134 protein-coding genes, 7 tRNA genes and 1 riboswitch are annotated in these 163,897 nt (G+C 68.6%); of the genes, 55 read left to right on the top strand and 86 right to left on the bottom strand.

The features are described from left to right. Positions 1-185: 185 nt before the first annotated feature. The 13 genes from purL to ABDW59_RS11080 form a co-directional block, all read right to left on the bottom strand. Positions 186-4,190 carry a phosphoribosylformylglycinamidine synthase gene (purL, locus tag ABDW59_RS11140; protein ID WP_343629828.1) on the bottom strand — a complete coding sequence of 1,335 codons (4,005 nt, stop codon included), beginning with the start codon at positions 4,188-4,190 and terminating at the stop codon, positions 186-188. 167 nt (positions 4,191-4,357) lie between these two features. Beyond that, complete coding sequence (locus ABDW59_RS11135) at positions 4,358-5,497, bottom strand: ABC transporter substrate-binding protein (RefSeq protein ID WP_343629826.1); 1,140 nt, start codon at positions 5,495-5,497, stop codon at positions 4,358-4,360. Positions 5,498-5,604: 107 nt separating this feature from the next. Then, positions 5,605-6,927, bottom strand: a complete 1,323-nt coding sequence (locus ABDW59_RS11130; protein WP_343629825.1) for a TRZ/ATZ family hydrolase — start codon at positions 6,925-6,927, stop codon at positions 5,605-5,607. Positions 6,928-6,988: 61 nt separating this feature from the next. Then, positions 6,989-7,954 carry a nucleoside hydrolase gene (locus ABDW59_RS11125; RefSeq protein ID WP_343629824.1) on the bottom strand — a complete coding sequence of 322 codons (966 nt, stop codon included), beginning with the start codon at positions 7,952-7,954 and terminating at the stop codon, positions 6,989-6,991. Positions 7,955-8,029: 75 nt separating this feature from the next. Beyond that, complete coding sequence (locus tag ABDW59_RS11120; protein WP_343629823.1) at positions 8,030-9,052, bottom strand: ribokinase; 1,023 nt, start codon at positions 9,050-9,052, stop codon at positions 8,030-8,032. Further along, on the bottom strand, positions 9,049-10,065 hold the full coding sequence (locus ABDW59_RS11115) for a LacI family DNA-binding transcriptional regulator (protein ID WP_343629822.1): 1,017 nt from the start codon (positions 10,063-10,065) through the stop codon (positions 9,049-9,051). The genes ABDW59_RS11120 and ABDW59_RS11115 overlap by 4 nt, the downstream gene beginning before the upstream one ends. Positions 10,066-10,291: 226 nt before the next feature. Beyond that, on the bottom strand, positions 10,292-11,602 hold the full coding sequence (gene gltA / locus ABDW59_RS11110; RefSeq protein ID WP_343629821.1) for a citrate synthase: 1,311 nt from the start codon (positions 11,600-11,602) through the stop codon (positions 10,292-10,294). A gap of 32 nt (positions 11,603-11,634) precedes the next feature. Next, the gene (locus ABDW59_RS11105; protein ID WP_343629819.1) at positions 11,635-11,913 is read right to left on the bottom strand and encodes a succinate dehydrogenase assembly factor 2; all 279 of its coding nucleotides are present in this window, start codon (positions 11,911-11,913) and stop codon (positions 11,635-11,637) included. 52 nt (positions 11,914-11,965) lie between these two features. Then, positions 11,966-12,670, bottom strand: a complete 705-nt coding sequence (locus tag ABDW59_RS11100; protein ID WP_067063965.1) for a succinate dehydrogenase iron-sulfur subunit — start codon at positions 12,668-12,670, stop codon at positions 11,966-11,968. 22 nt (positions 12,671-12,692) lie between these two features. Beyond that, positions 12,693-14,510 carry a succinate dehydrogenase flavoprotein subunit gene (gene sdhA, locus ABDW59_RS11095; protein ID WP_343629818.1) on the bottom strand — a complete coding sequence of 606 codons (1,818 nt, stop codon included), beginning with the start codon at positions 14,508-14,510 and terminating at the stop codon, positions 12,693-12,695. Between the two features lie 3 nt (positions 14,511-14,513). Further along, a complete protein-coding gene (gene sdhD / locus ABDW59_RS11090) occupies positions 14,514-14,876 on the bottom strand; it encodes a succinate dehydrogenase, hydrophobic membrane anchor protein (protein WP_343629816.1) in 363 nt (120 codons plus the stop codon). Positions 14,877-14,954: 78 nt separating this feature from the next. Then, on the bottom strand, positions 14,955-15,395 hold the full coding sequence (gene sdhC / locus ABDW59_RS11085) for a succinate dehydrogenase, cytochrome b556 subunit (RefSeq protein ID WP_343629815.1): 441 nt from the start codon (positions 15,393-15,395) through the stop codon (positions 14,955-14,957). Positions 15,396-15,521: 126 nt separating this feature from the next. After that, on the bottom strand, positions 15,522-16,304 hold the full coding sequence (locus tag ABDW59_RS11080) for a GntR family transcriptional regulator (protein ID WP_343629814.1): 783 nt from the start codon (positions 16,302-16,304) through the stop codon (positions 15,522-15,524). 276 nt (positions 16,305-16,580) lie between these two features. Here ABDW59_RS11080 and ABDW59_RS11075 point away from each other — a divergent pair, with 276 nt between their 5' ends. The 15 genes from ABDW59_RS11075 (at position 16,581) to ABDW59_RS11005 (ending at position 31,063) form a co-directional block, all read left to right on the top strand. Continuing rightward, positions 16,581-17,567 (top strand): malate dehydrogenase, encoded by a 987-nt coding sequence (locus tag ABDW59_RS11075; protein ID WP_343629813.1) that lies wholly within the window; start codon positions 16,581-16,583, stop codon positions 17,565-17,567. A 181-nt stretch (positions 17,568-17,748) separates the two neighbouring features. Beyond that, positions 17,749-18,759 (top strand): aldolase/citrate lyase family protein, encoded by a 1,011-nt coding sequence (locus tag ABDW59_RS11070; RefSeq protein ID WP_343629812.1) that lies wholly within the window; start codon positions 17,749-17,751, stop codon positions 18,757-18,759. 252 nt (positions 18,760-19,011) lie between these two features. Further along, a complete protein-coding gene (locus ABDW59_RS11065; protein ID WP_343629811.1) occupies positions 19,012-19,572 on the top strand; it encodes a hypothetical protein in 561 nt (186 codons plus the stop codon). Between the two features lie 276 nt (positions 19,573-19,848). Then, positions 19,849-20,094 carry an AbrB/MazE/SpoVT family DNA-binding domain-containing protein gene (locus ABDW59_RS11060; RefSeq protein WP_067063946.1) on the top strand — a complete coding sequence of 82 codons (246 nt, stop codon included), beginning with the start codon at positions 19,849-19,851 and terminating at the stop codon, positions 20,092-20,094. A 4-nt stretch (positions 20,095-20,098) separates the two neighbouring features. Next, positions 20,099-20,545, top strand: a complete 447-nt coding sequence (locus ABDW59_RS11055; RefSeq protein WP_343629810.1) for a type II toxin-antitoxin system VapC family toxin — start codon at positions 20,099-20,101, stop codon at positions 20,543-20,545. 53 nt (positions 20,546-20,598) lie between these two features. Next, positions 20,599-23,187, top strand: a complete 2,589-nt coding sequence (acnB, locus tag ABDW59_RS11050; protein WP_343629809.1) for a bifunctional aconitate hydratase 2/2-methylisocitrate dehydratase — start codon at positions 20,599-20,601, stop codon at positions 23,185-23,187. 145 nt (positions 23,188-23,332) lie between these two features. Beyond that, on the top strand, positions 23,333-23,863 hold the full coding sequence (locus tag ABDW59_RS11045) for a MarR family transcriptional regulator (RefSeq protein WP_343629808.1): 531 nt from the start codon (positions 23,333-23,335) through the stop codon (positions 23,861-23,863). A gap of 54 nt (positions 23,864-23,917) precedes the next feature. Continuing rightward, positions 23,918-24,448, top strand: a complete 531-nt coding sequence (locus ABDW59_RS11040; protein WP_343629807.1) for a DUF393 domain-containing protein — start codon at positions 23,918-23,920, stop codon at positions 24,446-24,448. Next, positions 24,445-25,320 carry an NAD-dependent epimerase/dehydratase family protein gene (locus ABDW59_RS11035; protein ID WP_343629806.1) on the top strand — a complete coding sequence of 292 codons (876 nt, stop codon included), beginning with the start codon at positions 24,445-24,447 and terminating at the stop codon, positions 25,318-25,320. Before ABDW59_RS11040 ends, ABDW59_RS11035 begins: the two co-directional genes overlap by 4 nt. Further along, positions 25,305-25,694, top strand: coding sequence for a DoxX-like family protein (locus tag ABDW59_RS11030; protein ID WP_343629805.1), 390 nt, complete (start codon positions 25,305-25,307; stop codon positions 25,692-25,694). Before ABDW59_RS11035 ends, ABDW59_RS11030 begins: the two co-directional genes overlap by 16 nt. Before the next feature lie 127 nt (positions 25,695-25,821). Further along, positions 25,822-26,298, top strand: a complete 477-nt coding sequence (locus tag ABDW59_RS11025; RefSeq protein WP_343629804.1) for a DUF2269 domain-containing protein — start codon at positions 25,822-25,824, stop codon at positions 26,296-26,298. Between the two features lie 51 nt (positions 26,299-26,349). Beyond that, the gene (locus ABDW59_RS11020; RefSeq protein ID WP_343629803.1) at positions 26,350-27,618 is read left to right on the top strand and encodes an AAA family ATPase; all 1,269 of its coding nucleotides are present in this window, start codon (positions 26,350-26,352) and stop codon (positions 27,616-27,618) included. Further along, positions 27,618-28,511 (top strand): hypothetical protein, encoded by an 894-nt coding sequence (locus tag ABDW59_RS11015; protein ID WP_343629801.1) that lies wholly within the window; start codon positions 27,618-27,620, stop codon positions 28,509-28,511. Before ABDW59_RS11020 ends, ABDW59_RS11015 begins: the two co-directional genes overlap by 1 nt. A gap of 120 nt (positions 28,512-28,631) precedes the next feature. Then, entirely contained in the window at positions 28,632-29,117 is a 486-nt protein-coding gene (locus ABDW59_RS11010) for a GAF domain-containing protein (RefSeq protein WP_343629834.1), read from the top strand. Continuing rightward, complete coding sequence (locus ABDW59_RS11005) at positions 29,114-31,063, top strand: bifunctional 2',3'-cyclic-nucleotide 2'-phosphodiesterase/3'-nucleotidase (RefSeq protein WP_343629800.1); 1,950 nt, start codon at positions 29,114-29,116, stop codon at positions 31,061-31,063. The genes ABDW59_RS11010 and ABDW59_RS11005 overlap by 4 nt, the downstream gene beginning before the upstream one ends. 124 nt (positions 31,064-31,187) lie before the next feature. Here ABDW59_RS11005 and ABDW59_RS11000 read toward each other — a convergent pair whose 3' ends face one another. The 3 genes from ABDW59_RS11000 to sbcB all read right to left on the bottom strand — a co-directional run bounded on the left by ABDW59_RS11000 (position 31,188) and on the right by sbcB (position 34,338). Further along, positions 31,188-31,493 (bottom strand): flagellar basal body protein, encoded by a 306-nt coding sequence (locus ABDW59_RS11000; protein ID WP_343629799.1) that lies wholly within the window; start codon positions 31,491-31,493, stop codon positions 31,188-31,190. A 309-nt stretch (positions 31,494-31,802) separates the two neighbouring features. Continuing rightward, positions 31,803-32,732: a sensor domain-containing diguanylate cyclase gene (locus ABDW59_RS10995; protein WP_343629798.1), complete on the bottom strand. Its 930-nt coding sequence runs from the start codon at positions 32,730-32,732 to the stop codon at positions 31,803-31,805. Between the two features lie 145 nt (positions 32,733-32,877). After that, complete coding sequence (gene sbcB, locus ABDW59_RS10990; protein ID WP_343629797.1) at positions 32,878-34,338, bottom strand: exodeoxyribonuclease I; 1,461 nt, start codon at positions 34,336-34,338, stop codon at positions 32,878-32,880. A gap of 127 nt (positions 34,339-34,465) precedes the next feature. On the opposite strand from sbcB, the gene ABDW59_RS10985 reads away from it, so the two are divergent. The 4 genes from ABDW59_RS10985 (at position 34,466) to ABDW59_RS10970 (ending at position 40,089) form a co-directional block, all read left to right on the top strand. Then, positions 34,466-35,347, top strand: coding sequence for a CPBP family intramembrane glutamic endopeptidase (locus ABDW59_RS10985; protein WP_343629796.1), 882 nt, complete (start codon positions 34,466-34,468; stop codon positions 35,345-35,347). 205 nt (positions 35,348-35,552) lie between these two features. Next, positions 35,553-38,078 (top strand): PBP1A family penicillin-binding protein, encoded by a 2,526-nt coding sequence (locus ABDW59_RS10980; RefSeq protein ID WP_343629795.1) that lies wholly within the window; start codon positions 35,553-35,555, stop codon positions 38,076-38,078. A 1-nt stretch (position 38,079) separates the two neighbouring features. Then, entirely contained in the window at positions 38,080-38,916 is an 837-nt protein-coding gene (locus tag ABDW59_RS10975) for a transporter (protein WP_343629794.1), read from the top strand. Positions 38,917-39,018: 102 nt separating this feature from the next. Further along, positions 39,019-40,089 carry a ribonuclease I gene (locus ABDW59_RS10970; RefSeq protein WP_343629793.1) on the top strand — a complete coding sequence of 357 codons (1,071 nt, stop codon included), beginning with the start codon at positions 39,019-39,021 and terminating at the stop codon, positions 40,087-40,089. A gap of 49 nt (positions 40,090-40,138) precedes the next feature. Here the strand turns inward: ABDW59_RS10970 and ABDW59_RS10965 are convergent, their stop codons facing one another. Next, positions 40,139-41,260 (bottom strand): beta-ketoacyl-ACP synthase III, encoded by a 1,122-nt coding sequence (locus tag ABDW59_RS10965; RefSeq protein ID WP_343629792.1) that lies wholly within the window; start codon positions 41,258-41,260, stop codon positions 40,139-40,141. A 246-nt stretch (positions 41,261-41,506) separates the two neighbouring features. On the opposite strand from ABDW59_RS10965, the gene ABDW59_RS10960 reads away from it, so the two are divergent. Beyond that, complete coding sequence (locus ABDW59_RS10960) at positions 41,507-42,484, top strand: GMP reductase (RefSeq protein ID WP_343629791.1); 978 nt, start codon at positions 41,507-41,509, stop codon at positions 42,482-42,484. Positions 42,485-42,629: 145 nt separating this feature from the next. On the opposite strand, the gene mmsB is transcribed toward ABDW59_RS10960, so the two are convergent. The 5 genes from mmsB to ABDW59_RS10935 all read right to left on the bottom strand — a co-directional run bounded on the left by mmsB (position 42,630) and on the right by ABDW59_RS10935 (position 48,445). After that, positions 42,630-43,544 (bottom strand): 3-hydroxyisobutyrate dehydrogenase, encoded by a 915-nt coding sequence (gene mmsB / locus ABDW59_RS10955; RefSeq protein WP_343629790.1) that lies wholly within the window; start codon positions 43,542-43,544, stop codon positions 42,630-42,632. A gap of 110 nt (positions 43,545-43,654) precedes the next feature. Continuing rightward, positions 43,655-44,860, bottom strand: coding sequence for an enoyl-CoA hydratase/isomerase family protein (locus ABDW59_RS10950; RefSeq protein WP_343629789.1), 1,206 nt, complete (start codon positions 44,858-44,860; stop codon positions 43,655-43,657). Positions 44,861-44,870: 10 nt separating this feature from the next. After that, entirely contained in the window at positions 44,871-45,698 is an 828-nt protein-coding gene (locus ABDW59_RS10945) for an enoyl-CoA hydratase (protein ID WP_343629788.1), read from the bottom strand. Positions 45,699-45,756: 58 nt separating this feature from the next. After that, a complete protein-coding gene (locus tag ABDW59_RS10940) occupies positions 45,757-46,917 on the bottom strand; it encodes an acyl-CoA dehydrogenase family protein (RefSeq protein WP_343629787.1) in 1,161 nt (386 codons plus the stop codon). A 7-nt stretch (positions 46,918-46,924) separates the two neighbouring features. After that, the gene (locus ABDW59_RS10935) at positions 46,925-48,445 is read right to left on the bottom strand and encodes a CoA-acylating methylmalonate-semialdehyde dehydrogenase (RefSeq protein WP_343629786.1); all 1,521 of its coding nucleotides are present in this window, start codon (positions 48,443-48,445) and stop codon (positions 46,925-46,927) included. Between the two features lie 174 nt (positions 48,446-48,619). On the opposite strand from ABDW59_RS10935, the gene ABDW59_RS10930 reads away from it, so the two are divergent. Together ABDW59_RS10930 and ABDW59_RS10925 are read left to right on the top strand one after the other, a co-directional pair. Then, complete coding sequence (locus ABDW59_RS10930; protein ID WP_343629785.1) at positions 48,620-50,182, top strand: short-chain fatty acyl-CoA regulator family protein; 1,563 nt, start codon at positions 48,620-48,622, stop codon at positions 50,180-50,182. A gap of 80 nt (positions 50,183-50,262) precedes the next feature. Beyond that, positions 50,263-50,523: riboswitch (cobalamin riboswitch) on the top strand. Between the two features lie 99 nt (positions 50,524-50,622). Further along, entirely contained in the window at positions 50,623-52,569 is a 1,947-nt protein-coding gene (locus ABDW59_RS10925) for a TonB-dependent receptor (protein WP_343629784.1), read from the top strand. A 55-nt stretch (positions 52,570-52,624) separates the two neighbouring features. On the opposite strand, the gene ABDW59_RS10920 is transcribed toward ABDW59_RS10925, so the two are convergent. From ABDW59_RS10920 to ABDW59_RS10890, 7 genes are all read right to left on the bottom strand, one after another. Then, positions 52,625-53,059 carry a hypothetical protein gene (locus ABDW59_RS10920; RefSeq protein ID WP_343629783.1) on the bottom strand — a complete coding sequence of 145 codons (435 nt, stop codon included), beginning with the start codon at positions 53,057-53,059 and terminating at the stop codon, positions 52,625-52,627. 114 nt (positions 53,060-53,173) lie between these two features. Further along, positions 53,174-53,827, bottom strand: coding sequence for a phosphohydrolase (locus ABDW59_RS10915; RefSeq protein WP_343629782.1), 654 nt, complete (start codon positions 53,825-53,827; stop codon positions 53,174-53,176). Between the two features lie 102 nt (positions 53,828-53,929). Then, on the bottom strand, positions 53,930-54,793 hold the full coding sequence (locus ABDW59_RS10910) for an isocitrate lyase/PEP mutase family protein (RefSeq protein ID WP_343629781.1): 864 nt from the start codon (positions 54,791-54,793) through the stop codon (positions 53,930-53,932). Positions 54,794-54,838: 45 nt separating this feature from the next. Next, on the bottom strand, positions 54,839-56,050 hold the full coding sequence (gene prpF, locus ABDW59_RS10905; protein WP_343629780.1) for a 2-methylaconitate cis-trans isomerase PrpF: 1,212 nt from the start codon (positions 56,048-56,050) through the stop codon (positions 54,839-54,841). Between the two features lie 53 nt (positions 56,051-56,103). Beyond that, positions 56,104-58,761, bottom strand: a complete 2,658-nt coding sequence (gene acnD / locus ABDW59_RS10900; protein ID WP_343629779.1) for a Fe/S-dependent 2-methylisocitrate dehydratase AcnD — start codon at positions 58,759-58,761, stop codon at positions 56,104-56,106. 95 nt (positions 58,762-58,856) lie between these two features. After that, positions 58,857-60,020 carry a 2-methylcitrate synthase gene (gene prpC, locus ABDW59_RS10895; protein WP_343629778.1) on the bottom strand — a complete coding sequence of 388 codons (1,164 nt, stop codon included), beginning with the start codon at positions 60,018-60,020 and terminating at the stop codon, positions 58,857-58,859. Between the two features lie 47 nt (positions 60,021-60,067). Next, entirely contained in the window at positions 60,068-60,586 is a 519-nt protein-coding gene (locus tag ABDW59_RS10890; RefSeq protein WP_343629777.1) for an acyl-CoA thioesterase, read from the bottom strand. A 129-nt stretch (positions 60,587-60,715) separates the two neighbouring features. On the opposite strand from ABDW59_RS10890, the gene ABDW59_RS10885 reads away from it, so the two are divergent. Further along, on the top strand, positions 60,716-62,128 hold the full coding sequence (locus ABDW59_RS10885; RefSeq protein WP_343629776.1) for a short-chain fatty acyl-CoA regulator family protein: 1,413 nt from the start codon (positions 60,716-60,718) through the stop codon (positions 62,126-62,128). Positions 62,129-62,274: 146 nt separating this feature from the next. On the opposite strand, the gene ABDW59_RS10880 is transcribed toward ABDW59_RS10885, so the two are convergent. From ABDW59_RS10880 to ABDW59_RS10870, 3 genes are all read right to left on the bottom strand, one after another. After that, positions 62,275-62,742 (bottom strand): hypothetical protein, encoded by a 468-nt coding sequence (locus ABDW59_RS10880; RefSeq protein ID WP_343629775.1) that lies wholly within the window; start codon positions 62,740-62,742, stop codon positions 62,275-62,277. A gap of 73 nt (positions 62,743-62,815) precedes the next feature. Then, positions 62,816-63,784: a M15 family metallopeptidase gene (locus tag ABDW59_RS10875; protein WP_343629774.1), complete on the bottom strand. Its 969-nt coding sequence runs from the start codon at positions 63,782-63,784 to the stop codon at positions 62,816-62,818. Positions 63,785-64,084: 300 nt separating this feature from the next. Further along, positions 64,085-65,050, bottom strand: coding sequence for a threo-3-hydroxy-L-aspartate ammonia-lyase (locus ABDW59_RS10870; protein ID WP_343629772.1), 966 nt, complete (start codon positions 65,048-65,050; stop codon positions 64,085-64,087). Between the two features lie 165 nt (positions 65,051-65,215). Here ABDW59_RS10870 and ABDW59_RS10865 point away from each other — a divergent pair, with 165 nt between their 5' ends. Further along, on the top strand, positions 65,216-65,752 hold the full coding sequence (locus ABDW59_RS10865) for a gamma carbonic anhydrase family protein (protein WP_343629833.1): 537 nt from the start codon (positions 65,216-65,218) through the stop codon (positions 65,750-65,752). 69 nt (positions 65,753-65,821) lie between these two features. On the opposite strand, the gene ABDW59_RS10860 is transcribed toward ABDW59_RS10865, so the two are convergent. Then, positions 65,822-67,957: a prolyl oligopeptidase family serine peptidase gene (locus ABDW59_RS10860; protein ID WP_343629771.1), complete on the bottom strand. Its 2,136-nt coding sequence runs from the start codon at positions 67,955-67,957 to the stop codon at positions 65,822-65,824. Positions 67,958-67,977: 20 nt separating this feature from the next. Further along, positions 67,978-68,856, bottom strand: coding sequence for a DUF6502 family protein (locus ABDW59_RS10855; RefSeq protein WP_343629770.1), 879 nt, complete (start codon positions 68,854-68,856; stop codon positions 67,978-67,980). A 286-nt stretch (positions 68,857-69,142) separates the two neighbouring features. Here ABDW59_RS10855 and ABDW59_RS10850 point away from each other — a divergent pair, with 286 nt between their 5' ends. The 5 genes from ABDW59_RS10850 to ABDW59_RS10830 all read left to right on the top strand — a co-directional run bounded on the left by ABDW59_RS10850 (position 69,143) and on the right by ABDW59_RS10830 (position 74,816). Beyond that, the gene (locus ABDW59_RS10850) at positions 69,143-69,919 is read left to right on the top strand and encodes a phosphatase PAP2 family protein (RefSeq protein WP_343629769.1); all 777 of its coding nucleotides are present in this window, start codon (positions 69,143-69,145) and stop codon (positions 69,917-69,919) included. 198 nt (positions 69,920-70,117) lie between these two features. Continuing rightward, positions 70,118-72,847 (top strand): TonB-dependent receptor, encoded by a 2,730-nt coding sequence (locus ABDW59_RS10845; protein ID WP_343629768.1) that lies wholly within the window; start codon positions 70,118-70,120, stop codon positions 72,845-72,847. Between the two features lie 520 nt (positions 72,848-73,367). Then, the gene (locus tag ABDW59_RS10840) at positions 73,368-73,853 is read left to right on the top strand and encodes a VOC family protein (protein WP_343629767.1); all 486 of its coding nucleotides are present in this window, start codon (positions 73,368-73,370) and stop codon (positions 73,851-73,853) included. A gap of 96 nt (positions 73,854-73,949) precedes the next feature. Beyond that, a complete protein-coding gene (locus ABDW59_RS10835; RefSeq protein ID WP_343629766.1) occupies positions 73,950-74,426 on the top strand; it encodes a DUF1801 domain-containing protein in 477 nt (158 codons plus the stop codon). A gap of 54 nt (positions 74,427-74,480) precedes the next feature. Then, positions 74,481-74,816: a hypothetical protein gene (locus tag ABDW59_RS10830; RefSeq protein ID WP_343629765.1), complete on the top strand. Its 336-nt coding sequence runs from the start codon at positions 74,481-74,483 to the stop codon at positions 74,814-74,816. Positions 74,817-74,849: 33 nt separating this feature from the next. On the opposite strand, the gene ABDW59_RS10825 is transcribed toward ABDW59_RS10830, so the two are convergent. From ABDW59_RS10825 to ABDW59_RS10785, 9 genes are all read right to left on the bottom strand, one after another. Further along, positions 74,850-75,260 (bottom strand): VOC family protein, encoded by a 411-nt coding sequence (locus tag ABDW59_RS10825; protein WP_343629764.1) that lies wholly within the window; start codon positions 75,258-75,260, stop codon positions 74,850-74,852. 83 nt (positions 75,261-75,343) lie between these two features. Further along, on the bottom strand, positions 75,344-75,784 hold the full coding sequence (locus ABDW59_RS10820) for a helix-turn-helix transcriptional regulator (RefSeq protein WP_343629763.1): 441 nt from the start codon (positions 75,782-75,784) through the stop codon (positions 75,344-75,346). A gap of 28 nt (positions 75,785-75,812) precedes the next feature. Then, positions 75,813-76,964 (bottom strand): heparan-alpha-glucosaminide N-acetyltransferase domain-containing protein, encoded by a 1,152-nt coding sequence (locus ABDW59_RS10815; protein WP_343629761.1) that lies wholly within the window; start codon positions 76,962-76,964, stop codon positions 75,813-75,815. Between the two features lie 20 nt (positions 76,965-76,984). After that, positions 76,985-79,207, bottom strand: a complete 2,223-nt coding sequence (locus ABDW59_RS10810) for a TonB-dependent siderophore receptor (protein ID WP_343629759.1) — start codon at positions 79,205-79,207, stop codon at positions 76,985-76,987. Positions 79,208-79,291: 84 nt separating this feature from the next. Further along, entirely contained in the window at positions 79,292-79,672 is a 381-nt protein-coding gene (locus ABDW59_RS10805) for a hypothetical protein (RefSeq protein WP_343629758.1), read from the bottom strand. A gap of 172 nt (positions 79,673-79,844) precedes the next feature. Then, entirely contained in the window at positions 79,845-81,128 is a 1,284-nt protein-coding gene (locus tag ABDW59_RS10800; RefSeq protein ID WP_343629757.1) for a HAMP domain-containing sensor histidine kinase, read from the bottom strand. Continuing rightward, positions 81,125-81,835 (bottom strand): response regulator transcription factor, encoded by a 711-nt coding sequence (locus tag ABDW59_RS10795; RefSeq protein WP_343629755.1) that lies wholly within the window; start codon positions 81,833-81,835, stop codon positions 81,125-81,127. The genes ABDW59_RS10800 and ABDW59_RS10795 overlap by 4 nt, the downstream gene beginning before the upstream one ends. Next, entirely contained in the window at positions 81,813-82,136 is a 324-nt protein-coding gene (locus ABDW59_RS10790; RefSeq protein ID WP_343629753.1) for a 4Fe-4S binding protein, read from the bottom strand. The genes ABDW59_RS10795 and ABDW59_RS10790 overlap by 23 nt, the downstream gene beginning before the upstream one ends. Then, on the bottom strand, positions 82,136-82,792 hold the full coding sequence (locus ABDW59_RS10785) for a hypothetical protein (RefSeq protein WP_343629751.1): 657 nt from the start codon (positions 82,790-82,792) through the stop codon (positions 82,136-82,138). The genes ABDW59_RS10790 and ABDW59_RS10785 overlap by 1 nt, the downstream gene beginning before the upstream one ends. A 296-nt stretch (positions 82,793-83,088) precedes the next feature. Between ABDW59_RS10785 and ABDW59_RS10780 the strand changes: the two genes are divergently transcribed. Beyond that, complete coding sequence (locus tag ABDW59_RS10780; RefSeq protein ID WP_343629749.1) at positions 83,089-85,947, top strand: valine--tRNA ligase; 2,859 nt, start codon at positions 83,089-83,091, stop codon at positions 85,945-85,947. Here the strand turns inward: ABDW59_RS10780 and ABDW59_RS10775 are convergent. Further along, positions 85,889-86,863, bottom strand: coding sequence for an NAD(P)-dependent oxidoreductase (locus ABDW59_RS10775; protein ID WP_343629748.1), 975 nt, complete (start codon positions 86,861-86,863; stop codon positions 85,889-85,891). The two genes, ABDW59_RS10780 and ABDW59_RS10775, sit on opposite strands and share 59 nt — an antisense overlap. Before the next feature lie 87 nt (positions 86,864-86,950). Here ABDW59_RS10775 and galU point away from each other — a divergent pair, with 87 nt between their 5' ends. Further along, the gene (gene galU / locus ABDW59_RS10770; RefSeq protein ID WP_343629747.1) at positions 86,951-87,820 is read left to right on the top strand and encodes a UTP--glucose-1-phosphate uridylyltransferase GalU; all 870 of its coding nucleotides are present in this window, start codon (positions 86,951-86,953) and stop codon (positions 87,818-87,820) included. A gap of 154 nt (positions 87,821-87,974) precedes the next feature. Here the strand turns inward: galU and ABDW59_RS10765 are convergent, their stop codons facing one another. The 3 genes from ABDW59_RS10765 to cysM form a co-directional block, all read right to left on the bottom strand. Then, complete coding sequence (locus ABDW59_RS10765; protein ID WP_067063834.1) at positions 87,975-88,202, bottom strand: sulfurtransferase TusA family protein; 228 nt, start codon at positions 88,200-88,202, stop codon at positions 87,975-87,977. A gap of 111 nt (positions 88,203-88,313) precedes the next feature. Then, positions 88,314-88,841: an NUDIX hydrolase gene (locus ABDW59_RS10760; protein ID WP_343629744.1), complete on the bottom strand. Its 528-nt coding sequence runs from the start codon at positions 88,839-88,841 to the stop codon at positions 88,314-88,316. A gap of 116 nt (positions 88,842-88,957) precedes the next feature. Beyond that, a complete protein-coding gene (cysM, locus tag ABDW59_RS10755) occupies positions 88,958-89,887 on the bottom strand; it encodes a cysteine synthase CysM (RefSeq protein WP_343629743.1) in 930 nt (309 codons plus the stop codon). 149 nt (positions 89,888-90,036) lie between these two features. Here cysM and ABDW59_RS10750 point away from each other — a divergent pair. Beyond that, positions 90,037-90,121: transfer RNA gene (locus ABDW59_RS10750), tRNA-Leu, on the top strand. A 195-nt stretch (positions 90,122-90,316) separates the two neighbouring features. Beyond that, complete coding sequence (locus ABDW59_RS10745; protein WP_343629742.1) at positions 90,317-90,895, top strand: rhomboid family intramembrane serine protease; 579 nt, start codon at positions 90,317-90,319, stop codon at positions 90,893-90,895. A 30-nt stretch (positions 90,896-90,925) separates the two neighbouring features. Here the strand turns inward: ABDW59_RS10745 and ABDW59_RS10740 are convergent, their stop codons facing one another. Then, the gene (locus ABDW59_RS10740; protein WP_343629741.1) at positions 90,926-91,849 is read right to left on the bottom strand and encodes an SDR family oxidoreductase; all 924 of its coding nucleotides are present in this window, start codon (positions 91,847-91,849) and stop codon (positions 90,926-90,928) included. 149 nt (positions 91,850-91,998) lie between these two features. Here ABDW59_RS10740 and ABDW59_RS10735 point away from each other — a divergent pair, with 149 nt between their 5' ends. Both ABDW59_RS10735 and ABDW59_RS10730 read left to right on the top strand, forming a co-directional pair. Continuing rightward, the gene (locus ABDW59_RS10735) at positions 91,999-93,036 is read left to right on the top strand and encodes a CDP-6-deoxy-delta-3,4-glucoseen reductase (RefSeq protein ID WP_343629740.1); all 1,038 of its coding nucleotides are present in this window, start codon (positions 91,999-92,001) and stop codon (positions 93,034-93,036) included. 99 nt (positions 93,037-93,135) lie between these two features. After that, positions 93,136-93,882, top strand: coding sequence for a 2OG-Fe dioxygenase family protein (locus tag ABDW59_RS10730; RefSeq protein WP_343629739.1), 747 nt, complete (start codon positions 93,136-93,138; stop codon positions 93,880-93,882). Positions 93,883-93,986: 104 nt separating this feature from the next. Here the strand turns inward: ABDW59_RS10730 and ABDW59_RS10725 are convergent, their stop codons facing one another. The 3 genes from ABDW59_RS10725 to ABDW59_RS10715 are packed head-to-tail and all read right to left on the bottom strand — an operon-like array spanning position 93,987 to position 97,149. Beyond that, the gene (locus ABDW59_RS10725; RefSeq protein ID WP_343629738.1) at positions 93,987-95,273 is read right to left on the bottom strand and encodes an ATP-binding protein; all 1,287 of its coding nucleotides are present in this window, start codon (positions 95,271-95,273) and stop codon (positions 93,987-93,989) included. Next, on the bottom strand, positions 95,270-95,695 hold the full coding sequence (locus ABDW59_RS10720) for a response regulator (RefSeq protein WP_343629737.1): 426 nt from the start codon (positions 95,693-95,695) through the stop codon (positions 95,270-95,272). Before ABDW59_RS10720 ends, ABDW59_RS10725 begins: the two co-directional genes overlap by 4 nt. Positions 95,696-95,700: 5 nt before the next feature. Beyond that, on the bottom strand, positions 95,701-97,149 hold the full coding sequence (locus ABDW59_RS10715) for a PAS domain S-box protein (protein ID WP_343629736.1): 1,449 nt from the start codon (positions 97,147-97,149) through the stop codon (positions 95,701-95,703). Between the two features lie 237 nt (positions 97,150-97,386). Here ABDW59_RS10715 and ABDW59_RS10710 point away from each other — a divergent pair, with 237 nt between their 5' ends. Further along, positions 97,387-98,490, top strand: coding sequence for a Glu/Leu/Phe/Val dehydrogenase dimerization domain-containing protein (locus ABDW59_RS10710; RefSeq protein WP_343629735.1), 1,104 nt, complete (start codon positions 97,387-97,389; stop codon positions 98,488-98,490). A gap of 231 nt (positions 98,491-98,721) precedes the next feature. After that, positions 98,722-100,128: a phosphatidylinositol-specific phospholipase C gene (locus ABDW59_RS10705; RefSeq protein WP_343629734.1), complete on the top strand. Its 1,407-nt coding sequence runs from the start codon at positions 98,722-98,724 to the stop codon at positions 100,126-100,128. Here the strand turns inward: ABDW59_RS10705 and ligA are convergent. Beyond that, the gene (gene ligA, locus ABDW59_RS10700) at positions 100,106-102,208 is read right to left on the bottom strand and encodes an NAD-dependent DNA ligase LigA (RefSeq protein ID WP_343629733.1); all 2,103 of its coding nucleotides are present in this window, start codon (positions 102,206-102,208) and stop codon (positions 100,106-100,108) included. The genes ABDW59_RS10705 and ligA overlap by 23 nt on opposite strands. A gap of 210 nt (positions 102,209-102,418) precedes the next feature. Between ligA and ABDW59_RS10695 the strand changes: the two genes are divergently transcribed. Then, positions 102,419-103,012, top strand: coding sequence for a lytic transglycosylase domain-containing protein (locus tag ABDW59_RS10695; RefSeq protein ID WP_343629732.1), 594 nt, complete (start codon positions 102,419-102,421; stop codon positions 103,010-103,012). Here the strand turns inward: ABDW59_RS10695 and ABDW59_RS10690 are convergent. After that, positions 102,975-104,351 (bottom strand): hemolysin family protein, encoded by a 1,377-nt coding sequence (locus ABDW59_RS10690; protein WP_343629731.1) that lies wholly within the window; start codon positions 104,349-104,351, stop codon positions 102,975-102,977. The two genes, ABDW59_RS10695 and ABDW59_RS10690, sit on opposite strands and share 38 nt — an antisense overlap. 52 nt (positions 104,352-104,403) lie before the next feature. After that, positions 104,404-104,898 carry a DUF4019 domain-containing protein gene (locus ABDW59_RS10685; RefSeq protein WP_343629730.1) on the bottom strand — a complete coding sequence of 165 codons (495 nt, stop codon included), beginning with the start codon at positions 104,896-104,898 and terminating at the stop codon, positions 104,404-104,406. 209 nt (positions 104,899-105,107) lie between these two features. Here ABDW59_RS10685 and ABDW59_RS10680 point away from each other — a divergent pair, with 209 nt between their 5' ends. Continuing rightward, positions 105,108-108,581, top strand: coding sequence for an ATP-binding protein (locus ABDW59_RS10680; RefSeq protein WP_343629729.1), 3,474 nt, complete (start codon positions 105,108-105,110; stop codon positions 108,579-108,581). A gap of 7 nt (positions 108,582-108,588) precedes the next feature. Here the strand turns inward: ABDW59_RS10680 and ligD are convergent, their stop codons facing one another. After that, the gene (gene ligD, locus ABDW59_RS10675; RefSeq protein WP_343629727.1) at positions 108,589-111,249 is read right to left on the bottom strand and encodes a DNA ligase D; all 2,661 of its coding nucleotides are present in this window, start codon (positions 111,247-111,249) and stop codon (positions 108,589-108,591) included. Position 111,250: 1 nt separating this feature from the next. Continuing rightward, the gene (locus ABDW59_RS10670; protein ID WP_343629725.1) at positions 111,251-112,285 is read right to left on the bottom strand and encodes a Ku protein; all 1,035 of its coding nucleotides are present in this window, start codon (positions 112,283-112,285) and stop codon (positions 111,251-111,253) included. Positions 112,286-112,479: 194 nt separating this feature from the next. Between ABDW59_RS10670 and ABDW59_RS10665 the strand changes: the two genes are divergently transcribed. Then, entirely contained in the window at positions 112,480-113,238 is a 759-nt protein-coding gene (locus tag ABDW59_RS10665; RefSeq protein ID WP_343629723.1) for a phosphoribosyltransferase, read from the top strand. Here the strand turns inward: ABDW59_RS10665 and ABDW59_RS10660 are convergent. The 4 genes from ABDW59_RS10660 to smc form a co-directional block, all read right to left on the bottom strand. Then, entirely contained in the window at positions 113,231-113,899 is a 669-nt protein-coding gene (locus ABDW59_RS10660; RefSeq protein ID WP_343629832.1) for an RES domain-containing protein, read from the bottom strand. The genes ABDW59_RS10665 and ABDW59_RS10660 overlap by 8 nt on opposite strands. Before the next feature lie 5 nt (positions 113,900-113,904). Continuing rightward, a complete protein-coding gene (locus ABDW59_RS10655) occupies positions 113,905-114,306 on the bottom strand; it encodes a hypothetical protein (protein ID WP_343629721.1) in 402 nt (133 codons plus the stop codon). Positions 114,307-114,624: 318 nt separating this feature from the next. Beyond that, complete coding sequence (locus ABDW59_RS10650) at positions 114,625-115,725, bottom strand: cell division protein FtsZ (protein WP_343629719.1); 1,101 nt, start codon at positions 115,723-115,725, stop codon at positions 114,625-114,627. Positions 115,726-115,783: 58 nt separating this feature from the next. After that, positions 115,784-119,296, bottom strand: coding sequence for a chromosome segregation protein SMC (gene smc / locus ABDW59_RS10645; RefSeq protein ID WP_343629717.1), 3,513 nt, complete (start codon positions 119,294-119,296; stop codon positions 115,784-115,786). A gap of 371 nt (positions 119,297-119,667) precedes the next feature. Between smc and queF the strand changes: the two genes are divergently transcribed. The 10 genes from queF to ABDW59_RS10595 all read left to right on the top strand — a co-directional run bounded on the left by queF (position 119,668) and on the right by ABDW59_RS10595 (position 129,445). After that, positions 119,668-120,099, top strand: a complete 432-nt coding sequence (gene queF / locus ABDW59_RS10640; protein WP_343629831.1) for a preQ(1) synthase — start codon at positions 119,668-119,670, stop codon at positions 120,097-120,099. Positions 120,100-120,110: 11 nt separating this feature from the next. Beyond that, positions 120,111-120,536, top strand: a complete 426-nt coding sequence (locus ABDW59_RS10635; protein ID WP_343629715.1) for an SET domain-containing protein-lysine N-methyltransferase — start codon at positions 120,111-120,113, stop codon at positions 120,534-120,536. Between the two features lie 76 nt (positions 120,537-120,612). Further along, complete coding sequence (dapC, locus tag ABDW59_RS10630) at positions 120,613-121,839, top strand: succinyldiaminopimelate transaminase (protein ID WP_343629713.1); 1,227 nt, start codon at positions 120,613-120,615, stop codon at positions 121,837-121,839. Between the two features lie 96 nt (positions 121,840-121,935). Then, positions 121,936-122,754 carry a 2,3,4,5-tetrahydropyridine-2,6-dicarboxylate N-succinyltransferase gene (gene dapD, locus ABDW59_RS10625; RefSeq protein WP_343629712.1) on the top strand — a complete coding sequence of 273 codons (819 nt, stop codon included), beginning with the start codon at positions 121,936-121,938 and terminating at the stop codon, positions 122,752-122,754. Between the two features lie 170 nt (positions 122,755-122,924). Beyond that, complete coding sequence (locus ABDW59_RS10620; protein ID WP_343629711.1) at positions 122,925-124,088, top strand: PilT/PilU family type 4a pilus ATPase; 1,164 nt, start codon at positions 122,925-122,927, stop codon at positions 124,086-124,088. A 10-nt stretch (positions 124,089-124,098) separates the two neighbouring features. Further along, a complete protein-coding gene (dapE, locus tag ABDW59_RS10615) occupies positions 124,099-125,268 on the top strand; it encodes a succinyl-diaminopimelate desuccinylase (protein ID WP_343629710.1) in 1,170 nt (389 codons plus the stop codon). Beyond that, a complete protein-coding gene (prmB, locus tag ABDW59_RS10610) occupies positions 125,265-126,194 on the top strand; it encodes a 50S ribosomal protein L3 N(5)-glutamine methyltransferase (RefSeq protein ID WP_343629709.1) in 930 nt (309 codons plus the stop codon). The genes dapE and prmB overlap by 4 nt, the downstream gene beginning before the upstream one ends. Further along, positions 126,191-128,206: an ATP-binding cassette domain-containing protein gene (locus ABDW59_RS10605; protein ID WP_343629708.1), complete on the top strand. Its 2,016-nt coding sequence runs from the start codon at positions 126,191-126,193 to the stop codon at positions 128,204-128,206. Before prmB ends, ABDW59_RS10605 begins: the two co-directional genes overlap by 4 nt. A 277-nt stretch (positions 128,207-128,483) precedes the next feature. Continuing rightward, the gene (locus ABDW59_RS10600; RefSeq protein WP_343629830.1) at positions 128,484-128,957 is read left to right on the top strand and encodes a MarR family transcriptional regulator; all 474 of its coding nucleotides are present in this window, start codon (positions 128,484-128,486) and stop codon (positions 128,955-128,957) included. Between the two features lie 53 nt (positions 128,958-129,010). Then, positions 129,011-129,445, top strand: coding sequence for an organic hydroperoxide resistance protein (locus ABDW59_RS10595; RefSeq protein WP_343629707.1), 435 nt, complete (start codon positions 129,011-129,013; stop codon positions 129,443-129,445). Between the two features lie 99 nt (positions 129,446-129,544). On the opposite strand, the gene ABDW59_RS10590 is transcribed toward ABDW59_RS10595, so the two are convergent. Further along, on the bottom strand, positions 129,545-130,501 hold the full coding sequence (locus tag ABDW59_RS10590; RefSeq protein WP_343629706.1) for an asparaginase: 957 nt from the start codon (positions 130,499-130,501) through the stop codon (positions 129,545-129,547). A 126-nt stretch (positions 130,502-130,627) separates the two neighbouring features. Here ABDW59_RS10590 and lexA point away from each other — a divergent pair, with 126 nt between their 5' ends. Together lexA and ABDW59_RS10580 are read left to right on the top strand one after the other, a co-directional pair. Continuing rightward, a complete protein-coding gene (gene lexA, locus ABDW59_RS10585) occupies positions 130,628-131,305 on the top strand; it encodes a transcriptional repressor LexA (RefSeq protein WP_343629705.1) in 678 nt (225 codons plus the stop codon). 2 nt (positions 131,306-131,307) lie between these two features. After that, a complete protein-coding gene (locus tag ABDW59_RS10580; RefSeq protein WP_343629704.1) occupies positions 131,308-131,634 on the top strand; it encodes a helix-hairpin-helix domain-containing protein in 327 nt (108 codons plus the stop codon). Between the two features lie 116 nt (positions 131,635-131,750). On the opposite strand, the gene ABDW59_RS10575 is transcribed toward ABDW59_RS10580, so the two are convergent. The 23 genes from ABDW59_RS10575 to ABDW59_RS10465 all read right to left on the bottom strand — a co-directional run bounded on the left by ABDW59_RS10575 (position 131,751) and on the right by ABDW59_RS10465 (position 153,594). Continuing rightward, positions 131,751-131,827 (bottom strand) — tRNA-Asp (locus tag ABDW59_RS10575). Positions 131,828-131,929: 102 nt separating this feature from the next. Beyond that, a tRNA-Glu gene (locus ABDW59_RS10570) sits at positions 131,930-132,005 on the bottom strand. Positions 132,006-132,053: 48 nt separating this feature from the next. Continuing rightward, positions 132,054-132,129 (bottom strand) — tRNA-Ala (locus tag ABDW59_RS10565). 50 nt (positions 132,130-132,179) lie between these two features. Continuing rightward, positions 132,180-132,256: transfer RNA gene (locus ABDW59_RS10560), tRNA-Asp, on the bottom strand. A 182-nt stretch (positions 132,257-132,438) separates the two neighbouring features. Further along, a tRNA-Glu gene (locus ABDW59_RS10555) sits at positions 132,439-132,514 on the bottom strand. A 42-nt stretch (positions 132,515-132,556) separates the two neighbouring features. Further along, positions 132,557-132,632: transfer RNA gene (locus tag ABDW59_RS10550), tRNA-Ala, on the bottom strand. Between the two features lie 145 nt (positions 132,633-132,777). Further along, positions 132,778-134,169: a glutamate--tRNA ligase gene (gltX, locus tag ABDW59_RS10545; RefSeq protein ID WP_343629703.1), complete on the bottom strand. Its 1,392-nt coding sequence runs from the start codon at positions 134,167-134,169 to the stop codon at positions 132,778-132,780. Next, positions 134,166-135,407, bottom strand: coding sequence for an O-succinylhomoserine sulfhydrylase (locus ABDW59_RS10540; protein ID WP_343629701.1), 1,242 nt, complete (start codon positions 135,405-135,407; stop codon positions 134,166-134,168). The genes gltX and ABDW59_RS10540 overlap by 4 nt, the downstream gene beginning before the upstream one ends. Further along, on the bottom strand, positions 135,408-136,922 hold the full coding sequence (gene purF, locus ABDW59_RS10535; protein WP_343629699.1) for an amidophosphoribosyltransferase: 1,515 nt from the start codon (positions 136,920-136,922) through the stop codon (positions 135,408-135,410). Between the two features lie 58 nt (positions 136,923-136,980). Continuing rightward, complete coding sequence (locus ABDW59_RS10530; protein ID WP_343629697.1) at positions 136,981-137,469, bottom strand: CvpA family protein; 489 nt, start codon at positions 137,467-137,469, stop codon at positions 136,981-136,983. A 52-nt stretch (positions 137,470-137,521) separates the two neighbouring features. Next, positions 137,522-138,472, bottom strand: a complete 951-nt coding sequence (locus tag ABDW59_RS10525) for an SPOR domain-containing protein (RefSeq protein ID WP_343629695.1) — start codon at positions 138,470-138,472, stop codon at positions 137,522-137,524. A gap of 126 nt (positions 138,473-138,598) precedes the next feature. Beyond that, a complete protein-coding gene (gene folC, locus ABDW59_RS10520) occupies positions 138,599-140,053 on the bottom strand; it encodes a bifunctional tetrahydrofolate synthase/dihydrofolate synthase (protein WP_343629694.1) in 1,455 nt (484 codons plus the stop codon). A 102-nt stretch (positions 140,054-140,155) separates the two neighbouring features. Further along, the gene (accD, locus tag ABDW59_RS10515) at positions 140,156-141,028 is read right to left on the bottom strand and encodes an acetyl-CoA carboxylase, carboxyltransferase subunit beta (protein ID WP_343629693.1); all 873 of its coding nucleotides are present in this window, start codon (positions 141,026-141,028) and stop codon (positions 140,156-140,158) included. Positions 141,029-141,061: 33 nt separating this feature from the next. Further along, entirely contained in the window at positions 141,062-141,865 is an 804-nt protein-coding gene (gene trpA, locus ABDW59_RS10510; RefSeq protein WP_343629691.1) for a tryptophan synthase subunit alpha, read from the bottom strand. Further along, positions 141,862-143,238, bottom strand: coding sequence for a tryptophan synthase subunit beta (gene trpB / locus ABDW59_RS10505; protein ID WP_343629690.1), 1,377 nt, complete (start codon positions 143,236-143,238; stop codon positions 141,862-141,864). Before trpB ends, trpA begins: the two co-directional genes overlap by 4 nt. 64 nt (positions 143,239-143,302) lie before the next feature. Then, a complete protein-coding gene (locus ABDW59_RS10500; protein WP_343629689.1) occupies positions 143,303-143,938 on the bottom strand; it encodes a phosphoribosylanthranilate isomerase in 636 nt (211 codons plus the stop codon). Between the two features lie 64 nt (positions 143,939-144,002). Further along, on the bottom strand, positions 144,003-144,785 hold the full coding sequence (gene truA / locus ABDW59_RS10495) for a tRNA pseudouridine(38-40) synthase TruA (protein WP_343629687.1): 783 nt from the start codon (positions 144,783-144,785) through the stop codon (positions 144,003-144,005). A 102-nt stretch (positions 144,786-144,887) separates the two neighbouring features. Continuing rightward, a complete protein-coding gene (locus ABDW59_RS10490) occupies positions 144,888-147,608 on the bottom strand; it encodes a FimV/HubP family polar landmark protein (RefSeq protein ID WP_343629686.1) in 2,721 nt (906 codons plus the stop codon). A 451-nt stretch (positions 147,609-148,059) separates the two neighbouring features. Beyond that, a complete protein-coding gene (gene asd, locus ABDW59_RS10485) occupies positions 148,060-149,193 on the bottom strand; it encodes an aspartate-semialdehyde dehydrogenase (RefSeq protein ID WP_343629685.1) in 1,134 nt (377 codons plus the stop codon). 127 nt (positions 149,194-149,320) lie between these two features. After that, the gene (gene leuB, locus ABDW59_RS10480; protein WP_343629684.1) at positions 149,321-150,454 is read right to left on the bottom strand and encodes a 3-isopropylmalate dehydrogenase; all 1,134 of its coding nucleotides are present in this window, start codon (positions 150,452-150,454) and stop codon (positions 149,321-149,323) included. A gap of 17 nt (positions 150,455-150,471) precedes the next feature. After that, positions 150,472-151,122 carry a 3-isopropylmalate dehydratase small subunit gene (gene leuD, locus ABDW59_RS10475; protein WP_343629683.1) on the bottom strand — a complete coding sequence of 217 codons (651 nt, stop codon included), beginning with the start codon at positions 151,120-151,122 and terminating at the stop codon, positions 150,472-150,474. Positions 151,123-151,145: 23 nt separating this feature from the next. Next, on the bottom strand, positions 151,146-152,591 hold the full coding sequence (gene leuC, locus ABDW59_RS10470) for a 3-isopropylmalate dehydratase large subunit (RefSeq protein WP_343629682.1): 1,446 nt from the start codon (positions 152,589-152,591) through the stop codon (positions 151,146-151,148). Between the two features lie 34 nt (positions 152,592-152,625). Beyond that, positions 152,626-153,594, bottom strand: a complete 969-nt coding sequence (locus ABDW59_RS10465; protein WP_343629681.1) for a LysR family transcriptional regulator — start codon at positions 153,592-153,594, stop codon at positions 152,626-152,628. 252 nt (positions 153,595-153,846) lie between these two features. Between ABDW59_RS10465 and ABDW59_RS10460 the strand changes: the two genes are divergently transcribed. Both ABDW59_RS10460 and ABDW59_RS10455 read left to right on the top strand, forming a co-directional pair. Then, positions 153,847-155,010 carry a lytic polysaccharide monooxygenase gene (locus ABDW59_RS10460; protein ID WP_343629680.1) on the top strand — a complete coding sequence of 388 codons (1,164 nt, stop codon included), beginning with the start codon at positions 153,847-153,849 and terminating at the stop codon, positions 155,008-155,010. Positions 155,011-155,305: 295 nt separating this feature from the next. After that, a complete protein-coding gene (locus ABDW59_RS10455) occupies positions 155,306-156,454 on the top strand; it encodes a lytic polysaccharide monooxygenase (RefSeq protein WP_343629679.1) in 1,149 nt (382 codons plus the stop codon). A 59-nt stretch (positions 156,455-156,513) separates the two neighbouring features. Here the strand turns inward: ABDW59_RS10455 and ABDW59_RS10450 are convergent, their stop codons facing one another. Beyond that, a complete protein-coding gene (locus ABDW59_RS10450) occupies positions 156,514-158,196 on the bottom strand; it encodes an FAD-dependent protein (RefSeq protein ID WP_343629677.1) in 1,683 nt (560 codons plus the stop codon). 105 nt (positions 158,197-158,301) lie between these two features. Next, positions 158,302-158,466 (bottom strand): hypothetical protein, encoded by a 165-nt coding sequence (locus tag ABDW59_RS10445; protein ID WP_343629676.1) that lies wholly within the window; start codon positions 158,464-158,466, stop codon positions 158,302-158,304. Positions 158,467-159,354: 888 nt separating this feature from the next. Here ABDW59_RS10445 and ABDW59_RS10440 point away from each other — a divergent pair. Further along, positions 159,355-163,897: heme utilization protein (locus tag ABDW59_RS10440; RefSeq protein ID WP_343629675.1), on the top strand; the 4,543-nt coding region annotated here is incomplete at its 3' end.

Genomic DNA, 163,897 nt, shown 5'->3' with positions numbered 1-163,897 from the left:
CCCAGGCGAGAAATACACTGGGACGCGGCCATGGCTGCCCCCTGCGAAAGTGAGTCTCGACAACTTCAACTTAGCAGGTGCGGCACCTGGCCGCGTCTCGTTCTTCCCCGCACATCGGCGAAGAACCCAAAAAAAGGGCCACGAGTGATCGTGGCCCTTCTGCATTCCGCTTCGACGGATCCTGATCACCCCACCCACTTCCGCGCATTGCGGAACATCCGCATCCACGGGCTCAACTCGCCCTTGTCGCCGCCCGTCCAGCTCATCTGCACATTGCGGAACACCCGCTCCGGATGCGGCATCAGCGCCGTGAATCGGCCATCCGCCGTCGTCACCGCGGTCAACCCCTGCGGGCTGCCGTTCGGGTTCAGCGGGTACTGCTCCGTCGGTTGGCCGTTGCCATCGACATACCGCATCGCCCGCAACACCTGCGCCGGATCGCCACGCTGCGAGAAGTCCGCGAAGCCCTCGCCGTGCGCGACCGCGATCGGCAAGCGGCTGCCGGCCATCCCGGTGAAGAAGATGCTCGGCGATTCAACGATCTCGACCTGCGCCAGACGCGCCTCGAATTGCTCGCTGCGATTGCGCACGAACTTGGGCCAGTGCTCCGCGCCCGGGATCATCGGCGACAGCGCCGCCAGCATCTGGCAGCCGTTGCACACGCCCAGCGCGAAGCTGTCCGGCCGCGCAAAGAAGGCCTCGAAGGCCGCCTTCAGCACCGGGTTGAACAGAATCGATCGCGCCCAGCCCTCGCCCGCGCCCAGCGTGTCGCCGTAACTGAAACCGCCGCAGGCGATGAAGCCCTTGAAGTCCGTCAGGTCGACCGCGCCGGCCTGCAGGTCGCTCATGTGCACGTCATACGCGTCGAAGCCGGCCTGCGCCATCGCGTAGGACATCTCCACATGCGAGTTGACGCCCTGCTCGCGCAGGATCGCGACCTTCGGGCGCACGCCGCTGGCGATGTACGGAGCCGCGACGTCTTCCTTCACGTCGAAGGACGGCAGCCAATGCAGGCCCGCATCCGGCGTCGACGCCAGCGCGTGCTCCTGATCCGCGCAGGCCGGGTTGTCGCGGTCGCGGGCGATGCGCCACGAGACCTGATCCCATTCCTGCTGCAGCTCGTTCAGCGGCGCGGCGAAGACCTTCTTGGCGTCGCGCCAGACCTCGGCCTGCTTCGTCTCGTTGGTCTTGCCGACCACGTGACTCAGCTTGGACAGACCATGCGCGCGCAGCGTCTGCAGCACCGCGTCGCGGTCGCCCGTGGCGACTTGCAGCAGCGCGCCCAGTTCCTCGTTGAACAGCGCCTTCAGCGTCAGCTCGTCACGGCGGCCGCTGACCTGCGAAGCCCAGTTCTTGGAGTCGCCCATCTCGGCGCGGCTGTCGCTGATGCCGTCACCCTCGGTGACCAGCATGTCCACGTTCAGGCTCACGCCGCGCTGGCCCGCGAAGGCCATTTCCATCGCGGCCGCGAACAGGCCGCCGTCGCTGCGGTCGTGGTACGCCAGCAGCTTGCCCTGGCCGCGCAGCTCGTTCACCGCCGAGACCAGCGCCTTCAGCTGCGCCGGATCGTCCAGGTCCGGCACTTCCGGGCCGAACTGATTCAGCGTCTGCGCCAGGATCGAGCCGCCCATGCGCATGCGGCCCTGACCCAGGTCGACCAGGATCAGCGTGGTGTCGCCCTCCTGCAGCTGCGGCGTCAGCGTGCCCCGCACATCGCTCAGCGACGCGAAGGCCGTGATGATCAGCGACACCGGCGCGGTGACCTGCTTGATCTGGCCTTCGTCCGTCCAGCGGGTGCGCATGGACAGCGAATCCTTGCCGACCGGAATGGAGATGCCCAGCGCCGGGCACAGCTCCATGCCCACCGCCTTGACCGTGTCGTACAGCGCGGCGTCCTCACCGGCCTCGCCGCAGGCGGCCATCCAGTTGGCGGACAGCTTCACCCGCGCCAGCTCGATCGGGGCGGCCAGCAGGTTGGTGATGGCCTCGCCCACCGCCATGCGGCCGGAGGCGGGACCGTCGACCGAGGCCAGCGGGGTGCGCTCGCCCATGCTCATGGCTTCACCGGCGAAGCCCTTGAAGTCGGCCAGCGTGACCGCGCAGTCCGCCACCGGGATCTGCCACGGACCGACCATCTGGTCGCGATGGTTCAGCCCGCCCACGGTGCGGTCGCCGATGCTGATCAGGAAGCGCTTGGAGGCCACCGTCGGGTGACGCAGCACGGTGCGCGCCACGGTCGCCAGCGCCACGCCGTCCAGCGACAGCGCGCCGCCGGAACGCGCCACGCGCGTGACCTCGCGATGCATCTTGGGCGGCTTGCCCAGCAGCACGTCCATCGGCATGTCGATGGCGCGCTCGCCCTGCGGGCCGTCTTCCAGCACCAGCTCGCGATGCTCGGTCGTCACGCCGACGACCGCGAACGGGCAGCGCTCACGCTCGCACATGGCCTTGAAGAGCTCGAGGCTCTCCGGCGCGATGGCCAGGACGTAGCGCTCCTGGCTCTCGTTGCACCAGATTTCCTTGGGGGCCAGGCCGCTCTCCTCCAGCGGGACCCGGCTCAGGTCGAACGTGGCGCCGCGGCCCGCGTCGTTGACCAGCTCGGGGAAGGCGTTGGAGATGCCGCCCGCGCCGACGTCATGCACCGCCAGGATGGGGTTGCGCTCGGCCAGGCCCCAGCAGTGGTTGATGACCTCTTGCGCGCGGCGCTGGATCTCGGGGTTGCCGCGCTGGACCGAGTCGAAGTCCAGGTCGGCCGTGTTGGTGCCCGCCGCCATGGAGCTGGCCGCGCTGCCGCCCATGCCGATGCGCATGCCGGGGCCGCCCAGCTGGATCAGCAGCGAGCCCGCGGGGAACTCGATCTTCTTGGTCAGGTCCGAGCGGATCGCGCCCAGGCCGCCGGCGATCATGATGGGCTTGTGATAGCCGCGGCGGATGCCGTCGACGTCCTGCTCGAAGACGCGGAAGTAGCCGCCCAGATTCGGACGGCCGAACTCGTTGTTGAACGCGGCGCCGCCCAGCGGGCCCTCGGTCATGATCTGCAGCGGGCTGGCGATGTGCGCCGGCTTGCCGACGGGGTTCTGCTCCCAGGGCTCGCTCAGGCCCGGCAGATGCAGGTTGGACACCGAGAAGCCGGTCAGGCCCGCCTTGGGCTTGGAGCCGCGACCGGTCGCGCCCTCGTCGCGGATCTCGCCGCCCGCCCCGGTGGAGGCGCCCGGATGCGGGGAGATCGCCGTCGGGTGGTTGTGCGTCTCGACCTTCATCAGCACGTGCGCGGTCTCGGCACGGGCCTCGTACTTCGGGGCGCGCCGGTCGCCGGCGGGGATCCAGCGCTCGATCGCGTGACCTTCCATCACCGCCGCGTTGTCCGAATAGGCGATCACCGTGTGCTGCGGCGAGAGCTTCTCGGTGTTGCGGATCATGCCGAACAGCGACAGCGGCTGCGCCTCGCCGTCGATGGTGAACTGCGCGTTGAAGATCTTGTGGCGGCAGTGCTCGCTGTTGGCCTGCGCGAACATCATCAGCTCGACGTCGCTGGGGTTGCGGCCCAGCTTGCGGAAGGCGTCGTCCAGATAGACGATCTCGTCCTCCGACATCGCCAGGCCCCAGGCGCCGTTCGCTTCGTCCAGCGCCGCGCGGCCGCGGCCGATCACGTCCACATGGGCCAGCGGCTGGGCCTGCTTGTCGTCGAAGAGATGACGCGCATCCTCGCGCGAGAGCAGCACGCTCTCGGTCATGCGGTCGTGCAGCAGCTCGGCGCAAGCCAGCAGCTCCTCCTGCGTCAGCGGCTTGGCGCCGCCGGTCAGGCCGCCCAGCAGGCCGGTCTTGAGCGTCAGGCGGAACTCGGTGACGCGCTCCACGCGGTGGATGTCCAGGCCGCAGTTGTGGGCGATGTCGGTGGCCTTGGACGCCCAGGGGCTCAACGTGCCCAGTCGCGGGGCGACGACGATCAGCGCGCCCTCGCCCGGGCCCTCATAGCGGTCGCCGTAATCGAGCAGCGATTGGAGCTTGGCGCCTTGCTCCGCGTCGATGGCCGAGTCGGTCCAGACCCAGTGCACGTGACGCGCATGGACCGCGGTGATGCGGTCGGAGACGGCCTGCAGTCGCGCCAGCAGCGCCGCGGCCCGGAATGAAGAGAGCGCATTGCCCCCCTCGAAGTGAATCAGATGCTTGGGGGTTTGGGTGCTGGCCATGGGATCCCGGGGGTTGCGCCGCGCGTCGCCGCGGCGTGAGCCCGCCATTCTAGCCAGCGCCGCCCCTCGCACCGGGTTTACCCGGCGGATCCGGATGGATCAGCGCACCGCGCCGCAGCGCGCCGGGGCCTCTTGCCGCGCCTCCCGGCGCGGACCCCGGCCCGTGTTCATCGCAGGAAACGCCCGCGCGGATCGATGATCGCGATGTCCGCGTAGTTGGTGCCGGTGTGGTCGGACGCGCTGAAACCCAGCTCCATGCCGCCCAGGTCGTACTTGGACATGCCGTTCAAGGCCTTGAGCAGGCCGGCCCGGCTGGTGTCCTTGCCGGCGCGCTTGAGGCCCTCCACCAGCACCTTGGCGGCGGCGTAGCCCTCCATCATCGCGGGCGTGACCTGGCCGCCGGACTCGGCGGGCTTGGCCTTCACCAGGTCGCCGAGCTCGCGCACCATGGGGACGTTGTTGCTGCGCTCGCTGGGGAAGACCTGCGAGACGATCACGCCGGCGGCATTCTGGCCCAGCAGCTGGACGAAGCCGTTGGACGCGTTGTTGGACAGCGTCGCGCCCAGGATGCGCGAGCCCGCCGCGCGCAGCGCATTGATGGTGTCCGAGGTGATCTGCTGCGAGGCGATCAGCAGCACGACCTGCGGGTCCGCGGCGATCAGCTTCTTGACCACGCCGGCCACATCCGGCTTCTCGCGGTCGTAGGTCAGATGGACGATGGGCTTGACCTCGCGGCCGGCGAAGCCGTTCATCGCGCCCGTCACGCCGTCGGCGCCGAAGGTGTCGTTGACCTGCACCAGCGCGATGCGGGTGTTGCCCATCTCCAGGAGCAGCTGCACGGCGCGCTCGGCCTCGCGCTGATACGTCGAGCGGACGTTGAAGATGTAGGGGTTGACCGGCTTGTGCAGCAGCATCGCGCCGGTCGAGGGAGCCACCAGCGGCACCTGCGCCTTCTCCAGCAGCGGCATCACCGCCTGCGTGTGCGGCGTGCCGCGGGTCAGGAACAGCGCCACCGCGCCCTTGTCGATCAGGGTCTGCGCATTGGCCGCGGCGCGCTTGGGCTCGAAGCCGTCGTCCATCGACACCAGATCGATCTTCTGACCGTTGACGCCGCCGCCGGCGTTGACCTTGTCGATGTAGAGCTTGGCGCCCAGCGTCAGCTCCTTGACGCTGGCGGCCACCTGGCCGGTGAAGCCGGCCGTCTGGCCGATCAGGATGTCCGCGCGGGCCGCGCCGCCCAGGCTCATGGCCAGGGTGGCGACGGCGATGGAGGCGCCCAGGCGCCGGCTCCAGGAAGGGGTGTTCATGTGGTCGTGTCCCGCCGGCGCTGTGGACGCCGGCACTGTCTCCTGCCAGCCGGCGGTCGCACGCGACGCCGGCGCCTGGACGCCGACACCCCCTTGTTCAGGGGGGCTCAGCGCCCGGCGCGCATCTTAGCCACGATGTCCTGCACGCGACCCAGCAATCCCGCCGTGTCGATGGTCACAACGTTGCGATTTGCCAGCAGCTGGCGGCCACCCACCCAGACGTCCGTGACATGTTCACGGCCGGCCACGTAGACCAGCTGCGCATCGGCGTGATAGACGGGCTGGCACTCGATCGAGTCCAGCGCGACAGCCACGACGTCGGCCAGCTTGCCCGCTTCCAGCGTGCCCAGATCGCTCGCCCGGCCCATGGCCTTGGCGGCGCGCACCGTGGCCATCTCCAGCGCCGTGCGGGCCGACACCGTCAGCGGATCGCCCGTCACGCCCTTGGCCAGCAGCGCGGCGGCGCGGATCTCGCTGAACATGTCCTGACGGTTGTTGGAGGCCGCGCCGTCCGTGCCCAGGATGGTGTTCACGCCGGCGGCTTCCAGCGCCTTCACCGGCGCCACGCCCGAGGCCAGCTTCAGGTTGGAGCTCGGGTTGTGGACCAGGTGCACGCCCTGCTTGGCGACGAGGTCGATCTCCGCGTCGTTCAGGTGGACCATGTGCACCGCGATCATCTTGGCGTTGAGCAGGCCCAGCTTGTTCAAGCGCGCCAGCGGACGCTCGCCGTACTGCTTGATGCTGCCGTCGATCTCGTCCTGCGTCTCGTGGATGTGGCAGTGCATCTGCAGGTCGTACTTCTCGGCCAGCTCGCGCAGCTGGATGAAGGTCTCGTCGGAGACCGTGTACGGCGCATGCGGCGCGCTGGTCCAGTCCAGCAGCTTTTCGCCCTTGAACTGCTCATAGGCGGCCAGGCCCTTGGCGATGTAGTCCTGCGCGTTGGCCGCATAGCCGGTGGGGAAGTCGATGACGTTGATCGACACGCCGGCGCGGAGGCCGCTGTCCACCGCCGCGCGAGCCATCGCGGTGGGGAAGAAGTACATGTCGTTGAGGTAGGTCACGCCGCCGCGGATCGCCTCGGCGGCCGACAGCAGGGAGCCGGTGTAGGTCCAGTCCTCGCTGACCCATTGGCGCTCCAGCGGCCAGATGTGGTTGTTCAGCCAGTCCATCAGCGCCAGGTCGTCGGCCACGCCGCGCAGCAGCGACATCGCCGAATGCGTGTGGGCGTTGATCAGGCCGGGGATCAGGACGTGATGCGGGAGCTCGACGCGGTCGGCGCTGGCGTAGCGCTGCAGCGCTTCCTCGCGCGGCAGGACGGCGGCGATGCGGTCGCCCTCGATGGCCAGCGCGTGGTGCTCGAGCACCGGGCTGTCCGGGGTCATGGTGATCAGCCAGCGGGGCAACAGCAGCTTCACGGCTTGGGTCGTCATCTCGGGTTCTCCTTGAACGCGCCGCGCGGCGCGTCGTGCATTGTCTTGATTCTTGGCGGGATCAGAAGATCTCGTCGAACAGCGCCAGCACGCGCGGCGCGTCGACCTCGACGCAGACCAGCTGCGCCGGGTGGCCGCTCCAGGCGGTGCCGGTGCCGTGCTCGTTGCGCCAGTCCTGGATGGTCTGGCCGGTGGCGATGCCCTCCCGCACCACCCGCACCGGGCCGCGGCGCAGCGTGAAGGCCTCGGGGACCAGCAGAATCGCGGCGGCACTGGCGTCGTGGGCGTAGATGCCGCCGATGCCGTCGCGCTCGTCGTAGAAGCGCTGGTAATGGCGCGTGGCCTGCCAGAGCAGCTCGCCCGCGCCGTCACCGCGGCCGCGCAGCTTGGCCAGGTCGGCCTCGCGCATGATCGCTTCCTGCGTCACGTCCAGACCGACGATGGTCACCGGCCAGGGCGCGGTGAAGACCCGATCGGCGGCCTCGGGGTCGGCCATGATGTTGGCCTCGGCCACCGGGCTGACGTTGCCGCTGTGACCGCGCAGACCGAAGGCGCCGCCCATCACGATCACGCCCTTGACCTTCGACGCGATCGACGGGTCGCGCTGGAGCGCCAGGGCCAGGTTGGTGAACGGGCCGACGGCGACCAGCGTGATCTCGCCCGGTCGCTCGTTGACCAGGTCGCACAGCAGCTGGTCCGCGGGGCGGGGATCGAGCGGACGCGTCGGCGCCGGCAGTTGCGCGCTCAGGCCGCCGATGCCGTCGTCGCCATGCACGTGGGTGGCATGGTTGCGGCGGCGCTCGTCGCGCAGCGGACCCTCGGCGCCGCGGGCGACGGGGATGTCCTTGCCGAAGAGCGCGGTCAGGCCCTGCGCGTTGCGGGTGGTGATGTCGACCGAGGCGTTGCCGAAGGCCGAGGTCACCGCCAGCAGATCGAAGCGGGGATGGCTCGCCAGCAGCGCGAGCGCGAGCGCGTCGTCGATGCCGGGGTCGGTGTCGAAGATGACGGGGATGCGGGTGCTGTCCATGGGGATACTGCGTCCAGGGTCAGAAGTCGTTGATCGAAGCGCGCCTCCACGACATCGCGGGGGCGCGCACCGGGGTCAGGCCTTGCCTGCGGCGGCCGCTTGCGCGGCTTGAGCGGCTTGCTCGGCCTGGGCCAACAGCGCGTGCAGTTCGGGCAGATCCGGCAGCTCGGAGCGATGCGGCATCGCCTGCTGCACGCCGGAGCGGCTGACCGACAGCGCCGCGGCCGACTGACCCAGCGCGACGGCGCGCGCCGGCACCAGGCCTTCGGCCAGACCGACGGCGAGTCCGCCCACCAGCGTGTCGCCGGCACCGACTGTATCCACCGCCTCGACGCGCGGGGCGACCAGATGCAGCCCTTCGGGATGCGCGTCGCACAGCAGCCAGGCCCCGGCGCCGCCGATCGTGACCAGCACATGACGCGGACCCAGCGCGCGCAGCTGCTTCGCGGTCGCGCGGGCGATGTCGAGCTCGCAGGCGTCGCCGGCCAGCTGGACGTCGCGCGCCAGCTGCAGGGCCTCGGTCTCGTTGACGATCAGCCAGTCGCTGAGCGCGAGCAGCGCGGCGGGCAGCGCCTGCGCGGGCGCGGCATTGAGCACCGTGGTCACGCCGGCCTCGCGGGCGATCTCGAAGGCGCGCTGCACGGCCGGCACCGGCACTTCCAGCTGCGCGACGACGACCTTGGCCTGACGCAGCAGCGCTCCGCCCTGCTCCACGTCGCCCGTGTCCAGATCGGCGTTGCTGCCGGGGACGACGACGATGGCGTTCTCGCCGCCCTCGCTGGCGACCATGATCACGGCCACGCCGGGCCAGGCGCGATCGTCGCGGCGGACCGCGTCGGTGCGCACCCGCTCGGCCTGCAGCGCGTTGATCAGATCCTGGCCGTGCTGGCGCATGCCGATGCGGCCGATGATCGCCACCTCGGCGCCCAGGCGCGAGGCGGCCACCGCCTGGTTGCCGCCCTTGCCGCCGGGCGTGCCGACGAAGGCCTCGCCGATCAGGGTCTCACCCGGTGCGGGCAGGCGCGGGGCGTGCGCCACCAGGTCCATGTTGATGCTGCCCACCACCACGACGGTGGCGGCAGCCGATGCTGAAGTCATGCAGTCTCCGGGGACGACGGCGCCGCGGTGCTCTCGCGCAGCACGACCTGCGGCACGAGTCGCAGGTCCTTGAGCGGCGCCTGGGGATTCTCGATACGCTCGATCAGCGCGCGTCCGGCCTCCCGGCCCAGATCGCGGATCGAGCAGCCCACGCTGGTCAGCGCGGGATAGACATAGCTGCCGAGCTCGATCGCGTCGAAGCCCACGACCGAGAGCTGGCGCGGGACGTTCAGCCCCATTTCCGCCGCGGCGCGCAGCGCGCCCATGCCCATCAGGTCGTTGCAGGTGAAGACGGCGGTCAGCTCGGGCTGTCGCTTGAGCAGGCCCTTGACGGCCTCGTAGCCGCCGGCGGTGCTGAAGTCGCTCTCGGCGAGCCACTCCTCGCGCACCTGGATGCCGCGCTGATTCAGCGCGTTGCGCCAGCCGGCGACGCGCTCGGTGGTGACCTCGAACTCGGCCGGGCCGCTGACGCAGCCGATGCGGCGGTGGCCCAGCTCCAGGAGATGCCGCACCACCTCGAAAGCGCCCAGCTGGTTGTTGACGCTGACGCGGTCGGCGCGCGCGCCGGGGACCAGGCGGTCGACGGTGACGACGGGCACGCTGGCGTGGCGGAAGGTGCCGGCCAGGGCCTCGGTGTCGCCGGCGGAGCTCAGCAGCAGGCCGTCGATGCGCTTCTCCAGCAGCGTGCGCAGGTAGGCCTGCTGGTGCTTGGGCTCGTTGTCCGAGTTGCAGAGGAAGACCGAATAGCCGGCCTGGCGGCACCACTCCTCGACGCCCACGACCAGTTCCGCGAAGAAGGGGTTGCGCACGTTGGGCACCAGCACGCCGACGATCTTGGTCTCGCTGCGACGCAGCGAGCGCGCAACGGCGCTGGGCAGATAACCGATCTCGTCGACGGCGGCGAGCACGCGGGCGCGGGCTTCGGCGCTCACCGGTCGGGTGTTGTTCAGCACGTGCGACACCGTGGTGAAGGACACCCCCGCCAGCGCGGCCACATCCTTGATGGTGCTCATCGGTAGATTCGGTCCTCGTCTCGTGCCAAACTGGCAGATTCAGTCAATTGCAAACGTTTGCAGAGCATACCTGATCGTTGATGCCTCCGATCCGCCGGGCGGTGCTCGCGCATCAAATATTCAGGGGGCATGACGCCCTGCTCCCTCGCATACAAGAAAGCCCCTGCGCCTTGCGGCCAGGGGCTTTGTTGCATCGAGCCGCTCGCGCGGCTCGACACATCAGCGATCAGCGCTGGGCGATCGGCTTGACGTCGCGCGGGGTCGCGCCGACGAACAGCTGACGCGGGCGGCCGATCTTGTACTCGGGGTCGCCGATCATTTCGTTCAGCTGGGCGATCCAGCCGACCGTGCGGGCCAGCGCGAAGATCGCGGTGAACAGCGGGACCGGGATGCCGATGGCGCGCTGCACGATGCCGGAGTAGAAGTCCACGTTCGGGTACAGCTTGCGGGCGACGAAGTATTCGTCTTCCAGCGCGATCTTCTCCAGCTCCATGGCCAGCTTGAACATCGGGTCGTTGTGCAGACCCAGCTCGTTCAGGACTTCATGGCAGGTCTCGCGCATCAGCTTGGCGCGCGGGTCGTAGTTCTTGTAGACACGGTGACCGAAGCCCATCAGCTTGACGCCGCTGTTCTTGTCCTTCACCTGCTTGATGAACTCGCCGATCTTGGCCACGCCGCCGTTGCGCTGGATGTCGCCGAGCATGTTCAGCGCGGCTTCGTTGGCGCCGCCGTGCGCCGGGCCCCACAGGCAGGCCACGCCGGCCGCGATCGCGGCGAACGGGTTCGTGCCCGACGAGCCGCACAGACGCACGGTCGAGGTCGAGGCGTTCTGCTCGTGGTCGGCGTGCAGCGTGAAGATGCGGTCCATCGCGCGGACCAGCACGTCGTTGGGCTTGTACTCCTCGCAGGGCGTGGCGAACATCATGCGCATGAAGTTGCCGGCGTACGAGAGGTCGTTCTTCGGATAGATGTAGGGTTGGCCGATCGTGTACTTGTAGGCCATCGCCACCAGCGTCGGCATCTTCGCGATCAGGCGGATCGCGGCGATCTCGCGGTGCTCGGGATTATTGATGTCGGTGCTGTCGTGATAGAAGGCCGACATCGCGCCGACCAGACCCGTCATCACGGCCATCGGATGCGCGTCGCGACGGAAGCCGCGCAGGAAGAACTGCATCTGCTCGTTGACCATCGTGTGGTTGGTCACGCGGTTGACGAACTCTTCCTTCTGCGACGGGTTGGGCAGCTCCCCGTACAGCAGCAGGTAGCAGGTCTCGAGGTAGTCGCAGTTCACCGCCAGCTGCTCGATCGGGTAGCCGCGGTACAGCAGCTCGCCCTTGTCGCCGTCGATGTAGGTGATGGTCGAGTTGCACGAGGCGGTCGACAGGAAGCCCGGGTCGTAGGTGAACTTGCCCGTCTGGCCATACAGCTTGCGGATGTCGATCACATCCGGACCGATCGTGCCCTTGTACAGCGGGAGATCGATTTGCGGGCTGCCATCGGAGAACGACAGGGTGGCTTTGACGTCAGACGGGGTCATGGGCATTCCTTATGACTTCGGGGGTTTCTTGTTTACTGGGTCCGCAGCAGCGCGAGCACGGCAAGCACGTCGGGCCGATCCAGGTCGTCCGCCGGCTCCTTGCGAGCCAGCATCAGGTCGAGCAGGTCGTTGTCGGACAGATCCATCAACTGCCTCAGCCCTTCCGCGTGGAACTCGGTCAGACGACCTTCATGCCGCTGGAAGAAGCGCTCGATGAAGAGGTCATTCTCCAGCAGACCGCGGCGGCAACGCCACCGCAGCTTGGAGAGATCCCTCTCGGAAACGAGGTTGTCGGGCGAGGCGTGGTTCATGTGCGTACTGCCGGTGCGAATGCTGATGCGATGGCCGATGCGGACCGCGTCCTCAGACGGCGCGACGCACCATCAATTCCTTGATCTTGCCAATCGCCTTCGTCGGGTTCAGCCCCTTCGGGCAGACATCGACGCAGTTCATGATGGTGTGGCAACGGAACAGGCGGTACGGGTCCTCGAGGTTGTCGAGGCGCTCCGAGGTGGCCTGGTCGCGGCTGTCGGCGATGAAGCGGTAAGCCTGCAACAGACCGGCGGGACCGACGAACTTGTCGGGGTTCCACCAGAAGCTGGGGCAGCTCGTCGAGCAGCTCGCGCACAGGATGCACTCGTACAGGCCGTTGAGCTCTTCGCGCTCCTCGGGGGACTGCAGGCGCTCCTTTTCGGGCGGCGCTTCCTCGTTCACCAGGAACGGACGGATCGAGTTGTACTGCTTGAAGAACTGCGTCATGTCCACGATCAGATCGCGGACGACGGGCAGGCCCGGCAGCGGCTTGAGGACGATCACGTCCGGCAGCGAACGCAGGTTGGTCAGGCAGGCCAGACCGTTCTTGCCGTTGATGTTCATCGCGTCGGAGCCGCACACGCCTTCGCGGCAGGAACGGCGGAAGGACAGCGAGGGATCCACCACCTTGAGCTTGAGCAGGGCGTCCAGCAGCATGCGTTCATTGCCGGCGAGCTCCAGCTCGATGGTCTGCATGTACGGCTTGGCGTCCTTGTCCGGGTCGTAGCGGTAGATCTTGAAAGTGCGCTTGATCATTTCTTGATGCTCCTGCGGCCGATCAGAAGGTACGGACCTTCGGGGGGACGCTGTCGACGGTCAGCGGTTGCAGATTGACCGGCTTGTAGGTCAGGCTGTTGGACTTGGAATGCCACAGCGTGTGCTTCATCCATTCCTTGTCGTTGCGGCCCAGCGGGAACTCCGCATCGTCGGCGCTGCGCTCGAAGTCGTTGACGGTGTGGGCGCCGCGGCATTCCTTGCGGGCGGCGGCCGACACGATCGTGGCTTGCGCCGCTTCGATCAGGTTGTCCACTTCCAGGGCCTCGACACGCGCGGTGTTGAAGACCTTGGACTTGTCCTTCAGCGTGATGTTCTTGACCCGCTCGCGGATGGCGGCGACGGCGGTGACGCCCTCGTCCAGCAGCTTGCTGGTGCGGAACACGCCGGCGTGCGACTGCATCGCGGCGCGCAGGTCGTCGGCGACCTTCTGGGCGTATTCACCGCCGGTGTTGGACTCCAGACGGGCCAGGCGCGCCAGCGTCTTGTCGGCTGCGTCCTTGGGCAGCGGCTTGTGCGCGCCGCCCGCGGCCTTGAAGGCCTTGTGCGCTTCGACGATGTGGTTGCCCGCGGCGCGGCCGAAGACCACCAGGTCCAGCAGCGAGTTGGTGCCCAGGCGGTTGGCGCCGTGGACCGAGACGCAGGAGCACTCGCCCACCGCGTACAGGCCGTTGACCACGCTCTTGTGATCGTCGCCCTTGGGGACCACGACCTGGCCGTGGATGTTGGTCGGGATGCCGCCCATCTGGTAATGGATGGTCGGCACGACAGGGATCGGTTCCTTCGTGATGTCGACGTTGGCGAAGTTGTGGCCGATCTCCAGCACCGAGGGCAGGCGCTTGGCGATGGTGTCGCCGCCCAGGTGGGTCATGTCCAGCACGACGTAGTCCTTGTTGGGACCGCAGCCGCGACCTTCCTTGATCTCCTGGTCCATGCAGCGCGAGACGAAGTCGCGCGGCGCCAGATCCTTCAGCGTCGGAGCGTAGCGCTCCATGAAGCGCTCGCCGTTGGCGTTGCGCAGGATCGCGCCCTCGCCGCGGCAGCCTTCGGTCAGCAGCACGCCCGCGCCGGCCACGCCGGTCGGGTGGAACTGCCAGAACTCCATGTCCTGCAGCGGGATGTCCGCGCGCGCCGCCATGCCCAGGCCGTCACCGGTGTTGATGAAGGCGTTGGTCGACGCGGCGAAGATGCGGCCGGCGCCGCCGGTGGCCAGCAGCACGGTCTTCGCTTCCAGGATGTGGACGTCGCCCGTTTCCATTTCCAGCGCGGTCACGCCGACCACGTCGCCGTCGGCGTCGCGGATCAGGTCCAGCGCCATCCACTCGACGAAGAAGTTCGTGCGGGCCTTGACGTTCTGCTGGTACAGCGTGTGCAGCAGCGCGTGGCCGGTGCGGTCGGCCGCGGCGCAAGCGCGCTGGACCGGCTTCTCGCCGTAGTTGGCCGTGTGTCCGCCGAACGGACGCTGATAAATCGTGCCGTCCGGGTTGCGGTCGAAGGGCATGCCGAAGTGCTCGAGCTCGTACACGACCTTGGGCGCTTCACGGCACATGAACTCGATGGCGTCCTGGTCACCCAGCCAGTCCGAGCCCTTGACGGTGTCGTAGAAGTGGTAATGCCAGTTGTCTTCCGACATGTTGCCCAGGCTGGCGCCGATGCCGCCTTGAGCGGCCACGGTGTGCGAGCGGGTCGGGAAGACCTTGGACAGGACGGCGACGTTCAGCCCGGCCAGCGACAGCTGGAGCGAGGCGCGCATGCCGGAGCCGCCGGCTCCCACGATGACGACGTCGAATTTGCGCTTGGGCAGCGAGGTTCCGATATTCATTGCTTACAGCCTCCAGATCACTTGGATCGCCCAACCCGCGCAACCCGTCAACCACACCAGCGTGAACACATGCAGCGCCAGACGCAGGCCCACCGGTTTCACGTAATCCATCCAGATGTCGCGCACGCCGACCCAGGCGTGATAGCCCAGCGAGACGATCAGCGCGAAGGTCAGGAACTTCATCCACTGCTTGCTGAAGATGCCCGCCCACAGGTCGTAGCCGATGGGCTGGCTGGTCAGCAGCACTTGCGCCAGCAGCACGATGGTGAACAGCGCCATGAGCAGCGCGGTGGCGCGTTGCGCCATCCAGTCGCGCAGGCCGTAATGCGCACCGGTGACGATGCGCTTGCTTCCGTAGGTTGTCATTGTTGATTTGCCTCTTGGGTCAATCGTCGGAATTCATCCCCGATCGAGCGGCCTGACGGCCGCGCGATCGCGGCGGAATCAATACAGGCCGAACAGCTTGGCGCCCAGCGCCAGGGTCAGCACGACGCTCAGCACCAGCGTCGCGACCGCGCTGCTCTTGCCGAATTCCTTGCTCACGCTGTGCGTCGCGTCCATGTACAGGTGACGCACGCCGGCGATGAAGTGATGCAGATAGCCCCAGATCAGCGCCAGCGCCACCAGCTTGATGAACCAGCCGGGCAGGAAGCCGATGCCGGACACGAATGCGGCGGTGAAGGTCTCGTACGAGATCTCCGACGTGAGGCTGGTGTCGAACATCCAGATCACGAACGGGAGCAGGAAGAACATCAGCAGGCCGCTGATGCGATGCAGGATCGAGACGATGCCCGCCGGAGGCAAGCGATACGACACGATCTGCGTCACGTGGATGTTGGTGTAGACCGGTCGTTTCTTCTTGGTGGCTTGGGTGGCGTCCGTCATGTCCGACCTTGTAATGGATGTGAAACCCGAAGATTTTATTGCAACGCAACACCCCCGAAGGGTGTCTGGTTCGCCTATCGCGCTCATGGCGTGCCATGAAAACGTCAGCGAGGCCATGCGAAAGAATCAATTCAGGTCGTTGCGATAGAAGTGATGGGAGGTGTTGTAGAGACCGCGGCGCAACTCCACCGGCTTGTCGCCGTAGGTGAAGGAGAGCCGCTCCACGCTCAGCAGCGGACTGCCCAGCGCTACCTGCAGCGGCGCGGCGGATTCTTCGTCCGCCGCGACCGCCCGGATCTTTTCCTGCGCGCGAATCATGTGCACGCCGAATTCGGTTTCGAGCAGACCGTAAAAGGGTCCGCGATGCTCCAGCAGCCGCTCGGTCGTCAGACCCTTGAACAGCGCGCCGGGCAGCCAGATGTCGTCGAGCACCACCGGCCGGCCGTCGCTGTGCAGCAGCCGGCGGATCTCGATCACCGGATCGCCCGCGCGCAGTTGCATCAGTTTGGCGATCCAGGCGGGCGCGCGCTGACGGCGGCAATCCAGCAGCTGGCGGCCGAGCGTCGCGGACGCGTCGCCCTCCGGCGTCAGCCGCAGGAAGCGGTACTGCTGCTGCTGCTCGGCGTGGGTGGCGACGTAGGTCCCCTTCCCTTGCTTGCGCACCAGCAGGTTGTCGGAGGCCAACTCGTCGACAGCCTTGCGGACGGTGCCCTGGCTCACGCCGAAACGCGCGGCCAGCTCCATCTCGCTGGGGATGATCTCGCCCGCCTTCCACTCGCCGGCCTGCAGGCCCTTGAGGATCAACCCCTTGATCTGCCGATACAGCGGGCTGAAGGACGGCGCGGCCTCCGCGCGCGCCAGCTCATTGAGCGGCGTCACGGGATGGACCGGTGCGGCGGGGGGCGACATGGGCCGGCATTCGAGCACAAACGCGGCGTCAGCGTCCATCTTCCAAGCGGGAGTCCGAGGAGATTAGTCTTATATAAGACACAAGAGTGTCAGATTGACGCAATGCGCCCGCCCCAGAGGGGCGGCGATGGCTTTTTAGAGGGACGTCCCGGGCGGCGGTGGGCGAAGAAGACCCTATCGACATGCGTGCCGCGGCCCTGCTGGCCTACACTTGCCGCCGCCAGGCGCGCTGCGCGCCTCCCGCATCAATTCACTCGCACTTCTCGGAGACCTCTGATGAGCAAGAAACCCGTTCGCGTCGCCGTCACCGGCGCCGCCGGCCAGATCGGCTACGCCCTGCTGTTCCGCATCGCGTCCGGCGAAATGCTGGGCAAGGACCAGCCCGTCATCCTGCAGCTGCTGGAGATCCCCGACGAGAAGGCCCAGAACGCGCTCAAGGGCGTGATCATGGAGCTGGAAGACTGCGCCTTCCCGCTGCTGGCCGGCATCGAAGCCCACAGCGATCCGATGACCGCCTTCAAGGACACCGACTACGCGCTGCTGGTCGGCGCGCGTCCGCGCGGCCCGGGCATGGAGCGTTCGGACCTGCTGGCCGCCAACGCCCAGATCTTCACGGTGCAAGGCAAGGCCCTGAACGCCGTCGCCTCGCGCAACGTGCGCGTGCTGGTGGTCGGCAACCCGGCCAACACCAACGCCTACATCGCGATGAAGTCGGCCCCGGATCTGCCGGCCAAGAACTTCACCGCCATGCTGCGCCTGGACCACAACCGCGCCGCTTCGCAGATCGCCGCCAAGACCGGCAAGCCGGTCGCCGGCATCGAGAAGCTGGCCGTGTGGGGCAACCACTCGCCGACGATGTACGCGGACTACCGCTACGCCACCATCGACGGCCAGTCGGTCAAGGACCTGATCAACGACGAAGAGTGGAACCGCAACACCTTCCTGCCGACCGTCGGCAAGCGCGGCGCGGCGATCATCGCCGCTCGCGGCCTGTCGTCGGCCGCCTCGGCCGCCAATGCCGCCATCGACCACATGCGTGACTGGGCCCTGGGCACCAACGGCAAGTGGGTCACGATGGGCATCCCGTCGAACGGCGAGTACGGCATCCCCAAGGAAGTCATGTTCGGCTACCCCGTGACGGTCGAGAACGGCGAGTACAAGATCGTCCAAGGCCTGGAGATCGACGCCTTCTCGCAAGAGTGCATCAACAAGACGCTGAACGAGCTGCTGGAAGAGCAGAACGGCGTCAAGCACCTTCTGTAAACCACCCCTACCGCCTTCGGCGGCCCCTCAAGGGGCAGCTCCGGGGCCTGGCAAAGCCAGATCCCCGTGCTCTGCTTGAGAACGGCCAGGCTTCGCCGGCCAGCCGCCGAGGCAGTATCGTTGGGCCGGTGTTCCGCAAGGACACCGGCCCTTCTTCATTCTCGATCCCGGAACACCGCCGATGAGCACCGCCCTTCATCCCGCCGACGCCCTCTTCGAGGAAGGCCGCGCGCCCACGGTCCTGCCAGTGGTCGACCATTACTGCGGCGTTGAGGCCCGCATGATCAAGAGCCTGGAGCTGCAGGTCGCGATGGGCCCGGTGTTCGACATCACGCTGGATTGCGAGGACGGCGCGCCCGTCGGCGGCGAGGCCGAGCACATGCTGCTGGTGCTGCATCTGCTGAACGGCCCGCTGAACGCGCATGGCCGCGTCGGCGTGCGCGTGCATCCGGTCGCGCATCCGGCCTTCGAGGCCGACGTCGAGGCCGTGATCGCCGCCGGCGGCGAGAAGCTCGCCTACCTGATGATCCCCAAGCCCGAGGGCCTGGCGGATCTGCAACGCGCGATCGACCTCATCGACGCCGCGCTCGCGCGCCATCAGATCCGCAAGCCGCTGCCGCTGCACACGCTCATCGAGACGCACGGCGCGCTGCGCGACGCGACGGCCATCGCCGCCCATCCGCGCATCGAGTCGCTGTCCTTCGGGCTGATGGACTTCGTCTCCGCGCATCGCGGCGCGATTCCGCGCTCGGCGCTGACGGTGGAGGGCCAGTTCACCCATCCGCTGGTGCGCCGCGCCAAGCTGGAGATCGCCGCGGCCGCGCACGCCTTCGGCAAGACCCCTTCGCACTGCGTCGTGACCGAGTTCAAGAGCGAGCGCGCCATCCAGTCCGCCGCCGAGCGCGCCGCCCGCGAGTTCGGCTACACGCGGATGTGGAGCATCCATCCGAATCAGATCCAGCCCATCATCGAGGCGTTCGCGCCCAGCGTCGCGGAGATCGACGAAGCCATCGAGATCCTGCTCGCCGCGCAGGCCGCGCAATGGGCACCCATCCAGCATCGCGACATGCTGCATGACCGCGCGAGCTACCGGCTGTTCTGGCACCTGCTGCAGCGCGCGCACAGCACGGGGCAGGACCTGCCGATGGAAGTCCAGCAGGCCTGGTTCGCGCCGATTCCGTCGCCGCTCTGAACGGTGGGCCAGACGAGGCCTCCTCCAACTTCACGCCGCGTTCACGCCTCTGGCGCCCGCCGCGCGTCGCGGCGCGCACAAGCAGTGATTGCCCTAGGGTCATCCAACCCTTTGACACATTAATTCGCCGCTTCCAGCCCTGCCCGAGCGGTGACAATCGCGCATCGCCGCGCTCCGGCGTCTTTGCTTTTCCGCTTTTTCGAGCACCCGCATGAGCGGGTGTTTTTCCGGGTCCCTCACCTCCATCTCCGAATGCGACTGACCGCCCTCCTCCTGACCGGCGCCGCTGCCGCCGCGCTGACGCTGACCACCGGCATCGCCGCCGCCCAACCCGCCGCCAACGGCACGCCGGCCAAGCCCGCCGCCGCCAAGGCCAAGCCCGCGACGCCGGCCAAGTCGCGCAAGCCGGTCGCCAAGACCCCGCCTCCGCCGCCCCCACTGCCGGAAGCCAACGAAGAGCAGCTCGCCGCCGCCAAGCAGGCTTATCTCGGCAAGTACGAGTGCGAGTTCAAGCAGACCATCGACATCGAGCCCAATCCCAAGCACGCCGGCTACATCGACGTGGCCTACAAGAAGGAAGTGCTGACGATGAAGCCGGTGCTGTCCTCCACCGGCGCGCTGCGCCTGGAAGACATCACCGGTCGCACGCTGATGGTCCAGATCGCCAACAAGTCCATGCTGCTGGATGTGAAGGTCGGCCAGCGCCTGGTCGACGACTGCATCCACCCCGAGCAGCGCGCCGCCATCGAGGCCGCCCGCGCCTCGTCGGCGCCCGCCGGTCCGGGCCTGGGCATCACGCCGAGCGCGAACTGAGCCGCGCCGCTCGCCGGACCGAAAGCCGCCCTCGAGGCGGCTTTTTCATGAGCGCAGGGCCAGTCCGCCACCTCCACGCTGCCGCTGCGCTATCCATACTGGCGCTGTCGGGCTTCCGGGAGACGCGCTGGCTTTCATGAGCTGAAAGTACGTACAATCAATGCATACTTTCCGAGTCATACCCGCGGTGTCGTACCCCACATGACCCGTACATGACCGGTCATGAATCCGCCAAGCCCGTCGCCTCATCTCCCAGGATTGCCAGGAGCCCGCAGCATGGAAGCCACCGTCGCCGAACGAGGTCAGATCACCTTGCCCAAAGCCGTCCGCGACGCGCTGGGCCTGACCAAGGGCACCACGCTCAAGGTCGAGCTGGACGGCGCCCGCATCATCCTGCGCAAGAACGTCGACGACGCCATCTCCCGCGCCCGCGGCCGCTTCAAGCTGCCCGAGGGCACGACCACCGACGACGTCATGCGCGATCTGCGCGGCCGCTCTTCCGACGAGGCCTCGGAGGCCTGATCCGATGATCGCCGTCGACAGCTCCGTCCTCATCGACCTCCTGGGCGACGCGCCCGGCGCGGACGCGGCCGAGGCCGCGCTGCGGCTGGCGCTGTCCAGCGGCCCGGTGGTGCTGTGCGACGTCGTGCTGACCGAGGTCACCGCGGGCCTGGGCCATGGCTCCGAGGTGATGGACGCGCTGGAGGAAATGGGCCTGCGCTTCCTGGCCATCGACCAGCGCGCCGCCATCCGTGCCGGCGAGATGCAACGCAAGTTCAAGCAGCGCCTGGCCGAGAAGGCCGCCGGCAAGACCGCCGCGAGTGGCACGCCCGATGCGGCGTCCAAGGCCATGCCCGACTTCCTGGTCGGCGCCCACGCGATGCTGCAATGCGAGGGCCTGATCACCCGCGACCAGGGATTCTTCCGAGACTATTTCAAGGGCCTGAAGGTCATCGTGCCCAGCGCGACCTGACCCCCGAGACCCGCTTTCCGACCCAAGCAGAGACCACAGAAACTGGAGTTCGCATGCTGCAAGCCTACCGCCAACATGAAGCCGAGCGCGCCGCCCTCGGCATCCCGCCGCTGCCGCTCGACGCGAAGCAAGTTGCCGAGCTGATCGAGCTGATCAAGAACCCGCCCGCCGGCGAAGACGCGTTCCTGCTGGACCTGCTGACGCACCGGGTGCCCCCGGGCGTGGACGACGCCGCCAAGGTCAAGGCCAGCTTCCTGGCCGCCGTCGCGCACGGTGATCTGAAGGTCGGCCTGATCTCCAAGGCCAAGGCCACCGAGCTGCTGGGCACCATGGTCGGCGGCTACAACGTGCATCCGCTGATCGAGCTGCTGGACGACGCCGAAGTCGCCGGCGTCGCGGCCGACGGTCTGAAGAAGACCCTGCTGATGTTCGACTACTTCAACGACGTGGCGAGCAAGGCCAAGGCCGGCAACGCCAAGGCCAAGGAAGTGATGCAGAGCTGGGCCGACGCCGAGTGGTTCACCTCGCGTCCGGAAGTCGAGAAGAAGATCACCATCACCGTCTTCAAGGTCCCCGGCGAAACGAATACTGACGACCTGTCCCCGGCGCCGGACGCCTGGAGCCGCCCGGACATCCCGCTGCATTACCTGGCGATGCTGAAGAACACGCGTCCGGACGCGGCCTTCAAGCCGGAAGAAGACGGCAAGCGCGGCCCGATGCAGTTCATCGAGGACCTGAAGAAGAAGGGCCACATCGTGGCGTACGTCGGCGACGTGGTCGGCACCGGCTCCTCGCGCAAGTCGGCGACCAACTCGGTGATCTGGGCCACCGGCCAGGACATCCCCTTCGTCCCGAACAAGCGCTTCGGCGGCGTGACGCTGGGCGGCAAGATCGCCCCCATCTTCTTCAACACGCAGGAAGACTCGGGCTCGCTGCCCATCGAGGTCGACGTGTCCAAGCTGGAGATGGGCGACGTCATCGACGTGCTGCCTTATGACGGCAAGCTGGTGAAGAACGGCGAGACCGTCGCCGAGTTCAAGCTCAAGAGCGACGTGCTGTTCGACGAAGTCCGCGCCGGCGGCCGGATCAACCTGATCATCGGCCGCTCGCTGACCGCCAAGGCGCGCGAGTTCCTGGGCCTGCCCGCTTCGACGCTGTTCCGCCTGCCGCAAGCCCCGGCCGAGACCAAGGCCGGCTTCACGCTGGCGCAGAAGATGGTCGGCCGCGCGGTTGGCCTGCCGGAAGGCCAGGGCGTGCGCCCGGGCACCTACTGCGAGCCCAAGATGACCACCGTCGGCTCGCAGGACACGACCGGCCCGATGACCCGCGACGAGCTCAAGGATCTGGCTTGCCTGGGCTTCTCCGCCGACCTGGTGATGCAGTCCTTCTGCCACACGGCCGCCTATCCGAAGCCGGTCGACGTCAAGACGCACCGTGAGCTGCCCGCCTTCATCTCCAACCGCGGCGGCGTGGCCCTGCGTCCGGGCGACGGCGTGATCCACAGCTGGCTGAACCGTCTGCTGCTGCCCGACACCGTCGGCACCGGCGGCGACTCGCACACCCGCTTCCCGATCGGTATCTCGTTCCCGGCGGGTTCGGGCCTGGTGGCCTTCGGCGCCGCGACCGGCGTGATGCCGCTGGACATGCCGGAATCGGTGCTGGTCCGCTTCAAGGGCGAGATGCAGCCGGGCGTCACGCTGCGTGACCTGGTCCATGCGATCCCGCTGTACGCGATCAAGGCCGGTTTGCTGACCGTGGCCAAGGCCGGCAAGAAGAACATCTTCTCGGGCCGCATCCTGGAAATCGAAGGTCTGCCCGACCTCAAGGTGGAACAGGCCTTCGAGCTGTCCGACGCCTCGGCCGAGCGCTCCGCCGCCGGTTGCACGATCAAGCTGAATCCGGCGCCGATCAAGGAGTACCTGAGCTCCAACGTCGTCCTGATGAAGAACATGATCGCCGACGGCTATGCCGACGCGAAGACGCTGCAGCGCCGCATCGAGAAGGTCGAAGCCTGGCTGGCCAAGCCGGACCTGCTGGAAGCGGACAAGGACGCCGAGTACGCCGCCGTGATCGAGATCGATCTGGCCGACATCACCGAGCCCATCGTCTGCTGCCCGAACGACCCGGATGACGCCAAGGTGCTGTCCGAAGTCGCCGGCACGAAGATCGACGAAGCCTTCATCGGCTCGTGCATGACCAACATCGGTCACTTCCGCGCGGCGGCCAAGCTGCTGGGCGGCCAGCGCGACATTCCGGTCAAGCTGTGGGTCGCCCCGCCGACCAAGATGGACCAGAGCGAGCTGATCAAGGAAGGCCATTACGCCGCCTTCGGCACCGCCGGCGCGCGCACCGAAATGCCGGGCTGCTCGCTGTGCATGGGCAACCAGGCGCAGGTCCGCGAAGGCGCGACGGTCATCTCGACCTCGACCCGCAACTTCCCCAACCGTCTGGGCAAGAACACGAACGTGTTCCTGGGCTCGGCGGAACTGGCTGCCATCGCCTCGCGCCTGGGCCGGCTGCCGACCAAGGAGGAGTACCTGAAGGAAATGGGCGTGATCGACGCCGACAAGGCCAGCGTTTACCGCTACATGAACTTCGACCAGATCGAGGAATACGCGGACACGGCCAAGACGGTCGCCTGATCGATCGGCCGCTCAGCGGCTGAAGACCGCGGGGGATTTTGAGTCCCCTGCCTCCCAGGGCCCCGAGGCAAACGCCTCCGGGCCCTCTCCTTTGAATCGTAATTTCTTTGTTGACAGAAATTTCTGTCGTTCTACACTTCGCCGCATGGAACTCAGCAACACCGCCCGCCGATTCGTCCTGCACTGGGGCGAGATGGGCAGCGCCTGGGGTGTGAATCGCACTGTGGCGCAGATCCACGCCCTGCTCTACTTCCACGGCCAGCCGCTCAATGCCGAGCAGCTCGCGGAGACGCTCTCGGTGGCGCGCTCCAACGTCAGCACCAGTCTCAAGGAGCTGACCAGCTGGAACCTGATTCGCGTCACCCACGTGCTGGGCGACCGCCGGGATTACTTCGAGACCTCGGTGGACGTGTGGGAGCTGTTCCGCACCATCGTGCGGGAGCGCAAGCATCGCGAGTTCGACCCGACGGTGCGCATGCTGGGCGAGCTGGTGAAGGACGAGCAGTTCGACCAGGAATCCCCGGACGCCCAGGACCGCGTGCGCGAGGCGCTGCGCTTCATGGAAACGCTGGGCGCCTGGTCGGACGAGATGATGCGGCTCTCCCCCAGCACGCTGGAGAAGGTGCTCAAGCTGGGCGCGAGCGTTCAGCGCTTCGTCCGTGGGGACGGGTCCTGACCCGCCCTTTTTTTGGCCGTAAATTTCTGCAAATACTGAAATATCGGACAAATCATGAACCACCACGCGATCTATCCGCTGACCATCTACTTCGATGGCGCCTGCCCGATCTGCATGGCCGAGATGCGCAACCTGATGCTGCGCAACGTCGACCAGTTGCTGCGCTTCGAGGACATTGCCGCTCCGGGCTTCAGCGAGCTGCCACCAGGCACGACGATGCCGGATCTGCTCGCATTGCTGCATGTGCGGCGCGCCGATGGCCAGGTCGTCAAAGGCGCCCCGGCGCTGCGTCTGGTGTACGACGGTGCCCGACTGCGGGGACTCGCTCGGCTGATGGGCGCGCCGGGTCTGCGCGGGTTCTGCGACTGGGCCTATCCCATCCTCGCGCGCAACCGCTATCGCATTCCGCGTCCGCTGGTCCGGCTCATCGTTGAAGGCGGTTTGCGGCGCGCGGCCGAACGGCGTGCCGGCGCTTCCGCCTGCCAAGACGGCCTGTGCGAGATCCCCGTCCGGACAAACTCCACCCCGCCTGCGGATCACGGCCCTGACCGCACGCCCCTCCATCAACCGGGAGACCGCTCATGACCCCCACCATCCGCTCCGTCCTCGTCTGCGGCGCCAGCGGCTTCCTCGGCCGGCGCATCGTGCGCACGCTGCGAGAGGCCGGTCTCTCGGTCACCGAGGGCAGCTCCCGCACGCAAGACTTCCAACGCGACCTCGACCCCAAGACCTGGGAGCCGCGCGTCGCCGGCTTCGACGCCGTCGTCAACGCGGTCGGCATCCTGCGCGACACCGGCACCCGCAAGCTCGACCCCATCCACCACCAGACACCGGCCGCGCTCTTCGAGGCCTGCGCCCGGGCCGGCGTGGCGCGCGTGGTGCAGGTGTCGGCCAACGGCGTCGACCGCAGCGACACCCGCTATGCGTCGACCAAGCGCGCCGCCGACGAGGTCCTGCTGCGCCTGCGCGCCGAGGGCCGGCTCGACGGCATCGTGCTGCGTCCGAGCATCGTCTTCGGCCGCGGCGGCGCCAGCACCGCGCTCTTCATGACGCTGGCGAAGCTGCCCCTGCTGGTCCTGCCGCGCGCCGCCGTGAACGCCCGCGTGCAGCCGGTCGCCGTGCCGGACGTGGCGCTCGCCGTGCTGCGCCTGCTGCAGGACGGCGGCCCCGAGGTCGTCACCGCCGTCGGGCCACGTGCGCTGACCCTGGCCGAGTACCTGGCCGAGTTGCGCCGCCAACTCGGCCGCGGCCCCGCGACCGTGATCCCGCTGCCCGCCACCCCCAGCCGCTGGAGCGCCCGCCTGGGCGACCTCGTCAGCGCCCAGCCCTGGAGCAGCGAGGCCCTGTCCTTGCTGGAGCAGGAGAACGTCGGCGACGCGCAGGCCTTCGCCCGCGTGCTGGGCCGCGCGCCGATTCCCGTCGAGCAATTCATGGAGGCCGCATGGGCATCGGCCTGATCAACTTCCGCCATCGCCGCACGCGCGTGTTGGCGCGGGGCGTGCTGATCGCGCTGTGGCTCGCGACGGCCGCCGTCAGCCTGATCGAGCTCGACGGCCGCAGCCGCGATCTGCTCGAGGCAGCCGCCACGCCGGAGCGCTGGATCGCGCCGCTGATCGTCGCGGGCGCGCTGGCGGACCTGTTCATCGGACTGGCGATGTGGCGCTGGCACCGCCGCTGGGTCTATCGGCTCGCGGGCGCGGTGATGCTGATGATGACCGTGGTCGCCACGCTGATCCTGCCCTCGCTGTGGCTGGATCCGCTAGGCTGCCTCAGCAAGAACCTGCCGATCGCGGTGCTCCTGCTGATCCTGGACGAGGACGCCCCGGCCTGAGCCCGCCACGACAGAATCCCGCCCGGTGCGACGCGACCGACCACGGCAACGACATCAGCGACGACCTCGACAACCAGATCGACAACCGGCCCCGACGACAACAAGACCCGACCCCAGGGAGGACCTCATGAACACCTATCTCGTCATCAAGTGGCTGCACATCGTCTCCAGCGTGCTGCTGGCGGGGACCGGCTTCGGCTCGGCCTTCTATCTGTTCTTCGCGAACCGCAGCGGCTCATTGGCCGCGCAGGCGGTGGTCGCGCGGCTGGTGAAGCGTGCCGATCTCTGGTTCACCACGCCGGCGGTGATCGTGCAGCCGGTCACCGGGGTGTGGCTCGCGATGCAGGCCGGCTGGTCGCTGGACACGCCCTGGCTGGCCCTGTCCATCGCGCTGTACCTGCTCGCGGGCGCGTGCTGGCTGCCGGTGCTGTGGCTGCAGATCGAGCTCTCCAAGATGGCCGACGCCGCGCTGGCCAGCGGCCAGGCCCTGCCCGCGCGCTACTGGCGCTACGCGCGCTGGTGGGAGGGCCTGGGCTATCCGGCCTTCCTCGCGGTGCTGGCGGTCTTCTATCTGATGGTGAACAAGCCTGTGCTGTGGGGCTGAGCGCCACCGGCGCTTAGGTACCATGTCGCGGCCAGCGTCCGGGACCCCCGCATGTACATCGACCACATCACGATCAAGAACTTCCGGACCTTCCGCAACACCGCCATCGAGTTCATCCACCCGGACCAGGACTTCGATCGCCTCGGCCTGACGCCGCCCCCGCTGCGCAACGTCAACCTGCTGCTGGGCAACAACGGCTTCGGCAAGACCACGCTGCTCAAGGCCATCGCGCTGGCCTGCCTGGGCCCCGCCGTGGGTCGCGTCGGCCTGTATCCCTACCGCCTCGTCCGGACCGAGCCCGAGTCCTCCGGCCCCACCGCCTCGCGCGGCGGCCGCCTCGGCCCGGAATGGGAGGGCCGCGCCGCCATCGACGCCGCCTTCACGCCGCACGCGCAGGACGGCCTGGGCGGCCTGCCGCTGCTGCTGTCGCAGGTCGAAGTCCGCCGCATGGGCGATCTGGAGGACCTCGTCTGGACCGGGCATGACGACGACTTCTGGCAGCCCATCTTCAGCGAGCACTCCGATGCGCTCTTTTTCGTCGGCTATGGCGCGACACGGCGCGTCGAGGAAAAGCAACGCTATGACGCCGGTGCGCGCAGCAGCCGCGCCTTCGCGCGGGCGCAGCGGGTGCAGAGCCTGTTCCGCGACGATCACTCGCTGATTCCGCTCAACGCCTGGCTGCCGCAATACCAGGCGCGCAACCGCGGCCGCTACGCGCAGGTCGTCGGCCTGATGAACGACTTGCTCGGCCCCGGTCATTACGAGTTCACCGGCGAGATGGAAGGCGGCGAGTACCTGTTCGTCCGCCAAGGTCTGCGGGTGCCCTTCCCTGCGCTGTCGGACGGGTACCGCGCCTTCATCGGCTGGGTCGCGGACCTGCTGCATCACGTCTGCATGACCTGCCCCTCGGGCAAGAAGCTGGTGGAGAACCAGGGCATCGTGATGGTCGACGAGATCGATCTGCACCTGCATCCGAAGTGGCAGATGACGGCGTTGCCCACGCTGGCTCGCGCGCTGCCGAACGTGCAGTTCATCGTGACCTCGCACAGCCCGCTGATCGTGGGCTCGCTGCAATGGCAGAACATCATCACGATGCGCCCGGTCTCGCGTCAGGCGACGGAGCTGGCGCGCATCGAATCGCCGGTGCATGGCTTGGACGCGGACCAGGTGCTGCTGACCGAGTTCTTCGGCCTGCAATCGACCCGGGCGCCAGGGCCGGAACGGCAGCTCAAGTCGCTCACGCTCAAGGCCCGCGAGGGCGACAGTGACGCGGCGCTGGCGGTGCTGCGAGCGATGACCAAAGGCGCGGAGCAAGCCTGATGATCGGCTACCGCCTCAGCCGGAGCGAGCTGGCGGCGCTGGTCGACGCGTTCGCCCCGGACTGGCGGACCCGCGCCGCGCAACGGACCGCCGCCTTTCGCGCCGCCGGCCGCTATGACGAGTCTTCCTCCATCTGGAGCGAGGTCAAGCCCGTCTACATGGCGCTGCAGGGCGAATCCAAGTGCGCGTTCTGCGAGCGCAAGCTCGAGTCCGTCGAGCACGGCAAGGGCGAGCAGGACGTGGAGCACTTCCGTCCCAAGAAGCGCACCCTGCCCTGGCCGGTCCCGGCCTCGCTACACGCCGCTGGCGTGACGCCGACCGCGCTGCCGGCCGGATCGGCGGGCTATCACCTGCTGCCCTACGACCTCTTCAACTACACGGCGGCCTGCAAGCCCTGCAACTCGTCGCTGAAGCGGGACTACTTTCCGATCGCGGGCACCCCGGCGCATGGGGGCGATTCTCCGGAGCAGATGGCGGCCGGCGAACTTCCGCTGCTGATCTATCCGATCGGCGATTTCGACGCGGACCCTGAGACGCTGATCGGCTTCATCGGCGCCTCGCCGGTGGCGCTGCCGGTGGACGGCCATGCGCGCCATCGCGCGCTGACGACCATCGAGTTCTTCCGGCTGGACGACGTCGGCGCCCGCAAGAACCTGTTCCGGGAACGCGCCATCGTGATCACCGCGCTGTATCCGCAGTTGGAGATCCGACGTGCCGGCACCGAGCCCGCCGAGCGCCTGCGCAAGGCCGAGCGCGTCATCCAGGGTCTGCAGTCGGCCCGCTCCCAGCACGCCAATTGCGCGCGCAGCTTCGAGCGCATCCACCGCGCGGATCCGGCGCTCGCCGAACGGATCTTCGAGGAAGCCGCCGACCTGGTCGCGTCAAGCTCCTGAATCCGACCCCGGGTCTGAACGTGGCGTCCGCGGACGTCGATCGCCCCCACGGCACGCCGCCGTCACGTTCTCCCGCGACAATCCCGCCCCATGAGCTTCGACCCCACGCCCCTGCTGGACATGACCAGCCCCGAGGCCAAGCGCGCCTCCTACGACACCCTGGTCGCCCAGACCCAAGCCGTCCTGCACGGCGAACGCGACTGGCTGGCCAACCTGGCCCAGTTCGCCGCGCTGGTCTACAACTCGGTCCCGCATCTGAACTGGGCCGGCTTCTACATGGTCAACGCCAAGAACGAGCGCGAGCTCGTCCTCGGCCCCTTCCAGGGCAAGGTCGCCTGCGTGCGCATCGCCTTCGAGCGCGGCGTCTGCGGCGCCTGCGCCAGCACGCAAGAAGTGCAGCTGGTCGAGGACGTCCACGCCTTCCCCGGCCACATCGCCTGCGACGCCGCCTCCCGCTCGGAGCTCGTGCTGCCGGTGGTCGTCGACGGCCGCCTGCGCGCCGTCTTCGACCTGGACAGCCCCGAGCCCGCCCGCTTCGACGCGATCGACAGCGAGGGCTTCCAGCGCGCCATCGCCGCGCTCGTCGCCGGGACCGACTGGGCATGAGCCGCCTCGTCACCGTCAGCGGCGTCACCCGCGCGCTGGTTGCCGCGGGCCTGGTCGCCCTGTCGATGTCGCCGCTCGCGGCCCGCGCGGCGGAGCTCCGCCTGCGCGTGCTGGAGACCAGCGACATCCACATGAACCTGCTGAACTACGACTACTACCAGGATCGGGAGTCGCAGGAGTTCGGTCTGGCCAAGACCGTCACGCTGATCCACCGCGCCCGCGCCGAGTCGCCCAACAGCCTGCTCTTCGACAACGGCGACCTGCTGCAGGGCAACCCGCTGGGCGACGTCGTCGCCCGCGTCAAGCCGCTCAAGGCCGGCGACATCCACCCGGCCTACAAGATCCTCAACCTGCTGAACGTGGACGCCGCCAACCTCGGCAACCACGAGTTCAATTACGGCCTGCCCTTCCTGCGCCAGGCCATCGCCGGCGCGCAGTTCCCCTACCTGAACGCCAACGTGATGGAGGCCGATGGCCGCCGCCACGCCTTCACGCCCAGCACGCTGCTGACCCGCGAGATGCGCGACAAGTCCGGCAAGACGCACACGCTCAAGATCGGCGTGGTCGGCGTCACGCCGCCGCAGATCCTGGAGTGGGACCGCCAGAACCTGGCCGGCAAGGTCACCGTGATCGACATGGTCGACGCCGCCCGCGTGCAGGTCGATGCGCTGCGCAAGCAGGGCGCGGATCTGGTCGTCGTCATCGCCCACACCGGCATCGACAAGACCGAGCTGCCCAAGCTCTCCGAGAACATGGCCGCCCAGCTCGCCCGGGTGAAGGGCGTGGACGTGCTGCTGCTGGGCCACGCCCACACCGAGTTCCCCGGCCCCGGTTTTGCCGGCTATCCGGGCGTGGACCTGGCGCAGGGCAAGCTCTTCGGCACGCCCGCCGTGATGCCGGGCCGCTGGGGCGACCACCTGGGCATCGTGGACCTGACGCTGACCCAGTCGGGCAAGCAATGGAAGGTGGCGGCCAGCCGCTCCAGCCTGCGCCCGATCTTCGACCGCGCCACCCGCAAGCCGCTGGTCGACGCCGACCCGATGCCAGCGGTCGTCATCGCCAAGGAGCACCAGGCCACGCTGGACTACGTCCGCAGCCAGGTCGCGGTGGCGGATCAGCCGATCCAGAGCTATTTCTCGCAGGTGCTGGACGGCGCCGCGGTGCGCCTGGTCGCGCGCGCGCAACTGGCCTATGCGCTGAAAGCGGTCCAGGGCACGGCGCTGGAGAAACTGCCCATGCTGTCGGCCGCCGCACCCTTCAAGTCCGGCGGCCGCCAGGGCTGGACGCAGTACACCGACATCCCCGCCGGCCCGGTCGCGATCAAGCATGTGGCCGATCTTTACGTCTACCCGAACACGGTCAAGGTGCTGAAGCTCAGCGGCGCGCAGGTGCGTGACTGGCTGGAGATGTCCGCCGGCCAGTTCCGCCGCATCGACCCCCAGGGTCCGGCGCAGCAGGACCTGGTCGACACCAACTATCCCAGCTTCAACTTCGACATGATGCTGGGCCAGGACGACGGCCTGCGCTATGCGCTGGACCTGACGCAGCCGGCGCGCTTCGACCGCGACGGCAAGCGCGTCTCGGACGCGCATCGGGTTGTCGACCTGAGCTGGCGCGGTCAGCCGCTGGACGAGCGCGCCGACTTCCTGGTGGTGACGAACAACTACCGCGCCTTCGGCGGCGGCCACTTCCCGGCGCTGGGCTCGGACAAGGTCGCGGTCGACGCGCCGGACGAGACCCGCGAGGCGGTCGCCCATTTCCTGGCCGCGCAGTCCTCGCTGAGCGCCGCGGTGGGTCAGCCGTCCTGGCGCATCCGGCCGGTGCCGGGCGTGGCGCTGCGTTTCGTTTCCGGCACGGGCGCGATCGCGCACCTGAAGGAGACGCCGCAGGTCAAGCTGGTCAAGGACAACGGCGACGGGTCCGCGACTTTCGAGCTGGCGCCCTGATCGGCTCCTATTCGGCTTGGGTCTGGTTGGGTCCAGGCCCGCGGGAGGGATGCCGATGAGGCGACCGACCCCGGACATGCAAACGGCCGCTGATGCGGCCGTTTTTACTGGAGCGGGAGAACGCTCAGACGTGGATGTCGAGCAGCGCGCCCTCGGCCCGGATCTGCGTCTGGAGCACGCGCAAGTTGCCGACGAAAGCGTAGGTGGCGGATTTCTGCTCCACCACGTCGGCGGCCAGATCGGCGCCGGGTTCGGGCAGCTTGACGACCTGGGTGGTCACGCCGTTGCCGTCTTCCGCGGTCTGGGCCTCGATGCGCTCGCGGCGATAGCCGGGCGTGCTCGTGTTGGCGACGTTGTTGGCGGACGCGCGCAGCCGCTCGTTGGCGGCGGACATGCCGGACAAGGCGGTCGACAGGCTGATCGTGGACATGGCGGAACCCTCGGTCTTCGCGGGCCCGGCGTGGTTCCGGCGGGCCTCAAGCGGTCACTCTATTCGCCGTCATCGGCATTTCCCGGCCGATCTTTAGAAAAGAATGGTGTTTTCCGGCCAGTTCTTCACATCAAACGAATAAGGGTTAACCCTTGAGCGGATTTCACAATCCCTCTGTGCGCCGCCCGAGCGTCGCTCCCTCGCCCGCCAGCCGGAGAGGGGGATGAGCGGTGGGACGCCCGACGGTGTAACTCCCTCTCCCGCTTGCGGGAGAGGGCGGGGGAGAGGCTCTTCCGGCTCCCGGCGCGCTCAAGCCCCGGCCAACTCCTCGTAGCTGCCACTGGACACGAACACCCGAACGCTGTCCCCGCCCGCGGCCTTGGCCTCGGTGCAAGCCAGCTGACCGGCGCCAAGCACCGCGTCCACCGTGTCCAGCGTCGGCTGCAGCTGGACCACGCCCAAACTGGCCTTCACACGCGCGCGATGCAGACCCCACCGCAGCCGATAAGCGGCAATGGCACTTCGCATCTTCTCCGCCACGATCTGCGCGTAATGCTGATCGCAGTCCGGCAGCAGGACGACGAAATGATCGTTCTCCAGCCGCGCCACCGTGTCGGACGCACGCACCTTGGTCACCAGCATCTGGCCGAGGCCGTACAGGAAGTGCTCGGCGACCTCCGCGCCCATGCCCTGGACCACGTCGCTGAAGCGATCGATGTCCACGAACAGCACCGACACCGGCTCATGCCGCCGGCTGCCCACGTGCTCCGCGAGTCGACGCTCGATCTCGCGCCGGTTGGCCAGCTCCGTGACCTCGTCATGCTTGGCCGACCAGGTCGGCTGCATGCGCTGCGTGCGCGCGGCGGTGACGTCGTCGACCACCCACATCGCCTCGCCGGCGGGCTGCTCCCAATGCACCGGCGTCGCCTGCAGCCGTCCCCAGAAGCGCGATCCGTCACGGCGGACGAACTCGATCTCCTCATCCAGCGGCCGCCCGGCCGCGAAAGCCGCGCCGACGCGGGCCTGGAGCGCCTGCTGGGCGGAGTCGGAGACGACCACGCCGCGCTGGTCCTGCCCGGTCAGGTCGGTCTCGTCCCCGTGACCGAAGAGGTGGTTGAACTGCTCGCTGACCACCTCGAAGCGGCCGGCCGCGACGAAGGCCACGGCCAGCGGTGCCCGCACCAGCAGCGCCCGCATGCGGGCGGCGATCGGGTCGGCGGCGTCGTGTTGGGATTGCATGTCGTCTCCTGAGGAATCCCCAAGGTGTACCCGTTTTGACCGGCGCTGGGAACCCCGGAGAGGACCCTGGTCAGGGGCCGCGCATCAAGGTGGCGACTGAAGATTCAGTCGCGACTTGAATACCGGCCGGCCCCTCTCCAGCGGGTCAGGGCGGCGGCGGCGCGATCTGCTCCGCCCACTCGTACAGCGCCGACAGGATCTCCTGCGCCCGCTCGTCGTCGGATTCCTCCGCCGCCTGGCCCAGCGCGTCGATGCGCTCGAAGAAGGTCTCCAGCGTCTGCGCCCCGCCCTGCCCCAGGTGCAGACGCTCGGCGCGATGGCGCTCCCAGCGCTCCTGCTCGACCGAGCCCAGCGTCTCAGGGAAGTTGCGGGCGCGATAGCGGAACAGGATCTCGTCCAGCCGGCCGTCCTCGAAGACCGCCTTGCCCTGGGCGACCCGGTCCGCCAGCGCCTGCGCCGACAGCCCGCGCAGGCGCTCCAGCGTGCGACGGTCCTCGTTGCCGACGAAGCCGCCGTACAGATCCTCGTCGACGTCGATCGCCGCCGAGCCCCCGCCCGGACGCTGGAACACCTGCGGCCACAGGCGCGTCAGCTCGCCGCCGCGCGCGGCCAGGATCTCGGCGTTGGCCAGGCCGGCCGCCAGGTCCAAGCCCCAGCGCTGGGCCATCTCCGGCGACAGGATCTTCAGCGATGCGATCACGATCGGCGACTTGTTGACGTGGATGGTCTTGATCGGCAGCCGGGTCACGCCGTCGGGCAGCTCGTCCTGCTTGGTGTACATGCGCATCCGAATGGTCTCGGCGTCCAGACCCAGCAATTCCGAAGGATCGGCGGACAGGTCCCACACGATCAGCTCGTTCTTGTTGGTCGGGTGCTGCGCCAGCGGCCACACCAGCGCGATGCAACCGCGATCCGGTCCGTACATGCCGGAGATGTGCAGGAAGGGCCGATGGGCGCCGATCTCGCCCCAGACCGCGTCCTTCTTGCGCAGCTTCAGGCAGAAATCCCACAGCCGCGGCTGCTTCTGCTTGATCAGGCGCGCCAGCGCGATCGTGGCGCGCACGTCGGACAGCGCATCGTGCGCCGCCTCGTGGGCCAAGCCGTTGGCGGCCGTCAGATGCTCCAGCTTGAAGGACGGCCGGCCGTCCTCGTGCTTGGGCCACTCGATGCCCTCGGGTCGCAGCGCATAAGCGCAGCGGACGACGTCCAAGAGGTCCCAGCGGCCGCAGTCGTTCTGCCACTCGCGGGCATAGGGATCGATGAGGTTGCGCCAGAACATGAAGCGCGTGACCTCGTCGTCGAAGCGGATGGTGTTGTAGCCCAGGCCCACCGTGCCCGGACGCGCCAGTTCCTCGTGGATGGCGGCGGCGAAGCGATGTTCCGGCAGGCCCTGCTCCGCGCAGGTCTGCGGGAGGATGCCGGTCAGCAGGCAGGACTCGGGATCGGGCAGCGAGTCGGTGGCGGGCTGGCAATACACCATCAGCGGATCGCCGATCTCGTTCAGGTCCGCATCGGTGCGGATGCCGGCGAACTGCGCCGGTCGGTCGCGGCGCGGCACGCGTCCGAAGGTCTCGTAGTCGTGCCAGTAGAAAGTCATCTCATGCATGGGCCGGGACGATACCTCACCGGGGACGCGTGCTCGGTGATACTCCTGCGCCCTTGCCCGCCGCGAAACCGTCCCCGACGGCCTTCGCGCCCCGGCGCCCCGCCGCTCCAAAACGACCCGCCCGCCGATGCCGCTCAGCCACCTGCTCCTGTGCCTGTCGATCGCGACGACCCTGCTGCCCGTGACCGCGCCCTGGCCCTGGCTGGCCACGCTGATCATGGCGGTCACCGCCGGTCTGGTGAACGGGCAGCTCACCGTCGCCGCCCTGGCCCCGATCGGCGCGATGACCGCGCTGGCCTGGATGACGATGGACGCCGCCGGCCGTCCCCGCCGCGAGATCGCCTTCCTGCTGCTGATGCTGGTCCTCGGGCTGGCGCTGTCGCTGCACCTGTTGCCGGGTTTCGTGAACCCGAGCTATCTGGTGTCCGCCTCCGACGACCGGCCAGGGACGCTCAAGTACCTCAATTTCGACAAGGGTGCGGCCGGCATGCTGATGCTGGCGGTGCTGGCCGCGCGTCAGCGGCGGATCCGCCTGGGCAGCGCCATCGCGATGAGCCGGCTGGCTGCGCAGTCCGGCACGCCGGGCTGGGCCTTGCCGGCCGTCGTTGCCGCGACGCTCGCCGGCCCCTGGCTGATCGCGGTCGCCGCCGGCGTCGGCCAGCCCACGCTGCGCTGGCCCGACAACGCCGGCCTCTTCCTCAGCGCGAATCTCTTTCTGACCTGCGTCGCCGAGGAGGCCGCCTTCCGCGGCGTCGTCCAGGGACTGCTGGCGCGGCGCTTCGGCACCGACCTGCGCGGCGCGCGCGGCTGGCTGCCGGTGGTCGTGGCGGCTTTGCTGTTCGGGGCGGCGCATGCGGCGGGCGGCGCGGCCTACGTCGGGCTCGCCACGCTGGCGGGCCTGGGCTACGGGCTGGTCTATGCGTTGACCCGCCGGATCGAGGCCGCCATCCTCCTGCACTTCGCCCTGAACGCGCTGGTGTTCACGACCCTGAACCTGCGGGTCGGCTGAGCCGGAGCCGGGGCATCCGCCATGCCCCCAGGCACAGCGCCTGCCCAGGTCGCCGGCCCGGCGCAGGTCGGGCGCTGGCCGCCCGCCACGCCCCACCATCGTCAATCGTGTGTCTTGCGTGTAGGGATTGTTTCGACATCGCGCCCGGGCCGAACCGGTCACGGGGACTGACGATAATCCGCCGACCTGGACTTGTGCGCCCCTGATGCCGCTGCTTCTCCGAATCGCCCACGCCGTCAAGGCCTTCTTCCTCGCGCTGTGGCGGCGCACCGGTCCGCTGCGCGACTCGCTGCGCACGCTGCCGGCCTGGAAACGCATCGCCGTGTGGTCCGGCGCGGGCGTGCTCGCGCTGACGCTGCTGATCGGCGGCGCGGCCGCCATCATCTGGCCGGGCCTGCCCGACCTGGCGCAGCTGACCGACTACAACCCCAAGCAGCCGCTGCGCGTCTACACCGCCGAGGGTGAGCTGCTGGCCGAGTTCGGCGCCGAGCGCCGCAGCTACCTCCCCATCGAGAAGATCCCCAAGGAGATGCAGCAGGCGCTGCTCGCCGTCGAGGACACCAACTTCTACGACCACCAGGGCATCTACGTGCCCGGCATGCTGCGGGCCTTCTGGGTCAACCTGTTCTCCTCGTCCCGCAGCCAGGGCGCGTCCACGATCACGCAGCAGCTGGCGCGCGATCTGTACCTGACCAAGAAGAAGCTCTACACCCGCAAGTTCGTCGAGATCCTGCTGGCCTTCAAGATCGAGAGCCAGCTCTCCAAGGACAAGATCCTGGAGATCTACATGAACCAGATCTACCTGGGACAGCGCGCCTACGGCTTCGAGGCCGCCGCCCAGACCTATTACGGCAAGTCGCTCAAGGACCTGTCCACCGCCGAGACCGCCATGCTGGCCGGCCTGCCGCAGAACCCCTACCGCGCCAACCCGATCAGCAACCTCAAGGCCGCCAAGCGCCGCCAGGCGGTGGTGCTGCAGCGCATGGTCGACGTCGGGATGATCACGCCCGAGCAGGCCGCCCACGCCCGCGAGGAGCCGCAGAAGCTGCGCACCGCGCAGGACCAACGCCTGCCCTACGGCCAGTACGCCGCGGAGATGGTGCGCCAGGTCGTCCACGCCCAATATGGGGACGAGGCCTACAGCCGCGGCCTGCGCGTGACCACCACGCTGAAGATGGACGACCAGGTCGCCGCGTACAAGGCGCTGCGCCGCACGCTGATGGACTACGAGCGCCGCCGCCCCTGGCGCGGCCCCGAGGCCGACGTGGACCTGCCCGACGGCATGGACGCGGCCGAGCAGGACGCGGCGATCTCCCAGGCGCTCAACGAGCATCCCGACAACGACGACCTGCGCGCGGCCGTGGTGACGCAGGTCGCCAACAACCGCATCTATGCCTCGCTGCAGGACGGCGACGACATCGAGATCCGCGGGGAAGGCGTGCGCACGGTGCAGTCGGCGCTGTCGGAGAAGGCCAAGCCGAACCTGCGCATCAAGCGCGGCTCGGTGATCCGCGTGCTGCGCGGCGCGCCGACCAAGGACTTCCCCCAGGGCGCCTGGGCGGTGACGCAGTCGCCCGAGGCCGAAGGCGCGCTGGTCTCGGTCGAGCCCGACTCGGGCCGCATCCTGGCGCTGGTGGGCGGCTTCGACTTCAACCGCAACCAGTTCAACCATGCGACCCAGGCTTGGCGCCAGCCGGGCTCCAGCTTCAAGCCCTTCCTGTACTCGATGGCGATGGAGAACGGCGCCGGACCGGCCACGCTGGTCGACGACGCGCCCTTCGTCCAGGGCGACTGGGCGCCGCGCAACTCCGACGGCCAGTTCGACGGCCCGATGACGCTGCGCCAAGCGCTGGCCAAGTCCAAGAACATGGTCACCATCCGGCTGCTGGAGCAGTTCGGCCCGGCGCGCGGCCGGTCCTGGGCCGGCAAGTTCGGGCTGGACGCGGACAAGCAGCCCGAAAATCTGACGCTGGCGCTGGGCTCGGGCTCGGTGACGCCGCTGCAGATGGCCAGCGCCTATTCGGTCTTCGCCAACGGCGGCTACCTGCTCAAGCCGTTGCTGGTCACCAAGATCGTCGACGCGCAGAACCAGGTGCTGTTCCAGGCCGAGCCGGAGACGCTCAGCGAGGACCGCCGCGCGATCAGCGAGCGCAACGCCTATCTGACCGGCTCGCTGCTGCACGAGGTGGCGGTGCGCGGGACGGCGTATCGTGCCAGCGCGGCGCTCAAGCGCTACGACCTGTACGGCAAGACCGGCACGACCAACGACGCGGTGGACGCCTGGTTCGCCGGCTTCCAGCGCCGCGTGGCCACGGTGGTCTGGATCGGCTACGACCAGCCGCGCAGCCTGGGCCAGGGCGAGTCCGGCGGCGGCGTGGCGCTGCCGGCCTGGATCGACTACATGCAGGTGGCGCTCAAGGGCGTCGCCCCGTCCGAGATCCAGCCGCCGTCCGAGGGCGTGACGCAGCAGGAAGGCCCGTTCGGGCCGGACTGGATCTACACCGAGTTCGCCGGCGACGCCGGGCTCAAGACCATCGGCCCGATGCCGCCAGCGCTCGGGGCGTCGGACGCGGCCTCGGCGCCGCCGGGGGCGGAGGGCGCGCTGCAGCCGGCGGGCGGTGGCACGACGCCGCCTCCGGCGCCCGGCGCGGCGGGGGCGCTGCTGCCCGCGCCGGCCCGGGCCGCGTCGGGCGTGTCGCCGTCCTGGTGGGCGGGAGAAAAGGGAGGCTGAGATGTCGATCCGGCAACACCTGACCCCTGGCGCGATGAGCGCCGTCGGCGCCATCGGCGCCCTGCTCCTGGCCGCCGCGCCGGCCTGGGCCGCGGACGGCCCCGATGACGCCATCGAGCCCGATCAGCCGGGCATCGTGGAATCGAGCAGCACGGTCGGCAAGGGCAAGGTCCTGATCGAGACCGGCCTGGGCTATCAGCGCGACAAGAGCGACGGCGTGCGTAGCCGGCTGTGGTCGACGCCGACGCTGCTGCGTTTTGGCTTCGCCCAGGACTGGGAGTTCCGCGTCGAGACGGACGGCTATCAGCGCCTGCGCGCCACCGACGGCGGCGGCACCGCGACGGCCAGCGGCTGGGCCGACACCGCGCTGGGCGTGAAGTGGCATGTGCAGGACAGCGACGCCGAGAGCAACAAGCCCGGCCTGGCCTGGCTGTTGCACGCCGACCTGGACAGCGGCTCCGCGGCCTTCCGCGGCAACGGCGTGCGGCCCTCGCTGCGCCTGACGGCGGAATGGGATCTGCCGCATGACTGGTCCGCCGGCCTGATCGGCGGCGTGTACCGCGACCGCCGAGAGGCCTCCGACGGCGGCGGCCATTTCATCGGTGGCATCCTGGGCGCCTCGCTGGGCTGGCCGATCAACGAGCGCTGGAAGGGCTACGTGGAGCTCGCCGGCGATCAGCTCGCCTCCAAGCGCAACGGTGGCCGCAGCGTGTCGGCCGGCACCGGCCTGACCTGGCTGGCGGACAAGCGGCTGCAGCTCGACGCCTCGCTCAATCGCGGCCTGACCCGGCAGACCGCGGACTGGGTGCTGGGGCTGGGCGTGTCGGTCGGCTTCTGAAGTCATTCCCGGGGGCGCACTCCCGGGGGCGCATTCCCGGCGGCGGCCAGATGACGTACAAAGCCGGCTGTCTCTTCAGCCGGCCGTCCGCGCCCCCGCCTCATGCGACTCTCCGCTCGCCTCTCCGCTCATCTCTCCGCTCGCTCCCTGCGTTTCCCGCTGCAACTGGCCATCGCCTCGATGGCCTTCGCCGCCCTGCCCTCGGCTTGGGCCGGCCCCGCCAGCGGCACCTTCACCGCCTCGCGCTCGTGCGAGGCCTTCCAGTCCTTCCGCAAGTCCACCAATCCGGGCGACATCAAGCTGTCCCCGGGCACCGGCTACGCGATCCTGGAATCGCATGACGCCGGTTGGACGCGCGTCGAGGTTCCCGGCGCCAAGCCCGCCGAACGCTGGGTCCCGAACGACTGCGGCAGCGGCGCCAGCACCGGCAGCTCGGCCAGCCCGTCGCCGGCCCCGGGCAACGGAAAAGCCGGATCGGCGGGCGCCACGGCGCCGGTCTCCGGCCGCGCGCTGTGCCAGACCCCGGACCAGCATGACGGCTACGTGCTGGCCATGTCCTGGCAGCCCGGCTTCTGCGAATGGACGCCCGGCGGCAAGCGCGGCAAGCCCGAATGCGAGGCGATGGAATCGGGTCAGCTCACGGTGACCCATCTGACGCTGCACGGCCTGTGGCCCAACCGCCAGTCCTGCGGCATCAGCTACGGCAACTGCGGCGGCGAGCCGATGAAGCTCTCGCGCGAGACCATCGCCTACATCGGCCCGTGGATGCCCAACTTCCTCTACGAGAGCAAGTTCGGGCAGTACGAGTGGGCCAAGCACGGCACCTGCCAGACGACGCTGAACGCCGACGCCTACTTCCGGCGCGCGGTCGATCTGGTCAAGCAGGTCGACGAGTCGGAGCCGGGCAAGTACATCCGGGCCAACATCGGCGGGACGATCTCCCGCAAGGCCTTCTACGAGAAGCTGCGCGAGACCACCGGCAGCGACCAGTACCGCGACAGCGTCACCCTGCTGTGCTCGGGCAAGTACCTGACGGAGATCCGCGTGCGGCTGCCGCGGGATTACAAGGCGGGCGGCTCGCTCAAAGAGCTGCTGGGCGACACGCCGCAGCGCGGCGGCGGCGAGACCTGCAAGGGCGACGACATCCGCATCGAGGCGAGCGGACGTCGCTGATCCAGGGTCGCCCGGCGCGTCAGGCGACGCTGGGCCGGGCGTGGACCGCTCAGCGCTTCTTGACGACCACGCTGCCCACCGAGTACCCGGCGCCGAAGGAGCAGATCACGCCCAGGTCGCCGGACTTCAGGTTGGCGCGGTGCTCGTGGAAGGCGATCACCGAGCCGGCCGAGGCGGTGTTGGCGTAGGTGTCCAGGATCAGCGGCGCGATCTCGGCGCCGGCCTCGCCGCCGACCAGCTTCTTGATGACCAGCTGGTTCATGCCCAGGTTGGCCTGGTGCAGCCAGTAGCGGCTGACGTCGGTCGGCTGGATGTGCAGCGACGCGAGGTGGTTCTCGATGTGCGCGGCGGCGATGGGCACCACCTCCTTGAACACCTTGCGGCCCTCCTGGCGGAAGGTCTTGTCGCGCGCGTCCGGATCGCTGTCCTCGGCCTTGTTCATGAAGCCGAAGTTGTTGCGGATGTTGTTGGAGAACTGCGTCGCCAGCTTGGTGCCCAGGATGGACCACTGCTCAGGGGCGGTGGCCAGATCGGCGCGCTCGACCACGATGGCCGTGCACACGTCGCCGAAGATGAAGTGGCAGTCGCGGTCCTTCCATTCCAGGTGGGCCGAGGTGATCTCCGGATTCACGATCAGCACGCACTTGGACGCGCCCGAGCGCACGGCGTTGTAAGCCTGCTCCAGCGCGAAGGTCGCCGACGAGCACGCCACGTTCATGTCGAAGCCGTAGCCGCCCGCGCCCAGCGCCTGCTGGATCTCCACCGCCATCGCCGGATAGGCGCGCTGCATGTTGGCCGCCGAGCAGAACACCGCGTCCACGTCCTCGGGCCGCTTGCCGGCCGCGGCCAGCGCCTTGCGGGCGGCGTCCACGGCGATCTCGGCCATCAGCGAGATCTCGTCATCGGCGCGTTCCTGGAAGCGCGGGTACATGCGGGTCGGATCCAGCACGCCGTCCTTCTCGATCACGTAGCGCTGCTTGATGCCGGAGGCCTTCTCGATGAACTCGACGTTGGAGTGCACCAGCGCCTGATGCGTGCCGGCGGCGATGGCCTCGGCATGCTGCTCGTTCTGCAGGTCCACGTAGCGGTTGAAGGCCTCCACCAACTCGGCGTTGGTGATGACGTGGGGAGGCTGATAGAGACCGGTCCCGCTGATGACGACGTCGTGCATGTGCTTGTCTTTGCGTGGCGCCCCGTGCATGGGGTCAAGGGGCGCAAGTTTAGCGAACTGCGCTCAAAAGCCCCTGATCCGTGCATGCTGCACCGCAACGCGGCGCGCGCCCTGCCGCTCATGCGTAGAATGAGCCACCGGGCCCAAATTTTGGGACCCGGTTTTTTTTGGCCGGGTCCCAAGTCAAGCGCTCGCAGCCCAGGGCATGCACTGCCTCAACGCAGCCCGACATTGCGACTTTGGACCATGGAAATCTTTGACTACGACAACATCCTGCTGCTGCCCCGCAAGTGTCGCGTGGACAGCCGCAGCGAGTGCGACACCTCCGTCGAGTTCGGCCCCCGCCGCTTCAAGCTGCCGGTCGTGCCGGCCAACATGAAGACGGTCGTCGACGAGCACATCACCGAATGGCTGGCCGCCAACGGCTACTTCTACGTGATGCACCGCTTCGATCTGGACGCGATCCAGTTCGCCCGGACGATGCGGGACAAGAGGCTGGTGGTCTCGCTCAGCGCCGGTGTCAAAGAGGCCGATTACGCCCTGATCGACCGCCTCGCCGCCGAGGGCCTGGGCGCCGACTACATCACCATCGACATCGCGCACGGCCACGCGGACTCGGTGCAGCGCATGATCGCCCACATCAAGCACCGGCTGCCCGACACCTTCGTCATCGCCGGCAACGTCGGCACGCCCGAGGGCGTCATCGACCTCGAGAACTGGGGCGCCGACGCGACCAAGGTCGGCATCGGTCCGGGCAAGGTCTGCATCACGCGCTTGAAGACCGGTTTCGGCACGGGCGGCTGGCAGCTGTCGGCGCTGAAGTGGTGCGCTCGCGTGGCGACCAAGCCCATCGTGGCCGACGGCGGCATCCGCCATCACGGCGACATCGCCAAGAGCGTGCGCTTCGGCGCGTCGATGGTGATGATCGGCTCGCTGTTCGCGGGTCACGAGGAGTCGCCGGGCCAGACCGTCGAGGTCGATGGCAAGCGCTACAAGGAGTACTACGGCTCCGCGTCCGACTTCAACAAGGGCGAGTACAAGCACGTCGAGGGCAAGCGCATCCTGGAGCCGGTCAAGGGTCACCTGGCCGACACGCTGCGCGAGATGGAAGAGGACGTGCAGAGCTCCATCTCCTACGCCGGCGGCCGCACGCTGGCCGACCTGCGCAAGGTGAACTACGTGGTCCTGGGCGGCGAGAACGCCGGCGAACACCTGTTCATGTGAGCCTGACGGGGCGCCGGGCCCTCTCTCCCGAGAACGGCTTCAGGCGCGCCCGCCCTGCGCGGCGGCCCCGACCGGGCCTCCGCGCGGGATCGACGGGCCTTGCGACTTGTCGATCCTTCGCTGAAGCGGCGTCAGCCGCGCGTCTTCATTCCGCCTTGAGCAGCAGCTGCTGCACGCTGGAGAAGTCCAGCCCGCCGCGGCCCGCGCGGCTGTTGAGCGCATAGAGATTGCGCGCCAGCTCGCCCAGCGGCACGGCCGCGCCGGTGCCCAGCGCCGCCTCCACCGCCAGCCCCAGGTCCTTGAGCATCAGGTCGTTGCCGAAACCACCGCTGTAGCCGCGCGACGCGGGCGCCTCGGGCTTCACGCCGGGCCAGGGATTGCAGACCTCGGTGGCCCAGCTGCGGCCGGTGCTCACGGCCATCATGGCCGACAGCGCCTGCGGGTCCAGCCCGTGCGCCACGCCCAGCGCGAGCGCCTCGCCAGTGACGGCCATGATCACGCCCAGCGCCATGTTGTTGCAAAGCTTGGCCACCTGACCCGCGCCGGACGCGCCCATGTGGAAGATGTTCTTGCCCATGGCCTGCAGCACCGGACGCGCGCGTTCCAGCGCCGCCGCATCACCGCCGACGATGAAGGTCAGCGTGCCCGCCGCCGCGCCCGCCACGCCGCCGGACACCGGCGCGTCCAGCATCGCCAGGCCGCGATCGGCCGCGGCCTTGGCCACGCGCTGCGCGCTGGCCGGCGCGATGGTGCTGCAGTCGATGACCAGCGCGCCCGCCGGGATGGCCGCCATCAGCGCGCCGTCGCCCAGATACAGGCCTTCGACGTGCCGGCTCGCCGGCAGCATCGAGATCACCACCGCCGCGCCCTCCACCGCCGCCAGCGCCGACGGCGCCACCGTCACGCCGGCCTCGCGCGCCTTCTGCAGCGCCTCGGCGCTCAGGTCGAAGGCCGAGACGGCATAGCCGTTCTTCGCCAGGTTGGCCGCCATCGGCCCGCCCATGTGGCCCAGGCCAATGAAGGCGACGCGCGCGCCGCCGGAGTTGTTCGTGTCGCTCATGCTTGTCTCCTTGTTGTCGATCGCGCCGGCGCCGCCCTCGGCAGCCGGCACGATTCGATTGATGTCCGATGAAGCGTGACAATGATCGTGGTCGACCGATCGTGCCGCGCTCAGCGCAGATCCGCCAGCGGATGCTCGCCCTCGAAGCGCGGCTTGAGCAGTTGGTCGACATGCGCGTCGCCGTGGCCGTCCACCACGCCGCCCTGCCAGCGCGGGTTCTTGTCCTTGTCGACCAGCAGCGCCCGCACGCCCTCGGCGAAATCGGGGTGCACGCAGCAGCCGACCGAGGCCTGGTACTCGAGCCGGAAGACCTCCGCCAGCGACGCATGACGCAAGCGCCGCTGCAGCGCGATCGCCAGCACCGCCGAGGTCGGCGAGCCCTTCTGGAAGGCCGCGCCGGCCGTGGCCAGCCAGGCGTCCGACTCGCAGGCCAGCGAGCGCAGTCGAGGCGCGATCGTCGCCAGGCTGTCATGCGGGCCGATCAGCGCGTCGATGCGCTCGCGGTGCACGGCCAGCTGCGAGGGCGCGAGCGAGAGCTCCGCCCTCGGCAGCGCGCGCAGCACGTCGTCGAGCTGCTCCGCATCGGCGGCGTGCTCGCCCTGCCACTTCGCGGCCGCGATGGCGTTGAGCAGCACGCCGTGATCCTCGGCGCGGGCCGCGCGATCGGCCAGCCCGGCCCACAGCGCGTCGGCCGCGTTCAGCGGCGCGCCCGTCAGCGCGAGGAACAGCCCGGTGCGGCCCGGCAGCCGCGACAGGAACCAGCTGCCGCCCACGTCGGGGTACAGGCCCAGCGTGATCTCGGGCATCGCCAACCGGCTGCGCGGCGTGACCACGCGGTGCGAGGCGCCCGCCATCAGCCCGATGCCGCCGCCCATCACGATGCCGTGCCCCCAGACCAGGAAAGGCTTGGGATAGCGATGGATGAAGTGATCGAGGCGGTACTCGCGCTCGAAGAACTCGGCGGCTTCCCGGGGGACCTTGCCGGCGCCGGCCGCGCGCATCGCGCGGTACAGGCCGACGACGTCGCCCCCGGCGCACAGCGCCTTCTCTCCGGCACCGTCCAGCACCACGCCGACCACGTTCGGATCCTCCGCCCAGGCGATCAGCTGCGCATGCAGCAGATCGACCATCTCCAGCGTCAGCGCGTTCAGGCTGGCCGGCGCGTTCAGCGTCGCGTGGCCGAAGCGATGACCGGAGGCCGTCACCAACGTACGGAACAGCACGGGCGCGGACGTCGCATCCTCGCCCCCGCGCTTGACGTCGCTCTCGGCGTCGCTCGCGGCATCGTTCTTGGAAACTTCCTTCAACTGCGTCATCCCGCGTTCCTCAGCCATTGCGCCATTGCGGGCTGCGCTTGCCCAGGAAGGCCTGCACGCCTTCACGCTGGTCCTCGGTGTCGAAGAGCGCGATGAAAGCCTCCCGCTCGGCCGGCAGCTGCGACCACGGCGGCGCATGGCGCGCGCCCTGGATCAGCCGCTTGCAGGCGGCGACGCTGGTGGGGCTCTGCGCCTGAACCCGCTCGGCCCACTGCAAGGCCTTGGTGAGCGACTCGCCCTTGGGCGCGAGTTCATCGGCCAAGCCGATGCGCAGCGCGGTCTCAGCGTCGACGCGCTCGCCCAGCAGCACCATGCGCTTGGCCCAGCTCTCGCCCACGGTCCAGCTCAGCCATTGCGTGCCGCCCGCGCAGGGCAGCAGGCCGACGGCGGCTTCGGGAAGCGCCATCACCGCGTGCGACTCGGCGATGCGCAGATCGCAGGCCAGCGCGCATTCCAGGCCGCCGCCCATCGCGTAGCCGTTGATCGCCGCGATGCTCACGCCGCGGAAGCCCGCCAGCGCCTCGAAGGCGTCGCCGAAGCGCTTGGCCATGGTCGCCGCGCGGCCCTTGTCGCCATCGGCGAAGAGCTTCAGATCGGCGCCGGCGCTGAAGAACTTCTCGCCGTCGCCGGTGATCACCAGCGCGTAGATGTCGCGGTCGGCATTCAGATCGCCCACCAGCCGCGTGAGCGCGCTCAGGCTCGCGTCGGTCCAGGTGTGGGCGGGCGGATTCGTCAACGTGACGACGGCCGTGTGGCCGCGCTTCTCCACGCGCAGGCCGGCGTAGCCGTCCGGCGTGGCGCTCGGGGTCGTGCTCGTCGTGAGGGTCGAGTCGGTCATGGGTTTCTCTCTGCTCTGAAGAGCAAGCGCCCCTTCGTCGAGGCGCTTGCGGGAGGGCTCAGCGAATGGTCTCGGGCGCCTGGTCCTGCAGCATCCGGCGCGCGACGATCACTCGCATGATCTCGTTCGTACCCTCCAGGATTTGGTGCACGCGCGCGTCGCGCAGCAGGCGCTCCAGTGGGTACTCGCGGATGTAGCCGTAGCCGCCGTGGATCTGCAGCGCCTCGTTGCAGACGGTGAAGCCGATGTCGGTCGCCAGCCGCTTGGCCATCGCGCAATAGACCTGCGCGTCGGGCGACTTCGCATCCAGCTTGGACGCGGCCAGCCGCACCATCTGGCGCGCGGCCACCAGCTCCGTCGCCATGTCGGCGAGCTTGAACTGCAGCGCCTGCATGTCGGCCAGCGGGCGCCCGAACTGGCGGCGCTCATGCATGTAGCGCTGCGCCGCGGTGAGCGCGCCCTGCGCCGCGCCGACCGAGCAGGTCGCGATGTTGATGCGCCCCCCGTCCAGCCCCTGCATCGCGATGCGGAAGCCCTGCCCTTCCTCGCCCAGCAGATTCACGGCCGGAACCCGCACGCCGTCGAAGGCGATGGCGCGCGTAGGCTGACTGTTCCAGCCCATCTTGTCTTCCTTGCGGCCGTACTGGATGCCGGGGCTGTCGGCCTCGACGAGAAACGCGGAGATCCCGTCCGCGCCCGGGCCGCCGGTGCGCGCCATCACCACCAGCACGTCGGTCGAGCCGGCGCCGGAGATGAAGGCCTTGCCGCCATCGATGACGTAGACGTCGCCGTCCTTGCGCGCGCTGGTGCGCAGCGAGGCCGCGTCCGAGCCGGCGCCGGGCTCGGTCAGGCAGTACGAAGACAGCTTCTCGCCGCTGCACAGCGCCGGGCCCCATCGTTCGACGATCTCCGGCCGGCCGAAGGTCGCCACCATCCACGTCGCCATGTTGTGGATGCTGATGAAGGCCGTCGTCGAGGGGCAAGCCGCGGCCAGCTCCTCGAAGACGATGGTCGCGTCCAGGCGAGGGATGCCCAGACCGCCCGCCGCCTCGGGCGCGTACAGGCCGCAGAAGCCCAGCTCGCCCGCATGGCGCAGCGCCTCGCGCGGGAAGATCGCTTGCGCATCCCACTCGGCGGCGTGCGGCGCCATTTCCTCGCGGGCGAAGTCGCGCGCCGCCTGCTGGAAGGCCAGCTGCTGTTCGTTCAGTTCGAAGTCCATCGGGACCTCACTTCAGGCTGATCGTCGTGTTGACGCCCCCGGTCGAGGCGTCGTCGAACCAGCGCGCGGTGACGGTCTTGGTCTGGGTGTAGAACATGATCACCTGCTTGCCGTAGGGCCCCAGGTCGCCCAGCTTGCTGGCGCGCGAGCCGGTGAAGGAGAACAGCGGGACCGGCACCGGGATGGGCACGTTGATGCCGACCTGGCCGACGTCGATCTCTTCCTCGAAGCGACGCGCCGCGGCGCCCGACTGCGTGAAGATCGCCGTGCCGTTGCCGTTGGGGTTGGCGTTGATCATCGCGATCGCCTCGTCCATCGTTTCCGCTTCCGCCACGCACAGCACCGGGCCGAAGATCTCCTGGTCGTAGATCGTCATGCCGGGCTTCACGCCGCTGAAGATGGTCGGGCCGACGAAGTTGCCTTCCTTCAGCGCGCCGTCCAACTGCGGCTTGCGGCCGTCCAGCGACAGCGTGGCGCCGTCCTCGATGCCGCGGGCGATCAGGTGCTCGACGCGGTCGCGCGCGGCGCAGGAGATCAGCGGGCCGACGTCCGTGCCGGCCGCGTCGCCGGCGCCGATCTTCAGGCCGCGGGCCTTCTCGACCAGTTCGGGCAGCCAGTCGCGCGCCGCGCCCACCAGCACCGCCACCGACACCGCCATGCAGCGCTGACCGGCCGCGCCGAACGAGGCGCCGACCAGCGCGTTGAGCGTCTGCTCCTTGTGCGCGTCGGGCATCACGATGGCGTGGTTCTTCGCGCCCATCATGCATTGCACCCGCTTGCCGGCCTTGGTCGCGCGGTCGTGCACCAGCGTGCCCACGCGGGTCGAGCCGACGAAGGACACGGCCTTGATGTCGGGGTGGTCGCACAGCGTGTTGACCACGGACTCGCCGCCGTGCACGACGTTGAGCACGCCCTTGGGGATGCCGGCCTCGAGCGCCAGTTCGACCAGGCGCATCGTCACCATCGGGTCCTGCTCGGAAGGCTTGAGCACGAAGGTGTTGCCGGTGGCGATGGCCATCGGGAACATCCACAGCGGGATCATCGCGGGGAAGTTGAACGGGGTGATGCCGGCGCACACGCCCAGCGGCTGCAGCAGCGTGTAGGTGTCGACGCCGCCGGCCACGTTGTGGGCGAGCTCGCCCATCTGCAGGTTGCCGATGTTGGCGGCGTGCTCGACCACCTCCAGGCCGCGGAACACGTCGCCCTCGGCGTCCGCCAGGGTCTTGCCCTGCTCGGCGGTCAGCGTCGCGGCCAGCTGCTTCATGTTCTCGCGGATCAGCTGCTGGTACTTCAGGAAGATGCGGGCGCGCTGGCCGATCGGGGTCTTACGCCAGGTCTTGAAGGCCTCGCGGCCGGAGGCGATCGCGGCCTCGACTTCCTCGGCCGTCGCCATGGGCACGCGGGCCAGCACCTGCTGCGTCGCGGGGTTGATCACGTCGCGCCATTCGGTGCTGCGCGACTGGACGAATTCGCCGTTGATCAGCAGCGGGATGCGAGGCAATTCGTCGCGGGTCGTGTCGCGGGTCATGGGAGTCTCCAAGGGTTTATAGAATTCACACGAAATTTATCCACAACTTTCACAAGAAGCCAGAGGCAAGCCCCTGATGCCCTCTCTGAAAGCGCTGCAAGAAGGCGAACCTGCGAATCACTTCGCAAGGATCCAGTGAAGATTGTGAATTCGGTGAAATCCAGGAAGACGACCATGAAGTCCACGTTGGGGAAACGCGCCACGCCCGGAGATGCGAACGGCGGCTTGGGAAGCAGCGCCGGGGGCGGCTCGGGCAACCCGGGCGCAGGAACCACCAGCACCGGCTCGCGCAAGCTCTTTGTCGGCGCGCGGGTGCGACGGCTGCGCGAGCAGCTCGAATGGAATCAGAGCCAGCTCGCCGCGCGGCTGGGGCTGTCGCTGAGCTATGTCTCGCAGATCGAGACCAATCAGCGCCCGGTCACCGCCAGCGTGCTGCTGAAGCTGGCCGAGGTCTTCGGCGGTGACATCGCGCAGTTCTCGGAGGAGCAGGACCAGCGCCTGCTCGCCGAGCTGGACGCGGCGCTGCGGGACCGCACCGTGGTGGGCGTCGCGATCTCGCCGGCGCAGGTGGCGCGGCTGGTCGAGCAGGCGCCCGAGCTGGCCGAGGCCTTCGTCGCGCTGCACCAGCGCCACCTGCGGCTGCAGGAGGAGCATGCGCTGCTGGTCGACCGGTATTACGGCGAGGAAGGCGCGCCGGACGAGTGGCTGGCGGCCTCGCGCGCGGAGCCGCTGCCGCACGAGGCGGTGCGGGACTTCTTCAACCGGTACAACAACTATCTGGACGATCTGGACCATCGCGCGGAGCGGCTGGCGGCCGAGCTGTCGCTCTCGCCCACGCACCGCGCGGGGCCGCTGCGCGAGCTGATGTTGCGGCGCTGCGGCGTGTCGGTGGACCTGGACGCGAGCGAGGGCGACGGCGCGCTGCTGCGCCATTACGACGCACGCCGGCGCCGACTGCGCATGCCGGGCCACCTGACCGACGCGCAGCAGGCCTTCCAGATCGCCACGCAGTACGCGCTGTTGGCGGAGTCCGCCGCCATCGACGCCGCGCTGCACGACGCCGGTTTCCAGGACGACGCGACGCGCGCGCTGGCGCGTCAAGGCGTGGCGCACTACTTTGCGGGCGCGCTGCTGCTCCCGTACGGCGCCTTCCTCACCACGGCGCGCGGTTGCCGCTACGACCTGGAGCTGCTGCAGCAGCGCTTCCACGTCGGCGTGGAGACGGTCTGCCATCGGCTCTCGACGATGCAGCGCCCCGGCGCGCGCGGCGTGCCCTTCTACTTCGTCCGGGTGGACCAGGCGGGCAACATCTCCAAGCGCCAGAGCGCGACGACCTTCCACTTCGCGCGGCACGGTGGCGCGTGTCCGCTGTGGCATGTGCACGAGGCCTTCGCGCAGCCGGGCCGGATCCTGACGCAGGTGGCGGAGATGCCCGACGGCAGCCGCTTCTTCGGCATTGCGCGAACCATCGAGCGGCACGGCAGCGGCGGCTATCACGCGCAGAAGAAGCACTTCGCGATCGGACTGGGCTGCGACGTGGCGCATGCGCGGGACCTGGTCTATGCGGACGGCATCGCGTTGGACACGGGCGCGCCGGCCGTGCCCATCGGCCCGGGCTGCCGCACCTGCCCGCGGGAACACTGCGTGCAGCGCGCCTTCCCGCCGGCCGGCAAGCGGCTGGTGGCGGACAACGACCGGGAGTCGCTGGTGTCGTATCGGTTCACGGGCGGGGCGTGAGCAACGAATCTCGCGGCCGCGATGAGCATCGCGTGAGGGACAAGCACAGCCGGCGTGGCGCGGACGCATCAGTCGGCTCGTTAAGATCCCGCCCCGTTGGTGCTCGCTGCCGGACGTCCTCCGGCGCAGTTCAACGGGAATCAGGAAGGGGCGCGCCGAGCGTGGCCGCGCCCCCAACCTGAGCTGCCCCCGCAACGGTAAGCGGAAGGCGCGCGCGAGGCCCGATCAGGGCGTCGACGGCGCGCGGCACGTGTCCTGAGACCACTGGGCTCACCGCCCGGGAAGGCGACACGGGTTCGATTCCGACAGCCCGGATACCGGCCAACAGGCGGAGCCGCCGCACGCGCCCATCGATATCGGATGTCGCGCGCGCGGCGCTCCATTTCGCATGCGGCCGCGGGGAAGCGGTCAAGTGCCGCCACACGCAGTTTTTCCTCGCCATGCAGCCCATCTCCTCCCGCGCGCGCGCCTTCTCGCGCGCTTCCTCCTCCGTTGCCGCCGGCAGCGCGATGACCGCCCTCGCCCATGCCACGCTGCTCGCGCTCGGCGCCCTGCCCGCCGTGGCGATGGCGCAGGCCTCGTCCTCCTCGGCCTCAGCGCCGCTGGATCGCGTCGTCGTCACCGGCACGCGCGAAGCCCAGTCGCTGAGCAAGAGCGTCGCCGACATCGTCCTGATCGACGCCGACACGCTGCGCTTCGGCGGCGCCGGCACCGTCGAGGACGCGCTGCGCCGCTACGCCGGCCTGCAGATCACCCGCAACGGCGGCCCGGGCCAGAGCGGCGGTTACCTGATTCGCGGCAACAGCGCGAGCGGCGCGATCGTCCTGATCGACGGCGTTCGCGTGGGCTCGGCCACACTGGCCCAATCGGCCCTCGAGTCGATGAGCCTCGACCAGATCGACCGCATCGAGGTCCTGCGCGGGCCGGCGTCCAGCCCGTACGGCGCGGACGCGGTGGGCGGCGTGATCCAGATCTTCACGAAGAAGGGCCAGGGTCCGCTGAACCTCACGTCCAAGGTCGCCGTCGGCGAGTACCGCTCGCGCCAGGCCGATGTCGGCGTCAGCGGCGCGCAGGCGGGCTTCGACTACGCGGCCAGCATCGGTCGCGATACCAGCGACGGCGTCTCGGCTATTCGCCCGAACGACGCCAACGGCTACTACAACCCGGACCGCGACGGCTTCGCCCGCACCGTGGCCACAGGCCGCCTGGGCTTCACGCCGGCCGAGGGCCACCGCATCGGCATCAGCGCCACGCAGAGCCGGCTCAATGCCCAGTACGACAGCGCCGATTACGACGCCAACTTCAATCCCGATCCCTCGCCCGACTTCCGCAACAAGCTGAAGACGCGCTCGGTGTCGGCGGACTACCGCGGCACGCTGTCGCCGATCTGGACGACCTCAGTGCAGGTCGCGCGCAGCACGGATGACTCGATCAGCGGCGGCGGCTTCCCCAGCCGCTACAAGACCGATCGCGACCAGGCCACCTGGCAGAACGTGCTGCGCGTCGGCGCCGGCCAGCAGGTCGTGCTGGCCTACGAGCATCTGAGCGAGAAGGTCCAGGCCGACGCCTTCCCGTCCACGCCCAAGCGAACCAACAACGGCTACATGGCCGGCTATACCGGCGACTTCGGTCCGATCGCCATCGAGGGCAGCCTGCGCCGCGACGACAACTCCGCCTACGGCGCCAACACGACCGGCAACCTGGGCGCGAGCTACGCGCTGACCAGCGAGCTCAAGGTCCGCGCGCTCGCGGGCAAGACTTTCCGCGCGCCGAGCTTCAACGACCTGTACTTCCCGTTCTACGGCATCCCGACGATCCGCCCCGAGCGCGGCCGCAGCGTCGAGTTGGGCCTGAGCTGGACGCGCGGCGCGACCAGCGCGTCGGCGACGGTGTATCGCAACAAGGTCAAGGACCAGATCGCCTACAACCCCGATCCCAACGGTACGGACTGCCCGACGGGCTTCTTCGGATGCGCGGGTAATGTGGGCCGCGCCAAGATGACCGGCGCGACGATCACCGGCGCTCATCGCATCGGGAACCTGAGCCTGGCCGCGACGGTCGATTTCCTGGACGCGCAGGACGAGGTCAAGCGCTCGCGCCTGCTGCGTCGCGCGGCGCATCAGGAAACGGTCTCGGCCGATTACGACACGGGCGTGTGGAGCGTGGGCGCGTCGCTGACGGATGTGGGCGCACGGCCGGACACGGGCGGCAACCTGGGCGCGTACGCCGTGCTGGACCTGCGCGCGAGCTGGAAGTTCCTGCCGCAGTGGCGCCTCGAAGCCAAGGTCCTCAACGCCGCCGACCGCGACGTGCAACCGGTCCGCGACTACCAGGGCCTGGGCCGGCAGGCGTGGGTCGGGCTGCGGTATGACATGAAGGGGTTCTGAGCGGCGAACGCTGGCTTGGACGCCGTGGCCCCGAGGCATCCATCAAAGGACGACCTCAGGCCACGGGCCTCCCGCAGAAGCTCACCATGAAGAACCCCTTGAGCAGGTCCTGATCAGCGAGGCGCGTGAGGAATCGCTCATCCCACACGAGCGATTTCTTGGGGCTCATGTCGAGGGGGACCACGTAGATCGCGCCGGCCGCCACGTTGTCGACGCAAGTGATGTCCAACCAGGGCGGCCCGGCCAAGCGCAGCGAATGCCGCCTGACGAAGCGCGCGGCGCGCTTCAGGATCAGCAGCATGTAATCGGCCGACGCCTGATGGTGAGCCAATACGCGTCGAAGCTCCTCCGGCACCTCATGCCAGTCGGCGTCCTCGCATCGGGCCTCAAGGTCCTCATCGACCATCGGGCCAAAGACCGTGCCGGGAAACTGCAAAGCCCTTGAGAGATCCTCGACGTCTTGCAGATCGTCGCTCGTCGTCATCGCCATGAATTGCTCCTGCTTGACCAGGTCCTCGACCTGAAAGGCAGCAGTCTCCTCACGATGAGCGCCCGAGTCTCTCCACCAAATTGCGGCCTTGATGGGGGAACTGATCCAGGGAGGTCACTCCCCCCTTTGATACTGATCAGGGCTATTGGCCGAAAGACTCCTCAACTCCCCCAAAAACCTCTCCCCCGCCACATCCGACGCCCACGGCTCCCACGGCTGACCGCCGTAGATCGCCGCGAGCGGATCCTCCGCCAGCACCGGATGCGTAATGCCCAGCACTTCGCGGACCTCGCGCTCGGACCATCCCGTGCAGTGCACCGCCTCGGAGGCCGCCGCGATGCTGTCGGCGCGCTTGTGCCGCGCATGCGTCTCGGGCAGCCAGTCGGGCAAGCGGTAGCGCGTCCAGATCGCCTGCATCAGGCGGTCGCCGACGATGCGGAATGGCTCGCCCAGCACGCGCTTGAGCGGCGAGATGCAGTCGAATCCGAGGAAGCCTTCCTCGGCGTCATGCAGCAGCTCGGCGAGCGCCGCTTCGCGGCTCAGCGGCTCTCCCGCTTCCTCGGCCCATTGACGCCGCAGCGCCAGCACCAGCAGCGAGTGCTGCGCCACCGACAGCGGCCACGGCCACACCGACTCGCCGCCCCATCGATAGGTGCGCGCGAGCCGCAATGCCAGGTCCTCGTCGGTCCAGGCGTCGGGCGAGGGGTTGATCAGGTCGAGCGCGGCCCCGGAGGGCAGGCGGATCCAGGCACGGGGGCTGTCGGTCATGCGGCCCACTGTAGCGAGTCTCCCGACTCGCGCGGGCCCACCGCGATCGCGGCGCCCCCTTGCGGGGGCCACTCCTGACGCGATGCGTCAGGAGCTCGGCCATCAGGTGTACTTCTTCTCCAGCGCGTCCCACTCGGGCTTGCCGACCAGGCGCTGACGCTCGGCGAAGGGCACGACCAGCGCCGGATCCTCGTCGATGCGCTTGTTGGCCTTGAGCACGCCCAGCGCCTTCTGCATGCCGGCCACCGCGCCCTGCAGTGCCGCGTTGGCGTACAGCACCACGCCGTAGCCCATCTGCTGCAGCTCGCTCGCGTCCGTGATCGGGGTCTTTCCGCCGATGACCATGTTCATCAGCTGCGGCGTGGACAAGCGCTGCGGCAGCGCGCGGATCTCGTCCGGCTTGGTCACCGCCTCGACGAACAGGATGTCCGCGCCCGCCTCGGCGAACAGCTGCGCGCGCTCGATGGCGGCTTCGAAGCCCAGCGTGGCGCAGGCGTCCGTGCGGGCCATGATCAGGAAGTCCGGATCACGTCGCGCATCCACCGCCGCCTTGATCTTGCTGACGGCTTCCTCGGTCGAGATGACTTCCTTGCCGTTGAAGTGTCCGCAGCGCTTGGGCGCGACCTGGTCCTCCAGCTGGATGCAGTCGGCGCCGGCGCGTTCGAGCACCCGCACCGTGTGCCGCACGTTCAGCGCATTGCCGAAGCCGGTGTCGGCGTCGACGATCAGCGGCAGCTCCACCGCGTCGCGGATGCGGGCGGTGTGGTCGGCGATCTCGGCCAAGCCCATGAAGCCCTGGTCCGGCAGACCGAACCACATGTTGGTCACGCCGGCGCCGGTCACGTACAGCGCCTCGAAACCGAGGTCTTCGATCACCTTGGCCGACAGCGCGTTGAACGCGCCCGGCACCAGCACGCCGCGGCGCTCGTTCACCAGCTTGCGCAGGGTCTTGCGGGTCGATGTCATGGTTGTCTCTTCCGAAAATGAATCTGTTGAATCAATGAATCGCGATCAGAGCGACTCGGCGGGCACGCGCACCGCGCCCTCCATCAGGATGCGGGCGCTGCGGCTCATCACCGCGCGCGTGACGCGCCATTGGCCACCCTCCTCGACCGCCTCGGCGCCCACGCGCAGCGTGCCCGAGGGATGACCGAAGCGCACCGCCGGCAGCGGCTTGCCGCCCGCGGCCTCGCACACCAGCGTGCCGGGAATCGCCGCCGCGGTGCCGATCGCCACCGCCGCCGTGCCCATCATCGCGTGATGCAGCTTGCCCATGGACATGGCCCGCACCAGCACGTCGATGCCGCCGGCCTCCACCGTCTTGCCGCTGGACGCGCGATAGCTCGCGGGCGGCGCGACGAAGGCCAGCTTGGGCGTGTGCTGCCGCACGCGCGCCTCTTCCAGCGTCTTGATCAGACCCATGTGCAGCGCCGCATGCGCGCGGATCGCCTCCAGGCGCTTGAGCGCCGCCGGGTCGCCGTTGATCGCGTCCTGCAGCTCGGTGCCGCTGTAGCCCAGGTCCTTCGCGTCGACGAAGACCGCCGGGATGCCTGCGTTGATCAGCGTCGCGCGCAGACGGCCGCCGGCCACCAGCTCCTCGGGCACACGCAGCTCGTCGACCACGTTTCCGGTCGGGAACATCGCGCCGCCGCCCTCGCCCGCATCGCCGTCGTCATCGCCCGGATCGACGAAAGTCAGCTCGACCTCCGCCGCCGGGAAAGTGACGCCGTCGAGCTCGAAATCGCCGCTCTCCTGCACCTGACCGTCGCGCATCGGAACCTTGGCGATGATGGTCTTGCCGATGTTGGCCTGCCAGATACGGACCGTGGCGATGCCGTCCCGCGGCAGCGTCGCCGCGTCGATCAGCCCGCCCTGGATCGCGAACGGACCGACCGCCGCGGACAGGTTGCCGCAATTGCCGGACCAGTCCACCAGCGCGCTGTCGATCGCGACCTGGCCGAACAGGTAGTCGACGTCGTGATCCGGCCGCGTGCTGCGCGACACGATCACCGTCTTGCTGGTGCTTGAGGTCGCGCCGCCCATGCCGTCGATCTGCTTGCCGTAGGGATCGGGGCTGCCGATCACCCGCATCAGCAGCCGGTCGCGCGCCGCGCCGGGCACGCGGCAGGCCTCGGGCAGGTCCTCCAGACGGAAGAACACGCCCTTGCTGGTGCCGCCCCGCATGTACACCGCGGGGACTTTCACTTGAGGAAGGAATGCCATGGTGGTTTCGATGGTGTCGAAGGTCTCGGTGATGTCAGGGTCAGAGCGGCCGATCAAGCTGCCTCGGCCGCGGCCAGGAAGTCCTGCGCGAAGCGCTGCAGCACGCCGCCGGCCTGGTAGATCGCCACCTCCTCGGCCGTGTCCAGGCGGCAGCGCACCGGCACCTCGACGCGCTCGCCGTTGCGACGGTTCACGATCAACGTCATCGTCGCGCGCGGCGACAGCTCGCCGGACACGTCATAAGTCTCGGAGCCGTCCAGCCCCAGCGTCAGCCGCGTCGTGCCGGGCTGGAACTCCAGCGGCAGCACGCCCATGCCGATCAGGTTGGTGCGGTGGATGCGCTCGAAGCCCTCGGCCGCGATTGCCTCGACGCCGGCCAGGCGCACGCCCTTGGCCGCCCAGTCGCGCGACGAGCCCTGCCCGTAGTCCGCGCCCGCCACGATGATCAGCGGCTGGCGACGCGCCATGTAGGTCTCGATGGCCTCCCACATGCGCATGACCTGACCCTCGGGCTCCAGACGCGCGAGCGAGCCGGCGACCACGGCGCCGTCGGCGTCGCGAACCATCTCGTTCTTCAGCGTCGGGTTGGCGAAGGTGGCGCGCTGCGCGGTCAGGTGGTCGCCGCGGTGGGTCGCGTAGGAGTTGAAGTCCTCCTCCGGCAGGCCCATCTTGGCGAGGTACTCGCCGGCGGCGGAGTCCGGCATGATCGCGTTCGACGGAGACAGGTGGTCGGTGGTGATGTTGTCCGGCAGCACCGCCAGCGCGCGCATGCCGCGCAGGGTGCGTTCGCCCGCCAGCGCGCCTTCCCAGTACGGGGGACGGCGGATGTAGGTGGACTGCGCGCGCCAGTCATACAACGGCGTCGTCGCGGCCGCAGCGGCCGGGGCGATCGCGAACATCGGCTCGTAGACGCGGCGGAACTGCTCCGGCTTCACGCACTTGGCCACGAGCGCGTCAATCTCGGCGTCCTCCGGCCACAGGTCCTGCAGTCGGATCTCGCGGCCGTCGACCACGCCCAGCACATCGCGCTCGATGTCGAAGCGGATGGTGCCGGCCAGCGCGTAGGCGACCACCAGCGGCGGCGAGGCCAGGAAGGCTTGCTTGGCGCGCGGATGGATGCGGCCGTCGAAGTTGCGATTGCCCGACAGCACTGCCGTCGCGTACAGGTCGCGCTCGACAATCTCGCGTTCGATCTTGGGATCCAGCGCGCCCGACATGCCGTTGCACGAGGTGCAGGCATAGGCGACGACGCCGAAGCCCAGCGCTTCCAGGTCGCCGAGCAGGCCGGCCTCCTCCAGATACAGCGTCACCGTGCGCGAGCCCGGCGCCAGCGACGACTTCACCCAGGGCTTGCGCACCAGGCCCAGCCGGCGCGCGTTGCGGGCCAGCAGGCCCGCGGCGATCACGTTGCGCGGGTTGCTGGTGTTGGTGCAGCTGGTGATGGCCGCGATGATCACCGCGCCATCGGGCATCTTGCCCGGCTCGTCGGTCCAGGCGCCAGCGATGCCGCGCTCGGCCAGCGCCGAGGTCGGCAGACGGCGATGCGGATTCGACGGGCCGGCCATGTTGCGCTCGACCGTGCCCAGGTCGAAGCGCAGCACGCGCGGGTACTCGGCCTTGGCCAGCGTGTTGCCTGCGCCGGACCACAGGCCCGCCGCCTTCGCATAGGTCTCGACCAGCTGGACCTGCGCCTCCTCGCGGCCGGTCAGGCGCAGGTAACTCAGGGTCTGCTCGTCGATGGAGAACAGCGCGGCGGTGGCACCGTACTCGGGCGCCATGTTGGAGATGGTCGCGCGGTCGCCCAGCGTCAGGCCGGAGACGCCGTCCCCGTAGAACTCCAGATAGGCGCCGACCACCCGTTCCTTGCGCAGGAACTCGGTCAGCGCCAGCACCAGGTCGGTGGCGGTGATGCCGGGCTTGCGGCGGCCGGTCAGCTCGACGCCGACGATGTCGGGCAGGCGCATCCACGAGGCGCGGCCCAGCATGACGTTCTCCGCCTCCAGGCCGCCCACGCCCACGGCGATCACGCCCAGCGCGTCCACATGCGGCGTGTGGCTATCGGTCCCGACGCAGGTGTCGGGATAGGCCACGCCGCGGTCGACGTGGATGACCGGGGACATCCGCTCCAGATTGATCTGATGCATGATCCCGTTCCCCGGCGGGATCACGTCGACATTGCGGAACGCGGTGCGGCACCACTCGATGAAGTGGAAGCGGTCCTCGTTGCGGCGGTCCTCGATGGCGCGGTTCTTGTCGAAGGCCTGGGGATCGTCGCCGCCGCACTCGACGGCCAGCGAGTGGTCGACGATCAGCTGCACCGGGACGACAGGATTCACCTGCGCCGGATCGCCGCCCTGATCGGCGATCGCGTCGCGCAGACCGGCCAGGTCCACCAGCGCGGTCTGACCCAGGATGTCGTGGCAGACCACGCGCGCGGGGAACCACGGGAAGTCGCGATCGCTGCGGCCTTCGGCGATCTGCGTCAGGCATTCATCGAGGATCGCCGGATCGCAGCGGCGCACGAGGTTCTCGGCATGCACGCGGGCGGTGAAGGGCAGGCGGTCCCAGGACCCGGGGCGCAGCGCCTCGACGGCCTCGCGGGCGTCGAACCACTCGAGCGAGGTGCCCGGCAGCGGCTTGCGATACGACGAATTGAGCGACGCCGTGGACACGATGGTGTCCTTGGGCGCGGGGATGGCGTTGGCTGGCATGGCTGGCCTGATTCGAAGCTGGATTCTGAAAGCGCAAGCCCGCGGCACCGATCACGGCGCGCGGGCAAGCAACGGGCGTTGAGCGGGCGGGTTGCTTACTTGCGCTGCGCGATCGGCGCGAAGACCTGGTCCTCGGGGCCGGTGTACACGGCGCTGGGGCGGATGATCTTGTTGTCCTGACGCTGCTCGACCACGTGAGCGGCCCAGCCGCTGGTGCGCGCGATCACGAACAGCGGCGTGAACATCGCCGTGGGCACGCCCATCATGTGATAGCTCACCGCGCTGAACCAGTCCAGGTTGGGGAACATCTTCTTGGCGTCCCACATCGTGCGCTCCAGGCGCTCGGCGATGTCGTACATCTTGGTCGTTCCGGCCTCTTTGGACAGCTCATGCGCGACCTTCTTGATGACCTCGTTGCGCGGATCGCTGACCGTGTAGACCGGGTGACCGAAGCCGATCACGACTTCCTTGGCCTCGACGCGGCGGCGGATGTCGGCCTCGGCTTCATCGGGGGTCTCGTAGCGCTTCTGCACTTCGAAGGCGACCTCGTTGGCGCCGCCGTGCTTGGGGCCGCGCAGCGCGCCGATCGCACCGGCGATGGCCGAGTGCATGTCGCTGCCCGTGCCCGCGATCACGCGCGCGGTGAAGGTCGAGGCGTTGAACTCGTGCTCCGCGTACAGGATCAGCGAGGTGTGCATCGCGCGTTCCCAGCTCTTGCTGGGCGGCTCGCCGTGCAGCAGGTGCAGGAAGTGGGCGCCGATGGAGTCGTCATCGGTCTCGACCTCGATGCTGCGGCCGTTGTGGCTGTAGTGGTACCAGTACAGCAGCATCGAGCCCAGCGAGGCCATCAGCTTGTCGGCGATGTCGCGCGCGCCGGGCAGGTTGTGGTCGTCCTTCTCGGGCAGCGAGCAGCCCAGCGCCGAGACGCCGGTGCGCATCACGTCCATCGGATGGGCAGCGGCAGGCAGCGTTTCCAGCGCGTCCATCACGGCGGCGGGCAGACCGCGCAGCGACTTCAGCTTGTTCTTGTAGGCGCGCAGCTCGGCGGCGTTGGGCAGCTTGCCGTGCACCAGCAGGTGGGCGATTTCCTCGAACTCGCATTGGCCGGCCAGATCCAGGATGTCGTAGCCGCGGTAATGCAGGTCGTTGCCGCTGCGGCCGACGGTGCACAGCGCGGTCGTGCCGGCCGCGACGCCGGACAGCGCGACGGATTTCTTGGGCTTGAAGCCGGGGGCGGTGGTGGCGGCGTTGTCGCTCATGGGCTTGTCTCCTGGATGAAGTCGAAAGTGGATCAGGAAATGGGAAATCAGGAGGCGACCGCGGGCGGATCGCCGAGCGGTCGGTACGGTAAATCAGATCCGGCGGCAGCGCTGACGCCCTGGCGGCCTTCTCGGCCTTCGCGCAGCTTCAGCCGCACCGGGCGGCCGTCGGCATCGACGGCGACCAGCTCGAAGCTGCCGCGCAGCGCCTCTCGGAAGGACATTCCGGCGTTCTCGTCGATGGCGGCATGGACTTGCACGGTCAGCGAGCTGGCCCCGATGCGGGTGACCCGGCCATGCAAATGCAGCAGCGCGCCCACGGGAACGGGCACGATGAAATCGATGTCCCCGGCAGAGGCCATCACCACCGGCTGCACGCTGTGCTGGGCGGCGGTGAGGTAAGCCACCCGGCCCAGCATCGCCAGCCCTTCGGGTGCGAACAGCGTGCCGTAATGATTGGCCAGCGCCGGAACGATCAGCTCGGTGCGATGGAGCTCGCCGGGCGGCAGGGCCGCCAGGGTCCGGGTCCAGTCGAGCGCGGCGATCGAGGTTTGCGGGGTGCGCATGGTTTGCAATCTTCGCAGTCTCCTCGGCTTGGCTCAATGGCTGAAGCAGCCATGAAGTGCGAAGCCGAATAATGAAATCTGCGAAGTTTGCGAAGACGGTCGTCGGTTTGGACGACAATCGCCCGCACCATGCGCAAGACCTTCCTCGGGGTGAAGCTCAAGACCCTGCGCGAGCAGCGCGGCCTGACCCAGGCCGCGCTCGCGCAGCTGCTCAAGCTGTCGCCCAGCTACGTGAACCAGCTCGAGAACAACGAGCGGCCCCTGAGCGTGGCGGTGCTGCTGCGGATGCAATCGGCGCTGGGGGTGGACCTGCAGTTCTTCTCGGAGGACGACGAGGCCCGGCTGTATGCGCAGTTGCAGGAGATCGTCGCCGAGACGCAAGTCCCCGGCGGCGTGCCCGAGGCGGAGTTGCGCACGCTGGTGCAGCAGATGCCGGCGATGGCACAGCTGATGCTGCGACTGCACGGGCGCGCGCGAGGCGCGGAGCAGCGCGTGGTCAGCTTGGGCGGCGATGAGCGCGAGGACGGCTTGGGCTTGGGGCCGGGACCGCATGAGGAAGTGCGGGACTTCTTCTACAGCCAGAACAACCACATGGACGTGCTGGACCGGGCGGCCGAGGCGCTGGCGCGGCGGCTGGCGGGCGAGTCGAATCAGGCGCTGACGCAGCAGGCCCTGGTGGCGAAGCTGGAGGCGCATCTGCGCCAGGCTCACGGGATCCAGGTGCAGCTCTGGAGCGACGAGCGGGCGAGGCGTTTCGAGCCGGCGCAGCGGCTGCTGTTGCTGTCGGACGCCTTGTCGCCGGCGCAGCGCGCGTTCCAGATGGCGACGCAGCTGGCCTATCTGGAATGCGGCGCGGAGATGGATGCGCTGATCGCGTCAGCCCCCTTCAGCGCGGAGGCGGCGGCGCTGGCGCGCATTGGGCTGGGCAGTTACTTCGCCGGTGCGCTGACCTTGCCGTATCGAATCTTCCTGGCTGCGGCGCAAGAGCTGAGGCACGACATCGCGCTGCTGGCCAAGCGCTTCGGCGTGAGCTTCGAATCGGCATGCCATCGGCTGTCGACGCTGCAACGGCGCGAGGCGCGCGGGGTGCCGTTCTTCTTCGTGCGGGTGGACCGGGCGGGGAACATCTCCAAGCGGCAGTCGGCGACGGACTTCCACTTCTCGCGCGGAGGCGGGACTTGTCCGCTGTGGAATGTGTATGAGGCCTTCGGGCAGCCGGGGCGCGTGCTCACGCAGGTGGCGCGGATGCCCGATGGGCGCGCGTATCTGTGGATCGCGCATTGCGAGTTGCGAGCGACGGGGGGCTATGGCTCACCGGCACGGGAGTTCTCGGTGGCGCTGGGCTGCGACCTGCGGCATGCGGGGCAGCTGGTGTATGCGAAGGGGCTGGATCTGGGCGATCACGCGGGCGCGACGCCGATCGGGCCGGGGTGCAAGTTGTGTGATCGGCAGGGCTGCGCGCAGCGGGCGTTTCCGGCGCTGGGCAAGCGGCTCAGGATCGATGAGAACGAGCGGCTGGCGGAGCCTTACGCGGCGGGGTGAGTTTTGGGGCTCGTGGTGTGCGGCGGCCCTCACCCCAACCCCTCTCCCACTTCATGGGAGAGGGGCTTCGATGCGCCGTCCGCTGTCAAGCCCCTCGCCCGCTTGCGGGAGAGGGGTTGGGGTGAGGGCCGTGGCACCCCAGAGCCTCAATCCATCTGCTCTCGCAGCTCCTTCGCCTTACCGCGATAGAACTTCGCGGACGCCGCATTCCCCGCCTTCTCAAACCGATCAGCAGCGGCGGTCGCCGCCCGTGCCGCCTCATCGAAGGCCTTGATGATCAGCTGCCTGTCCTCGGTCGGCACGAGCTTCCCCTGCTCGAACTTCCCCGCGGCAAACCCCTGATCCGGAATATCGACCACGCCAAGCGACAGCTCGCCCTTCTGCACCCGCCCCAGGAACATGCGCTTCACCGATGCGCCCTGCTGCTCCTTGAGCACGCCCAGCCCATCCGCCTGCGCGCCGGAACAAGCGCCGTCCCATCGCGCCGATCCGGCAGCCCACCCTTCAGGCGCGGTCGTCACATTGCAAGCCGCCAGCGAAGGCTGGCAAGCCGCGGTCAGCACCAGTCCGGCGAGCGCCAGGACACGAAGGAGGAGAGGCGATCGAAGCGTCATGGCGTGGGAGTATCGATGCGAAGAAGAAGGACGGACGTAACCGTCCGTCATGCGGCCAAGGGACGTCGCCGCTTCAGATGAGGCGCGGCGCCCAGGCGGTGATGAGCGAGCGGCTGGCCTCGAAGTGCATCGCGTCCTCGGTGCGGAAGGCCGCGCCCCAGTACCAGCCATGGCGATTGAAGATCGGTGCGATCAGGGTCAGGCCCATCTGCACCTTGTCATCGCCCCGGCGGTCCAGGATGCCGTCGAGTTTCAGATCGATCGCCGTCCCCCACGAGTGATTCGAGATTCCGGTCGACGACCCGCGAATCAGCCGGCAGCAGAGCATGCCCGCCGTCCCCAGCAGCGCATAGACCGCGGGCTGCTCCTTGCGGATGTCCTCGAAGACCTGCTGCAGGCTGTCGACGGCCAGATCCAGGCCGGTCACCTTGAACGGACCGACCGACTTGGACACGACGTGCTTCTTGAGCTTCTCGTTGGTCATCGGCTGGCAATCCTGCGAGTAGGAATGCCGCGGCTGGCCCAGCGACGAGATCATGAAGGCCGGGGACACGGCCACCAGCCCCTGATTGATGGTGTGCTTGGCGGGACGGGGCACGGTCGAGAGCAGCAACGCCTTGGCGGCCGCGGCCGTGGCGGGCACGGCCGGCGCGGCGGCAGGTGCCGGAGCGCTTGCTGCGGAGGCGGCAGGCGCGGCCGGTGCGACCGCAGGGCGAGCCGCTTGCGGCGTCGGCGTGGCCGGACGCACCGGGCTGGGCGTGGGGCGAGCGGCAGCCGCGGTCGGACGCGAGGCGGCCGCGCTGGTCGTCGAGCCGGTGGAGAGGCGCCTCAGCGTGCGACCGTTCGGATCGACGCGGCCATCGGGCTTGCCCATGAAGCCGCGCTGGAACTGCAGGATGCCGCCGACGGTCAGCGGGCCGCAGCGGCCGTCGATCTGGCCGCCGTAAAGACGGTGCGCAACGAGCAGTCGCTGCACGGATTCGACGTCGGGCTTGCGGTTCTGGCCGGCGACGCCGACGGACGCGGTGATATGGGCTTGCACGCGAAGATCCTCGTTGGCTGGATGTCGCGGCGATTCTTCGCGTCATCGGCGTCGGAGGACATTGACCAAGGTCACTCCGGGGGCGAGGGGGCGGCGGGCGAGAGCCCGAAGACCCTCTCCCCCACCCTCTCCCGCAAGCGGGAGAGGGAGTTGCATGCGTTCGAGCGTTGTCGTTGTCGTTGTCGTTGTCGTCGTTGCGAGGACGCTCGGCGCGAGTTGCCCCCTCGCCCGCTTGCGGGAGAGGGCTGGGGAGAGGGTCTTCGGGCGCGCGCGCGAGTCTTCCCGCTCTCAAGCGGCTCTTCAGCCCCGCCCAATCAACTCACAGAACCGCGCCAAGTCCACATTCCCGCCGCTGATCACCACACCGACGCGCTGCCCCTTGAGCTCATCCTTCATCCGCTTGACCGCGGCCAGCCCCAGGCAGCCGGTGGGCTCGACCAGCATCTTCATCCGGCTCGCGAAGAAGCCCATGCAGTCGACGAGCTCCGCATCCGACACCGTCACCACGTCATCAACCAGCTGCCGAATCAGCGCGAAGGTGATGTTCCCCAACTGCTGCGTCTGCACGCCGTCGGCGACCGTGCGCGGCGTGTCGATGCGCACGATCTGGCCGCTGCGGAACGACTGCTGCCCATCGTTGCCCGCCTCCGGCTCGACGCCGTAGATCTTGGCGGACGGCGCCAGCGCACGCGTCGCCAACGCCGTGCCCGACAGCAAGCCCCCGCCACCCAGCGGCGTGAACATCGCGTCCAGCGCGCCGACCTCCTCGATCAGCTCCTTCGCCGCGGTGCCCTGTCCGCACAGCACGTCGACATGGTCGTAAGGCGGGATCAGCGTCAGACCACGCGTCTGCGCCAGATCCCGCCCGATCTGCTCGCGGTCTTCGGTGTAGCGATCAAAGAGCACCACCTCGCCGCCATAGCCTCGCGTGGCGGCGATCTTGGCGGCCGGCGCGTCCTTGGGCATCACGATGACCGCTGACATGCCCAGGATCCGCGCCGACAACGCGATCGCCTGCGCATGGTTCCCCGACGAGAAGGCCACCACCCCGCGCCGGCGCTGCTCCGGCGTGAAGCGCGACAGCGCGTTGAACGCGCCGCGGAACTTGAAGGCGCCCATGCGCTGGAAGTTCTCGCATTTGAAGAAGACCTGCGCGCCGAGCATCTCGTCCAGCGTGCGCGAGCTCAGCACCGGCGTGCGATGGGCCTGGCCCTCGATGCGGCGGGCGGCGGCGACGACGTCGTCATAGGTCGGCAAGGCGGTCATGCGATCAGCTCCAGGTCGGATGAGACAAGGCGGCCATCATGCGCCCCGTCTGTACCGAAACAGATTCAGGCCTGCCACACACCGTAGCCCGCCTCGCCCGGCGCACGGAGTCAGATGGCGAGCGCGACAATGCGCATCTTCTTCCTCATGCCGATTTCGCCTGCCATGCCGCTGTCCCCCTACCTGTCCACGCGCCCCGCATTGTCCGAGCGCGTCTTCATCCACGAGTCCGCCCAGGTCATCGGCGACGTGACCATCGGTCCGGACAGCTCGGTGTGGTGCAACACCGTGCTGCGCGGCGACGTGAACCGCATCGTGATCGGCACGGCGAGCAACATCCAGGACTTCACGATGGGGCACGTGTCCCACAAGCATCCGAAGAAGCCGGACGGCTCGCCGCTGATCATCGGCGACCACGTCACCATCGGCCACTCGGTGATCCTGCACGGCTGCCGCATCGGCAACGAATGCCTGGTCGGCATGGGTTCGATCGTGATGGACGACGTGGTCGTCGAGGACCGCGTGATGATCGCCGCCGGGAGCCTGGTCTCGCCCGGCAAGACCCTCAAGAGCGGCCACCTCTACATGGGCCGCCCCGCGGTCCAGGTGCGCCCGCTCAACGAGGACGAGCTCGCCTTCTTGCGTTACTCCGCCGAGCATTACGTGAAGGTCAAGAACAACTACCTCGCCGAAGCGAAGTAGTCGTCCCTCTCGGCGCTCGTCGGCGCCCGTCAGCGCTCATCAGCGCCGATCAGGGCTATCGAGGGCCGATCAGCGATCCAGCTTGATCCCGCCGATCACTCGCCGCACGAACTCGAAGCTCGCCTGGTTGAGGTAGGCCCGGTTGTCGGCCTTGGTGAAGCTGTGGCCTTCGTCGCTGGCGCTGACGAACCACACCGGCGTGCCCTGAGCGCGTACCGCCGCGACCATGGCCTGCGCTTCGCCGAACGGCACGCGCGGGTCGTTGCGACCGTGCACCACCATCAGCGGCTTCTTCACCGCATCCGCGTGCGTGAGCGGCGAGATCGACGTCAGGAACTCGCGCATCGCGGGATCGCGCTCGTCGCCGTACTCGGCGCGGCGGTTGTCGCGGCGATAGCTCTCGGTGTTCTCCAGGAAGGACACGAAGTTGGCGATGCCCACCCGGCAGATGCTGCCCGCCAGCCGCGGCGACTCATGGGTCGCGACCGCCAGCGACAGATAGCCGCCATAGCTCCCGCCCGCGACCACCACGCGCGAGGCATCCATGTCGGACCGTGACGCGATCAGATCCAGCAGCGCGCTCACGTCCTTGACCGCGTTCTCGCGCAGCCGGCCGTTGTCCAGCTTGAGGAAGGTCTTGCCGAAGCCATCGGAGCCGCGCACGTTGGGCATCACGATGTGCATGCCCAGTTGCTCGACCAGCGCGCGCGTCACGCCCGCCACATAGCCGGGCCGGGCCTGCGACGACGGTCCGCCATGCAGGCTGATGTAGACCGGACGCGGGCCGGTGAAGCGGGCCGGCGGCGCGATGTGCAGGCCGGTGATCTCCAGCCCGTCGAAGCTCTTCCAGCGCAGCACCGACGAGCGCAGCGGCGTGCCCTCGCCCGCCGCGCTCCAGGGACGCGTCGCCTTGTCCTCGAGCGAATGGACGAAGAGCCGGCTCGGGCTTTCCGCCGAGGTCTGCTCGAAGCCCAGCAGCGGCAGCGTCGGATGCCAGCTCACCCCGCGGATCACGCCGGGGGCCAGGTCTTGCGCGATCTCGACCGGCGCCGTGCCGGGCCGGTACAGCCGCAGCGAGGACACGCCCGCCACGTTGTAGACCAGGGCCAGCGGGCGATCGCCGCCGACCGGGCCTTCGGCGAGGTCCTCGAGATCGGCGCCGACATCGGTCAGCTCGTTGCGGTTGCGGCCGTGGGCCACATCATTGCGGACCAGGTGGCGGAACTCGCCCACCGCCGCGTTGCGGCGCCAGATGATGTCCTCCGCATGAGCGCCAGAGCCGATGCCCAGCCGCGCCGCGGCGCCCGGCACGCGCGCGCCGCTGCCGTCGAGCGGGAACTCCAAGGTCTGACTGCGGCCGTCGCGCGTCACCATCGCGAGCACGCGGCCCGCCGGGCTCACGCGCAAACTGGTCAGACGCCCCGTCGTGGCGCCGAGCAGCCGACGCTCTTCCGGCTTGGACGGGTCCACCCACCACAAATTGGCGAGCGCCGGACTCTTGGACAGCAGCTTGGACGGATCGACGTCCTTGCCGCCTTCCTTGCCCTCGGCGGCCGGCTCGGCCTCGGAAGCCGCCTGTTGCGCGGGCTGCGTAGCCAGCGCGGTCTCCTCGCGCTCGTCATCGTCCTCGACGGGCGTCTCCGGCCGCGGACGGCGATCCAGGCGCTCCTGCAGATAGACCAGCCCCTGCCCCTTGGGCAGGAAGGCGTACTCGCTGACGCGCTCGCCCTCCGGCGTCAGCACCACCGGCGCGGTCCCGCCGATGCCGCCGCTTCCGCCGTCGAGGCGATAGAGGCGCCACGCCTCGTTGCCGCCTTGGTCGCGAGTGAACACGACATAGGCGCCGGTCGGCTCCCACATCGCGCTGCCGACGCCGTCGCGACCTTCGGTCAGCGGCTCCGGGGCAAGACCTGGCCCCGCCAGGCGATGCAACTGCTGGCTAGGGCCGCGCCGCGTGAGCACCAGCATCTCCGGCTTGACCGGATGCCAGCCCGCGAAGCGCAACGTGGGCAGCTCGCGCTCGCCGCCCAGCGAGTGGTACTCGAAACGCGGCACGCCCTCGGCGCTCATGTTGGCGCCCAGCCGCGCCGGTGCGGCCCACAGCTCGGCGCTCGCGAACAGCGGTTGCAAAGCGGCCAGCGTGCCGCCGGCCAGTCGCAGCCAGCCGCGACGGTTCATCGCATTCATCTTCGGATCGGAGCTCATCTTTTTCCCATCGACAGTCATCAGGTCTGCGCCGCCACCGCCTTGCGCGGCGAGGCGGTCTCATCCAGCTGCCACGCGTCCGGGCGCACCGGCTCCGCATAGCTCTGCACGCCAAAGCTGTAGCGCTGGGTCCCGCCGGCCTTGCGTCCGCGCGCCTGCGCAAGCGTCACTTCGCGGTTGAGCCGGTCGCTGAAGCGCCGACCCCAGCGCCGCACCGCGCCGTGCAGGCGCGCCACATCCTCGTCCAGCAGGCCCTCGCCGCGCACCGAGAACAGGAAGTGCCCCGGCGATTCACCGCCGCCATGCAGGATCTCCCACGAGGCCTGCATGCGGTCCGCCGCGATGCGCGCGCTGCGCGTCATGCTCTGGAGCTCCTCGCCGGCGGCACGCTCGGGCTTGGCCCAGCGCACATGCCCGTCGTCATCGATGGTCACGGCGCCCTGCTGCAGCCAGGCGTCCAGCAAGGCCTTGGGCGGTACGCCCTTGGTGACCTCCTCGATCAGGTCCTCGAAGGTTTCGGCCTGCGCGGGGCGCGCCGTGCTGCGGCGCTCCAGCACGCGCGGCACGCCGCGTTCGTCGATGAAGCGCGCATCGCCGCTCCACAAGGACATCACCGCGTCCAGCAGGCTCTTGCGGCGGCGCTCGGTCTGCGCGAGCGGCGCCTCCGCGCCGATGCGCTTGACGTCCTTGCGATGCACGCCGGTCAGCGTGCTCAGCGCCGCGTCGGTGATGCGCCGCTCCTCGCGTTCGAGCTGCTCCGCGGCCTGCTCGATGTAGACGCGCTTGGAGAGCTCCACCAACTCGGCCAGGCCGACGCCCTTGTGCACCAGCAGACGGATCAACGGCCGCAGCAGCAGCGTGGCGATGTGGAGGGATTGCTCTTGGGTACTGGCATTCATGGTGGTCTCTACCCGGACGCTTGAAACGGTCTGCTATGCGGCCCACTGATGGACTTGATGACTTGACTGATGCGATTCGACAACGCGGCTTCGCCCATTCGAGTCCTGTTCGTGAGCCGCTTTGGCGAGCAGCGGACCAGGCGTGCGAATGGCGGGCCGGATCATGCATCAGACCGGTGTTTTCGGCGTCCGGGAATGGATCAGGACTGTCCCTGATCCGCTGTGCGACGCGATGCGGGTAAGTATTGATTTGCGATTTTTTTACACAACTCGACAATCCATCCCCATGCAGAACGATCCCTCCCCCCGTTCCAAGCGCGGCGCCAAGGCGCTGTTCCTGCTGGCGACCCTGTTGTCGCTCGGCGCCGAGACGGCCCGCGCCGCCTGGCCCGAGTGGGAGACGCCCGCCGTCAGCCACAAGGACGTCAAGCCCTACACCGACGTGACGCCGCTGCACGCGCTCACGCTGCCGGCGCCGCCCGAGGAAGGCACGCAAGCGGATCGCGACGACGTCGCCGCCGTGCTGGCCCGCCAGAAGGTCGACGCGGCCCGCCGCGCGATGGCCGAAACCGATGGGGAGCTGCTCTACGACCGCTTCGCGCCGCTGCTGGGCATCGAGCTGCGACGCAACCGCTATCCCGCGCTGATCGAGCTGCTGAACCGCTCAGTGCGCCAGGCGGGTCAGCCGGCCTTCGCGGCCAAGAACCTCTACCGCCGCCTGCGCCCCTATCAACGCCTGACCCTCGATCACGTCTGCGGCCGCACCGGCACGTCCAAGCCGGATCCGGACGCGCAGCAGCGCACCTCGTATCCGTCCGGTCACTCGACCTACGGCTGGACGACCGCGCTGGTGCTGGCGCGCGTCGCGCCGGACAAGGCGCCCGCGCTGCTGGCGCGGGCCCGCGATTACGGTGAAAGCCGCCTCATCTGCGGCATGCACTTCCCCAGCGATGTGGAAGCGGGCCGAGCGCTCGCGACCGCCGTCGTGTCCCAGCTGGATCTGAACCCCGACTTCCAGCGGGACCTCCAGCGCGCCCGCGCCGAACTGGCCGCCGCGCGCTGAGCTGAGTTCCAGCCGCCTCGCGCGGCCTGATCTTGCCGACGCGGCCTCCCGCCGCCCGGTCGGCTCCTCCCTTCCCCAAGGGCCGTCGCTTCCGCGATCAGCCGAGCTTGCCCACGACGCCCCACCCGGGGCGCCGCGCTCCGCCGTTGCCGTCCGCTTCCGTTCTTTCCTTTTCCTCTCATCGATAGGCCTCCCCCCATGAAGACCCGTCTTTCACTCCTCGCCCTCGCCTGCCTGGCAGCCACCCTGCCGGCCGCGGCGCAGACCGCCACGCCCGACAACAAGCTCGAGAAAGTCGAGGTGACCGGCACCATGATCAAGCGCCTGGACGCCGAGACGCCCGCGCCGGTCACCATCCTCAAGCGCGAGGACATCCTGCGCACCGGCGCCACCTCGCTGGACGAGCTGCTGCGCATGGACCCCTCCACCGGCGCCGGCGGTCTGGACGACCTGGGCTCGGGCAACGGCTTCGCCGCGGGCACCGCGTCGATCTCGATGCGCGGCATGGGCTCGGCGGCGACGCTGGTGCTGATCAACGGCCGCCGCATCGCGCCGGCCGGCGTGGTCGACCCCAACAGCGGCCAGTCCACCGTGTTCAACATCAACTCGATCCCGATGTCGGCGATCGAGCGCGTGGAAATCCTGAAGTCGGGCGCCTCCTCGCTCTATGGTTCGGACGCGCTGGCCGGCGTGGTCAACGTGATCCTGCGCAGCGACTACCAGGGCCAGATGATCGAAGTGAACGCCAAGCAGCGCTTCGACGGCCTCTTCAAGAACCAGACCGTGAACGGCACGGTGGGCTTCGGCAACATCGCCGATGACGGCTACAACGTCATGATCGGCGCCGAGGTCTATCTGCGCGACGGCGTGAACATCACCGAAGCGCCGGACCTGGTCCGCAGCGACATCCTGACCAAGCTCTACAACCGCCTGGTGCCGAGCTCGACCTCGTCCTACCCGGGCAACCTCTACACCTACAACAACGGCCTGGCCGGCAGCTTCCGCGGCATGCTGTCCAGCGAGTGCAAGACGCAGGCGCCCTACTCGTCGACGGTGAGCACCCCGCGCTGCCTGTGGGACTCCAACCAGTACGCGTCCTACGTCGGCGAGCAGAAGCGCGGCTCGGTCTTCGCGCGCGGCACGCTGCGCGTGAACGCGGTGACGCAGGTCTCGGCCGAGATCATGGCCTCGCGCGTGAAGAACGAGTACACCGACTCGCCCACCAGCCGTTCCGAATCGCTGACCACCTGGGGCGACTCGCAGGGCAACACGGTGCAGTACATGGGCCTGGCGCTGCCGGCCAACCACCCGCAGAACCCGACCCGTCTGGCCAGCGCGAGCAACCCGATCAAGCTGCCCAACAGCAGCGGCGGCACGACGACCTACACCAAGCCCACGGTGCTGGGTCTGCGCTACCGCTTCGCCGACATTCCCTACGGCTACAGCACCGAGGCGGACAACGTCCGCATGGTCGTGAGCGGCCAGACCGAGTGGAACGGCTGGGACCTGGACGGCGGCATCCTCCACCACTTCCAGCGCAACACCAAGGACCTGCACGGCCGTCTGAGCCTGTCCGGCCTGAACAAGGTCGTCAACGACGGCAGCTACGTCTTTGGCGGTGTCAACAGCGCCGACGTCCTGGCCATCATGGCGCCGGACCTGCACGACTGGGGCAAGGCGCAGACGAGCTCGGTGGACCTGCGCGGCTCGCGCGAGATCGGCCAGCTGGCCGGCGGCGCGGCGATGCTGGGCCTGGGCGGCGAGTTCCGTCATGAGAGCTTCGAGGTCGGCGCGGACCCGCGCACGGCCGCCGGCGACATCATCGGTCGCGGCATCGGCGAGGCGAGCGGCTCGCGCAACGTGGCCGCCGCCTACGCGGAAGTGCAGGCGCCGCTGTTCAAGGGCCTGGAGACGCAGACCGCGCTGCGCGCCGAGCATTACACCGACTTCGGCAACGCGGTGACGGCCAAGGTCGGCGCCAAGTACAAGCTGACCGACACGATCTCGCTACGCGGCAGCTGGGCCAACGGCTTCCGCGCGCCGTCGCTGTCGCAGATCAGCAAGTCCTCGGTGTTCTCGTTCAGCTCGGGCTATCGCGATCCGCGCCTGTGCCCGGTGGTGGACACGACCAACAACAACTGCTCGTTGAGCCTGTCGACCGTGTCGCTGGCCAACCCGGACCTGAAGCCCGAGAAGTCGGACTCCTACACCCTGGGCGTGCTGTTCTCACCGACCCGCTCGACCGACGTGATCGTCGACGGCTGGTACATCGAGCGCCGCGGCGAGGTGGACCGCCTGAGCGCGCAAGAGATCCTGAACCGCGAGTCGCAGTTCCCTGGCATGGTGCTGCGCCTGCCGACGACCGACGGTACGCTGGGCCAGGTTTTCCAGGTGCGCCGTCCCTACCTGAACCTGGCGAAGACGCGCACCTCGGGCGTGGACTACGACCTGACGCAGCGCTTCTCGCTGGCCGAGCTGGGCAAGGTGCGCCTGAGCCTGCGCGGCACGCGCATGCTGATGCGCAAGCAGCAGGACGAGGCCGGCCAGGCCGCGGTCGAGACGCTGGGCTTCTACAAGGTGCCGCGCAGCAAGGCGTCGCTGAGCGCCAACTGGTCGCGCGACGCGTGGTCCGTCACGATGACGGGCAACTACCAGAGCGGCTTCCAGACCTTCGACGCGGGCGGCACCTGCGACTCGACGCTGGTCAGCAAGGGCTATGCGGACCTGTGCCGCATGAAGGCCTGGCGCACGCTGGACCTGTCGGTCAGCTACAAGGGCTTCAAGGGCATCCGCCTGAGCACGACCATCCGCAACCTGGCCGACTCGCGTCCGCCGCTGGACCCCAACGAGACCGAAGTCGGCGTGACGGGCAGCGTCGCCAACGCCTACGGCCGCTACCTGACGGTCAACGCTTCCTACGAGTTCTGATCGCCGGAACGGCCGATCGCCACGCCGCTCGAGCCGGCGTGGCCGCATCGCCCCCGCGCCCCGAAGGCCGTCCTGATGGACGGCCTTTTTTCATGGCGGCGCGCGGGGCCATCCCATTCGTCACTTGACCGGCCGCATCGACCGCGCCTAACATCGCGCCCGCTCCGACAGCCGCAGGCCCCGATTCCATCGGACCTTCCGCCCGCCGGACGCCGTAAGCGTTCAACGTCAACCAACGCGCCAACCAGCCGATCTGGATCGCCCTCGTGCGTCCCAGCCGGCTTGCGCGCGAGGTTCGACGATGCTTCATTCCCCACGGGCGCCACGCCCGAACCGGCTGCAAGAGCCGGGCCTGCCCCGGGCACCGCCGGCACGGGTCGATGACTCCCTCTTTCCACTGATTCCTCGCTCCGACGACACGGACCGCGCCTGGCTTCGCCGCGCCGCCGTCTCGCCGAGGCCCGTCCCCTCACGCCCGCGCCGCACATGAGCGCGCGCGGCGACCGACATCGACATCACCATGACCACGATTCAATCGGCTCAATCGGCTCAATCGGCTCAATCGGCCCAAGCCTCCCAGGCAGCTCAAGCGGCGCACGCCGCTCTCCCTCGCACCACGCTGAACCACATGAGCCTGCCCACGCATGACGTGCCCGGCACGGTGGCGTTCCTCGTGCGCTACCTCGACGTCACGACCTTCCCCTTCGGCACCAGCTGCGTGGTGAAGAAGGACGGCTGGGACATCGTCATCGAGGACGCCGGCGACCGCGACGTCGCCTGGCCCGGCAACTTCCACATCGGCATGGAGCTGGCCACGCGCGCCGAGCTGGAGCAGATGTACGCGGCGATGCTCGCCGACGGGGTGCCCATCCAGACCCCGCTGTTCGTGCACGTGCGCGGCTCGCGCTTCTTCTGCTGGATGCCCGGTGAGGTGCTGCTTGAGGTCAACACCCGCGAGGACGCGCAACCGCAGTACAAGGCGACCTTCGCGAGCCAGCAGAGTTGACTTGGGCATGGCTTGAGGCACCTGGGGTAAGCGGGACTGGATCGCCCTGATCCGGGCTGGCAACATGCGTCGATTCCGACTTCGTGATCGACGCCGATGCCCGCTGCCAAGTCCCCTGCCCCGCGTGTCGCCAAGGCCGCGACCAAGCCCGCCACGAAGGCTGCCGCCAAGGCCGCGCCTGCCCCCACGGGCGACGCGGCCTCGTCGCTGATCGACGCACGCATCGAAGAGCTGGGCGACTGGCGCGGCCAGGTGCTGGCGAAGGTGCGCGCGCTGATGCATGACGCAATCCCCGACGTCGTCGAGGAATGGAAATGGGCCGTGCCCGTGTGGGCTCACAACGGTCACATTTGCACCGGCGAGGTCTACAAGCAGGCGGTGAAGCTGACTTTCCCCAAGGGGGCGAAGGTCGAGGATCCGTCGGGCTTGTTCAACGCCAGCCTGGAAGGCAATGCGCGCCGCGCCATCGACATCCGCGAGGGCGAGGCCATCGACGAGAAGGCGCTGAAGGCCCTGTTCAAGGCGGCCGCCGCGCTCAATCCCCCCAAGAAGGTGAGGGCCGGCAAGGCCTGACCCTGCCTCGGCGGACCTAAGATCCGCCGATCCGATTTCAAAGACTCCGACGCCATGACTCGACGCCTCGCCCGCCGCTCCACCGCCCTGCTGCTTCCGTTGGCGCTGCTCATCGGCGCGTGCTCGGCCTCGGCCTTCCAGCCGCCGAGCGCGGGCGTTGAGCCGCTGCGCGAGCGCATCGTCGAGATCAACATGGAGCTCCGTCGCCTGAACGAGCGACTGCGCGCGGAGGAGACCTCCGCCGAGGATCGCGCGGAGGCTTACCGCAAGTGGCAGGCGCTGAGCGCCGAGCGCGCCCAGCTCAGCCGGCGCGTCGCGGAAGCGTCGGACCCGTCGAAGCAGAGCCCGTTGATCAACTACGCGGGACCGCGTGCCGTCACGGACCTGTGACGCTGAGGGCCGAGGTCGCCTCGGCCCCTCTCCTCACTTCAGCTGCTGGATCCGCAGCATGTTGCCCGCCGGGTCGCGCACGCCCATGTCGCGCACGCCGTAGGGCTGATCGGTGGGCTCCTGGACGATCTCGGCATCGCCGGCCTGCAGGCGCTGGAAGGTCGCGTCCAGGTCTTGCGAGCCCAACAGCAGCATCGCGAACGTGCCCTTGGCCATCATCTCGGCGATGGTGCGCTTCTCTTCATCGGTGACGCCGGGCGTGGCATTGGGCGGGAAGAGCACGATCGAGGTGTCGGGCTTGCCCTTCGGTCCGATCGTGATCCAGCGATTGCCGCCGAAGGCCACGTCCTTGCGGACCTCGAAGTCCAGCACGTCGCGATAGAAGGCGAGCGAGACTTCCGCGTCCGTGTGCGGCAGGAAGGTCGAGTGGATGGTGATGCTCATGTCGTGTCTCCGTATCGGTTTGCGGGTGATGTGGGGTGATCGCGCGACCGTCGCCGCGCCGGTTCCGAACCATGGGAGGCAGTCTAGGCATCCCCGCCGGAGGGCGCTTCTCGATTCCTGATCGGTCGCGTCACCTGCTTGGCGACGCAGGACGGGATGCCCTCGGCCTCGCCTGCGGAGTCGCGCCGGTAGACGCTGGGCGGCACGCCGACCAGCTCCGTGAAGCGGGTGCTGAAGGTCCCGAGCGATGAGCAGCCGACCTCGAAGCAGACCTCGGTGACGCTCAGATCGCCGCGACGCAGCAGCGCCATGGCGCGCTCGATGCGGCGGGTCATGAGATAGGAGTAGACCGACTCCCCATACGCGAGCCGGAACTGCCGACTCAAGTGACCGGCCGACATGCCGATGCCGGCGGCCAGCGCGTCGACATCGAGCGGCTGGGCATAGTCGCGATCGATGCGGTCGCGGACGCGGCGAAGGCGGGCGAGATCGCGCAGGGTGGTCTCGCGAGAGTTGGCGGGCATCGGCGGATGCTGCCACGACTCTGAGGCTTCAGAAGTACTTCACCCACCCCCACCTCGTCCTCCGCTTGAACGCCGCGAAGGCCTTCACCGGCGGATACAGCAGCGGCACCATCGCGAGCCACACCGCCCACACGATCCAGAACTGATCGGCATCCACCCCGAATCTCGTCCCCTGATTCGGCCCGAAGAGCGCCAGCAGCACGCGATAGCCGATCAGCAGCAGGTACAGGTGCAGCAGGTAATAGAACATCGGCGCGCCGCCGAAGACCGCGCACAGGCGCGTGAACGCGTTGCCGCCGCGCTCCAGCACCGCCAGCAGGATCAGACCGAGCCCCAGCGTCAGCAGCAGGAAGTCCAGAGACGGCGGGTACTTCGTGAAGTTGAGCCAGGACATCGCCGTCTCCAGCGAGGTCGCGCCAGCGATCCACGGCGCGTTCTCGCCGTAGAGGTTGAAGCCGCGCAGCACGACGAGCAGCAACAGGCACCCGACCGCGACGCCGATCAGCACGCGCGCCCGCCGCGCTGACTCGACCGCCCGCGTGAACAGCGGCCCCATTGCGAAGCCGAGCAGCATCACGCCCACCCACGGCAAGGCCGGGTAGCTGACGCGCACCCGCACCAGTCCTTCGGGGACCAGCCAGTCGCGATGCATCAGCAGGGTCCACAGCGCGCGCAGCGGACCGTCCGGCGGGACCACGGGGCCCATCAGCCCCGCCAGCGCGTTGTGCCCGCCGACGATCGTCAGCCCGATCGCGGCGAGCCCCCAACGCGGCAGGCCCGACAGCAGCGCCAACGCCAACATGCTGAAGCCGATCGCCCAGATCACCTGCAGGTAGAGCACGTCGAAACTCGCGCTCCATGCAAAGTTGATCAGCGTGAGCTCCAGCCCGATCAGCAGCAGCCCACGCTTGATCAGGAACCCGCGCACCTCGCGCGGCGGCGCGTGGTCCGGATTCGCGTAGAGCCAGGCCGAGAGCCCGGTGAGGAACACGAACACCGGCGCGCACAGGTGCGCGGCCAGGCGCGAGAAGAAGAGCTCGGGCGGCGTGCCGGGCACGGTCATGGGATCGGTCACCTGCAGGTGCAGATAGAGCGTCTCCCGGACGTGGTCCAGCAGCATCACGATCATCACGAAGCCGCGCAGCGCGTCGATCGAGGTGATCCGGGCGGAAGCAGTCATCGTCGGTCCTCCCTCAGCCGTCAGAAGTCGTAGCGCGCCGACATGACGACCTTGCGACCCGCGCCCGGCGCGACCCACACCTGGCTGTAGGCGCTGGCGTACCAGGTCTTGTCCAGCACGTTGTCGACGTCGACGGACAGCAGCCAATGCCGGTCGATGCGGTAGCTCCCCGTCAGCTTGAGCGTCGCGTAGCCCGGCAGCTTGAAGTCGTCGGTCGCAGTGAGCGGCGCCACCGCGCCCTCACGTCGGCTGGCGAGGTTCACGCCGATGCCCGCCGTCGCGCGTCGCTCGCCCAGCAGGAAGCTCCGCACCAGCAGCAGATTCGCGCTGTGTTTGGGCACGTTGGCGAGCTGACGTCCCACGAGGAAGGCGTTGTTGTCCTCGGACACCTTCGCGTCGGTGAACGCGTAGGCGAAGGACAGCCGCAGGTCCCGGGCCAGCTCGCCGCCGATGTCCAGTTCCACGCCCTGGCTGCGCACCTCGCCGGCCGCGACGGAGAAGTTGTTGGGATCGGTCGGATCCGGCGTCAGCACGTTGTTCTTGGCGATGCGGTACAGCGCCAGCGTGCCGGAGAGCCGTCCGTCGGCCGAGTCGACCTTGGCGCCGACCTCCGCCGATCGCCCCTTCTCCGCCGGGAACGGCGTGTAGGCGCGGCTCACGCCGCTGTTGGGCCGGAAGCTGCGCGACGCCGTCGCGTACAGCGACACGGTGCCGCTCGGCTGATACACCGCGCCGACGCGCGGCGAGGTCGCGCCCAGCGATTGCGCCGTCGTGATGCCGCTGCGGCGGTTGAGCAGCGATTGCTCGTAGCGGTCGTGCCGCAATCCCAGCAGCAGCTTCCAGCGCGGCCCGATATCGATCTGATCCTGGGCGTAGACGGCGCGCGCCTTCTGCTCCTCGCGTGTCCAGGTGTTGAGCGACATGGCCGGCGGCGTGGCTCCATACACGGGGTTGAAGAGATCGATGGGCGTCGAGGTCGCGACGCGGTACTGCTCGCGCCGATCGACGAAACGGTAGGCGTCGACACCCACCAGCAGATGGTGCGTCAGGCCCGCCGCCTTGACCTCGCCGAGCAGCTCGAAGCGGCCGGACAAGTCCTTGCCATCGAAGTCGCGCGTGCGGCGCTGCCGCGTCAGCGTGTGCTTGTCGGCCTGCACGAAGCGAGCCTCGGTGGCGATGCCCGACAGCGAGCTGTCGCGATAGCTCAAGCCCGTCTGCAAAGACCAGCTCGGGCCGAGCTGATGTTGGACGAAAAGCTGGTGGCCGACGCTGCGGGTCTCGATCGGGCCGTCGCCGGGCTCGCCGTAGAAGGCGTGGCGCGGCACGCGGCCGAGCTGGCCGTCGATCGCGACGACGCCTCGATCGAAGGTCGCCTTCTGCTCGGAGAACTCCAGCTCATAGGACACGGTGGTGTCCTCGCCCGCCATCCAGAGGAAGGACGGCGAGAGCATCGAGCGCCGCGATTCGACGTGATCGCGGTCGCTGCCGCCGCGCTCCTGGGCGGCGGTGAGGTGATAGGCGACACGCTCGCTCAAGGGGCCGGACGTCTCGACGGTGACGCGTCGCCGGCCGTGGCTGCCGATGGACAGGCCCAGCGCACTCTCGGGCACGAACAACGGCTTCTTCGTCGTGATGTTGACGGTGCCACCGGGCTCGCCACGGCCATAAAGCGCCGAGGCCGGTCCCTTCAGCACCTCCACCGATGCGGTGTTGGCCGTGTCGCGCACGCCGTTGTAGCCGCGACTGGAGCTGAAGCCGTTCACCAGGTAATCGGAGCCGAAGTTCGGATCACCGGTGAAACCGCGGATCGCGTAGCTGTCCCACAAGCCGCCGAGGTTGCTTTGACGGGACATGCCGCTGGCCAGGTCCAGCGCCTGGTCCAGGCGGGTGACGCCGGCATCGCTGAGCAAAGTATCGGACAGCACGCGCACGCTCTGCGCGAGGTCGCGCGCGGGCGTGTCGGTCTTCATCGCGCCGGTCACGACCAGCGTTCGATAGGGCTGGCGTGTGCCATGGACGCTGACCGCCTCCAGCGTGGCATCAGCAGCCGCCTCGGGCTTGGGATTGGGATCGGGATTGGCGTCGGTCGGAGCCGACTGTGCCCGCAGGCCGCTGGCGCCAAGCACCAGCGCCGCGCCGGGCAACAGGAACTTCAGGACGTAGACGCCGCGATGGACTTCGGACAGGACGGGGCGAACGGACAGGCGCGCGCCGCCGGCACGCGAAAGACGGAGTTTGGACATGAGAGGCAAAGACTGACCCCGAGGAGGCGCGACCCTAGGCCGACGCATCCCCGGCGAATTGAACCGGAGGGTGACAGGGACGGTTCAGGCGGACGGCGGTCCGCGAGGCTTCGCGAGAGTCCAGTCGACGGAGGCGATCCATCCGTCGGAGAGCGCGGCGGGAGGCGGACTCGCCTCTGCATGGGTCAGCAGCGAGGGCGGCGCGTGGCCGGTCGCCAGGGCCTGCGCGTGGAAGAGGCACCAGGCGCAGGCGTCGGCCTTGCGTTCCGGGTCGCCGAGGTCGTTGCCGTCGGCATCAATGCTCGCGTCGTCGGTCAAGGCAACGTTGGCTGCCACCTCGGCCAGCTCGGACGCCTCGGCCACCTGCGACAGCACCGCGACACCAGCACGCTCACTCGCCGGATGCGCGACGTGCCAGGCCTCGTGCAAGGGACGGCCCAACAGGCTGCATGCCAGCACGAGCATGAGCAGCCAAGGGAATCCGGACTTGCGGGACGAGGGCATCGGAACGGAGAGACGGGAAAGCGGCGGGCGCAGAAGAGAGGTCGGAGAGCGGTCGCACGCAAGGGGCGGCGCGACGAAGACCCGGGATTCTGCCCCATGCGCGCGCCGCTTCGACCCAACCCGGTCAACCGGGTCAGCCGAATCGCACCGACGCCTCGAAGCCCGGCTCCGCATTGCGCAGTTGCAGCCGGCTGCCGTGCGCCTCGGCCACCAGCCGGCACAGCGAGAGCCCCAAGCCCACGCCGCCGTCGCTGCGGGTGCGGGCCTCGTCCGGCCGGTAGAAGGGCTGTCCCAGCTGCGCCAGCGACTCGGGCGGCACGCCCGGACCGTGGTCGCGCACGGTGACGCGCGCGCCGTCGCCCTCGCGCTCGACGGTGACCAGCACCGGCCCCGCCGCCGCGTCGTTGTGCCGCAGCGCGTTGTGCACCAGATTCCGCAGCAGCAGTTGCACGCGCATCCGGTCCAGCTTCAGCACCGGCAGGTCGCGGTCCACGCGCAGCGCGACGCCCGGCTGATCCTGCTCCCGCGCCAGCGCGCCGAGGTCGCAATCCGAGACCTGCAGCGCGCGGTGGCCGCTGCCCAGCCGCTCGCTCTCCAGCAGCGCGGAGATCAGCTCCCGCATCTGCCCCAGCTCGTCGAGCAGCGATTCCTTGGACGGTCCCTCGTCGACCAGCTCCGCATGCAGCCGCGCCCGCGTCAGCGGGCTGCGCAACTCATGGCTGACGGCCAGCAGCAGCGCACGCTTGCCGTCCAGCATGGCCTGGATGTCCTCGGCCATCTGATTGAAGCGGTGCGCGAGATCACCGATCTCGTCGCGGTGATGGACCAGCACGCGGTAACTGAGGTCGCCCCGCCCGAAAGCCTCGGCACCCGCGGCCAGCGCCCGCAGCGGCCGGATCATGTGGCGGATCCCACCATAGGCAAGACCTGTCACCATCAGCAGCAGCGGGACCGCCCAGATCAGGCCGTAGTCCAGCTGCATCGCGCCCCACAGGATCACGCTGCTCAGACAAGCCAGCAGGATGAAGATCGCGATCAGCCGCGCGCCCAGCGAGTGCTTGAACTGCGCGTGATGGCGATGCCAGCGCTGATGCCAGCGATGCCGGGCGCGCCAATGCCAGCGCCAGTCGCGCTGCGGCGGAAACGGGATCGCGCCCGCCTCCATCGCCATCCAGCGCTGGAACTGGCGCATCCGCTTGAGCTTCTTCAGCCCGTGCAGATGGCCCAGCTCCTCCATGCGGCGCAGATGCTCCTCGTAGCGGGCGCGATGACGGGCCTCGCGGCGCCTGCGGGGATCGCCGTCCGGCGGCGAATGATCCGGGCCATGCGGATCCAGCGGATCCAGCGGATCTCGTGGATCTCTCGGCCCGCGACCACGAGGCCCCCAATGGTCATAGGGATGACGCGGCCCTTTCATGCGCCGCCCTCCCCGCGCGGCGGCAGCGCGAAGCAGTAGCCCGCGTTGCGCAGCGTCTTCAACGCTTCCAGCGGCTCGAGCTTGCGGCGCATGCGGCTCACCAGGATGTCCACCGCCCGCGTGAACAGGTCGGCCTCCTGGCCGCGCAGCCGATTCAGGATCTCGTCGCGCGAGAACACCCGGCCCGGCTCCCGCGCCAGCATCACCAGCAGCTCGTACTCGGTGCTGGTCAGCTCGATCGCGCCGGTGTCCGCCGACACCTGTCGGCGCGCCGTGTCGATGTCCAAGCCCTCGAAGCGCAGCAGCGTGGCCGGCGCGGCCGCGGCCGGCGCCAGGCGCGCGCGGCGCAGGATGGTCTGCAGCCGGGCCGCGAGCTCGCGCGGTTCGAAGGGCTTGGCCAGGTAGTCGTCCGCGCCCAGCTCCAGGCCGACCACGCGGTCGGTGAGGTCGCCGCGCGCGGTCAGCATCAGGATGGGCATGTCCTTCCACGGCTCCGTCCCGCCCCGCACCCGCTTGCAGAAGGCGAAGCCGTCCATCTCCGGCAGCATGCCGTCCAGGATGAGCGCGTCGAAACGCTCCTCGGCCAGGCGCGCGAGCGCGGCGCTGGGCCGCGTCACGGCGCTCAGCGCGAAGTCGAAACGCGCCAGGTAATGCGCCAGCGGCGCGGCCAGCGCCTCGTCGTCGTCAATCAGCAGCAAGCGATGCATCGTGCCGTCCATTGTGGCTGGTGCGGACCAGCGTGATGGCGCGCTCCGGACAGGCCTTCACGCAATGGCCGCAGGCCCGGCAGGCATCGGCGTTCGGGGTGAAGGCTTGCTGCCAGCCGTGCGCGTAGCCGCGCAGCTTGCCGAACAGGCTCAGCTCCTGGCGCCGCCCCGCGGGCAGCGTGCCGACCAGGAACACGTCGTACGGGCAGACGTCGACGCAATCGCCCTTGCCCTCGCAGCGGTTGCGGTCGATGACCGGCCGCAGCAGCCCCGGGGGCTGCCGGCAGTCGCGGCCATCCATCAGGAGGCCTCGCCGTCGTCGCGGGCGTGGCGATCCTCACGCCCCGAGCGTCGACGCATGCGCCGCAGGGCGAAGCGCAGCATCTGCTGCTGGTCGAAGTCGAGCGCGTCGAAGAAGTCGCCGAAGGCAGCGACGAGCGCCGGGCCGGTCGCCCGCAGCGCCTCGACCTGGCCGTCGAAGAGCTCTTGCGCCTCGTCGCGGCGGAAGTTGTCGGACTCGATCAGGCGCGCCACTTCGGGGCCGCGCGCCAGCGCCTTGAACGCGCGCCGCGCGGTGCGCAGCTGCTCCAGCAGATTCTCGAGCCGCAGTTCCTGGCTGTCGCTCAGGTCCAGAAGGGCACTGGCCCGGGCTTGCAGCCTTTCACCGAAGCGGCCGTGGGCATCGGATCCCAGGCTCCGGCCGAAGCCGCGCTGCCCATGACCGCCGTGGTGACCAGGGCGACCGTGGTGGCCGTGGCCATGTCCGAAGCCGCCGATGCCTCCCCAGCCATATGGGAAACCGCCGAAACCGCCGAAGCGGAACCAGGGTCCGTCGACGGGCAGCGGGCCGTGGAGGCCAGCGTCACACACAGGGCCGAAAGGACCGAAGCGGCCATCGTGGCGCTCGTGATGGTGGTGACGTTCATGGTGGTGACTCCAGCGTCGAAACACATGCATGGTGCTATTCCTCGGTAAAGCCCGGGTGTCCGGGCGGTGAATCCATGTCGCCATGATTCCCATGCCCGCTCGCCAGGGCATCTCACCGCGGTATCGCTGCTTTTCGTTTTGTATCGCCGTCGCCCCGCCCGATGGAATGCCTCTTCGGGGGGAAACAAAGGCCCCACTTGTCCCCTGCGCGTGTCCCTTGCTTGGGCCGCCGCGCTCTCCGGGAACGCCGGCACCGTCCCCCTACAATCGCCGGCTCACCTTGTGTCCCTTGCCCAGATGACACCGCCGCGAGGCGGAGCCGCGCCATGACCGAACTTGCCAAGTCCTTCGAACCCTCTTCTCTGGAAGCCCATTGGGGCCCGCTGTGGGAGTCCAAGGGCCTCTACAAGCCGACGCTCGATCCGGCCAAGCCCTCCTTCAGCATCCAGCTGCCGCCGCCGAACGTCACCGGCACGCTGCACATGGGCCATGCGTTCAACCAGACCATCATGGACTCGTTGACCCGCTACCACCGCATGCTGGGCCAGAACACGCTGTGGGTCCCGGGCACGGACCACGCCGGCATCGCCACGCAGATCGTCGTCGAGCGCCAGCTGCAGGGCCAGGGCCAGAACCGCCACGACCTGGGCCGCAAGAACTTCGTCGCCCGCGTCTGGGAATGGAAGCAGCAGTCCGGCTCCACGATCACGCAGCAGATGCGCCGCATGGGCGACTCCGTGTCCTGGGATCACGAGTACTTCACCATGGACGAGAAGCTGTCCAAGGTGGTCACCGACACCTTCGTCAAGCTGCACGAGGAAGGCCTGATCTACCGCGGCAAGCGCCTGGTGAGCTGGGACCCGATCCTGAAGTCCGCCGTCTCCGACCTGGAAGTCGAGAGCGAGGAAGAAGACGGCTCGCTGTGGCACATCCGCTATCCGCTGGCCGAGGGCGACGAGTCGCTGGTGGTCGCGACCACGCGTCCGGAAACCATGCTGGGCGACACGGCGGTGATGGTCCATCCCGAGGACGAGCGCTACAAGCACCTGATCGGCAAGCAGGTGAAGCTGCCCATCACCGGCCGTCTGGTGCCGGTGATCGCCGACGAGTACGTGGACAAGGAGTTCGGCACCGGCGTCGTCAAGGTCACGCCGGCGCATGACACCAACGACTACCAGGTCGGCCAGCGCCATCAGCTGCCGATGATCACGATCTTCACGCTGGATGCGACGGTGGTCGACTCGCTGGACGAGATCCCCGCCGAGTACCGCGGCCTGGACCGCTTCGTCGCGCGCAAGCGCATCGTCGCGGCGCTGGAAGAGCAAGGCCTGCTGGTCGAGATCAAGAAGCACAAGCTGATGGTGCCGCGCTGCACCCGCACCGGCCAGGTCGTGGAGCCCATGCTGACCGACCAGTGGTTCATCGCCACGAACAAGCCCGGCCGCGACGGCCAGTCCATCGCGCAGAAGGCCATCGACGTCGTCGCCAGCGGCGAGGTCAAGTTCGTGCCCGAGAACTGGGTCAACACCTACAACCAGTGGATGAACAACATCCAGGACTGGTGCATCTCGCGCCAGCTCTGGTGGGGCCATCAGATCCCGGCCTGGTACGCCAGCACCGGCGAGATCTTCGTCGCCCATGACGAGGCCGAGGCGCAGGCCAAGGCCGCGGCGGCCGGCTACACGGGCCCGCTGACCCGCGACGAGGACGTGCTGGACACCTGGTACTCGTCGGCGATGGTCCCCTTCTCCACGCTGGGCTGGCCGGAGAAGACGCTGGAGCAGGACCTGTTCCTCCCCTCCTCGGTGCTGGTGACCGGCTACGACATCATCTTCTTCTGGGTCGCCCGGATGATCATGATGACCAAGCACTTCACCGGCAAGGTCCCCTTCAAGCATGTGTACATCCACGGCCTGGTGCTGGACGCGCAGGGCAAGAAGATGAGCAAGTCCGAGGGCAACGTGCTGGACCCGGTCGACCTGATCGACGGCATCGAGCTGGCCCCGCTGCTGGACAAGCGCACCCAGGGCCTGCGCAAGCCCGAGACCGCGCCCAAGGTGCGCAAGGCCACGGAGAAGGAGTTCCCCGAAGGCATCCCCGGCTACGGCGCCGACGCGCTGCGCTTCACCTTCGCCGCGATGGCGACCCTGGGCCGCAGCGTCAACTTCGACAGCAAGCGCTGCGAGGGCTACCGCAACTTCTGCAACAAGCTCTGGAACGCGACCCGCTTCGTGCTGATGAACACCGAAGGCCAGGACTGCGGCCTGATGGAGCACAGCAAGGAAGAGTGCGCGCCCGGCGGCAAGGCCCACGGCTACCTGCAGTTCTCGCAGGCCGATCGCTGGATCGTCAGCGAGCTGCAGAAGGTCGAGCAGGCCGTGGCGCAGGGCTTCACGGACTACCGCCTGGACCAGGTCGCCAACGCGATCTATTCCTTCGTGTGGGACGAGTACTGCGACTGGTATCTGGAGCTGGCCAAGGTCCAGCTGCAGACCGCGCAGGCCGAGGGCAACGAGGCCGCGCAGCGCGCCACGCGCCGCACGCTGATCCGCGTACTGGAAACCATCCTGCGTCTGTTGCACCCGATCGCGCCCTTCATCACCGAAGAGCTCTGGCAGACCGTGGCGCCCATCGCGGGCCGCAAGTCGACCGACTATCTGGTCACCGCGCAGTACCCGATCGCGCAGCCCGAGCGCATCGATCCGCAGGCCGTGGCCTGGGTGGAGCAGCTCAAGGCGGTGGTCGGCACCTGCCGCAGCCTGCGCGGCGAGATGGGCCTGAGCCCGTCCGACCGCGTGCCGCTGCTGGCCGGCGGCGATCTGAGCTTCCTGCGTGAAGCGGCGCCGGCGCTGAAGGTGCTGGCCAAGCTGCAGAGCGTGGAGCTGATCGAGGACGAGGCCGCGTTCAACGCGCAGAGCGCGATGTCGCCGGTGCTGGTGCACGGCGCCGCGCGTCTGGCGCTGAAAGTCGAGATCGACGTGGCCGCCGAGCAGGCGCGCATCGCCAAGGAGATCGCGCGACTGGAGGGCGAGGTCGCCAAGGCCGAGGCCAAGCTGGGCAATGAGAGCTTCGTGGCGCGCGCGCCGGAGGCCGTGGTGGCGCAGGAGCGTCAGCGCATCGCCGACTTCAGCGCCACTTTGGTTCGGCTAAAAGATCAGGTAGCGCGCCTGGGTGCGTCGACCTGAAGTCGGGCTGCGCGACGGGCACGGACAGGACTTCCGAGATCCTGCGTGCCACGCTCCACGCGGCCCGCATGCGTGACTCGCGCGTCGTCGCCGCCACCCGCGGCGTGACCTGCAGACCGGGCGCCCCATGCAGCGGGCGCCCGTTTTCCATCAGGCCGGGCTCGACCAGATCCATCCAGACGGCGAGCAGCCGGCCGGCGTGCAAGGCGTCGGCCAAGGCCTGTTCATCGAAGAGCGCCGAGTGTGCCGTCGAGACCATCACCTGCGAGGGCTTGCAGAAGCCCAGCACCCGCTCTCCGATCAGGCCGCGATAGCGCGGGAAATAGGCCAGCTGCACGCTGACCGCGTCGGCGGCCTGCATCAGCTCGCGCAGGCCGTAGGGCTCGATGCCCCACTGGGCCCAGAGCGGATCGGCGTGATGCAGGCTGGGGTCGTAGCCGATGACGCGCGCGCCGAAGACGGGGAGCAGCGTCGCGAGTTGGCGGGCTGCCGGCGTCAGGCCGACAAGACCGACGGTGGCGCAGCCCAATTCGCGGCCGACCCAGGTCCCGTCCACCGATTGCACCGGCACGCGGCGCAGCAGCGCGAGCAAGGCGCCGATGACGAACTCCGCTTCAGCCGAGGCGGCGGCCGTGGGCGCGCGCACGACTTCGATGTTGGCGGCACGGCAGGCATCGAGATCGATGTTCTCGGCGCCGGCGCCGATGCGGCCCACCGCGCGCAGGCGCGGGGCCCGGCGTATCGTCTCGCCATCAAGGGCAATCGAGGCGGGCAAGAAAATTGCCTGGGCCTGCGCCACATGCTCCCTCATGGCCGAGGGAACCGCCGCCAGTTCAGGCACCGCCTGAACCGCGTGGCGCTCGGCCAGCCAGTCCAGGACGTCGGCCTCCAGCGGTTCCAGGACTAGCACTGACATGAGGGGGTTTGGAGAGGTTTGTTTGACTTTCTTGCATTGCTGCCATGCAACAATGCCCAGCGCAACTACTCGCGGGAGTGTACGTAAATGGCCCTTATCAACAAGGCAATCTTTCCGGTCGCAGGCTTGGGAACGCGCTTTTTGCCCGCCACCAAGGCTCAACCCAAGGAGATGTTGCCCGTGGTGGACAAGCCCTTGATCCAGTATGCGGTCGAGGAGGCCTACGCGGCCGGCATCCGCCAGATGATCTTCGTGAACGGCCGCAACAAGCGCGCCATCCCCGATCACTTCGACACCGCCTTCGAGCTCGAGACCGAGCTGGAAGCCGCCGGCAAGAAGGAGCTGCTCGACCTCGTGCACTCCATCAAGCCCGACGACATGGAATGCATCTACATCCGCCAACCCAAGGCCCTGGGCCTGGGCCACGCGGTGCTGTGCGCCCAGTGCGTGGTGGTGAACGAGCCCTTCGCGGTGCTGCTGGCCGATGACCTGATGGTCGGCAAGCCGCCGGTGCTCAAGCAGATGGTGGACCAGTTCTCCGAGTGGCAGGCCAGCATCCTGGCGGTCCAGGAAGTGCCGGCCGAGCACACCAAGCGCTACGGCATCGTCGCCGGCGCGCCCATCAGCGACCGCCTGATGGATCTGACCCACATGGTCGAGAAGCCCAACCCCGAGGACGCCCCGTCGCGTCTGGGCGTGGCCGGTCGCTACATCCTGACCCCGGGCGTGTTCCGCGAAATCGCCACCCAGCCGCGCGGCGTGGGCGGCGAGATCCAGCTGACCGACGGCATCGCCGCGCTGATGCGTCGCGAGAAGGTCTTCGCCTTCCGCTATGAAGGCAAGCGCTACGACTGCGGCAGCAAGGAAGGCTTCCTGCAGGCCAACGTCGAGCTGGCGCTGGATCACCCGCAGCTGGGCGCGAGCTTCCGCGAGTACCTGAAGACGCTGGAGATCTGACGGCAAAAGCCGCCGGTCCGCGCAAGCGGATCGGCGCGGGTCTGTAAAGGGCTCGCGAAGGACTCGAGAAAGCGACGAAGGCCACGCACTGCGTGGCCTTCTTCTTTGCAACAAGCCGTACGCGCAGTGACGACCGGTGCGAGGACGAGGCGCCTCAGCGGCGCTTGAGCACGTGGATGAATTCGTCGCCGCTGGCGCTCTGCTCGACCAGCTCGTTGCCGGTCTGGCGGGCGAAGGCCTGGAAGTCGCGCGTCGAGCCCGGATCCGTGGCCACCACCTTCAGCAGCTGACCGCTCTCCATCTCCGCCAGCGCCTTCTTGGCCTTGAGGATGGGCAGCGGGCAGTTCAGGCCGCGGGTGTCGAGTTCCTTGTGAATGTCCATGAAGGCGTCCTTGCTGGCCGGGGACCGTCCGAGAGGAACGGCCGCGCGCGGCGATAGGTCCAGATTCTAGAGGCGGGCCCCGGGTCGGCGATCATGGCGACGCCTCGGCGTTCAGGTGCGAGGAGCCATCCAGCGCGGCTCGATGCCGCGTCCGCGCAGCCAGTCCGCCAACGCCTGGCCGGTGCCCGCGGGCCAGCATTCGAGCTGATCGGGCGGCGTCAGCGTGTACTCGATCAGCTCGGGCGAGAGCGTGACTTCCCCGCGCGCCGGCACGTGGTACGCGATGATCACCTGATTCTTCTTCTGGAAGTCGTAGACGCCGATCAGCGTCGCGCCCAGCGCCTCCAGCGAGGTCTCTTCCAGCACCTCGCGCTTGATGCCCTCCTCCGGCGTCTCGCCCGCTTCCATGAAGCCGGTGATCAGCCCGAAAAAGCGCATCGGCCAGGCCGCGTTGCGCGCCAGCAAGACCTGGCCCTCGCGGTCCACGCATTCGACGACGGCGGCCAGCACCGGCGTCGGATTGTCCCAATGCGAGAAGTCGCAGTTGGGGCAGCGCAGCCGGGTCTTGGGGCCGCCGTCTTCGGGCCGTTCAATCCAGGCGAGCTCCGAAGCGCATTGCGGGCAGAAGCGGAAGGTCATGGCGGCGGCTCGTGGTGGATGGCCCCATACGGGCGGCCGTGGATGACGTTGAGAATGAGGATGATCGGCGCGGCGTCGGCGGTGGCGGTGGCGTCGGTGGTTTGAACGCCAGGGCCTCAGGCCGGGAAGACGCCCGTCGACAGGTAGCGATCGCCGCGGTCGCAGACGACGAAGACGATGGTGGCGTTGCTGACCTGGCGCGCGATCTGCAGCGCGACCCAGCAGGCGCCCGCGGCGCTGATGCCGCCGAACAGGCCTTCCTCGCGCGCCAGGCGCCGGGCCATGTCCTCGGCGTCGGACTGGCCGACCAGCACCAGCTCATCGACGTTCTCGGCGCGGTAGATCTTGGGCAGATAGGCCTGCGGCCACTTGCGGATGCCCGGAATGCGCGAGCCCTCGGCCGGCTGCGCGCCGACGATGCGCACCTCGGGGTTCTTCTCCTTGAGGAAGCGCGACACGCCGGTGATGGTGCCGGTCGTGCCCATCGCGCTGACGAAGTGGGTCACGCGGCCGCCGGTGTCGCGCCAGATCTCGGGACCAGTGGTCTCGTAATGGACGCGCGGGTTGTCGTTGTTGGCGAACTGGTCCAGCACGCGGCCCTTGCCGTCGCGCTGCATCTGCTCGGCCAGATCGCGGGCGTATTCCATGCCGCCGGACCGCGGCGTCAGGATGAGTTCGGCGCCGAAGGCCTTCATGGTCTGTGCGCGTTCAATCGACAGGTCCTCCGGCATGATCAGCACCATGCGGTAGCCGCGGATCGCGGCGGCCATCGCCAACGCGATGCCGGTGTTGCCCGAGGTCGCCTCGATCAGCGTGTCGCCGGGCTTGATCTCGCCGCGCTCCTCGGCGCGCTTGATCATGCTGATGGCGGGACGGTCCTTCACCGAGCCGGCGGGGTTGTTGCCCTCCAGCTTGGCCAGCAGCACATTGCCGCGCGCGGCCAGCTCGGGCCCGAGCACCCGTTGCAGCCGCACCAACGGCGTGTTGCCGATCACGTCTTCCAGGGTCGGGTAGCTTTTGAGGTCGGAGGCGCTTGATTCACTCATAGCCGCACATTCTCTCAGCCGGCGTGTGGCCGTGGTGGCATAATGCCTTTTCTTTCGCGGCCCCTCTGGTTCTGTCCACGACGAAGCTTGAGCAGCGGCCCGCGACACGGCCCCAGCGTCGATCCGACCGGGGCCGCTTTGCTGATGACGCCCGGATGGCGAAATCGGTAGACGCAGGGGACTCAAAATCCCCCGCCGCAAGGCGTGTCGGTTCGAGTCCGACTCCGGGCACCACCTCTGACAACGAGGGGCCCTCGCGTCATCAGCAAGACCATCATGGCGTTCTCACTGCGGCTTCGCTTCCTGCGGGGCCAGGGCTTGCCTGCATCGAGCTTGGTTACACTCGACCGAACGCCCGGGTCCCAATGACGGGTCGCCCGCCTCCGCTCACGCCGCCCTCGGGCGGCGCCACTCGAAGACGCCTCGCCCATGCCCTTCCTCCCTCCGGTGACCAAGGCCCTGATGCTGTTCTGCGTGGGCATGTTCTGCCTGGGGCAGCTGATCGGCAGCTACACGCTCAGCCCGATGTGGCTCTGGCCGCTGAACAGCGGCGGCTTCCGGATCTGGCAGCCGCTGACCTACGCCTTCCTGCACGGCGACATACTCCATCTGTTCTTCAACATGCTGGGGCTGTGGATGTTCGGCGCGGAACTTGAGACCGTGCTGGGCCGCCTGCGCTACAGCATGCTGCTGCTGGCCAGCGCGCTGACGGGCGCGGCCGCGCAACTGGTGTTCACCCTGGTCACGAATTCCCCGTCCACGACGGTGGGCGCCTCGGGCGCGCTGTTCGGACTGCTGCTGGCTTACGGCCTGCAGTTCGGGGAGCGCGTGATCATGCCGCTGTTCCCGCCCATCCCGATGAAGGTGAAGTACTTCGTCGCGATCTTCGGCGGGCTGGAGCTGATCCTGGGCTTCTCCGGCGGACGCGGCATCGCCCACTTCGCGCATCTGGGCGGGATGCTCGGCGCTTGGCTGATCATCAATCACTGGCGCCGGCCGCGCCGCTGAGCGCGCACCGCGCCGATCGTCGCGCCGGGGTCAGGTCTCCACCGCCAGCAGGCCCTCGGCCGGCGTCGGATAGCGAAGGCGCTGACGCAGCTCCCGCTTGAGCCGCCGGTTGTCCATGCGGCGCGATTCATTCATGAAGCTCATCTGCATCGGCGAGAACACCGTCGCCGCCTCCGCGCGGGCGACACGCGCCGGCGCCGCCATGCCGCACAGGCGCGCGGCCAGCTCGAAGTAGTCGCCCATCAGCAGCTCGCTGTCGTCGCTCGCATGGATCACGCGCGCAGCGGCCCCCCGCACCAGCGCGAGCCGGCAAGCCCGCGCCAGATCGTCGGCCTGGATGTGATTCGTGTAGACGTCGTCCTCGCGCGCCAGCACCGGCAGCCCCTTGGCGAGACGTTCGCGCGGATGGCCGCCCTCGCGGTCGAAGGCATAGATGCCGGGCACACGCAGCACGGTCACCGCACAGCCCGTGTCCCGCCCCCAGCGACGCAGCTGCGACTCCGCATCGACACGCCGCCAGGCGCGATCGTTGGAGGGATTCGGGCGGCGCGTCTCGTCGATGCGCGCGCCGCCGCAATCGCCGTAGACGCCGCTGGTGCTCGCATAGACCAGATGTGCCGGCAGCTCGCCGCGCGACAGCGCCTGCAGCAGCCGCCGAGTGCGCGCGTCCTCGCGGCCTTGCGCGGCCGGCGGCGCCAGATGCAGCACCCGGTCGGCCAGCCCTGCGAGACGGCGCAGCGTCGCCCCATCATCGAGATTGCCGACCAGCGGAATCGCCCCCGCCGCACGCAACTCGGGCGCCCGCGCGGCGCTGCTGGTCAGCGCGAACACCGTCCAGCGCCCGGCCAGCTGGCGCAGCACCCGCAGGCCCACGTCGCCGCAGCCGATGATCAGCAGGCGCTCGCGGCGGGCGCGGCGCGCGGCGGTGGTCGGGGCGGGATTCGATCCGGTCATGGGCACAAGCGGGGCGGAGCGGGCGGGGCTCAGGCAAAATAGCGGCCCAGTGTACGGCTCGCGCCTTGGTCTTCCGGACCGCGCGGGCCGTGTCGCTTCGTCCCTTTCCGGGTGCTCGCGCGCCCTCCTCCACGTCGCTATCCCGCACCATGAGCTTCCAGGTCACCGTCCTGCCCGCCGGCCGCAACTACTCCGTCGACGACGACGAGACCCTGCTGGCCGCCGCCATCCGCCAGGGCATCGGCCTTCCCTATGGCTGCAAGGACGGCGCCTGCGGCTCCTGCAAGAGCAAGCTGGTCGAGGGTCAGGTCATCCACGGCGAGCATCAGCCCAAGGCGCTGTCCGATGAAGAAGAGGCCGCCGGCTTCGTGCTGACCTGCTGCGCGCGCCCGCAGACCGATTGCACCGTCGAGGCCCGCACCGTGCCCGGCGCCGGCGAGTTCCCCGTGCTCAAGCTGCCCAGCCGCGTGCTGACGCTGGAGAAGCCCGCGGCCGATGTCGCGGTCGTCAAGCTGCAGCTGCCGGCCAACCAGAACCTGCAGTTCCGCGCCGGCCAGTACGTCGAGTTCATCCTGCGCGACGGCGCGCGCCGCAGCTACTCGATGGCCAACGCGCCCAGCCGCCTGGGCACGCCGCCCGCGATCGAGCTGCACATCCGCCACATGCCCGGCGGCAAGTTCACCGACCACGTCTTCAGCGCGCTCAAGGAGAAAGACATCCTGCGCATGGAAGGCCCCTTCGGCAGCTTCTTCCTGCGCGAGGACAGCGACAAGCCCATCGTGCTGCTGGCCTCCGGCACCGGCTTCGCGCCGATCAAGGCCATCCTGGAACGCATCCAGGATCAGGGCATCACCCGCCCGGTGACGCTGTACTGGGGCGCGCGTGGCAAGTCCGATCTGTACCTGCACGACTGGGCCGTCCAGGCCGTCGCGACCATGCCCACGCTGACCTACGTGCCGGTGCTCTCCGAGCCCAAGCCCGAGGACGGTTGGACGGGCCGCACCGGCTTCGTCCACCAGGCCGTGATGGCGGACCTGCCGGACCTGTCGCGCCACCAGATCTACGCCTGCGGCGCGCCGGTGATGGTCGAGTCCGCGCAGCGCGATTTCGTCGCGCAATGCGGTCTGCCGGCGGAAGAGTTCTACGCCGACGCCTTCACCTCGGAAGCCGACAAGCACGCCGGCTGAGCCGCCGTTGATCCTCGTCATCCGCCTTCCGCACCGCGAATCCCGCGTTGAAGGCGTGACATGTGCCAGGGTGGGGAGTGCCGTCCGATACTTGCGGGCATGAAGCACTTTCCGCCGCCCTACTCCAGCGCCGCGCAGTTCGAGCAGCAACTGCAGGATCTCGGTCACACCGTCATCGCGCCGGAGAGCCTGACGCATTGGCTGCATTGCCAGGCCGGTGATCTGCGCGCGCTGCAGACCTTCTGGAACGACCTGCCGCCCGACGCCTACCTGCGCGACGGCGGCCGCTACCGCTTCCGCCGTCATGCGAGCTTCGTCGTCGACGCGCAGGCCGAGCCGGCGGTGCGTCTGGCGCCGCACCGCGCGCACTGGCAACCGGTGGACTACAACGCGCTGCACGGCGGCATCGAGCGCTGGTTCGAGCCCATGGATCCCGCGGCGGTGGACCTGCCCATCTGGCCGCGCCTGCTGCTGGGCCTGGCCGGCGTGGCCGATCGGCTCAAGGGCGCGCGCCCCTGGTTCGTCGAGGCCCACCAGTTCCGGATCGACACGGCGGGCGGCATTGGCCGCCCCACGCCCGAGGGCGCGCACCGGGACGGCGTCGATCTGGTGGCGGTCTTCATGCTGACCCGCCACGCCATCAAGGGCGGCGAGTCCCGCGTCTTCGAGGCCGACGGCCCGCGCGGTCAACGCTTCACCATGATGGAGCCCTGGACCCTGCTGCTGCTGGACGACGAGCGCGTCATCCACGAGACCACGCCCATCCAGCCGATCGATCCGGCCCACGGCGGTCATCGCGACACGCTGGTCGTGACGCTGCGGGCGGACGCGTTCATGGGGCGGTGAGCGGCGCCGCCGAGTCGATCGCATCGCCGCCTCGAAAAGCAGGGGACTGGTGTTCGCGGTGACGGTCGAGCTCGATCGGTCGACGATGAAGGTGAACGGCAAGGTCAGGGCGCCTGCAGGGCTTCCTCGATCCGCTCATGCCGCGGCGGATCCGGCAGCTCGGCGAAAAACATCGATCCCCGCCCCGGCTGGCTGCTCACGCCGACGTGCCCGCCCTGCGCCTCGACGATGCGCTTGGTCAGCGCCAGCCCCAGCCCCGTGCCGCGGTACTGGCGCTGCACCTCCGAGGGCAGCTGGGTGAACTCGGTGAACAGGCGGTGCTGGTCCTCCTCGGCGATGCCGGGACCGGTGTCCTCGACCTCCAACCGCAGCCAGTCCGGTCCCAGACGCGACGCGCGCACCGTCAGCCGGCCTCCCGCCGGCGTGAACTTCCAGGCGTTGGACAGGTAGTTGTAGAGCACCTGCCGCAGCCGCAGCGGGTCGGTGAAGAACAGCGGCGGATCGACGTCGATCTCCAGCGTCACCGTCATCGGCTTGGCGGTGAAGCTGCCCGCCACCACGTCGACGACTTCCCGCACCACGTCCGGCACCGAGGTCGCGCAGGGATGCAGATCCAGCCCGCCGGCCTCCAGCCGCGCCAGGTCCAGGATGTCATTGATCAGATCCAGCAGATGGCGGCCGCTGGACAGGATGTGGCCGGCATAGCCACGCACATGGTCGTGCGTCAACGCCGGCCCGCCGTCCACCAGCAGCTGCGAGAACCCGATCACCGCATTCAGCGGCGTGCGCAGCTCGTGCGACATGTTGGCCAGATAGCGGCCCTTGCGCTGGCTGGCTTCGAGGATGCGCTTGTTCTCCAGTTCCAGCTCGGCGCTGCGCAACCGCAGGGCCTGCGCCCGCATGCGCGCTCGCGCCTCCCGCGTGCGGGCCAGCGCGTAGTCGATGGCCCGCGCCAGCGCCCGTGGCCGCACATCCTGTTTGGACAAATAGTCCTGCGCGCCCGCCGTCATGCAGGACAGCGCCAGCTCGTCGTCGTCCATGCCGGTGAGCACCAGGATGGGCGTGTCCCGTGCCTGGGAACGTACCGCGCTCACGCACTCCAGGCCGGCCGCGTCGGGCAGGTGCAGGTCCAGCAGCACGGCGGCGACGCGATGCCGCTCCAGCAGGCTGACCGCCTCGGCCAGTCGCGTGGCGCGCACCACCGGGCGCTGCGGCGCGGGCGCCTCGGCCAGCAGATCGGTGATCAGGTCGGCGTCACCGTCGTTGTCCTCGACCAGCAGGATGGGCAGCTGCGTGCGTCGCCCACCCGATGGGCCCGGCCCGCCCGCCCCGCCCGGAACGGCGGGTCCGACCGGTCCGCCCGCGTCCATGGGATCCATGCGCACGGTCATGGCAGCTTCACCACGGTGAACCAGAAACCCTCGATCGCCTGCACGATGGACTGGAAGGCCACCAGCCCGACCGGCTTGGTCACGTAGCAGTTGGCGCCCAGCTCGTAGCTCTTGACGATGTCGTGCTCCGCGTCCGAGGAGGTCAGCACCACCACCGGAATCTCCTTCAGATGCGGCTCGGTCTTGATGCGCGCCAGCACCTCGCGGCCGCCCACCTTGGGCAGGTTCAGATCGAGCAGGATGAGGTCGGGCCGGGCCACCTCCTCGAACGGCGGCTCGCGCATCAGCCGCGAAAGCGCCTGCGCGCCATCCACCGCCACCGCGATGTCCAGGCGCAGCCGGCTCTGCTCCAGCGTCTCGGCCACCAGATCCGCGTCGCCGGGGTTGTCCTCGATCAGCAGGATGTTCAGCGGTTGGCTCATGGCGCTCAGCCTCCTTCCATGCGGGCCGGCGCCAGGGTGAAGGACACGGTGCTGCCCTGCCCCGGCGCGGAGTCGATCCAGATCGATCCGCCATGGCGCTCCACGATGCGCTTGGCGATGGCCAGGCCGATGCCGCTGCCCTCGTAGCGGCCCAGTTCGTGCAGCCGCTGGAACATCTGGAACACGCGCTGCGCGTACTGCATGTCGATGCCGATGCCGTTGTCGCTCACCTGGATCAGCCAGCGATGCCCCTGCGGCCGCGCCGAGATCCGCACCCGCGGCGCCGCCTCGGAGCGGAACTTGATCGCGTTCGTGATCAGGTTCTGCAGCAGCTGGTGGAGCTGGCCCTCGTCGGCCTGCACGCGCGGCAGCGGGCCGGCCTCGACCACCCCGCCCGACTCGCGCAGCAGCCGCTGCAGCGAATGGGTCACCGCCTCCAGCACCTGGTCCGCCTCCACCGGCAGCAGCGGCTTGCCCTGCGATCCCACGCGGGAGTAGGCCAGCAGGTCCGCCACCAGCCGCTGCATGCGGCGCGCGCCGTCGGAGGCGTAGCGGATGTACTTGTCGGCGCGCTCGTCGATCTGGCCGGCGTAGCGCTGGGCCAGGAGCTCGGTGTAGTTGGCGACCATGCGCAGCGGCTCCTGCAAGTCGTGCGAGGCGACGTAGGCGAACTGCTCCAGCTCCGCATTGCTGCGGCGCAGCTCGTCCTCGCTGCGACGGCGCTCGGTGATGTCGATGATGGAGGCGACGACGTAATGCCCGTCCGGCGCGTCGATCGGCGTGAGCCCGATCTCCACCGGCATCTCCGAGCCGTCCTTGCGCAGGCCGAAGAGTTCCCGCCCCGCGCCCATGGGCCGCGCCTCGGGCCGGCCGGAGAAGGAGGCCACGTGACCCGGATGTCCGGCCCGGTAGCGCTCGGGCACCAGCATCTCGATGGGCTGGCCGAGGAACTCGGCCCGCTCGTAGCCGAACATCTCCTCCGCGCGCCGGTTGACCAGCCGAATGCGGCGCGCCGAGTCGATCATGATCATTGCGCTGGGCGAGGCTTCGACCACCAGCTCGAAGCGCTCCTGGGCCCGCTTGCGCTCGGTGATGTCGATGATGGAGGCCAGCGTGCACAGGCCCTCGGCGGTGTCGATGGGACTCAGGCCGATCTCGATGGGGACTTCCTCGCCGTTCTTGCGACGGCCGAAGAGGTCGCGGCCCGCGCCCATGGCGCGCGTCTCCGGCCGGGCGAAGAAATCGCCCACATGGCGCGGATGGCCGGCCTGGTAGCGCGCGGGGATCAAGGTCTCGACCGTGGCGCCCAGCAATTCCTCCCGCGGATAGCCGAACAGCTCCTCGGCCTTGCGGTTGATCAGCCGGATGCGGCGCTCCCGATCCACCAGGACGATGGCGCTCGGGATCGCCTCCACGATCGACCGGAACCGGTCGTCAGCGGGGTTGTCAGTCACGGAGCCTCCCTGTGGCGTGCGCAGTGCGCACACCATCAGGACAGAGGTGTATCACGGGCGTGGGCTGTACGCCAAGGGGTGGCCGTCCCCTGCTCGTGGGCGATGGGTGCGGACAACGGCCTGGCGACAACGAGACGCGTACACTGACGGCCCCCGCAGGCGTCACAAGCGCGAGCGGGCCGCATCGGCGCATCAGGCGCCGGTTTCATTTCAAGCATCACAAGTGCAGGTTCACCCATGAACGCCATCACCGACATCGCCCGCGCGCTGGCCGCCGGCTCGTCCGACTCTCTCCCCTCCTCGCTCTTCGGCCTGCCCGACCAGGCCCCGCACGAACGCGTGCTGCTGGCCGCCGATCCGGTGACCGGTCTGAAGGCGATCCTGGCGGTGCACAGCACCGCGCGCGGTCCGGCCTTCGGCGGCTGCCGCTTCTGGAGCTACGACAACGAGCTGGCCGCGCTGAACGACGCGCTGCGCCTGTCACAAGGCATGAGCCACAAGAACGCCCTCGCCAACCTGCCCTTCGGCGGCGGCAAGGCGGTGATCATCAAGCCGCAGGGCGAGTTCGACCGCGCCGCGTTGTTCGCGGCCTTCGGTCGCGCGGTGCAGTCGCTGGACGGCGCCTACATCACCGCCGAGGACGTGGGCACCACCACCGCCGACATGAAGGGCATGATGGCCCACACGAGTTACGTGTCGGGCATCCCGCGCGATGGCGCCTTCGGCGGCGACCCGAGCCCGAAGACGGCCTGGGGCGTGTTCGTCTCGATTGATGAGGGCGTCAAGCGCGTGCTGGGTCGCGAGTCGCTGCAAGGCGTGCGCGTGGCGCTGCAGGGTCTGGGCGCGGTGGGCTGGCATCTGGCCGAGTTCCTGCATCGAGCCGGCGCCAAGCTGGTGGTGGCCGACGTCAACGGCGAGAAGGTCGCCCGCGCGGTGACCGAGCTGGGCGCGCAAGCGGTGAGCGTGGACGAGATCCTGGCGGCGGACGTCGACGTGGTGGCGCCCTGCGCGCTGGGCGCGACGTTGAACGCGGTGTCCATCCCTGCGCTGAAGGCGCGCCTGATCGCCGGCGCGGCCAACAATCAGCTGGCGACGGCCGCCGACGGCGACGCGCTGCAGGCCCGCGGGATCATGTACCTGCCGGACTATCTGGTGAATGCCGGCGGCATCATCAGCGTGGCGCGCGAGTACCGCGGCGAAGGCGAGGAAACGGCCGTGATGACCGAAGTCGGTCAGATCCGTGGCCGCGTCGCCGAGCTGCTGGACCGCGTCAAGACCAGCGGCCTGACGCCGGCCCGCGAAGCGGACGCCTGGGCCCGCTCGCTGCTGATCAAGGCCTGACCCAAGCGCCCTCGCCCGCTCGCTCTCAAATCGGAGCGTCGGGATCCCCTCGCCCGCTGGCGGGAGAGGGGCTGGGGGTGAGGGCCATCACACGCCAAAGCCCTTGAATGGCGGAAAGCGTGCATTCATCCTCGGATGAACCCGATCGCCTAACGAATACGAGTTCGGGCTGAGACACCCACGCGTCGTCTCCACCCCAGCGGGCCGTCCCCGCGCCTCCAGGACTCGATCGTGATTTCCAAACTTCTCCGACGCCGTTTCGCACGGCTCGCCGCCGTGCTGACCGGGCTGTGCTGCACCTTCGCGCACGCCGGCAACTGGGACTACACCGACGCCTATTCACATGGCGGCTTGTGGGCCAAAGATCTGACCCAGCCCAGCTGGATGAAGGCCATCGGAGACGACCGACCGCTGCTGAGTCTGTCCATCCCCGGCACCCATGATTCCGCCTCCGTCGGCTATGGCGGAGATGCCGTCCAGAACCAAAGCATGTCCATCCCCGATCAACTGCGGGCGGGGATTCGATATCTGGATTTCCGCTGCCGTCTCGACAATGGCGATCTGCAGTTCCACCACGGCTTCGTCGGGATGCACAAGACCTGTGCCAGCGGCTTTGCCGACGTCGCGAGCTTCCTCGCCAAACACCCCAGCGAGACCGTGCTGATCAAGCTCCAGCAGGAATACTCCGAACGGCCCAACGCGGAACTTCAAGCCGCCTTCGACCCGATTTTCGCCACCTACGCGCACGTCATCTGGCAGGGCTACAACGAAACGCAGAATCCGCGCCTCGGTGAGGTGCGCGGCAAGATCGTCATCGTCAAGCGCTTCAATGAAAGGCAGCGCAATGGCCTGACCTACAACGATTTCAACATTCTCGACAACTACGAGATGGGAACCAATTGGGACTTGTACAGCCATTGGTCCAGGATCAAGTCGCGCTTGGCCTCGATGACGCCGAGCCCATACGGGGGCTACATCACCCACATCGTCGGCTCCGGCGGCTCGTTCCCCTACTTCGTGGCGAGCGGACGCAGCTCACCCGACGGCGGCCACCTCGTCACCGGCCTCACGACACCCGGCTGGTCCGGCAGCTACCCGGACTTCCCTCGCGACAGCTGCTTCATCGGGATCTGCAGCATCTACTTCAAAGGGCTCAACGAGCTCACCGCCGAGTATCTGAAGACCCGCATGCCAGCCTTCGCCGGCATCGTCGTCGCGGATTTTCCGGGCCGGTCGCTGATCGACGCCATCATCGAGCGCAATGCGAAGACCTGGAGGCAGGGAGACGTGGCCAGGGCCGGGGACGTCTACGTCTACAACAATCCCTACACCCACCTCGTCGAGTACTTCGCGGCCAAGCGGGACGGCGCTTACTGGTATTTCCCGATCGACGGTCGAGACAACAACGACTGGATCCTTCTGGGCAATCAATTCCCTGCAGGTCGGGACATCAAGTACTGGGTGCACTCGGCCGCATCGGCAGTCGGCGACATCTACGCCTACCGGAATCCGTTCACCCATTCCATCGATTACTTCAGGGCCAAGAAGGCCGGCTACTACGCCCATCAGAAACTCTGGTTCCCCACCAACCAGTCGTCGAACGCCTATTGGGAATTCATCCGCCAAGAGCCGTTCTGAAGGAGGCGTCCGGCTGCGCCGCCAACAGCGCCTGCAGCCCCTCCTCATCGAGGATGGCGACCCCCAGCTCCCTGGCTTTCTCCAGCTTCGACCCCGCCTCTTCACCCGCGATCACGAAGCTGGTCTTCTTCGACACCGACCCGCTGACCTTCCCGCCCGCCGCCTCGATGAGCGCCTTGGCCTCATCCCGCGACAGCGTCGGCAGCGTGCCCGTCAGCACCAGCGTCTTCCCCGCGAGCGGCTGCGGCCCCACCGGTTGCGACGCGGCCCCGTCGCTCTTCGGGTATTCCACCCCCGCCGCGAGCAGCTGCTCCACGACCTCCCGGTTGTGCGCCTCCCCAAAGAACGCGGCGACGCTCTTGGCCACCACCGGCCCGACGTCCTTGACCTCGAGCAGTTGCTCCTCGGTCGCCGCCATCAGCGCCTCCATGTTGCCGAAGTGCTTGGCCAGATCCTTGGCCGTGGTTTCGCCCACATGCCGGATGCCCAGCGCGAACAGGAAGCGGCCCAGCGTCGTGTGCTTGCTCTTCTCCAGCGCGTCGACCAGGTTCTGGGCGCTCTTCTCGCCCATGCGCTCCAGCGCCGTCAGCTTGGCCACGCCCAGCTTGTACAGCGCGGGCAGGCTGCCCACGATCCCGCCGTCGACCAGCTGATCGACCAGCTTGTCGCCCAGCCCCTCGATGTCCATCGCGCGCCGGCCGGCGAAGTGCAGCAGCGCCTGCTTGCGCTGCGCCGGGCAGAAGATGCCGCCGCTGCAGCGATGGTCGATGCCGCCTTTCTCCCGCACCACGTCGCTGCCGCAGATCGGGCAGTGCCGGGGCATGTGGAAGTTGGCGACATACGCCGCCCGCTTTGCGTCGACCTTGCCGACGATCTCCGGGATCACGTCCCCCGCCCGCCGCACGATCACCTGATCGCCGACCCGCACACCCTTGCGGCGTAGTTCGAAGACGTTGTGCAGCGTGGCATTGCTCACCGTGGTTCCGCCGACGAAGACCGGCTCCAGCTTGGCCACCGGCGTCAGCTTGCCGGTGCGGCCGACCTGGATCTCGATGCGGTCCAGCCGGGTGACCTGCTCCTGCGCGGGGTACTTGTGCGCCACCGCCCAGCGCGGCTCCCGCGACACGAACCCAAGCCGGCGCTGCAGCTCCCGGCTGTTGACCTTGTAGACCACGCCGTCGATGTCGAAGGGCAGCGCATCGCGCTTTTCGCCCATCTCACGGTGGAACTTCACCAGCCCCTGCGCGCCCAGCGCCACCGCGCGGTCCGCGCAGACCGGCAGACCGAAGGCCTGCAGCGCGTCCAGCATCGCGCTGTGCGTCGGCGGAATCTCCCAGCCCTGCACATCGCCCAGGCCGTAGGCGAAGAAGCTCAGCGGCCGTTGCCGCACCAGCTCGGGATCCAGCTGCCGGATCGCGCCCGCCGCCGTGTTGCGCGGATTCACGAAGGTCTTTTCATTGGCTTCGCGCTGGCGCTCGTTGAGCGCCTCGAAATCGTCGCGCCGCATGTAGACCTCGCCCCGCACCTCCAGCACCGCAATGCCGGGCGCAGCGGCGCCGTGCAGCCGCAAGGGAATCTGTCCGATCGTGCGCACGTTCTGGGTCACGTCCTCGCCGGTCTCGCCGTTGCCTCGCGTGGCCGCTTGCGTGAGCACGCCGTGCTCGTAACGCAGGTTGATGGCCAGCCCGTCGAACTTGAGCTCGGCCGCGTACTCGATGGGCGCCGCGCCGGGCTCGAGGTCCAGCTCGCGGCGCACGCGCGCGTCGAAGGCCTCGGCGCCGGTGGCCTCGGTGTCGGTCTCGGTCCGGATCGACAGCATCGGCACCGTGTGCCGCACCGGCACGAACCCGTCCAGCACCTTGCCCAGCACCCGCTGGGTCGGCGAGTCCGGCGTCAGCAGCTCGGGATAGGCCGCCTCGATGGCCTGCAGCTCCTGGAACAGCTTGTCGTACTCGGCATCGGGCAGCGAGGGCGTGTCCAGCACGTAATACAGATGGGCGTGGTGATGCAGCTGATCGCGGAGCTCGGCGGCGCGGGTCGCGGCCAGTTCCGGGGAGGCAGGAATCGGAGCGGAAATCATCCGCGGATTGTGTCTCAGCGTGGTCGCCGATTGAGGTCTCCCGAGCCATCGCGTGTCAGCAGCGACCGCCCCCGATTCCGAGCAGCACCGCACGCTCGAGCTGACTGGCGACCGTCAGATCGCCGACCTGGCCGGCGGGATACGCAACTGAGCGCCGGCGTCCAAGCCCCGCCCCCTTTCGCCCTGCGTTCTCTTCCCGTGAACCTCTTCTTGATCCTCCCGTCCGCGACGAGCGCCCGAGCGCAGCCCCGTCGCCTCATCACGCCCGCGATCCGCGGCCTGTTGCTGGGTCTGACCTTCGGGTTGAGCGGGACCGCAGCCTGGAGCGCCTCGGGCGCCTGCTTCGACGCAGCCGGCGCGCGCTACGGCGTGTCCCCCACGCTGCTGGCGGCCATCGCCTGGCAGGAGTCGGGCATGAACCCGTCCGCCTCCCACCGCAATGCCAACGGCACGTCCGACATCGGGCTGATGCAGATCAATTCGTCCTGGCTGCCCAAGCTGGCCCGCCACGGCGTCAGCGAGCGCGACCTGCGCGACCCCTGCGTCAATATCCTGGTCGGCGCCTGGATCCTCGCCTCGAACCTGCGGGAGATGGGGGTCAGCATCCAGGGGCTGGGTGCGTACAACGCACGCGACCCGGTCAAGCGAGTCGCGTATGCGCGCCAAGTGCTGCGGCGCTACATGGTGCTGAAGCAGCCGGCCCTGAATCCGCCGGCGCTGCCGCGACCGGCCCTCACCTTGCCACCGGCACGGGATGCCGCGCGGATCAGTCCGGCGCAGCGTCTGCCGTCGCGCCCGCGCTGACGACGCGCGCAATCATGACCTGGTCGACGCGGTGGCTGTCCACGTCGACGACCTCGAAGCGCCAGCCGTGCCATTCGACGACGTCGGTGCGCTTGGGGATGCGGCGCAGCATCACCATCAGGAAGCCGGCCAGCGTGTCGTACTGGCCGTGGTGCGGGAAGTCGTCCACGCCCAGCGCGCGCTGGACGTCGGGAATCGGCGTGATGCCGTCGGCCAGGAAACTGCCGTCGTCGCGGCGGATGATCTGCTGCTCTTCCTCGTCGGTGGAGACCATTGCGCCCATCACCGTGCTCATCACGTCGTTCAGCGTGATCACGCCCACGACCAGCGAGTACTCGTTGACGATGACCGCAAAGTCCTCATGCGCCTGGCGGAACTGGGTTAGCACCTCGGCCAGCGTCAGGCGGTCGGGAACGATCAGCACCTTCTTGATCAGCGCCGGCTCGGCGCGCAGCGAGATGACCTCGCCGCGCAGCACGCGCTGGAACAGATCGGTCGCGTCCACGTAGCCGACCACGCGATCGATGTCCTGGTCGCAGACCAGATAGGTCGAGTGCGGCGAATCCGCGATCCGCGTGCGCACCAGCGCCTCGTCATCGTCCAGCGAGAAGTAGACGATGCGCTCGCGCGAGGTCATCGAGGACTCGACGGTGCGGGTCTCCAGCTCGAAGACGTTCTCGATCACCTGCTGCTCCGCCGCGGCGAGCACGCCCGCCTGATGGCCGGCCGCGGCCAGCGCGAGGATGTCGTCATGGGTGATGGTGTTGTCGGGCGTGACCGGCCGGCCCAGGAGTCGCAGCAGGCCGTCCGACACCGCGTTCAGCGCCCAGGTCAGCGGCTTCAGCACCACGGTCAACAGCAGCATGGGCCGGATCAGGACCATGGCTACCCGTTCCGGCTCGTTCATCGACAGGCGCTTCGGGAGCAGGTCCGCCAGCACGACGAAGAGGATGGTCACGCAGGTGAAGGACAGGCCGAAGGCCAGTCGCTGCGCGGTATCGACGTCGATCAGCGGACGCAGCAGCGTCTCGAAGTGCGGAGTCAGCGCGCCCTCCCCGACCACGCCGGCCAGGATGGCCAGCGTGTTCACGCCGATCTGCACCACGGTGAAGTAGTGGCCGGGCTGCTCCTGCACCTTGAGCACTTGAGCGGCCCGGGGGTCGCCCTCGTCCGCCAGCTGGCGGAGCTTGAGCCGCCGCGATGCGGCCAAGGACAACTCCGCCATCGAGAAGAAGGCGCTGGCGGAAATCAGCAACAGGATGAGCAGCAGGCTGGAACTCAAGGCGGCTTTCAGCGTGGGGAAGCCGCCAGTGTAACGAGCACCCTCGGCTCGCCCCATCGCCGTGACGGGGGAGAACCCGGGGTCCCCACCGACTCATCGCGGTCGCGGCCTACTTGATGAAGTAGCCCGTCACCCGCCAGGCGCGATCCGCATCGCGCACGGCGACCACGGTCTCGACCGAGCCCGGCTTCTTCTCGAAAGCAGTGTCGAACTGGATGACGACGTACTCGCCCGCCGGCGCATTGGGCAGCTCGTGGGTCAGTTGGGCGGACTTGAGCGTGCGGGTCGTGGGCGCCCCCAGCGGTGTGCGCAGCGAGGTCAGCGCCGCGGTCCAGTCGTTGCGGGCGACCTCGTCGCGGAAGCCCTTGGACGCCTGGTCCCAGCTCTCCGGGTACTTGCCGCCGTCGACCTGGCGCAGCCAGGTGGTGGCGGACTTGGTGGCGGCATCGGTCGCCTCGGTGACCTGCGGCGTGGGCGCGGACTTGGCGGCCGTCTGCGCCGGTTGGCCGGTCTGCGCCGACACCGGCAGCGCGACCGCCAGCGCCAAGGCGGCGGCCCAGGCCGCGCTCAGGTTGGCCGGCGTGATCAGGTTCATCTTTCTCATAACACCTCCTCATGTCAGGCCCGATCCGGGCGGTCGGGCGAAGTGTGCTCCCGGCAAATGTCGCTCCCGAGACAAGCCCCGCCATGGTTCGCCCACATCGCGATGTCCTTGATCCGACGTCAAGGGTCGAACCCGGGTCCGCCGCTTGCTTGGCGTTTGTAGACTGCCCCGCGCCGTCCCCGCATCCCTGTCACGAGGACCTCGCCCCGATGCTTCCAACGCCCGCCGGCAACGACGCCACGGCCCCGCTTCCGCCTTCGCCGATACCCCGCGCCGCGCCGCAATGGCGGCACTTCCTGGACGGAGGGGGCGAGATGGGCGAGCGCATGCGCGCGCTGGACTGGACCTCCACGCCCATGGGTCCGCCGGACGGCTGGCCCCAGTCGCTCAAGACCGCGGTGCGGATGATGCTGGACTCCCGCTACGCGATGTGGATGGCGTGGGGGGCGGAGGTGACCTTCCTGTGCAACGACGCCTATCTGCCCACGCTGGGCCTGAAGCGCGAATGGGCCCTGGGCGCGCGATCGGAGCGGGTCTGGGCCGAGGTCTGGGACGCCGCCTACAGCCGGATCCGGCATGTGCTCACCACCGGCGAGGCCACCTGGGACGAGGGCTTGCTGCTGTTCCTGGAGCGCAGCGGCTTCCCGGAAGAGACCTATCACACCTTCTCCTACAGCCCGGTCTACGACGACACGCTGCGGGTCACCGGCATGCTGTGCGTGGTCACCGAGGTCACGGACCGCGTGATCGGCGAACGGCGCTTGCGGGTGCTGCGCGATCTGGCCGCGCGCAGCGTCGGCGCCGAGGACCCGTCCGACTGCGCGCGCCGCACCTGCGACGTGCTGTCGGACTTTCCGCTCGACCTGCCTTTCGCGGCGCTGTATCTGACGGAGCCCGGCGGGCTGCGCGCGCGCCGGGTCTGCTGCTCGGGCGAGCACGTCGAGACGCAGTTCCCCGAGCGCCTGAACCTGGACGATCCGCCCGACGGCTGGCCGCTGCGGGCGCTCTACCAGGACGAATCGGCGCAGGAGCTGCCTTCGCTGGACGCGCTGGGCGTGCGGCTGAGCCTGCCCCCCTGGCCGGAATCGGTGGAGCGCGCCGTGCTGCTGCCGCTCAAGAGCGCGGGCAAGGAACTGGCCGGTTTTCTGGTTGCCGGGCTGAGCCCGCGACGCCCGGCGGACGAGGCCGCACGAGCCTTCCTGAATCTGATCGCGGGCCAGATCGCCGCGGCGCTGGCCGATGCGCAGGCCTACGAGGCCGAACGTCGACGCGCCGAATCGCTGGCCGAGCTGGACCGTGCCAAGACGGTGTTCTTTTCGAATGTCAGCCACGAGTTCCGCACGCCGCTGACGCTGATGCTGGGCCCGCTGGAGGAGTTGATCTCGGCGCCGGGCCTGAACGCGGCGCAGCACGATCGGCTGGCGCTGGTGCTGCGCAACGCGGGGCGGCTGCAGCGGCTGGTCAACACACTGCTGGACTTCTCGCGCATCGAAGCGGGACGCGCGCTGGCGCGCTATGAGGCGACCGACCTGGCGGCCCTCACCCGCGATCTTGCAAGCACCTTCCGCTCGGCGATGGAGCGCGCGGAGCTGGATTTCGTCGTCGATTGTCCGCCCTTGCCCGACGCGGTGCATGTGGACCGCGAGATGTGGGAGAAGGTCGTCCTGAACCTGCTGTCCAACGCCTTCAAGTTCACGCTGAGCGGCGCCATCACCGTGCGCCTGCGCGAGGAAGGCCGCGATCCGCGGCTGGCGGTGCTGGAGGTGGCCGACACCGGCACCGGCATCCCGCCGGACGAGCTGCCGCGCGTCTTCGAGCGCTTTCACCGCGTGGCCGGCGCGGAAGGCCGCACCCACGAGGGCTCCGGCATCGGGCTGGCGTTGGTGCAGGAACTGGTGAAGCTGCACGGCGGCCGCATCGAGGCCTCCAGCGTGCTGGGCCAGGGCTCGCTGTTCCGCGTGCTGGTGCCGGTGGGCACCGCCCACCTGCCCGCCGATCGCGTCGAGACCACGCGGGCCGACGCGCCCGGCCCTGCGAGCACGACCTCGGCACGCTCATTCGTCGAGGAGGCGCTGCGCTGGCTGCCGACGCCCGAGGCAATGCCGTCGCCGGACAGCACGATCGATCGGGGCGCCCTGCCCGCCTCGGACCGACGCTTCGCGCCGACCTTCGGCGCGCGGGTGCTGCTGGCCGACGACAACGGCGACATGCGCGGCTACCTGCGCGATCTGCTGTCGCCGTACTACGCGGTGGAGGCCGTGTCGGACGGCTTGCAGGCGCTGGAAGCGGCGCGCCGCGAGCCGCCGGACCTGATCGTCAGCGACGTCATGATGCCGAGGCTGGATGGATTGGCGCTGCTCGCGGCGATCCGCGCGGACGAGCGGCTGGGCGGCGTGCCGATGGTGCTGCTGTCGGCGCGGGCTGGCGAGGAGGCCCGCATCGAGGGCCTGGACGCCGGCGCGGACGATTACATGATCAAGCCCTTCTCCGCGCGGGAACTGCTCGCGCGGCTGGGGGCGCTGCTGGAGCTGCGACGGCTGCGGCAGTCGGCCGAGGCTTCATTCCGGCTGAGGACCGAGCAGTTCGAGACACTGCTGAACGAGGCGCCGATGGGCGTGTTCCTCGTCGCGCACGATGGCGAGGCCTTCCGGATGCGAGAGGCCAATCCCACGGCGCGAGCGACCTTCGGCAATGCGCCGGACCTGATGGACAGCCGCTTCGACGAACTCGTGGAGCGGCAATGGGGCCATCCGCTGGCGGACCAGATCGTCAGCCTGTTCGCGCGGACCTGGGTCTCGGGCGAGTCCTATTACACGCCCGAGTTCATCCAGGAACGGACCGATCTGGGCATCACCGAGGCCTATGAATGGCAGATCAACCGGATCCCCTTGCCGGACGGGACGGCGGGTGTGGTCTGCTATTTCCGGGAGATCTCCGCGCATCTGAAGGCGCGGCGGCGGCTGGAGGCGGCGGATCGTCAGAAAGATCAGTTCCTGGCGATGCTCGCGCACGAGCTGCGCAACCCGATCGCGCCGATCCGCAGCGCGGGCGACGTGCTCGCGCGCCTGGGTCTGCCGGACGATCGCTCGCGCCAGATGGTCGCCATCATTCGTCGGCAGGTCGAGACGCTGACGCGGCTGGTCGACGACTTGCTCGATGTCTCGCGCATCACCGAGGGACGCATCGAGTTGCAGCTGCTGCCGGTGATGCTGCCGGAGGTGATCGCGCAGGCGGTGGAGACGGTGGAGCCGCTGATGCGCGAGAAGCGCCATCGCTTCTCCGTCACCGCCGGCCGTCCGCTGGTCGTGAAGGCGGATCAGGCGCGACTGGTGCAATGCGTGGCCAACGTCTTGACGAATGCCGCGAAGTACACCGACTCGGAGGGCCGCATCGAGTTGATCGTCAGCGCCGAGGCCGCCAAGCCGGGCGAGGCGCCGATGGCGCTGGTGACGATCAAGGACGACGGCGCCGGCATCGCACCGGAGTTGCTGGCGACGATGTTCGATCTCTTCGTCCAGGGCGATCGCACGCTGGACCGATCGCAAGGGGGATTGGGGATCGGGCTCTCGCTCGTCCGTCGTCTGATCGAGATGCACGGCGGCCGCATCGACGCGCACAGCGACGGCATCGCGCAGGGCGCGAGCTTCGAGCTGCGGGTGCCGTTGATCTCCGCGGCGGTCTAGGCCCCAGTCACTCCCTCGCCCGCTTGCGGGAGAGGGCTGGGGAGAGGGTCTTCAACCCCTTCGCGAGCGTCTGCTTCGTCCCCCAGTACTCGCGCCACGGGTCGTCCTTCTGGAAGCTGAGCCGGTCGCGCGCGTTCGTGATGGTCCACTGATCCGCCCGCTTCACCTCGGCAAGTTCATCCCAGTCGATCGGCATCGACACCCCCATCCCGGGCCGGGACCGCGCGGAAAAGGCCACCGCGGTCGTCTGCCCTTCCCCGTTCCTGAGGTAATCAGGAAAGATCTTCCCGACGCGATTCCTGGGCCCGCTCTTGGCCGAGAACTGCTTGGGGAACACCTCTGCCAAGTGCTGCACGACCGCCTGACTGAACGCCTTCGCCGTCGCGTGGTCATGCCGCCGCTCCAGCGGCACGACGACATGCAGGCCCTTCCCGCCGCTGGTCTTCAACCAGCACTGGAGCCCCAGCTCCTTGAGCAGCGCGCGCGTCACCAGGGCCGCCTCCGCCACGGTCTTGAAGCTCACGCCCTCGCCCGGGTCCAGGTCGAAGATGATGCGATCCGGGCGATCGAGCCGGTCATCCTGCGCATTCCAGGTGTGGAACTCCACCGCGTTCAGCTGCGTGAACTGCATCAGCGTGGCCGCGTCCGGGATGACGATCAGCGCGTCGCCCTCCACATGCTTCTGGAAGAACAGCTGACCCTCGATGCCCTCGGGTGCGCGGACGATCGCCACGGGGCGGCGGGCCAGGTGCGGCATCAGCCACTCGGCGATGCTCTCGTAATAGCGGACCACGTCGATCTTGGTCAGCCCGGTGGAGGGATCGACGACGCGATCGGGATGGCTGATGCGAAGCTGACCGCCGGCGGTCGACGTCGACGTCTTTGATGTCGCCTTGGCTGCCTTGGCTGCCTTGGCTGCCTTGGCTGCCTTGGCTGCCTTGATGGGGGGCTTCTCCTCGGCCCGCGTCGCCGAGGCCTTCACCTTCTCCGCCGGCTTCGCCGATTCGCGCCGGATGTCCTTGGCCGGCTTGTCCTCCCGCTCGCCCTGGAAGGAGGCGTGACGGATATGCCCGTCCGGCGTCCACTCCGCGAAGGCGACCTCCGCCACCAGCTTCGGCTTCACCCAGCGTGCCCCGCCGCCCGCGCGTCCGCTCATCCGCGCCCAATGACTGCGCGCGATCGTGGCCTCGTCGAAGTGCGGCGTCTTCTGCTCGATGGCGCTCAGGCGCTTGTGCAGATCGCCGGCCAGCTTCATCGACCAGCCAGTGCCCACGCGCCCCGCATAGCGCAGCTTCCCGCCCTCGTAATAGCCCAGCAGCAAGCTCCCCAGCGCTTGGCCGCCGTCGGAGCGATCGGTGAAGCCGACCACCACGAACTCCTGCCGCTGCTGGCACTTGAGCTTCACCCAACTGTCGCCGCGGGAGGAGACATACGGGCTGTCCGGCCGCTTCAGGATCAGCCCCTCGAGCCGCATTTGGCAGGCGGCGGCGAGCATCTCCTCGGGCGGCACGGCGAAGTCCTCGCTGAAGCGCAGGGGCGAGTCCTGCTCGACTTCGCTCCCGGCCATCAGCGCGCGCAGGACCGCTCGCCGATGGACGAGCGGCACTTCACGCAGATCGTGGCCGTTGAGAAATGGCGCATCAAACAGGAAGTAGACGATGTCCGCCTGCCGCGATCGCGCCGGCTGCCCGATGGCGTTCTGCAGCAGGTTGAAATCGGGGGCGCCGTCGTCGCGCAGCACGACGATCTCCCCGTCCAGCCAGCCGCTGTCGACGCCCAATCCGGCGAGCGCTTGCGCCAGCGCCGGCAGCCGGTCGGTCCAGTCGTTGCCGCCGCGCGTGATCAGCCGCGGCTGGCCCTTGTCGATGCGCGCCATCAGCCGATAGCCGTCGAACTTGGCCTCCGCGACCCACTCGCCCGGCGGCGTCGCGCTGACCAGCGTCGCCAGCTGCGGCGCGAGCGTCGCCGGCAGGCGCGCCTTCTTGGCGCGGCTCAGGTCGGGCTCGCCCGGCGCGGTGTCGCCGCCCGCCTCAGCCGCCGCCGGCTCACGGTCCTCGATCAATCCCAGGGGCTGCTGGATCACGCTGTCGGGCAGCGCGACGGTGACGTCGTAATCGGCATGCGATCGCTCCAGCCCGTCGTGCTTCTTGATCAGCAACCACTGCTCGCGCTTCGACGTGCCGCGCGAGGTCCTGATCAGCTGCCACAGCCCCGCCAGCTTCTGCCCGTGCAGCCGAAACACCAGCTTGCCGTCGCGCAGGCCCTGGGCCGCGTCGCCTTCAGGCGTCCAGGTGCCGTTGTCCCAGACGATGACCTCCCCTGCGCCGTACTGCTTGGGCGGGATGGTGCCTTCGAAGCCGCCATAGGACAGCGGATGGTCCTCGACATGGATCGCCATCCGGCGTTCCTTCGGGTCGTAGGACGGCCCCTTGGGCACCGCCCAGCTGAGCAGCACGCCGTCCAGCTCCAGCCGGAAGTCGTAATGCAGATGGCTGGCCCAATGCTTCTGCACGACGAAGGACAGCGCTTGCCTCGCCCCGCGCGCGCCGGGCTTGGCGGCGCGCCGCGGCCGCGAGCGCGGCGCCGGCTCATCGGGCTCAGAGGTGATGCGGAAATCGCGCTTGCTCCGGTAGCGCGCGAGCGGATCGTGGCGGGGTGTGGTCGGCATCTCAAGCCGCCTTGGACTTCTTCTTGCCGCCCAGGCTGCGCCGCAGCAACTCGGTCAGGTCGACCACATTGCCGCTCTCGTCGCGCGAGCCGGATTCGGGCTCGGCCTCCAACGGCGTGACGGTCTCGGTCTTGCCCTGCTCGACCTTGCGCGCGATCAGCCTGCGGATCGCGGCGGTGAACTCGTCGTGATAGTCCTCGGGGTGCCAATCGGTGCTCATCTCGTCGATGAGCTGGCGTGCCATCTGCAGCTCGGCCTGCTTGAAGCCGTGCGCGGACTTCCCCTCCGCCGGCAGGTTCAGGTCCTCGCAGGGGCGGATCTCGTTGGCCCAGCGCAGCATGCCGATCATCAGCGCCGGGCCGGCCGGCAGCAGCGCGGCCAAGTGCTCCTTGCTGTGGATCACCAGACGCGCGATCGCGATCAGGCCCGCGTCCGACATCGCCTCGCGCAGCAGCGCGTAGACCTTGCTGGCCTTGCCGACGGGCTCCAGGTAATAGGGCTTCTCCAGGTAGACGAAGGAGACCTGCGTTGCGGGGACGAAGGTCTCGATCTCGATGGTCTGCGTGGTGGTGGGATAGGCCTTGCGGATCTCGTCGTCGGAGACCAGCACGTAATCGCCGTTCTCCTGCTTCACGCCCTTGACGATCTGGGACTTGTCGATGTCCTTGCCGGTGCGCTTGTTGATGCGCTTGTAGCCGACCGGATCCATGGTGCGCTTGTCCAGCCAGTCGAAGTCCACGCCCTGATCGCGCGAGGCCGGATACAGCGCCACCGGCACATGCAGCAGACCGAAACTGATCGCGCCTTTCCAGATCGCGCGGCGGGCGGCCGGCGCGGTGTCGCTGTCGCCACGAGCGGTGCTCTTGGCGTCAGCGGCCTTGCTCGTGCTGGCGCGGCTTGTCCGGTGCCCGCCGCTGCCCGCGTGGCCGGCGTGGTCAGCGTTGGAGGCTCGTTTGCGCGATGGCGACGCCGCGCGCGGCGCGGACTTGCGAGGGGTGCGGGAGTTGGTGCTCGAAGCGGCGGCGCGAGTGGGCATGCGGACCTCGATGACAAATCGTCGGCGCGACGGAAGTTCTCACAAGGCAAGCGACGCGCCCACGCGCGTCTCATTCGACGCACCCGGAGCTCGCCAGGCCTCCGAGCCAGAACCGGACGCAGCGGCGCGCAGCGGGCATCTGGCTTGCTCTGACGCGGGAATCGTCGGCTTGTCCGACCCTTCTCAGACATTCCATGACGCCAGTGACCGACGCCCTCCTTCCGCAGCCGCCTCATCCGACGACGACCGGCAGCAGCGCGGAAGGCAGCGCGGGAAACATCGGCTCGACGCGAGGGCCGCTCCATGCGGATCGTCGCGCGGGTGGCCGGGCGCTGGCGCAGCGCTTGTGCGGCTATGCCGATCGCGAGGACGTACTGGTCCTGGCCTTGCCGCGCGGCGGCGTGCCGGTGGCAGCGGAGGTCGCGCAGGCTTTGGGGGCGCCGCTGGACATTCTGGTGGTGCGCAAGCTCGGCCTGCCCGGCCAGCCGGAGTACGCGATGGGCGCGATCGCGTCAGGCGATGTGCGGGTGCTCAACACGCAGGTGATCCAGCAGCTGAAGCTCAGCGCCTCGGCGATCGAGCTCGTCACCCGAGCGGAACTGCGCGAGTTGCATCGGCGCGAGAAGTTGTATCGCGGCGACAGGCCACCGCCCATCGTGCGGGGCCGGCAGGTGATCCTGGTGGACGACGGGATGGCCACGGGCGCCACCATGCGGGCGGGAGTGCAGGCGCTGCGGGAGATGCATCCGGCGCGCATCGTCGTCGCGGTGCCGGTCGCGGCGCCGGAGACCTGCCCGCTGCTGGGGCAGGACGCGGATGAGGTGATCTGCGGCCACACGCCGGATCGCTTCCGGTCGGTCGGGGAGTGGTATGCGAGGTTTGAGCAGACGTCGGATGAGGAGGTGCGGCGGGCACTGGACCCGAGCCGGCGACCGCCTCTGCCTGTCAACTGATCGCTGAGTTCTCCAGCGCCAGCGGAACTCCGAATCCCGACTCCCGGGGTCGAGCGGCAATGAATGGATGCGCCGACAAGAATGCCGCCCAGCGAGGATCCTCGCTGAAGCGCGGACGCTCGTCCTCCACGCCGAGCGCCAAGTCATCCTTTCGCGAATGCCAGATGCCGTAGCAGCGCCCTGGCTGATTGCGATGGAACGACTCCCAGGAGAGTCCATGCGCCAGATGCCCGTACCTTCGATGCAGCTCCAAGGCCAGCCATTGATAGGCCTGGTGATCGGATCCGCATTCGCCTCGCAACTTGAAGACCTTGCGATTGCGACCATCCAAAGGAATGAACAGCCCCGCTCGCCCAAGCCTGAACGTCGCGATACGCAAGGCTTGCGCGACCTCGGGTAGCCAGACGACACCCTCTCGGTCATCTCGCAGGATGCGAGTTTCGGCGGCCACGCATTGGATCTCGGTCGCGGTGTAGAGCACGGCGTACTCCGACTTGTAGCCGGGTGGAGGATCGACGCGGCTGTTGCGGAACTCGGGGGGCGGCGGTTGCCATTCGCCGCCAGTCCGTTGGAATCCTCGAAGTAGCGGTAACTCGCCAGGGTCGAGGATCTCCGCCTCCAATTGCCAGCCCTTGAAATCGGGCAGAGAAGCAACACGCATGATGTTCAACCCCTCCAATGCCAGACTTCGTCGTGCACAGCTCCGAGTACCGCGCTGAAGCGCGAGTCGGGATCCTTGGACAAGTACAGCAAGGCTTCTGAATCAAGCCTGCTGTCGTAGAGCCGATGTCCGAGAAGGACCTCCAAGGGCAGCGCCCAGGCCAGCAAGACGTGAGGCATCACGAAGAAAGTGGCGATGGCGAAGTTGTCCAGCCGAGATTGCGGATCCTCGCTCGCTTCGCGAAAGCGCCTCAGGATCTCCTCGAGACGGGCGCCAGCCACTCCCTTCAAGCCCTGGTAAAGCGGATAGACCACCCCGCCTTGCGCCTTGTCGTGAAGGGTGAAGAGTCGCCCGTCGCGCGTCATTTGCTCGACCTCCGCGACCGAGACGTCAAGCAGCTGCGCCATCTTCGTGACCGATCCCCTGCTCGTGGCGATCGCGAAGATCGCCGGGTCGACCTCAGGGGCGGGATCCCTCGTCAAGGCGCAGAGGTCCGGCGCTCGCCGAATCCTCCAACTGGGCACATGCCCACCCGAATCGTGTTCGCTTCCAATCGTCATCACGTCTTCACCACCCCCCATTGCTGGAGCGGCGCCCATCAACACAGAAGCCTTGCACTGTGCCGATGAGGTGACGTGTGAACCATGACCGATTCCTCTGTGAACCGGTCGGGCGCCCCTCGAGAAAAGTGGGCGCCCTGACTTGAAGTGCTGGAAGGCGTCAGCTCAACTGAACAAGCGTCTCGCGACCGCGCTGCCCGCCGCCAGATCGCGCGCGGCCAGCGACTTGTAGAGCTCCGCCAGCTCCTGCCCGATGGACTGGAAGGCGTGCAGGTTGAGCACCTGTCCGCGGTCGTCGCAGACGTCGGCCTCGAAATCGCGCGCCAAGCCGCGCGCCGACTCCTGCCAGGTCGCGAAAGGCTCCAGCGCCTCCGGCGTCTGCAGCACGTCCAGCGCCAAGGTGAGTTCCCGCAGCGACGAGGTCTGCGGATCGTCCGCGAGCGCCGCCTGCGCATCGAAGTTCAGCGTCAGCAGCGGCGGCGCGCCCTCCTCCGCCGCCGGCAGCACCAGCCGGCCCGGGATCGCGCCCGGCACGAAGCCGTGACGCAGCGCCCCCTGCTGCACGAAGCCCAGCGTCCAGGCCGCGCCTCGCGCGCGCAGCACGATGGCCAGCTGCGCATCGTGACCGGCGGCGAACTGGTCCAGCTCGCGCGCCCGCGCCACCACGTCCAGCATGTCGGGGAACTCGGGCATCGCGCCGATGCCGTCGGCGAAGCCCTGGATCTTCTGGATGAACTCCGAGTACTCGATCTCGTTGAGCGCGCCGCTGCGGTTGGCCATCTGCAGACCGGCCTGGAACTCGCTGTAGCGCTGGCCCGGCTGCGGCAGCTCCCAGTCGCCGCTGTCGACGTTCAGGCCTTCGACCTGGAAGGGCTTGGTCCCCGCGCGCCGGCTGCCCGGCAGGTGCGACAAGGCCATCTCGCCGCTCACGGGAGACTCCGGCGTCAGCGTCGAGATCGCGTCGATCAGCGCATCGATGCGGGTCGAGGTCTTGCGCGCGCGGTTGACCGCCGGCACCGTCTCGTCCAGCGTGCGCAAGTCCGGCAGCCCGCCCGCGTCATGGCCGTCCAGCGTGATCGCGGGCTCGCCGCCCGCATCCGCGCCCGCCGTGAGGCTGGGCTCGTGGCGGTCACCCGCCGGGGTCACCGGCTCGGCGCGCCGCGGGCCCGCCTTGCGCGCGCTCCACCAGCCCTGCGCCAGCAGGCCCACCAGCACCACGCCGCCCAGCGCTGCGAGCAGCGTCGTCAGGTTCCAGTCCGTCGTCATCGCGTCTTTGCTCCTGCGGCGTCGCGCGCGCCATGCGCCGCGGTCGCCGTCGTCATCCTCATTGCTCCGCCATCGCCAGCGCGGACTCCATGTCCACCGCCACGATCCGCGACACGCCCTGCTCCTGCATCGTCACGCCGATCAACTGCTCCGCCATTTCCATGGCGATCTTGTTGTGCGAAATGAACAGGAACTGCGTGACCTTGCTCATCTCCGCCACCAGGCGTGCATAGCGCTCGGTGTTGGCGTCGTCCAGCGGCGCGTCCACCTCGTCCAGCAGGCAGAAGGGGGCCGGGTTCAGCTGGAAGATCGCGAACACCAGCGCGATCGCGGTCAGCGCCTTCTCGCCGCCCGAGAGCAGGTGGATCGTCGAGTTCTTCTTGCCCGGCGGCTGTGCCATCACCTGCACGCCCGCGTCCAGGATCTCGTCGCCGGTCATCACCAGCTTGGCCTGGCCGCCGCCGAACAGGCTCGGGAACATGCGGCCGAAATGGTCGTTGACCTGCGTGAACGTGGCGCCCAGCAGGTCGCGCGTCTCCAGGTCGATCTTGTGGATCGCGTCCTCCAGCGTGGTGATCGCGCTGGTCAGGTCGGCGAACTGCGAGTCCAGGAAGGTCTTGCGCTCGCGCGCCGCGCCCAGTTCGTCCAGCGCCGCCAGGTTGACCGCGCCGAGCGCCGCGATGTCGCGGGTGATGCGGTCGATCTCGCCCTGCAGGCCGTAGAGCTTGACGCCGCCTTCCTCGATGCCCTTGCCCAGCGCCTCCAGATCGACGTTGGCCGCGACCAGCTGCTCCATGAACTGCGCGCCGCCCAGCGAGGCGGCCTGCTCGTCCAGCTGCAGCTTGGTGATGCGCTCGCGCAGCGGATCGAGCGCGCGCTCGATGCCCATGCGGCCTTCCTCGGCGCGCTTCAGGCGCAGGCTGAGGTCGTCGTAGTTGGCGCGCACGGCGGCCAGCGCCTGCTCGCGCTCCATGCGCACGGCCAGCGCGTCCTCCAGCCCGGCCTGCGCCGCGGCGTCGTCCAGCTCGGCGCGTTCCTGCGCCATGTTCTGCACCGTCTGCTCGTTGACCTGCACCTGCTGGCGCGAGGTCTCGATCGCGCGCTGCAGCTCGCCGCGCTTGGCCGTCAGCGCGCGGGCGCTGAAGACCGCCTCCTGCGCGCGCCGCTCCAGCACGCGCTGATGCTCGCGCGCCTCGGTCAGCTTGCGCTCGGCGTTGATCACGGATTCATCGAGCTCGGCGTGCTTCTCCTGCGTCGTCGCGAGCTGCATGTCCAGCTCCTCGAAACGCGCCTCGCCCTCCATGCGGCGCTCCATCAGCGCCTCGGTCTGGGCGTCGATCTCGCCGATCTCCTCGTCCAGTTGAGTCCGACGCGCCACCGCGGCCTCGGTCTGCTGCGCCAGTCGCAGCAGCTCGACCTGCAGTTGATGCGCGCGGCCCTGCGTCTCGGTGGCCTCGCGGCGCAGCACCGACAGGCGCTGAGCGGCTTCGGTGTAGGCGGCCTCGGCGCGGATGGCCTGGGCGCGGGCCTCGTCGGCCATCAGCGTCTGGGCGCGCTGCTCGCGATCCAGGTTCTCGATCTCCTGCGCGCGGGCGAGCAGACCGGCGGTCTCGCTGTCCGGCGCATAGAAGCTGACCGCGAACTGGCTCACCGCGTGACCCTCGCGGGTCATGATGACCTCGCCATGGCTGAGTCTGGGCCGGTCCTGCAGCGCCTGCGCGATGGACTCCGCCGTGTAGACGCCCTCCAGCCAGTCGTTCATCAAGGCCTTCAGGCCGTTGGACTCCAGCTTGAGCAGATCGCTCAGCGGCGCCAGCGCGCGATGCGTGTTGGCGATCTCGCCCGAGGGCAGCGAATAGAAGGCCAGACGCGCCGGTGGCGCGTCGGACGCGAAGGCCTGCACCGTCTCCAGCCGGCCCACCGACAATGCGCCCATGCGCTCGCGCAGCGCGGCTTCCAGCGCGTTCTCCCAGCCTGGCGTGACGTGCAGCTGCGTCCACAGGCCCTTGATGTCCTGCAGGCCGTGCTTGGCCAGCCACGGCTTGAGCTTGCCCTCGGTCTGCACCTTCTCCTGCAGCGCGCGCAGCGCGGTCAGGCGGGCGACGATGTCGGTCAGCTTGGCGGCTTGCTGCTGTGATTCCTGCTGGGCCTGTTGACGCGTCTCGTCGGCGGCGGGCACCGCTTCGGCCAGTTCCGCCAGCCGCGCGTCGGCGACGGCCTGCTGCTCGTCCGCGGCGGTCGAGAGCCGGCGGATCTCGTCCAGCTTGTCATGCTGCGGCGCCGCCAGGCCCTGACGTTCCTGGCCCAGCCGGTCGCGACGGCCGCGCAGGCCCTTGAGCTGCTCGTCCACGCTGCGGCTCTCGGCCGCCAGCACCTGGATCTGCTGCTGGACCTGCGTCACCTGCGTGCGCTGCTCGTTGGCGCGGGCCTGCGCGGCGCGCACCTGGTCCTCGACCTCGGGCAGCTTCATCGCCTGATCCTCGGCCTGCGCGGCGAGGATCTCGCTCTGCTCCTCGGCCTGGGCGATCTGGGTCGCGACCTCGTCGAGCTCGGCCTGCGCCTGCTCGGCGCGTTCCTGCCATTGCTGGTTCTGCGCCTGCAGCTCGATCAGCCGCTGTTCCAGCCGCTGGCGGCCCTCGACCACATAGCGGATGCGTTCCTCCAGCCGGCTCACCGCCATCTGCGCCTCGGCCATGCGGCCCTGCTCGGCGTGGAGCTCGTCGCCCGCGGCGTAATGGGCCTGGCGCACGGTCTCGAGCTCGGCCTCGATCTGGCGCAGTTCGGCCATCTTGGCTTCCAGCGCGTTCACCGCTTCCGAGTGCTCGGTCTTCACGCGGGCCGACTCGCCGGCCGCGTCGCGGTGCTTGAGGAACCACAGCTGATGCAGCTTCAGCGTGCCCTGCTCCTGCAGCTGGCGGTAATTCGCGGCGACCTCGGCCTGGCGCTCCAGCTTCTCGAGGTTGCTGTTGAGCTCGCGCAGGATGTCCTCGACGCGGGTCAGGTTCTCGCGCGTGTCCTTGAGGCGGTTCTCGGTCTCGCGGCGGCGCTCCTTGTACTTGGAGACGCCCGCGGCTTCCTCGAGGAACATGCGCAGTTCCTCGGGCTTGGATTCGATGATCCGGCTGATCGTGCCCTGGCCGATGATGGCGTAGGCGCGCGGCCCCAGGCCCGTGCCCAGGAACACGTCCTGCACGTCGCGGCGCCGCACCGGCTGGTTGTTGATGAAGTAGCTCGACGTCCCGTCGCGCGTGAGCACGCGCTTGACGGCGATCTCGGTGAACTGGTTCCACTGGCCGCCGGCGCGCGCGCTGGCGTTGTCGAACACCAGTTCCACGCTGGAGCGGCTGGCGGGCTTGCGGTTGCCCGAGCCGTTGAAGATCACGTCCTGCATGGACTCGCCGCGCAGTTCGCTGGCCTTGCTTTCGCCCAGCACCCAGCGCACCGCGTCCATGATGTTGGACTTGCCGCAGCCGTTGGGACCGACCACGCCGACCAGTTGCCCGGGCAGCTGGAAGTTGGTCGGATCGGCAAAGGACTTGAAGCCCGAGAGCTTGATCGAGTTCAGTCGCATCGAGAGGTTCGAACCATGACCTCGCTCGAAGGTGAGCTAAGCCTTTGATTTGATTGTGGAAACGCCCCGCGAAGGGGCGTCCGGTTCGCGGCGGATGATACCATCGCGCCCTTCGTCTTCCGGCCGTCGCCGCCCTCTGAAGCAGCGACCCGTCCGGCTCAAGAAATCCATCCCTGCTCCCCATGGCCAAGAACACTCCCGCCAAGCCGGCCGCGAAGGCTGCCGCATCGTCTTCGCTCAAGGCGACCCCGCTGAAGATGATCGCCCCGATCAAGGCCGACAAGGCCAACCCGGCCGCGAAACCCGCCAAGCCGGCCAAGGCCGCGAAGGCTTCCAAGGCCGACACCGCGGTCGCGCCCAAGATGCGTGAGATGCCGCCCAACCCGCCCAGCCGCCCGAGCAAGGAGATCCACGTCTTCCCCAACCCGGCCCCGGAGCGCGATTACGTCATCCAGTTCCAGATCCCGGAGTTCACCTGCCACTGCCCGCTGACGGGCCAGCCGGACTTCGCCCACTTCACGATCGACATGATCGCGGATCAGTTCTGCGTCGAGCTCAAGAGCCTGAAGATGTACTTCTGGAGCTACCGCGACGAAGGCGCGTTCCACGAGAAGGTGACCAACACCATCCTCGAGGACATCGTGAAGGTCACGAACCCGCGCTTCATCCGCATCACGGCCAAGTGGTACGTGCGCGGCGGCATCTACACGAACGTGGTCACCGAGCACCGCAAGAAGGGTTGGAAGCCGCTGCCGGCCGTCGACCTGCCGGCGCACGCTTTCGAGACCGGCCTGCTGCGTTGAGCTGAGGAGTCATGGCCCTCGCCTACGACACACGCACGCAGTTCGTCGCGGTCGCGCTCAAGCGCAGCCGCATCGACGGCTACGGCGTGTTCGCGGCGGAGCCCATTCCCGCCGGCACGCGGCTGGGCCTGCTGACCGGTGAATCGATCACCGTCGCGGAGGCGCGCCGCCGCGCGCAGGAGAGCGCCCGGCTGATGCTGGTGGAGCTCTCACCCGCGAGGGCGATCGATTGCAGCCGCTCGCAGGACGCGATGCGCTTCACCAACCACAGCTGCCGCCCCAACGCCCGCATCCAGGTCGAGGACGGCGAGGTCAGCTTCTTCGCGCTGGAGGACCTCGAGCCCGGCGCGGAGATCACCGTCGACTACGGCGTGACGCATCACGAGGGCCGGTTGGCCTGCCGGTGCGGGGCCGAGGGGTGTCGAGGGGCGCTCTGAACGACAACCCTTCGTTGTCGACATAAGCACCCCTGAGACGCCCGGCCGCGCACCTCGCCGGCCTATCATTTCGCGCATGAGCTCCACTCCCGCCACGCCGCCGGTCAATCCACGACTGGCGCTGCTGAACCCCTATCCGTTCGAGCGTCTGCGCGCCCTGACCCAGGGCATCGTCCCGAACCCCGAGTACCGTCCCATCTCGCTGGGCATCGGCGAGCCCAAGCACCCCGCGCCCAAGCTGGTCGAGGACGCACTGATGGCCAACCTCAAGGGCCTGTCCAGCTACCCCGCCACCGCCGGCGACCCCAAGCTGCGCGAGGCCATCACCGGCTGGCTGCAGCGTCGCTACGGACTCGCGCTCGATCCCGCCACGCAGGTGCTGCCGGTCAACGGCTCGCGCGAGGCGCTGTTCGCCTTCGCGCAGGTGGTGGTCGACCCGGCGCGTCCCGGCGCGACCGTGGTCTGCCCCAATCCCTTCTATCAAATCTACGAGGGCGCGGCCCTGCTCGCCGGCGCCCAGCCGGCCTTCGCCAACTCCGACCCGAAACGCAATTTCGCCGCCGACTGGTCGCAGATCGACGACGCGACCTGGGCCCGCACCCAGCTGCTGTTCGTCTGCTCGCCCGGCAACCCGACCGGCGCCGTCATGCCGCTGTCCGAGTGGAAGACGCTGTTCGAGCTCAGCGACCGCCACGGCTTCGTGATCGCGTCGGACGAGTGCTACTCCGAGATCTATTTCCGCGAAGGCCCCGATGCCGCGCCGCTGTCCGGCCTGCAGGCCGCCGCGCAGCTCGGCCGCACCGACTATCGCAACCTGATCGCCTTCACCAGCCTGTCCAAGCGCTCCAACGTCCCGGGCATGCGCTCGGGCTTCGTGGCCGGCGATGCGACATGGATCAAGCGCTTCCTGTTGTACCGGACCTATCACGGCTCGGCCATGAGCCCGATGATCCAGGCCGCCAGCATCGCCGCCTGGAACGACGAGGACCACGTCATCGCCAACCGCGCCCAGTACCGCGCCAAGTTCGCGGCCGTCACGCCGGTGCTGGCGGAGGTCCTGGACGTCGCGCTGCCCGACGCGGGTTTCTACCTGTGGGCCGCCGTGCCAGACGGTAACGATGTCGCCTTCGCCCAGCAGCTGCTCGCTCAATACAATGTCGGGGTTCTGCCCGGCAGTCTGCTGGCCCGCGACGCCCACGGCATCAACCCCGGCGCCGGCCGCATCCGCCTGGCCCTGGTGGCCGAACAGGCCGAATGCCTGGAAGCCGCCCACCGCATCCGATCCTTCGTGAAGCCCGCCTGAGTTCCATCCGGCCTCGACCCGCCCGCGACTCGACTTCGACCTGAACTCCGCGACGCTCGCACTGCCAACCCCTTCTTCGAATTCTCTGGAACCGCCATGACGCAAGACCTGCAATCCATCATCGACCTGGCCTGGGAAGGCCGCGCCAACCTGACCTCGGCCAACGCCCCGGAAGTCCGCGCCGCCGTCGACGACGTGCTCGCCCGCCTGGACAACGGCACGCTGCGCGTGGCCGAGCGCCAGGCCGTGGGTGAATGGACCGTCCATCAATGGGTCAAGAAGGCCGTGCTGCTGTCCTTCCGCCTGAACGACAACCGCCAGATGGGCGCCGGCGACATGACCTTCTTCGACAAGGTCCCGACCAAGTTCGGCGGCATGAGCGACGAGGCCCTGCGCGCCACCGGCGTGCGCGTGGTCCCGCCGGCCGTCGCCCGCCGCGGCAGCTTCATGGCCAAGAACGTCGTGCTGATGCCTTCGTACGTGAACATCGGCGCCTACGTCGATGAAGGCACCATGGTCGACACCTGGGCCACCGTCGGCTCCTGCGCGCAGATCGGCAAGAACGTCCACCTGTCCGGCGGCGTCGGCATCGGCGGCGTGCTGGAGCCGCTGCAGGCCAACCCGACCATCATCGAGGACAACTGCTTCATCGGCGCCCGCTCGGAGATCGTCGAGGGCGTGATCGTCGAGGAGAACTCGGTGATCTCGATGGGCGTCTACATCGGCCAGAGCACTCCGATCTACGACCGCGAAACCGACACCGTGAGCTACGGCCGCGTGCCGGCCGGCTCGGTCGTGATCAGCGGTAGCCTGCCCAAGAACGACAAGTACAGCCTGTACGCCGCGATCATCGTGAAGAAGGTCGACGCCGGCACCCGCGCGAAAACCAGCATCAACGACCTGCTGCGCGCATAAACAGCCCCTACCGGCTGACGCCGGCCCCTCCAGGGGCGAGCCCAGGAGTCCGGCAAAGCCGGCCCTCCGGGCTCCGCTTGGGAAGCCGCCGGACGTAGGAAGTTCCAGGCCGACAGGACGCCAAACCGCTTACGATCCGACGCCACGACGTCGACGAGGAAGGGACGGAGATGAGCACCGGAAACATGGAGCGCATCCTGCGGCTGATGGCCGAGAAGGGCGCGTCCGACACGTATTTGTCCGCCAACATGCCGGTGCTGATCCGGATCAACGGGCAGATGCTGCAGCTGTCGGACCAGTTGCTGACGCCGGCCCAGCCGCGCGCGCTGATCTCCGAGGTCATCGAGCCCCAGCAGATGGCCGAGCTCGACGCCAACGGCGAGCTCAACCTGGCCGTCTCCATCCCCAAGGTCGGCAGCTTCCGCCTGTCGGGCTTCCGTCAGCGCGGCTCCATCGCCGCGGTGTTCCGCCACATCCCGCATGTCATCCCGACGCTGGACTCGCTGGGGCTCCCCCCCGTGCTGGGCAAGCTGATCACCGAGAAGCGCGGCCTGATCCTGATGGTCGGCGCGACCGGCACCGGCAAGAGCACCACGCTCGCCTCCATGCTGGAGCACCGCAACCAGACCATGTCGGGCCACATCCTCACGATCGAGGACCCGCTCGAGTACCTGTTCACCAACAAGCGCTCGCTCGTCAATCAGCGCGAGGTCGGCCGCGACACCGCGTCGCTGCAGATCGCGCTGAAGAACGCGCTGCGTCAGGCCCCTGACTGCATCCTGATCGGCGAAATCCGCGATCGGGAGACCATGACCGCCGCGATCTCGTACGCGCTGTCGGGTCACCTGGTCGTCGCCACGCTGCACGGCAACAACAGCTATCACGCGCTCAACCGGATCATGTCCTTCTACACGCCGGAATCTCGTCCGGCGATGCTGAACGACCTGGGCGCCGGCCTGAAGGCCGTGGTCTCGCAGCGCCTGGTGCGAGCCGCCGCGGGCGGCCGCGTGCCCGTGACCGAGATCCTGCTCAACACCAAGCTGATCGCGGAGCTGATCGAGCAAGGCGACTTCGCCGGCGTGAAGGAAGCGATGGAGAAATCCATCGCCGAGGGCTCGCAAAGCTTCGAGGAGCATTTCGCCAAGCTCATCACCGAAGGCACCATCACCCGCGAGGAAGGCCTGGCCTTCGCCGACAGCCCGACCAACCTGCTCTGGCGTCTGCAGAACGACGCGCCCGGCAGCAAGCCCGGCGCCGGCGCGCAGAAGAAGGAAGAGCCGGCCAACGACGAGGCCAGCTTCACCTCGATCACGCTCGACGTGCAGGCCGGCTGAACGAAAGACGATGCGCGTGGATGCTTCGCTGGATGACCTGACGCTTGAGTTGCTCGAGCAGCTGATCGCGCGCCCTTCGGTGACGCCCGAGGACGCGGGCTGCCTCGATCTGCTCGGCGCCCGCCTGGCAGCGGCCGGCTTCGCGCTGGAGCGCATGGACAGCGGCCCGGAGTCCTTCCGCGTCAGCAACCTGTGGGCCAAGCGCGCCGGGCGTGACGCGAACGCGCCCGTGCTGGTCTTCGCCGGCCACACCGACGTGGTTCCCACCGGCGATCTCTCCAAATGGAGCAGCGATCCCTTCGTCCCCACCGTGCGCGGCGACCGCCTGTACGGACGCGGCGCGGCGGACATGAAGACCTCGCTGGCGGCGATGGTCGTGGCGGTCGAGGCATTTGTCGCTCAGCACCCCGACCACCGCGGCGCGATCGCCTTTCTGCTCACCAGCGACGAGGAAGGCCCGGCGCGCGACGGCACCGTCGTCTGCGTGAACCGCCTGCGCGAGCGCGGTGAACGCCTGGACTACTGCATCGTCGGCGAGCCGACCTCGGTCGAGCGGCTCGGCGACACGGTCAAGAACGGCCGCCGCGGCTCGCTGTCCGGCAAGCTGCGCGTGATCGGCGTGCAAGGCCACGTCGCCTACCCGCATCTGGCGCGCAACCCGGTGCATCAGGCCGCGCCCGCGCTGGCCGAGCTCGCCGTGACCGAATGGGACGGCGGCAATGGTGACTTCCCGCCGACCTCGTTCCAGATCTCCAACATCGCGGCCGGCACCGGCGCCGGCAACGTGATCCCGGGCGAACTGGTGGTGGATTTCAACTTCCGCTTCTCGACCGAATCGACCGCCGACGGCCTGCGCCAGCGCGTGCATACACTGCTGGACCGGCATGGCCTGGACTACGCGCTGGAATGGACGCTCTCGGGCGAACCCTTCCTGACGCCGGTGGGCGAGCTGTCGGCCGGACTGGCCGCCGCCATCGAGGCCGAAACCGGCGTCACGACCGAGCTCTCGACGACCGGCGGCACCTCAGATGGGCGATTCATCGCCAAGCTCTGCCCGCAAGTGGTGGAATTCGGACCGCTCAATGCGAGCATCCACAAGATCGACGAATACGTGCCGCTGGATCAGATCGGGCCCTTGACCCGCATCTATCGGCGCACCCTGGAGAATTTGCTGCTGTGACGCTGTTGGAATTGATCGAGGCCCAGGCCGCCCGCCTCTCTGAGGCGGGCGTTTCGTTTGGGCATGGCACGACGAACGCCTTCGACGAGGCCGCCTGGCTGGCGCTGTGGGCGCTGGACCTGCCCCTGGACGCGCTGGACGAGCACGAGACCGACGCGGTCGACGACGCCGGCCGCGCCAAGACCGAGGCGCTGGTCGCCGAACGCATCGCCACCCGCAAGCCCGCGGCGTACCTGACGCGCGAGGCCTGGCTGCAGGGCGTGCCCTTCTATGTCGACGAGCGCGCCATCGTGCCGCGCAGCTTCATCGCCGAGCTGCTGGCCGACGCGACCATCGACGCCTGGCTGTCGGACGAGACCACGCGCGTGCTGGACCTGTGCACCGGCAACGGCTCGCTGGCCGTGCTGGCCGCGATGGCCTGGCCGGACGTGTCCGTCGACGCGATCGACCTGAGCGTCGATGCGCTCGCGGTCGCCGCGATCAACCTGGAGCGCCATCAGCTCGCCGGCCGCGTGCGGCTGCTGCAGGGTGACGGCCTCAAGCCGGCACGGGGTCCGTACGACCTGATCCTGTGCAACCCGCCCTACGTGAACAGCACGTCCATGGCCGCCCTGCCCGCCGAGTACCGCGCCGAGCCCGAGCTCGCGCTGGCCGGCGGCAGCGACGGCATGGACTTCATCCGCCTGCTGCTGGCCGATGCGCCCGCGCAGCTCAAGCCGCAAGGCGTGCTGGTGCTGGAGATCGGCAACGAGCGCGAGTTCTTCGAGGCCGCCTTCCCGCAACTGGAAGCCGCGTGGCTGGAGACCTCGGCCGGCGAGGACCAGGTCCTGCTGCTGACCCGCGAAGCGCTCGTCGCCGGCGGCTTCGGTGGTGCCGCCACCCATTCCAACGATTCGGACGCTTCGTCCCAAGGAGCGTCCTCATGATCACCTTGCGCAACGTGGTGCTGCGACGCGGCACCAAAGTCGTCCTGGACGATGCCAGCGTCGTGCTGCAACCCGGCGAGAAGGTCGGCCTGGTCGGCCGCAACGGCGCGGGCAAATCCAGCCTCTTCGCGCTGCTGACCGACCGCCTGCACAGCGACAAGGGCGACGTCGAGATCCCGCGTCACTGGGCGCTGGCCGAGGTCGCGCAGCACATGCCCGAGACCGACATGCCAGCGACGGAGTTCGTGCTCGAAGGCGATGTCCGTCTGATGGCCGCGCGTCAGGCGCTGGCCGAGGCGGAGGCGGCCGACGACGGCAACGCCATCGCCGACGCCTACGCCCAGCTGATGGATGCCGGCAGCCTGGACGCTCCGGCCCGCGCGCAGGCGCTGCTGATGGGCCTGGGCTTCAAGGGCGCGCAGGTGGATGCGCCGGTGAACAGCTTCTCGGGCGGCTGGCGCATGCGCTTGCAGCTGGCGCGCGCGCTGATGTGCCCGTCCGACCTGATGCTGCTGGACGAGCCGACCAACCACTTGGACCTGGACGCCCTGGTCTGGCTGGAAGCCTGGCTGCAACGCTATGAGGGCACGCTGATCATCATCAGCCACGACCGCGAATTCCTGGACGCGATCACCAAGGTGACGCTGCATCTGGACGAGACCAAGCTCTATCGCTACGGCGGCAACTACACCGCCTTCGAGTCGATGCGCGCCGAGCGCATGCTCCAGCAGCAGCAGGCCTTCGACAAGCAGCAGGAGCGCATGGCGCACCTGCAGAAGTTCATCGACCGCTTCAAGGCCAAGGCTTCCAAGGCCAAGCAGGCGCAGAGCCGCGTCAAGGCGCTGGAGCGCATGGAGCGCCTGGCGCCGGTGCTGACGGCATCGGACTTCAGCTTCGAGTTCCGCGAGCCGCTGAACCTGCCCAATCCGATGCTGATGTTCGACTCGGTCTCGGTCGGCTACGACACCGACGAGGGCGAGAAGGTCATCGTGCGGGGCATCGACCGCTCGGTGCTGGCCGGTCAGCGCTTCGGCATCCTGGGCGCGAACGGCCAGGGCAAGTCGACCTTCGTGAAGACCGTGGCCCGCATGCAGCGCGCCATGGGCGGCATGATCACCGAAGGCAAGGGCCTGTCGATCGGCTACTTCGCGCAGCAGGAGATGGACGTGCTGCGGCCCGACGAGGGCCCGCTGATGCACATGATCCGGCTCGCCAAGGAGGTCAGCCCCAACGCCCGCGAACAGGAGCTGCGCGACTTCCTGGGCCAGTTCCGCTTCGTCGGCGACATGGTCAACCAGGACGTGGGCAGCCTGTCCGGCGGCGAGAAGGCGCGCCTGGTGCTGGCCATGCTGGTGTGGCAGCGCCCCAACCTCCTGCTGCTGGACGAGCCGACCAACCACCTGGACCTGCAGACCCGCGAGGCGCTGTCGATGGCGCTCAACGAGTTCGAGGGTACGGTCATGCTGGTCAGCCACGATCGCGCGCTGCTGCGCGAGGTCTGCGACGAGTTCTGGCTGGTCGCCGACGGCCAGCTCAAGCCCTTCGACGGCGACCTGGACGACTACCAACGCTGGCTGCTGGAGCAGTCCAAGGAAGCCGCGAAGCTGGCCAAGGAAGAAGCCAAGCAGGCGCTGCGCGCGGCGCGCTCCGGCTCGGCGGCTCCGGCGTCCGCACCGGTGGCGGCATCCGTCGCCGCGCCGGTGGCAACACCTGCCCCCCCGTCCGCACCCGCCAAGCGCGATGAGCGCAAGCTCAGCGGCCAGGCCCGTCAGAAGCTCAACGAGCAGACCCGCCCGCTGCGCAAGGAGATGGAGCAAATCGACGCCAAGATGAAAGCGTGGTCCGAAGAACGCGCCCAGCTCGAGACGCTGCTCTCCAACGCCGGCCAGACGCCTGCGCAGATCGCCGACGCCGGCAAGCGCCTGAAGGTGATCGGCGAAGCGATCGAGCAAGCCGAGCTGCGCTGGCTGGAGCTCAGCGAGCAGGTCGACACGATCATGACGACGGGCTGACCCCGTGGCGCATCGGCGGCCTTCGCGCCGCCTGTGCCCGCCGCCACCCACAGAACGCCCCGGCGACGCGAGTCCCGGGGCGTCGCTCTTTCCGGGGATCCGCACAGGGGATCGCTGGACCGCGTCCGCCTTGCCACCGATAGTCGGCCTCAACCGGCGTCAAAGACCATATGAATTGTGTGCAATTGAATTGCTCGCTACAGTTCATCCCATGCCGAAGACGAACCACCTCCCACCGCAGGACGCGACCGCCCCCACCGGCGCCAGCGCCCGGTCGATGCCCGCGGGCACCGACTGGCTGCAGCTGGACGTGCAGCTGTGCTTCGCGCTGTATTCGACCTCGCTGGCGATGACCAAGCTCTACAAGCCGCTGCTGGCTCCTCTGGGCCTGACCTACCCGCAGTACCTGGTGATGCTGGTGCTCTGGGAGACCGACGGCCAAGGCGTGTCCGAGCTGGGTCAGCGCCTGAGCCTGGACTCCGGCACGCTGACGCCGCTGCTCAAGCGCCTGGAGAGCACCGGCCTGATCGAGCGCCATCGCAATGTCCTGGACGAGCGGCGGGTCGAGATTCATCTGACGGCCGCCGGTCGCGCGTTGCGCGAGCAGGCGGTCGCCATCCCCGAACAGCTGGCCTGCGCCAGCGCCTGCGGCCCCGACGAGCTGCAGTCGCTGACACGGCGCCTGCATGAATTGCGGAGCAATGTGCTGACGCACCTCGCCCGTGAAGACGACGTCACGGAATCCTCCTGACGTCACCCACACCGGTCTTTCGACTTTCACCCTCACCCACCAAGGAGCGCCACATGGCCATCGAGAAAGCCCTCTACACCGCCACCGCCACCGCCACCGGCGGCCGTCAAGGCAGCGCCCAGTCGTCCGACGGCGCGCTCAAGGTCGAGCTGTCCACGCCCAAGGAACTGGGCGGCGCCGGCGGTGCCGGCACCAACCCGGAACAGCTGTTCGCCGCGGGCTACTCGGCCTGCTTCATCGGCGCGATGAAGGCCGTGTCGGCCCGCAACAAGGTCGCCCTGCCGGCCGAAGTCTCGATCACCAGCGAAGTCGGCATCGGCCCGCACGCCAACAAGCCGGGCGCCTTCGGCATCGCCGTGGCGATGAAGATCTCGGTGCCGGGCATGGACCGCGCTCAGCTGGAAAAGCTGGTCGCCGACGCCCACGAAGTCTGCCCGTACTCGAACGCCACCCGCGGCAACATCGACGTCTCGCTGACCATCGTCTGAGGTTTCGCCTCACCATGAAGAACGCCGGCAATCGCCGGCGTTTTTTCTTTCCGGCGTCAGGGCCGGCTGAGGGTCAGGACTTGCCCGCCGCTGAAAGCCTCAGCGGCGCTGAAGCAGTTGCAGCATCAGCTCGACCCGGGCCGCCCACGGCGACAGCGCGGCCGCCGGCTCGTCGACCGCCCCCACGATGCGCCCCTGCGCGCAGCGTGTCGTGCGCCAGACCGGCACGCCGGCCCGCTTCAACGCGGCGACCGGCTGTTCCAGCGCCTGGCTCAGCGTCCCGTTCCCCGTGCAGGCAAGCACCAGCCCCTGCAAGCCGGCCGAACGCCAGGCCTCGATCGATCGCGCATCCGCGCCCGCGTGGCTGCCGAGCACCTCGACCCAGGGCCACTGCGCCGCGTCCTGCGGCAGCAATGACGCGCCGAGCGCCTCGCCGATCGGCCAATCGCGGAAGCGGCGGATGACGCCCTCTTCCACCACGGCCAAGGGACCCGCATCGGGGCCCGCCTCGAAGGCATCAAGCCGGTAGCTGTGCGTCTTGCGCAGCTCCAGCCCCGACCACACCTGGCCCGCGACCACCGCGACGACACCCCGCACGCCCTCGGCGTTCGCGACCGACACCGCGTCGAGCAGGTTCTGCGGGCCATCCGCTTGAATCGCGGTCGCCGGCCGCATGGCGGCGGTCAGCACCACCGGCTTGCTCGGCGCGAGCACGCGCTGCAGCAGATAGGCGGTTTCCTCCAGCGTGTCGGTCCCATGCGTGATGACGATGCCGCGCACCTCGGGGCGCGCGAGCTGTTCCTCGACACGACGGGCCAGCTTCGCCCAGGTCGCGTGGTCCATGTCCTTGCTGTCGAGCTGCGCGAGCTGCTCCGCCTCCAGCGCCCGCGACGCCAGCGCCGGCACGGCCTTCACCAGCGATTCCACCGACAGCGACCCGGCCTTGTAGCCGATGTTGTCCGTCGCGCTGCCGGACGCGCCGGCGATGGTGCCGCCGGTGCCGATGATCACCACGATCTGGGCCGATTCAGGCGCCCGTTTCCGCTGGCTTTGCAATTTGTCGTCTCCTGTATAAAAATCCAGATGCTGGATGAAATCTCAGGCGCAGCCCGAACAAGCGGGCTGTCTGCAATCCGGGATTCCATCTCTCAAAACCCGGCGACTCGATAAAGGCCCGCCCCCGTGGATACACCACCCAAACTCACCGCCCGCCAACAGCAGATCTTCGATCTGGTTCGCGACAGCATCGAGAGCACCGGCTCGCCACCCACCCGCGCGGAAATCGCCCGGCAGCTCGGATTCAAGTCGGCCAATGCCGCGGAGGAACACCTGCAGGCGCTCGCCCGCAAGGGCGTCATCGAGCTGGTGGGGGGAACGGCGCGTGGCATCCGCCTGCCGTCGACCGCGCTGCGCCAGGTCAATCGCGCCCGCGAGCACAGCCAATTCGCGCTGCCGCTGGCGAGCCTCGCTCAGCTGACGCTCCCGCTGGTGGGGCGCGTCGCGGCCGGCTCGCCCATCCTCGCCGAGGAACATGTGGAGCAGCACTATAGCGTCGACCCCTCGATGTTCGCGAAGTCGCCGGACTTCCTGCTGCGCGTGAAAGGCATGAGCATGAAGGACATCGGCATCATGGATGGCGACCTGCTCGCCGTGCAGAAAACCAGCGAGGCACGCAACGGTCAGGTGGTCGTCGCGCGCATCGGCGACGAGGTCACCGTGAAGCGCTTCCAGCGCCACGGCGGCGGTATCCGCCTGCTGCCCGAGAACGAGGATTTCCAACCCATCGAAGTTGCGCCTGACGACCAGTTCGCGATCGAGGGACTGGCGGTCGGTCTGATTCGAGCAGGCGGATTCCATTGACCATGGCCTCCCTCGGCGCGCGAAAACCGCACACCCGTGCAAAGGGCAAGGCGGCTTCGGTCGCCGAGTGCGTCGAGTGGCGGCAAATCCCCAACATCGGCCCGGCGATGGTCCGGGATTTCGAGCTGATGGGGATTCGTCGGCCTGCGGATTTGGTGGGCGCGGATCCCTTCGCGCTTTATCAAAAGATCTGCAAATTGACCGGGCAGCGCCACGATCCTTGCGTGCTGGATACCTATATGGCGGCCGTCGATTTCATGAACGGCGGCCCTCCCCGCGATTGGTGGAGTTTCACGCTGCAGCGCAAGCGCGAGTATCCGGATCTCTGATCTGAGGGACATCAAGGAATCAGTGTCGACGCGGAATCATCTCGATTTCCGTCGATCAATTTCGGTCCGACCAAAAGAAAAACCCCGTCGACTTACATCGACGGGGTTTCAAATGTTGGCGGAGTGGACGGGGCTCGAACCCGCGACCCCCGGCGTGACAGGCCGGTATTCTAACCAACTGAACTACCACTCCTAAGACGAGGTTGTTAAGCACCTCATTCTTGTTCGCGGACAAGTTTCGCCGCATGCTGACGATTCCATTCAGAACCGCGATGCAGCCAAGCCTTGTCAAACTTGGCGTCCCCTAGGGGATTCGAACCCCTGTAGCCACCGTGAAAGGGTGGTGTCCTAGGCCTCTAGACGAAGGGGACTGGACTATTCGTTGACCTCGGTCCGCGCTCAGATTCCCGAAGGAATCTTGGTGGAGGTAAGCGGGATCGAACCGCTGACCTCTTGCATGCCATGCAAGCGCTCTCCCAGCTGAGCTATACCCCCGAATGCTTTCGCATCGAACCGGTACGCAGCCCGAGTTTCAACTTTGTTGTTGGCGGAGTGGACGGGGCTCGAACCCGCGACCCCCGGCGTGACAGGCCGGTATTCTAACCAACTGAACTACCACTCCAGCTACTCAAGATCCTTCGATCTGTCGCATCAAACTTTATCGCTTTGCCGCCATCAATTGCTTGATGTCAGCGCCACGTCGATTTCGTTACTATACCTGATTTTGACAATGATCAAATCGATTTCCGAAGAATTTTTCGATTTTCTCATTCAATCTCAGGAAGAGTAACCAAGCTCGAAACTTGGCGTCCCCTAGGGGATTCGAACCCCTGTAGCCACCGTGAAAGGGTGGTGTCCTAGGCCTCTAGACGAAGGGGACTAAACCTTCTTCCTTGAACCGCGCGCCACGCAAACTGAAGTTTGGTGGAGGTAAGCGGGATCGAACCGCTGACCTCTTGCATGCCATGCAAGCGCTCTCCCAGCTGAGCTATACCCCCTTCGGGGATTCGATCCGGCGCCGAATCAGCATCCTTGAATTTCGTCGGGGAACTTGCGTTCCCCGTTTTGATTCGTCGTCTGCTGCTTCGTCGTTCGTTTCGAACAACGCGCTGTTCAAGCGAGAACGAGAGTATAGACCGAGTTTTAAACGGAACGCAAGCGGTTCAACAAAATTTCTTTGTCGAAAAGTTCCAGCACCGCATCGACCGACGGCGTCTGCGCGCGCCCGCAGGCCAGCACCCGCACCGGAATGGCCAGTTGCGGCATCTTCAGACCGTGCGCGGTGATGGTTTCCTTGATCGCGCCGCTGATGGATGCCTTGTCCCACACCGCCAGCGCCTCGAGCTTGTCCGCCAGCGCCAGCACGGCCGGCTTCACCGCGTCGGTCAGGTGCTGCGCGCGGTCCGCCTCGCTGGGCACCACCGGCGAGACATACATCGCCAGCCAGTCCGCCAGCGCCACCGTCGTGCTGCAGCGATCCTTGAACAGGCCGCACATCGCTTCCAGCCGATCCGGAGCCGCCAAACCGCGCTTGCTCAGCTGAGCCGCCACCAGCGCCGCGAGGCGCGCGTCATCGGCCTGCTTGATGTAATGCGCGTTGACCCACTCCAGCTTGGCCGGATCCCACTGGGCCGGACTCTTGGAGATGTGGGTGCCGTCGAACCACGACACCATCTGCGTCATCGAGAACAGCTCGTCGTCGCCGTGGCTCCAACCCAGGCGCGAGAGGTAGTTCAGCATCGCCTCGGGCAGATAGCCGTTGTCCTCGTAGGCGGTCACGCTGACTGCGCCACGGCGCTTGGACAGCTTCTGACCGTCGTCGCCCAGGATCACCGGGATATGCCCGAATGCCGGGAGCGGCGCTCCCAGCGCCTTGAACATGTTGATCTGCCAGGGCGTGTTGTTGATGTGCTCGTCGCCGCGGAAGACATGGGTGATGGCCATGTCCCAGTCGTCGATCACGACGGCGAAGTTGTAGGTCGGCACACCATCCGGGCGCAGGATGATGAGGTCATCGATCTCGCGGTTGTTGATGGTGATCGGCCCCTTGACCACGTCGTCCCAGGTCACGTCGCCGTCGATCGGATTCTTGAAGCGGACCACCGGCGTCACGCCGTCCGGAATCGCCGGCAGCGTCTTGCCCGCCTCCGGTCGCCAGGTCCCGTCGTAGCGGCGCTTCTCGCCGCGCGCTTCCTGGCCGGCCTTCATCGCATCCAGCTCTTCCGGCGAGCAGTAGCAGCGATACGCCGTGCCGGCTGCGATCATCTGCTCGATGACCGCGTGATAGCGCTCCAGGCGCTGCATCTGATAGATCGGGCCTTCGTCGTACTCGAGGCCCAGCCACTTCATCGACGCGAGGATCTGCTCGACCGAATCCTGCGTCGAGCGGGCGACGTCGGTGTCCTCGATGCGCAGCACGAACTGGCCGCCGTGATGACGGGCATAGGCCCAGGAGAACAGCGCCGTGCGCGCCGTGCCCAGGTGCAGGAAGCCCGTCGGCGAGGGGGCGATGCGGGTACGGATGGGAGAGGTCATAGCGTGTTCAAACCGCGGGCCAGATCGGCCTTGATGTCTTCGATGTCTTCCAGGCCGACCGCGACGCGGATCAGGCCCTGCGTGATGCCGGCGGCCTGACGCTGCGGCTCGGTGAGCCGGCCATGCGAGGTGCTCGCCGGATGGGTGATGGTGGTCTTGGTGTCGCCCAGGTTGGCGGTGATGGAGCAGATGCGCGTCTGGTCGATCACGTGGAAGGCCGCCGCGCGGCCCTTGTCGTCGGCCTGGCTCTTCACGATGAAGGACACGACCGCCCCGCCCTGCCCGCCTTGCTGGCGCATCGCCAGCTCATGCTGCGGATGCGACTTCAGGCCCGGGTAGTAGACGCGCTCGATCGCGGGATGTGCTTCCAGCCAGGCGGCCAGCACGCCGGCGCCGGCGGTCTGCGCCTTCATGCGCACCGACAGCGTCTCCATGCCCTTGAGCACCACCCACGCGTTGAACGGGGACAGCGACATGCCCACCGTGCGCATCACCGGCGTGAACACGCCCTCGACGTATTTCGCGGAGGCGCAGATCGCGCCCGCGATCACGCGGCCCTGGCCGTCCAGGTACTTGGTGCCGGAGTGGATGATGAAGTCCGCGCCCATCTTGGCCGGCTGCTGCAGCGCCGGCGAGGCGAAGCAGTTGTCGACCGCCAGCAGCGCGCCGTGGCCGTGCGCGATCTCGGCCAGCGCCGCGACGTCGCAGACCTCGGTCAGCGGATTGGTCGGGGTCTCGGCGAAGAGCAGCTTGGTGTTGGGCCGCAGCGCGTCCTTCCACTCGGCCAGATCGGTCTGGGAGACAAACGTCGTCTCGACGCCGTACTTGCCGAACTCGCCCTGCAGCAGCTTGATGGTCGAGCCGAAGACCGAGCGCGAGCACACCACATGGTCGCCCGACTTCAGCAGCCCCATCACCAGCAGCATGATCGCGGACATGCCGGACGAAGTCGCGATGCAGGCCTCGGTGCCCTCGAGCGCCGCCAGGCGGCGCTCCATCATCATGACCGTCGGATTCGAGAAGCGGCTGTAGACGAAGGCCTCTTCCTCGTTGGCGAAACGGCGCGCGGCGGTGGCCGCGTCCGGGTGCACGAAGCTGCTCGTGAGGAACAGCGCTTCCGAGTTCTCGCCCCAGGGCGTGGGCGGCAGGCCCTCGCGCACGGCCAGCGTGTCCAGCCGCGCATCTTCGGGCAGGTTCACGCGCGGGATGCCGGCGGGCTTGTTGGATTCAGCGCTCATTCACTGGTCTCCGCCGCTTTGCAGCGCGAGCCGGCTGCGCGCCGGCAGGTCCTCTTCCTCGCCGCCCTGCGACTTGCGCTGCGCCTGCATGGTCGCGAAGTCCTCGGCCGACACGTCGCCGGTGATGTACTGGCCGTCGAAGCACGAGGCCTCGAAGCCGTTCAACCCGGGGCGCAGCTGCGCCACCACGCGCTTCATCGCGTCCACGTCCTGGTAGATCAGCGCGTCGGCGCCGATGAACTGGCGGATCTCCTCGATCGAGCGGCCGTGGGCGATCAGCTCTTCCTTGGTCGGCATGTCGATGCCGTAGACGTTGGGGAAGCGCACCGGAGGGGCGGCCGAGGCCAGGTAGACCTTGTTGGCGCCGGCCTCGCGGGCCATCTGCACGATCTCCTTGGACGTGGTGCCGCGGACGATGGAGTCGTCCACCAGCAGCACGTTGCGGCCCTTGAACTCCAGGCCGATGGCGTTGAGCTTCTGACGCACCGACTTCTTGCGCGTGGACTGGCCCGGCATGATGAAGGTCCGGCCCACGTAGCGGTTCTTGACGAAGCCCTCGCGGTAGGGCTTGCCGATGCGGTGCGCGAGCTGCATCGCCGACGGACGGCTCGATTCCGGGATGGGGATCACGACGTCGATCTCGCTGGGCGGGATGGTCGAGATCAGGCGCTGGGCCAGGGTCTCGCCCATGTTCAGGCGGGCCTGGTAGACCGAGATGCCGTCCATCACCGAGTCCGGGCGCGCCAGATAGACGAACTCGAACATGCAGGGGTTCAGCGTCGGGTTCTCGGCGCATTGCTGCGTATGGATCGCGCCGCTGGTGTCGATGAACAGGGCCTCGCCGGGCGCGAGGTCGCGCGTCAGCGTGTGGCCGGTGCCCTCGAGCGCCACGCTCTCGCTGGCCACCATCACTTCGCCGTCGGCCGCCTGGCCGAAGCACAGCGGGCGGATGCCATAGGGGTCGCGGAAGGCCAGCAGGCCGTGACCGGCGATCAGCGCGATCACGCCGTAGGAGCCCTTGATGCGCTTGTGCACCGTGGCCACGGCCTTGAAGATCTGAGCGGGCGTCAACGGGAGGTCGCGGCCGGCCATCTCCAGCTCGTGGGCCAGCACGTTGATCAGCACCTCGGTGTCGCTCTCGGTGTTGATGTGGCGGCGGTCGACCTCGAACAGCTCTTCCTTCAGCGCGTGGGCGTTGGTCAGGTTGCCGTTGTGGACCAGCACGATGCCGTAGGGGGCGTTGACGTAGAAGGGTTGGGCCTCTTCCTCGCTGTAGGCGTTGCCGGCGGTCGGGTAACGGACCTGGCCGAGACCGACATTGCCGGGCAGCGCCCGCATGTTGCGGGTGCGGAAGACATCGCGGACCATGCCGCGCGCCTTGTGCATGAAGCACTTCTGGCCCTGCATGGTGACGATGCCGGCCGCGTCCTGACCGCGATGCTGCAACAGCAGCAGCGCGTCATAGATGAGCTGATTGACCGGCGCCTTGGAAATCACACCGACGATGCCGCACATGGGGAGTCCTTCAATGCACTTGGAACGGGGGAAACACAGGCCTGCGCGCTCGTGACGCTCAGGCCGGAACGATGTCTTTCAGCGCCTCCGGCAGCAACGGCCGGATTTGCCTGAGCGTGGTCTGCAGCCACGGAGCGATCTGCGATTCGGTCCAGGCGGGCGACTGCACGGCCGGCGTCATGTCGATGATGACCGTCGCCAGCAGCGCCACCAGCACCGCGCGCAGCACCCCGAAGGCCGCGCCGCCCAGCCGGTCCAGCACGCCCAGCGGCGTTGCGTGGATCACGGCCCGGATCAGCTTGGCGCCGATGCCCCAGATCAGCAGCACCAGCACGAAGGCCAGCACCAGACCCAGCGCATGCAGCAGCGTGGGGCCGACCTTCTCGATCGGGATGAAGCGCTCGATGAACGGTGCGACGAACGGGGACGCCACATAGGCCACCACCCAGCCGGCAAGCGTCATCACCTCGAAGACCAGGCCGCGCCACGCGCCCACCAGCACCGACACGACGAGCAAGGCCGCCAGGGCGATGTCGACCCAGTTCATCGCGCCGCGAGCAGTTCATGAGGGGTCATCCGCGCGTCTCCGTGCCGGCCTGTCAAAGGGTCAGCACGGCCGACGAGAGGCCGCCGCCGCGGACCTTGGCCGCGACCTTGTCCGCCTCGTCGCGGGAGTTGAACGGGCCGACGCGGACGCGGATGCGCTTGCCGTCCGCGGTGTCGACCGCCTGCGTGTAGGTCTTCAGTCCCATGCGCTCGACCTTGGCCCGCACGTCCTGCGCGGCCTTGCCGTCGGCATAGGCGCCGACCTGCACGATGAAGCGCGCGCCATTGGCGGCGGCGTCGGGTTTCTTGTCGGCGGCCGCCGCGGGAGCACGCCCTTCCAGCAGCGCCTGCGCGCGCGCGGCGTCGGCGTTGTGCGTGTCCGGTTTGACGGCCGCGACCTTGGTGTCGGGCTTGCGCTCGGGCTTGGCTTCCGGCTTCGGATCGGATTTGCGTTCGGGCTTCTGTTCCGGCTTCTGCTCGGACTTGGGCTCCGGCTTGTGCTCGACCGGCGCGGCCTGCTGGACCGGCTTCGATTCGGGCTTGGGTTCGACGCGCGGCACGGGCACCGCCGCGGGCGGGGGGGTGTTCTGCGCGAGCTGCTCGGCCGGCGCTTCCGCCGGCGGCACGGCGCGATCCGCGGCGATCTGCTCGGGGGTCTCGGTGATGATGCCGCGACCCTGATCGCCGCCCTGCCCCTGCGCGCCTTGCGCCACGGGGGCTGGGATGTTCAGCGGCGCCGCGCCGTCCTTGCGCGGAATGTCGATGGGCAGATCGACCGGGATCGGCCGAGGCTGGGTCTCGAACAGCAGCGGGAACACGATGATGCCCACGCCCACCAGCACCGCCGCGCCGATCAGCCGGCGCCGCGCGCGGATACGCAGCTGCTGCACGTCGTCGACGCTCTCCGCAGCGCTTCGACCGCGGCCACGGCCGGTCTCGCGCGGGGGGCTCCGGTCGCCGGAGTCGTTCGCATCACCACGCTTCAGGAAGGACAGGAAACCCATGGACTTGTGTGTGGAAGGCGACCGGGAGTGGAAAGCGGCCCTTCCGCATGTACGGACCGGGCCGCCGACTTCAACTGCGAGCGGTTCGAACGCAGCGTTGCAACGGATTCAACGCGTTCGACCGATTCAATGGGGATGCGGATCGGAGTCGGGTCCGTGCTCGGCCTCCGGCTGCACGCCGAGTCCCAGCCTCGGGATGCCGTCCTTGAGCACGCCGCCCACGGTGTAGAACGAACCGAAGACCAAAATTCTATCAGCGGGGTCCGCCTCGGAGGCCGCCGCGGCGAGCGCCGAGGCCGGGTCCGCATGCAGCGAGGAACGCACATCGGCCGGCGCCTTCAGCAGCCCTGCCGCGCGCGCCTCGTCAAAGCGCTCCTGCAGCGACAGGGCGGTGGCCGCACGGGCGATGGGCAGCTCGCAGAAGTGCCAGTGATCGACCAGCGGCGCGATGCGCGCCAGGATGTTGGCCAGGTCCTTGTCGGCCATCGCGCCGAAGACCGCACGGGTCCGCGGGTAGAAACCCATCTGGTCCAGGTTCTGCGCCAACGCGGCGACCGCATGCGGGTTGTGCGCCACGTCCAGCACCAGCATCGGCGAGCCCGGGATCACCTGGAAGCGTCCCGGCAGCTCCACCAATGCCAACCCGGCGCGCACGGCCTGCGCGCTGATGGGCAGGCGCTCATGCAGCGCCTCCAGCACGGCCAGCACGCCGCTGGCGTTGAGCAGCTGATTGACGCCGCGCAGCGCCGGATAGGCCATGCCGCTATAGCGGCGCGAGCGCCCCGCCCATTGCCACTGCTGGCGATCCCCGCTGTAGTTGAAGTCGCGGCCGAGCTGACGCACATCGGCGCCGATTGAAGCCGCATAGGCCGCGATCGATTCGGGCGGCATCGGGTCGGACACGATGGCCGGCTTGCCGGCGCGCATGATGTGGGCCTTCTCGCGGCCGACGGACTCGCGGTCGGGGCCCAGGTATTCGGTGTGGTCCAGGTCGATGCTGGTGATGACGCTGCAATCGGCGTCCATCGCGTTGACCGCGTCCAGCCGGCCGCCCAGACCGACTTCCAGGATCACCAGATCCAGCGGCTCGGCGGCCAGGCGATGCAGGATGGCCAGGGTGGTGAACTCGAAGTAGGTCAGCTGCAGATCGCCGCGGGCCTGCTCGACCGCCTCGAAATGCGGGAGCAGCGATGCGGCGTCCACCGGCCGGCCGCCGACGCGGCAGCGCTCCTGGAAGTGCACCAGATGCGGCTTGATGTAGAGGCCGACGCGATAGCCGGCCTGCAGCGCGATGCTCTCCAGCATGGCGCAGGTCGAGCCCTTGCCGTTCGTCCCCGCGACCATCACCACCGGCGTGTCCGGACCGAAGTCCAGGCCGAGGCGCTGGCGCATCTCGGACACACGGGCCAGCGTCATGTCGATCTCTTTCGGATGCAGGCGCTCGCAGCGCGAGAGCCAGGCATCCAGCACCTGCTGCGCGTTGCCGCCGGGTGCGAGCACCGGGATGGCCAGGTCGGCGGACGACGGAGCGGCGGGCCCAGCGGAGGCCGTGACGGGGGACGACGGGGAGTTCGAAGTCATCGTGAAATCCAGGGCTCAAATGAAGACGGCCAGACCGGGTCGGGTCTGGCCGTGCTGAGTCGGAAGAGCCCGAGCGCGTGCGCCCTGCCCCTCGGACCGTCGTCAGGCGACCGCGTCGGCGCTCTGCCGCTGCAGGATGGCCAGGTTGCAGGCGATGACCTCGCGCAGCTTGCGGCGGTCCACGATCATGTCGATCGCACCCTTCTCCATCAGGAACTCGGCGCGCTGGAAGCCCGGGGGGAGCTTCTCGCGCACGGTGTTCTCGATCACGCGCGGGCCGGCGAAGCCGATCAGCGCCTTGGGCTCGGCGATGACGATGTCGCCCACGAACGCGAAGCTCGCGGAGACCCCGCCCATGGTCGGGTCGGTCAGCACGCTGATGTACGGGAGCTTCGCCTTGGCCAGACGCGTGAGCGCGGCGTTGGTCTTGGCCATCTGCATCAGCGAGAGCAGGCCTTCCTGCATCCGCGCGCCGCCGGTGGCGGTGTAGCAGATGAAGGGGGTCTTCTGTTCGATCGCGGTCTCGACGCCGCGCGCGAAGCGCTCGCCGACCACGGAGCCCATCGAGCCGCCCATGAAGTCGAACTCGAAGCAGGCCACGACCACGGGGATGCTCATCACCGCGCCGCCCATCACGATCAGCGCGTCGGTCTCGCCGGTATTCTCCAGCGCTTCCTTCAGCCGATCGGGATACTTCTTGCTGTCCTTGAACTTCAGCGCGTCGACCGGGAGCACCTCCTGGCCGACTTCATAGCGCCCCTCGCCGTCCAGGAACGCGTCCAGACGGGCCCGCGCGCCGATGCGGTGATGGTGACCGCACTTCGGGCAGACGTTGACGTTCTGCTCAAGGTCGGTCTTGTACAGCACCGTCTCGCAGGACGGGCACTTGATCCACAGCCCTTCGGGCACCGTGCGGCGCTGGTCCGGGTCGGTCTGCTGAATTTTCGGGGGGAGAAGTTTCTCAAGCCAACTCATGGCGGGCTCCTATGTCTATCGCCGAACGCCCTCTCAGGCGTCCAGCGCGGCGCGGATGTCTCGAATGAAGGCCGCTGCCTGGATCGCGACATTATCCCTGGATTGCACCTCGATCAGCTGGACCAGGGCCGATCCGATGACGACGGCGTCCGCATGACGCGCCACGGCCGCCGCCGTCGCTCCGTCGCGGATCCCGAATCCGACCCCCAGCGGCACCCGCACATGCTGGCGCAGACGGGGCATGGCGTCGGCCACGGCGCTGGTGTCCAAGTGGCCGGCGCCGGTCACGCCCTTGAGCGAGACGTAATAGACGTAGCCGCTGGCCAGCCGGCCGATGCGCTCGACGCGCTCATCGGTCGAGGTCGGCGCGAGCAGGAAGATCGGATCCAGTCCCTGCGCCTTCATCAGCGTCGCGAAGGCCTCGCACTCCTCGGGCGGATAGTCGACGACCAGTACCCCGTCGACGCCCGCGGCCTTGGCCTCGGTGACGAAGCGCTCCAGACCGAAGCGCTCGATCGGGTTGGCGTAGCCCATCAGGACGACCGGGGTGCCGGCGTCCCCCAGCCGGAAGGCGCGGACCATCTCCAGCACATGATTCAGCGTGATGCCCTTGGCCAGGGCGCGCTCGCTGGCGCGCTGGATGACCGGGCCGTCCGCCATCGGATCGGAGAACGGCACGCCCAGCTCGATCACGTCGGCGCCGGCGCGGGCCATGGCCAGCATCAGCTCGACCGTGACGTCGGCATAGGGATCGCCGGCGGTGACGTAGGGGATCAGCGCCTGGCGGCCTTCCGAGGCCAGCCGCGCGAAGGTGGCTTGAATGCGGGTCGAACTCATTGCGCGCCTCCGGTCGTTGCGTGGGCGCCGGAGGGGGCATCGGCCTGAGCGCTCAGCTCGGCGCCGCCCTTGACGGCGTGACCCGCCATCGACGGGCGATCGAAATAGACCGCGCCGGACAGGTCCGCCACGGTGCCGATGTCCTTGTCGCCGCGTCCGGACAGGTTGACCAGCAGGTGTTGATCGGGGCGCATCGTCGGCGCGATCTTGAGCGCATGGGCCAGCGCATGGCTGGACTCGAGCGCCGGGATGATGCCCTCGCTGCGACACAGCCGATGGAAGGCGGCGAGCGCCTCGGCATCGGTGACGCCCACGTACTCGGCGCGGCCGATGTCCTTCAGATACGCGTGCTCCGGACCGACGCCCGGATAGTCCAGGCCGGCGGAGATCGAGTGGGTCTCGATGATCTGTCCCGCGTCGTCCTGCAGCAGATAGGTCCGGTTGCCGTGCAGCACGCCCGGCGAGCCCGCGCCCAGCGTTGCCGCGTGCTTGGGCGTGTCGACGCCCAGGCCGGCCGCCTCGACGCCGATCAGGCGCACGTCCGCATGCGGGATGTAGGGATAGAAGATGCCGATGGCGTTGCTGCCGCCGCCCACGCAGGCGATGACCGCGTCGGGCTGACGCCCGGTCATCTCGGGCATCTGGATCAGGCACTCGTCGCCGATGATGCGCTGGAAATCGCGCACCATCATCGGATACGGATGCGGGCCGGCCACGGTGCCGATGATGTAGAACGTGGACTCGATGTTCGTGACCCAGTCGCGCATCGCCTCGTTCAGCGCGTCCTTCAGGGTCTTGGAGCCCGACTCCACCGGCACGACCTTGGCGCCCAGCAGGTTCATCCGATAGACATTGGGCGACTGGCGCTTGACATCCTCGGCGCCCATGTAGACGACGCACTCCATGCCGTAGCGCGCGCAGATGGTGGCGGTGGCCACGCCGTGCTGACCGGCGCCGGTCTCGGCGATCACGCGCTTCTTGCCCATGCGCCGAGCGAGCAGCGCCTGGCCGATGGTGTTGTTGACCTTGTGCGCGCCGGTGTGGTTCAGGTCCTCGCGCTTGAGGAAGATCTGGGCGCCGCCCAGCTCCTCGCTCAGCCGGCGGGCGTGATAGATCGGGCTCGGGCGGCCGACGAAGTGGGCCAGCTCGTACTGGAACTCGCGGATGAACTCCGGGTCCTGGCTGTAGCGGGCGTAGGCCTCGTTCAGCTCGTCGAGCGCATGGATCAGGGTCTCGGCGACGAAGCGGCCGCCGTAGTAGCCGTGCGCGCTGGGCGTGGTCACGGGGCCGAAGCGGCCTTGCGCATCGGGCTGCGCATAGCCTTCGAGCGGTCCCGTGATGAACGGAATCGGGCTGGAAATGGTCTTGGACATGAGAGGGTCCTCGGTGTCGGAGGATGCCCGCGCGCTGATCGAAGGATCGGAAGGATCGAGACGATCAGACCGACTTCAGACGGTCGGCCTCGCGCACGGCATCGCAGAACTGGCGGATTTTGTCGGCGTCCTTGAGGCCCTTGGAGGCCTCGACGCCGGAGCTGACATCAACGGCCCAGGGCCGGACTCGCAGCACGCCATCGATCACGTTGGCTGCATCCAACCCACCAGACAAAACGACCGGAGAGGGAACGCTTGGAGGCAGCAGTGACCAATCAAACACCTTTCCGCCGCCGCCATAGCCCTCGACGAAAGCATCGAGCAGCACGGCTTGGGCGCGAGAGAAACGAGACGCGAAGTCTAGCAAATCGAAGCCCGGCGCCATGCGAGCCGCGCGCAGATACGGGCGCGCCCAGCGGTCGCAGTCCTCGGGCGTTTCGTCGCCGTGGAACTGCAGCGTCAGGTTGGGGATCGCGGCCAGCGCGGCTTCGATGTCCGCCGGCGTCGCATTGACGAAGAGACCCACCGGCGTCACGAACGGCGGCAGGCGCCGCGCCAGCTCGGCGGCGCGCTCGATGCTCACCGCGCGCGGGCTCTTCGGATAGAGGACCAGGCCGATCGCATCGGCGCCCGCCTGCACGGCAGCGTCGACGTCGGCTTCGCGGGTCAGACCGCAGATCTTGATTCGGGTACGGCTCATGGCGCTTGCGTCTCGTGGGCTCGGGTGTCGTTGGGGCTCGGTGTCGTTCGGCTCGGGCCGAGGCTCAGGGGAGCCAATCCATCGCGGCGGTGTGGCGCGGCAGATTCAGGTGGTCGTCATAGGTCGGACCGACGAAGTACAGCCCGTCCGGTGGGAAGGTCGGCGCCGCCGCGTCGCGCGAGCGCGCCGCCAGGACCTCATCCATCCATCCGGGAGGCTTCTGGCCGGCGCCCACGGCGATCAGACACCCCATGATGTTGCGGATCATGTGATGCAGGAAGGCCACGCCGTCGAACTCGAAGCGCCAGTAGGCGCCGCGCTTCTCGATCCGGATGTCGCGCAGGATCTTCACCGGCGAGGCGGCCTGGCATTCGGACGAGCGGAAGGAACTGAAGTCGTGCTCGCCCACCAGCCGCGCGGCCGCGTCGCGCATCGCGTCGCCATCGAGCGGACGGAAGGTCCAGCCCACGCCGCCGGCCTGGAGGGAGGGCCGCACGTTCGACTCCAGCAGCAAGAACCAGTAGCGGCGGCCACGCGCCCAGTTGCGCGCATGGAAGTCCTCGCCCGGGAAGGCGGCCCACTGGATGGCAATGTCGCGCGGCAGGTAGCGGTTGACGCCGCGCACCCAGGAGAACACCTCGCGCTCCACCGGCGAGTCGAAATGGACCACCTGGTTGAGCCCGTGCACGCCGGTGTCGGTGCGGCCGGCGCAGATGGTGCGGATCGGCTGCGCGACGAACTGGGCCAGCGCGGCTTCCAGCTCGTCCTGCACGGTGCCGCCGCCGGGCTGGCTTTGCCAGCCCTTGTAGGCCTCGCCGCGGTAACTCACGCCCAGCGCCACGCGCATCCCAGCTCTCCGGAATCAGATGAGAGCGGCTGCGCGAAAGCGGCCGCCCAAAAGAAAAGGCGCCCGGCCAGGCCGAGCGCCTTGTCGTGAACAGCGCGCAGTTTAGCGAAGCTGGTCCAGCATTTGCTGGGCGCGGTCCTTGAGCGGCCCCGAGGACTTGCCCACCAGCTCCTGCAGCACGTCGCGGGCGCCTTCGGTGTCGCCGATCTGGCGGAACTCTTCGGCCAGCTCCAGCTGACGCTGCAGCGCCTCGTCGTCGTTCGGGTCGATGCTGTCCAGATCCACGCCCAGGTCGTCCAGGCTCATGGTGTCGGACACCGAGACCGGCGTCTGCGTGGGCGCATCCAGATCGGGCAACTCGACCGAATCGATGTCCTCGACGTCCTGCACCTTGCCGATGGTGCGTTCGTCATGGCCGGCGGTCGGCGAGACCGACGGCAGATCCAGGTCGATGCTCGACAGGTCGAAGTCCAGCGAGGCCGCGTCCTGCGCGGCGGCGGGCGCCGGGGCCGGCGTGCTGCCGCCCAGGTCGTCAAGATCGCCGAGGTCGAACTCGAGCTCGTGGGCGCTCGCGGTGGTCGGCGCATGCGAAGGCACGCCGGCCGGGCCGCTCAGGTCCAGGTCCATGTCCATCGGCGCCTGCGTGGCCGAGCTCGGCAGCGCCTGCGTCGCGGCCATCGCCGAGGCCGAGGCCGGCGGCGAGCCCAGGTCCAGATCCAGGTCCAGGTCCATCAGGCTGGACGGGCCGCTGTCGCGCGCACCGACGACCGCCGCGGCAGCCCCCGCCGTCGCCGCAGCACGGGCCACCGCGCCACCGCCAGGGTGCGTCATGCCGGCCGCGGGCAGCGTGCTGGCATTCATCGGCTCGGGGCGCTCGTCGTCGTTATCGAAGATCACCGGCGCGCCGCCCGGCTGGTACAGCGGGTTCTCCGGATCCGCCTGGCGGCCGAGCTCCTGAACCTTGGCCCAGTCCTCGCCCTGCCCTTGCGTCTCGGCGTACAGCTGCACCGCCAGCTGCTCGAAGCCCTTGATGTCGCGGCGCTTGCCGTAGACCTCGAGCAGCTTCAGCCGGATGGCCAGGCGATCGGGGTTGGCGCGCAGCGCTTCCTTCAGGATTTCTTCGGCCTGCAGGTCGCGGCCGTAGGCCAGATAGACGTCGGCTTCGGCGACCGGATCGACGTCGCCGATCGCATCGAGCTGGCTCAGCGAGTAGCTCATCGACGACTGGCCGGTGGTCGACGCGTCGCGCGTGTCCACTCGCTGGCCGCCGCTGTGGCCGAAGAAGGAATCCGGCGCCAGACGGCTTTCGGCGAAGGCGGTCTCGGAGCGGGAGGCCGCATCGCGGCGAGCGCGCCAGCGGTTGTAGCCGACGCCGCCGACCAGCACCAGCAGCGCGGCGCCGAGCGCCGGCAGATAGTCGCCGAGCGAGTCCAGGAAGCTGGGCGCCTCGGGCTCGGGCTGCGGCGCGGGCAAGGCCTTGGGCACCGAGGCGGCGGCCGGACGCGACGCCGGCGCGGTAGCCACGGCGGCCGAGGCCGGCGCGGAAGCGGCAGGCGCCGGAGCGGCCGAGGCCGGCACGTTGGCGGCGACGGTCACCGGCGGCACGACCGGCGCGGGAGCCGACGCAGGCGTCGGAGCCGGAGCTGGTGCCGGGGTGTCAGGCTTGGCGGCGGCGGAGAGCTTCTTGAGCTCCTCGACGTTGCGAGTCAGCTCGGCGACGCGGGCGGCGGAGTCCTTCTTCTCGGTCTCCTTGGACACCTTGTTGGCGGCGTCGGCCGCGGCGCCTGGCTTGCTCAGCGTGAGCTTGTCGGGCGACGGCGCGGCGGCGGGCTTGCGGTCCTCGACCGCGGCCTGCACCGAGCCCTTGGCTTGGCGAGCGCTCTCCTGCGTCTTGAGCGCGGGCGCGGCCTCGGCCAGACGCTGGCGGTAGCCGCCGAAATCGCTGCTCTGCGCCTGGATGACGCGGCGCGCCTCGGTCGGCGTGATCGCCTGCACCGAGCCGCTGTCCGGCACCGCGAGGACGGCACCCGACTTCAGCCGGTTCATGTTCTGGTTGATGAAGGCGTCCGGGTTGCTGCGGTACAGGCCGACCAGCATCTGGTCCAGCGACACGCCCGAGGGCTGTGTCCGCGAGGCGATGCGCGACAGCGTGTCGCCAGGCTTGACGGTGTATTCGGAGGCCGCGTTGGCGGCTGCCGGAGCAGGCGCGGGAGCCGGGGCCGGCGCGGCCGGACGCGGACGCGCCGTCACCGCCGGGGCGGGCGGCTGGGCAACCGGCGCGGCGGGGGCACGGCTGGCGGAATCGGAGGCGGCCGGCGGCGTGGCGCGCGCGGTCGGCGCGGAGGCCACGGGGGGCGCCACCGGGGACGACATCGGGGCCGGCGCGGGCGCGGCGGAGGAGATCACCGGCGAGGTGGTCGACTCAGTCGCGCGGGCGACGGTGGGATTGCTCGGGGGATCGAAGAGCAGCGTGAACTCGCGGGTCAAGCGGCCGCTGGACCAGCTCAACTCCAGGATCACGTCGACGAAGGGTTCCTGGACCGCGCGGTCGCTGCTCAGACGCAGGTACGGACGGCCATCGGCGCGGCGCGCCAGCTGCACCTGCGCGCTGGACAGCACGGCGTTGTAGTCCAGGCCGGACGCTCGGTAGGACTCGGGCGGCGCCACGCGCAGCTTCAGGGAGCCGGCCTCTTCGGGGCTCAGGCTGCTGACGTCGATCTCGGCCCGCAGGGTTTCGCCCAGCGCCGACTGCACCGTCAGCTTGCCCAGCCCCAAGCCCCAGGCCGAGCCCGCGGCCAATCCCAACGCGGTGACGGCCGCCACCTGGCTTAGCGCAAATCGCGCATATGCGCTTGCATGTTTTTTCAAGGCGTCCCCCAAAGCGACAAAGCGGCCTCGACTTCAAGACCGCCCTCATGACCTATTGTTGTTGTGCGACTCCGGCGCCTGCCGCGGCCCTCGCTCGTTCCCGCGCAGAAAATCACAACGGGGGCAAGCATATACGCTCTGTTGCTGAGGTAGCTCCTGAATAACATCGATGGGCCAGCTTGGATTCACAGCTAGTTACCGGCGTGTCGCTAGCAGGCAACGAGATTCGCGTTGCTCGCAATCCCTAATGCGAAGTTGAAACGAAGCTCGAACGAGCGCCAAACCAGTGCCCAACCAGCGCCAAACAGGGGGTTTGCGGAATCCCCAAATCCAAATGGGAAAAGGGCGATGACCCGAAAGCCACCGCCCCTTTTCTGATTCATCCGCCGCGTGGCGGCTCTTGATTTCAGCGATCCAGCAGGATGCGCAGCATGCGGCGCAGCGGCTCGGCCGCGCCCCACAGCAGCTGGTCGCCGATGGTGAAGGCGCCGACGTACTCGGGGCCCATCGCCAGCTTGCGGATGCGGCCGACCGGGATCTGCATCGTGCCGGTCACGGCGACCGGCGTCAGGTCCTTGATCGTCGCTTCGCGGGTGTTGGGGACGACCTTCACCCACTCGTTGTCGGCAGCGATCATGGCTTCGATCTCGTCCAGCGGGACGTCCTTCTTGAGCTTGAAGGTCAGCGCCTGCGAGTGGCAGCGCATCGCGCCCACGCGCACGCAGAAGCCGTCGACCGGGATCGCCGAGGTGCCGGCGAAGCCTTCGCCCAGACCCAGGATCTTGTTGGTCTCGGCCATGCCCTTCCACTCTTCCTTGGATTGGCCGTTGCCCAGGTCCTTGTCGATCCAGGGGATCAGCGAGCCGCCCAGCGGGACGCCGAAGTTGGCGACCTCGTCACCCGACAGCGCGCGCTGCTTGGCGATGACCTTGCGGTCGATCTCGAGGATGGCGCTCTTGGGGTCGTCCAGCAGCGAGCGCACTTCCGCGTTCAGCGTGCCGTACTGGGTCAACAGCTCGCGCATGTGCTGCGCACCGCCGCCCGACGCGGCTTGATAGGTCTGGGTGGACATCCACTCGACCAGACCGGCCTTGTACAGCGCGCCCACGCCCATCAGCATGCAGCTGACGGTGCAGTTGCCGCCGATCCAGTCCTTGCCGCCGTGCGAGAGCGCGTTCTTGATCACCGGCATGTTGACCGGATCCAGCACGATCACGGCGTTGTCGGCCATGCGCAGCGAGGACGCCGCATCGATCCAATGGCCGTTCCAGCCCGCGGCGCGGAGCTTGGGATAGACCTCGGTCGTGTAATCGCCGCCTTGGCAGGTGATGATGATTTCGCAGCGCTTGAGCTGCTCGATGTCGTAGCCGCTCTGCAGCTTCGTTTCGTTCCTGGCGAACGTCGGGGCGGCGCCGCCGGCGTTCGAGGTGCTGAAGAACAGCGGCTCGATCAGATCGAAATCGCGCTCCTGGGCCATGCGGTCCATCAGCACCGAGCCGACCATCCCGCGCCAACCCACCAAACCAACCAATGTCGTCATTTGCGTTCCTTGAATAGGCCCGGCACTGCTGGCCGGGCATCGCCCTAAACACCGTCACAAACCCTGGGGAGCCTGCCCGGCTCGCTTCGCCGGGTTTGTGAGTTGGGGCGAGACGAACCGGAGCGGACTAGCTCTTGATGGTTTTGGTCGTGGTAATGGTCTGCGACGCGGTCGTGGTCGTGCCTTTGCCAGCGGCAATGGCGGCGACGACGGCATCACCCATCTCGCGGGTGCTCACCTTCTGGGTGCCCTCGCTCCAGATGTCCGCGGTACGCAGACCCTGGGCCAGCACGGATTGAACCGCCGACTCGATACGAGCGGCGGCTTCGGGCTGGTTGAGGGAGAACTTGAGCATCATGGCAGCGGACAGGATTGTAGCCAGCGGATTGGCGATTCCCTTGCCCGCGATGTCCGGCGCGCTGCCGTGGCTGGGCTCATACAGGCCCTTGTTGTTCTTGTCCAACGAGGCGCTGGGCAGCATGCCGATGGAGCCGGTCAGCATCGCGGCCTCGTCCGACAGGATGTCGCCGAACATGTTGCCGGTGACGACCACGTCGAATTTCTTGGGCGCCTTGACCAGCTGCATCGCCGCGTTGTCGACGTACATGTGCTCCAGCTCGACGTCCGGATATTCCTTGTGGACCTCGGTGACCACGTCCTTCCAGAACTGGAAGGTCTCCAGCACATTGGCCTTGTCGACGCTGGTGACCTTCCTGCCCCGCTTGCGCGCGGCCTGGAAGGCCACGTGGGCGATGCGCTCGATCTCGGGACGCGAGTAGCGCATCGTGTCGAAGGCCTCTTCGGCGCCCGGGAAGTGGCCGTCGACGGCGGTGCGGCGGCCGCGCGGCTGACCGAAGTAGATGTCGCCGGTGAGCTCGCGAATGATCAGGATGTCCAGGCCGGCGACCAGTTCGGGCTTGAGGCTGGAGGCGTGGGTCAGTTGCTCGTAGCAGATCGCGGGGCGGAAGTTCGCAAACAGGCCCAGCGCCTTGCGCAGGCCCAGGATGGCCTGCTCGGGTCGCAGCGCGCGCTCCAGCTTGTCGTACTTCCAGTCGCCGACGGCGCCGAACAGCACCGCATCGGCTTCCTGAGCCAGCTTCAGCGTGGCCTCGGGCAGCGGATGGCCGCTGGCCTCGTAGGCGGCGCCGCCGACGGACGCAAATTCCATTTCCAGCGGCAGGTCCAGCGCCTTCAGGACCTTGACGGCCTCCGCGACGATTTCGGTGCCGATGCCGTCACCCGGCAAGACTGCGATCTTCATGAGCTACCCCCGCGCGCTCAGCGCGTAATTCGATGATTGAGCCACGGCTTGGTGGCGATGCGTTCGGCCTCGTAGGCCTTGATCTTGTCGGCGTGACGCAGCGTCAGGCCGATGTCGTCGAAGCCGTTGAGCAGGCAGTATTTGCGGAAGGGCTGCACATCAAACGCAAGCTCCTCGCCGTCGGGCTTGACCACGACCTGGCGCTCCAGGTCCACCGTCAGCTGATAGCCGGGGAAGGCGAAGACCTCGTCGAACAGCCGGGCGACCTGGCGCTCCGGCAGCACGATGGGCAGCACGCCGTTCTTGAAGGTGTTGTTGAAGAAGATGTCGGCGAAGCTGGGCGCGATCAGCACGCGGAAGCCGTACTGCTGCAGCGCCCAGGGCGCGTGCTCGCGGCTGGAGCCGCAACCGAAGTTGCTGCGCGCGATCAGGATGGAGGCGCCTTGGTAGCGCGGCTGGTTCAGCACGAAGTCCGGGTTGGGCTTGCGGCTGGCCGGATCCTGGCCGGGCTCGCCATGGTCGAGATAGCGCCACTCGTCGAAGAGATTCGGGCCGAAGCCGCTGCGCTTGATCGACTTGAGGAATTGCTTGGGAATGATCGCGTCGGTGTCGACGTTGTCGCGATCCATCGGGGCCACCAGGCCCTTGTGCACGGTGAACTTGTCCATGTCTTGCTCCTGCGTGCGCGCGCTCAGGCGATGCGGCGGACGTCGACGAAGTGGCCTTCCATCGCGGCGGCCGCGGCCATCGCCGGGCTGACCAGATGGGTGCGGCCGCCGGCGCCCTGCCGGCCTTCGAAATTGCGGTTGCTGGTCGAGGCGCAGCGCTCGCCCGGTTCCAGCCGGTCGGCGTTCATCGCCAGGCACATCGAGCAGCCCGGCTCGCGCCATTCGAAGCCGGCGGCCTTGAAGATCTGATCCAGGCCCTCGGCCTCGGCCTGCGCCTTCACCAGGCCGGAGCCCGGCACCACCATCGCCAGCTTGACGTTGCTGGCGATGCGTCCGCCCACGCGCTTGACCACCGCGGCGGCCTCGCGCATGTCCTCGATGCGACTGTTGGTGCAGCTGCCGATGAAGACCTTGTCGATGCGGATGTCGTCGATCGCCTTGTTGGGCTCCAGCGCCATGTAGGTCAGCGCGCGCTCGATGGCGCCGCGCTTGACGGCGTCCTTCTCCTTGTCGGGATCGGGCACGCGATCCTCGATGGACAGGACCATCTCGGGCGAGGTACCCCAGGTCACCTGCGGACGGATCTGCGCGGCATCCAGCTCGACCACGGTGTCGAACTTGGCGCCGGCGTCCGAGTGCAGCGTACGCCAGTACTCGACGGCCTGGTCCCATTCGACGCCGGTCGGCGTGAACGGCCGACCCTTCACATAGGCCAAGGTCGTGTCGTCGACGGCGATCAGCCCGGCGCGGGCGCCCGCCTCGATGGCCATGTTGCAGACCGTCATGCGGCCTTCCATCGACAGCGCGCGGATCGCGGCGCCGGCGAACTCGATGGTGTAGCCGGTGCCGCCGGCCGTGCCGATGCGGCCGATGATGGCCAGCACGATGTCCTTGGCGCCGACGCCGGGAGCGCAGCGCCCCTCGACCTTGACCAGCATGTTCTTGGCCTTTTTGGCCAGCAGCGTCTGGGTGGCCAGCACGTGCTCGACCTCAGAGGTGCCGATGCCGTGAGCCAGCGCGCCGAAAGCGCCGTGGGTGGAGGTGTGGCTGTCGCCGCAGACCACGGTCATGCCGGGCAGCGTGGCGCCCTGTTCCGGGCCGATCACATGGACGATGCCCTGGCGCAGGTCGTTCATCTTGAACTGCGTGATGCCGAAACGATCGCAGTTCTTGTCCAGGGTCTCGACCTGCAGGCGCGACACCGGATCGGCGATGCCCTGGCTGCGATCCGTCGTCGGGACGTTGTGGTCGCTGACGGCCAGGTTGGCGGACAGGCGCCAGACCTTGCGGCCGGCCAGGTCCAGGCCCTCGAAGGCCTGCGGGCTGGTGACCTCGTGCACCAGGTGGCGGTCGATGTAGAGGACGGCCGTGCCGTCTTCCTCGGTGTGCACCACGTGCTCGTCCCAGAGCTTGTCGTAGAGCGTGCGGGGCGCGTGGGGCGCTGCGGTGTGGGCGATGTTGGCGGTCATGGGATGGCTCTCCATCACTTCAAAACGGGACGGCTCACTTCGAGCCGCCCTTCGGATCAATCCTGGCCGCGGGCTTGGCGTCGGCCTTCAGGCCCGCTTGCTGGGCCTGCTGCTCCTTGGCGGCGGGGCACAGCGCATCGACGAAGCGCTGGACCACGGTGGGCAGACGTTCCTGGCGCGCCACGCCCAGCACGTAATCGCGCTGGGCCCAGGCTTCGTCCAGAGCCAGGCGATGCACGTCGAAGACCTGGGCGAAGCGGCGCGCCGGCGCGTCGGGCAGCACGGCGACGCCCATGCCGGCCTCGACCAGCTGCGCGATCGCGTCGAAGCCGCGCACCTGCAGGCGCGCCTTGAGCGTGCGACCGCGGGCCATGGCCTCTTGCATCATGAGCTCTTGCGCCGCGGCGCCGCCGTGCAGGCCAACCAGGTCGTGCTCCAGCAGGTCGTCGAAGCTGACCGAGGTCCGCCCCACGAGTTCATGTTTGGCCGGGACCAGCACGGCCAGCCGGCCGGTGCGGTAGGACCAGGTCTGCAGCCGGTTGTCCAGCAGCGGGGTGGTGAACACGCCGACATCGGCACGGCCTTCCGCCACGGCGGCCTGAACCTCGGCCGAGGTCTGGTCCTCGAGGCTGATGCGGATCTGCGGATGGGCTTGCGAGAACGCCGCCAGATCGGGCGGCAGCGCTTCGGCGATCGCGCCGGCGTTGGCGGCGATGCGCAGATGGCCCTTGATACCGCGAGCGAACTCGACGACCTCGCTCTCCAGCGCATGCAGCGAGGCATGCAGCGAACGGATGTGACGCACCAGCGCGCGGCAGGCCTCCGTCGGCTCGACGCCACGGGCGCGGCGCTCGAAGAGCTGCACGCCCAGGCGAGTCTCCAGATCCGATATCCGCTTGCTCGCGGCGGCCAGCGCAAGGTGCTCCCGCTCGGCACCGCGAGTGATGGATCGGGTCTGTTCGATCGCAAGCACGAGATTCAGGGTGGTGAGGTCGAGGCGCATGGCGTGGCGGCGGCTGGGTTGAACTTTAGCCTTCGCCCAAAAAGCGAGACTATGAGCGTTCATGATAACCACTTCGCCGCTCACGAAGTCTTGAGATTTTCATCGAACGTGGGGTGATGGCACGCCGCGCTTTGCTCGCCCTGCAGGTTGAGGCTGGTTCCCCACCGAAATCCCACCTGCCTGAGCCAGTGCCCGCTGCGGTCGAACTTCGAAGAATCGCGGCTTCCCTTTGACCCCTTCTCAGGAGAAGCCATGACCCTCACGTTCTTACGAACCGCTGCTGCCGCCGCCGCCGTCGGCGCCACCGTGCTGAGCGCCGCGCCCGCGCAGGCGCACGGTGCCCCGGAGTACCCCATCGGCCGCGTCTTCAACTGCTACAAGAATCCGGCGCTGCCGGCCTGCAAGGCGGCCATCGCCGTCGGCGGCGAGCAGGCGATCTACGACTGGAACGGCGTCAACCAGGGCGCCGCGGCCGGCAATCACCAGGCGGTGGTCCCCGACCTGAAACTGTGCGCCGGCGGCCAGGAGAAGTACAAGGGTTTCGACCTGGCCCGCGCGGACTGGGCGGCGACGCCCTACTCCCCGGGCGCGGACGGCAAGTACGAGTTCCGCTACAACGCCAGCGCGCCGCATCGCACCCTGAACTGGAAGTTCTTCCTCACGCGTGATGGTTTCGACGCCTCGACGCGCGCGCTGAAGTGGTCCGACCTGGATCTGGTCGCCGAACTCGGGCCCCACCAGATGACCACCGTCGACAAGACCTACTTCATGAAGCTGAGCCTGCCCAAACGGACCGGCAAGCATGTGCTGTATTCGGTCTGGCAGCGCTCGGACAGCGGCGAGGCCTTCTATGGCTGCTCCGATGTCGACTTCGGCGGCAGCGGCGTGACGCCGCCGGCGATTCCCTCGTCGCTCAAGCAGATCGGTCAGGTGTCGGCGGCGCAGGACCTGCCGGCGCAGAGCAAGATCACGCTGCGCGTGTTCGACAAGACCGGCGCCGACCTGGAGAAGATCGGTATCACGCTGAGCGCCGCAGCCCCCAAGGCCGGCTGGCTGGCGCAGATCGCGACGCAGGCCAACGCCAGTTCCGCCTACCTGAAGGTCGGCGCCCTGCAAGGCGGCACGGTGGTGATCCCGAGCGGCGCTGCGGTCATGGACGTCTACGCGATGCAAGCCAACTCGGGCGTGAGCTTCGCCATGGACACCCAGCTGCCCGGCACCACCCCGATGCCGCCCGTCACGCCAAGCCCGGCGCCGTCGGACGCCTGGACCGAAGGCGCGAGCTATCGCGTGGGCCAGATCGTCAGCCATCAGGGCCGCCAGTACCGCTGCCTGCAGGCGCACACCGCCTGGAAGGGCGCCGGCTGGACGCCCAGCGCGGCGGGTTCCGTGAACGTGCTGTGGCTGCCGCTGTGAGGCGATGACTTCATCCTCTGGCCCGTGAACCCACGCGCCAGGGGCCGCACGGCCGCTGTTCCCGCCTCCGCCCTTCTATTCAGAGCCGTCCCGGGAGGACGGCTCTTTCGTTTCCGGGGCTCACGCCTGGCGATCCGACTGTCCCGACCCGCGTCGACGCCCAGCGCTGCGACAACCGTTACCGCTTCCCGTCTTGCATTGGTCTGCTTGAGGTTCTATGGTGGTCCTGCTTTGGTGTTGTGTCGGGCCACGCATCAGGGCGCATCTCAACCACATATCCTTCAAGGAGACCTTGATGCATTCCCCTGCCCGACTCGGCGGCGCGCTGGCGCTGACCTCGTTCGTGACCGCCTTCCTGGCGGCGCTGGCCCCGCGCACCGCCCTCGCCCACGGCGCGCCGGAGTTCCCGATCTCGCGCCAGTACAACTGCTTCAAGAACCCGTCGCTGCCCGCTTGTCAGGCCGCGATCGCCTACGGCGGCGAGCAGGCGATCTACGACTGGAACGGCGTCAACCAGGCCAATGCCAACGGCAACCACCAGGCGGCGGCGCCGGATCTGAAGATCTGCGCCGGCGGGCAGGAGAAGTTCAAGGGCTTCGATCTGGCGCGTTCAGACTGGCCGGCGACGGCCTGGTCGCCGGGCACCGACGGCAAGTACGAGTACCGCTACAACGCCACCGCGCCGCACCGCTCGCTGAACTGGAAGTTCTATCTGACGAAGGACGGCTGGAACCCGGCGGTCTCGCCGCTGCGCTGGTCGGACCTGGAGCAGGTCGCGGAGCTGGGCCCGGATCAGATCGTGACCTCGGGCAAGACGATCTACACGATGAAGCTCAGCCTGCCCAAACGCAGCGGCAAGCACGTGATCTTCTCGGCCTGGCAGCGCTCGGACAGCACCGAGGCCTTCTATGCCTGCTCGGACGTGGACTTCGGCGGCGTTTCCACGCCGCCGGGGACGCCCTCGGGGCTGAAGCAGATTGGGCAGGTCTCGGCGGCGCAGGACTTGCCGACGGGCAGCCAGATCAAGCTGCGCGTGTTCAACGGCGCCGGAAACGATCTGGAGACCATCTCCCTCACGCTGAGCGCGGCGGCCAACAAGGCGGCGTGGCTGAGCCAGCTCGCGACGCGGGTGAATCAGACCTCGGCCTACGTGAAGGTGGGCAGCCTGCAGGGCGGCGCGGTGGTCGTACCCAGCGGCGTCACGGTGATGGACGTCTATCTGCAGAACGCCAACTCGGGCGCGAGCTACGCGATGGACGTGATCCTGCCCAGCACGCCGCCGACGAATCCCGGCACCACGACCTGGGTCGAGGGCGCGAGCTACACCGCAGGTCAGGTCGTGAGCTACCAGGGCAAGCAGTACCGCTGCCTGCAGGCGCATACGGCCTACGTCGGCGCGGGCTGGACGCCGGCGACATCGCCGACCTTGTGGCAGGCGGTGTGAAGCTCGCTTCAATGAGTGCCTGAGCGGTCGCCGAGGGCCTCGCGCCCTCGGCAGAGGTCTCAGCCGTCGATGCCCAGCATCGCCTTCCCCACCGCCTCCGCGACCTCGATCCCGTCGACGCCGGCCGACATGATCCCGCCGGCGTAACCCGCGCCCTCGCCCGCCGGATACAGGCCGCGGACGTTCAGGCTTTGATAGTCCTTGCCGCGCGTGATGCGCAGCGGCGAGGACGTCCGCGTCTCCACGCCCGTCAGCACCGCGTCGTTCATCGAGAAGCCGCGGATCTGGCGCTCGAACGCGGGCAGCGCCTCGCGGATCGCGTCCAGCGCGTAGTCCGGCAGGCTGCCGAAGCCCTTCTGCTGCAAGTCGGTCATGGTCACGCCCGGCTTGTAGCTGGGCTCCACCGAGCCCAGCGCCGTGCTGCGCTGACGCTTGATGAAGTCGCCGACCAGCGCGGCCGGCGCCAGGTAGTTGCCCTCGCCCAGCTCGTAGGCGCGCGACTCCCAGAAGCGCTGGAACGCGAAGCCGTCCAGCGGATTCACAGGACTGCCGTCGGTCTTGCCGTCCTGGCGATAGTCCTCGGGCGAGATCCCCACCACGATGCCCGCATTCGCGTTGCGCTCGTTGCGGGAGTACTGGCTCATCCCGTTGGTCACCACCCGGTGGGGCTCCGAGGTCGCCGCCACCACCGTGCCGCCCGGGCACATGCAGAAGCTGTACACCGAGCGCCCGTTCTTGGCGTGATGAACCAGCTTGTAGTCCGCCGCGCCCAGCAGCTCATGGCCGGCGTTGGGGCCGAAGCGGGCCTTGTCGATGATGGACTGCGGATGCTCGATGCGGTAGCCGATCGAGAAGGGTTTGGCCTCCATGTAGACGCCGCGCCCATGCAGCATCGTGAAGGTGTCGCGGGCGCTGTGGCCCAGCGCAACCACCACATGGTCCGTGCGCAGCTGCTCGCCCGACTCGAGCTGCACGCCGCGCACGTGACGGTGACCGTCGGCGTCCGGCTCCATCAAGAGATCGGTGACCTTCTGCTGGAAGCGGATCTCCCCGCCCAGCCGCTCGATCTCGGCGCGGATCTTGATCACCATGCTCACCAGGCGGAAGGTCCCGATGTGCGGCTTGCTGACGTAGAGGATTTCTTCGGGCGCCCCGGCCTTCACGAACTCGGTCAGCACCTTGCGTGTCAGAAAGCGCGGATCGGAGATCTGGCTGTAGAGCTTGCCGTCCGAGAACGTGCCCGCCCCGCCCTCGCCGAACTGCACGTTCGACTCGGGGTCCAGCACGCTCTCGCGCCACAGGCCCCAGGTGTCCTTGGTCCGCTCCCGGACCTGTTTGCCGCGCTCCAGCACGATGGGCCGCAGCCCCATCTGCGCCAGGATCAGCGCCGCGAAGATGCCGCAGGGGCCGAAGCCGATCACCACCGGCCGCGGACGCTCGCCGGCGTAGAAGTCGGCCGGCGCATGGCCGACGAAGCGGTAGCGCGTGTCGGGCGAGGGCTTCACGTGCGTGTCGCCCGCCAGGCGCGCCAGCAGCGCGGCCTCGTCGGCCGCGTCGCCGATGTCGCAATCGACGCTGTAGATCAGCACCATCGCCGTCTTCTTGCGCGCGTCGTAGCTGCGCTTGAAGACGGTGAAGGACTTGAGCCCCGCCTGATCCAGACCCAGCCGGGTCAGGATGGCGGCACGCAGCGCCTCCTCGGGATGATCGAGCGGGAGGCGGAGTTCGTTGATGCGGATCATGGCGATTGATCGAGCAGCGTCATTGCGGACATTGAAAACAAAACAGGCCCCGCCTGTCGGCATGGGCCTGTCGTGGACATCGTCGGGGTCTTGCTCCCCGCGATCTCAACCCGAGTGCGGACGCTTGCCCGGGTTCTTCTTCGAGCGGGTGTGCGAGCCGCGCTCCAGGCTGCTCTTCTGACCGCGGTGCGAGGTCACGGTCACGCCCTTGGGGGCGGCGGGACGGGGGGAAGCACGACGGTCGGCTTCGGTGACGATCTTGTTGCCCATGTTGGCTCCGGAATGAATGAACTGAGTTCTGAGTTAACACCAACCCGAAGTCACAGACTCGGCGGCGGCAGGAACGCGTCCTGCGGGGCCGACCTTGAGCAGCGTCGGAAAAGCGGTGAAGGCGGGAGTTTACACGCACCGCGCGCTCCCATCCGCTCACGGGCCCGCGACAGTGCACGCCCGCCTGCCGCCACCTTCCCACCCGCTCGTCCCGCCTGACCACCGCGACCGGCGGTGGCGCGATGCGCGGGCGTCTCGGGCGTCTCGATCGCGCGGAATATCGAATATTCAGGGCCATGACAAATACCTGCCCCATAACCCCGGGACGGCATTTCCAGCGAGCCTCGCAAACCCCGGGAATATGTCACGACCGACACCCGACGACACGTCCGGCGGCCGTGAAAAACGCCCGGGCGGGCGAGTCGCGTAACGGCGCTTACATCGCGTTTCATGCGCTCCGCGCACGAGGCGAACAGCGCCTCGGCGTGGGCGTCCCGGCGGACCTCGGGAGCGCAGCCGCTCAGGTCCGTCGCCGCCAACGCCGATAAACAGGGCGATCCTGCCCACCGTACAGCACACGCCTTTGGTCTCCCGCTTTGAAGAAGCAAGCCTCTCGGTCGCCGCGAATGATTGCCCAGGCAGACATTTCGACCCCCTCATTCCGGGACTTACGGGCGATCTGTAACCGTGAACTGAGGCCGACTCCCGGCCCTTTTGTGTGCTTCAGGTGAAGGGGAGCCCCCCTACCATTTCTGGGCTAGCTCAAGTTTGCATTTCTGGGTCCGAAAACCCGTGTGACGGCAACCGAAAGGTCGGGTGCCTTTCGAACCGAGCTGATCAATACCACGCGCCTATGGCGCACCGCCCATAGGCCCACGGAGTTCCAAGATGGCATCGCTGATTACCAACCTGACGACCGACCAGATCGCCGCCCTCACGTCGACGACCCTGGCGCGCCTGACCAGCGAAGACTGGGCAGCGTTCACCACCGACCAGTTCCAGGCCCTCACGACGGCGCAGTTCGCGACGCTGGGCACGAAGTCCGTGTCGTTCTTCACGACGGCCAACATCGCCGCGATCGAGTCCGACGACCTGCGCGTGCTGACCACCGCCGCCGTCCAGGCCATGACCTCGGCGCAGCTCAACGCGCTGGGCTCCGACCAGTTCGGCGCGCTGACGACCAAGCAGGTCGCCGGCCTCACCACCCAGCAGGTCCGCAACCTGGAGTCGGACGACCTGAACGCCCTGTCCTCCGACCAGGTCCGGTCGCTGAGCACCCAGCAGGTCGCCGCCATCAGCACCAGCCTGATGAGCACCTTGACCTCCGATGATCTGCAGGCTCTGAAGACCGACCAGATCAAGGCCCTGAGCTCCCAGCAAGTCGCCGCCCTCGCCACCGAGGGCGTCGCCGCTTTGCAGACCCAGCAAGCCGCCGCGCTGACCAGCACCCAGGCCGGCGCGCTGAACTCCAGCCAGGCCGCCGCGCTGAGCTCCGACGCGGTCCACGCGCTGAGCACCGCCGCCGTGCGCGCGCTGGGCACCGACCAGATCGCCGCCCTGAATTCCGACCAGGTCGCCGCCTTCACCACCGCGCAGATCAACGCGCTGACCACGGCCCAGATCCGCCAACTGGCCAGCGACGAGCTGGCCGCCCTGGGCACCGACCAGGTTCGCGCCTTCACCACCGCCCAGATCGCCGCGCTGACCACCGACCAGCTCGGCGGCGTCGGCAGCGCCGACGTGCAAGCCCTGACGACCGCCCAGGTCGGCGCGCTGAGCTCGGCCCAGATCGGTGTGCTGAGCACCGACTCCATCGCCGCGCTGACCACCCAGCAAGCCGCCGCGCTGAGCTCCAAGCAGGTCGCCGGCCTCACGACCGACCAGATCGCCGCCCTGGAATCGGGCGACGTCAAGGCGCTGAGCACCGCCGCCCTGCGCGCCCTGACCACCGACCAGTTCCAGGCCCTGAATTCCGATCAGGTCGCCGCGATGGGCTCGCAGCAGATCGCCGCGCTGTCGACCGGCCAGGTCGCCGTGCTGGCCACCGACGAGCTGAACGCCCTGGGCTCGGCCCAGATCCGCGCCCTGGGCACCGCCCAGATCGCCGCGCTGTCGACCGCCCAGGTCAACGGCATGGAAACCGACGACGTGCAGGCCATGACGACCGCCCAGGTGGCCGCGCTGAGTTCGGCGCAAGTCGCCGCGCTGTCCACCGACGCCATCGTGGCGCTGGGCTCCCAGCAGGTCGCCGCCCTGTCGACCAAGCAGCTGGTCGGTCTGAGCACCGACCAGGTCCACGCCATCGAGTCGGGTGACCTGCGCGCCATGTCCACCGCCGCGATCCGCTCGCTGACCACCGACCAGTTCGATGCGCTGAGCTCCGACCAGGTCGGCGCCCTGACCACCGGCCAGATCGCCGCGCTGACCACCGGCCAAGTCGCCGCCATGTCGAGCGACGACCTGAATGCGCTGGGCTCGGCCCAGATCCGCGCCCTGGGCACCGCCCAAGTCGCCGCGCTGACGACCACGCAGGTCGCCAACATGGAAAGCGCCGACGTCCAGGCGCTGAGCACCGCGCAGGTCCAGGCGCTGAGCTCCGCCCAGCTTGGCGCGCTGAGCACCGAAAACATCGCCGCGCTGACCAGCGCCCAAGTCGCGGGCCTGTCGACCAAGCAGATCGCCGGCCTGACCACCGACCAGATGCAAGCCCTGGAGACCGGCGACCTGCGCGCCCTGTCCACGGCCGCCATCCGCTCGCTGACCACCGACCAGTTCGACGCCCTGGGCTCGGACCAGGTCGCCGCCCTGTCGACCCAGCAGGTCGCCGCGCTGACCACCGGCCAAGTCGCCGCCATGGCCAGCGACGACCTGAACGCGCTGGGCTCGGCCCAGATCCGCGCGCTGGGCACGGCGCAAGTCGCCGCGCTGACCACCGACCAGGTCCACAACATGGAAAGCGCCGACGTGCAGGCGCTGACCACCGGCCAGGTCGCCGCGCTGAGTTCGGCCCAGATGGGCGCCCTGTCCACCGACAACATCGTCGCGTTGACCTCGCAGCAGGTCGCCACGCTGACGACCAAGCAGCTGGCCGGCCTGACCACCGACCAGGTCGCCGCCATTGAATCGGGTGACCTGCGCGCCCTGTCGACCGCCGCGATCCGCTCACTGACCACCGACCAGTTCGACGCCCTGGGTTCCGCCCAGGTCGCCGCGCTGACCACCGGCCAGGTCGCCGCCCTGACCACGGGTCAGGTGGCCGCCATGTCCAGCGATGACCTGAACGCGCTGGGCTCGGCCCAGATCCGCGCGCTGGGCACCGCCCAGATCGCCGCGCTGACGACCTCGCAGATCGCCAACATGGAGAGCGACGACGTGCAGGCGCTCACCACGGCGCAGATCGCCGCGATGAGCTCCGACCAGATCGGCGCTCTGTCCACCGGCAGCATCGTGGCCCTGACTTCCACGCAGGTCGGCGCGCTGTCCAGCAAGCAGGCCGCGGGCCTGAGCACCGACCAGATGGGCGCCATCGAGACCGGCGACCTCAAGGCCCTGAACACCGCCGCGCTGCGCTCGCTGACCAGCGACCAGCTGAACGCCCTGGACAGCAACCAGGTCGGCGCGCTGACGACCGCGCAAGTCGCCGCCCTGAGCACCGGCCAGGTGAGCAACCTGTCCAGCGACGACCTGAACGCGCTGACCAGCGGCCAGATCAAGGCGCTGTCGACCCAGCAGGTCGCATCGCTGACGACCGGCCAGGTCTCGACGATGGAATCCGCCGACGTGCAGGCGATGACCACCGCCCAGATCGCCGCGCTGAGCTCCGCGCAAGTCGGCGCCCTGTCGACCGAGAACATCGCCGCGCTGAGCTCGCAGCAGGTCGCCCCGCTGTCGACCAAGCAGGTCGGCGGCCTGACCACCGACCAGGTCGGCGCCATCGAGACCGTCGACGTCAAGGCCCTGAGCACCGCCGCGCTGCGCGCGCTGACCACCGACCAGGTGGCCGCCCTGACCTCCGACCAGGTCGCCGCGCTGACCACCGCGCAAGTCGCCGCGCTGGGCACCGCCCAGATCCAGGCGCTGTCCAGCGACGACCTGAACGCGCTGGGCTCGGCCCAGATCCGCGCCCTGGGCACCGCCCAGATCGCCGCGCTGACCACCGCGCAGATCGCCGGCATGGAAAGCAACGACGTCCAGGCGCTGACGACCCAGCAGGTCGTGGCGCTGGGCTCCGACCAGATCGCCGCGCTGGCCACCGGCAACATCGCCGCCCTGACCTCCACGCAGGTCGGCGCGCTGACGACCAAGCAGGTCGCCGGCCTGAGCACCGACCAGATGAGCGCGATGGAGACCGCGGACGTCCGCGCGCTCAACACCGCCGCGCTGCGCGCGCTGACCAGCGACCAGCTGGACGCGCTGGGCTCCGACCAGATCCAGGCGCTGACCACCGCGCAAGTCGCCTCGCTGACCACCGGTCAGGTCAGCAACCTGACCAGCGACGACCTGAACGCGCTGACCAGCGGTCAGATCAAGGCCCTGGGCACGCAGCAGGTCGCCGCGCTGACGACCGCGCAGCTCTCGACCATGCAGTCCGACGACGTGCAGGCGCTGACGACCCAGCAGGTCGCGGCGCTGGGCTCGGCGCAAGTCGGCGCGCTGTCGACCGACGCCATCGTCGCCCTGACCTCGACGCAGGTCGGCGCGCTGACGACCAAGCAGGTCGCCGGTCTGACCACCGACCAGATGGGCGCCATCGAGACCGGTGACCTCAAGGCCCTGTCCACCGCCGCGCTGCGCTCGCTGACCAGCGACCAGCTCAACGCGCTGGACAGCAACCAGGTCGCCGCGCTGTCGACCGTGCAGGTGGCGGCCCTGACCACCGGCCAGGTGAGCAGCCTGACCAGCGACGACCTGAACGCCCTGACCAGCGGCCAGATCAAGGCCCTGGGCACCGCCCAGATCGCCTCGCTGACCACCGGCCAGATCTCGACCATGCAGTCCGACGACGTGCAGGCGCTGACGACCGCCCAGGTCGCCGCGCTGAGCTCCGCCCAGCTGGGCGCGCTGAGCACCGACGCCATCGTCGCCCTGACCTCGCAGCAGGTCGCCGCGCTGAACAGCAAGCAGGTCGCCGGCCTGGGCACCGACCAGATCGCCGCCTTCGAGACGGGCGACCTGAAGGCCCTGGGCACCAACGCCCTGGCCTCGCTGACCTCGGCCCAGCTGGACGCGCTGAACTCCGACCAGGTCGCCGCGCTGACGACCCAGCAGGTCGCCGCGCTGACCACCGGTCAGATCAGCAACCTGTCCAGCGATGACCTGAACGCGCTGACCAGCGGCCAGATCAAGGCGCTGTCGACCAACCAGGTCGCCGCGCTGAGCACCGCCCAGGTGTCGACGATGGAGACGGCCGACGTGGCCGCGCTGAACACCA

The sequence above is a fragment of the Roseateles sp. genome, from assembly GCF_039595295.1.
In the GTDB taxonomy this organism is placed as follows: domain Bacteria; phylum Pseudomonadota; class Gammaproteobacteria; order Burkholderiales; family Burkholderiaceae_C; genus Roseateles.
Note: the sequence above shows the minus strand (reverse complement) of the source record. Positions and strands in the feature narration are given on the sequence as shown.

What these genes read in the sequence shown, in the direction of transcription:
- ABDW59_RS10940 (WP_343629787.1), bottom strand. Translation starts at nt 46,917, where the DNA reads ATGGACTTCGAACTGAACGAACAGCAGCTGGCCTTCCAGCAGGCGGCG.
- ABDW59_RS10865 (WP_343629833.1), top strand. Translation starts at nt 65,216, where the DNA reads ATGCCGCTGTCCCCCTACCTGTCCACGCGCCCCGCATTGTCCGAGCGC.
- ABDW59_RS10655 (WP_343629721.1), bottom strand. Translation starts at nt 114,306, where the DNA reads ATGGCGCAGCTGCTTGACGTCTCGGTCGCGGAGGTCGAGCAAATGACG.
- ABDW59_RS10650 (WP_343629719.1), bottom strand. Translation starts at nt 115,725, where the DNA reads ATGACGACGGACTGGAACCTGACGACGCTGCTCGCAGCGCTGGGCGGC.
- ABDW59_RS11020 (WP_343629803.1), top strand. Translation starts at nt 26,350, where the DNA reads ATGTACATCGACCACATCACGATCAAGAACTTCCGGACCTTCCGCAAC.
- ABDW59_RS10910 (WP_343629781.1), bottom strand. Translation starts at nt 54,793, where the DNA reads ATGACATCGACCCGCAAGACCCTGCGCAAGCTGGTGAACGAGCGCCGC.
- ABDW59_RS10775 (WP_343629748.1), bottom strand. Translation starts at nt 86,863, where the DNA reads ATGTCAGTGCTAGTCCTGGAACCGCTGGAGGCCGACGTCCTGGACTGG.
- ABDW59_RS10580 (WP_343629704.1), top strand. Translation starts at nt 131,308, where the DNA reads ATGGCCTCCCTCGGCGCGCGAAAACCGCACACCCGTGCAAAGGGCAAG.
- dapC (WP_343629713.1), top strand. Translation starts at nt 120,613, where the DNA reads ATGAGCTCCACTCCCGCCACGCCGCCGGTCAATCCACGACTGGCGCTG.
- ABDW59_RS10925 (WP_343629784.1), top strand. Translation starts at nt 50,623, where the DNA reads ATGCAGCCCATCTCCTCCCGCGCGCGCGCCTTCTCGCGCGCTTCCTCC.
- ABDW59_RS10985 (WP_343629796.1), top strand. Translation starts at nt 34,466, where the DNA reads ATGCCGCTCAGCCACCTGCTCCTGTGCCTGTCGATCGCGACGACCCTG.
- ABDW59_RS11010 (WP_343629834.1), top strand. Translation starts at nt 28,632, where the DNA reads ATGACCAGCCCCGAGGCCAAGCGCGCCTCCTACGACACCCTGGTCGCC.
- ABDW59_RS11005 (WP_343629800.1), top strand. Translation starts at nt 29,114, where the DNA reads ATGAGCCGCCTCGTCACCGTCAGCGGCGTCACCCGCGCGCTGGTTGCC.
- ABDW59_RS11025 (WP_343629804.1), top strand. Translation starts at nt 25,822, where the DNA reads ATGAACACCTATCTCGTCATCAAGTGGCTGCACATCGTCTCCAGCGTG.
- ABDW59_RS10965 (WP_343629792.1), bottom strand. Translation starts at nt 41,260, where the DNA reads ATGCACGACGTCGTCATCAGCGGGACCGGTCTCTATCAGCCTCCCCAC.
- ABDW59_RS10885 (WP_343629776.1), top strand. Translation starts at nt 60,716, where the DNA reads ATGCGCAAGACCTTCCTCGGGGTGAAGCTCAAGACCCTGCGCGAGCAG.
- ABDW59_RS10930 (WP_343629785.1), top strand. Translation starts at nt 48,620, where the DNA reads ATGAAGTCCACGTTGGGGAAACGCGCCACGCCCGGAGATGCGAACGGC.
- cysM (WP_343629743.1), bottom strand. Translation starts at nt 89,887, where the DNA reads ATGAGTGAATCAAGCGCCTCCGACCTCAAAAGCTACCCGACCCTGGAA.
- ABDW59_RS10995 (WP_343629798.1), bottom strand. Translation starts at nt 32,732, where the DNA reads ATGCAATCCCAACACGACGCCGCCGACCCGATCGCCGCCCGCATGCGG.
- ABDW59_RS10540 (WP_343629701.1), bottom strand. Translation starts at nt 135,407, where the DNA reads ATGAGCGCTGAATCCAACAAGCCCGCCGGCATCCCGCGCGTGAACCTG.
- acnB (WP_343629809.1), top strand. Translation starts at nt 20,599, where the DNA reads ATGCTGCAAGCCTACCGCCAACATGAAGCCGAGCGCGCCGCCCTCGGC.
- truA (WP_343629687.1), bottom strand. Translation starts at nt 144,785, where the DNA reads ATGCGCGTGGCGCTGGGCGTGAGTTACCGCGGCGAGGCCTACAAGGGC.
- leuC (WP_343629682.1), bottom strand. Translation starts at nt 152,591, where the DNA reads ATGACCGCCAACATCGCCCACACCGCAGCGCCCCACGCGCCCCGCACG.
- dapD (WP_343629712.1), top strand. Translation starts at nt 121,936, where the DNA reads ATGACGCAAGACCTGCAATCCATCATCGACCTGGCCTGGGAAGGCCGC.
- ABDW59_RS10915 (WP_343629782.1), bottom strand. Translation starts at nt 53,827, where the DNA reads ATGACCGACAGCCCCCGTGCCTGGATCCGCCTGCCCTCCGGGGCCGCG.
- ABDW59_RS10500 (WP_343629689.1), bottom strand. Translation starts at nt 143,938, where the DNA reads ATGAGCCGTACCCGAATCAAGATCTGCGGTCTGACCCGCGAAGCCGAC.
- trpB (WP_343629690.1), bottom strand. Translation starts at nt 143,238, where the DNA reads ATGTCCAAGACCATTTCCAGCCCGATTCCGTTCATCACGGGACCGCTC.
- sdhD (WP_343629816.1), bottom strand. Translation starts at nt 14,876, where the DNA reads ATGACAACCTACGGAAGCAAGCGCATCGTCACCGGTGCGCATTACGGC.
- ABDW59_RS10685 (WP_343629730.1), bottom strand. Translation starts at nt 104,898, where the DNA reads ATGAGAAAGATGAACCTGATCACGCCGGCCAACCTGAGCGCGGCCTGG.
- ABDW59_RS10890 (WP_343629777.1), bottom strand. Translation starts at nt 60,586, where the DNA reads ATGCGCACCCCGCAAACCTCGATCGCCGCGCTCGACTGGACCCGGACC.
- ABDW59_RS10830 (WP_343629765.1), top strand. Translation starts at nt 74,481, where the DNA reads ATGACTCGACGCCTCGCCCGCCGCTCCACCGCCCTGCTGCTTCCGTTG.
- ABDW59_RS11030 (WP_343629805.1), top strand. Translation starts at nt 25,305, where the DNA reads ATGGGCATCGGCCTGATCAACTTCCGCCATCGCCGCACGCGCGTGTTG.
- ABDW59_RS10690 (WP_343629731.1), bottom strand. Translation starts at nt 104,351, where the DNA reads ATGGGGCGAGCCGAGGGTGCTCGTTACACTGGCGGCTTCCCCACGCTG.
- ABDW59_RS10780 (WP_343629749.1), top strand. Translation starts at nt 83,089, where the DNA reads ATGACCGAACTTGCCAAGTCCTTCGAACCCTCTTCTCTGGAAGCCCAT.
- ABDW59_RS10740 (WP_343629741.1), bottom strand. Translation starts at nt 91,849, where the DNA reads ATGACCGGATCGAATCCCGCCCCGACCACCGCCGCGCGCCGCGCCCGC.
- ABDW59_RS11135 (WP_343629826.1), bottom strand. Translation starts at nt 5,497, where the DNA reads ATGAACACCCCTTCCTGGAGCCGGCGCCTGGGCGCCTCCATCGCCGTC.
- purF (WP_343629699.1), bottom strand. Translation starts at nt 136,922, where the DNA reads ATGTGCGGCATCGTCGGTGTGATTTCCAAGGCGCCGGTCAATCAGCTC.
- ABDW59_RS11035 (WP_343629806.1), top strand. Translation starts at nt 24,445, where the DNA reads ATGACCCCCACCATCCGCTCCGTCCTCGTCTGCGGCGCCAGCGGCTTC.
- mmsB (WP_343629790.1), bottom strand. Translation starts at nt 43,544, where the DNA reads ATGAGCGACACGAACAACTCCGGCGGCGCGCGCGTCGCCTTCATTGGC.
- ABDW59_RS11070 (WP_343629812.1), top strand. Translation starts at nt 17,749, where the DNA reads ATGAGCACCGCCCTTCATCCCGCCGACGCCCTCTTCGAGGAAGGCCGC.
- ABDW59_RS10525 (WP_343629695.1), bottom strand. Translation starts at nt 138,472, where the DNA reads ATGGGTTTCCTGTCCTTCCTGAAGCGTGGTGATGCGAACGACTCCGGC.
- ABDW59_RS10595 (WP_343629707.1), top strand. Translation starts at nt 129,011, where the DNA reads ATGGCCATCGAGAAAGCCCTCTACACCGCCACCGCCACCGCCACCGGC.
- trpA (WP_343629691.1), bottom strand. Translation starts at nt 141,865, where the DNA reads ATGAGTTCGACCCGCATTCAAGCCACCTTCGCGCGGCTGGCCTCGGAA.
- sdhC (WP_343629815.1), bottom strand. Translation starts at nt 15,395, where the DNA reads ATGACGGACGCCACCCAAGCCACCAAGAAGAAACGACCGGTCTACACC.
- ABDW59_RS10835 (WP_343629766.1), top strand. Translation starts at nt 73,950, where the DNA reads ATGCCCGCTGCCAAGTCCCCTGCCCCGCGTGTCGCCAAGGCCGCGACC.
- ABDW59_RS11040 (WP_343629807.1), top strand. Translation starts at nt 23,918, where the DNA reads ATGAACCACCACGCGATCTATCCGCTGACCATCTACTTCGATGGCGCC.
- ABDW59_RS10950 (WP_343629789.1), bottom strand. Translation starts at nt 44,860, where the DNA reads ATGACGCAGTTGAAGGAAGTTTCCAAGAACGATGCCGCGAGCGACGCC.
- ABDW59_RS10790 (WP_343629753.1), bottom strand. Translation starts at nt 82,136, where the DNA reads ATGGATGGCCGCGACTGCCGGCAGCCCCCGGGGCTGCTGCGGCCGGTC.
- ABDW59_RS10820 (WP_343629763.1), bottom strand. Translation starts at nt 75,784, where the DNA reads ATGCCCGCCAACTCTCGCGAGACCACCCTGCGCGATCTCGCCCGCCTT.
- leuD (WP_343629683.1), bottom strand. Translation starts at nt 151,122, where the DNA reads ATGGACAAGTTCACCGTGCACAAGGGCCTGGTGGCCCCGATGGATCGC.
- ABDW59_RS10840 (WP_343629767.1), top strand. Translation starts at nt 73,368, where the DNA reads ATGACCACGATTCAATCGGCTCAATCGGCTCAATCGGCTCAATCGGCC.
- ABDW59_RS10855 (WP_343629770.1), bottom strand. Translation starts at nt 68,856, where the DNA reads ATGAATGCCAGTACCCAAGAGCAATCCCTCCACATCGCCACGCTGCTG.
- asd (WP_343629685.1), bottom strand. Translation starts at nt 149,193, where the DNA reads ATGACGACATTGGTTGGTTTGGTGGGTTGGCGCGGGATGGTCGGCTCG.
- ABDW59_RS10870 (WP_343629772.1), bottom strand. Translation starts at nt 65,050, where the DNA reads ATGACCGCCTTGCCGACCTATGACGACGTCGTCGCCGCCGCCCGCCGC.
- ABDW59_RS10805 (WP_343629758.1), bottom strand. Translation starts at nt 79,672, where the DNA reads ATGCTCGTGCTGGCATGCAGCCTGTTGGGCCGTCCCTTGCACGAGGCC.
- ABDW59_RS10810 (WP_343629759.1), bottom strand. Translation starts at nt 79,207, where the DNA reads ATGTCCAAACTCCGTCTTTCGCGTGCCGGCGGCGCGCGCCTGTCCGTT.
- ABDW59_RS10850 (WP_343629769.1), top strand. Translation starts at nt 69,143, where the DNA reads ATGCAGAACGATCCCTCCCCCCGTTCCAAGCGCGGCGCCAAGGCGCTG.
- ABDW59_RS10450 (WP_343629677.1), bottom strand. Translation starts at nt 158,196, where the DNA reads ATGATCCGCATCAACGAACTCCGCCTCCCGCTCGATCATCCCGAGGAG.
- prpC (WP_343629778.1), bottom strand. Translation starts at nt 60,020, where the DNA reads ATGAGCGACAACGCCGCCACCACCGCCCCCGGCTTCAAGCCCAAGAAA.
- ABDW59_RS10785 (WP_343629751.1), bottom strand. Translation starts at nt 82,792, where the DNA reads ATGCATGTGTTTCGACGCTGGAGTCACCACCATGAACGTCACCACCAT.
- ABDW59_RS10975 (WP_343629794.1), top strand. Translation starts at nt 38,080, where the DNA reads ATGTCGATCCGGCAACACCTGACCCCTGGCGCGATGAGCGCCGTCGGC.
- ABDW59_RS10460 (WP_343629680.1), top strand. Translation starts at nt 153,847, where the DNA reads ATGACCCTCACGTTCTTACGAACCGCTGCTGCCGCCGCCGCCGTCGGC.
- ABDW59_RS10815 (WP_343629761.1), bottom strand. Translation starts at nt 76,964, where the DNA reads ATGACTGCTTCCGCCCGGATCACCTCGATCGACGCGCTGCGCGGCTTC.
- ABDW59_RS11130 (WP_343629825.1), bottom strand. Translation starts at nt 6,927, where the DNA reads ATGACGACCCAAGCCGTGAAGCTGCTGTTGCCCCGCTGGCTGATCACC.
- ABDW59_RS11115 (WP_343629822.1), bottom strand. Translation starts at nt 10,065, where the DNA reads ATGAGCACCATCAAGGATGTGGCCGCGCTGGCGGGGGTGTCCTTCACC.
- ABDW59_RS10920 (WP_343629783.1), bottom strand. Translation starts at nt 53,059, where the DNA reads ATGGCGATGACGACGAGCGACGATCTGCAAGACGTCGAGGATCTCTCA.
- ABDW59_RS10935 (WP_343629786.1), bottom strand. Translation starts at nt 48,445, where the DNA reads ATGACCCGCGACACGACCCGCGACGAATTGCCTCGCATCCCGCTGCTG.
- ABDW59_RS11120 (WP_343629823.1), bottom strand. Translation starts at nt 9,052, where the DNA reads ATGACTTCAGCATCGGCTGCCGCCACCGTCGTGGTGGTGGGCAGCATC.
- ABDW59_RS10845 (WP_343629768.1), top strand. Translation starts at nt 70,118, where the DNA reads ATGAAGACCCGTCTTTCACTCCTCGCCCTCGCCTGCCTGGCAGCCACC.
- ABDW59_RS11045 (WP_343629808.1), top strand. Translation starts at nt 23,333, where the DNA reads ATGGAACTCAGCAACACCGCCCGCCGATTCGTCCTGCACTGGGGCGAG.
- ABDW59_RS11065 (WP_343629811.1), top strand. Translation starts at nt 19,012, where the DNA reads ATGCGACTGACCGCCCTCCTCCTGACCGGCGCCGCTGCCGCCGCGCTG.
- ABDW59_RS10660 (WP_343629832.1), bottom strand. Translation starts at nt 113,899, where the DNA reads ATGCGTGTTGCTTCTCTGCCCGATTTCAAGGGCTGGCAATTGGAGGCG.
- ABDW59_RS10445 (WP_343629676.1), bottom strand. Translation starts at nt 158,466, where the DNA reads ATGGGCAACAAGATCGTCACCGAAGCCGACCGTCGTGCTTCCCCCCGT.
- ABDW59_RS11000 (WP_343629799.1), bottom strand. Translation starts at nt 31,493, where the DNA reads ATGTCCACGATCAGCCTGTCGACCGCCTTGTCCGGCATGTCCGCCGCC.
- ABDW59_RS10860 (WP_343629771.1), bottom strand. Translation starts at nt 67,957, where the DNA reads ATGAGCTCCGATCCGAAGATGAATGCGATGAACCGTCGCGGCTGGCTG.
- ABDW59_RS10960 (WP_343629791.1), top strand. Translation starts at nt 41,507, where the DNA reads ATGGAAATCTTTGACTACGACAACATCCTGCTGCTGCCCCGCAAGTGT.
- purL (WP_343629828.1), bottom strand. Translation starts at nt 4,190, where the DNA reads ATGGCCAGCACCCAAACCCCCAAGCATCTGATTCACTTCGAGGGGGGC.
- prpF (WP_343629780.1), bottom strand. Translation starts at nt 56,050, where the DNA reads ATGGCATTCCTTCCTCAAGTGAAAGTCCCCGCGGTGTACATGCGGGGC.
- ABDW59_RS10800 (WP_343629757.1), bottom strand. Translation starts at nt 81,128, where the DNA reads ATGAAAGGGCCGCGTCATCCCTATGACCATTGGGGGCCTCGTGGTCGC.
- gltX (WP_343629703.1), bottom strand. Translation starts at nt 134,169, where the DNA reads ATGACCTCTCCCATCCGTACCCGCATCGCCCCCTCGCCGACGGGCTTC.
- dapE (WP_343629710.1), top strand. Translation starts at nt 124,099, where the DNA reads ATGCGCGTGGATGCTTCGCTGGATGACCTGACGCTTGAGTTGCTCGAG.
- ABDW59_RS10465 (WP_343629681.1), bottom strand. Translation starts at nt 153,594, where the DNA reads ATGCGCCTCGACCTCACCACCCTGAATCTCGTGCTTGCGATCGAACAG.
- ABDW59_RS10945 (WP_343629788.1), bottom strand. Translation starts at nt 45,698, where the DNA reads ATGACCGACTCGACCCTCACGACGAGCACGACCCCGAGCGCCACGCCG.
- ABDW59_RS10760 (WP_343629744.1), bottom strand. Translation starts at nt 88,841, where the DNA reads ATGACCTTCCGCTTCTGCCCGCAATGCGCTTCGGAGCTCGCCTGGATT.
- ABDW59_RS10620 (WP_343629711.1), top strand. Translation starts at nt 122,925, where the DNA reads ATGAGCACCGGAAACATGGAGCGCATCCTGCGGCTGATGGCCGAGAAG.
- ABDW59_RS10970 (WP_343629793.1), top strand. Translation starts at nt 39,019, where the DNA reads ATGCGACTCTCCGCTCGCCTCTCCGCTCATCTCTCCGCTCGCTCCCTG.
- ABDW59_RS11125 (WP_343629824.1), bottom strand. Translation starts at nt 7,954, where the DNA reads ATGGACAGCACCCGCATCCCCGTCATCTTCGACACCGACCCCGGCATC.
- ABDW59_RS10735 (WP_343629740.1), top strand. Translation starts at nt 91,999, where the DNA reads ATGAGCTTCCAGGTCACCGTCCTGCCCGCCGGCCGCAACTACTCCGTC.
- ABDW59_RS10765 (WP_067063834.1), bottom strand. Translation starts at nt 88,202, where the DNA reads ATGGACATTCACAAGGAACTCGACACCCGCGGCCTGAACTGCCCGCTG.
- ABDW59_RS11060 (WP_067063946.1), top strand. Translation starts at nt 19,849, where the DNA reads ATGGAAGCCACCGTCGCCGAACGAGGTCAGATCACCTTGCCCAAAGCC.
- ABDW59_RS11075 (WP_343629813.1), top strand. Translation starts at nt 16,581, where the DNA reads ATGAGCAAGAAACCCGTTCGCGTCGCCGTCACCGGCGCCGCCGGCCAG.
- ligD (WP_343629727.1), bottom strand. Translation starts at nt 111,249, where the DNA reads ATGCCGACCACACCCCGCCACGATCCGCTCGCGCGCTACCGGAGCAAG.
- ABDW59_RS11105 (WP_343629819.1), bottom strand. Translation starts at nt 11,913, where the DNA reads ATGAACCACGCCTCGCCCGACAACCTCGTTTCCGAGAGGGATCTCTCC.
- ABDW59_RS10670 (WP_343629725.1), bottom strand. Translation starts at nt 112,285, where the DNA reads ATGCCCACTCGCGCCGCCGCTTCGAGCACCAACTCCCGCACCCCTCGC.
- ABDW59_RS11100 (WP_067063965.1), bottom strand. Translation starts at nt 12,670, where the DNA reads ATGATCAAGCGCACTTTCAAGATCTACCGCTACGACCCGGACAAGGAC.
- ABDW59_RS11015 (WP_343629801.1), top strand. Translation starts at nt 27,618, where the DNA reads ATGATCGGCTACCGCCTCAGCCGGAGCGAGCTGGCGGCGCTGGTCGAC.
- folC (WP_343629694.1), bottom strand. Translation starts at nt 140,053, where the DNA reads ATGACTTCGAACTCCCCGTCGTCCCCCGTCACGGCCTCCGCTGGGCCC.
- ABDW59_RS10710 (WP_343629735.1), top strand. Translation starts at nt 97,387, where the DNA reads ATGAACGCCATCACCGACATCGCCCGCGCGCTGGCCGCCGGCTCGTCC.
- ABDW59_RS10725 (WP_343629738.1), bottom strand. Translation starts at nt 95,273, where the DNA reads ATGACCGTGCGCATGGATCCCATGGACGCGGGCGGACCGGTCGGACCC.
- ABDW59_RS11080 (WP_343629814.1), bottom strand. Translation starts at nt 16,304, where the DNA reads ATGTCGCCCCCCGCCGCACCGGTCCATCCCGTGACGCCGCTCAATGAG.
- ABDW59_RS10530 (WP_343629697.1), bottom strand. Translation starts at nt 137,469, where the DNA reads ATGAACTGGGTCGACATCGCCCTGGCGGCCTTGCTCGTCGTGTCGGTG.
- ABDW59_RS10665 (WP_343629723.1), top strand. Translation starts at nt 112,480, where the DNA reads ATGACGCCAGTGACCGACGCCCTCCTTCCGCAGCCGCCTCATCCGACG.
- ABDW59_RS10880 (WP_343629775.1), bottom strand. Translation starts at nt 62,742, where the DNA reads ATGACGCTTCGATCGCCTCTCCTCCTTCGTGTCCTGGCGCTCGCCGGA.
- ABDW59_RS10980 (WP_343629795.1), top strand. Translation starts at nt 35,553, where the DNA reads ATGCCGCTGCTTCTCCGAATCGCCCACGCCGTCAAGGCCTTCTTCCTC.
- ABDW59_RS11055 (WP_343629810.1), top strand. Translation starts at nt 20,099, where the DNA reads ATGATCGCCGTCGACAGCTCCGTCCTCATCGACCTCCTGGGCGACGCG.
- leuB (WP_343629684.1), bottom strand. Translation starts at nt 150,454, where the DNA reads ATGAAGATCGCAGTCTTGCCGGGTGACGGCATCGGCACCGAAATCGTC.
- accD (WP_343629693.1), bottom strand. Translation starts at nt 141,028, where the DNA reads ATGAGTTGGCTTGAGAAACTTCTCCCCCCGAAAATTCAGCAGACCGAC.
- sbcB (WP_343629797.1), bottom strand. Translation starts at nt 34,338, where the DNA reads ATGCATGAGATGACTTTCTACTGGCACGACTACGAGACCTTCGGACGC.
- ligA (WP_343629733.1), bottom strand. Translation starts at nt 102,208, where the DNA reads ATGATTTCCGCTCCGATTCCTGCCTCCCCGGAACTGGCCGCGACCCGC.
- ABDW59_RS10455 (WP_343629679.1), top strand. Translation starts at nt 155,306, where the DNA reads ATGCATTCCCCTGCCCGACTCGGCGGCGCGCTGGCGCTGACCTCGTTC.
- ABDW59_RS10825 (WP_343629764.1), bottom strand. Translation starts at nt 75,260, where the DNA reads ATGAGCATCACCATCCACTCGACCTTCCTGCCGCACACGGACGCGGAA.
- gltA (WP_343629821.1), bottom strand. Translation starts at nt 11,602, where the DNA reads ATGACCCCGTCTGACGTCAAAGCCACCCTGTCGTTCTCCGATGGCAGC.
- smc (WP_343629717.1), bottom strand. Translation starts at nt 119,296, where the DNA reads ATGCGACTGAACTCGATCAAGCTCTCGGGCTTCAAGTCCTTTGCCGAT.
- ABDW59_RS10600 (WP_343629830.1), top strand. Translation starts at nt 128,484, where the DNA reads ATGCCCGCGGGCACCGACTGGCTGCAGCTGGACGTGCAGCTGTGCTTC.
- acnD (WP_343629779.1), bottom strand. Translation starts at nt 58,761, where the DNA reads ATGCCAGCCAACGCCATCCCCGCGCCCAAGGACACCATCGTGTCCACG.
- galU (WP_343629747.1), top strand. Translation starts at nt 86,951, where the DNA reads ATGGCCCTTATCAACAAGGCAATCTTTCCGGTCGCAGGCTTGGGAACG.
- ABDW59_RS10730 (WP_343629739.1), top strand. Translation starts at nt 93,136, where the DNA reads ATGAAGCACTTTCCGCCGCCCTACTCCAGCGCCGCGCAGTTCGAGCAG.
- sdhA (WP_343629818.1), bottom strand. Translation starts at nt 14,510, where the DNA reads ATGAATATCGGAACCTCGCTGCCCAAGCGCAAATTCGACGTCGTCATC.
- ABDW59_RS10635 (WP_343629715.1), top strand. Translation starts at nt 120,111, where the DNA reads ATGGCCCTCGCCTACGACACACGCACGCAGTTCGTCGCGGTCGCGCTC.
- ABDW59_RS10795 (WP_343629755.1), bottom strand. Translation starts at nt 81,835, where the DNA reads ATGCATCGCTTGCTGCTGATTGACGACGACGAGGCGCTGGCCGCGCCG.
- ABDW59_RS10680 (WP_343629729.1), top strand. Translation starts at nt 105,108, where the DNA reads ATGCTTCCAACGCCCGCCGGCAACGACGCCACGGCCCCGCTTCCGCCT.
- ABDW59_RS10745 (WP_343629742.1), top strand. Translation starts at nt 90,317, where the DNA reads ATGCCCTTCCTCCCTCCGGTGACCAAGGCCCTGATGCTGTTCTGCGTG.
- queF (WP_343629831.1), top strand. Translation starts at nt 119,668, where the DNA reads ATGCCGCCCAACCCGCCCAGCCGCCCGAGCAAGGAGATCCACGTCTTC.
- ABDW59_RS10720 (WP_343629737.1), bottom strand. Translation starts at nt 95,695, where the DNA reads ATGAGCCAACCGCTGAACATCCTGCTGATCGAGGACAACCCCGGCGAC.
- ABDW59_RS10605 (WP_343629708.1), top strand. Translation starts at nt 126,191, where the DNA reads ATGATCACCTTGCGCAACGTGGTGCTGCGACGCGGCACCAAAGTCGTC.